This is a genomic window from Altericista sp. CCNU0014, from assembly GCF_044923475.1.
GTDB lineage: Bacteria > Cyanobacteriota > Cyanobacteriia > Thermosynechococcales > Thermosynechococcaceae > JAAURS01.
The window spans coordinates 5,030,778-5,261,463 of the sequence record NZ_CP137338.1; the positions used below are offsets into that span (position 1 = coordinate 5,030,778).

The 230,686-nt window shown below is 51.2% G+C and carries 206 protein-coding genes, 26 tRNA genes, 2 other RNA genes, 3 pseudogenes and 1 riboswitch (2 of these 238 only partly in view); of the genes and pseudogenes, 109 read left to right on the forward strand and 128 right to left on the reverse strand.

What is annotated here, in order from left to right:
• Positions 1-798: the 3' portion of a carboxyl-terminal processing protease CtpB gene (gene ctpB / locus R6H26_RS23910; protein WP_404786135.1), read on the forward strand. It extends 552 nt beyond the left edge of the window; 798 of the gene's 1,350 nt are visible here — the last part of the coding sequence; its start codon lies beyond the left edge, outside the window; the stop codon is at positions 796-798.
• A 147-nt stretch (positions 799-945) separates the two neighbouring features.
• Here ctpB and R6H26_RS23915 read toward each other — a convergent pair whose 3' ends face one another.
• On the reverse strand, positions 946-1,479 hold the full coding sequence (locus R6H26_RS23915) for a molybdenum cofactor biosynthesis protein B (RefSeq protein ID WP_404786137.1): 534 nt from the start codon (positions 1,477-1,479) through the stop codon (positions 946-948).
• A gap of 27 nt (positions 1,480-1,506) precedes the next feature.
• The gene (gene psb28 / locus R6H26_RS23920; protein WP_404786138.1) at positions 1,507-1,845 is read right to left on the reverse strand and encodes a photosystem II reaction center protein Psb28; all 339 of its coding nucleotides are present in this window, start codon (positions 1,843-1,845) and stop codon (positions 1,507-1,509) included.
• Positions 1,846-1,975: 130 nt separating this feature from the next.
• Between psb28 and R6H26_RS23925 the strand changes: the two genes are divergently transcribed.
• Complete coding sequence (locus R6H26_RS23925) at positions 1,976-2,983, forward strand: glycosyltransferase (RefSeq protein WP_404786139.1); 1,008 nt, start codon at positions 1,976-1,978, stop codon at positions 2,981-2,983.
• A 209-nt stretch (positions 2,984-3,192) separates the two neighbouring features.
• On the opposite strand, the gene R6H26_RS23930 is transcribed toward R6H26_RS23925, so the two are convergent.
• The gene (locus tag R6H26_RS23930; RefSeq protein WP_404786141.1) at positions 3,193-4,152 is read right to left on the reverse strand and encodes a DUF4351 domain-containing protein; all 960 of its coding nucleotides are present in this window, start codon (positions 4,150-4,152) and stop codon (positions 3,193-3,195) included.
• Between the two features lie 1,222 nt (positions 4,153-5,374).
• Here R6H26_RS23930 and R6H26_RS23935 point away from each other — a divergent pair.
• On the forward strand, positions 5,375-13,156 hold the full coding sequence (locus R6H26_RS23935; RefSeq protein ID WP_404786142.1) for a cadherin-like domain-containing protein: 7,782 nt from the start codon (positions 5,375-5,377) through the stop codon (positions 13,154-13,156).
• Positions 13,157-13,468: 312 nt separating this feature from the next.
• Here R6H26_RS23935 and R6H26_RS23940 read toward each other — a convergent pair whose 3' ends face one another.
• Both R6H26_RS23940 and R6H26_RS23945 read right to left on the reverse strand, forming a co-directional pair.
• A complete protein-coding gene (locus R6H26_RS23940) occupies positions 13,469-14,452 on the reverse strand; it encodes a heme o synthase (RefSeq protein ID WP_404786144.1) in 984 nt (327 codons plus the stop codon).
• A gap of 106 nt (positions 14,453-14,558) precedes the next feature.
• Positions 14,559-15,539 (reverse strand): heme A synthase, encoded by a 981-nt coding sequence (locus R6H26_RS23945; RefSeq protein WP_404786145.1) that lies wholly within the window; start codon positions 15,537-15,539, stop codon positions 14,559-14,561.
• Positions 15,540-16,232: 693 nt separating this feature from the next.
• On the opposite strand from R6H26_RS23945, the gene R6H26_RS23950 reads away from it, so the two are divergent.
• The 5 genes from R6H26_RS23950 to xth all read left to right on the forward strand — a co-directional run bounded on the left by R6H26_RS23950 (position 16,233) and on the right by xth (position 20,747).
• The gene (locus tag R6H26_RS23950) at positions 16,233-17,264 is read left to right on the forward strand and encodes a cytochrome c oxidase subunit II (protein ID WP_404786147.1); all 1,032 of its coding nucleotides are present in this window, start codon (positions 16,233-16,235) and stop codon (positions 17,262-17,264) included.
• 60 nt (positions 17,265-17,324) lie between these two features.
• A complete protein-coding gene (gene ctaD / locus R6H26_RS23955) occupies positions 17,325-18,977 on the forward strand; it encodes a cytochrome c oxidase subunit I (RefSeq protein ID WP_404786148.1) in 1,653 nt (550 codons plus the stop codon).
• A 93-nt stretch (positions 18,978-19,070) separates the two neighbouring features.
• On the forward strand, positions 19,071-19,703 hold the full coding sequence (locus R6H26_RS23960) for a heme-copper oxidase subunit III (RefSeq protein WP_404786150.1): 633 nt from the start codon (positions 19,071-19,073) through the stop codon (positions 19,701-19,703).
• 102 nt (positions 19,704-19,805) lie between these two features.
• Positions 19,806-19,878 (forward strand) — tRNA-Glu (locus R6H26_RS23965).
• 62 nt (positions 19,879-19,940) lie between these two features.
• A complete protein-coding gene (xth, locus tag R6H26_RS23970; RefSeq protein ID WP_404786151.1) occupies positions 19,941-20,747 on the forward strand; it encodes an exodeoxyribonuclease III in 807 nt (268 codons plus the stop codon).
• A 123-nt stretch (positions 20,748-20,870) separates the two neighbouring features.
• Here xth and R6H26_RS23975 read toward each other — a convergent pair whose 3' ends face one another.
• The 3 genes from R6H26_RS23975 to R6H26_RS23985 all read right to left on the reverse strand — a co-directional run bounded on the left by R6H26_RS23975 (position 20,871) and on the right by R6H26_RS23985 (position 23,734).
• Positions 20,871-21,290, reverse strand: a complete 420-nt coding sequence (locus tag R6H26_RS23975; protein WP_404786152.1) for a DUF4351 domain-containing protein — start codon at positions 21,288-21,290, stop codon at positions 20,871-20,873.
• Positions 21,291-21,421: 131 nt separating this feature from the next.
• Positions 21,422-22,600, reverse strand: coding sequence for a sulfate adenylyltransferase (gene sat, locus R6H26_RS23980; protein ID WP_404786154.1), 1,179 nt, complete (start codon positions 22,598-22,600; stop codon positions 21,422-21,424).
• A 111-nt stretch (positions 22,601-22,711) separates the two neighbouring features.
• Positions 22,712-23,734, reverse strand: a complete 1,023-nt coding sequence (locus tag R6H26_RS23985; protein WP_404786156.1) for a hypothetical protein — start codon at positions 23,732-23,734, stop codon at positions 22,712-22,714.
• Positions 23,735-23,893: 159 nt separating this feature from the next.
• Between R6H26_RS23985 and R6H26_RS23990 the strand changes: the two genes are divergently transcribed.
• Positions 23,894-24,958, forward strand: a complete 1,065-nt coding sequence (locus R6H26_RS23990; protein ID WP_404786158.1) for a hypothetical protein — start codon at positions 23,894-23,896, stop codon at positions 24,956-24,958.
• Between the two features lie 20 nt (positions 24,959-24,978).
• On the opposite strand, the pseudogene hsdR reads toward R6H26_RS23990, so the two are convergent.
• From hsdR to R6H26_RS24040, 10 genes and pseudogenes are all read right to left on the reverse strand, one after another.
• Positions 24,979-27,189: pseudogene (hsdR, locus tag R6H26_RS23995) on the reverse strand (EcoAI/FtnUII family type I restriction enzme subunit R); the annotation flags it as partial.
• Between the two features lie 12 nt (positions 27,190-27,201).
• On the reverse strand, positions 27,202-27,438 hold the full coding sequence (locus R6H26_RS24000; protein WP_404786160.1) for a hypothetical protein: 237 nt from the start codon (positions 27,436-27,438) through the stop codon (positions 27,202-27,204).
• Between the two features lie 159 nt (positions 27,439-27,597).
• On the reverse strand, positions 27,598-27,843 hold the full coding sequence (locus R6H26_RS24005) for a hypothetical protein (protein WP_404786162.1): 246 nt from the start codon (positions 27,841-27,843) through the stop codon (positions 27,598-27,600).
• Positions 27,833-28,078: a hypothetical protein gene (locus R6H26_RS24010; RefSeq protein WP_404786164.1), complete on the reverse strand. Its 246-nt coding sequence runs from the start codon at positions 28,076-28,078 to the stop codon at positions 27,833-27,835. Before R6H26_RS24010 ends, R6H26_RS24005 begins: the two co-directional genes overlap by 11 nt.
• Positions 28,079-28,149: 71 nt before the next feature.
• A complete protein-coding gene (locus R6H26_RS24015) occupies positions 28,150-29,229 on the reverse strand; it encodes a YhcG family protein (RefSeq protein ID WP_404786165.1) in 1,080 nt (359 codons plus the stop codon).
• Between the two features lie 99 nt (positions 29,230-29,328).
• Positions 29,329-30,072, reverse strand: coding sequence for a restriction endonuclease subunit S (locus tag R6H26_RS24020; protein WP_404791433.1), 744 nt, complete (start codon positions 30,070-30,072; stop codon positions 29,329-29,331).
• Positions 30,046-30,513, reverse strand: a pseudogene (locus R6H26_RS24025) (restriction endonuclease subunit S); the annotation flags it as partial. The pseudogene R6H26_RS24025 and the gene R6H26_RS24020, both read right to left, overlap by 27 nt.
• Positions 30,514-30,915: 402 nt before the next feature.
• Positions 30,916-31,308 (reverse strand): GIY-YIG nuclease family protein, encoded by a 393-nt coding sequence (locus tag R6H26_RS24030; protein WP_404786167.1) that lies wholly within the window; start codon positions 31,306-31,308, stop codon positions 30,916-30,918.
• 295 nt (positions 31,309-31,603) lie between these two features.
• Positions 31,604-32,653, reverse strand: a complete 1,050-nt coding sequence (locus R6H26_RS24035; protein ID WP_404786168.1) for a class I SAM-dependent DNA methyltransferase — start codon at positions 32,651-32,653, stop codon at positions 31,604-31,606.
• Positions 32,634-33,116 carry a type I restriction-modification system subunit M N-terminal domain-containing protein gene (locus R6H26_RS24040; protein ID WP_404786169.1) on the reverse strand — a complete coding sequence of 161 codons (483 nt, stop codon included), beginning with the start codon at positions 33,114-33,116 and terminating at the stop codon, positions 32,634-32,636. Before R6H26_RS24040 ends, R6H26_RS24035 begins: the two co-directional genes overlap by 20 nt.
• A 20-nt stretch (positions 33,117-33,136) precedes the next feature.
• Between R6H26_RS24040 and R6H26_RS24045 the strand changes: the two genes are divergently transcribed.
• The 5 genes from R6H26_RS24045 to R6H26_RS24065 all read left to right on the forward strand — a co-directional run bounded on the left by R6H26_RS24045 (position 33,137) and on the right by R6H26_RS24065 (position 38,494).
• Positions 33,137-33,412 carry a hypothetical protein gene (locus R6H26_RS24045; protein ID WP_404786170.1) on the forward strand — a complete coding sequence of 92 codons (276 nt, stop codon included), beginning with the start codon at positions 33,137-33,139 and terminating at the stop codon, positions 33,410-33,412.
• A 34-nt stretch (positions 33,413-33,446) separates the two neighbouring features.
• Positions 33,447-34,211: a serine O-acetyltransferase gene (gene cysE / locus R6H26_RS24050; protein WP_404786171.1), complete on the forward strand. Its 765-nt coding sequence runs from the start codon at positions 33,447-33,449 to the stop codon at positions 34,209-34,211.
• Between the two features lie 56 nt (positions 34,212-34,267).
• Entirely contained in the window at positions 34,268-36,742 is a 2,475-nt protein-coding gene (gene pheT, locus R6H26_RS24055) for a phenylalanine--tRNA ligase subunit beta (protein WP_404786173.1), read from the forward strand.
• 171 nt (positions 36,743-36,913) lie between these two features.
• A complete protein-coding gene (locus tag R6H26_RS24060; RefSeq protein WP_404786175.1) occupies positions 36,914-37,261 on the forward strand; it encodes a hypothetical protein in 348 nt (115 codons plus the stop codon).
• Positions 37,262-37,399: 138 nt separating this feature from the next.
• Positions 37,400-38,494 carry a class I SAM-dependent methyltransferase gene (locus R6H26_RS24065; protein ID WP_404786176.1) on the forward strand — a complete coding sequence of 365 codons (1,095 nt, stop codon included), beginning with the start codon at positions 37,400-37,402 and terminating at the stop codon, positions 38,492-38,494.
• Here R6H26_RS24065 and R6H26_RS24070 read toward each other — a convergent pair.
• Positions 38,472-38,630, reverse strand: coding sequence for a hypothetical protein (locus tag R6H26_RS24070; RefSeq protein ID WP_404786178.1), 159 nt, complete (start codon positions 38,628-38,630; stop codon positions 38,472-38,474). The two genes, R6H26_RS24065 and R6H26_RS24070, sit on opposite strands and share 23 nt — an antisense overlap.
• A gap of 178 nt (positions 38,631-38,808) precedes the next feature.
• Between R6H26_RS24070 and ftsY the strand changes: the two genes are divergently transcribed.
• The 7 genes from ftsY to R6H26_RS24105 all read left to right on the forward strand — a co-directional run bounded on the left by ftsY (position 38,809) and on the right by R6H26_RS24105 (position 46,844).
• Entirely contained in the window at positions 38,809-40,353 is a 1,545-nt protein-coding gene (gene ftsY, locus R6H26_RS24075) for a signal recognition particle-docking protein FtsY (protein WP_404786180.1), read from the forward strand.
• 180 nt (positions 40,354-40,533) lie between these two features.
• Entirely contained in the window at positions 40,534-41,964 is a 1,431-nt protein-coding gene (locus tag R6H26_RS24080) for a PP2C family protein-serine/threonine phosphatase (protein WP_404786182.1), read from the forward strand.
• Positions 41,965-42,077: 113 nt separating this feature from the next.
• A complete protein-coding gene (thyX, locus tag R6H26_RS24085) occupies positions 42,078-42,800 on the forward strand; it encodes an FAD-dependent thymidylate synthase (protein WP_404786183.1) in 723 nt (240 codons plus the stop codon).
• A 101-nt stretch (positions 42,801-42,901) separates the two neighbouring features.
• Positions 42,902-44,674, forward strand: a complete 1,773-nt coding sequence (locus tag R6H26_RS24090) for an N-acetylmuramoyl-L-alanine amidase (protein ID WP_404786185.1) — start codon at positions 42,902-42,904, stop codon at positions 44,672-44,674.
• Between the two features lie 59 nt (positions 44,675-44,733).
• Complete coding sequence (locus R6H26_RS24095; protein WP_404786187.1) at positions 44,734-45,183, forward strand: TerB family tellurite resistance protein; 450 nt, start codon at positions 44,734-44,736, stop codon at positions 45,181-45,183.
• Between the two features lie 446 nt (positions 45,184-45,629).
• Positions 45,630-46,100 carry a pentapeptide repeat-containing protein gene (locus R6H26_RS24100; RefSeq protein ID WP_404786189.1) on the forward strand — a complete coding sequence of 157 codons (471 nt, stop codon included), beginning with the start codon at positions 45,630-45,632 and terminating at the stop codon, positions 46,098-46,100.
• 180 nt (positions 46,101-46,280) lie between these two features.
• Positions 46,281-46,844, forward strand: coding sequence for a Uma2 family endonuclease (locus R6H26_RS24105; protein ID WP_404786190.1), 564 nt, complete (start codon positions 46,281-46,283; stop codon positions 46,842-46,844).
• Positions 46,845-46,920: 76 nt separating this feature from the next.
• Here R6H26_RS24105 and R6H26_RS24110 read toward each other — a convergent pair whose 3' ends face one another.
• From R6H26_RS24110 to crtR, 4 genes are all read right to left on the reverse strand, one after another.
• Entirely contained in the window at positions 46,921-47,289 is a 369-nt protein-coding gene (locus R6H26_RS24110; RefSeq protein WP_404786192.1) for a hypothetical protein, read from the reverse strand.
• A 47-nt stretch (positions 47,290-47,336) separates the two neighbouring features.
• Positions 47,337-48,236: an ABC transporter permease gene (locus tag R6H26_RS24115; RefSeq protein WP_404786194.1), complete on the reverse strand. Its 900-nt coding sequence runs from the start codon at positions 48,234-48,236 to the stop codon at positions 47,337-47,339.
• A 70-nt stretch (positions 48,237-48,306) separates the two neighbouring features.
• Positions 48,307-49,326, reverse strand: a complete 1,020-nt coding sequence (locus R6H26_RS24120; RefSeq protein ID WP_404786196.1) for an ATP-binding cassette domain-containing protein — start codon at positions 49,324-49,326, stop codon at positions 48,307-48,309.
• 121 nt (positions 49,327-49,447) lie between these two features.
• Complete coding sequence (gene crtR / locus R6H26_RS24125) at positions 49,448-50,455, reverse strand: beta-carotene hydroxylase (RefSeq protein WP_404786198.1); 1,008 nt, start codon at positions 50,453-50,455, stop codon at positions 49,448-49,450.
• Positions 50,456-50,739: 284 nt separating this feature from the next.
• Between crtR and R6H26_RS24130 the strand changes: the two genes are divergently transcribed.
• Positions 50,740-51,582 carry a COP23 domain-containing protein gene (locus R6H26_RS24130; RefSeq protein WP_404786199.1) on the forward strand — a complete coding sequence of 281 codons (843 nt, stop codon included), beginning with the start codon at positions 50,740-50,742 and terminating at the stop codon, positions 51,580-51,582.
• 121 nt (positions 51,583-51,703) lie between these two features.
• On the opposite strand, the gene R6H26_RS24135 is transcribed toward R6H26_RS24130, so the two are convergent.
• Complete coding sequence (locus tag R6H26_RS24135) at positions 51,704-52,558, reverse strand: acyl-CoA desaturase (RefSeq protein ID WP_404786201.1); 855 nt, start codon at positions 52,556-52,558, stop codon at positions 51,704-51,706.
• Between the two features lie 201 nt (positions 52,559-52,759).
• On the opposite strand from R6H26_RS24135, the gene R6H26_RS24140 reads away from it, so the two are divergent.
• The 5 genes from R6H26_RS24140 to R6H26_RS24160 all read left to right on the forward strand — a co-directional run bounded on the left by R6H26_RS24140 (position 52,760) and on the right by R6H26_RS24160 (position 57,603).
• Positions 52,760-53,974: a TetR family transcriptional regulator gene (locus tag R6H26_RS24140; RefSeq protein WP_404786203.1), complete on the forward strand. Its 1,215-nt coding sequence runs from the start codon at positions 52,760-52,762 to the stop codon at positions 53,972-53,974.
• Between the two features lie 118 nt (positions 53,975-54,092).
• A complete protein-coding gene (locus R6H26_RS24145) occupies positions 54,093-55,502 on the forward strand; it encodes a hypothetical protein (RefSeq protein ID WP_404786205.1) in 1,410 nt (469 codons plus the stop codon).
• 145 nt (positions 55,503-55,647) lie between these two features.
• A complete protein-coding gene (locus R6H26_RS24150; RefSeq protein WP_404786207.1) occupies positions 55,648-56,388 on the forward strand; it encodes a type II secretion system protein J in 741 nt (246 codons plus the stop codon).
• Positions 56,366-56,929 carry a Tfp pilus assembly protein FimT/FimU gene (locus tag R6H26_RS24155; RefSeq protein ID WP_404786209.1) on the forward strand — a complete coding sequence of 188 codons (564 nt, stop codon included), beginning with the start codon at positions 56,366-56,368 and terminating at the stop codon, positions 56,927-56,929. The genes R6H26_RS24150 and R6H26_RS24155 overlap by 23 nt, the downstream gene beginning before the upstream one ends.
• 62 nt (positions 56,930-56,991) lie before the next feature.
• Positions 56,992-57,603 carry a hypothetical protein gene (locus R6H26_RS24160; RefSeq protein ID WP_404786211.1) on the forward strand — a complete coding sequence of 204 codons (612 nt, stop codon included), beginning with the start codon at positions 56,992-56,994 and terminating at the stop codon, positions 57,601-57,603.
• Between the two features lie 20 nt (positions 57,604-57,623).
• On the opposite strand, the gene R6H26_RS24165 is transcribed toward R6H26_RS24160, so the two are convergent.
• Positions 57,624-58,556 (reverse strand): DNA-methyltransferase, encoded by a 933-nt coding sequence (locus R6H26_RS24165; protein WP_404786213.1) that lies wholly within the window; start codon positions 58,554-58,556, stop codon positions 57,624-57,626.
• 30 nt (positions 58,557-58,586) lie between these two features.
• On the reverse strand, positions 58,587-60,095 hold the full coding sequence (locus R6H26_RS24170) for a UDP-N-acetylmuramoyl-L-alanyl-D-glutamate--2,6-diaminopimelate ligase (RefSeq protein ID WP_404786214.1): 1,509 nt from the start codon (positions 60,093-60,095) through the stop codon (positions 58,587-58,589).
• A 649-nt stretch (positions 60,096-60,744) separates the two neighbouring features.
• Here R6H26_RS24170 and R6H26_RS24175 point away from each other — a divergent pair.
• A complete protein-coding gene (locus R6H26_RS24175; RefSeq protein WP_404786216.1) occupies positions 60,745-61,779 on the forward strand; it encodes a hypothetical protein in 1,035 nt (344 codons plus the stop codon).
• Positions 61,780-61,952: 173 nt separating this feature from the next.
• On the opposite strand, the gene R6H26_RS24180 is transcribed toward R6H26_RS24175, so the two are convergent.
• Complete coding sequence (locus tag R6H26_RS24180; protein ID WP_404786218.1) at positions 61,953-64,115, reverse strand: EAL domain-containing protein; 2,163 nt, start codon at positions 64,113-64,115, stop codon at positions 61,953-61,955.
• 1,326 nt (positions 64,116-65,441) lie between these two features.
• On the opposite strand from R6H26_RS24180, the gene R6H26_RS24185 reads away from it, so the two are divergent.
• On the forward strand, positions 65,442-66,509 hold the full coding sequence (locus tag R6H26_RS24185; RefSeq protein ID WP_404786219.1) for a D-alanine--D-alanine ligase family protein: 1,068 nt from the start codon (positions 65,442-65,444) through the stop codon (positions 66,507-66,509).
• Between the two features lie 4 nt (positions 66,510-66,513).
• Complete coding sequence (locus R6H26_RS24190) at positions 66,514-67,179, forward strand: diacylglycerol/polyprenol kinase family protein (RefSeq protein WP_404786220.1); 666 nt, start codon at positions 66,514-66,516, stop codon at positions 67,177-67,179.
• A gap of 33 nt (positions 67,180-67,212) precedes the next feature.
• Here the strand turns inward: R6H26_RS24190 and R6H26_RS24195 are convergent, their stop codons facing one another.
• On the reverse strand, positions 67,213-68,223 hold the full coding sequence (locus R6H26_RS24195) for a septal ring lytic transglycosylase RlpA family protein (RefSeq protein ID WP_404786221.1): 1,011 nt from the start codon (positions 68,221-68,223) through the stop codon (positions 67,213-67,215).
• 629 nt (positions 68,224-68,852) lie between these two features.
• Here R6H26_RS24195 and purM point away from each other — a divergent pair.
• The gene (purM, locus tag R6H26_RS24200) at positions 68,853-69,878 is read left to right on the forward strand and encodes a phosphoribosylformylglycinamidine cyclo-ligase (protein ID WP_404786223.1); all 1,026 of its coding nucleotides are present in this window, start codon (positions 68,853-68,855) and stop codon (positions 69,876-69,878) included.
• Positions 69,879-69,934: 56 nt separating this feature from the next.
• Here the strand turns inward: purM and R6H26_RS24205 are convergent, their stop codons facing one another.
• The 3 genes from R6H26_RS24205 to ffs all read right to left on the reverse strand — a co-directional run bounded on the left by R6H26_RS24205 (position 69,935) and on the right by ffs (position 70,859).
• Positions 69,935-70,303: a hypothetical protein gene (locus tag R6H26_RS24205; protein ID WP_404786224.1), complete on the reverse strand. Its 369-nt coding sequence runs from the start codon at positions 70,301-70,303 to the stop codon at positions 69,935-69,937.
• Positions 70,304-70,361: 58 nt separating this feature from the next.
• Positions 70,362-70,751, reverse strand: a complete 390-nt coding sequence (locus R6H26_RS24210; RefSeq protein WP_404786226.1) for a hypothetical protein — start codon at positions 70,749-70,751, stop codon at positions 70,362-70,364.
• An 11-nt stretch (positions 70,752-70,762) separates the two neighbouring features.
• Positions 70,763-70,859, reverse strand: an RNA gene (gene ffs, locus R6H26_RS24215) — signal recognition particle sRNA small type.
• 224 nt (positions 70,860-71,083) lie between these two features.
• Between ffs and R6H26_RS24220 the strand changes: the two genes are divergently transcribed.
• On the forward strand, positions 71,084-71,695 hold the full coding sequence (locus R6H26_RS24220) for a biotin transporter BioY (RefSeq protein ID WP_404786228.1): 612 nt from the start codon (positions 71,084-71,086) through the stop codon (positions 71,693-71,695).
• Positions 71,686-72,210 carry a signal peptidase II gene (gene lspA / locus R6H26_RS24225; RefSeq protein WP_404791435.1) on the forward strand — a complete coding sequence of 175 codons (525 nt, stop codon included), beginning with the start codon at positions 71,686-71,688 and terminating at the stop codon, positions 72,208-72,210. Before R6H26_RS24220 ends, lspA begins: the two co-directional genes overlap by 10 nt.
• 13 nt (positions 72,211-72,223) lie before the next feature.
• On the opposite strand, the gene R6H26_RS24230 is transcribed toward lspA, so the two are convergent.
• Positions 72,224-75,964, reverse strand: coding sequence for a PAS domain S-box protein (locus R6H26_RS24230; protein ID WP_404786229.1), 3,741 nt, complete (start codon positions 75,962-75,964; stop codon positions 72,224-72,226).
• Positions 75,965-76,303: 339 nt separating this feature from the next.
• Between R6H26_RS24230 and R6H26_RS24235 the strand changes: the two genes are divergently transcribed.
• From R6H26_RS24235 to R6H26_RS24245, 3 genes are all read left to right on the forward strand, one after another.
• A complete protein-coding gene (locus R6H26_RS24235; protein ID WP_404786231.1) occupies positions 76,304-76,597 on the forward strand; it encodes a DUF1816 domain-containing protein in 294 nt (97 codons plus the stop codon).
• Positions 76,598-76,622: 25 nt separating this feature from the next.
• Positions 76,623-79,142, forward strand: coding sequence for a glycogen/starch/alpha-glucan phosphorylase (locus R6H26_RS24240; RefSeq protein WP_404786232.1), 2,520 nt, complete (start codon positions 76,623-76,625; stop codon positions 79,140-79,142).
• 271 nt (positions 79,143-79,413) lie between these two features.
• The gene (locus R6H26_RS24245) at positions 79,414-82,527 is read left to right on the forward strand and encodes a caspase family protein (RefSeq protein WP_404786234.1); all 3,114 of its coding nucleotides are present in this window, start codon (positions 79,414-79,416) and stop codon (positions 82,525-82,527) included.
• Between the two features lie 46 nt (positions 82,528-82,573).
• Here R6H26_RS24245 and R6H26_RS24250 read toward each other — a convergent pair whose 3' ends face one another.
• The 4 genes from R6H26_RS24250 to R6H26_RS24265 all read right to left on the reverse strand — a co-directional run bounded on the left by R6H26_RS24250 (position 82,574) and on the right by R6H26_RS24265 (position 86,074).
• Complete coding sequence (locus tag R6H26_RS24250; RefSeq protein WP_404786236.1) at positions 82,574-82,954, reverse strand: cyclic nucleotide-binding domain-containing protein; 381 nt, start codon at positions 82,952-82,954, stop codon at positions 82,574-82,576.
• A 134-nt stretch (positions 82,955-83,088) separates the two neighbouring features.
• On the reverse strand, positions 83,089-84,105 hold the full coding sequence (locus tag R6H26_RS24255) for a CHAD domain-containing protein (RefSeq protein WP_404786238.1): 1,017 nt from the start codon (positions 84,103-84,105) through the stop codon (positions 83,089-83,091).
• Positions 84,106-84,138: 33 nt separating this feature from the next.
• Positions 84,139-85,674 (reverse strand): pyruvate kinase, encoded by a 1,536-nt coding sequence (locus tag R6H26_RS24260; protein ID WP_404786239.1) that lies wholly within the window; start codon positions 85,672-85,674, stop codon positions 84,139-84,141.
• Positions 85,675-85,732: 58 nt separating this feature from the next.
• Complete coding sequence (locus R6H26_RS24265; RefSeq protein WP_404786241.1) at positions 85,733-86,074, reverse strand: DUF4342 domain-containing protein; 342 nt, start codon at positions 86,072-86,074, stop codon at positions 85,733-85,735.
• Positions 86,075-86,353: 279 nt separating this feature from the next.
• Between R6H26_RS24265 and R6H26_RS24270 the strand changes: the two genes are divergently transcribed.
• The 5 genes from R6H26_RS24270 to R6H26_RS24290 all read left to right on the forward strand — a co-directional run bounded on the left by R6H26_RS24270 (position 86,354) and on the right by R6H26_RS24290 (position 89,857).
• Complete coding sequence (locus tag R6H26_RS24270; protein WP_404786242.1) at positions 86,354-86,908, forward strand: hypothetical protein; 555 nt, start codon at positions 86,354-86,356, stop codon at positions 86,906-86,908.
• A 186-nt stretch (positions 86,909-87,094) separates the two neighbouring features.
• Positions 87,095-87,823, forward strand: coding sequence for an energy-coupling factor ABC transporter permease (locus tag R6H26_RS24275; protein ID WP_404786244.1), 729 nt, complete (start codon positions 87,095-87,097; stop codon positions 87,821-87,823).
• A gap of 46 nt (positions 87,824-87,869) precedes the next feature.
• On the forward strand, positions 87,870-88,220 hold the full coding sequence (locus R6H26_RS24280; protein WP_404786246.1) for a PDGLE domain-containing protein: 351 nt from the start codon (positions 87,870-87,872) through the stop codon (positions 88,218-88,220).
• A gap of 28 nt (positions 88,221-88,248) precedes the next feature.
• Entirely contained in the window at positions 88,249-89,025 is a 777-nt protein-coding gene (gene cbiQ, locus R6H26_RS24285) for a cobalt ECF transporter T component CbiQ (protein ID WP_404786248.1), read from the forward strand.
• A 19-nt stretch (positions 89,026-89,044) separates the two neighbouring features.
• Positions 89,045-89,857: an energy-coupling factor ABC transporter ATP-binding protein gene (locus R6H26_RS24290; protein WP_404786250.1), complete on the forward strand. Its 813-nt coding sequence runs from the start codon at positions 89,045-89,047 to the stop codon at positions 89,855-89,857.
• Positions 89,858-89,880: 23 nt separating this feature from the next.
• Here R6H26_RS24290 and R6H26_RS24295 read toward each other — a convergent pair whose 3' ends face one another.
• The 4 genes from R6H26_RS24295 to R6H26_RS24310 form a co-directional block, all read right to left on the reverse strand.
• The gene (locus R6H26_RS24295) at positions 89,881-90,090 is read right to left on the reverse strand and encodes a hypothetical protein (protein WP_404786252.1); all 210 of its coding nucleotides are present in this window, start codon (positions 90,088-90,090) and stop codon (positions 89,881-89,883) included.
• Between the two features lie 50 nt (positions 90,091-90,140).
• A complete protein-coding gene (locus tag R6H26_RS24300; RefSeq protein ID WP_404786254.1) occupies positions 90,141-90,488 on the reverse strand; it encodes a pentapeptide repeat-containing protein in 348 nt (115 codons plus the stop codon).
• A gap of 130 nt (positions 90,489-90,618) precedes the next feature.
• Positions 90,619-90,807, reverse strand: coding sequence for a 30S ribosomal protein S21 (gene rpsU / locus R6H26_RS24305; RefSeq protein ID WP_404786255.1), 189 nt, complete (start codon positions 90,805-90,807; stop codon positions 90,619-90,621).
• A 153-nt stretch (positions 90,808-90,960) separates the two neighbouring features.
• Positions 90,961-91,257: an RNA recognition motif domain-containing protein gene (locus R6H26_RS24310; RefSeq protein WP_404786257.1), complete on the reverse strand. Its 297-nt coding sequence runs from the start codon at positions 91,255-91,257 to the stop codon at positions 90,961-90,963.
• Positions 91,258-91,310: 53 nt separating this feature from the next.
• On the opposite strand from R6H26_RS24310, the gene R6H26_RS24315 reads away from it, so the two are divergent.
• Positions 91,311-91,448, forward strand: coding sequence for a hypothetical protein (locus tag R6H26_RS24315; RefSeq protein ID WP_404786258.1), 138 nt, complete (start codon positions 91,311-91,313; stop codon positions 91,446-91,448).
• Positions 91,449-91,503: 55 nt separating this feature from the next.
• Here R6H26_RS24315 and R6H26_RS24320 read toward each other — a convergent pair whose 3' ends face one another.
• Together R6H26_RS24320 and R6H26_RS24325 are read right to left on the reverse strand one after the other, a co-directional pair.
• Complete coding sequence (locus R6H26_RS24320; protein ID WP_404786260.1) at positions 91,504-93,603, reverse strand: EAL domain-containing protein; 2,100 nt, start codon at positions 93,601-93,603, stop codon at positions 91,504-91,506.
• A 91-nt stretch (positions 93,604-93,694) separates the two neighbouring features.
• The gene (locus R6H26_RS24325) at positions 93,695-96,004 is read right to left on the reverse strand and encodes a PAS domain S-box protein (protein WP_404786261.1); all 2,310 of its coding nucleotides are present in this window, start codon (positions 96,002-96,004) and stop codon (positions 93,695-93,697) included.
• A 159-nt stretch (positions 96,005-96,163) separates the two neighbouring features.
• On the opposite strand from R6H26_RS24325, the gene ylqF reads away from it, so the two are divergent.
• Positions 96,164-97,084 (forward strand): ribosome biogenesis GTPase YlqF, encoded by a 921-nt coding sequence (gene ylqF, locus R6H26_RS24330; protein ID WP_404786263.1) that lies wholly within the window; start codon positions 96,164-96,166, stop codon positions 97,082-97,084.
• Between the two features lie 133 nt (positions 97,085-97,217).
• Entirely contained in the window at positions 97,218-97,511 is a 294-nt protein-coding gene (locus tag R6H26_RS24335; RefSeq protein ID WP_404786264.1) for a hypothetical protein, read from the forward strand.
• Between the two features lie 94 nt (positions 97,512-97,605).
• On the opposite strand, the gene R6H26_RS24340 is transcribed toward R6H26_RS24335, so the two are convergent.
• From R6H26_RS24340 to R6H26_RS24350, 3 genes are read right to left on the reverse strand one after another with little or no spacing between them, the layout of a single operon-like run.
• Complete coding sequence (locus R6H26_RS24340) at positions 97,606-98,592, reverse strand: RluA family pseudouridine synthase (protein ID WP_404786266.1); 987 nt, start codon at positions 98,590-98,592, stop codon at positions 97,606-97,608.
• Between the two features lie 7 nt (positions 98,593-98,599).
• Entirely contained in the window at positions 98,600-99,034 is a 435-nt protein-coding gene (locus tag R6H26_RS24345; RefSeq protein ID WP_404786267.1) for a type II toxin-antitoxin system HigA family antitoxin, read from the reverse strand.
• Positions 98,994-99,296: a type II toxin-antitoxin system HigB family toxin gene (locus R6H26_RS24350; protein ID WP_404786268.1), complete on the reverse strand. Its 303-nt coding sequence runs from the start codon at positions 99,294-99,296 to the stop codon at positions 98,994-98,996. Before R6H26_RS24350 ends, R6H26_RS24345 begins: the two co-directional genes overlap by 41 nt.
• A 393-nt stretch (positions 99,297-99,689) precedes the next feature.
• Here R6H26_RS24350 and R6H26_RS24355 point away from each other — a divergent pair, with 393 nt between their 5' ends.
• Complete coding sequence (locus R6H26_RS24355; protein WP_404786270.1) at positions 99,690-100,592, forward strand: alpha/beta fold hydrolase; 903 nt, start codon at positions 99,690-99,692, stop codon at positions 100,590-100,592.
• Positions 100,593-100,621: 29 nt separating this feature from the next.
• Here the strand turns inward: R6H26_RS24355 and R6H26_RS24360 are convergent, their stop codons facing one another.
• The 5 genes from R6H26_RS24360 to R6H26_RS24380 all read right to left on the reverse strand — a co-directional run bounded on the left by R6H26_RS24360 (position 100,622) and on the right by R6H26_RS24380 (position 104,484).
• Entirely contained in the window at positions 100,622-101,602 is a 981-nt protein-coding gene (locus R6H26_RS24360; protein ID WP_404786272.1) for an aspartate carbamoyltransferase catalytic subunit, read from the reverse strand.
• A gap of 80 nt (positions 101,603-101,682) precedes the next feature.
• Positions 101,683-102,219, reverse strand: coding sequence for a universal stress protein (locus tag R6H26_RS24365; RefSeq protein WP_404786274.1), 537 nt, complete (start codon positions 102,217-102,219; stop codon positions 101,683-101,685).
• Positions 102,220-102,810: 591 nt separating this feature from the next.
• On the reverse strand, positions 102,811-103,029 hold the full coding sequence (locus tag R6H26_RS24370) for a hypothetical protein (RefSeq protein WP_404786276.1): 219 nt from the start codon (positions 103,027-103,029) through the stop codon (positions 102,811-102,813).
• A 501-nt stretch (positions 103,030-103,530) separates the two neighbouring features.
• On the reverse strand, positions 103,531-103,980 hold the full coding sequence (locus tag R6H26_RS24375) for a hypothetical protein (RefSeq protein WP_404786278.1): 450 nt from the start codon (positions 103,978-103,980) through the stop codon (positions 103,531-103,533).
• A gap of 180 nt (positions 103,981-104,160) precedes the next feature.
• The gene (locus R6H26_RS24380) at positions 104,161-104,484 is read right to left on the reverse strand and encodes a hypothetical protein (protein WP_404786280.1); all 324 of its coding nucleotides are present in this window, start codon (positions 104,482-104,484) and stop codon (positions 104,161-104,163) included.
• Positions 104,485-105,395: 911 nt separating this feature from the next.
• Here R6H26_RS24380 and R6H26_RS24385 point away from each other — a divergent pair.
• The 4 genes from R6H26_RS24385 to R6H26_RS24400 all read left to right on the forward strand — a co-directional run bounded on the left by R6H26_RS24385 (position 105,396) and on the right by R6H26_RS24400 (position 107,921).
• Entirely contained in the window at positions 105,396-107,012 is a 1,617-nt protein-coding gene (locus R6H26_RS24385) for an NAD(P)/FAD-dependent oxidoreductase (RefSeq protein WP_404791437.1), read from the forward strand.
• 18 nt (positions 107,013-107,030) lie between these two features.
• A complete protein-coding gene (locus R6H26_RS24390; RefSeq protein ID WP_404786282.1) occupies positions 107,031-107,180 on the forward strand; it encodes a hypothetical protein in 150 nt (49 codons plus the stop codon).
• A 22-nt stretch (positions 107,181-107,202) separates the two neighbouring features.
• Positions 107,203-107,667, forward strand: a complete 465-nt coding sequence (locus R6H26_RS24395; protein ID WP_404786284.1) for a GNAT family N-acetyltransferase — start codon at positions 107,203-107,205, stop codon at positions 107,665-107,667.
• A gap of 62 nt (positions 107,668-107,729) precedes the next feature.
• Positions 107,730-107,921: a hypothetical protein gene (locus tag R6H26_RS24400; protein WP_404786286.1), complete on the forward strand. Its 192-nt coding sequence runs from the start codon at positions 107,730-107,732 to the stop codon at positions 107,919-107,921.
• Positions 107,922-108,000: 79 nt separating this feature from the next.
• On the opposite strand, the gene R6H26_RS24405 is transcribed toward R6H26_RS24400, so the two are convergent.
• Positions 108,001-108,312, reverse strand: a complete 312-nt coding sequence (locus R6H26_RS24405) for a carbon dioxide-concentrating mechanism protein CcmK (RefSeq protein WP_404786288.1) — start codon at positions 108,310-108,312, stop codon at positions 108,001-108,003.
• A gap of 559 nt (positions 108,313-108,871) precedes the next feature.
• On the opposite strand from R6H26_RS24405, the gene R6H26_RS24410 reads away from it, so the two are divergent.
• A complete protein-coding gene (locus tag R6H26_RS24410) occupies positions 108,872-109,189 on the forward strand; it encodes an RNA recognition motif domain-containing protein (RefSeq protein WP_404786289.1) in 318 nt (105 codons plus the stop codon).
• Positions 109,190-109,536: 347 nt separating this feature from the next.
• Here the strand turns inward: R6H26_RS24410 and rpsD are convergent, their stop codons facing one another.
• Positions 109,537-110,145 carry a 30S ribosomal protein S4 gene (gene rpsD, locus R6H26_RS24415; protein WP_404786291.1) on the reverse strand — a complete coding sequence of 203 codons (609 nt, stop codon included), beginning with the start codon at positions 110,143-110,145 and terminating at the stop codon, positions 109,537-109,539.
• A 212-nt stretch (positions 110,146-110,357) separates the two neighbouring features.
• On the opposite strand from rpsD, the gene R6H26_RS24420 reads away from it, so the two are divergent.
• Entirely contained in the window at positions 110,358-110,990 is a 633-nt protein-coding gene (locus R6H26_RS24420) for a type I restriction endonuclease (protein ID WP_404786293.1), read from the forward strand.
• A gap of 3 nt (positions 110,991-110,993) precedes the next feature.
• Here the strand turns inward: R6H26_RS24420 and R6H26_RS24425 are convergent, their stop codons facing one another.
• From R6H26_RS24425 to R6H26_RS24440, 4 genes are all read right to left on the reverse strand, one after another.
• Positions 110,994-111,710, reverse strand: a complete 717-nt coding sequence (locus R6H26_RS24425; protein ID WP_404786295.1) for an ABC transporter ATP-binding protein — start codon at positions 111,708-111,710, stop codon at positions 110,994-110,996.
• A gap of 123 nt (positions 111,711-111,833) precedes the next feature.
• The gene (locus tag R6H26_RS24430) at positions 111,834-113,420 is read right to left on the reverse strand and encodes an IS5 family transposase (protein WP_404783413.1); all 1,587 of its coding nucleotides are present in this window, start codon (positions 113,418-113,420) and stop codon (positions 111,834-111,836) included.
• 524 nt (positions 113,421-113,944) lie between these two features.
• Positions 113,945-116,290 carry an ATP-dependent helicase gene (locus R6H26_RS24435; protein WP_404786297.1) on the reverse strand — a complete coding sequence of 782 codons (2,346 nt, stop codon included), beginning with the start codon at positions 116,288-116,290 and terminating at the stop codon, positions 113,945-113,947.
• 203 nt (positions 116,291-116,493) lie between these two features.
• Complete coding sequence (locus R6H26_RS24440; RefSeq protein WP_404786299.1) at positions 116,494-116,667, reverse strand: hypothetical protein; 174 nt, start codon at positions 116,665-116,667, stop codon at positions 116,494-116,496.
• Positions 116,668-116,704: 37 nt separating this feature from the next.
• Between R6H26_RS24440 and R6H26_RS24445 the strand changes: the two genes are divergently transcribed.
• The gene (locus tag R6H26_RS24445) at positions 116,705-117,292 is read left to right on the forward strand and encodes a Uma2 family endonuclease (RefSeq protein ID WP_404786301.1); all 588 of its coding nucleotides are present in this window, start codon (positions 116,705-116,707) and stop codon (positions 117,290-117,292) included.
• 60 nt (positions 117,293-117,352) lie between these two features.
• Here R6H26_RS24445 and ilvC read toward each other — a convergent pair whose 3' ends face one another.
• The 5 genes from ilvC to ssrA form a co-directional block, all read right to left on the reverse strand.
• The gene (ilvC, locus tag R6H26_RS24450) at positions 117,353-118,348 is read right to left on the reverse strand and encodes a ketol-acid reductoisomerase (protein ID WP_404786303.1); all 996 of its coding nucleotides are present in this window, start codon (positions 118,346-118,348) and stop codon (positions 117,353-117,355) included.
• 171 nt (positions 118,349-118,519) lie between these two features.
• On the reverse strand, positions 118,520-119,137 hold the full coding sequence (locus tag R6H26_RS24455; RefSeq protein ID WP_404786305.1) for a hypothetical protein: 618 nt from the start codon (positions 119,135-119,137) through the stop codon (positions 118,520-118,522).
• Between the two features lie 39 nt (positions 119,138-119,176).
• On the reverse strand, positions 119,177-119,983 hold the full coding sequence (locus tag R6H26_RS24460; protein WP_404783135.1) for a hypothetical protein: 807 nt from the start codon (positions 119,981-119,983) through the stop codon (positions 119,177-119,179).
• Positions 119,968-120,438: a hypothetical protein gene (locus R6H26_RS24465; RefSeq protein WP_404783134.1), complete on the reverse strand. Its 471-nt coding sequence runs from the start codon at positions 120,436-120,438 to the stop codon at positions 119,968-119,970. The genes R6H26_RS24460 and R6H26_RS24465 overlap by 16 nt, the downstream gene beginning before the upstream one ends.
• A gap of 244 nt (positions 120,439-120,682) precedes the next feature.
• Positions 120,683-121,074, reverse strand: a transfer-messenger RNA (tmRNA) gene (ssrA, locus tag R6H26_RS24470).
• A gap of 324 nt (positions 121,075-121,398) precedes the next feature.
• Here ssrA and R6H26_RS24475 point away from each other — a divergent pair.
• The 29 genes from R6H26_RS24475 (at position 121,399) to R6H26_RS24615 (ending at position 127,728) form a co-directional block, all read left to right on the forward strand.
• A complete protein-coding gene (locus R6H26_RS24475; protein ID WP_404786307.1) occupies positions 121,399-121,986 on the forward strand; it encodes a hypothetical protein in 588 nt (195 codons plus the stop codon).
• Between the two features lie 613 nt (positions 121,987-122,599).
• Complete coding sequence (locus R6H26_RS24480) at positions 122,600-123,157, forward strand: HNH endonuclease (protein WP_404786309.1); 558 nt, start codon at positions 122,600-122,602, stop codon at positions 123,155-123,157.
• 25 nt (positions 123,158-123,182) lie between these two features.
• Positions 123,183-123,569: an alr0857 family protein gene (locus R6H26_RS24485; protein ID WP_404786311.1), complete on the forward strand. Its 387-nt coding sequence runs from the start codon at positions 123,183-123,185 to the stop codon at positions 123,567-123,569.
• A 304-nt stretch (positions 123,570-123,873) separates the two neighbouring features.
• Positions 123,874-123,973 (forward strand) — tRNA-Asp (locus tag R6H26_RS24490).
• Positions 123,974-124,058: 85 nt separating this feature from the next.
• Positions 124,059-124,135: transfer RNA gene (locus R6H26_RS24495), tRNA-Cys, on the forward strand.
• A gap of 5 nt (positions 124,136-124,140) precedes the next feature.
• Positions 124,141-124,215: transfer RNA gene (locus tag R6H26_RS24500), tRNA-Ile, on the forward strand.
• A 3-nt stretch (positions 124,216-124,218) separates the two neighbouring features.
• Positions 124,219-124,289 (forward strand) — tRNA-Trp (locus R6H26_RS24505).
• A gap of 41 nt (positions 124,290-124,330) precedes the next feature.
• Positions 124,331-124,408 (forward strand) — tRNA-Glu (locus R6H26_RS24510).
• Between the two features lie 9 nt (positions 124,409-124,417).
• Positions 124,418-124,502: transfer RNA gene (locus tag R6H26_RS24515), tRNA-Tyr, on the forward strand.
• Between the two features lie 91 nt (positions 124,503-124,593).
• Positions 124,594-124,671 (forward strand) — tRNA-Arg (locus tag R6H26_RS24520).
• 5 nt (positions 124,672-124,676) lie between these two features.
• Positions 124,677-124,757, forward strand: a tRNA-OTHER gene (locus R6H26_RS24525).
• A 4-nt stretch (positions 124,758-124,761) separates the two neighbouring features.
• Positions 124,762-124,858, forward strand: a tRNA-OTHER gene (locus tag R6H26_RS24530).
• Between the two features lie 24 nt (positions 124,859-124,882).
• A tRNA-Asn gene (locus R6H26_RS24535) sits at positions 124,883-124,957 on the forward strand.
• A 5-nt stretch (positions 124,958-124,962) separates the two neighbouring features.
• Positions 124,963-125,036: transfer RNA gene (locus tag R6H26_RS24540), tRNA-Gln, on the forward strand.
• Between the two features lie 25 nt (positions 125,037-125,061).
• A tRNA-Gln gene (locus R6H26_RS24545) sits at positions 125,062-125,134 on the forward strand.
• Between the two features lie 52 nt (positions 125,135-125,186).
• A tRNA-Leu gene (locus R6H26_RS24550) sits at positions 125,187-125,263 on the forward strand.
• 8 nt (positions 125,264-125,271) lie between these two features.
• Positions 125,272-125,348: transfer RNA gene (locus R6H26_RS24555), tRNA-Pro, on the forward strand.
• Between the two features lie 3 nt (positions 125,349-125,351).
• Positions 125,352-125,424, forward strand: a tRNA-Leu gene (locus R6H26_RS24560).
• A 29-nt stretch (positions 125,425-125,453) separates the two neighbouring features.
• Positions 125,454-125,528, forward strand: a tRNA-Lys gene (locus tag R6H26_RS24565).
• 7 nt (positions 125,529-125,535) lie between these two features.
• Positions 125,536-125,610: transfer RNA gene (locus R6H26_RS24570), tRNA-Lys, on the forward strand.
• 8 nt (positions 125,611-125,618) lie between these two features.
• Positions 125,619-125,695: transfer RNA gene (locus tag R6H26_RS24575), tRNA-Met, on the forward strand.
• Between the two features lie 3 nt (positions 125,696-125,698).
• A tRNA-Thr gene (locus R6H26_RS24580) sits at positions 125,699-125,773 on the forward strand.
• A 4-nt stretch (positions 125,774-125,777) separates the two neighbouring features.
• A tRNA-Gly gene (locus tag R6H26_RS24585) sits at positions 125,778-125,848 on the forward strand.
• 86 nt (positions 125,849-125,934) lie between these two features.
• A tRNA-Arg gene (locus R6H26_RS24590) sits at positions 125,935-126,011 on the forward strand.
• Positions 126,012-126,024: 13 nt separating this feature from the next.
• Positions 126,025-126,101, forward strand: a tRNA-Arg gene (locus R6H26_RS24595).
• Positions 126,102-126,106: 5 nt separating this feature from the next.
• A tRNA-Ala gene (locus R6H26_RS24600) sits at positions 126,107-126,179 on the forward strand.
• A gap of 2 nt (positions 126,180-126,181) precedes the next feature.
• Positions 126,182-126,258: transfer RNA gene (locus R6H26_RS24605), tRNA-His, on the forward strand.
• A gap of 312 nt (positions 126,259-126,570) precedes the next feature.
• On the forward strand, positions 126,571-127,032 hold the full coding sequence (locus R6H26_RS24610; RefSeq protein WP_404786313.1) for a nucleoside deaminase: 462 nt from the start codon (positions 126,571-126,573) through the stop codon (positions 127,030-127,032).
• A gap of 105 nt (positions 127,033-127,137) precedes the next feature.
• Positions 127,138-127,728, forward strand: coding sequence for a DNA-3-methyladenine glycosylase I (locus R6H26_RS24615; protein ID WP_404786315.1), 591 nt, complete (start codon positions 127,138-127,140; stop codon positions 127,726-127,728).
• A 626-nt stretch (positions 127,729-128,354) separates the two neighbouring features.
• Here the strand turns inward: R6H26_RS24615 and R6H26_RS24620 are convergent.
• Positions 128,355-128,942, reverse strand: coding sequence for a hypothetical protein (locus R6H26_RS24620; RefSeq protein WP_404786316.1), 588 nt, complete (start codon positions 128,940-128,942; stop codon positions 128,355-128,357).
• 295 nt (positions 128,943-129,237) lie between these two features.
• Between R6H26_RS24620 and R6H26_RS24625 the strand changes: the two genes are divergently transcribed.
• Positions 129,238-131,055 (forward strand): ABC transporter ATP-binding protein, encoded by a 1,818-nt coding sequence (locus tag R6H26_RS24625; protein ID WP_404786317.1) that lies wholly within the window; start codon positions 129,238-129,240, stop codon positions 131,053-131,055.
• 13 nt (positions 131,056-131,068) lie between these two features.
• On the opposite strand, the gene R6H26_RS24630 is transcribed toward R6H26_RS24625, so the two are convergent.
• A tRNA-Phe gene (locus R6H26_RS24630) sits at positions 131,069-131,141 on the reverse strand.
• Positions 131,142-131,312: 171 nt separating this feature from the next.
• Complete coding sequence (locus R6H26_RS24635) at positions 131,313-132,065, reverse strand: fatty acid desaturase (RefSeq protein ID WP_404791439.1); 753 nt, start codon at positions 132,063-132,065, stop codon at positions 131,313-131,315.
• 153 nt (positions 132,066-132,218) lie between these two features.
• Between R6H26_RS24635 and R6H26_RS24640 the strand changes: the two genes are divergently transcribed.
• From R6H26_RS24640 to R6H26_RS24650, 3 genes are all read left to right on the forward strand, one after another.
• Positions 132,219-133,133, forward strand: a complete 915-nt coding sequence (locus tag R6H26_RS24640) for an alpha/beta fold hydrolase (protein ID WP_404786319.1) — start codon at positions 132,219-132,221, stop codon at positions 133,131-133,133.
• 100 nt (positions 133,134-133,233) lie between these two features.
• Positions 133,234-133,650 (forward strand): secondary thiamine-phosphate synthase enzyme YjbQ, encoded by a 417-nt coding sequence (locus tag R6H26_RS24645; RefSeq protein ID WP_404786320.1) that lies wholly within the window; start codon positions 133,234-133,236, stop codon positions 133,648-133,650.
• A gap of 24 nt (positions 133,651-133,674) precedes the next feature.
• Positions 133,675-133,935, forward strand: coding sequence for a hypothetical protein (locus R6H26_RS24650; protein WP_404786322.1), 261 nt, complete (start codon positions 133,675-133,677; stop codon positions 133,933-133,935).
• Positions 133,936-133,988: 53 nt separating this feature from the next.
• Here R6H26_RS24650 and R6H26_RS24655 read toward each other — a convergent pair whose 3' ends face one another.
• Positions 133,989-135,242 (reverse strand): DUF3370 domain-containing protein, encoded by a 1,254-nt coding sequence (locus R6H26_RS24655; protein WP_404791441.1) that lies wholly within the window; start codon positions 135,240-135,242, stop codon positions 133,989-133,991.
• Between the two features lie 346 nt (positions 135,243-135,588).
• On the opposite strand from R6H26_RS24655, the gene psbA reads away from it, so the two are divergent.
• The gene (psbA, locus tag R6H26_RS24660; protein WP_404786324.1) at positions 135,589-136,671 is read left to right on the forward strand and encodes a photosystem II q(b) protein; all 1,083 of its coding nucleotides are present in this window, start codon (positions 135,589-135,591) and stop codon (positions 136,669-136,671) included.
• Positions 136,672-136,856: 185 nt separating this feature from the next.
• The gene (locus R6H26_RS24665; protein ID WP_404786326.1) at positions 136,857-138,014 is read left to right on the forward strand and encodes an extracellular solute-binding protein; all 1,158 of its coding nucleotides are present in this window, start codon (positions 136,857-136,859) and stop codon (positions 138,012-138,014) included.
• A gap of 31 nt (positions 138,015-138,045) precedes the next feature.
• On the opposite strand, the gene R6H26_RS24670 is transcribed toward R6H26_RS24665, so the two are convergent.
• From R6H26_RS24670 to asnS, 3 genes are read right to left on the reverse strand one after another with little or no spacing between them, the layout of a single operon-like run.
• Complete coding sequence (locus tag R6H26_RS24670) at positions 138,046-138,636, reverse strand: hypothetical protein (protein WP_404786328.1); 591 nt, start codon at positions 138,634-138,636, stop codon at positions 138,046-138,048.
• 33 nt (positions 138,637-138,669) lie between these two features.
• On the reverse strand, positions 138,670-139,140 hold the full coding sequence (locus tag R6H26_RS24675) for an EVE domain-containing protein (protein ID WP_404786330.1): 471 nt from the start codon (positions 139,138-139,140) through the stop codon (positions 138,670-138,672).
• A gap of 30 nt (positions 139,141-139,170) precedes the next feature.
• Positions 139,171-140,562 carry an asparagine--tRNA ligase gene (gene asnS / locus R6H26_RS24680; protein WP_404786331.1) on the reverse strand — a complete coding sequence of 464 codons (1,392 nt, stop codon included), beginning with the start codon at positions 140,560-140,562 and terminating at the stop codon, positions 139,171-139,173.
• Positions 140,563-141,049: 487 nt separating this feature from the next.
• On the opposite strand from asnS, the gene R6H26_RS24685 reads away from it, so the two are divergent.
• The 3 genes from R6H26_RS24685 (at position 141,050) to R6H26_RS24695 (ending at position 144,734) form a co-directional block, all read left to right on the forward strand.
• Positions 141,050-142,522, forward strand: a complete 1,473-nt coding sequence (locus R6H26_RS24685; RefSeq protein ID WP_404786332.1) for an SLBB domain-containing protein — start codon at positions 141,050-141,052, stop codon at positions 142,520-142,522.
• Between the two features lie 245 nt (positions 142,523-142,767).
• On the forward strand, positions 142,768-144,192 hold the full coding sequence (gene glgA, locus R6H26_RS24690) for a glycogen synthase GlgA (protein ID WP_404786333.1): 1,425 nt from the start codon (positions 142,768-142,770) through the stop codon (positions 144,190-144,192).
• Between the two features lie 266 nt (positions 144,193-144,458).
• The gene (locus R6H26_RS24695) at positions 144,459-144,734 is read left to right on the forward strand and encodes an RNA recognition motif domain-containing protein (RefSeq protein ID WP_404786334.1); all 276 of its coding nucleotides are present in this window, start codon (positions 144,459-144,461) and stop codon (positions 144,732-144,734) included.
• A gap of 42 nt (positions 144,735-144,776) precedes the next feature.
• Here the strand turns inward: R6H26_RS24695 and R6H26_RS24700 are convergent, their stop codons facing one another.
• The gene (locus R6H26_RS24700; protein WP_404791443.1) at positions 144,777-145,682 is read right to left on the reverse strand and encodes a methylenetetrahydrofolate reductase; all 906 of its coding nucleotides are present in this window, start codon (positions 145,680-145,682) and stop codon (positions 144,777-144,779) included.
• Positions 145,683-145,849: 167 nt separating this feature from the next.
• Entirely contained in the window at positions 145,850-146,860 is a 1,011-nt protein-coding gene (gene trpS, locus R6H26_RS24705) for a tryptophan--tRNA ligase (RefSeq protein ID WP_404786336.1), read from the reverse strand.
• Between the two features lie 482 nt (positions 146,861-147,342).
• Positions 147,343-147,437: riboswitch (cyclic di-GMP riboswitch) on the forward strand.
• A 323-nt stretch (positions 147,438-147,760) separates the two neighbouring features.
• Between trpS and R6H26_RS24710 the strand changes: the two genes are divergently transcribed.
• Positions 147,761-148,513 carry a hypothetical protein gene (locus tag R6H26_RS24710; RefSeq protein WP_404786337.1) on the forward strand — a complete coding sequence of 251 codons (753 nt, stop codon included), beginning with the start codon at positions 147,761-147,763 and terminating at the stop codon, positions 148,511-148,513.
• A gap of 149 nt (positions 148,514-148,662) precedes the next feature.
• On the opposite strand, the gene R6H26_RS24715 is transcribed toward R6H26_RS24710, so the two are convergent.
• From R6H26_RS24715 to R6H26_RS24730, 4 genes are all read right to left on the reverse strand, one after another.
• Positions 148,663-151,428, reverse strand: coding sequence for a cation-transporting P-type ATPase (locus R6H26_RS24715; protein ID WP_404786339.1), 2,766 nt, complete (start codon positions 151,426-151,428; stop codon positions 148,663-148,665).
• A 71-nt stretch (positions 151,429-151,499) separates the two neighbouring features.
• Positions 151,500-152,351, reverse strand: a complete 852-nt coding sequence (locus R6H26_RS24720) for a universal stress protein (protein ID WP_404786341.1) — start codon at positions 152,349-152,351, stop codon at positions 151,500-151,502.
• A gap of 40 nt (positions 152,352-152,391) precedes the next feature.
• Positions 152,392-152,841 carry a hypothetical protein gene (locus R6H26_RS24725; protein WP_404786343.1) on the reverse strand — a complete coding sequence of 150 codons (450 nt, stop codon included), beginning with the start codon at positions 152,839-152,841 and terminating at the stop codon, positions 152,392-152,394.
• Between the two features lie 195 nt (positions 152,842-153,036).
• Entirely contained in the window at positions 153,037-154,035 is a 999-nt protein-coding gene (locus tag R6H26_RS24730) for a DUF389 domain-containing protein (RefSeq protein WP_404786344.1), read from the reverse strand.
• 125 nt (positions 154,036-154,160) lie between these two features.
• Here R6H26_RS24730 and R6H26_RS24735 point away from each other — a divergent pair, with 125 nt between their 5' ends.
• Together R6H26_RS24735 and trpC are read left to right on the forward strand one after the other, a co-directional pair.
• Positions 154,161-155,720 carry a cation:proton antiporter gene (locus R6H26_RS24735; RefSeq protein WP_404786345.1) on the forward strand — a complete coding sequence of 520 codons (1,560 nt, stop codon included), beginning with the start codon at positions 154,161-154,163 and terminating at the stop codon, positions 155,718-155,720.
• A 194-nt stretch (positions 155,721-155,914) separates the two neighbouring features.
• A complete protein-coding gene (gene trpC, locus R6H26_RS24740; RefSeq protein ID WP_404786347.1) occupies positions 155,915-156,835 on the forward strand; it encodes an indole-3-glycerol phosphate synthase TrpC in 921 nt (306 codons plus the stop codon).
• A gap of 124 nt (positions 156,836-156,959) precedes the next feature.
• On the opposite strand, the gene R6H26_RS24745 is transcribed toward trpC, so the two are convergent.
• The 6 genes from R6H26_RS24745 to R6H26_RS24770 form a co-directional block, all read right to left on the reverse strand.
• A complete protein-coding gene (locus tag R6H26_RS24745; RefSeq protein ID WP_404786349.1) occupies positions 156,960-158,294 on the reverse strand; it encodes a hypothetical protein in 1,335 nt (444 codons plus the stop codon).
• Between the two features lie 33 nt (positions 158,295-158,327).
• Positions 158,328-160,307, reverse strand: a complete 1,980-nt coding sequence (locus R6H26_RS24750; RefSeq protein ID WP_404786351.1) for a S8 family peptidase — start codon at positions 160,305-160,307, stop codon at positions 158,328-158,330.
• 582 nt (positions 160,308-160,889) lie between these two features.
• Positions 160,890-162,386, reverse strand: coding sequence for an FAD-dependent oxidoreductase (locus R6H26_RS24755; protein ID WP_404786353.1), 1,497 nt, complete (start codon positions 162,384-162,386; stop codon positions 160,890-160,892).
• Positions 162,387-162,617: 231 nt separating this feature from the next.
• Positions 162,618-163,196 carry a hypothetical protein gene (locus tag R6H26_RS24760; protein WP_404786354.1) on the reverse strand — a complete coding sequence of 193 codons (579 nt, stop codon included), beginning with the start codon at positions 163,194-163,196 and terminating at the stop codon, positions 162,618-162,620.
• Positions 163,197-163,389: 193 nt separating this feature from the next.
• The gene (locus R6H26_RS24765; RefSeq protein ID WP_404786356.1) at positions 163,390-163,668 is read right to left on the reverse strand and encodes a BrnA antitoxin family protein; all 279 of its coding nucleotides are present in this window, start codon (positions 163,666-163,668) and stop codon (positions 163,390-163,392) included.
• Entirely contained in the window at positions 163,631-163,906 is a 276-nt protein-coding gene (locus R6H26_RS24770) for a BrnT family toxin (RefSeq protein WP_404786358.1), read from the reverse strand. The genes R6H26_RS24765 and R6H26_RS24770 overlap by 38 nt, the downstream gene beginning before the upstream one ends.
• A gap of 6 nt (positions 163,907-163,912) precedes the next feature.
• Between R6H26_RS24770 and R6H26_RS24775 the strand changes: the two genes are divergently transcribed.
• Complete coding sequence (locus R6H26_RS24775; protein ID WP_404786359.1) at positions 163,913-164,068, forward strand: hypothetical protein; 156 nt, start codon at positions 163,913-163,915, stop codon at positions 164,066-164,068.
• A gap of 78 nt (positions 164,069-164,146) precedes the next feature.
• Here the strand turns inward: R6H26_RS24775 and R6H26_RS24780 are convergent, their stop codons facing one another.
• The 8 genes from R6H26_RS24780 to R6H26_RS24815 form a co-directional block, all read right to left on the reverse strand.
• Positions 164,147-164,446 carry a hypothetical protein gene (locus R6H26_RS24780; RefSeq protein ID WP_404786360.1) on the reverse strand — a complete coding sequence of 100 codons (300 nt, stop codon included), beginning with the start codon at positions 164,444-164,446 and terminating at the stop codon, positions 164,147-164,149.
• Positions 164,446-164,955 carry a DUF4365 domain-containing protein gene (locus tag R6H26_RS24785; protein ID WP_404786361.1) on the reverse strand — a complete coding sequence of 170 codons (510 nt, stop codon included), beginning with the start codon at positions 164,953-164,955 and terminating at the stop codon, positions 164,446-164,448. Before R6H26_RS24785 ends, R6H26_RS24780 begins: the two co-directional genes overlap by 1 nt.
• A gap of 57 nt (positions 164,956-165,012) precedes the next feature.
• Entirely contained in the window at positions 165,013-165,219 is a 207-nt protein-coding gene (locus R6H26_RS24790; RefSeq protein WP_404786363.1) for a hypothetical protein, read from the reverse strand.
• An 8-nt stretch (positions 165,220-165,227) separates the two neighbouring features.
• Positions 165,228-165,500, reverse strand: coding sequence for a hypothetical protein (locus tag R6H26_RS24795; RefSeq protein ID WP_404786364.1), 273 nt, complete (start codon positions 165,498-165,500; stop codon positions 165,228-165,230).
• A gap of 107 nt (positions 165,501-165,607) precedes the next feature.
• The gene (locus tag R6H26_RS24800; protein ID WP_404786366.1) at positions 165,608-165,961 is read right to left on the reverse strand and encodes a clan AA aspartic protease; all 354 of its coding nucleotides are present in this window, start codon (positions 165,959-165,961) and stop codon (positions 165,608-165,610) included.
• An 11-nt stretch (positions 165,962-165,972) separates the two neighbouring features.
• Entirely contained in the window at positions 165,973-166,248 is a 276-nt protein-coding gene (locus tag R6H26_RS24805) for a hypothetical protein (RefSeq protein ID WP_404786367.1), read from the reverse strand.
• 321 nt (positions 166,249-166,569) lie between these two features.
• Positions 166,570-167,253: a hypothetical protein gene (locus R6H26_RS24810; RefSeq protein ID WP_404786369.1), complete on the reverse strand. Its 684-nt coding sequence runs from the start codon at positions 167,251-167,253 to the stop codon at positions 166,570-166,572.
• Positions 167,254-167,395: 142 nt separating this feature from the next.
• On the reverse strand, positions 167,396-167,686 hold the full coding sequence (locus tag R6H26_RS24815; protein ID WP_404786371.1) for a hypothetical protein: 291 nt from the start codon (positions 167,684-167,686) through the stop codon (positions 167,396-167,398).
• A gap of 842 nt (positions 167,687-168,528) precedes the next feature.
• Between R6H26_RS24815 and gyrA the strand changes: the two genes are divergently transcribed.
• The 3 genes from gyrA to R6H26_RS24830 all read left to right on the forward strand — a co-directional run bounded on the left by gyrA (position 168,529) and on the right by R6H26_RS24830 (position 174,557).
• The gene (gyrA, locus tag R6H26_RS24820) at positions 168,529-171,174 is read left to right on the forward strand and encodes a DNA gyrase subunit A (protein ID WP_404786373.1); all 2,646 of its coding nucleotides are present in this window, start codon (positions 168,529-168,531) and stop codon (positions 171,172-171,174) included.
• 186 nt (positions 171,175-171,360) lie between these two features.
• Positions 171,361-172,800 carry an ammonium transporter gene (locus R6H26_RS24825; protein WP_404786375.1) on the forward strand — a complete coding sequence of 480 codons (1,440 nt, stop codon included), beginning with the start codon at positions 171,361-171,363 and terminating at the stop codon, positions 172,798-172,800.
• A 284-nt stretch (positions 172,801-173,084) separates the two neighbouring features.
• Positions 173,085-174,557 carry an ammonium transporter gene (locus R6H26_RS24830; protein ID WP_404791444.1) on the forward strand — a complete coding sequence of 491 codons (1,473 nt, stop codon included), beginning with the start codon at positions 173,085-173,087 and terminating at the stop codon, positions 174,555-174,557.
• A gap of 104 nt (positions 174,558-174,661) precedes the next feature.
• On the opposite strand, the gene R6H26_RS24835 is transcribed toward R6H26_RS24830, so the two are convergent.
• The gene (locus R6H26_RS24835; protein ID WP_404786377.1) at positions 174,662-174,874 is read right to left on the reverse strand and encodes a hypothetical protein; all 213 of its coding nucleotides are present in this window, start codon (positions 174,872-174,874) and stop codon (positions 174,662-174,664) included.
• 23 nt (positions 174,875-174,897) lie between these two features.
• Here R6H26_RS24835 and R6H26_RS24840 point away from each other — a divergent pair, with 23 nt between their 5' ends.
• Positions 174,898-177,225 carry a 2OG-Fe(II) oxygenase gene (locus tag R6H26_RS24840; RefSeq protein WP_404786379.1) on the forward strand — a complete coding sequence of 776 codons (2,328 nt, stop codon included), beginning with the start codon at positions 174,898-174,900 and terminating at the stop codon, positions 177,223-177,225.
• A 12-nt stretch (positions 177,226-177,237) separates the two neighbouring features.
• Here the strand turns inward: R6H26_RS24840 and R6H26_RS24845 are convergent, their stop codons facing one another.
• Positions 177,238-178,977 (reverse strand): ArnT family glycosyltransferase, encoded by a 1,740-nt coding sequence (locus tag R6H26_RS24845; protein ID WP_404786381.1) that lies wholly within the window; start codon positions 178,975-178,977, stop codon positions 177,238-177,240.
• A gap of 242 nt (positions 178,978-179,219) precedes the next feature.
• Here R6H26_RS24845 and R6H26_RS24850 point away from each other — a divergent pair, with 242 nt between their 5' ends.
• Positions 179,220-180,062: a hypothetical protein gene (locus R6H26_RS24850; protein ID WP_404786383.1), complete on the forward strand. Its 843-nt coding sequence runs from the start codon at positions 179,220-179,222 to the stop codon at positions 180,060-180,062.
• Positions 180,063-180,250: 188 nt separating this feature from the next.
• Positions 180,251-180,562 carry an HU family DNA-binding protein gene (locus R6H26_RS24855; RefSeq protein WP_404786385.1) on the forward strand — a complete coding sequence of 104 codons (312 nt, stop codon included), beginning with the start codon at positions 180,251-180,253 and terminating at the stop codon, positions 180,560-180,562.
• Positions 180,563-180,699: 137 nt separating this feature from the next.
• Here the strand turns inward: R6H26_RS24855 and R6H26_RS24860 are convergent, their stop codons facing one another.
• From R6H26_RS24860 to R6H26_RS24895, 8 genes and pseudogenes are all read right to left on the reverse strand, one after another.
• Positions 180,700-181,686 carry a DnaJ C-terminal domain-containing protein gene (locus R6H26_RS24860; protein WP_404786387.1) on the reverse strand — a complete coding sequence of 329 codons (987 nt, stop codon included), beginning with the start codon at positions 181,684-181,686 and terminating at the stop codon, positions 180,700-180,702.
• Positions 181,687-181,763: 77 nt separating this feature from the next.
• Positions 181,764-181,928 carry a DUF2281 domain-containing protein gene (locus R6H26_RS24865; RefSeq protein ID WP_404786389.1) on the reverse strand — a complete coding sequence of 55 codons (165 nt, stop codon included), beginning with the start codon at positions 181,926-181,928 and terminating at the stop codon, positions 181,764-181,766.
• Positions 181,929-181,947: 19 nt separating this feature from the next.
• Positions 181,948-182,148 (reverse strand): DUF4351 domain-containing protein, encoded by a 201-nt coding sequence (locus R6H26_RS24870; RefSeq protein ID WP_404786391.1) that lies wholly within the window; start codon positions 182,146-182,148, stop codon positions 181,948-181,950.
• Between the two features lie 114 nt (positions 182,149-182,262).
• Entirely contained in the window at positions 182,263-182,553 is a 291-nt protein-coding gene (locus R6H26_RS24875; protein WP_404786392.1) for a type II toxin-antitoxin system RelE/ParE family toxin, read from the reverse strand.
• Complete coding sequence (locus tag R6H26_RS24880) at positions 182,550-182,780, reverse strand: addiction module protein (protein WP_404786394.1); 231 nt, start codon at positions 182,778-182,780, stop codon at positions 182,550-182,552. The genes R6H26_RS24875 and R6H26_RS24880 overlap by 4 nt, the downstream gene beginning before the upstream one ends.
• Before the next feature lie 46 nt (positions 182,781-182,826).
• Positions 182,827-183,180: pseudogene (locus R6H26_RS24885) on the reverse strand (type IIL restriction-modification enzyme MmeI); the annotation flags it as partial.
• A 96-nt stretch (positions 183,181-183,276) separates the two neighbouring features.
• On the reverse strand, positions 183,277-185,301 hold the full coding sequence (dnaK, locus tag R6H26_RS24890) for a molecular chaperone DnaK (RefSeq protein WP_404786395.1): 2,025 nt from the start codon (positions 185,299-185,301) through the stop codon (positions 183,277-183,279).
• Positions 185,302-185,936: 635 nt separating this feature from the next.
• Entirely contained in the window at positions 185,937-186,209 is a 273-nt protein-coding gene (locus tag R6H26_RS24895; RefSeq protein ID WP_404786396.1) for a cell division protein SepF, read from the reverse strand.
• A gap of 277 nt (positions 186,210-186,486) precedes the next feature.
• On the opposite strand from R6H26_RS24895, the gene R6H26_RS24900 reads away from it, so the two are divergent.
• Complete coding sequence (locus R6H26_RS24900; protein ID WP_404786398.1) at positions 186,487-186,828, forward strand: c-type cytochrome; 342 nt, start codon at positions 186,487-186,489, stop codon at positions 186,826-186,828.
• Between the two features lie 17 nt (positions 186,829-186,845).
• Here R6H26_RS24900 and R6H26_RS24905 read toward each other — a convergent pair whose 3' ends face one another.
• Positions 186,846-187,955 carry a tetratricopeptide repeat protein gene (locus R6H26_RS24905; protein WP_404786400.1) on the reverse strand — a complete coding sequence of 370 codons (1,110 nt, stop codon included), beginning with the start codon at positions 187,953-187,955 and terminating at the stop codon, positions 186,846-186,848.
• A 395-nt stretch (positions 187,956-188,350) separates the two neighbouring features.
• On the opposite strand from R6H26_RS24905, the gene galT reads away from it, so the two are divergent.
• From galT to R6H26_RS24920, 3 genes are all read left to right on the forward strand, one after another.
• A complete protein-coding gene (galT, locus tag R6H26_RS24910) occupies positions 188,351-189,439 on the forward strand; it encodes a galactose-1-phosphate uridylyltransferase (protein WP_404786402.1) in 1,089 nt (362 codons plus the stop codon).
• Between the two features lie 25 nt (positions 189,440-189,464).
• Positions 189,465-190,526 (forward strand): galactokinase, encoded by a 1,062-nt coding sequence (gene galK / locus R6H26_RS24915; protein ID WP_404786403.1) that lies wholly within the window; start codon positions 189,465-189,467, stop codon positions 190,524-190,526.
• 208 nt (positions 190,527-190,734) lie between these two features.
• Entirely contained in the window at positions 190,735-190,941 is a 207-nt protein-coding gene (locus R6H26_RS24920) for a hypothetical protein (RefSeq protein WP_404786405.1), read from the forward strand.
• Between the two features lie 27 nt (positions 190,942-190,968).
• Here the strand turns inward: R6H26_RS24920 and R6H26_RS24925 are convergent, their stop codons facing one another.
• The 12 genes from R6H26_RS24925 to R6H26_RS24980 form a co-directional block, all read right to left on the reverse strand.
• A complete protein-coding gene (locus tag R6H26_RS24925) occupies positions 190,969-191,850 on the reverse strand; it encodes a PRC-barrel domain-containing protein (protein WP_404786407.1) in 882 nt (293 codons plus the stop codon).
• Positions 191,851-192,096: 246 nt separating this feature from the next.
• The gene (locus R6H26_RS24930; RefSeq protein WP_404786409.1) at positions 192,097-192,423 is read right to left on the reverse strand and encodes an RNA recognition motif domain-containing protein; all 327 of its coding nucleotides are present in this window, start codon (positions 192,421-192,423) and stop codon (positions 192,097-192,099) included.
• A gap of 212 nt (positions 192,424-192,635) precedes the next feature.
• Positions 192,636-193,013, reverse strand: a complete 378-nt coding sequence (locus tag R6H26_RS24935; RefSeq protein WP_404786411.1) for a hypothetical protein — start codon at positions 193,011-193,013, stop codon at positions 192,636-192,638.
• A 9-nt stretch (positions 193,014-193,022) separates the two neighbouring features.
• Complete coding sequence (cofG, locus tag R6H26_RS24940) at positions 193,023-194,024, reverse strand: 7,8-didemethyl-8-hydroxy-5-deazariboflavin synthase subunit CofG (RefSeq protein ID WP_404786412.1); 1,002 nt, start codon at positions 194,022-194,024, stop codon at positions 193,023-193,025.
• Between the two features lie 29 nt (positions 194,025-194,053).
• A complete protein-coding gene (locus R6H26_RS24945; RefSeq protein ID WP_404786414.1) occupies positions 194,054-195,256 on the reverse strand; it encodes a glycosyltransferase in 1,203 nt (400 codons plus the stop codon).
• Between the two features lie 55 nt (positions 195,257-195,311).
• Positions 195,312-196,364, reverse strand: a complete 1,053-nt coding sequence (locus R6H26_RS24950; protein WP_404786416.1) for a YgfZ/GcvT domain-containing protein — start codon at positions 196,362-196,364, stop codon at positions 195,312-195,314.
• 119 nt (positions 196,365-196,483) lie between these two features.
• Complete coding sequence (locus R6H26_RS24955) at positions 196,484-197,014, reverse strand: SRPBCC family protein (RefSeq protein WP_404786418.1); 531 nt, start codon at positions 197,012-197,014, stop codon at positions 196,484-196,486.
• Positions 197,015-197,059: 45 nt separating this feature from the next.
• Complete coding sequence (locus tag R6H26_RS24960) at positions 197,060-198,262, reverse strand: retropepsin-like aspartic protease (RefSeq protein WP_404786420.1); 1,203 nt, start codon at positions 198,260-198,262, stop codon at positions 197,060-197,062.
• Positions 198,259-199,728 carry a glycoside hydrolase 100 family protein gene (locus R6H26_RS24965; protein ID WP_404786422.1) on the reverse strand — a complete coding sequence of 490 codons (1,470 nt, stop codon included), beginning with the start codon at positions 199,726-199,728 and terminating at the stop codon, positions 198,259-198,261. Before R6H26_RS24965 ends, R6H26_RS24960 begins: the two co-directional genes overlap by 4 nt.
• Positions 199,729-199,835: 107 nt before the next feature.
• Entirely contained in the window at positions 199,836-201,134 is a 1,299-nt protein-coding gene (purB, locus tag R6H26_RS24970) for an adenylosuccinate lyase (RefSeq protein WP_404786424.1), read from the reverse strand.
• A gap of 116 nt (positions 201,135-201,250) precedes the next feature.
• A complete protein-coding gene (locus R6H26_RS24975; protein ID WP_404786426.1) occupies positions 201,251-202,348 on the reverse strand; it encodes an LOG family protein in 1,098 nt (365 codons plus the stop codon).
• 148 nt (positions 202,349-202,496) lie between these two features.
• Positions 202,497-203,513 (reverse strand): hypothetical protein, encoded by a 1,017-nt coding sequence (locus R6H26_RS24980; protein ID WP_404786428.1) that lies wholly within the window; start codon positions 203,511-203,513, stop codon positions 202,497-202,499.
• Positions 203,514-203,801: 288 nt separating this feature from the next.
• On the opposite strand from R6H26_RS24980, the gene R6H26_RS24985 reads away from it, so the two are divergent.
• Positions 203,802-204,797, forward strand: coding sequence for an endonuclease/exonuclease/phosphatase family protein (locus R6H26_RS24985; protein ID WP_404786429.1), 996 nt, complete (start codon positions 203,802-203,804; stop codon positions 204,795-204,797).
• Between the two features lie 6 nt (positions 204,798-204,803).
• Here R6H26_RS24985 and R6H26_RS24990 read toward each other — a convergent pair whose 3' ends face one another.
• From R6H26_RS24990 to R6H26_RS25000, 3 genes are all read right to left on the reverse strand, one after another.
• A complete protein-coding gene (locus tag R6H26_RS24990; RefSeq protein WP_404786431.1) occupies positions 204,804-206,282 on the reverse strand; it encodes a glycosyl hydrolase family 57 in 1,479 nt (492 codons plus the stop codon).
• Between the two features lie 127 nt (positions 206,283-206,409).
• Complete coding sequence (gene dut / locus R6H26_RS24995) at positions 206,410-206,862, reverse strand: dUTP diphosphatase (RefSeq protein WP_404786433.1); 453 nt, start codon at positions 206,860-206,862, stop codon at positions 206,410-206,412.
• Positions 206,859-208,031 carry a pyridoxal phosphate-dependent aminotransferase gene (locus R6H26_RS25000; protein ID WP_404786435.1) on the reverse strand — a complete coding sequence of 391 codons (1,173 nt, stop codon included), beginning with the start codon at positions 208,029-208,031 and terminating at the stop codon, positions 206,859-206,861. The genes dut and R6H26_RS25000 overlap by 4 nt, the downstream gene beginning before the upstream one ends.
• Positions 208,032-208,304: 273 nt before the next feature.
• Here R6H26_RS25000 and R6H26_RS25005 point away from each other — a divergent pair, with 273 nt between their 5' ends.
• Positions 208,305-209,339: a hypothetical protein gene (locus tag R6H26_RS25005; RefSeq protein ID WP_404786437.1), complete on the forward strand. Its 1,035-nt coding sequence runs from the start codon at positions 208,305-208,307 to the stop codon at positions 209,337-209,339.
• Between the two features lie 94 nt (positions 209,340-209,433).
• Here R6H26_RS25005 and R6H26_RS25010 read toward each other — a convergent pair whose 3' ends face one another.
• Positions 209,434-210,663, reverse strand: coding sequence for an LL-diaminopimelate aminotransferase (locus R6H26_RS25010; RefSeq protein ID WP_404786439.1), 1,230 nt, complete (start codon positions 210,661-210,663; stop codon positions 209,434-209,436).
• A 53-nt stretch (positions 210,664-210,716) separates the two neighbouring features.
• Positions 210,717-211,601 carry an N-carbamoylputrescine amidase gene (gene aguB, locus R6H26_RS25015; protein WP_404791446.1) on the reverse strand — a complete coding sequence of 295 codons (885 nt, stop codon included), beginning with the start codon at positions 211,599-211,601 and terminating at the stop codon, positions 210,717-210,719.
• Positions 211,602-211,820: 219 nt separating this feature from the next.
• Here aguB and R6H26_RS25020 point away from each other — a divergent pair, with 219 nt between their 5' ends.
• Positions 211,821-212,330 (forward strand): pentapeptide repeat-containing protein, encoded by a 510-nt coding sequence (locus R6H26_RS25020; protein ID WP_404786440.1) that lies wholly within the window; start codon positions 211,821-211,823, stop codon positions 212,328-212,330.
• Between the two features lie 31 nt (positions 212,331-212,361).
• Here the strand turns inward: R6H26_RS25020 and R6H26_RS25025 are convergent, their stop codons facing one another.
• Positions 212,362-212,955, reverse strand: a complete 594-nt coding sequence (locus tag R6H26_RS25025) for a Uma2 family endonuclease (RefSeq protein ID WP_404786441.1) — start codon at positions 212,953-212,955, stop codon at positions 212,362-212,364.
• Between the two features lie 147 nt (positions 212,956-213,102).
• Between R6H26_RS25025 and msrA the strand changes: the two genes are divergently transcribed.
• Both msrA and R6H26_RS25035 read left to right on the forward strand, forming a co-directional pair.
• Positions 213,103-213,723, forward strand: a complete 621-nt coding sequence (msrA, locus tag R6H26_RS25030) for a peptide-methionine (S)-S-oxide reductase MsrA (RefSeq protein WP_404786443.1) — start codon at positions 213,103-213,105, stop codon at positions 213,721-213,723.
• A 79-nt stretch (positions 213,724-213,802) separates the two neighbouring features.
• Complete coding sequence (locus R6H26_RS25035; RefSeq protein ID WP_404786445.1) at positions 213,803-215,551, forward strand: right-handed parallel beta-helix repeat-containing protein; 1,749 nt, start codon at positions 213,803-213,805, stop codon at positions 215,549-215,551.
• A 61-nt stretch (positions 215,552-215,612) separates the two neighbouring features.
• Here R6H26_RS25035 and R6H26_RS25040 read toward each other — a convergent pair whose 3' ends face one another.
• The 11 genes from R6H26_RS25040 to R6H26_RS25090 form a co-directional block, all read right to left on the reverse strand.
• The gene (locus R6H26_RS25040; protein ID WP_404786447.1) at positions 215,613-216,590 is read right to left on the reverse strand and encodes a hypothetical protein; all 978 of its coding nucleotides are present in this window, start codon (positions 216,588-216,590) and stop codon (positions 215,613-215,615) included.
• A 504-nt stretch (positions 216,591-217,094) separates the two neighbouring features.
• Positions 217,095-219,101, reverse strand: a complete 2,007-nt coding sequence (locus R6H26_RS25045; RefSeq protein ID WP_404786449.1) for a glycosyltransferase — start codon at positions 219,099-219,101, stop codon at positions 217,095-217,097.
• Between the two features lie 124 nt (positions 219,102-219,225).
• Positions 219,226-220,290, reverse strand: a complete 1,065-nt coding sequence (locus R6H26_RS25050; RefSeq protein ID WP_404786451.1) for an NAD-dependent epimerase/dehydratase family protein — start codon at positions 220,288-220,290, stop codon at positions 219,226-219,228.
• 71 nt (positions 220,291-220,361) lie between these two features.
• Complete coding sequence (locus R6H26_RS25055) at positions 220,362-221,621, reverse strand: ABC transporter ATP-binding protein (protein ID WP_404786453.1); 1,260 nt, start codon at positions 221,619-221,621, stop codon at positions 220,362-220,364.
• A 32-nt stretch (positions 221,622-221,653) separates the two neighbouring features.
• Positions 221,654-222,787, reverse strand: coding sequence for a glycosyltransferase family 4 protein (locus tag R6H26_RS25060; RefSeq protein WP_404786455.1), 1,134 nt, complete (start codon positions 222,785-222,787; stop codon positions 221,654-221,656).
• Between the two features lie 62 nt (positions 222,788-222,849).
• On the reverse strand, positions 222,850-223,671 hold the full coding sequence (locus tag R6H26_RS25065) for an ABC transporter permease (protein WP_404786456.1): 822 nt from the start codon (positions 223,669-223,671) through the stop codon (positions 222,850-222,852).
• 26 nt (positions 223,672-223,697) lie between these two features.
• Positions 223,698-226,382 (reverse strand): glycosyltransferase, encoded by a 2,685-nt coding sequence (locus R6H26_RS25070; protein ID WP_404786458.1) that lies wholly within the window; start codon positions 226,380-226,382, stop codon positions 223,698-223,700.
• A 17-nt stretch (positions 226,383-226,399) separates the two neighbouring features.
• On the reverse strand, positions 226,400-227,527 hold the full coding sequence (locus tag R6H26_RS25075) for a glycosyltransferase family 2 protein (RefSeq protein ID WP_404786460.1): 1,128 nt from the start codon (positions 227,525-227,527) through the stop codon (positions 226,400-226,402).
• Between the two features lie 71 nt (positions 227,528-227,598).
• Positions 227,599-228,648, reverse strand: a complete 1,050-nt coding sequence (locus R6H26_RS25080) for a glycosyltransferase family 2 protein (protein ID WP_404786461.1) — start codon at positions 228,646-228,648, stop codon at positions 227,599-227,601.
• Positions 228,645-230,087 carry an FAD-dependent oxidoreductase gene (locus tag R6H26_RS25085; RefSeq protein ID WP_404786463.1) on the reverse strand — a complete coding sequence of 481 codons (1,443 nt, stop codon included), beginning with the start codon at positions 230,085-230,087 and terminating at the stop codon, positions 228,645-228,647. The genes R6H26_RS25080 and R6H26_RS25085 overlap by 4 nt, the downstream gene beginning before the upstream one ends.
• Before the next feature lie 562 nt (positions 230,088-230,649).
• Positions 230,650-230,686, reverse strand: the end of a protein-coding gene (locus tag R6H26_RS25090) for an LIC_10190 family membrane protein (protein ID WP_404786464.1). 1,688 nt of this gene lie beyond the right edge of the window; only the last 37 of its 1,725 coding nucleotides appear in the window; the start codon falls outside the window, past its right edge; the stop codon is at positions 230,650-230,652.

Below are 230,686 nucleotides of genomic sequence, written 5' to 3' on the forward strand. Positions count from 1 at the left end.
GTGGGCACCACGGTCAAGTTGCGCATTAATCGCGGGGGCACTCAAAATTTTGACGTCGCGATCGGTCGTCAACTGATCGAGCTATCGACCGTGACCTACTCGGTCAAAAAAGAAGCAAACGCCAACATTGGCTACATTCGCTTGGGCGAATTCAGCTCCCATGCAGCCAGCCAAATTCAGAAGGCCATCCGCGAACTGGACAAGCAGCAGGTTAATGCCTACATTCTCGACCTGCGGGGCAATCCGGGCGGTCTGCTCAATGCCAGCATCGATATCGCGCGCATGTGGCTCAATAAGGGTACGATCGTGCGAACCGTCGATCGCGTGGGTCAAGATGATTCCATCCTAGCCAATCAAACGGCCATGACTCAGTTGCCGCTAGTGGTCTTAGTCGATGGCAATTCCGCCAGCTCCAGCGAGATTCTAACGGGCGCGCTGAAGGACAACGGGCGCGCTACGGTCGTGGGGACCAAAACCTTTGGTAAAGCGTTGGTGCAGTCCGTCCATCAGCTTTCCGATGGCTCGGGTATGGCGGTGACGATCGCCCATTACTATACGCCCAATGGAACTGACATCAGCCACAAGGGCATTATTCCCGACATTCAAGCGGATTTGACAGCCGAGCAGGTCGCGCAACTGAATGCCAAGCCCGATCTGCTGGCCACCAAGGCGGACCCGCAGTACATGCAGGCTGTGCGCAGCGCCACTAAATTAATTCGGGCCTATCGCCCGGACGTTCGCCCCAATGTGACGGTCACTGGGGTAGAGGTCGTGCCACCTGCCCGAGCTGCTAGATAATAAGGTGATTTCCAGGAAAAAGCTTACCGCTGGCTTCGACTCCGCTCAGCCAGCTAGAGACTCCCCTTCGGCTTCGCTCCCTTCGGCAAGCTCCCTTCGACAGGCTCAGGGCATCGCAGGACACGGCAGGGCAACGCGCTCAGCCAGCTAGAGACTGGGGTGTAGCAAGCGGGTTAAATGGGCTAATTCTGGCAAAATCAGCTCCTTCATGCCCAGCTCGACGGCGTGAACCGAACCGGGCAGCGAAAAGACCAGCATTTGCCGATAAACCCCCGCTGTTGCCCGCGAGGCGATCGCCCGCGAGCCAATTTTTGGGTAGCTAAGGGCGCGAAAAATTTCGCCGAAGCCTTGAAGTTCCTTTTCCAGCAAACCGACAATGGCGTCGTAGGTGGTATCTCGCGGCGCAATGCCAGTTCCGCCCGTCAGCAGGACGGCCTGCACCGTCCCGAGCGCTGCCAGTTGCTCTAGTGTTTTCCGCACTGCGGCTGGCTCGTCGGGCAAAATCCGGTAGTCCGCGACGGTATGGCCTGCCGCTTCAAGCTGCGATCGCATTAAGTTACCGCTTTTATCCTCTTCAAAAGGCTCCGCGCGCGCGATGCGCTGCCAGCGAGAATCACTTGCGGTGATGATGGCGCAGGAAACAGAGACGGGTTTTGAATCGGCATGGGGGGTATGGGCCACGAGCACCCCTATTTTTTTAAAAACTGCTCATTCAGCGTCCGACTTATTTTGGACCAGCCCGTGGCTTTGCGCGTAGCGATCCATGAACCGAATAAAGCGTTCCCATTCGGCGGTACTCTTCATGGTGTAGGCCACCTCGATCGCCTTTGCGATGCCGTTGACAAACTTTGCATTGACATCCCGGCTGATGAGTTCTCCCTCCTCGTCTACCATGTACATCCCCAAAATTTCGAGGTTCCCTTCTAGAATTTTAGGATTGTCGAAATAAAAATAAGCGCGACCGTTGGTGCCGTCCTTCGCGCGCGTCAGCCGTACGTCGGGGATGACTGTTTCGTTTTCGCCTCGGACAAATTGAATCTCTGCCATGATGCTCCGTCCAGCTACTGTGTCACCTTAACCTAATCATCCTCACACGAAGCGGGACGCCGCACAAATGCCCCTTCGAGGCAGACCTCATTTCTAGTAGGGTAGAAAGGACTTCCCATCCACGTTTCCCATGCGGCAGCTTTATTTTCTGTTACCCGGCACCGATAAAAAATTTGCCTGCGGCGGGCTGTGGGCGGAGCTAAAAACCTTGGCCTTGGCCCGCGAAATTTGCCCCGCGCAAGTTGTCACCTACCGCCAGCGGGAGCCGCAAACGCCGTTTTTAGACGATCTGCTCCAGGAGCCGCATGCCCTCGGCGATGCCATTTTTGTGATGAGCTGGGGATTTGACGTGGCAAAGCTGGCTCCGCGCCTCAAGTCTTTTAATGCGGTGTACCACGCTCACAGTTCCGGCTACGGGTTCCGGTTGCCCGCGCGGGTACCGATTATTACCGTGAGCCGCAATACTTTGGGCTACTGGGGCCAACACGCGCCCCACTCGCTGCTGTACTATCTGCCCAATGAAATTTCCGAGCCGTTTAAAGACTGCCATCAGCCCCGCGATATCGACGTGCTGGTCCACGCCCGCAAATCATCTCAGTATCTGTTGCACGAGCTGATTCCGGCTCTAGAAGCGCAGTGCAATGTCTTCGTCATTCGCGGTTTTATCGACGATTTTGCCGCCTTATTCAACCGCGCCAAGGTTTACCTGTACGATTCCGCCGAGTACTGGGCGCTTCAGGGGGTGAGCGAAGGGTTCGGACTCCAGCCTTTGGAGGCGATCGCCTGTGGGTGCCAGGTGTTTTCGAGTGTCAACGGCGGGCTATCGGACTATCTGGATCCGGGGTTTAACTGTCACAAAATTGCGGGGTATTCTGCCAGCTACGATCTCGAGCGCATTCTGAGCTGCGTCCGCACCGATCCGCCAACCGTCGATCTGGCCTTTCTCGAGGAGTACCGTCGGGACAATATCTTGCTGCGTCTAGAAACCATTTTGAAGGACGTCAATGCTTTTTTTGACGCGCGCGACGGCCTTCAGGGCAGCATCGCGCCGCTGACGCCCCTGCGGATTTGGCAGATGCGATCGCAAACGTTGCTCCAGAAGGTGCAAACCAAACTACTGAGACGGAAGAAGAGCTGAATCTGCATTAATCTCGGCTCTGACCGTTTTCGATGCGGTCGAGTAAGTCGGGCTAAATGCGATCGTCAATCTGGGCTGTTTGATGCGGATGGGCGGGACTTTAGCCAGCGGGTCGAGTCTGCGATCGCCCCAAAGGCCAAGTGCTTCGGCGTATTGGCTGACCAGAGGGGATAGAATGACTGAATTGTCAACTTGACCTGTAGGTTCAATTAATGATTCTGCAACCAGTCCAATAAATCAGTAGGGCTTGAAAAATCCAGGAGAGCTTCGCCCAGATTTTCGAGTTGGGGGAGGGAAAGCGATTGAAGTTGGGTTTGTATTGCTGGAGCTACGGTACCGATTCGCCGTGTGAGCTGACGAAGGATGAGGGCTTGGGCTTCTTTGAGCGCGCCGCGCTGTTCGCCCTCTTGCCTGCCTTCTTGCCTGCCGCGTAGTTCGCCGCGTAGTTCAGTTTGCTGCTCCCACTCTAAGAATGCTTGCGATAAAGCCATCATTAGCTCCTCTTCTGCGTCAACTTGACCTGTAATCTCAATGCTAATTTTCCAATTTGCCAGTAATCCCAGTATAGCGGCACGTCTTGAATCTCTCGTATCAAAGGCAATGACCTGATTGATGGCCTGTTTTTGCGTTTGGCCTTTGCCCAGCAGCCGTAAGAGCAGGGTCTCTTCCGTGTTGGGCAGTTGATTGATAGCAATGAGTGCCGTTCTGAAGGAAGGATGGAAGCAGTAGACTCCAGCGCCCCAATCTTCAGTTAAGGTTCCGCCAAATCCATTGAGTAGGGTTTGCGATGCAAATGAGGCGAGAATCCATAAGAAAGGGAGGTCGCTGTCTGGAATGGATTCATGGTCTCGCTTTGCTTTGCGTTGAACGTTGCCATGAACTTGATACAGCTTGAGGAGACAACTGCGGATTTCTGATGGGGTGGGCTGATTGCGAAAGGGTTCTAAGAGAGATGGCTGTTGAGTCATACGTCCCAGCAGCCCTAGATCTTGCGTGTTTGCAGGTGGGGAGGTTGGCTCAAAAAACACATCGACAAATTGGGGTTCGCCAGGGACTTCAAGGCTTGTTTTGACGGCTCCGAAGGGGGCAAGCACTTCTTCAAGAAGTTGTTTGGAGAACTGGTCGAAGGGATTTTTAGCCATGTCTAGCTTGCGGAGGCGAGTGCTCAATCATCTTATGTCTGATGTTGTTCAAACGATGAGGATTGGTTATGCGATTTCTAGAAAAGGTTTTATAGCACTACGGATTTTGCTTAGGACGCACTGCTTAATCAAATCCTTACTGCTCAAAGCGGGCTATTTACAAACGTCTTAACATGCTCTCGTAGGGCTATATAGCACTACGGATTTTGCTTAGGACGCACTGCTTAATCAAATCCTTACTGCTCAAAGCGGGCTATTTACAAACGTCTTAACATGCTCTCGTAGGGCTATACCAGCCGAGATTGTACCCTTCGACTCCGCTCCCTTCGACAAGCTCAGGACACCGCAGGGCACAATCTCTAGTCTCTAGCTGGCTGAGCGGAGTCGAAGCCAGCGGTAGGTTATTTCCCAGAAATCACCTTACTCAAGCCGTTGTATTGAGTTCGACGCGGGGATACGAGGATCGCCCCTGCTCCAGTAATTCCAAACTCAAGATTTTTTGTGGCTGAAACCCCTTATTTCTCGTTTAGATCAAGCTTCATCGAAGGGGATTGAGAGGCTGAAATGACTCAAATCCGTTCTGAATTTGTTTTTACTAACCCTGACTCAAAAGCTTAAAGAAAATCATTTGGCCGAGGTGTTATGTTCATTGTTTACAAACTTTTGTGAATTTATGAACTAATTTAGTTCACAAGAATGGATGAATAAAAAAATTATGCCAATATTGAATTTAATTGAGTCAAGCTAGATAAGGCTTCTTAAAGATTGGACTCTAAAATCTCTTAAAAATTTAATTTCTGTGGAAGGGTTATAACGATAGCTCTTGAATAGAAACAATGTTGCGGGGGCAATACGATCGTGTTTTGCATAGCCAAAATTACATGTTCTGGTGCTTATGCCCTACGCTATAGATTTACGGAAGAGAGCCGCTATCACGAGCAGTTTTCAGCATAATTCGTCTTATTTAGATCTCTGATTGCCAAGATGAGTTCGTTTTGTTCTGTCAAAGTTACAGAACTCGTTTGAGGTGGCTCAGTATTTTGATTTGTTCTGGTCTTATTCCTCAAAACGAGAGAGTTATTTTCTAGGTTTATAGATTTTAACTGTATACATATTTAGGTTATACAGTCACATTGCTTGTGTGATTGTCAGGTATTCTGTCCAGTAATTATTGCTGGTCTTGCCTTGGTTGAAAGTTTGTAAATGCTCAGATTGCTAGATTTCAGATATTTAATAACATCATTCCACAATGAAAACTCAATATGTTCGGCTTGACGATCTTTTGGTAGCAACTTCCTTGTTTCTTGCTCCAGCTCAATTATCTCTTCTGGATCAAGCTCTAGTTTTCACACAAGAAAAGTTACAGGAATTTGCTAGGGATCCGGGCTTTGGGGAAAAGATAGCGTTGGCATTTGGCGCAGGAGCTGATGCTAATGCATTGCAGCTTGCTTGGCAAGGCGGGGATTTTAGTACTTTGCCAAGAATTGAGATTTTAACGGCGGATCAATTGAATGGGGCCAATGGGGCTTACGCGATCGCTACAAATTCTATTTACCTGTCTATTGATTTTTTACAAGCCCACCAAGATAATCCTGACGCAGTTACAGGAGTGATTTTGGAGGAAATTGGTCACTTTGTTGATAGCCAACTCAATGATGTTGATTCTCCAGGGGATGAGGGCGCTATTTTTTCAGCATTAGTGGAAGAAAAGTCTTTTCTTCAGAAGAAACTACAGAAGTTAAAATCAGAGGATGATTTCGCAACAATTTTATTGAATGGTCAAGCACTTCAGATAGAACAATCTTCTCTTGATGATGGAGTGGCTGCTTTGCTACCTCCAGGTTCTCCTAGGTGGCCAAGCAATTTTATTTTCCCAGGTACAACGGTGACCTACAATTTCATGCCTAGCTTACCTATCTCATATTTAGGCAAGGGTATAAATAACTTTATTCCATTTGATGATCTCCAAATAGCTGCCGCTGAAAATGCTTTAGATTTATGGGCTAAAGTTGCAAATCTAAACTTTGAGCGTACTGAAGATAAAGCACTTCAATTAGCAGACTTAATAGTTATACCTTTACTTAAGCCTGCCCTTGAAGCAATTGACGAATGGGATAACTTTGCAAATAAATTAGATAATTTTATTGGAAACTTAATTGGGTTTCCTGTAGTAGAAGGAGCAAATATTCGATTTGGAACAAGCAATCTTGGAACAGACAATCAAGGAAAACCAATCGATGGTCAGGCTTCGTATCCACCTGATGACTTGTTAGGACAGATTAATCAGATTAGAAGTTCAATTGCTGATTTTATTGATATATTATTAGAACCTTTTCAACTTATTGGGATGCCAGGTGGCCTTTCTCTGTTAAAGCTATTCAGTGTCAAAATAAATAATGATGGAGATGTTTGGATCAATAACCATGTGCAAACAAATGATTCTGATGTAATTGGTATTCCAGGATCTTATGGATTTCATACACTCATACATGAGATTGGACATGCATTAGGACTTAAACATCCTTTTGCTGACGATGTGGACAACGACCCCCCTTTTCTAGAAGCGGCTTATGAAAATCACCGCTATTCTGTTATGTCTTACAAAAAAGGTAAGTGGCAAGGAAATATTTATCCTTCTACCCCAATGCTTTACGACATAGCCGCTATTCAGCAACTATATGGAATAGATGAAGGTACTAACAGTGGCAACGATTCTTACTCTTGGGATCCTAATACTCCTTTTTTAAGAACCATTTGGGATGCCGCAGGGGTTGATACAATTAATGCATCGTATCAGGTAGCTTTCAATACCCCTACTGATGTTACTCAAAACAAAGAAGAATATTCTGATTTTGCCAAAAATTCGCCTGATGCGGTTATAAGACTCAATTCTTACGGCGTAGAAATCGATCTTAATCCAGGTAGTTTTAGCTCAATTGGCTCAACTGTTTTTACTTTGGAAAATGGAGATGTTATTAGGCATGCTACCAACAATTTAGGGATCGCCTATGGAGTAACGATTGAAAATGCGATCGGAAGTAATTTTGATGATGTCATTACAGGCAATGACGTTAGTAATACTCTTTATGGTGGAGACGGGAATGACACCATCAATGCTGGATTAGGGAATGATTTTGTTGATGGCGAATCCGGTAATGACTCTCTAAGTGGTGATATTGGAGACGATACTCTTTATGGTGGAAATGGAAATGACATTATCAATGCTGGATTAGGAAATGATTTTGTTGATGGCGCGTCCGATAACGATAATATCAACCCTGGATTAGGGTTGGATGTCGTAGATGGCAGTGATGGCAGCGACCTATTAATCGTCGATTACTCCAGCAACACCTACTCTGGAACATCTCCCAGTGCTGGTATGGTTAGCTCGATTGGCCGCAATGGTGCAGGCAGCTACGACGGCTTTTACTACGCCTACAACAACAACATTGGCTTTAACGTTGACCAAGTTGAATTTTCCAACATCGAACGCTTTCAGATTACGGGAACAGAAGCCAATGATGTCATCACAACAGGAGATAACAATGACACCATTAAGGGAGGGGCTGGTGACGACATCATTGATGGGGGATTAGGTGTCAACATCCTTGATGGCGGAGAAGGGCTAGATATCCTGGTCAACGGTAATTTTGGCGCTGCCACCACATTTTTGGTTTTCAACGAGACAGGCAGCACGATCATTGACTTAACCAACATCAACACCATCTCCAATTTTGAGCGCTTTCAGAATCTCACCACAGGCAGCGGGAGCGATTTCATTAATTTTACCGAGCGTTTCAGCAGCAATATCAATACAGGTAGTGGCAACGATAATATCAATCCTGGGTTAGGGTTGGATGTCGTAGATGGCAGTGATGGCAGCGACCTATTAATCGTCGATTACTCCAGCAACACCTACTCTGGAACATCTCCCAGTGCTGGTATGGTTAGCTCGATTGGCCGCAATGGTGCAGGCAGCTACGACGGCTTTTACTACGCCTACAACAACAACATTGGCTTTAACGTTGACCAAGTTGAATTTTCCAACATCGAACGCTTTCAGATTACGGGAACAGAAGCCAATGATGTCATCACAACAGGAGATAACAATGACACCATTAAGGGAGGGGCTGGTGACGACATCATTGATGGGGGATTAGGTGTCAACATCCTTGATGGCGGAGAAGGGCTAGATATCCTGGTCAACGGTAATTTTGGCGCTGCCACCACATTTTTGGTTTTCAACGAGACAGGCAGCACGATCATTGACTTAACCAACATCAACACCATCTCCAATTTTGAGCGCTTTCAGAATCTCACCACAGGCAGCGGGAGCGATTTCATTAATTTTACCGAGCGTTTCAGCAGCAATATCAATACAGGTAGTGGCAACGATAATATCAATCCTGGGTTAGGGTTGGATGTCGTAGATGGCAGTGATGGCAGCGACCTATTAATCGTCGATTACTCCAGCAACACCTACTCTGGAACATCTCCCAGTGCTGGTATGGTTAGCTCGATTGGCCGCAATGGTGCAGGCAGCTACGACGGCTTTTACTACGCCTACAACAACAACATTGGCTTTAACGTTGACCAAGTTGAATTTTCCAACATCGAACGCTTTCAGATTACGGGAACAGAAGCCAATGATGTCATCACAACAGGAGATAACAATGACACCATTAAGGGAGGGGCTGGTGACGACATCATTGATGGGGGAGGTGGCAGCGACTCGCTTCTTGGAGGGGATGGCAATGACCTTTATATCCTTGATGCTACAACCGCTGCCGGAAGCCTGATTCAAGATACTGGAAATATCGATGCCTTGCAGCTCAATCAGGCCACCCTTAATCTTACCCAACTCTCTACTGGAACAATTGGACTAGGGGTTTCTGGTAATAATCTCTTTATTGACTTGAACCAAGATGGACTAATCAGTAGTTTGACTGACCTGACCATAGTGGATTTCTTTGCAAACTTTGGAACAAGCATTGGAATTGGGTTTATTGAAAACCTTGATGGTCTCCTTGGCACCGATGTCTTCAACTTTCTTTCTGCAAAGAATAATCCTCCTCTTGCTGGTAGCGATAATTTCAGCACCGATGAAGATACGCCACTGCTCATTAATGCCATTACATTGCTAGGCAACGACACCGATATTGATGGCAATACCCTATCGGTCGACAGTTTCACCAATCCTAGTTCCGGCACCTTAGTCGATAATAATAACGGCACATATACCTATACCCCCGCTAACAACTTCAATGGCCCAGATAGCTTCACCTACACCATGAGCGATGGAAATGGTGGCAACAGCACTGCCACCGTAAACATCACAGTCAATAGCATTAACGACCCCGCCACTATCAGCGGTACCCCAACTGCCTCCGTCACTGAAGATGCCAGTAACCCAACCTTAACCGCCACAGGCACCCTAACCGTCAACGACATAGACCCAGGCGAAAACAAATTCGGCACAGCAGCAATCTCTGCCCCCAGCAACCTTGGTACCCTCAGCATCACCGACACTGGAAGCTACACCTACACCGTCGATAACAGTAAAGTACAGTATTTAGGCGCAGGCCAAACCAAAACCGAAACCTTCACCGTCCAATCCTTAGATGGCACCGCCACTCAAGATATCACCGTCACCATCAACGGTATAAACGATGCCCCAGTTGTCAATTCCAACCAAACCCTAACTGTACTAGAAGATTCATCCCCCACCCCACTCAACATCGCTGCCCCAACCGATAGTGATGGTGATTCCCTAATTATCCTGGTTGATACCATCCCAGACCCGAACAAAGGTGAAATCCGATTGGGTAACGGATTCATCGTTACTGCTGGTGCGTTACTCACCCCTGACCAGCTCGCAAACTTAATCTTTGTCCCCACTCCCAACGTCAACGGCAGTGCCGGAACCTTCGGTTACAGCGTCAGCGATGGACAAGGCGGCACCGCCAGTCAAACCATTACCCTGGACATCACCCCCTTCAACAATGCACCCATCGGATCGTCCACAGCAATCCTTGTTGCTGGAGCAGAAGATGTACCTTACACCATCAATACTTCAGACCTACTGCAAGGCTTCAGTGACGTGGATGGCGATCCCCTCTCCGTTGCCAATCCGATCGCCACCAACGGAACCTTGGTCAACAACAATAACGGTACCTACACCTTTAGCCCCAACGCCAACTACAACGGCACCGTTAACCTCAGCTACAACGTTGTTGATAGCAACGGTGGGAGTCTTGCAGCGAGCCAATTCTTCACCCTAGCCGCAGTCAATGATGCACCCACAGGTTCACCCACAGCAGTGCTAAGCGCTGGAGCAGAAGATACGCCTTACACCATAAACACCTCCACCCTTTTAGCTGGATTCAGTGATGTGGATGGTGATGTCCTATCTGTTGAAAACCTCACAGCCAGTAATGGAGCTTTGGTTAACAACAATAATGGTACCTACACCTTTAACCCTAATGCTAACTACAACGGTACCGTCAACCTGAGCTATAACGTCGTTGATGGCAATACTGGTAGTATCGCAGCAACCCAACCCTTTAGCCTGGCTGCCGTCAATGATGCACCATTGCTCTCAGGAGCAGCCGCAACGCTGAGTGGGGGAAGTGAAGATACACCATATATCATTAATGCTTCAGACCTATTACAAGGCTTTAGTGATGTAGAAGGCGATCCTCTCTCCGTAACCAATTTGACGGCTACAAATGGAACATTGGTTGACAACAATAACGGAACCTTTACCTTTACCCCCAATGCTAACTATAACGGTACCGTCAACCTGAGCTACAACGTCGGTGATGGCAATGGTGGAAGTACTGTAGCAACCCAATCCTTCAACTTGGCCGCAGTCAATGACGCTTCAACAGGTTCCCCCACAGCAGTCCTTACGAGTGGAACTGAAGATACACCGTATATCATCAATGCCTCAGACCTATTGCTAGGCTTTAGCGATATTGATGGAGATACCCTCTCCGTAGCCAATTTGACCGCTACAAATGGAGCGTTGATTAACAACAATAACGGTACCTATACCTTTACCCCCAACGCTAACTTCAACGGCACTGTTAACTTGAGCTATAACGTCGTTGATGGTAATGGTGGAAATCTTGCCGCGACCCAATCTTTCAGCATAGGAGCAGTTACCAACAATCCTCCGACAGGCTCTCCCACAGCAATCCTTGCTAGCGGCACAGAGGATACAACCTACACGCTTAATACCTTAGACTTATTACAAGGCTTCAGCGATGCGGATGGAGATACGCTCTCAGTATCTGAACTAACCGCCACCAATGGCACATCGATCGACAACGGGAACGGCACCTACAACTTCACCCCCATCGCCAACTACAACGGTCCCATCAACCTGACCTACAACGTCATTGATGGAAACGGCGGAAGTATCGCGGCCAACCAAACCTTCAGCCTCGCTGCGGTCAACGATCGCCCCACCGTCGCAAACATCAGCAAATCCGGCAACGAAGATACCCTCATCGGGTTCACCGCCGCTGACTTTACCACCGCCTTCAGCGACATTGAGAGCAACCCCCTCACTCAAATTCAAATTACCACCCTCCCCACCAACGGCACCCTAAAGCTGGGCAGTGCCAACGTCAGCCTAAACCAAGAAATTCTATCAACCGACTTAGGCAACCTCACCTTTACTCCAAACCCCAACTTCAACGGCACCGTCAGCTTCAACTGGAACGGCTTCGACGGCACCACCTACGCCGAAACCGCAGCTACCGTTAACCTAACCATCCTCTCCGTCAACGACCTCCCCACCGCCACTAACGACACCGCCCAAACCAACCAAAACAGCAACGTCATCATCAACCTGCTCGCCAACGACATCGACATAGACGGAACCCTCGTTCCCAGCACCGTCACCCTTGCCAGCAACCCCAGCAATGGCACCGTCACCCTAAAACCCACCACAGGCGCGGCCACCTACACCCCAACCGCAAACTACACGGGCGCGGATAGCTTTACCTACACCGTCAAAGACAACGAAAACGGCACCTCCAATCCAGCCACCGTCAACCTTACCGTCAACTCCACTGTCAACGTCGTTCAAGGCACCTCAGGCAATAACACCTTAGTCGGTACCGACCTCATCGACACCATCGATGGCAAAGCAGGCAAAGACACCATTACCGGAAAGAAAGGCAACGATACCCTCATCGGTGGCGGGAACAACGATAAATTCATCTTCAGTCTGGGTGACGGCACCGACACCATCGCCGATCTTGGCGGCACGGGCACCAAACCTAACCCGAGCGCCGCCATCAAAGCAGAAATCGATATCCTCCAATTCCAAGGCACAGGTCTAACCGCGCGCAACCTGTTGCTGACTCAAAACGGAAACAATCTAGAGATGACCTTTGAGGGCATCGCAAGCAACAAAGTCATCCTGCAAAACTTTGCCCTTCAAAATCTAGAAAACCTTGCCTCGAAAACTGGAAATATCATCTTTACCGGACAAACCTCTATCACCGACAGCTACGACATCTTTGACACCAACTCCACCCGAACCAACCTCTTCAACAAAAACACCGTCACCTTCCTCAACGACCTCAATAACAGCGTGAGCGGTTTCGACAATTCCGCTGACGTCATTAACGGTCAAGGTGGCAATGACACCCTTAACGGCAAAGGCGGCAACGATCTCCTCCGAGGTGGCACGGGCAACGACACTCTTTTAGGCGGTAACGGTAACGATATCCTTCGAGGCGGGATTGGCAACGACGCTCTGACGGGCGGCAACGGGAGCGATCGCTTTATCCTCGCCCCAGGCGAAGGCACCGACACGATCGCCGACTTTAAGCTCAGCTCAGACAAAATTGGACTGACGGACGGACTGAGCTTTGGGCAGATGACCATCACCCAAGGGACGGGCAGCAACGCCAGCAACACCCTCATCGCCAATAGCAGCGACAACGAACTGCTCGCAATTCTCAAGGGCGTTCAGGCTAACAGCCTAACCAGTGGGATGTTTGTTAACGTTTAGGAGCGTGGATTGAATAGAACCTGAATTTTTTTTGCTGGCGGTTGAAAGGCTGCTTTAAAAGCCTCGTTCGTCCCTGCATTAGCCCCCCGCCCCCCAATTCTGGGGGGAGAACGCCGAAAACTAGGGTCATTTCCAAAAACTAGGTTTATTTCCCCCCAGAATTGGGGGGTTAGGGGGGCGAGTGTAATGCCTAAGAAACTTTTCAAACTGCGCGGACTATGAGTAAATTTCAACCCGCGCAGGCGATCGCTGAGCTTGTCGAAGTGCGGGTTTTGTTCTTGTAGCCGCAACGATTTCAATCGCTAGGTCTCTTTAGCCGTAGATCGGAATAAAATGGCCGATCGCCTGAATGGGCTGGATCAAGACTGCCATCGCACCTCGCACGAACGGCAGACTGTCGATCGTCATCCCCAGACACAACAGCATCATATAAAGGATGGAAAACTTAAAAACCGAACGCGCAACCGTCTTGTCCTCAGGTGTTGCAATCAACTGAATCGCTTTCCTGATAAACCAGACACCCAACACAAAGGCGATCGCCCCATACAGCAACCCCGACACCCCGCAGGGATAGACCAGCAACAGCGACACGGGCAGCAACAGCAGCGCGTAATAAAAGATCTGCCACGCTGTAGATCGAGCACCCTCCACCACAGGCATCATCGGGACGTTGACCTTAGCATAGTCCTCCTCGATCATCATGGCCAAAGGCCAGAAATGAGGCGGCGTCCACACAAAAATGATGGCAAACAGCACCCAAGCTGCGAGACTCAGCTCGCCCGTTGCCGCAGCCCAGCCCACCAAAGGCGGAATTGCGCCAGCCGCACCGCCAATCACGATATTTTGAGACGAGTTGCGCTTGAGCCAGTAGGTATACACGCCAATGTAAACGGCAATACCAGACATGGAAAGCCACGCGCTCAGCAAGTTTACAAAGGAAGCCAGAAGGATAAAAGCAGTGGCCGCTAAGGCGATCGCAAACACCGCAGCTTGCCAAGGTTGCACCCGGCCCGCAGGCAGCGGACGCGTGCTAGTGCGCTCCATGATGGCATCGATATCGCGATCGTAGAGGCAATTAATAGTATTGGCAGAACCCGCTGCGCAAGCGCCACTCAACAGCGTGACGCAAAATTTCCAAAAATCCACCTGACCCTGAGAAGCAACCCACATACTGGCTGCCGTCGTAATCAAGAACAGCAAGATCAAGCGAGGCTTAGTGAGCTGATAGTAGTCGAACAAGCGAAGGCCAAAAGAAGGTCGGTATAAAACCGTTTCGGCAGACACGATTTTTAGCATAAATACTCCTCTACCAAGAAAACGGGCTAACTGCCCTTCACAAACGCGGACAGCAGTCGCTTCCAACAGAGCGTTGAAAACGCGTTGAAGCCCGTAAAAACCAACACTATGAAAGGGGTGAGGAGTGAAACGAAACACCAGCACCCGATGCAGCAGGAATTGCAAACAGATGGCGGTTGACTTGAGTGCGATCGCGCAGCGCGACGACGCTAAACAGCACCAGGGTTCCAAATAAGGCCGCACCGGCAACCTGATGGGACACCGTCAGCCATTCCACTTGGAGGTGAAGGCGCAGCGTCGAGACTCCAATTGCCACTTGAAGGGCCAAAAGTCCAACCGCCACGCGAGCCAAGTTTCGCAGCGTTGGGTGGAGCGCCGCCGTTCGCCAAGCCTTGTAGGCCACCAGCAGCACTGACAAGCTGGCTGGCACGGCAGTAAACATGTGGCTGTTGAGAACCTGACACAGTCGCGCAATGTCCAAACACTGATGCACGGCCCATCGCGAAGCCACTAATGCCCCCAGTACGCTTTGGACGTAAATGCAAAGCGCCGCCACCGTCCCGTACAGGTAAAGATTTCCGGCTACCCCCGTCCCCTGATAGGGCGCGATAAAGCTGCTGACGACCGCCATACTGCAAAAAAACAGCAGGCCTACGGCCAAGTGGGCGGTGACGATATCAAAGCGCAGCAACTGCGTTACGGTAAGGCCGCCCAAGAGCCCTTGGAGGATCGCGATGCCCAAACTGAGGGTGATGGAGATTGGCAACCAACCGGGCAGCGCTTTTCGATACCGCCAGCACGCTGCGGTCAGCCCCAGCACGATAAATCCAATCGAAGATGCCACCAACCGATGAAACCACTCTAGAAACACCTGTAAGTTCATCTGAGCCGAAGGAACCAGCGTGCCATAGCATAGCGGCCAGTCCGGACAGGACAATCCGGCATTCATGACGCGGGTCGCACTGCCTAGGGCCATCAATGCTAGGGTTGCAAGCGTGACGCCATAAACGACTTTACGAATAGCCGAGAGCGGAGAAATCGAAATTCGAGCAGTTCCAGCGCTTGGGGGAAAAGAGCTATCAGCCATGAGTGGATAAATGATGATTTTAAAGAGTCTGCTTCTAAAGCTAGCTGAGGCGGTCGATCGTCAAAGGTTAAAGGGGTTGCCCCAGGCACTCAAATCCAGAGGGAGGTATATCTACTCCCCCATTGTAAGGAATTCCTACAGAAGATAGGGGTAGATTTCGATACGATTGGCACAAAGATTTCCACGCGCGGGGCGTACGGGGTTCGAATTCAAACGATTCAGCCTTCAAAAAATGGATTTGAGGGGAAGGCGATCGCCATCCTTCGCGAGCCACAATAGGTATTAAAACTCAGGCAGGCCCTAAAATAGACAAGATCGGTTCCGTCGAAATCTCGAGCAGCCCTGAATGCCCGACGGATGGTCGAAGCTCGGTCAAAGGCCGATCCCGAAAAAAATCAGGAAAATTGTCACAACCTGTAATATGTCATGCCACTTCTTAAAGACCCTGGTTTACCTTAATAAGGGGTATCGACTCATCTCTATGAATGCAACCTAAATGAGCGAGAGCGCGCATTGGGGCCGTTAAGGCACCTCGTTCCGGCGATGCAAGGCATTCTGAGTAGAATGGGATGTAAGGGTTTGCGCCCTGCCGCCCGTAACGGACCCAAAATTGCTGGAAAGCTTTGAGGGTTTGCCTTGCGAGTGAGATGAAGAAAGCCAAGAGTCGTTGTTTCAGTACGGTCGAGGATAGCTGTGAAAGTTCCAAGTACGATAACGGCCTTAGTGGTTGGGATTATACTCACGTTGGTGAGCCTCTGGATCGGACAAAATCACGGTTTGTTGCCGTTGAGCGCGTCCGACGAGGCCAAAAAGATTGACGATTTATTTAACGCAATGATGGCAATCTCGGCGGGATTGTTCTTCATCGTGCAAGGGGCAATTCTGTATTCGGTTTTTGCCTTTCGCCGCCGTTCTGGAGACGACACCGACGCACTGCCCATTGAAGGCAACATCCCGCTCGAAATTTTGTGGACAGCCGTCCCGACCGTCATCGTGATGTGGTTGGCCGTCTACAGTTTTGATGTTTATAAATCGGTGGATGGCGGCAACGCGATCGGCTCTAACCACATGGCCCACGCCCACCATTCCCCGGAACAGATGGCCGAAATGCCCGGTTCTGCAATGGCGGCGACGATGCCGAGCGGCACTGCAGTGGCTCAATCGTCTTCATTCCTGACTGCGCCACCCATTCCCCCCAGTATCGACCCGTCAGTCAATCCGCTAGTTGTAAATGTGGCGGGTCTGCAATATGCCTGGATTATGACCTATCCTGAGACGGGCATTGTCTCGGGAGAATTAAGACTCCCCAAAGATCGTCCCGTACGCCTCAATATTTCGGCCAATGACGTGATTCATGCGTTCTGGGTACCTGAATTTCGGCTGAAGCAGGACGCCATTCCAGGCCAAGAAACCCACCTGAGCTTTACCCCCAATCGCATCGGAACCTATCCGTTGATCTGCGCTGAGCTTTGCGGGGCTTACCACGGCGGCATGAAGACCAGGGTGATCGTGCAGACGCCCGAGGAATATCAAGCCTGGGAAGACAGCCAAAAGACAGTCGCGCTCAAAGATCCGGTTGCGGTCGCTTCTCTCATCCACGATGAGGCCATGACGTCTCAGGTCAAAGCGATGGGGTTTGGTCCCGATCGCAGGGCGATGGATCGCCTGCACCAAGTCGCGGTTTCTGAGACGGCTGAAGTTGCCCAACTCGCTCGGTCTCTCTAATGTTTGGGGGTTAGGCTTTAACCTCCCGTACTCGTTTGTAAGTTTTTGAAGGACTGCTGTATGACCCAAGCCGAACTGTCAGACCCAAGACAGCTTGAACCCCTGCTAGAGGTTTCTCCTGGCTCGAATTGGCGGGAATATTTTAGCTTTAGTACGGATCACAAGGTCATTGGCATCCAGTACCTTGTCACTAGCTTCGTGTTTTACCTGATCGGTGGTGTTTTGGCGGAGCTGGTGCGCACGGAACTGGCTACGCCTCAGGTGGATTTTGTGAGCCGAGAAACCTACAACGCGCTCTTCACCATCCACGCCACGATCATGATTTTCCTGTGGATTATTCCTACCCTGACGGGGGGGTTTGGCAATTTCTTGATTCCCCTCATGATCGGGGCGCGGGACATGGCCTTCCCGCGTCTGAATGCGATCGCCTTTTGGATGATCCCTCCGGCTGGAGTACTGCTACTGTGCAGTTTTTTTGTGGGACCCGCCAGTGCTGGATGGACGTCCTACCCGCCCCTCAGCCTTACGGTCAATAAAGCAGGCGAAGCGATCTGGATTGCAGGCGTGATCGTGCTGGGAACCTCTTCGATTATGGCGGGGTTGAACTTCGTCGTCACGATTTTGAAGATGCGGATCCCTGACATGACCATGAAGCGGATGCCTTTGTTCTGTTGGGCCATGCTGGCAACTTCAGCCCTTCAGCTCACGGCAACGCCCGTCCTCTCCGGCGCGATGATTTTGCTGGGATTCGACCTGTTGGTCGGGACTGCCTTTTTCAATCCAACGGGCGGCGGCGACCCGGTCGTGTACCAGCACATGTTCTGGTTTTACTCCCATCCGGCGGTCTACATCATGATCCTGCCCGCCTTTGGAATGATCTCCGAAATCTTGCCCGTCCACGCCCGCAAGCCCATTTTTGGATACTTGGCGATCGCCTATTCCAGCCTTGCCATCAGCTTCTTGGGCTTGATCGTATGGGCTCACCACATGTTTACCAGCGGCACCCCCGATTGGCTGCGCATGTTTTTCATGATTGCCACGATGGTGATTGCCGTGCCCACGGGGATCAAGGTATTTAGCTGGGTCGCGACAATTTGGGGCGGCAAGCTGCGCCTCAACTCCGCCATGCTCTTTGCGATCGGTTTCGTGTCGATGTTTGTGGTGGGCGGTTTGAGCGGCATCATGGTCGCCTCCGTGCCCTTCGATATCCACGTCCACGATACCTACTTCATCGTGGCGCACCTGCACTATGTCCTATTTGGCGGCAGCGTCTTCGGGATTTATGCCGGGATGTACCATTGGTTTCCTAAAATTACGGGTCGGCTTCTGGACGAAACCTGGGGCAAGATTCACTTCGCCCTGACCTTTGTCGGCTTTAACATGACCTTTTTGCCGATGCACGTGCTCGGACTTCAGGGCATGAACCGCCGCGTTGCAGAATACGATCCTAGATTTGCCGGACTGAATCTGTTTATCACCATCGGGTCTTACATCCTCGCGGTTTCAACCCTTCCCTTTCTGGTTAACGCCATTTGGAGCTGGTCGAAGGGCAAAATTGCAGGCAGCAATCCTTGGGATGGCTTGACCCTAGAGTGGACGACGAGTTCGCCACCCCCAGTCGAGAATTTCCACGTCGATCCCATCTTGACGACGGGTCCTTACGACTACGGTCACGATAAAGAAAAAGAGGCTGAGGCTGCTTTAGTCTCCTGAGCGCCTGATGCGGATGGGTGAGCGAAGCCGAACCCATCCTCGATCGTTCGCACCTAAGATACCTGTCCCTAAGCAAGGAAAATTGGATAAACCATGCAAGGTTCAATCGCCGACCAAGGCTCGCTAGAGCTAAACCATTCTGAGGTTGCCACTTCGACCGCTGCGGCGTCCCACCACGCCGAACATCCCGATCTGCGATTGTTTGGGTTCATCTTGTTCCTGACTTCAGAAAGCATGCTCTTTTTGGGGCTGTTTGTGGCTTACCTGACCTTTCGCTCGGTGGCGACGAGCTGGCCTCCGGCTGGCACTCCAGAGCTAGAACTCCTATTGCCTGGGATCAATACCATCATTTTGCTTTCCAGCAGTCTGGTGATTCACAAGGCTGACGATGCTGTCAAAGCAAATGATGTGGCCGGGATGCGTCGCTGGTTCCTAATCACAATGGCGATGGGGATTACGTTCTTGGCAGGACAGCTGTACGAGTACAACCATCTAGAATTTGGCCTCAAGACAAACCTTTTTTCGAGTACGTTCTACGTTTTGACTGGGTTTCACGGTCTTCACGTGATGGTGGGCGTAATCCTGATGTCGATCGTGCTGTGGAGATCGCGCGTACCCGGTCACTACTCCTCTGAAAAACATTTTGGCGTCGAAGCTGCTGAAATTTACTGGCACTTTGTGGACGTTATCTGGGTATTATTGTTTTTACTGCTGTATATTCTTTGACCGAAGGAAAGTCTTTCCCCCATCACTCCTTGGATTGGAGGTCATGGGGGGTTGACAGAAGGTCTCAAAATTCGGTAGCTTAGTAAACGTTGAAAGTTACTTGCCCCCATCGTCTAGAGGCCTAGGACACCTCCCTTTCACGGAGGCGACGGGGATTCGAATTCCCCTGGGGGTACTTTCAAAGGAAGGTTCCAAAAGTTTGGAGCCTTCTTTTTTTGCGGTTGAGGTCAGGATTTCATGAAAATTGCTACTTGGAATGTCAACTCCATCCGCTCTCGACTGACCCACGTCCTGGATTGGCTGGAAAGTAGTGCGGTGGATGTGCTCTGCGTCCAGGAAACCAAGGTGCCTGACGAGTTGTTCCCGCGATCGCCGTTTGAGGAGCGAGGCTATCATCTCTACGTTTCCGGGCAGAAATCCTACAACGGCGTTGCGCTGATCGGTCGCTTGCCTATAGAGAACGTTGTCTGTGGCTTCGGCGAGGTCCTGGAAGGCACGGAAACCTTGGATGATATTGAGCAGTTCGACGAGCAGAAACGGGCGATCTCGGGCGTTATAGCGCCGGGGATTCGCCTCGTAAATCTCTACGTACCCAATGGGTCTTCCGTCGGGAGCGAAAAGTACGACTACAAGCTGCGGTGGTTTGGGGTGTTGCGGCAGTATCTCCAAAAACTTCAAGCCGAGGGCAAACCGATTTTGATGTGCGGGGATTTCAATATTGCCCTAGAGGATCGCGATATTTGCGAACCGGAAAATAAAGGGGACCACATTATGGCATCCTTTCTGGAGCGCGAAGCGCTTCAGTCTGTGATTGAGCTGGGGTTTGCCGATGCTTTTCGCAAGTTTACGGAGGAGACGGGACACTATAGCTGGTGGGATTATCGGGCGGCTTCGTTTCGGCGGAATTTAGGCTGGCGGATCGACCATCATTACCTGACGCCGGATCTTTACGAGAAGGCTGTAGGGTGCGTCATTGATAGAGCGCCGCGATCGCTCCCTCAACCCAGCGACCACACGCCTGTAATTGTGGAGCTGGCGCTATAGCTACAAATAGGACTGAGGATTGAGGATTGCTCGAAACTGCTAAAGGCTTGAGGCGATCGCCGCGTGCCAAGCGTCTGCACTGTCCGCCATTGCTCAAATAAAACTTGGCTTCCAGTCACCTTGTCAGCCTTGATTTGCTTGCAACCAAGTTCTCAAATCGGCAAGGGTTGAAAAATCTAACAATGCATCGGCAAGCGCTTCAAGCTGATAGAGGGTCAGCGATTGAATTTGAGATTGCAGTTCGGGCGAAACGTCGCCAACGCGTCGCGCGAGTTGACGAAGAATGACGGTTTGCTCTCCTTTGAGGATGCCGCGTTCTTCGCCTAGGCGTTCGCCTTTTTGTTCGCCTTCTTGCAGAATTTCCTGGTAAATCACAGATTCGCGCATGATGTCCTCCCGAAATACTTGACGAATCAAAGACCGATCGAACCGCAGTCCTGCCAGTAGCTGTACGTAAGCAGATGCTTCATGGCGTTGCTGGTCTGACTCTATTGTACTGACCCGCTGAGCGAGGAAACTACCAAACCTTGATGAATGAGGCATTACGAACGCATATTCAACAGCAGCATGAGTCTCTAGAGTCAACTCTAAGACGCGTATTGCGCGAAGAATTAGAGCGGACGAGCAAATAAACAATGATCGTCCGCTCTGCCTCATTTACAAATGAAGTCCGTTTACACTTCGCTCGCAACTTTCATCGCGTCAATCAAAATAGAGGCCACCTCAGGACGAGAGAACTCGGGCGGTGGGAGTTCGCCGCGTCTTAGCATTTCCCGTACCTTCGTGCCCGAGAGATGCACTCGTTCTTCTGGCAGGCTGGAACTGGTTTTAGACGTGGCCATCCCCAAGGACTTCTTGCAGTAAAAAGCGTGCTCGAACATCATCGGCGTAATGCCCAACGCCGCTGAGTCAACCTCATCAAAGATATATTGGGCGTCGTAGGTGCCGTAGTAGTCGCCCACCCCAGCATGATCTCGACCCACGATAAAGTGCGTGCAGCCGTAGTTTTTGCGCACTAGGGCGTGGAAAATCGCCTCGCGCGGCCCGGCGTAACGCATCGCGGCGGGGTTAATGGCCAAGGTCACGCGGTCGTGGGGGAAATATTTGGCTAGCAATACCTCATAGCAGCGCATCCGCACGTCGGCGGGGATATCGTCGCTCTTGGTGGCACCCACCAACGGATGCAAAAATAGCCCGTCCACGATCTCTAGAGCGCATTTCTGGATGTACTCGTGGGCGCGGTGGATGGGATTCCGAGTCTGAAAGCCAACGATGGTTTTCCAGCCCTTATCTCGAAATAAAGCCCGCGAGTCGGCAGGATCGATTTGGTACTTGGGGAAAAAGGGGTGAGGGCGGCGCTCCATCAGCCAGATCGGGCCAGCCAGATTCACAGAACCTTGGTCGTAGACTACTTTAACGCCGGGATGCTTTTCTTCGTTGGTCAGGTAAACCTTTAGCGCTTCGTGGTTTTTGTCGTAGGTATATTTTTGGGTCAATTCCAATACGCCGATAAAGGCCCCTGTCGGGTCGTCCAGCCGGATGGTGGTGCCGATGTCTAATGCATTGGCGATCGCCTCTTCCACAGACAGCGTAATGGGAATACTCCAGGGCAACCCGTTGGCTAATTTCATATGGTTGACGACCTGTTCGTAGTCGTCCTGGGCCATGAAGCCAACTAGGGGACTAAACCCGCCGATAGCAATGAGTTCTAAATCCGAGAGCGCTCGCTCATCTAACCGAACGCGGGGCAGCGTATCGGCCTGAGCTAAAAATTCTTGTCGTTGTGCTTCGGTCACGATTCGGTTGACCAATACCCCGCCGTGAGGGGCGATCGCATCCTGGGATAAACTCACAATGATGGTTCCTTTTCAAACTGCTCGTCATCCATCATAAAACACCGCTGCAAGGTTCCTTATGTGGGTTCTTGACATCTGCAACGCAGACTCGTTCCGTTTTGCGATCGCCTATTTCGCTCGGCTTGGAATGGTTGGTGCGGGGATATCTAGCGCTAAAAATCGATCTAGGGCCAGGTACATCCAATAAATTGAGGAAGGTGCATTCCGCATTTTTTGGAACCCCAAGCTGGCAGCCAGCGCTTCATAGGTTGGATGCACGATCATGGAGTACAAATCGCATGCGTTAGGGAAATCTTGTTTCATTTGATGCAGGATCTGTTGGGCATCCTGCAAAAAGCTGGCTTGGTATTGGGGAATGTAAGGCGCATCGATGACCCAACTGCGGATATAAATTGCCAAACAGTCCAGATCGCCAGGTTGAGCCATCACAAACGGGTCTATTTCGCTTTCGGAGCTGAAGTGGAGTCCTCGATTTGGGTCTTGGAAAAACTTGGCCTCCGATGTGCTCGCAACGGGATACAGCAGACAGAACCCGATCGGATTTTGGTTGTCCGTACGGCGCAGGACGCGCATTCCGGTAGAGTACTGCTGGCTCCAGCTTCTCAATAATTTCGCAATGCGGTGAGGCGTGGCGTGGAGATTGCGATTCATCCAGTTGTAGTTGGTGGCGAGCAACTGAGCCACTGGAATCGCGTCGCATCTGGGATCGAAAGCATCGGGTTTTACTGTGGCGATGTTCCGCGTCTGGGGCGCGCTCAGCAGTTCGGGGATGGGCAGAATTTCGATTCGGGTGGTATTGCCATCGAAAAATTTGCGGATCAGACCCAAGGCTGCGAGCTTGTCGAGCATGAGGCCCGCTGCGCGATCGCTCCCCCGATCTTTTTCGCTGTAAAACAAATTTGCGGCTTCGCGGTGGGTGCAGATTACAGGCTCTGTCAGGAGTTCTAGGCAAAGTAAGGGCGGTTTTGCCGTCGGGGTTTTCGCTTGAGTTTCCTTGACTAAAAGATAGATCCACAACCGAGTGAAATATTCTGCGCGAATTCGCGTTAGCCCTACCCGCTGAAGCACCTCGGTCGTGACGACGCGCTGTCGATCGGGCGGGAACCAGGTTTCTACAGGGATGTTGTCCATAGCGGCATGCGGTGCGATCGAGGGAAATAAAACATTGCATGGGATGCAGTCCGGGGAGGGTGCAAGGCCTCGCGCCCCCACAACGGTTGTTTGCGGCATTTACCTGAGGATACCCGCCCATATCTTACGCGGTACTTCACCCTGCTTCGCCGTTCTACGGTGCACTTTCGGTCGCTGGCACTGACTGTGGCCTTCTTGAGGGCGATCGCCTTTATTCGTCGCGGCTTCTGGGGTTCGACAGCCAGAATGCAGTTGTTGTGGATTGGAACGCAGGCAATGCAACTATTTTTGAAGGGTAGCGAGGATTTAGCAGGTCGGGTCCAGGGCAAAGCGACCTATCTGGGCACTAGGGCTAGGATCGTTCGGCTGGTGGATCGGTTTTTGTCGGTGGATGTGCTGAGCGATCGCCTTTCGGATTTGCCCAGTCAATTTTCCAGCCCGCACCAGCGGCCCTGGGAACCGATCGATTGGAAGCAGGTGAATGCGGCCCAAATTATTGGCATAGATCCCAATTTGTTCGTGCAGATTATTGGCAGTGCCGCCGAAATCGAAGCCCCGATTCGAGGCTATGCCCAGGAAAGCTGGGATTACCTGCACCGCTTTCATCCCCAGATGGCGCTATTTGTGGGGGGCGAGTTTAGCGCAGAAACCGGACGCCAGTCCGTAGGCATTTGGGAAAAGGAAGAGCGTCAGCACACGCCCGTAATGCGCAAGCTCTATCGGCAACTCACGGGTCAAACTTTCCAGCCCAAACCCAATGCAGTAGAGGGCTATCAGGAATCCAATAATCCGTCCGATGCGGTATACAGACACCTCTGCTCCCGTATTTCCACAGAATGGAGCGCGATCGCCGTCTATCTGTGGCTGATGGCCCACTCCACGGGAGAACTCCAGCAGGCGATCGCTCAGCTGTTGCAGGATGAGGTCAACCACCTCGCCAAGTTTTGGGGGTTCAGCCGTTGGGCCTTCGGACGTTCGTCATTGGGGCAGTTTGGGGTTGCGGTGGGGGATATTTTGGCGTTGGTAAAGCACCACAAGGGCGATCGCACGAACGGCCAGGAAATGCTGTCGCCCCGCCAGATTCTGAGCCAGCTTCCCCGCCTGCTCGAAATTGGCTTTACCTTCGTGCGGGTGATGATTCGGATTCATGCTTGGGATAAGGAACTCAGCTACAGCTACCTGAAGCATTTATTCGGTTCCCATCCGATGGCGATCGCGGTTTAGCGTTTGCCACGCCTGAAGGGTTATGCGACTTGCTGCTTTGCGTACAAATGTTCTTGAAAGCCGATGAATACAGCTCGGATTTTGGCCACATTACCTAGCTCTGCTAATGCGTCGCTGACAACATGATATTTGAGGGTTAGCAGATGCGGTAGTTTGGCTTGATCCAGTTCGCCTACGCCTTCTTTGATGTATTGAGAGAGAACAAAGTCCAGAAATTCAAGTTGTTTGCCTGTGTATTGAGCAAAAATTAGGCTTCTGCGGATGGCAACTCTTTCTAGGCGGCTGATGGGTGTGGCGGCATAGGCAATATAGGCTAATACATCGTACAAGTCGCTTTTCTCGGCGTCGATGAGGCGACTGATCTCAGTAAGTTGTTCGCTGCCGTAACCTTTCTCGGCGAGTCCTTCTAGTAAGGCTTTGCGGGTATCGGGTCGGCTCCACAGTACTCGTAGTTCGTCTTCGTTTTTGAATAGCTCTGGGATATCGCCAAAGAGGCGTTCTACGAATTCAGCAGCAGTCATGGGTTTGCCGTCTGGACTCCAGAAGCTAGTGGCTATTCGATGCTGAATGGTACGTTCTTTGCCATCTGCAAGTTTGATTTTAATGGTTTGGGGGCGACGAACGGTTGTGGCTTCGCCATTGGTCTCCGGCGTAGAAACGTCGTAGATCCCCTTACGCTCTTGTGGCCCTCGCGAGATGACTGGGGGCGGTTCAGCAGGTTCGCCGTCCCATTCTGGATCTTGGAAATGCTCGTAGGCTTTGACGAAATCGTAGATGGTGAAGTAGTCTTTGCCGTCAAAGAGGCGGGTGCCGCGTCCAATAATCTGTTTAAACTCGATCGTGGTGTTGATGGGACGCAGGAGTACGATGTTACTGACGTTGCGGGCATCGACTCCGGTGGAAAGTTTTTGGGAGGTGGTGAGGATGGTGGGGATGGTTTTCTCGTTGTCTTGAAAGGTGCTGAGGTGCTGTTCGCCGAGTTTGCCATCGTCGGCGGTGACGCGGACGCAGTAGTTGGGTTCTGTGCCGATCTTCATTTGGTTGATCAGGTTACGGACTGCGAGGGCGTGGTCTTGGGTGGCGCAAAATACCAGGGTCTTTTCGGTCTGGTTGATGGCTTCCATGAAAATCTGCACGCGGTAGCGTTCGCGTTCTTCAATTTCTATAATGCGGTTGAAGTCTGATTGGGTGTAGATGCGTTCTTCGTCTACGGCTCCTTCGATGAGTTCGTCTTCTGCGCTATAGAGGTATTCGTCGAGGGTGGTTTCGATTTGCCGAACTTTGAAGGGGGTGAGGTAGCCGTCGTTGATGCCGTCTTTGAGGGCGTAGGTGTAGACTGGGTCGCCGAAGTAGGCATAGGTGTCGGCGTTGTTGGCGCGTTTGGGGGTGGCGGTGAGTCCTAGCTGTACGGCGGGGGCGAAATGTTCTAGGATGCCGCGCCAGGTGCTTTCGTCGTTGGATCCGCCTCGGTGGCACTCGTCGATGATGATGAAGTCGAAGAAGTCGGGGGGATAGTCGCTGAAGTTGAAGGTTGTGGGTTGGGTTGTGGCTATTGCCGTTGGCAACGCTTCGCGAACGGCTCCGCTCAGCCAGCGGTCATCTTGTGTTGTTTGAGTAGCCTCTCCTGAGTTTTCCTCAGAATGTATTGCTGGTTGAGCGAAGTCGAAACCAGCTCCTCGAACAGTCATAAAAGTCTGAAATATGGTGAAGAAAACGCTGCCGTTTTTGGGGACTCGGCCTTTTTTGCGGATTTCTTCGGGGTCGATGCGGACGAGGGCGTCGTCGGGGAAGGCGGAGAAGGCGTTGTAGGCTTGGTTGGCGAGGATATTGCGGTCGGCGAGAAATAAAATGCGGGGGCGACGAGAGGACTGTTGGCTCAGGTTCCAGCGGCTTTGGAAGAGTTTCCAGGTGAGTTGGAAGGCGACGAAGGTTTTGCCTGTTCCGGTTGCCATGGTGAGCAGGATGCGGGTTTTGCCTTGAATGATGGCTTCTAGGACGTGTTTGATGGCGTTGTGTTGGTAGTAGCGGGCTTCCCAGGTGCCGCTGCGGTCTTCAAAGGGGATGGCGGCGAATCGATCGCGCCATTGATTCTTTTCGCTAAAGGTGGCGTCCCACAGTTCCTCGGGGGTGGGGTATTGGGTGATGTAGGCTTCGGCTCCGGTGTGCATGTCGATTTGGTAGATGCCGATGCCGTTGGTGGAGTAGGCGAAGCGGGTTTCTAGTTTTTGGGCGTATTTTTTGGCTTAGCCGACGCCTTGGGTGTCGGGGAGGTCGCGTTTTTTGGCTTCGATGACAGCGAGTTTTTCGCCTTTGTAGACGAGGACGTAGTCGGCGATGTCTGATTGGGCGCGTTTGCTGTTGCCGATGAGGCGACCGGGGGCGATGACTTCGCGACGGATGCGGCTGTCTGCGACGATGCCCCAGCCTGCGGTTTTGAGGGCGGGGTCGATGAGTTCGGCACGGGTTTCGGCTTCGTTCATGAAATTATGGATTGGGGCGTTCCGCTTCAGGTTCTGAGTTATTGGCTATTTGAATTTCTTGTTCGTATTGAGCGATCGCTGCTTCAATTTCTTCGTTACTAACATCGGAGAGATCGGACTTTGAATAAATGGTGGCAAGTATAATTTTTGTGTCAGTTTTTAGATAATAAATGACTCGATACCCACCACTTTTCCCCTTTTGAATGTTGCTGTTTTGAGACGAACTTTGAAAACTTTATATTTAGAGCCAGCAATTCGATCGCCAGGGATTTCACCTGCTTGAAGTTGGTCGATTAGACCTTGAAGGTCGGTACGAATTGAACGATAACGTTTGGCAAGCTCTCGAAGATCCTTTTTGAAGCGAGGTGTGAGAGCAATTTGAATAGGGGATGGCTCACTCTGCATCAATGCCTTCCCACATTGCTGAGAGGGGTATGGTCTGTCCCGTTAATGCTTCGCGTAATCCTTGATGAATCCCTTCAATCACAATTTCAGTAGGTGTTTCATCAGGATCTATTTCATCATCTTCAGAGATTAAAACAATCAGGCGAACGCGCTGCGGTTTGATCGATCCCAGCGATTTATCGAGTGTAAGTTGTCCGCTTTCATTAATTGTTGCTGTGGTTTCAATTGCTTTCATGGCTGGTTATAGTGTTATTAAACATTGAGCCAATTCAATTCACTCTTAGTCTAGTGCAGATATCAATTTCTTTATGATGGTTCGTCTTTTGAGTATGGCAGGCGGCGGCGAGCGGCGATGATTGCTTCATGCAGTTTGGCTTGGAGCAATTCTTTGGAGGGCAGTACGGTTAGGTATTCGGCGACGTGGATGCCGCTTTTATCGAGTTCTAGTAGTTCGATCTGCTCTTGTTTTTTGCCTGCACATAATATGATTCCCAAAGGGGGCTGTTCGTCGCTCTCTTGCTCGTATTTGGCGAGCCAGCGGAGGTAAAGCTCCATTTGGCTTTTGTATTCGTGGCGGAAGTTGCCGAGTTTTAGATCGATGACGATGAGGCGTTTGAGTTTGCGGTTGTAGAACAGCAGGTCGATGTAAAAGTCGTCGTTGTCGATTTGCAGGCGTTTTTGACGGGCGATGAAGGTGAAGCCTGCTCCCATTTCTAGTAAGAATTTCTCGATGTCTCGCAGGATGGCATCTTCGAGGTCTTTTTCGAGGTAATGGTCGCTCAGGTCCAAAAAGTCCAAAATGTAAGGGTCTTTCAGGAGTAGATTTGGGGAGACTTGCCGATCTTGGCGCAGTTTTTCTAAATCTTGGCGAATGGTTTCTTCAGGTTTGCGGGATAAGGCGGTGCGCTCGAAAAGCATGGAGTTGATGCGTTCTTGCAGTTGGCGAACGCTCCAGCGTTCGAGTTGGGCGATCTCGATGTAAAAGTTGCGTTTTAGTGGATCTTCCATGCCTATGATGAGTTTGAGGTGTGACCAGCTCAATTGCGCACACACTGTATGCGCAATTTCCCGATCGGGGAAAACCTCAGAGATTAAGACGCAGTAGTTGAGTTGTCGTTTGCTCCAGCCTTTGCCGTAGGTTTGGGTAAGGTGTTGGGAGAGCGCAACGATCACCTGTTTGCCGTATTCGGCCCGTTGACCTTGCAGGACTTCAGTTTGGATGCGTTTGCCGACTTGCCAATAGAGCAGGGTGATTTCGGCGTTGATGGCGACAGCGGCGCGTTGTTTGGCGGTATCGATAAGCTGACGAATTTCGCTAAAGAGGTTTTGCTCTGCGGCTTGAAGAACGGGGGCAGTCTGCGGGGTATGGGGGTCAGATTCGGTCATGTTGACTGATCCTCGTTTTGCGTTAAAGCGCTTTTTTGCTTGTTTTATAAGGGTTTGAGGTTTTTAAGGCTTGTCAGATCGTTTTGCGTTAAAGCACTTTTATGCCCAAAGAGAAAGCTGTCCAGATTGATGGACGTTTTGCTTAGTTGTCTCTGCACTGCGGAGACAATCTTTACTGATGCTACGATCCTCCTCAGCAGCTTCCATCGTCTGGTTAGCGGTGTCTGCGGTGAGTTCGCCTGTGAAGGCTTTCTGGAGAATGGATTGTTTGAGTTCGTTTAGGCTGGCGAGTTTTTTGTGGTAGATAGCTTCGAGGTGTTGGGTTTCGGTTTCGAGTTTATCTAGTATTGTGATAATTTCTTGCTGCTCTTTAATAGTAGGCAATGCGATCTGCAAATCTTTTATCATTCCTAATTTCAAGAATTTTGTGCCTGCGCCAACTGACTGCAATTTGAAGTCTTTAAGACTTTTAAGTATTTGAAAATATAGATATCTGTAGAGAATTTTATTTTCCCTATTGACAGTAATCACATATGTTCTTTGGTAGGCATTGAACTTGCCTTTGTAATACTTAACATTGAAATCACCAACAGCATTATTACCTGCAAGTAAAATAGCTTCGCAATCAAAGGCAAATTTGTCAATCTTATAGATTTCTCTTGAACAAGTAAAAAATGGATACTGACCATCTTCGGTTGCAGCATTCGCATCAAGCTTTCCAGTTCTAATATTAACTAAATTGCCAAGAGATTTTTTGTCCGCATCTAAGTTTCGTAGATAACTCTCAAAGAGTTCGTGGGCGTTGATGAGGTTCTTTTCGGTGTTGGTGATCGCCCTATCAATCCCCTCAAATGCCTCATCCAAGATCGCCACAATCTGCTTTTGTTCAGAGATTGGAGGAATATATAAGGGGCATTTTAGAATATCATCCTTTCTTAAATTAGTTTGATTTTCACTATTGTCAAAACTCAACAAGTAAGGATGTCTATTTAAATGGTAATAGAGGAATTTCGTATCAAATTCTTTTGAGCGAATAGCACAAATTCGTTGATTTAGTGAATATTTATTGTCCTCTTCAATAAGGTAGCATTTTGCTATTGCTTTACCTTTTGGCACATCACTCATTACCATCACAATATCGTTTTTGTAAAGAGGAAAAAGAGCATGCCTAGTTTTTTTGAATTTTGTGCCATCAGAAGATATGAATTTTGAGTTTACAACTATAAAATCTCCATTCTCGTCAATTTGATTTTCATGAGCTTTTCCATTATGGAATTTGCAAGATTCTCCAAGGGTTGTTTGTTACCAACGTTCGCTCATAAAAATTCCCCAATTCCAGCCAAGATCTCTGTGCTCTCTGTATCTAAAAGTTCGATACAAACAATGTTGCAAATTCTTTGTATTGTCCTTACAGAAAAAACATCACAACGTTTCAGACTGTACATGTAAGTCATGATTGACATCTTGGATGGGTTTTCGCTTCGACTCCGCTCAGCGAGCAACCTTGATTGCACTACGAACCAATCAAAGATTAGCTGGCTGAGCGAAGTCGAAGCCAGCGGTGCAGCCAACCGATTCCGAAATGTAAAACGATCATCACAACATTTCCCAATTTCCAACTTAATCATCTTCAACCTCCTGTCCATCCCAAAGTCGTAAGCGTTCCGCGATCTGCCCAGTCTTGAATTACCTTGACTCCGAATCCGGGCTTCGACTCCGCTCAGCTCTCAAATCTTCGACTGGTTGAGCAGATGTGTTTGCTGGTTGAGCGGAGCCGAAACCAGCCCCCCGATAATGCGACTTATTCTGACACTCCGCCAAGACATGCAGATTATCCCGGTTACCTTGAATCAGAGCCATTTTCTTTGCCCTACTCCAGCCCTGCACCTGCTTTTCACGATAAAACGCATCCGCCACATGCTCAAACTTCTCCGCATAGACCAACTGTACAGGCAGTCGTTTCGCCGTATGGTTAGCCCCCATCCCATTTTGATGCTGCCATAAACGGCGTGGCAGGTTCTTTGTACTGCCCGTATAGAAAGAACCATCGCAACATTCCAGAATGTACATGTAGGCCATGATTGACATCTTGGATAGGTTTTCGCTTCGACTCCGCTCAGCGACCACGCTTTTTTGCACTGATGTTGAGCTAATTAGCCAAATATAGCTGGCTGAGCGGAGTCGAAGCCAGCGACGCAGCCAACCGACCTAGAAGTGTGGCTGAAAACTAAGTGGATGAACATCTGGGATAGGTTTTCGCTTCGACTTCGCTCAGCGAGCAATCATGATTGCACTACGAACCAATCAAAGATTAGCTGGCTGAGCGGAGTCGAAGCCAGCGACGCAACCAACCGATCCAGAAATATACGCCCCCTTATAACATGCCTCCAATCCCAGCCAAAATCTCCGCACTTTCCGCATCTAGAAGCGCGATCGCCTCCAAAATTTCCAGCGGATCCCGTAACGGTGCCTCCTCCGCCTTATTCGGATTCTTCACCGACAGATCGAACGTTTCCGGGTCAACATCCGCCACATCCACCAGCCAAGACTTCTCCGACTCCGCAAACGTCGCCTGAAGCTCTACAAACTCCCGCAGATCCTCATCATTAAGCGAATTGGTTTTTCCCATATTCCGCCCTGGATCGAGCTGGTAATACCAGATCTTCTGAGTTTTAGTTCCCTGAGCGGAGTCGAAGGGAACTCCGCCGGAGGTGTCAGGTTTATCAAAAAACAGCACCACCGTCTTAACCCCAGCCCCAATAAACGTTCCACTGGGACAATCCAAAATCGTGTGCAAATCGCAATTGCTCAGAAGCTCCTGCCGCAACGCCCGCGAAGCATTATCCGAATTCGACAGAAACGTGTTTTTGATGACTACCGCCGCCCTACCGCCACGTCGCAAAATCTTAATAAAATGCTGCAAAAATAAAAACGCCGTCTCCCCCGTCTTAATCGGGAAATTCTGCTGCACCTCCTTGCGTTCCTTGCCCCCAAACGGCGGATTCGCCAAAATCACATCAAACCGATTCTTGTCCTGAATATCGCTCAGATTTTCCGTCAGCGTATTGGTGTGGATAATATTCGGCGCATCGATCCCATGCAAAATCATATTCATGATCGCAATTACATAGGCCAGACTCTTCTTCTCCTTACCCGTAAAGGTTTCCGTCTGTAACTGCTGCAACTGCTTCGTCGTCAGCTCATTTGGCTGAGCGGAGTCGAAGCCATGGCGCAAATAGTCATAGCTCTCGCACAAGAACCCCGCCGACCCGCAAGCCCCGTCATAAATGCGATCGCCAATCTTCGGCTTCACCACCGCAATCATGGCGCGAATCAACGGACGCGGCGTGTAATATTCGCCCCCATTGCGCCCTGCATTGCCCATATTTTTGATCTTCGCTTCATTACAGATGAGATAGCTCATGCTTCTCCTGCTGCGATCGAAACCGTAACTCATCAATATGTTCCAGCGCATCCCGCAAACTGTAGCCACTCTGGAACTTATTCTTAATCTCGCTAAAAATCTCGCCAATCTTGTACTCAATCGTGTCTGGACTCGTTGCCCGTCGCTTAAATCCCCGCAAAAACGGAAACAACTCATCGTTGACAAATTCAATCAGATCGTCCCCAATTAGCGCATTATCACGATCTAGCGTGCCATCTGCCCGCTTAGGAGCCGCCCACGTTGACCACTGATAGGGTTCATCGATGATGAAGTCATAGGGCTTTCCGACCAACTCCGCTTCTAGCGCCCGTTCCTGCTCCAAATCATCCAAATATTTTAGAAACAGCAGCCAAGAGGTTTGCTCCGTGTAGTCCAGCTCCGTCGTGCAGCCCGCTTCCTTCCAAAGGACGTCGTCAATATTCTTGAAGGTTTGCTCAAACATCTAGGATCTAGCTGAAGCCAATGAAACGAATCCTTTCCCAGTGTATTAAAGAGTTGGCTCAGTTTAGACGCGATCGCCTCACCCTCGCCCTTGCCTTTCTGTTGCCCATCACGAGTCTCTTTATTTTTGGGTTTGCAATCCGGCTTGAGGCCAAAGACATCCCCCTCGTGGTGCGAGACCTAGACGGCATTCTACTCAAAGGCGTAGGGCTAGAGGCACTATGGGGAAATGCAATCGTGCTAGGAATGGGCGTATCCCCCGTACTCTGCAAAACAGTACCCATCCCAGTACCATAGGAGATGGCGATTAGAGAAAAATTGGGAATTCCCAATGCTAAAAACCCTCAAGGCCGACTTCGACATCATTTTTGAACGAGACCCCGCCGCGCGCAACGCGTTAGAGGTGTTGTTCTGTTACCCTGGCCTGCAAGCATTGTGGTTCCATCGCTTTGCCCATTGGCTGCATCGCATTGGCGTGCCGTTTATTCCGCGTCTGATTTCCAACATCAGTCGCTTCTTGACCGGGGTTGAAATTCATCCGGGCGCGCAGATTGGCTCCTCGGTGTTTATCGACCACGGCATGGGCGTTGTCATTGGCGAGACCGCCATTATTGGCGATTACTGCTTGATTTATCAAGGCGTGACCCTCGGTGGTACTGGCAAAGAATGCGGCAAGCGCCATCCCACCCTTGGCAACAATGTGGTGGTGGGTGCGGGCGCAAAGGTACTGGGCAACATCGAGCTGGGGCACGACGTGCGCATTGGGGCGGGTTCCGTCGTCCTGCGGGACGTGCCGCCGGATTGCACGGTGGTGGGAATCCCTGGCCGCGTTGTCTATCGGGCCGGGGCCAAGGTGAACCCTCTCGATCACGCTCGACTGCCGGACTCTGAGGCTCAAGCCATTCGCTATTTGATGGACCGGATCGAGTCTTTGGAGCTAGAGTTGAAGTCTCTTCGGCAAGGGTCGGCGGTCCTCCACGCCCAAGCGATTACCGCCCACAATAGCTGCCGACTGCGCGATCGCGACATCGAAGAGTTTTTAGAGGGTTCCGAGGCAGCAACGGCCATCGAACCCGAACCGTTGAATCGCCTCTAAAGGTCAAAACGGTCGTCATCCAAACCCTAATGATTTATCGAACTGAAAGCTGAAGCATGAAAATTTCTCTGAACTGGCTCCGAGAACTGGTTGCGTTCGATGAGTCTCCTGAAGTCTTAGCGGAACGGCTCACCTTAGCGGGCTTTGAGGTCGAAGACATTGAAGATCGCCGCACTTGGGCCGAAGGGGTGGTGGTGGGCAAGGTGCTCAGTTGCGAGAAGCATCCCAATGCGGATAAGTTGCGGGTTTGTGCGGTAGACATCGGCCAGGCCGAACCCTCTACCATTGTCTGCGGCGCGCCCAACGTGGCGACAGGGCAGTTTGTGCCCGTGGCAACCCTGGGGACTTACCTTCCAAAAGTGGATCTCAAGATCAAGCCTGCTAAGCTGCGCGGCATTGCCTCTGCCGGAATGATTTGCTCGCTTTCGGAGTTGGGCCTTGCCAAAGAATCTGAAGGCATCTATCGCTTCGATCCCGAGGTGCAGTCTTTTGCGATCGGGGACGACGTGCGTCCGCTGCTGGCGCTCGACGATACAATTTTGGATCTCTCCTCTACGGCCAATCGTGCCGATGCCCTGAGCATGGTGGGGATTGCCCGCGAGGTGGCGGCGCTGACGGGGAAGCCGCTAAACCTACCGCAGGTTCCTACCCCGAAGCTGAAAGCGTCAAAGACGGTCTTGAACGTGGCCATTGCCGAACCGCAAGCCTGCACCGCCTACATTGCAACGCGCTTGGAGGGGATCGCGATCGCCCCTTCGCCCGCTTGGCTCCAGCGTTGCCTGGAAGCCGCTGGAATTCGGCCCATTAATAACGTGGTGGACATCACCAACTACATCTTGTTGGAGTGGGGCCAACCCCTCCATGCCTTCGATGCCGACGCGCTCGCCGCCTTGACGGGGGACGGTAAATCCCTCAATCTAGGGGTACGGTTTGCCCAGGCAGACGAAACCCTGACGACCTTGGACGGACAAGAGCGATCGCTGACAACCCAAAGCTTGCTCATTGCGGCCAACGATCGACCTGTCGCCCTAGCGGGTGTCATGGGCGGACAAGACACCGAAGTTCGCGAAACCACCACGGCGATCGTGCTAGAGGCAGCGCTGTTTAGCCCCGTGGCCGTGCGTCGCTCCGCCCGCGCCCAAGGGGGGCTGCGCACCGAAGCCTCGACGCGGTACGAGCGCGGCGTCAATGAAGCCCAGCTCGATATTGCCTGCAACCACGCCCTCGCGCTCCTCCAAGACTTGGCCGGGGCGCGGCTGGTGGCGCAGCAAAAGGCCGACTTGCGATCGCCCTCCCAACGCACCATCGAGCTGCGGCTGGCACGGGTGAACCAGATTTTGGGACCTTTGGAAGGCAACGGCGTGGATGAAACGCTGGACGAGTTAACTGCTGCCCAGGTGACAGCGCTATTAGAATCCCTCAGCTTTAGCCTGAAGCCCGCAGCACGAGAAAACGTGTGGTTGGTTGAAGTGCCACCCCACCGCCATCGCGACATCGAGCGCGAAATCGACCTGATCGAAGAAATTGCGCGATTGCACGGCTACGATAAGTTCTGCGAAACCTTGCCTGCCAAGACCGAGCCAGGATATCTTGCCATCGACGATATTTTGCTGCGCCGCGTGCGGGAAGTTTTTCGGGCCAGCGGCCTCACGGAACTGATGCACTACACTTGGACAAAACCCAGCGAGGCGGGTTCGGCAACGCAGATTAAGGTGGTCAATCCCTTGCTGGCGGAGTTTTCAGCATTGCGAACCGAACTGTTGAGCGGATTGCTGACGGCGTTCCAATACAACCTAGAACAGGGCAACGGTCCCCTCAATGGATTCGAAATTGGCCGCATTTTCTGGAAAGAAGAAGATGGACTGGCTGAAGCTCACGCGCTTGGCGGGGTTATTAGCGGCAAGCCGTTTCAAGGCAAATGGCTTCAGAAGGCTAAAACGGATACTTCGCTATCATGGTTTGAAGCCAAAGGCGTTCTAGAGCGCACCTTCGACAGGCTTGGATTGAACGTCGAGTACCAGCCCGATCGCCAAGAGGCTCGACTGCATCCCGGTCGCACGGCTTCGCTGTGGATCGAGGGCGAGCGCTTGGGGCGTTTCGGGCAGCTCCATCCCCAACTGCGACAGGAGCGGGAGCTACCGGAAGACGTCTACCTGTTCGAGTTGGATTTGGGGGTCTTATTGGAGGGAATCGAACGGCAGCAGCGGATTTCCTCTGCGTTCAATCCCTACTCCATGTTCCCCGCCTCGGATCGAGATCTGGCCTTTTTTATATCGACGGAGTTCTCGGTTTCCGAGATCGAGCGGACGATGCGCAAAGCAGCCTCTAGCGCAAACGGTAGCTTGCTATCCTCCATCGAGCTGTTCGACGAATATCGGGGCGATCGCGTCCCGGAAGGTCAGCGGAGCTTGGCATTTCGGCTTATCTACCGCGCTGACGACCGTACCCTCACCGATGAAGAAGTCAATCCGATCCATCAAAAGGTACGGGATGCGCTGGAAGAAAAATTTCGAGCGAGTTTGCGCAGCTAGATTTCAGGCGTTGCCTAGTTACAGACAGAACGAGCGATCGAATTGTCGTCTAGTTGACTGGATGTTGGAGCGATCGGGAGATAATGATGGAAGCGGTAGCGTCCGCTGTCAGGTTGTGGGGAATACTAGAAAATAGCGACCATCTACAACTCATTTATTGAGGAAAAGATCGTGAACCTACGTCATTCTGCATCTTCTGGCATTGGGTTATTAACCCTGCTGTTTGGCTTCATGCCCAGCACTCCCGCTCAAACTAGCCTTCCCGTTCCTCTGGTCCCAAAGCAAGGACAAGCAAAAGGAATAGACAAAACATCCTCTGGCTTGGGCGGTCCGATTACGCCTTCACACCCTAATTTTTTCTCAGACAGCGCCCCCCCACCCGCGCCTGCCCCCCTAGATCTGGACGATGACTTTGCAGTTCAGCCCTTAAGAACCCCTTCTAGCGCGCCCGTCGCTCCCCTCGTGGGCGATCCACCCCGGACCAACCGAGGTGGCCTCATCAACATCGAAACGGACTGAGGTGAAACGGGACCGTTTGCGTAAAAAATCTATCTTTAGAGGCGGCAAAAGAGACGGCAAAGCGGCATCGGGCTTGGAAAATCGTTGTTATGATAAGAAATGTAATGTATTGAAACGTTTCTTATTATCAATACGACCATGCAAACCGCTTTTGACTTTAACGCGATCGCAAACTTCAATCCATTAAAAACTGCCTATCAGGCGCTCCAGTGGAGCAAAAATATCTTTGGCTTGGCCCACAAAAACGCATCGACTCAAGTCGGCAAAACGCTGTTTCCGGCCAATTCAGTCGCGGAAGGGCAGGCGCGTCCGGTTATCGACGAAAAGGTGTTGGCATACCTAAAAATGCGCTACGAAGCTCTTTTAGAACAGGACTGGAACGACGCCCAAGCTGGGTTCTATCCCATCGATTTGCTGTTCGATACGCCTTGGGACGAGGTCGCGCGCTATTATCCGGCAGTCTGGCTGGATTTGCCCCTGCTGTGGCAACGCGCTCAAAGTAAGCGCTATCAGGATTTTTCTGCGGAGATCGATACCAGCGGATACCCAAAGTATTACCTTCAAAATTTTCACTACCAAACCGACGGCTATCTCAGCGATACTTCTGCAAAGCTTTACGACCTTCAAGTCGAGCTGTTGTTCGGCGGTATGGCCGATCCGATGCGGCGGCGGATCTTGCCTCTTCTCAAGCGGTTTTTTGCCCGAAATGAAAGGGGAAACTCGCCAAAAATTTTAGATGTTGCTTGCGGAACGGGCCGCACCCTGCGCCAATTGAGGGCTGCATTCCCTAAGGTCTCGCTCTACGGCGTGGATTTATCGCCTGCTTACCTTCGTAAAGCCAATCGATTGCTGTCTCAGAACCCAGGAGAACTGCCGCAGTTGCTTCAAGCCAATGCGGAGGCGCTGCCTTACCAAGATAGCTATTTTGATGCGGTCGCGAGCGTGTTTTTGTTCCACGAATTGCCGGGGACGGCCCGCCAGAATGTCATCGACGAGTGCTATCGAGTGCTTCAGCCCGGCGGTATGCTGGTCATCTGCGACTCGATCCAATTGCACGACTCTAAGGAACTCTCGCCCATGATGGAAGGGTTTTCATCCACTTTCCACGAGCCGTATTACAAAGACTACATCCATGACGATCTCACCCAGCGGCTTGAGTCTGCTGGATTTACCGACATTGCCTGCGAGGCGCATTACTTGAGCACGTACTTTACCGCGTGCAAGCCCCTTTAAGGATCGCGGATGAAATAACTTCTAGAGCTTTGCCCCTAGCATCGGCGATCGCCATTTGTATCGCCAAAGTTGCGGCGATCGCATTCCACCCATCCATCGACTGACATTTGCAATTGTGTTTTTGCAGGGCATCCATGCCAGATTGATGCAGACGTCAATCATCGGAGCAGAAGGTTTTTAGATGCGCGCGCTTAACGGGAGCGGGAACGGTTGCGTTGGGAACTCGATCGTTAAACACAGCCATTGCGTTCTGCCCGTAAGGTTTCTATATAATTAAAGTTCAATTCGATCGATCGCCGCTTCAGGACAGTGCAATGGCCTTCAATTGGTTTCGCCGACAGTTCAATCAGCCAGAAGACGCATCAGAATCGACCCTGGAAGATACAGCGCCCGCCAGCGCATCAGATTCTGAGACAACCGCTACAGATCGAGAACCCGCCCCCGAACCCGAAGCCGTCCAAGAAGACTATCTAGCTTGGGCAAAGGCCGCGTACCAAAATATTCAGCAGCGACAGCAAACCTCTACAGAACCTACAGAGGCAGTCGAGGCAGCTCCAATCCCAGCATCGGCCCCCGAATCCGTCGCGACCGACATCAGCGAAGAACCTGCGGACGCCTCGGCGCAGGAGGTTCGAGTCCCCGTTCCAGCTCCATCCGTACCCGTATGGGCCGCAGCCAACGCAGAGCGTCAAGCTCGCCTAGAACGCCTCAAAGCAACCGCCATCGAAGAGGTGGCCGTATCCGCTCAGCATTCCGCGCCCCCTATCCCCACAGCCCCAATTGCGCCCCCATCCCCTGCTGAGCCAGGTGTTGAGACGGAAGAAACGGCGGACTCTGGGCGCGCAGCGATCGCCTTTGACGATGGCTTCCTGTGGTCTGCGGAAGTATTGGCCGCCCAAGGGCGCAAACCCGAAGACATCTCTGTTGAAGAAATTTCGTGGCTGCAAAAGCTCCGTCAGGGATTGGGCAAAACCCGTCGCGGCTTTGTCAATCAAATTAAAGCCATTGTCGGTCAAGGGCCGCTCGACCAAGACGCGGTGATGGAAATCGAGTCGCTGCTGCTGCTGGCGGATGTCGGCGTTGAAGCCACCGATGCGATCGTAAAAGCGCTTCAGGCTAAAATGCGCGAGGAAACCCTGCCCCCGGAAGCCGCCTTTGCCTATCTCAAAACCATTTTGCGAGATATTCTGGATGCGCCGCTGAAATCTAAGTACAGTCCCGTATTTGCGCCAGAAAAAAACACGCTCAATATCTGGCTCATGACGGGCGTCAATGGCGCGGGTAAAACCACCACGATCGGCAAAATTGCCCACGTCGCCACTGAATCTGGCTTTAATTGCTTGGTGGCCGCTGCCGATACCTTCCGCGCTGCCGCTGTGGAACAGGTCAAGGTGTGGGCCAAGCGCAGCAATGTCGAGGTCATTGCAAACCCCGGACAGAATACCGATCCGGCAGCAGTTGTTTTTGACGCGATCGCCGCAGCCCAGTCTCGACAGACCGAGTTATTGCTGGTCGATACCGCAGGCCGCCTCCAAAACAAAAAGAATCTCATGGACGAGCTGCGGAAAGTGCGTCAGATTATCGACAAAAAAGCGCCCCACTCCAGAGTGGAGTCCTTACTGGTGCTGGACGCAACCCTAGGTCAGAATGGACTGCGGCAGGCACAGATTTTTGCAGAAGCAGCACAGCTTTCGGGCGTGGTTCTGACCAAGCTTGACGGCACCGCCAAAGGTGGCGTTGCCCTCGCCGTCGTACAGCAGTTGGGCCTGCCCATTCGATTTATCGGTGCCGGTGAAGGCATCAAAGACCTACGGCCATTCTCTAGCTACGAATTTGTCGAAGCCTTACTGAGCAGCTAATCGCGCACGGGTCGCTTCGCTTTTTGTTCGTCACGAACAGATCTTTTGTCCTCAAATCCCAATAAGTTAAATTGCACTGCACCTTTTTCGGAATAAGGGTGTTAAGCTATCTGTTCAGAACGCTGATGCTTAATCTGGCCCGGTCTTGGTTTTTGAATGGAAGGTGCGCACCCACCCTTTATGACTGCGGTTCCTACTCCCAGTCAACCCCCTGAATCTCTCGAGCAAACGCTCCAGGGAATGTCTTCAGGCGCGTCGGTGTCGTCCTTGAAAAAGCTGGTGGCGCGGCTCCAGCGAGAGCAGCGCAAAGTTCAAGATTTGCTCAGTTCCCTGAGCTTTTCATTACGCAGCTTCAATAATCTCAATCAATTTCTCGCGCTCATCCCGCTGATCGTGAGTCGCGTGACCGATGCGGATGCGGCGGCTTTGGTGCTGTTTCGACCCAACGGTCAAGCATCGGTCGATCAGCTCTTTTTCCAAGAGAGCAATCAGTCTCGAAAAATTCGCTACGCCCTAGAGTCCGCCGTCCAGGTTCTCAACGGCAGTGCGGTCTCCTCCACGAAGTATTCGGCATTGCTGGAGCATCAGTTGAAGCGTCTGTTGGGGGACGAGTACCGATGGTTTAGTACTGCGGTTCTGGTGCGACATGTAGAATTACAAGAGCGCGGGCGATTGTATCTATTTAGCAGCAGTGCAGACTACGAATGGACTGAAACCCGTCAAAAGTTAGCGCAGCTCGTCGCCGACCAAACTGCCGTAGCCATTGAGAACGACGATCTAAATGCCCAGGTGCGCAAGCAAGAGCGCCTCACGCGGGAGTTGGAGATTGGCGCTGAAATTCAAGCGCGGCTGTTGCCCAGTAAATGCCCGGACATCGATGGCGTAGAACTGGCGGCACTTTGTAAAACGGCCAGTCAGGTGGGGGGCGACTACTACGACTTCATTCCCGTCTCCTTTACCCATCCCACCCATCAGCCTTACCAGAATACGAACGCTGACTGTTGGAGTTTGGTCATTGGGGATGTGATGGGAAAGGGCGTTCCGGCGGGGCTGATCATGACCATGACGCGCGGTATGCTGCGCACGGATATCTTAAACCGCCACTCCCCCGCCCGGATTTTACAGGATCTCAACTCGGTCATGTACGGCGATCTCGAAACCTCCAATCGGTTTGTGACGCTGTTTTACTCGGAGTACGATCCGAAAACTCAAACCCTGGTTTACAGCAACGCAGCCCATCACCCGCCGTTGTTGTGGCGATCGCACTCCGACCGGATCGAGCGCCTCGACACGGATGGCATGCTGATCGGCCTGGATATCAATACCGAATTCTGCGAAAGCCAAGTGCAGCTTTATGCGGGCGACACCATCATCTACTACACCGATGGATTCACCGATGCAGCCAATCCCAACGGCGATCGCTTTGAGGAAGAAAACTTAGAGAAGGCCTTCTACGATGCCTGTCACCGCTGCCAGCACCCGCAGGATATCTTAGATTACCTCTTTGCCCAAGTGCAGTCCTTTATCGGACGCCAAGGCGTTCAGAATGACGATATGACCCTGATCGTGCTGAAGGTCAAGCCTAAGCCTGTGGAACTTCCAGTTCTATAGAGGGGGGTAAGATGCCTGGGAGATGCTTTCCACAAAGTGCTGTATTCTGACAAAATGGAACGCAAATTTCCGCCCGCGCGGCCCGTCAGATCAACCTAGTTCGCTATTTTTCTATGGATCCTCGCTTTAAGGTCGAAGTGATTTCGCAAACCCCCAACCCGCAGCGCATTATCTATGCGGGGATGCATCAAGATTACGCAGAAGGGTTTATCTACGACGAGATGGATCGGATCCCAGATGAGGTGAAAGCTGGCGAACTGATCGTCAAATATTTGCTCCAAGGCAATCGCGGCCACTATGGTCCGTTTGAGCATCCCCAACTCGTACTGAACTTTGGCTACTTCCCTCATAGCGTGATGCAGCAGGTGCGCACGCATCGGAACGTGTCCTTCGATGTACAGAGTGGACGGTATACAGGCATGAGAATTTTGGCTGTAGTGGAAGGCAAAGAAGACCTTGAAGATGTCTTCTATTTGCGTCCCGTGGGGAGTTACAGCGATCGCCAGGGGAAGAAGTACGAATACACCGCCGAGCAGCGTCAGGAAGACCTGGAGTGGTGTCTTCAGGGGTGCAAGCGCTACGCGGAGCGCATCGAGCAAGGGTTAGCAGAAGAACACGCGCGGGGCTTAATTCCCTTTGACGTGCGGCAGCACTGGGTGATGTCGGGGAATGCCCGTGCCATCATGCATTTGTTGGATATTCGGGGCAAGTTTGACGTACAGCCCGAAACCCGCGTCATGACAGAACTGATGTTTGAAAAATTCCAGCTCTGGATGCCGGAAGTTGCGGCTTGGTACGAGAAAACGCGTTGGCGCAAGGGAACATTGGCACCTTAGCGCCACAATCGATCGCCCTGTATTTTGCTGCCCGATGATTGATGTCCGATCGCGCTCTACTGCCATGGTAGAGTCTAACTCTAGTACGGCTTCCTTAATCTATGAAATCTTGGATAGTGACGGTGTTAGGGGCGGCAATGCTGACCCAGCCTGCTTTTGCCCAGTCAGCACTCAAGGTCGTTTATCCGCCGACCGATCTCGAAACAACTTCAGCTCGAATTTTTTTGATCGGGACGGCACCGGCTAATGCAGTTGTGACGGTCAACGGGCAGATCGTTCGCGATCGCAGCCCCTCCGGTCATTTCTCCCCCAGCATTTCGCTTCAGGTGGGCAGCAATACAATCACCGTCAAAGCCCAGGAACAAACCCTCACGCTGGTCGTGAAGCGGCTTTCGGTCGCGCCCCCAGCACCCAAAGGATTCGCCTTTGCCGAGGGATCGCTGACGCCTGCGGTAGATATCGCCCGACAGCCCGGCGAGCCGATTTGCTTTGGGGCGATCGCCCCTGCTAAGGCCCAAGTGACGGTCCGCCTGGGCCGCCAAGCGGTCGCGCTGTACCCGCAGCCGAGGGCCGTCACCCTTCCACCCAACTCAGCTGTATTGACCGCAGAAAATTCTCCTAGTCCAATGCTGCAAGGGACAGCCGCTCGGGCTGAACTCTATCAAGGCTGTACCGTACTGTCAGGTTCTGGAGAATTGGGTACCCCCCTTTTTGAACTGCGGCGCGGCAAAACGGCGATCGTTCGACGCGGCATTGGCAAGATCGCAATCTTGCCACCCCAAATCCTCCCCGTAACAGAAGTGACTGGCGACCCAGGAACGGCCCGTACCGGACCCAGCACCGACTACTCGCGCCTCACGCCGCTACCGAAAGGCACGCAAGCCTTGGTCACGGGAAGGGAAGGGGAATGGTTGCGCCTCGACTACGGCGGCTGGATTAAGCAGAGCGAAACCCGCCCCATCGTAAATGGTGCGTTGCCGCGCTCGATCGTCCGCAGCGTGCGCGTCCAAACGCAAGCCGATCGCACCAACGTTATTTTTCCGCTTCAGGTTCCCGTCCCCGTTGCGGTCAAGCAGGCCGATGGAACCTTCACCTTGACCCTCTACAACACCACCGCGCAAACCGATACCATCGCGCAAACCCCCGGCCCCGTATTGTCGCGGTTAGACTGGCAACAAGTCACGCCGGGGCAGGTCCAGTATCAACTTCACCTTAAAAACCAGCAGCAATGGGGCTATCAGCTGCGTTATGAGGGGACGAGCTTGGTGTTATCCCTCCGGCATCCGCCCCCATTCGCTTCGACCGCTGCCCCGTTAGCGGGCACGACCATTTTGCTGGATCCCGGCCACGGCAGCGCCAATGATAAAGGCTCGGTTGGGCCGACGGGCTACCCCGAAAAGGATGCGGTTCTTGTCGTCAGCAATCTGCTGCGTCGCGCTTTGGAACGTCAGGGAGCTAAGGTGGTTGCGACGCGCGAAGGGGATGAGGATCTGTATCCCAACGATCGCGTTAAAAAAATCGAGCAGGTTGTCCCGACTTTAGCCATCAGCCTGCACTACAATGCCCTCCCCGATGGGGGCGATGCTTGGAATACGAAGGGTGTCAGCACGTTTTGGTATCACCCTCAAGCTCAAGGATTAGCTGTGTTTCTGCACGACCATTTGGTGCAAAAGATGGGGCGACCGTCCTATGGCGTGTACTGGAATAACTTGGCCCTGACCCGTCCGGCGATCGCCCCGTCCATCCTCCTCGAACTCGGATTTATGATTAACCCCAACGAATTTGAGTGGATTACCGATCCCGATGCTCAGCAGCAGTTAGCTAAAACTTTAGCGGAGGGCATCGCGCTGTGGGTGCAAAAAAACAGGTTGTGATTGGATGGAAGCTTCAAGGCAAGGCATGATGGAAGAGAGAGATTGAGAGGCCCATTAAGATGCAGACTGTTACGGATTCCGCGCATCATCAACACCTGATGCTCAAAATCTTAATCGGTTCGGCTTGGGTGGATCGGCACCTCGTCCCGGCGGAGGTTACTTATCTCAATAAGGTGCTGGCGCGGTATCATCAAGCGCACGATCCAGAATTGCAGGCTTTACTGAGTCATCCCGTGTCGCTCGGTCAAACGGAAGGTTGGTTGGTAGACTACCTCAAAGATAGCCCTGACTCAGAGCGGCTGAAATTGTTGGCGGCGATTGGAAATCTTTTGATTTCCGATGACAAAGTATCTGACATCGAGCACGATCTACTCGATGAATTTCACACGCTCATGGCAAAAATCCCTTCTCCTCCAGAGCCACTCTTCGATATTAAGGAGCATTCCCCTACGATTTTGCAGCAGTTAGGAAAATTTTTCCGCCATGTATTTTCGGCAATACATGCCTAAGACGAATGACTTGACAACCTCGATTTAAGCGTTTGAGTACCCGAACTTTGGATTGAAGGATGGGAGGGGCTGGAGATATGCAGAATGCAGGATAATACGCTGTGGAGGAGCATTAGACCGCTGTGTTTTAGGAATTCCAAGTTTTGTGGAATTTTAATTCGGTGAAGTGATGGTTTATTGATAAAAGTGCAATCTAACTCCGTTGGACGTGAAGTTGGATTGCAAAAGCTGCATAAATCCTGAGTTTTGGAGTTAGATCGGAATATTAGGATAATATGTCTTCTACACGTGTTAGACCGCTGTACGCGTTTGAATAGATAGTTCTACTGCTTCATCTTAGCGATTAGCGAATAAGCGATTTTTCAGATGTCACGAATACGATCAACTTTAGGTTTAATTGAATCAGCTTAAGTGCCGTAGTTTGAGTAGAAAGAGAGGTTGATTGAGTGTCAAGCATTGAGGCTGATGAATTACTAAGACGCTACGCAAGTGGAGAGAGAAATTTTTCTGGATTGGAAATTGATGGTTCTGATGAGCTAGCTAGAGCGAATCTGAGTGATATCGATTTAAGCAATTCCGTGCTTGCTGAGATGTGTTTAGACAACATCAATCTGAGTCGAGCCAATCTGCAAAATGCTCATTTTGGGCTGTCGAGCTTTCATTCTGCTACGCTTCAAGATGCTGATTTAAGTGGAGCAAGTTTAGGGCATGCAGATTTTGTTGATGCTGATTTGACTAATGCTAGGCTCGTTGGGGCTTATATCGTCAGTGCGAGTTTTGTTAGTTCTAACCTGACTGGTGTTGATTTTACAGGGGCGACAATTGGCGAGTCAGGTATCTATATGAAAGGGTCTATTTTATCTAATACAACAATGCCGGATGGTGAAGTTAGGAGTGATAGTGTGCAGCAGCAGTAGAACAATCGCGCTGCACCGAGACGTTTCAATATGGTCGGTTAGTAGCAAAGGTCTTCTGCGTCCGGTGAGCGCGAACGTTAAGGAAATTCTTCCGGCATGGAATGTTAGTCTTAATAGATCCGGTACGTCTGTAAAATAGAAGAAAGAACTTGACCCAGCAAAACTGGAGATAGCCCTGAAATGGTACAAACACCATCCGCAATACTGACTTTAGAGGAGTTTCTGAAACAACCAGAAACCAAACCTGCCAGCGAGTATATTGATGGTCAAATTATTCAGAAACCCATGCCGCAAGGGAAACATAGCCGGATTCAAGGAGAATTTGTCCCCGCTATTAATGGAGTAGTCAAGCCTCAAAAAATCGCTTGTGCCTTTCCAGAATTGCGGTGTACATTTGGGGGCCGCTCAATCGTACCTGACATCGCAGTCTTTGTTTGGAATCGAATCCCACGGGATGAAACGGGAGAAATCGCCAATGCCTTTCTCCTCGTGCCAGATTGGACGATTGAAATTTTATCTCCCGATCAGAATCATACAAAAGTCACCAAAAACATTCTGCATTACCTGAAACATGGCGCTCAACTTGGGTGGTTAATCGATCCCAGCGAAAAGACAATCTTTGTTTACCGTCCCAAGCAAGAGGTTGAAGTGTTTGATGAGCCAGATGAACTGATCCCGGTCCCTTCGTTTGCCAAAGGGTTAAATCTAACGGTAAGGGATTTGTTCTCTTGGTTGTTGCTGTAGTTTGTGAAAAGTATTCGGTCTGTCAGCAGCGAGCGCAGGTGTGCAGCATTGGAGGACATCCGTCTTGATGGAAAAGTTAGGGTTCGACAGAGGGAAGTAGATCTTCATAGTGGTCGAGAACTTTTGCCACAGCATCCATGGCATTGTATCCTTCGGGTCCAACGCTATCGTGCAACACACGGTAGAGAGGCCCGTTTGGCCCGTCATTGATATTGATGTAGTAGTAGTCGCCGCTGCCAGTTGAGCACCAAGCGATAGGTATGTATCCGTCTTTTGCAACGCCGATGCCTGGCCAGAAATTTGTCAGTTCATCAATTGATTGTTCTACAGTAAGAAATTGCATGTCCGCACCTAGCGTAGATAAATCTGTGTCTTCATCCAAGCAAACAGACTTACCTATCAAGTGATGAACTTCGACAAATTGTAGCCAGTAGTTTGGAGGCATAGGCGCAAAAGCCTTAAACCAGTTGTGAATGAAGTTTGACTCGATCGCTAAGCAAGCTTGCGCTGAAGTAGGCGCTGGATGCTGACAAGGGCGATCGCATCAAACCCCGCCAACAATAACAGCGTCATCCCCAGGGATAGGTTGCCCCAGGGTGCCTGCATCACAATGCTAGAGAACGTCCAATCGCTATGCAGGTAAATGTAGCGAATCGGTTCGATCGCAAAGCTCAGCGGATTGAGACTGGCCACAATCTGAAGCCACGTGGGCATAAAAGCCAGTGGCACGAGGGCAGTGCTGGCAAACAGCAGCGGTAAGTTGGTAACAAAAATGACAGCAATCAGTTCGATGTGTCCTGGCAAAGCGAACGTCAGCCCTAGACTCAACGCCGTCACTCCCAATACCAGCAGCAGGACGATGAGCACCACGATCCCCAGCCCCAAAACATTGGGGAGCCCCGCGCCCAGCGCGTAGCTGAGTCCCATAATGGCAGCTGTCTGAATCAGACTCAGGGTAGTGATAAAAATAGCCGAAGCCAGCACGATCGAAAATCGCGAAGCCAAAGGCGCAACCAACAGACGATTCAAAAAACCGAACTCGCGGTCGAACATGACGGGTAAGCCCGCATTGAGCGCACCGCTAAAGGCTGTAAAAACGATCACTCCAGCGCTCAGAAACTGACCGTAGCTTTGGCTGACGCCAAACATGCCCTGGGGAACGTTCTTAAACAACGCCCCAAACAGCAATAACCACATGAGAGGCTGTACGATGCCCGCAATCAGGGTAGAAGGCCGACGCTGGAGTTGAATGAACAACCGTCGCGACAATGCCAGCGTTTCCTGCACGAATTCGGGGGAGAACAAGCTTGGCGGCTTGGCATTGAGCTGAGCTGACGCTTTGTCAGCTAAAGACTGAGGGCTGGATTGAGGTTTAACAGAGGTACTAGTCATTGCTTTAAGTCCAACGCTGTTCTGAAATCCTGCAAGAGGAAAAATCAAGAGAAAAAAGAAGGGTGCGACTCTAGCGCATGCTTTGTTTGCGCTCTACTTTGGGGTCTCGCTGGCTGGCTGCTGCCATTTCTGCATCTAAAAGCGTCTGACCCGTCGCAGAAAGATACACGTCATCTAGGCTGGGCCGCGCTTGAGCGATCCCAAAAATGGGCAGATTTGCCGCTTTTAACGCCTGCTGTAATGCCGAGATCGCATCGCTTTGGGAGGCGACCACCAAATTCAGAGAATTGCCTTGCGCGTTATTAATAATGACATCCTGAACAAAAGGCAGAGCAGCAGCCAAGCTTTTGGCTTGCTCCGCCTCCTCCAGAGAGGTGAACTCGCGAATTTTTAAGGTAATGCGATCGCCCCCCACCCGATCCTTCAACGCCGAAGGCGTCCCCTCGGCAATCACCTGCCCCCGGTCGATAATCGCCACCCGGTCGGCTAGGGCATCGATTTCTTCAAGGTAGTGGCTGGTGAGCAGTACCGTCGTCCCGCGATCGCGGAGCTGGCGCAAAAAATCCCAAATCACGCGACGGCTCTCGATATCGAGACCCACCGTTGGTTCGTCCAAGACCAAGACCGCAGGTTCGTGGAGCAACCCTGCCGCCAGATCGAGCCGTTTTTTAAGTCCGCCGGAATAAGTGCCCGTTTTTTGGTCGGCCCAGGGCGTGAGGCCCAGCCGCTCCGTAATGGACTCGATCCTGGGGGCGATCGCCGCCTTCGGCAAATGATAGAGCGCTGCCTGAAGCTGAAGCAGTTCGCGACCCGTCAGCACCTTGTCTAGGGCGACCTCTTGGGCGATGTAGCCCAAAAGCTGCCGCGCCATCTTCGGTTGTTCGAGCGCGGAAATCCCAGATACCTCAACGCGGCCTGCATCGGGTGCAGTGAGAGTGCAGATGCAGCGCAACGTCGTCGTCTTGCCCGCGCCATTAGGCCCCAGCAAACCGAAAATTTCTCCAGGCTCTACCTGAAAAGAGACATTCTTGACCGCTTCAGCGCTTCCATAGCGTTTCTGGAGCTGCTCGACGAGGACGGCAGGAGCCATAGACAGTCCATCTCAATAAATCTCAACATCTCTATTCTAAAGAGCAGATGAGACTTATGAACGCCCTTCTTCAGTAGATTCGTCGAGATCGATCGTTCAGGTGCGTTGAAACGCAGCCAGCTTAGGCCGCGCGATCGGTTGTCTGCAAGCTGGCGGACTCGCGCGCTTCAGCCGTTTGCTCCCGCAAGAGTTCTGCCAACTGATGCTTTTCTTCTAACAGCAGCACGTTGTCAGTCCCGTCTGATACTGCTCGATCGTGGCGATGAAACCGGATCCCAATCAAGGCATCGTACAAAAAGCCGCCAATATTTTTGCGGTTGAAAATATCGAGGGTTTGGGGGCTACCCTTCGTGTCAAGTAAAGGCTTGACGGCATAATAAGCAGGCTGAACCTTATACCAGGGCACCGATGGCCAAAGGTGGTGAATTAAATGATAGTTCTGACCCAAAATCAAAATATTAAGCAGCGCGCTCGGGTAGACCCGCGCGTTTTTCCAGCGATCGCGCTCTTGAAAGTCGCGGTGCGGCAAATAGTCGAAAAACAAGCCCAGGGCAAGACCCACCACCAGCGCTGGCGTAAACCAATAGTTCATGATGTAGCCCAACTGACCGTGGGAAGAGGCAAACCAGACCACGCTCACCATAAACAAACGGCTCAAGAACCATTCTAAGAGCTCGAACTTCCGCCAGAGCTTGCGGATGAAGAAAAACAGCTCGTGGTAGAAAAAGCGCGGTGCGATCAGCCAAAGCGGGCCGCAGGTCGAGACAAAATGATCGGGGTCGTTTTTAGGATCGTTAACGTTGGCATGGTGCTGCATGTGCACCCGCGTAAAGACCGGAAAGGCAAACCCCAAAATTAAAGCGCTGGCATGACCCATGACTGCATTCATAATGCGGTTGCGATGGGCAACATTATGGGACGCATCGTGAATGACAGTCCCCGCCAGATGAAGCGCCAACACGTTAAGAATAAAAACAACACCATGGGGGAGGTAGCCTAGAAAATACCCCAGCGTCGAGCCAACAATCAGAAAAATGGATGCTAATAGCATTAGCAAGGTGGGGTTAAATGCCCCTGGAGGACCCAAAAATTCATACGGAACCGTCCGGGGTTGAATTTCAGCTAGCATTAACCGACAATCCTTGCTTAGTCGCCATTATTCTCAAGGTAGTATACGACAGACCTTGCCTTATATTAAAGTTTTGTGACAGATTTCCGAGTTTATGGGCAGGTTTTCTCATAAAAAAGTTCGTCTGTGCGGAAGTCAAGTTCAAAAAAGCGCGATTTGTCGGGCATTGAAGCATGCAATCGCCCTAGGGCCGTTCTAAACCGCCCGAGGTGCTGCCTGGAACCTTGTTGCGGGATGAGTTGTCTTAAGTTACAACCATCAGTGTATACAACGGGATAAGTTCCATGGATAACGGTAGGAAGCGCCATCAGAAGGTTAACGCAGATTTCCGATTGTTGGGTTCTGTTGGGCTGGCGGGCATGATGGCGATCGCCTCTTCCAGCGCGTGGATCGGCCAAGCGCAAACCAGTTCTAGCTCTAGTTTGCCCAAGGTAGGTGCCGAAGCGACCGCCCCTGAAACCCAAAAGTCTTCTGCTGCGATCGATGGCACTGCCAAAAAATCCGACTCCACCAGCGCTGCCTCGCCTCGATTCTTTTGCCAGATCTGGAACGGTCAGTATACCGTCATGTACAGTCCAGAAAACCGTTCTAGCGAAGCGTTTCCGTGGGCCGTCCCCAAAGACTTAGGCAACGGCTGGGTGGCCGAGAAGCGCTGCAACGAAATTAGCCGCCGCCTCGAAGAATATCGCCCCGACGGGCTCAACGAGCTCAGCACTTCCACAGAAAACGGCTATAACATCGTGTGCGCGACGACGAAATCCAATCCCTCTTGCCGGATTGTATTTACGGTTCCGCCCGGACAGGATCCCGTGACGACGCGAAATTCCGTATTTCAAAATCTGACGGTTGCCGATGGCGGCACCATGACCCAGGGGGTCAATACCTATGTCAGCCGAGGAAACGGAAATGTCAACCTAACCGACAATTTAGTGAACCTAGGCTTATCGGTTTTGGGCAGCACCTCGGCTTGGTCGGGCAGCGATGCAGACCGCAATATTAACCTCAAACCCTACCTTTCTACAGCAGATGGCGGAACTGGCGTCGGGCTGACCAATGGGGTGCGGATTCAGAGAGGGCCGCGCTCAAACCAGCAGGGGCTTCGCCTCAATCCCGATAATTTCCGCTAAACAAACCCAGCAGTTCGAGGGCTTGAAGAAGTCCTCGAACTGCTGGGTTTGTCCCATCAAAAAGCCCTGTAAGAAACTGCTTTTGCTTCCTACAGGGCTTTTGGTTAGCGATCGGTCAGCTTTATGGCTGTAGATTCGGGGGATACATCGCGACTTTTTTGGCTAAGCCGAGCTTCTGCAACAGGGCGATCGCCCACCAGGTCACGTCCACCTCCCACCAACGGAAGCCCGACTTGGCGACGTGGGGGTAAGCGTGGTGATTGTTGTGCCAGCCTTCGCCATAGGTCAGGAGCGAGACCCACCAGAGATTTTGAGCGCCATCGTCAGACTCGAAGGTGCGGTAGCCCCACTGATGGGATGCGGAATTGACAAACCAGGTCGAATGCCACAGCAAGATGGAGCGCACAAAGATGCCGTACAACACAAAGGACCATCCGCCTAAGGCATAGAGCACGAGACCGAGGGGAACTTGCAGGAGTAAAAAGTTACGATCCAGCCAGCGGTAATAGGCGTTGCGCGTGAGATCTGGCGCAAATTTTTGGTAGCGGTTGGCGTCGAAGAATTCCGGTTGGGGGCTGAGAATCCAATGCATGTGGCTCCACCAGAAGCCGCGCCGCGCGGAGTAAGGGTCTTTCTCGAGATGTTCGGTGTGGGCGTGGTGCTGGCGGTGACCGCTCACCCAAAAGGTAGGCCCGCCTTGAATCGCCAGCGCGCCCAGGGTGACAATAACGTACTCTAACCACTGCGGAACCCGAAAACTGCGGTGACTGAGCATGCGGTGATAGCCCAGGCAGATGCCGATGCCGCCGAAGAGCCAGTGCAGCAGCAGCGCCACTCCGATCGCCGACCAGGAGAAAAACCAGGGGGCAACCAACAGCGCGATTGCATGAAACGCGCCAAAAAATCCAACATTGGTCCAATTGAGCGCAGACGAATGACCGCCCGTGGGGGCAGTAGGCATAGGGGTTGAAGTCATAAAAAATCCTTTCGGTAGGCAATGCAGCGAAGGGCTAAACCTTAAACCGCCAGAGCGAGACATCTTGCCAGATGAACAATCCTCGATTTTTATCGGCTAGACCGCTACAGTAGAGAAAGCAAGTAACGCTTGCATGTTGCCATGCTAGCAACACCCGCCTAAAAATGCAAGCGGCACTTACAATTAATTTTTGATGGCCCTATGACTTCAACCCGCGATCGCCTGATTCAGTCTGCTCTAGAGCTATTTACGGCCCAAGGCGTCGGGAATACGACTACGCGCAGCATTGCGGAGCGGGCCGAGGTGAATGAAGTCACCCTATTTCGGCATTTTGGGAATAAGCACGGGCTGCTGCTGGCAGTGATTGAGGAATCGTCGGCTTTCCGGCATTTAGGTGAATCGCTTCTCAATCGCGCAAGTCCCACTGACAATATCGGGCAAGCTTTGCAAGCTTATACCAGCGAATGTCTGGCAGCGCTGGAACGGGTGCCTGAGCTAGTCCGTTCGGTCGTGGGCGAGGCCGATCGGTTTCCGGCAGAAAATCGGCGTGCTTTAGGTCAGGGGTTAACGGCGGCGAATCGCTACGTGGCTCAGTACCTTGCAGCGGCAATGGATCGGGGGCAGCTGGCATCTTCTCTGCCGCCGGAAAAGCTAGCCAGCCTCTTGAACGGGATGATTCTGGGCTACGCCGTCATCGAGCTGACGAGCGAATTTCACGAGCTTTGGCAAGACCGCGCCGACTTTCTGGATGCGGTCGTGCAGCTTTTCCTCCAAGGAGCGGTATCGCCTGCTGGGGAGCTGGTCCGTTCGGAGCGTCACGGTTCGGCCCCAGAGGTTGCAGATTTGCCTGCAAATCTCGTGCATGAGATTCTCCAGCAGGCCAAGAAGAAGGGGGTGCAGGATTTTGCCCTGGCCTATGTTTTATTTGCGGCAGGGCTAACGCCTCAAGAGCTGCTGAAATTAGAGCGATCGCACTCGATCGGCGATGCCCATCAACACGTGCTGCGCGTTGAGGCGCGACAGGTGCCCGTGAATCAGTGGGTTTTGGGGAGACGCTACGGGTCCTATACGGCCAATCCCCTCACCCGGTGGCTCAAGAGTCGTAAAGATGGTCAAGCTGCTTTATTTTTGAATGCAGAAGGTCAACCGTTAGAACTGCCCGAACTTCAAGAGCGGTGGCAAACCTGGACGCAAGGGCAGGTAACCCCGTCGGGACAGCCGCCTCAATTGGAACAGGCGCGGCAAACCTGGTGCATCGATATGCTGCTGCGGGGCATCAGTCTCGAAAACCTGAGCATTTTGACCGGACTCGACCTGATGCAGCTTCAGCCCTATGCCCAACGGGCCAAAGAACGGACGGCGATCGCCCAGGCCACGCGCTTAGACCAAAAAGCGAGCCGACTGGAGATTTTGTAAAACAGTATCAAAACAATAGACCTTTTGTATAAAGTTGCGTAAAGATACCGAGGCCGGACTTGTCAATCCGTAATTAACATTGAATAAAGAATATTGTCTTTTTCAGTTATCTAGAAAGATGGGTCGTCACGCTTGCTGGAAACTGTCGGATAAAGGGGGATTTGCGCTGCCAGTCGTCCTGGCTTTCGGGTTTCTGATGCTTTTGGTCGGTTTGACTATGGTGCTTAAATCCCAAGGCGATCGGGTCACGAATTCCAGTCAAGATGCCACGGCCCAAAGTCAAGCCACAGCAGAATCAGGGATTGCCATCGTGCAAGGCTTTATTAATGCGAACCGTACCATCGCAACGAGTAGTGCCTGCAACAGTTGGAATACCAACGGAACCTGTGCCGATACAGCCGTTCAGACTTGGGCAACAGCGACGAATTCAAGTCTTTGGCCAACCTTGGCTTCCAGCGGCGCCAGCGCCAGTCCGGCAACCATCGCTGCTACAGCAACCCAGCAATGGAAAGATATCGACAGCTCTAATGCAGCTCAGGGTCAGTATCGGTTGATTGACTATACCTTTACTCCTGCAGTTAGTCCGCCCCCCGGACTGCTGGGAACAGGCACTCTAGTTGTGGAGGGTCGAGTCAAGCAAATAGGGAGTGGCAATACGGCAACAGCCAGTGCTGCAACAGCGACGAGCAGGTTGTCGGTGACGATGAATGTAAAAGCGGTAGCATCTTCGCTGTCATTTCCCGGATTGTGGGTTCAAAGTGGAACGGGGACAAAAGCAAGCGGCTCAGCTGCCGTCAATGCGGATTTTCGAGATTCCAGTCTTGACGGGAGTGCCACAACTAACTTACAGCCATACCTCAATGGGACGAATACTAAGACCCCCGGCTTAGCTTTTCCTTCCCTCCCAGGAGGGGGGGTATTTAATGCGCCGACCACCGGATCGGGGGTTTATAGTATCTCGGCCATCAGTTTATCGGGTTCGGATACGTTCGCGCTCCCGCAAACGGGCGATACAGCCAATGCAAGCAATGTCTATACCTACAGTATCGGTGAATCGGGGGGGAAATCGATCGCCCTCAGCGGGAGTTCGCAAATTACCGTTGGCAAAGGGACGGGCGATAAAGTTGCACTGTACCTGCAGGGATCGCTTTCAACCAGCGGCGGAACTCGAATTATCGTAACTCCCGGCTCAAAGATGACGCTCTACGTCAATGGAGATGTATCGTTGTCTGGAGGTTCTACGACAAATCCTCCGCCCATCACGAATAGCGGCGGCGCGGAAAATGCTCAGGTCTACGTTTACGGATCTCGAAAAATTCAATTAAGCGGCGGCTCTAACATGAGTGCCTTTATCTTTGGTCCAAACTCCGAGGTAAACACAATGAGCGGCGGTGCGAACGTGACAGGTTCGATTTGGGCAAACACCTGGAGCGCATCTGGCAATGCCTATATCAATCAAGCTACAGTCGATCAATCTCAGTTAGAAGTACAGCTTCCTGGTAGTGTCGCGATCGATCCCCCAACTTGATGGCACCATTACTAAACCAATATGGGAACCCAAACAAACCCATAGAATTTATCGGGCGATTTTTGGAGTGCTTTCAGTTCTAGCAATCCACTTTCGAGCGACCCTAAACGCCTGCACGCTCAGATTCACTCGTATGAGAAGAACGATGGCTTCCCCTTTTCCATTTCAAAGTACTGCTTTTCCGAGAGCAGTTTCGATTCCATCTGACGCAGGCTGGGATCGCGGCTTTACGCTGGTAGAGGTAATCGTTGCAGCCCTTGTCATGACGTTGTTAGTGAGTAATCTTTTGGCAATGGTGGTCTATGCCGGAATGTTTAGACTTAAAGCACGACAATCTGGTGTTTCCAGAGATTGGATACAGCAAGATCTAGAGAATGTTAAGTTCAATGCCTCCCAGTTTAAAATTGCCGCCTTAAGCGCCGACGCAGCGGCTGGCGCCACCTCGGTTACAGTTAATCGAACGAATGTTGGCAGCATCTCTATGGCACCCGGTGATACCCTCAAAATTGGAGACGACTCTGTTTTTCATACAATTTCCGGTATTAGCGGTACGACGCTCTCCTTTACTCCCCCATTAAACACAGACCAAATTAGCGGCGCTCAAGTATGGGCCGCCGGAGCTTCTTCCTCCCCCAAATTTTGCAACGCAACTTCTAGTACGACTGGTTTGGCCCAGGCGCTTGCAGCAGATTTAGCCCCAGTTCTTATAAGTTCAAAAACGATTTCAGGCACATCCTACACCCTGAGTCGGACTGCAACACCTGTTAATACTGCTCCGTATCAAACGTTGACATTGACCTATTCCGTGCTGCCCAGCGGTGGCGGTGCTGAAGTTCTATCCCTCCAGACCAAGGTGGTTCCCTATGCTGCATTTGGCTGTCCGTAAAAAAACGGGCTTCAGCCTCATAGAGGCGATGGTCGCGGTCGTTATTCTAGGGATCTTCGGCGCGATCGCCGTGCCTAGCTTCTCAGCTTGGAGCGACCGATATAAGCTCGATAGCGCCCTAGCTAAACTTCAAGGTGCCCTTCAAGAGGTCCAGCAGCAGTCCATTCGCACCAGTCAACTCTGTAGCGTCACAATCGACACCAGTGCGCTTACCGTTGCATCCACTTCCGGCTATGCCAATTGCCTCCCCACTGGCAGCAGAAGTCTCAATAATACAGGTTTTAGTTCGAATTCGAATCAAAGTGCCGGGTTTGCGATGGCAACCGATGCTGTAAATACCACACCTGCCATTGCTTTTACCTTTAGAGGAACGACCTCGAATGTAAACGTTTTTGTCATCTATAAGCCCAATAGCTCAATTCCCATGAAATGTCTTGCAATTTCCCAAGGGATTGGCATGATCAGAATCGGAAGATACAATAGCCCCTCCAATCCCCCCGCTTCAGTGTCGGCTAGCAATTGCGAAACAAAAGCACAATGAAACAAACCTATTGTTATTGGAGCAGAACTCGTTTTTGGAGCGGGTTTACATTAGTCGAATTAATGGTAACCGCGATCGCTACCGTGGCGATTCTTGGGGTGGCAGGCTATGGTTTAATCTCGATTCTAGGTTCTAAGAATACAGCGGATGCATCGTCCATTCAGCGACAAAATCTAAATCGGGCATTGAACTATATTACGGATGAAGTTAGATCGGCAAGTGCCATTAGTCCGTCCGGGAGTACGTCTGGAATTATTGGGTTTCCCACATTAACACCTGGGAGCCAAGTTGTACTCATTCTGACGGTTCCTAATTTGCCAAAGCCTATTGTGTATTATGTTGCCCCAGCACAATCTCCTTGGTTGGGACCGAATAACCTGATTCGTTGGGGACCCGATATCAATCCTGATGGCTCTTACAACACCAGCAGCTACAACTCGAATGTATTGGTCGATTCGATTAATACCTCTGGTCCTAACACTGCCTGTTCGACGGGGTTACCAATCCCTAGCGTATCGAATCGACAAGGCTTTTATGCTTGCATTGACTCGTCTGGAAAAGTTGCTGATGTTTACCTGATCGGCCTTTTTACTGATAGTTCGGGGTTATCGTCCACCTCTGACGTTAATTCAAGAATTTATTCGAGAAGTATCTCAAAATTGCGCTCTAATTAAGCTTCTTATTGCTAGGGTATCTAGCTTTGCGTATTTCTCTCCCAGAATACGCCCTCAGAATAGCCTTGAATCGAAGGTTCAGCTTCAGCGATTTGAAGGCGTTTTTCTGCTAAACAAGCATACATCTCATCCAGTTCCACGCCAAAATATCGCCGACCCAATTTCTTAGCAACCACAGCAGTGGTTCCTGAACCCAGGAAGGGGTCAAACACAACACCCTCAGGATTAGAGCTAGCGAGAATCATCTTCGCCACAAGCTTTTCTGGTTTTTGGGTGGGATGGTCTGTATTCTCTGGCATCGACCAAAATGGGATCGTTAGATCTGTCCATAAATTAGAAGGGTGAGTCAGACGATAGTTACCCGTTTCGGTCATCTCCCAGTCTTTAGGCATGCCATCTACGGTGTAGGGGGCACGCACTTTTCGTTTGAGTTTAACGGCATCCACGTTAAACGTATAGAGGTCAGAAACCGTACAGAACCAAATATCTTCTGACGAATTTTTCCAGTTTTGACTCGCTCCGCGCCCTTTTTCCCGCTCCCACGTAATGCGATTGCGGATCTGAAAGCGATCTTTAATGGCCTCAAACACTGCTGGAGAAGATTGCCAATCCGAGCAGATATAGACTGAAGCCGTAGGCTTTAGAATCGGTTCTACCCCATCTAGGCAAATCTTCAGCCAATCCGTATACGTACTCAGGCCAGTCTTCTTAAAGCTGTTGGAATTAAATGTTTTGTTTAGATTGTAAGGTGGGTCAATTAAAAGTAGATCGACCGATTGCTTGGGTAGAAAATCTAGAATCTGAAATACATCCTGGTGGATGATTCGGTCTATAACATTTTGCAGCTCAACGGGTTGGTCGAGCTGCAAAAGCCTGGTCTTGTACTCAGCTCGCTCTTTGGCACTTAGCGTAATGGTTCTATTCCGAGGCGCGCGTTCTTGCTTTTGCGGCATTTTTAACTCAGCCAGGATGTGTGTGAGTATTTAAAGTCCGTAGCGCTTTCGGAGTGCAGCTTCAGCTTCCTCGCGGTCGTCGAAGTGGACTTTTTCCGTGCCTAAAATCTGATAGTCTTCGTGACCCTTGCCCGCAATTAAAACGGTATCTCCCGGTTGCGATTGGGCGATCGCCTCTCCAATCGCCACCCGTCGATCCGCCTCGACAATGGGGTTCGTCTCGGCGGGAATCCCTGCGAGGATGTCCGCCAAAATCCGCTGCGGGTCTTCCGTGCGCGGGTTGTCGGAGGTAACGACTGCCCGATCGGATAAGCGGGCAGCGATCGCCCCCATTTGAGGCCGCTTGGTGCGGTCGCGATCGCCCCCGCAGCCAAACACGCAGATAATCTTACCCTTGGCAAAGGGTCGGGCTGCCCTCAGCAAATTCTCCAGGCTATCGGGCGTATGGGCGTAATCTACAACCACGCTAATATCCTGGTCGGGCTTGACCGTAATCTGCTGCATCCGCCCCGGCACCCCAGAAAAGGCAGAGAGGGTCTGCACGATGGTATCAAGTTCTAAATCGAGGGCTAAGCCAGCACCCACAGCCGCCAAGAAATTAGCCACGTTAAATTGACCCACCAGAGGCAACCGGAATGCGGTGCTGCCCGCAGGGGTGCAGAGCTGCCCTTCCACACCGGAAGAGCCATAGCTCAAATCGCTCGTCCATAAATCCGCCGTTTCGGATTGAGTACTGTAGGTCCACACGTTTTCAGGAGAGAGGGATTCTGCCAGCCTGACTCCGTAGACGTCGTCAATGTTAATGACGGCTTTGCCCCTGAGGTAGGCGGGCGTAAACAGCAGCGCCTTCGCCGCAAAGTAGTCCTCCATATCCTTGTGGTAGTCCAAGTGATCCTGAGTCAGGTTGGTAAAAATGGCCACATCGAATTCGCAACCCAAGACGCGCTTTTGGTTCAAGGCATGGGAACTCACTTCCATTACGCCGTAATGACAGCCCGCTGCCACAGCCTGGGCTAACGTGTGCTGGAGATCCACGGCAAAAGGGGTGGTATGGGTTGCGGTTTTTTCGTACCCCGGCCAGCGGGCGTAGAGGGTGCCCAAGAGGGCGGCTGGACGTTGGGTTTGATTGAAGAGATATTCGATCAGATGGCTGGTGGTGGTTTTGCCGTTGGTTCCAGTCACGCCCACGGTTCTGAGCTTGCGGCTCGGGGAATCGTAAAAGGTTGACGCCAATGCCGCACAGGCCGCGCTCATGTCGGTCATGGGAATCAAGAGCGCTTCCCCTGAAGCAGGACGTTCGACTTGGGTCGAGACGAGGGCTGCGATCGCCCCGGCGTCGATAGCATTCGACCAAAAATTTCCGCCATCGACGCGAGTACCGGGCATTCCAACAAACAAATCCCCCGGCTGGCAGGCCCAAGAATTGGTGGATAACCCCTTCACCTCTAGGTCAAGAGACGGATGACCCGACGATCGCCATTGCGAATCGGCCTCTAATCCTGAGGGCAAAAGCGCCAGTAAATCTCTGAGCTTGACCATACGCTTACCTCTAATCTTTCCTGCTCAAAACTGAAGTTATTTTAAGCGGCATCGGCTGGATTTTTCACGTCTCCAGATAAATATCGAGCAAAGAGATCGGTGGATGGACCTCCAGCTTTCGACCCAGCATGGAGCATTCGCGACCGTCCTAGCGAAAGCAAATGCGGGATAATCGCATCAAAACCCACAAATGCTAGGGAATTGGCATGAGAGTCCGGGAATAGAGCCAAAAAGCAAAGCGTTGCAGAGTTTTGCTTTTCATCAAGGTGGAGCGTCGGAGCATTTTGTTGCTAGCTACGGGCGCTCGAACGACAAATCCAGAGTTCTAAAGGTAACTTTGCATACTATCAAAAGCTAGTAGAAGGAAACGAGGCCAATAATTCCAATTCGTCCTAGAAAGCATCTAAAGTAACAAATTCAAACCATCCATATAGTGAGTTTCTTTTTAGGCGTCATTTATTGCTAGTCATATGCTTTTCCTTAAAATTCTGCGAAGATTTAATTTGTTCTTAAAAATATTTAAAGATAATTTGATTTAGATAAAACTTTAAATCTTATCTTTTTTTTAAATAAAAATCTGCGTAGTAGATAGCATTAATTTGTCTGTACTTTTGCTAGTCTATACGTATAGACTTAAGCGGGGTTCTCTATGCTTGCAACCAAGATTTTTGTTGAAAAAGAAACGATTAGCAATTTCTTAGGAGTTCAAATACCGACGCATATTTCACACCTATCTGACACCTTTCAAGACAAGATTAGAGAGCGATTAAACTTGGAAAGCTTGGATGGTGAATTAGAACTCTCAGCGAATCATAATTTTAGTTCTAAAGTGTATGAAAAATTAAATCAAAAAGAGATCTATAATCTTTATCCAGAACGCGAACCTGCTTTAAGAATTTCAAAAGCTGTGGTTTGCAATGTTGCTGGAGAGCACCTGATCTTAGCTCCATTTACAGTCACTCAAGAAATGTGTGCGGGTCACATGCCGGGGTTTCCAATTTTGCCCCTAGCTGAGGCCGGACGGACCCTAGCTCAAGTAGGAGCTATTTTAATTTCCTATTCAATCAAGCACGTGGAACGACGCGAAGGTTACTTCACACCGATGGTTTATAAGGTCGGAGAACTCATTTCAGGACAAAAAGGTTTTCTTCGTCCCGGAAATCAAGTCTTTTTAATTGCTAAAGCTCGCAAACTGCGCGGTCCGCTCTATACGGTCGAGGCTCATGGATATCTGGGAGAAGAGCATATTTTCTCGATGCCAAAAATACAATACTTTGCGACCGAAGAACCCTGCTTTTGGATGCAAAAAGATAATTCAGAAGAAGATTTGAAGTCTAGCTCCGTGTTTTTGACGTATTGGTTCAAAATTCGAGCCGAACGATTGGTTGAGTTTCAGACGTGGGCAACTACCCATGGCATGAGTTTTTGGGAAAAATATGAGGGTATTACGCGATATAGGACTTTTCGACCGTCGGCGATGCCAATTCCCCAGAACGAGCTGGCTGGTACGCCCGCTTCAATACATGGAGTTAGTCAAGTAGAAGCAAAAAATATAGAGGCAATTCGTAAGGTATTTGCTTCTGAAGAATTTCAGCTCATCCAAGAAGAGTTTATAACATTTCTAGAGCCTAGCTCGCTGCAATATGCTGTCATGGATTGTGCCTACGATTCATTCAGAAATTAAGGATGCTTTAGGTTTGACAGGCTCGCTTGAAGCATGACTCTCAATACTTCTAATCACCTGTTTTTTTAGGAGATGTAATGAAAATAGAAATAGTAAGAACATATTTGAGCCTGTAAATATCTCAATCTGTTTTTGCTATTTCTATTTTAATACAGTAGAAATTTTTGAGAAGACTAACTTCCTGTAGCAAAATATGGATGCTCTTGATGGCAGCGATCGCAAATTAAATTAAATGCATCTTCTGGCAGCATTGGCTTGCCCAATTGGTAGCCTTGTCCGTACTTACAGTTTAGAGAGGTAAGGTGAGTTAATAAATTTTGAGTGTCAATTCCCTCCGCAACTACATCAATACCTAGCTCTACAGACATCGTTAAAATTGCTTTAATGATTTCTGAATGTTTCTTGCCAAGGAGCATGTTCTTGATAAAGGAACGGTCTATCTTTAGAGATTTAATTGGAAAGCGATGTAGATAACTTAAAGATGAATAGCCTGTCCCAAAATCATCCATGCACAAATGAACGCCGAGGGTTTCTAGACTCGAAAATATAGAAGTAACTTGTTCTGTATTTTCTAAAAGTACGCTTTCAGTAATTTCAATTTTTAAGTCTGAAACACTTAGTTGATTTTTAAAGAGAGATTGCGAAATTTTTTCTACAAAATCAGGTTGGAAAAATTGTTTTGCCGAGCAATTGACGCTTATCTTTAAAGAGCCGTAAGAAGGGTCTAGTTTTTTCCAGTGGCGCAGCTGCCTGCAAGCTTCCGTTAAAATCCAATCTCCAATAGGAACAATAAGTCCAGTTTCTTCAGCGATTAAAATAAATTGACTGGGCAGCACTAAGCCCCGTTTAGGACAATTCCATCGAATTAAGGCTTCAAAGCCTTCTAAACGGTTTGTTTTTAGTTCGAAGATTGGCTGATAAACCAAGAAAAACTCTTGGTTTTTAATGGCTTGCCGTAAATCGTTCTCTAATTGGAGGGCATCTAAAACGCGATCGTGCATGGCAGTATCGAACACGACATGACATCCTCTTCCAATTGCTTTAGCTCGGTATAAGGCGATGTCGGCATTCCGTAGTAAATCTTCAGAGTCCCGATAATTTGTCGTACTCAACACGATGCCTATGCTGACACTGCTATACATCTCAGTTTCGTGAAATTGATACGGCTGAGATAGGGATTTAGCAACTCGTTCGGCAGTTTGTATTGCAACCTCTTCTGTCTGAAGATCTGTAAGGACGATAATAAACTCATCGCCGCCCAGCCGCGCGATAATGTCTCGATCGCGCACGCAGGTTTCTAATCTACGCGACATTGCAACGAGCAGTCGATCGCCGGTTGAATGTCCCAAGCTATCGTTAATGATCTTGAAGCGATCCACGTCTAAAAATAAAACTGCAAAACGATAGTTGCGATCTTGTCGAGCGTAATCTAATATTTGTCCTAGTTTCTTTAGCAAGTGATGTCGATTTGGGAGGTGGGTTAGCGAATCGTACATCGCATGATAGTGGAGCTTTTCTTCTGCTAGACGGCGCTCTGTAATATCTCGCGAATTTATGACGACGCTCGCTACAGATGGCTCGTCCACGAGGCTCTGTCCCGTCGCTTCTAAATAACACCAATCGCCATTCTTATGCTGAAAACGAAACTCAACCGTTGTTGAGTAACCTGGCTCTTGAATGACGCTTCTAAAAGCAGACATAACGCTAGGAGTGTCGTGGGGATGAATATAGTCGAATATATTTTTACCCACGAGTTCTTCTGGAGAAAACCCTACAATCTTTTTGATGGATGGGCTTTCATATTGAACTTTGCCATCTTGCGCGAGTAGCGTGATCATGTCCGAGCTATTCTGGATGAGCGATCGCCATTTATTTTCGCTTTTGGCCAGAACCTCCTGAATATTGGGAGAACATGCCAGCTCGGCTTCGAAATGATTGTCTGCTGTCGATTTATTAAGAAAAACGTAATCTTTATAAGAACTCTGCTTTGGAGCGCCAATCAAACAAACGAAAATATTGAGAGAGCTTTCTTCGTGTAAAATTGGCGTAATAGATAGCGTTGATTTTAATTTAGATCCATTTTTATGGTGTAAAAAACACTCGCGATTGTGTAATGGCTTTGATTCTTCTAAAAGATAAGTTTGAAAAATCTGAAAGGTCGATTGATTGACTAATTTTGATAAACAGCTACCTAAAAGATCTTGAGGAGAGTACCCCAGCATATCTGTCATGGCCGAGCTGATGTAGCATATACGGCTCTGTGCGTTTAGCAACCAAAACCCTAAATACTCTTTTGAATGTCCGTAACTGAGATCTCGATCCTCAATATCGGCCATTTAGTCTCCCTCTAGCTGCAATAAGTAAATACTGTGAAGCATTATGGATACGATTTTCTTGAAAAGTTTCTTAACTGACCTAGGAGGTAAGTATTACAACAACAATAAGGATAAATTGCACGAGAGCTATGTAAGCTTGGTTCGGCAAGGAGGGCATGCCAATTCGCTCTTTGAAGCTGTCTTTCGCAGCATGACTAGACTGTGAAAGCCAAACTGGTCTTCTAACACTAATACGTTTATGGACTATGTATTCGCTCATCTTAAGAACTTCAAAGATCGCGAGAGACATCGAGCTTTTTGTGCTCGTCGATACAGCATAAGCTTAGGGTCGAGACCCTCGCTGGGCGCTATTGACTCAGGACTTACCCTCCACTCTTCCATCCACGCCGGATTTCCCTATCGCGCTAGATTTATTCAGGCTACTCTTAAAAACCTTTAACGTTACAAACACCTGTCATTCTACAGCTATTGCATGCTATTCGAGAACGGTACAGGATCTAGAGATTCCAGGTTCGCCTTTGCAATCAGCTCGTCCCAGCCGCAAGATCTCAGGAATTTCGGCAGCTTTTGTTCCTTAGTACGGTATTTCTACGAAAATACAGCGGATCTCATATCTTTGGAACGTATCTAAAGTCTTATAACTACTGTAAATCAATACTCTTAGTATTCCTTAATTTGCAAAGGCAGGCTTTTTTCTTATAGGCGCGTCAGCGAAGCATTTCTGCAGGCAATGTCTATTCGCTGGCTTTAACAACGAATTCATAAGGATTTTAGGAGTTTTGTCAGTCAACTGGGTTCTGAACGATAGGCCATTGACATTTTGACGTCTCGCTCGCGCAATTTAAACCATCGCTTCTCTCTAAAACCTTAGCCAGCCATTAGGTATCTCCAACGATAGAGAAAGCCTCATCGATTGAAATAATTGCAACGCTCTTCTGAATGTATTCTCTGCAAGCCGCAACGGCTTCCTCAAGACTCAAATAATCCTTGTCGTCTATATAAGTCTCTCCCATAGGGCGACAGCACTCTACCGTCCAGTATTGCTTGTCGACAACTGCAAGGATTAACCACCCACAAAATAGTTCTTTATATATATTCAAAATTCAAAACTTTTGCAAATTTATTGCTTGCAATTCTATCATTTATCGCTGGCTTTTATCTGATTGTAAATACTAAGTTAAGCTCGTGCAAGCTTGTTGTAAAGATACGTTCTCCGAGCGTTTACGGCTTTGAACGACACCACTGTGTTAAAGCGATCGTCAACAAACCCAGCTTCCAGGAATGTCGGTATGATAGTCTATCGGGAAGCGTGACCGGAGGAAGGCTGTGACAAAACGCAGGGTCGGATTACTGTTTGGCGGATGTTCTGGAGAGCATGAGGTTTCCGTGGTTTCTGCAGGGGCGATCGCGCGGGCATTACAAGCTTCGCCGAACGTTGATAAGTATGAAGTGATTCCGTTCTACATTCAAAAAAATGGTGGATGGGTGACGGGTCGGGACGCCCAAACCGTCCTCAGTAGCGGTCAGCCCTTAAGCGTCGATGCATCGGTCGATCGCTGGCGATTTCCAGCAGCTGTTACGGACGTGGAGATTTGGCTCCCGATTTTGCACGGTCCCAATGGAGAAGACGGCACCGTACAAGGTTTGTTGCAGCTCATGCAGGTGCCCTACGTGGGTTCGGGAGTTTTGGCTTCTGCGGCTGGGATGGATAAAATTGCGATGAAGACGCTATTTGCAGCGGCAGGGTTGCCCCAAGTTCGCTATGCAGCCGTCACGCGTTCGCAGATTTGGTCCGACCCCTGCGTCTTTACAAAGCTGTGCGATCGCCTTGAAGCAGAGCTGGGCTACCCTTGCTTCGTCAAGCCCGCCAATCTGGGTTCCTCTGTGGGGATCTCTAAGGTGCGATCGCGCGCCGAACTGGAGGTCGCTCTCGACAATGCCGCCAGCTACGACCGTCGCATTATTGTAGAAGCAGGCGTAGCGTCGGCTCGCGAGGTGGAATGCGCCGTTTTAGGAAACGACAATCCCAAAGCTTCGGTCATTGGCGAAATTACCTTTGATAGCGATTTTTACGACTATGAGACGAAGTACACGGCTGGACGTTCCGCAATGGTCATTCCAGCTAAGCTGCCGCAGGGAATCGCCCAGCGGATTCAAGAGATGGCAATTCAGGCTTTTCAGGCCATTGATGGCGCGGGGCTATCGCGGGTAGACTTCTTCTACGTGGAGCAGACGGGAGAAGTATTGCTTAACGAAATCAATACCCTACCTGGGTTTACCGCCACCAGCATGTATCCAGAGCTCTGGGCAGCATCTGGCATCGCTTTTGCCGATTTGGTAGACACACTTCTGCAGCTTGCGTTAGAGCATCACGCGTCTCAAACCTCAGCCTAATCAAATGGAGTATCAAATTCTAGGGGTCGCTCTTTGGCTGGGTATCGTGCTCGTTGCAGCAGAGCTGGTCGCTCGGTTTAGCCCTCTAGGTGGGGAGGTGTCTCGCAAAATCGTTCATATTGGGGTGGGCAACGTGATTTTGTTGGCCTGGTGGCTTCGCATTCCAACAGAGGTGGGCGTTGCTGCTGCTGTTCTTTCAGGGGTTGCCACGCTGATTTCTTACTGGTATCCCCTGCTCGCGAGCGTCAGCGGTGTGGGTCGCAAAAGTTGGGGAACGTTTTTTTATTCCGTTAGCATTGGCTTGCTCATAGCCTATTTTTGGCCGCGAGGGCTTGAGTCCCACGCGGCCTTGGGCGTATTGGTGATGACCTGGGGAGACGGGCTGGCCGCGCTGATCGGGCAGCGGTTTGGCAGCCATCGCTACGAAGTTTGGGGTATGACCAAAAGCTGGGAAGGCACGGCGACAATGGCGATCGCCAGCACGCTCGTCAGCGGCGCGATTTTGATCTCGACCTACGGACTCTCTTGGCCCATCGGGCTCGTTTCGCTGCTGGTGGCGATTCTGGCAACGGGATTAGAAGCCTTTTCTAAGTTCGGGGTCGATAACCTCACGGTCCCTTTGGGCAGTGCCTTCATCAGCTTTGCCTTGGTGCAGTGGTGGGCTGGTTGACAACACCTTTGCCGTTACCCAACTCGACGATCGCTATTCCAGAACATCCATGCGCACGGACGAAACGCCGCTGCTCACGGTCCCTAGAATCTGAGCGGCGCCCCTAGACAGGTCTATAACGCGATCGCCTACAAACGGCCCGCGGTCGTTAATGCGAACCACAACTGAGCGACCGTTATCTAAATTGGTGACGCGCACGCGGGTGCCAAAAGGCAAATAGCGATGAGCTGCCGTGAGCGCGTATTGGTTGAAAACTTCTCCATTGGCCGTATAGTTACCGTCAAAGCCAGGGCCGTACCAAGAGGCCATTCCCTGAATTTGAAAGCGGATAGGACCCATCGCAACCGTTTGCACGTTCTTGGGCTTGGGCATTCCCTCAACGGTTTTGAGCGGTCCTGCATTGCCAAGCTGAAAGCGGAGCCGATTGGCGATCTGAAGCGCATCCTTGCCAGCATCCTTAGTGGAATTGGGCAGCAATGTATTGTCTTCTGTAACTTCAAGCAAATGCCGACCGTTGGCCTGAATCAAATAGCTTTGGCGTTTCTCGCTCCAGACGACTTTAATTGCCTCGGCATCCATGCCTGAAAGGGCCATTTGATTGAGCTTTCCGGCAATCGTCGTCGCGCGCCAGATCGGGTCAGCTACCGTTTTAGAAGAAGAATTCGCGATCGCCGCAAGCTTGGTTGGATCCAGTTCGGTGGTGGCAACCTTTACACCCTGAGGATTTGCTGCACTTTGTTCCGCACCCAAAAAGGTCACGACGGGAATATTGCGGACGTACACCGTTGTTGCTTGTCGTCCCTTCTTCTCGTGGACCATCACTCTTGCAACAACGGCTTCAGACGGCTCGGAAGCGGACTGACGCTCTCCTACCTTAGTTGCGCTAGCAGTCTGTACTTGAGCCGTTTTTGTACCTGCGGTCTGTTCTAAATCGACAGGTGTGGGAGCTGTGGGGTGTTCTGGGCTTGCCTCGCTAGTAGCAATTTCGCCAGCGACCGTTACGGTCAACGCTGCAGCGAGTCCAGTTAAGATTACTTGTTTCATAGGGATCCGTTGGGAAGGGCAGTTTTAAGAACCGAGTCGTGGCGTCCACAAGAGCGCAATTGCGCTCTTTTTAACTCGTACTCGTTCCGAATTCACTCTTTACTACCGGAACTGTCTTACAGTATCATGCCTTCCCCAACGTGGGGATCGGGGTATTCCCTTACGGGATCCAACTCGCCCAAAGGATTTGCCTCTGGGATCCCTTTAGCGTAAAGTCAGTCGACTGAGACGAAATCCCGTTGGTGGCTAATGTTGAGATGATTCTTAATAGTTGCTCATTCATTAGTTCATGTTATAGATTTCTTTTAAGTTGTTGTATTTTTAAATCAATTTCTCTGCCTTTAAGGAGTGGCTGACAAGTCATTTTGCGACTGAGATCGGTAGGTGAGTTCAAAAATGCGTAAATGTACGGTAATCGCCACAAAGTTTTTTCCGTAAATTTGCGGACTTAAGCTATGAAAGGACTGGCAGTACGGTAAAGTGAGAGCCGAATGTAGAAGCCGTCTGCAGATAAATGCTTTCTGGCGAATCGGGCTAGGCCGTCTGAAGCAGGATCGTCTCGCAACTTAAAATCTGGTTTCTATATATAGAACGTGTAAATCTGACTCATTTTAGTCCGCACATTATTTATGGATTATCGCGACGCTGGGGTAGACGTTGAGGCGGGAAGAGACTTTGTCCGTCAAATCAAAGGGATGGTGGAGCGTACGGCTCGCCCAGAGGTGTTAGGGGGGCTCGGCGGCTTTGGCGGTTTATTTCGCCTGCCCAAGGGATATGAAGACCCCATTTTGGTGTCGGGGACGGATGGGGTGGGAACGAAACTTAAATTGGCGCGCGAACTCGACCGACACCGGACGGTCGGGATTGACTTGGTCGCGATGTGCGCGAACGACGTGTTGACCTGTGGGGCAGAACCGCTGTTTTTTCTGGACTACGTGGCAACGGGCAAGCTAGAGCCGCAGCAGCTCGTTCAAGTGATTGAAGGGATTGCTAACGGGTGCGAACAAGCAGGCTGCGCGCTTTTGGGGGGCGAAACGGCGGAAATGCCAGGATTTTACCAGCCCAAGGAATACGATTTAGCCGGATTTTGCGTGGGTATTGTCGAGCAGCGCAATCTATTGGACGGCTCTCGAGTCCAGATTGGGGATGCAGCCATCGGGTTGGCTAGCAGCGGCGCGCACAGTAATGGATATAGTTTGGTCCGCAAAATTGTCGGGGATCGCGGTTTTAGCTGGAACGATCGCCCGGCCATCTTTGGCGGTCAATCTCTGGGGGAGGTCTTTCTGACGCCAACCCGAATCTACGTCAAATCGATTTTGGCCGCGCGGGCGTCGGGGTTAGACATTCACGGGATGGCCCACATTACCGGGGGCGGTCTGCCAGAAAATTTGCCGCGATGCCTGGAGGCAGATCGGGCGATCGCCTTAGATCCGTCCGCTTGGCCGACGTTACCCGTGTTTGATTGGCTGGCGGAAGTCGGCGGCGTCAAAGCTGCCGATATGTTTGACACCTTTAATATGGGGATTGGCTTTGTCGTCTTGGTGCCCGCATCGCAAGCAGAACAAACCATTCGCTGGTTTGAGTCCCAGGAGATTCAAGCCTACGCGATCGGACAGGTCATTGCTGGGGAGCAAAACTTAACGGGATTGCCCTAAATCCTGGAATTTAAGGGCCGTAGAAAGCGTTCGTCGCCCTGAAGAAGGGTAGAAACCTAATCGGATCCGTCCTTCCAAACCGAGGTCCAGTCAGGGCAGCTATCTCCTTCAGCACCGTAGGGATGTATCGCGCAAACCAGAACGTTGCCCCCGTAGGCTTCGCCGTGGTAGTTGCGACAACCGACGCAAACGGGGCGATCCTGGAGCACGGGCGTGACGGTCTGTACGAAAGGACGACTCCCATCAGCGACGATCTCTTCTACTTCGCCGATCCAGTCGAAGATCGGTTCGAGATAGTAATCTAGGGTCGCTTCCACCTCAATCGCAGTTGCTTCGATTTCTTTGGCTAAGGTTTCGCAACCTTGATAAATCAGGTCGCCTATCCATTCTGCTGTCCGATCGATTGCTTTGTAAAAGTCGTGCATGCTCAACACCTAGACGCTGTTAAGTTCGAGTTACAAAGAATTTAAGAAACTGCACGCTCTAAAGGGACTCGGAATCGCCGTCAGAATCTACGTCTTCAATCGATAAAATCTCGATTTTTTGAGGTTTGTCCGCGTCTGTCGGAGACTCGGCATCGCTTTGGGCTGGTGCTACCCATGTATTAAAAAATTTAGACGCTTCTTCTGTCGTGTCTTCGCCTCGACGAATGAGGTCATCTGCAAGGGACTGAGCTTTCCCTTGGATGTCGCCTACTTGTTCGCCAGCATAGGAGGCCAACCCGACACCCAAGTAAAACGCTTTTTTTAGGGTATCCGTCAGATTTTCCATGGGTTCGCTCAAATCTTCTCGACGAGTCTTAACAAAATGCCGGATTTGGAACGCTAATTCTGAGAGCGTGCAGCGGTCAAACCGTCGCTCGGCCCGAGCCACCCTTCAAATAAGGCGACCCGGAGTCCACGCCTGTTACAAGCATCCCGTATTGCTGCTACCTTCCGGTCCTGACAAAGTTAAGGCGTTGTTACCGCATGGGTCCGAGTCTTCACTTAGTTTAGCATTGTTCTATCGCTATCGTGAAGCGCTGTGCGGTGATAAAATGCCATGATTCAAGGTTAGGGGCAAAAGCGAAACCGCTCGCCGTCGAGAAGCGTTGCCCAGCTTTTTGAGGCGATCGCACGATAGATGTCGTCCATTCCGGCCTAGCTATAGCCCGCGATCGTACTCAGGGTAGACTAACACCGGTTCATCCAGAACGTAATGCCCCCATGACTCAACCTGCTAAAGACGAACAGGCCCTCTCTCCCCTAGATAGCCTGCTGTGGGCGATTATTGGGCTGTTGTTAACGATTAGCGGCGCTTTCATTGAGGTGGCGATCCCTCTCCCCCAACTCTCTTGGCCGCCTGCCTGGAGTCAGGTCGAAACGTATTCTTTGGGGGTTACGCTGCAAGTAGGCGCCATTTTGCTTGTAGGCTGTATGGCAGGTCGCAATGCAGCAGTTCTATCTCAAATTGCTTATTTGGCTTTAGGGTTGAGCGGTCTTCAGGTCTTCGGTCAGGGGGGAGGGTTAGGATATTTAAGGGAACCTACCTTCGGTTATCTGATCGGATTTCTCCCCGGCGCTTGGCTGTGCGGCACCTTTGCATTCCGAGAGCGGCGGCGCATTGAAACCTTAATTATGAGCTGTTTGTGGGGGCTTCTGGCCATCCACGTCGTCGGGCTCATCTATTTGAGCGTGCTGTCGCTGTTTAGAGTGACTGCCGTCAATTGGTGGAATGCGGTTTTGCAATATTCAATTTACCCGTTGCCCGGTCAATTCATTATTGTTTGCACTGTTGCAGTGCTGGCGTATCTTCTGCGTGTTTTACTATTTTACTAGCAGGGCATCAAGCGAATAGGGTCGTGAAATTAAAGAAAAATCCGATGTTTTGGCTGTCTGCCGCACTCAGTTTTTTGCTAGATCGCTTATCGAAGCAATGGGTTGTCGATCGCTTCGAGCTGACCAATCCCCCAGAGTCTTGGCCGTTGATAAAAGGGGTTTTTCACTTTACCTACGTGATCAATAAAGGGGCAGCCTTTAGTATGTTTCAGGGGGAAGGCTGGCTCCGCTGGCTATCGCTGATCGTGACGTTGGCGCTGATTTACTACGGCTTATTCGGTTCGCCCTTACGCGCTTGGGAGCAGGCTGGCTATGGCTTTTTGCTCGGTGGAGCTGCTGGAAATGGAATCGATCGCCTGACAATGGGCCACGTGGTAGACTTTTTGGATTTCCGGCTGATCGATTTCCCGGTCTTTAACATCGCGGATGTCGCGATCAACGTGGGTCTGATTTGTTTGTTCGTGGCGCTCTGGCGCAAACCTACCCCCAGTAAGCCGCCATCGATTACGGACTGAAATCGATCGAGATCTATTCTGAAGCTGGCATTTTGAGAGCGTGAAGGGTTTGGAGGAGTTCTTGAGCGGTGAAAGGCTTCGCCAGAAATGCTTTCACATTTTGACTCGTACGATTGGCCAGCGACTCATGAGTTGCCAAGCCGCTCATGGTAATAATTTGAACCTGCGGGTCGATCGTTTGTAAGGTACGAACGATCGTGGCGCTGTCTAGGGATGGCATCATTAGATCGAGCAGGACGAAGCGAATCTCCCGATGCTGCTCTGCGAACAATGCTAGGGCGTCAATGCCATCTTTTGCCGTTATGACGCGGTAGTTAAATGCTTCGAGGGAGATTTTGGTGATTTCTCGAATCGACGCTTCATCGTCCACCGTCAGAATTAATTCACCATTCCCCATCAGATCGGAGGAAGCTTTGGCAGATTGGCCGGGTTCTTCAGATTCGGCTGCTGGCAAGAAAACCTGAAAGCGGCTACCTACTCCCACCTCGCTGGAGACATTAATAAACCCGCCATGATTCTTGATAATGCCGATCGCGGTAGACAATCCGAGTCCGGTCCCTTTCCCTTCTTCCTTCGTCGTAAAGAAGGGGTCGAAAATGCGTTCGATCGTTTCTGGCGTCATTCCACTCCCCGTATCGGAGACTGTAATGACGACATAGGCGCCAACCTTGGCCTCTACATTCATCCGCACGTAGTTTTCGTCTGCCAGGAAATTTTCTGCACTAATACTCAACGTTCCGCCATTGGGCATGGCATCGCGGGCGTTAACGCATAAATTCATGAATACTTGATGGAGTTGTGTCGCATCGGCAGAGACCGTCCAAAGTTCCCTGGTCGAGATATCTCGCTCTATTTGGATCTGTTTTGGGAAGGTTTGTCGGGCAATGTTGACGATTTCAGCCAAAAGGTGCCCCACCTGCAATGCGACGCGTTTACCGTCCATCCCCCGTGCAAAGGAGAGAATTTGCTGCACTAAATCGCTGCCTCTCCTGGAGCTATCGACGAGCATTTGGACGATGCGTTGGTTGCGTTCGTCTAAGTGAGGTAGCGTCAGCGGCAGCAGTTGGGCGGCAGCCAAAATGGGGGTCAAAATGTTATTGAGGTCGTGGGCAATGCCGCCGGCAAGGGTGCCCAAGCTTTCCATGCGCTGGGCGCGCAGAAATTGCTTTTCGAGCAATTTTTTGTCGGTAATGTCTGTGTCTACAGTAAGGATGGATTTAGGTTGCCCCTGTTCGTCTCGCACCAACGTCCAGCGACTGGCAACAACGGTTGGGGTGCCGTCTTTCTTGAGCTTGACGAGCTCCCCTTGCCATGCCCCTTTCGCGACGACGGCCTCAATGGCTTGGGTCAGCGCTGTTGCTGGGGTGGTGTTCAGCAGTTCGTTAATGTTGCGATCGCGCACTTCTGCGGCAGTCCAGCCAAAGAGTCGTTCGGCGCTCTTATTCCAAAATAAAACCCGCTGGTCTAGATTGCGTACCGCGATCGCATCGGTGGCAATATTCAGCAGAGCGGCTTGCTCCAGAATGATGGTTTCTGCTTGCTTGCGATCGCTGATGTCTTCAACGGTCCCGACAAAGCCGATCGCTTCGTTTCTCTCGTTATAAATACAGGTGGCATTCGAGTGAATCCAACGAATCTCTTCGCGAGATCTCTCTACTCGATATTCGCAGGAATAATTGCATTTCTCCTGAACGGAGCGGTTCCACGTGTCGAGTACCATCTCGCGATCTTCAGGATAAATGGACTGAATCCATCCCTCTCCTAAATTGTCTGCCGCCGTCAGGCCGGAAATTTCCTGCCAGCGAGCATTGGTATAGGTGCAGCGTCCGTTGACATCGGTTTGAAAGATACCGATCGGCGACGATTCGCTCAGACTGCGGAAGCGTTTTTCGCTTTCTCTGAGCGATTCTTCAACGCGTTTGAGCGGGCTGACATCAAATCGAATCGCTAAGTATTGCAAGGGTTGGCCGTCCCGATCGAGGGTAGGCACGATCGTCGTCCAAACCCAGTAAAAGCTGCCATCTTTGGCCCTATTTTTAATCTCGCCTTCCCAGGTTTTGCCGCTAGTAATGGTCGCCCAGAGGTCTTGGAAAAATTCTGGCGGGTGATGGTGGGAATTAATAATGCGATGGGTTTGCCCGATCAGCTCTGCCTTGGAGTATTTAGAAATCTGGCAGAATTGGTCGTTGACCTCCGTGATGACACCGTGGCGATCGGTGATGGCGACGATCGCCGCTCGATCCAGCGCAAATTTTTGAAATTCCAGAGATTTCAGCGTTTCCCGCAGTGAAAGCTCGGCGCGTTTGCGATCTGTAATATCTCGCGTGAAACAGCGAGTATGGACAAACTCGCCATTTTCGCGCCGGACATTGGAGTCGATCAGGACGTGACGCAGGTCGCCGTTCTTACAGCGGAGTTGGGCCTCGTAGCCGTGCAATGTTTCATTGGCGGTCAAGCGACAAAGAATATCTGCGATCGCTGTTTGGTCGGCATGAAAATCAGCAATGGAGCGACCGATATATTCCTCTCGCGTGTAGCCCAGCAGATCGAGTTCGGCTTGGTTTGCCCACAGAATGCGCCCGTCTCCTGCAACCCAATGCATTCCGATGGGCGCATTTTCCACAAAATCAGTCAGATCTTGCTGATGGTGGCGCAAGGTTTCCTCCGCTCGCTGCCGCTCTTGAATTTCTTGTTGCAGGCGGGCGTTGGTTCTTAACAGTTCGGCAGTTCGTTCTTCTACCCGTCTCTCTAAGTTCAGTTGTTCTTGACGGAGCGTCTCTTCAACGTGTCTTCGCTGTCCGATCTCTTGATGCAAGGAGCGATTGGCAGCCTCGACGGTCAAACTCCGCTCCTCAATCTGGTCTTGCAAAAGCTCGACGGTATCGTAAAGTTCGACGGGGTCGAGGACTTGGAGCAGATGGGTCTGCGTCACAATGCCCAATAATTCCCCCGCGCGATTCTGCACGACCAGTCGCCTGATTCGCATCTGCTGCATTTGTTGATGGGCTTCCCACAGAGAATCCGATGGCTCTAATAAAAATAGGGGTGTACTCATGACCGCACGGGCCGGGGTGCGAGCGAGATCGAGTTCTAACACCTTAAATTGCAAAATATCGCGTTCGGTGACGATCCCGACGGGCTTGCCGTTTTCCAGCAGGACGACGCAACTGGTAGAGGAAGCATCCATCTGCCGCGCCAGCTCTAAGACTGAGGTGCTTTGATGGGCGCGAGCGACCTGGGGCGTCATGACCTCGGAGACGAGGCGGAGTTTGAGGAGGTAGACGGGCTGCAAAACTTGGTGAATGCTGTAGGGAGTCACCACGCCGAGCAGTCGACGGTCATCGGCAATAACGGGTAGATGCCGGATATTGTGCTGGCGCATGAGCGCTAAAGCGTTCATGACTGTTGGCGCGTCGGATTGGTGAAGGGCTACCAATTCTGCGGTCATGACCTCTGCAACGGTCGCGCCAGCCAAATCCAATCCTGCAACGGTCAACCGCACCACATCCCGTTCTGTAAAAATCCCGATTAATTTGCCCGCTTCGACGACCAGCGCGCAACTGTTCCAACCTGGCGCAATAGGGCAGTGTTCTGAAGATTGCTCGGCCCCCGCGACGTCGCAGTGCGATCCGCCTACCTGACTCATCCGGGAGATCGACTCCAATACCGAAGTCTCTGGCGAAAGTGTTAGAGGAGAGCGTTCGAGAACATTTTCTAAATCCGGGAGGGCTAATGCGGGATAGCTGGGCTGCATTGGAAACCTCTTCAGATCGGGACCGTTTCGATCAGTATTCCCATCTAGATGACATAAATCTATAAAAAGAAAAGCAATAAATTTAAATAATGCCGAGGGTCAGTTTGAGTGAGATGAGTCTTGAGTTTTAAGGGAGTGAAATTTACCCAATCTTAAGACAGCCCCCACAAGTTCCTCATCTTTTAATATTACTGTGCAAATAGAGAATAAGATTCTCGATTCTGGATCGCAGGGGTTTGCGGCTCAGGGGTTTGCAGCTTTAAAAGTCCAGACAAGCGTGAGGAGTTCGGCGAAATCGGCAATAAAATCGCACCTTAATATTTGTCACGGAGTTTTAAGATGACTTTAACTGTAGATAATCCTCAAAGCGCGTTAAGCGTCGGTTGGTGGCTAGAAGTAGGCACGACCCATCCCCTCCAAATCTCCTACTTCGGGCCGTTTGAAGATCGGACGCAAGCGGAATGTGCCAAGCACGAGTATCTTGAAGATTTTGAGACCGAAAAAGCAAATATCGTGTACGCTCGGGCTAAGCTCTGTCAGCCTCGCAAACGGTTGATTAATGAGAACGAACTAACGATTGAAGATTTGAGAGTGAGCCCGGTCACTTTCTTTGAAGCGTTGGTGATGCGCTAGACCTTTGGAGTTCTAAACCTTCCCCATGCAACCGCCAGAGATTCAAATCCGGGTAGAAGACGATCGCACTGGACTCAGTCAAGAAACGCTCAAACGGGCATTTCTCGACAATCTCTTTTACATCCAGGGCAAATTTCCCAGACTTGCGTCCAAAAACGATTACTACATGGCGCTAGCCTACACGGTACGCGATCGCCTCCTCAAACGCTGGTTGAGCACGACCGCCACTTACCTCGATCGCCAGCAGCGCTGCGTATGCTACCTGTCGGCTGAGTTTTTGATGGGGCCGCATCTGGGCAATAACCTCATCAACTTGGGGATTTACGACCAAGTCAAACGTGCTGTCGAGGATCTCTGTATCGATTTTGAAGCGCTGTTGGAACAAGAAGAAGAACCCGGATTGGGGAATGGGGGATTGGGGCGTCTGGCGGCTTGCTACCTCGATTCCCTCGCAACGCAAGAGATTCCGGCCTTCGGCTTCGGGATTCGCTACGAGTTCGGCATTTTCGATCAAGAGATTAAAGACGGTTGGCAGGTCGAAATCACCGACAAGTGGCTGCGCTACGGCAATCCTTGGGAAATTCCTCGCCCGGAGTGGTCGGTGGAGGTTCCCTTTGGCGGCTATACCGAACGGTTTAGAGACGAACGCGGACGCGATCGCATCCGCTGGATTCCCAGCCAAACCATCAAAGGCATCCCCTACGACACGCCGATTTTGGGGTATCGCACGAACACCGCCAACACCTTGCGACTCTGGAAAGCAGAAGCCTCGGAGTCTTTTAACTTCAGTGCGTTTAACGATGGCGACTACTACGGAGCCGTTCGCGAGAAGGTGATGTCCGAAAACCTGACGAAGGTGCTCTATCCCAATGACGCAAAAGTGATTGGAAAACAACTGCGCTTAGAACAACAGTTTTTCTTCGTCTCTTGCACCTTGCAACACCTGATTCGGATTCTCGCGGGCCAAAACTTTCCCGTGGCGCGATTCCACGAGAAGTTTGCCCTTCAACTCAACGACACCCATCCGGCGATCGCCATTGCCGAACTCATGCGGCTGTTGCTCGATCGAGAGCAGATGGATTGGGATGCGGCTTGGGCGATCGTGCAACAATCCTTTGCCTATACCAACCATACCCTCTTGCCAGAAGCCTTAGAGAAATGGCCGATCGCCATGTTTGGCAGCCTATTGCCCCGGCATCTCGAAATTATTTACGAGATTAACAGTCGGTTTTTAGATGAAGTGCGGCTCCGGTTCCCCGGCGACAACGATCGCTTGGCGAGGCTGTCGCTCATCGACGAAAGCGGCGAACGGTACGTGCGCATGGCGTATCTTGCTTGCGTGGGCAGTCACACCATCAACGGGGTGGCCGAACTCCACAGCGCTCTGCTCAAAAAAACCGTGCTCGCGGATTTTTATGAGGTTTTCCCAGAGAAATTTACCAACAAAACCAATGGCGTAACGCCTCGCCGCTGGTTGGTTTTGAGCAACCCCCGTTTGACTGATTTAATTACCGACGCAATTGGCAGCCGCTGGATCGAGCACCTAGAGGATCTCAGGCAGTTAGAATCCTACGTTGAGGATGCGGGGTTCCGCGCGCAATGGCGACAGGTCAAGTACGCGATCAAACAAGACCTGGCAGCCTATCTCGAAAAACGCTTGGGAATTCAAGTCGATCCTCAATCGTTGTTCGATATGCAGGTCAAGCGAATTCACGAGTACAAGCGACAGCACCTCAACATTCTGCACGTGGCAACCCTTTACCTCCGCCTCAAGCGCGATCCCAATCTGGAAATGACGCCGCGCACGTTCATTTTTGGGGGTAAGGCGGCCCCCAGCTATACGATGGCGAAGCTGACGATCAAGCTCGTTAATGCCGTGGGCGAGATCGTCAACAAGGATCCGGTCAGCCGCGATCGCCTCAAAGTCGCGTTCGTGCCCGATTTCAACGTCACCATCGGCCAAAAAATTTACCCCGCTGCCGATTTGTCAGAACAAATTTCAACCGCAGGTATGGAAGCCTCCGGCACGGGCAACATGAAATTTGCCATGAACGGGGCCTTAACCATCGGCACCCTAGACGGTGCCAACATTGAAATCCGCGAGGAAGTGGGAGCCGAAAATTTCTTCCTGTTTGGATTGAGCGCGGCGGAGGTCTGCGAACTCAAGGCGCGAGGCTATCGCCCGCAGGACTACTCCCAATCTAACGAGATGCTCCAGGCCGTATTGGACCTGATCGCCGATGGATACTTTTCCCACGGCGATCGGGATCTCTTCCGACCCCTCCTCGACAGATTGCAGTCTGACGACCCGTTCCTAGTGCTAGCGGATTATCAATCCTATATTGATTGTCAAGATCGGGTGTCTCAGGTCTATCGCGACCCAGACCAATGGAGTCGCAAATCGATTCTCAATACCGCCCGCATGGGTAAATTTTCCTCAGATCGCGCGATTCGGGAATACTGTCGGGATATTTGGAAGGTGGAGCCGGTCCCGATCGACTTGGCCGCATATCCGTTCGATGCAGGCAGCTGCCAAATCCAATGAGCGATGGCTGACGCGCGGGATGTTTTGGCGGTCTGTTTTAGTTTTTAGTTAGGGGATCGCATTGCCTGAATCCCCTTAAACGCTTGTCCGCGACGGTTGCGCTGCGGAATTCCGAAGGGCGAGGGGGCGATCGCGCAAATTTGCCCTATTCAAAAAAAATAGACGTCCTTAAAATGATTTAGAGTATCCTCAAGTTAACGCTGTAATAAAGAATAATTGCTCAGTATCCCTTTAAAACTGCTCATCCCCGTCGATGTACATGGGTTAAACTATGCCTTTGTCTGTTGAACAGCTGGTTCATACAAATTTTTCCGGTGTTGGCAGTAGAACGCTGACCAGCTCGAGGATGCCGGAAGCCATTCAACAGTCATTTATGCAGGCGATCGTCCTTCCGTACCGAAAAGATCCGGCTTTGCTCAGATCGCACACCCGAGTCGGATACATCCACCAGCTCGCGCCCGACGAATTGCTATTTGGTTGGGTGTATTGCGACGAATCAGTCCGAAACCCAGACGAGCTGATTTTTACTTTTATTTGTTACTACTCGACTCAACCCTTAGATGCCCCACAGCTCGAACTGATTTCTAAGTGCTTAGAGAACGGCCCAGCGACACCGCTCGATAGACTAGAAAATGGCACGCTTTTAGAATCCCTCACGATTTCAGACTCCCTCGATTACGACCCCACTAGAGCTGGAGTTCCCATTCCCTCAAGCACGACGGCCCTCAATCGCCTGCTGCTTTACAAAAAAAAATTGCTGCATTGCATGGTGCCGTTTGAAGAACCGCAGCAAAGCCAGACGCGTCAGAATGGCGATCGCAGTGTTGTGGCCCCAACGACAACCCGCGCTGTCGGCAACCCGCAAAGGCAGATGCCTCGGGATATCGAACGGAACGAGCCTAAATCTCCCTCTGTCCTCGAACGCTACCCCCTGCCCGAATCCTTTGTACCTCGCTTGAGCAGTAAATTTGCGCTCCTGATAGGCATCAGCGAACACGGGTTGGGGATTCAGCCTCTTCCCGGCGTCAAAAAAGATGTCGAGTCCCTCCGACAGGTGTTGTCCAACCCGAAGATTGGCAACTTTGCTGAAGTCGATACAGCCCTCAATCTCGACAGCCCAACAATGGCAGCGAGAATCGAACATTTTCTCTCCAACTCTCCTCCAGAAAGTTTGGCGCTGCTTTATTTTTCGGGGTATGCCATATTAGATCGCCAGGGAACGCTGTGTCTGAGTACGTCAGCCAGCCGAAGAAACGCCCAAGGTAAAATCGTTCGCTCGACGTTTGTTTCGACCGATTTTCTAGGAGCTGTCATGCAAGACTGTCCGGCGCGGCAGTTGGTACTAATTCTCGATGTTTGCATTACCAAAGAAGATCCCCTCCATCAGCCCGACCTCAGCAAGCCGTTTGAGACAGTGCGGCAGCAATTGAGTGGCCTCGGCCAAACTATTTTGGTCTCTTCAACCGGGATTCACGATACGGGCGTTCAAAAAGGAGTGCAATCTTCGGTCTACACTTACTATTTAGTTGAAGGTCTCAAAAGCGGCATTGCCGATGCAAAATCGACGGGTATCATTTCCCTAGGGGAATGGCACGCCTATGCGAAACAAAAGGTTCAAGTGACCAGTCCCGCTTTGCGCCCCACCCTGTACGGTCTCCTGGAGCAAAAACAGATTCAGATCGCTCAAGCCTCCCTGGACGATCCGAGGCTGTTATTTCGTCGAGAAGTCGAGCGTTTTTCGAGGAAGGGTCAAATATCTCTCGTCAATAAGCTCATTCTCGACGACCTGCAGAAAAACCTGGGTCTTCAATCTGTAGAAGCTTCCAAAATTAAGGCTGAGGTGCTCAAGCCTTATAAAGAGTATCAAAATAAACTTCGTCAGTACGCCCGTATTTTTCTAAGCCGCACGGACAGAGAAGTTCCTGCTAAAAGCAACAGCAGCAGTCAACAAATTTCGTATTTACAAGATTCCCTCGGTTTAACGGATGTCGATACAGAGCCGATCAGAGCCGAGATTCTGCGGCAGCTCAGTGCAATTCAAATCCCAGTCGCAGCTACCGCTGGCGCTTTGGCGCTGGAAGGGCGCAGGCCATCGCGCCAGCGAAGGTCGAGGTCCTACGCCCAAGCTTCTTCCGCCATTCAAGGGTCGCTCGCTCATCTTGCAAGCGAGGCAAATCGCTGGACGAACGTAGCGAGGCAGCGCTTAGCGACCCTTGAGACCCCTCATTTCACTTGGAATGCAGTGCAAAGCTGGGTGGCTGTAAGACCTGGAAAAGTTGCGGCGGGAGTTCTTGCCGGATTGATGGGGTTGTTTGTGGTTTCGACATCGCTCTTTAACGCCCGTCAAAAGCAAGAACAATCTCAGCAGCGGCAAACGCTAGAGACTTTAATTCAACAGCAAAAATACGATGAGTGCGAGACGTTTGGAAAAGCGCTGCCTCAATCGCTGAAATTATCCGATCCCGTTCAACTCTTGTTGCAGCAGTGTCAAACAGGCTTGCGCTGGAAAAATGCAGCGGTACGGCCTGTGGCGCAACCGTCAAGTGCGGTGTGGGCGCTTGCTTTTGCGCCAAAGGGTCAGACGCTGGCGGTGGGTAGAGAGGATGGCAAGATCCAACTCTGGAATGTTGCAACGCAGCAATTGAATTTTAATCTGCAGGGACACCCCGATCGCCTGTGGAGCGTGGCATTCAATTCTGATGGAACCCAAGTGGCCAGCGCGGGGGGCGATCGCGCGGTCAAACTGTGGGATGTTGCATCGGGGAATCGCATTCATCGATTTAAAGGGCATCAGAATACGGTTTGGTCCGTTGCGTTTACGTCCGATGGTAGCTTTGTGGCTAGCGGGAGCGAAGATGGTACGGTCAAGCTGTGGAACGCGGGCACGGGTACCCTGCACCGCACTTTAAATCCCGAATCTGGCGCAATCCGAGCGATCGCCCTCGGGCCGGACGGCAGGACCCTGGTTAGTGCCGGAGCCAGTAAAGACATTACCGTCTGGGATATCGAGACGGGCAAGCCCTCTCTAACCCTGACCGGCCATACCGATCGCGTTATTGCCTTGGCGATCGGCGGTAACGGCACGCTGCTGGCCAGTGGGAGTACGGATAAAACGATCAAGATCTGGAACCTTCAAGACGGAACGTTGCTGCGCTCCATCGATATCGGTTCTTCTAGCCTTCAAACGCTGGCTTTTAGCCCGGACAAAGAAACCATCGCTAGCGGTATAGGCAGTGCGGCGCGGTTGTGGAATGTCCAGACGGGTCAATTCATCTATCAATTTTCTGGTTCGCCCAGCAATGTAACTGCAACGGCGTTCAGTTCAGACGGGCAAATGCTAGCGATCTCCAGAGAGAACAAGTTGCTGAGCGTCTTAAAGCATTAATTGCACTGCATCGATTCTCTGAGTGCCTCGATCGATCCAGCGAAGATTACTGAGACGAACTGGGTAAACCCCACATCCGTTCCAAGCGGGCGGCGTAACTTTGCATCACCTCAAGGGCAAACATCGGGAGTTCCTGAACGGCAAAGAAGAAACGCTGCTGGTCTAGCGTCGCTAGTTTGCAATCCGTTTTGGCGATCGCCGCATACAACCTCGGCTCTGCTTCAATCAAAGCCGCAACGCCAAACACTTTGCCGGATTCAATGGTTTCAACGATGCGACCGTCAATGACTAAATCGACTGCACCATCGATAATGCCATACATGACATCGCTCGGTTGGCCCGTTTCGAAAATGGCTTGCCCGGCTTTAAAGGACAGAGGATCTGGCTGTTCCTGAAAGATCTTAAGCGTTGTAATTGGATCGATCATTGTTGTTTGCCTGTAAAAGCCCAGAGGTAGCTTAAAGGCAAACGGAGCGCGAAGAGATTAAGGGAAGGTTTAGAAAAGGTTAAAGTTTGGGCTAAACCCTAGCCATAAAACGCGTATCGAGTGCGATCGCGGGTTTACCCCTCGCCGATATTCCATCGCGGCTGCAAGACAAGCGCGCGTAATTGTTGGCGGAATTCAGGATTGAGGTACTTTTGCTGAAGGGGTTGCCATTGCTGCCATTGTTCTAAACGCTGCTTTTGTAAATAGCGTTCTAACGAAGGGATGGCTTTTTTCCAGTCCGAACCCGCTGCTTTTTCAAGGAAGTCGCCGAGCACTTGACTGTCTTGCAGTTGGCCTAGAAGGTCTTGGATGGCTCTAAATTCTAAAGTTTGCTCGGTATAAGCCGAATCGTAAAAGCCTTTAAAGAACTCCGTCTGGTAACGCACTCGCTTGATTTGCTTCCGCAGGTCGTGCAAAATCGGTCCGTACTCCGCAAGGTAAATCTCGACTTGAGTATCGGTTACTGCCACCTGGGAAGACCATTGCTGGATAGGCCCGGCTATCGCCGCCAACCAACCGGGATGCAAGAGCAGTTGGTCGATCAAGGGCAATAGTAAATCCGGCAGCACGAGCTGGATCGGCCATTCAGCTCCAGCCCGAAAACTGGGATACTTCAGCCATGTCTGAAATTCTTCCACAAATTGACGATATCGATTCCCCTGCAGCGTCGCGCGCATTTGCTTAAACTGCTTTTGACGCTGACGGTTTAAGCGCTTCAACGTTTTTTCAACTTTGCTCAACTCCTCTTCATCTAAAGTCGAGTCAGCGATAAAATCTTGAAACCATTGCCCTAAAACATCTAAATCCCTAACCCTTCCCAATCTTTTCGAAATCTTCGCAATATCGCGTTCCAGATCTTTGGAAAGCGCTACAAACGGGTCAAACACGATCGACGCCGTGCGCAGCCGTCGCATCCCCACCCGCATCTGATGGAGCGGTTCCGGGTCTAGATCTTGAAAAATATCTTCTTCGTGCTCGATCGACTTATGAAAATGTTTCCGGATAGACGCCAGAGCGAATTCTCCTAAGGTGAGCTTTTCGCGCTCAGGCGATGCATTTTCAACCGCGTTAGATTTTATCTCATCTGTCATATCGCCTCTCCTCCGGGAAGCGTGTGGAGCGATTCACCAGGAACGAAGCGCCCTTAACTGGGGCGATTTCTTGAGCTGGTGAGCCTGCATGCGGCTTAAAACATCGTCCAAGATAGTCACGGCCTCTACAATAAACGGCCCCTTATTGAGCATGACACATTCTGCCCGTTCTCCCATGGCCGCATCGGTCATTTCGGCTCGCGAAGGAATCCCTTTTTTAACTAATGTTTCTAAAACTTGGGTCGCCCAAATCACCGGAATATGAGCGGCTTCGCACAGCCAAAGAATTTCTTCTTGAATTTCGGCAAGACGCTGGTAGCCCACCTCGACGGCCAGATCGCCTCTGGCAATCATGATGCCGAAGGGTTGCTTGCCCGCTGCCTGAACGATCAGTTCCGGTAAATTCCGAACCGCAAGCGGGGTTTCAATTTTAGCAATAATGGCAGGGATGCGCGCATTCTTGGGCAGCAGCAGGTGTAACTCTCGTTGCAATAGTTCGATATCCTCCGGTCTTTGGACGAAGGAATATCCGACGATGTCGGCATGGGCTGCTACAAACTTCAGATCCTGTAAGTCCCTATCCGTTAGCGGACTGAGCCGCAGTTCGGTTTCGGGGAAATTGAGTCCCTTATCGGGACGTAGCTTGCTGCCTTTTAAGTCGGCGTGAGTAATCTGTAATAGAACCCCTTGGCGGTCGATCGCCTCGACAGTAGCCCCGATACGCCCGTCGTCAATCCAAACCGTAGTGCCAACCTGCAATTGTTCGAGCGCTGCGGGCAAACTACATTGAGCCTGTAAATACGCCGATTCATTGGTGGCAGGCAGATCTGATGTCAGCAAGAGGCGATCGCCTCGGCGGACGCGCTGCTGCTCGGCATTGGACGAAACTGCCATGCTCAGGCGAGGTTTCGGGCCGCCTAAGTCCATCAAGATTTTGCAGGGATTGCCCGTTTCTGCCTCGGCCTGACGGATATTGGCAATCATTGCCGCCCAGATCTCGACATTGTCGTGCGCGCAGTTAATGCGCGCGCAGTTGGTTCCCCGCTGGAACAAACGCCGTACCAACGCGTAATCGCTAGCCGCCCCAGTCGGCAATGTGACCATAATCCTGACGCGGCGGTGGGAGAGCGTTGGGCCGAACAACTCTTCCGTTTGCTCCAGCAGCAGGCGATCGCCCTCGAAAAAGTCCTCCACTGCGGGATGTTGAGGAAGATGGGCCGAGGCGGTTTGACACACTGCCTCTAAGGTGGCAATAACGGCATCTAAATTGGGCAGCACGCGGGACTCGATGCGTCCCAAAGATGATAGACCCCAAGGCATCAGCGCGGTTTGGAGCGATCGTAAGTCTCGATGCCGCAGGGCCAAGTAATAAGCCAGATTGAGACTGCTTTTGAGAAAAGCTTGGCGATGAATCTGCGATCGCCACTTCGTAAAGATGTCTTGGCCTTCCCGCACGACTTCAGACCTGAGCTGTTTCAGCACGCTCAGCAAAGCGCTAGGAGAGGAAAGAGCAAAGGTAGACTCGCGCTCTCCAGAGGACGGATCTCCCTCAAGATTTTGCACTAACATGGGCATTCCTTAACCGGACCGCAACCATTGATTAGCATCCGATTTGAGGCTAAGCGATTTACGCTCTTTTTTCAATCACGATCGTCAAGTGAGCGACCAGCGCGCCGATCGCGCCCACTGCGGCAACCACGGGAAAGAAAGCAGCACCCAACACTCCGCCGACAACTCCGACCGTCAGTGGAATTTCAATCAATACCCGCCCTTCTTCATTTTTGATAATAATTCGACGAATATTGCCTTCGTGAACGAGTTCTTTCACTTTAACGGCAAGATCGTTCCCGCTGATTGTAAATTCTTCCACGGTCACTTTTTCTTCGGTTTTGGCTTCAGATTCCACCGGGGTCACATCAATAGTCACCCGTTCCCCTAGTTCGTCTTCTCGATCGGTTGGCGAGTTCATTGCAGCACTCCTTATTCTTAGCCCTGACTCTAGGCTAAAGGGTAATTCTGAGGAAATTGTGAGGAGCGAGGCTGAAACGCGATGCCCTTATCCCTCCAAATATCGGCCCGTCTCGGCCTTGGGTCGGCCTCACGACTTCCTCATGGGGGGCGATCTAACTTAAAAATGGGGCAAGTTTTATCTATACAGACCCGGAAGCAATCCGTTTGTTCGCTCAATGATGAGACATACAACCTGGTAGCGAATCGATGCGCATGCGTAGGCAAAGGAGCGAAGTGCGTGCTGAGAAGCCTCCAAGTCTTAAAAATGCTAGCTTTGGGGATATTTTTTGCTTTAGCTGCTCCGCGATTGAACGATTTCCTGATGGCGGTCAGTCAGGAGCGCGGGGAAGGAGGCCAGGCGATCGCCGCGCTGAGCAACGGGGATTACCAATATTGCAGCAAACCCGACCCGATCGATGGGAGAGACGAAGATGGGGTTTGCTTCATCTTAAAAAAAACGGACAAAACGATTGCAGGCTATTACGGCTACCCCAACTCTGACAATTACATCTGCATCAGAGGGACAGCAGATGCAAACCAGATCCAGGGAGAGGGATTGGCCCTTTCCTGGCCGGGAGCCTATTGGGCTAAAATTCCCAATGTTGAATTTACCTGGGATGCGGAGGGGCATTTAAAACTTTCTAAAGGGGAAATTATTCGCTCCGCCAACGAGGGGACAGAACGTCTCGATTGGGTCCGATTCCATAAAGCAATGCTAAACATTCGCAATTTCTATAGGTACCGATCGCCGCGAATGACCTCGCCTTCGCAGCTGTGCGACTGGCCGAAATAACGCCCTTTTAAGCGTGAAATCTCTCAAAATGCTGGAGTAGGGGGATTGTATTTCAGAGATACAGACCCTTTTCTGAAAAACAGGCTAAGATACTTCCAAGTGAAAATTCAATGAATGCTTTAGGCCGTTTAACTAGCCCTTCGCCTATCTTTAATAGGAGCGTTTGCATTTAAAATGATTTTTCCTATGTTTTCTCTCGGATTATTCAGTCAAACCTTCCAGCCGCGACTGGCCTTGCACGTCCCGGATGGCTTTTTAAACGGGCCAGTGCTGGCGATCGCTTGGTTGATTTCGATCGGGCTGATTGCGTTGGCGCTGAGACAAGTTCAGGCTGAATATCGAGACCGGGCCGTTCCCCTCATGGGCGTTTGTGCGGCATTTATATTTGCGGCTCAAATGATTAACTTTCCGATCCCCGGCGGCACCTCAGGCCATCTTCTGGGCGGTACTTTAGCGGGTGCGTTGCTGGGTCCTTGGGCGGGATCGCTGGTCATGGCAGTGGTCTTTATCGTTCAGGGCGTAGTGTTTCAGGACGGCGGTATCACGGCTATGGGGGCCAATATCTTCAATATGGGCTTGATCGGCACCTTTGGCGGGTATTACGTCTTGCGGACGATTCGCAACTCTATCGGACGAGATAAGCTATCGGGCATGGTTGTAGGGACGGCGGTTGCCGCTTGGCTCAGCGTCGTCGTTGCCTCTGTCTTTTGCGCGTTGGAACTGGCAATTTCAGGTACCGTGCCGCTCAATCTAGCCTTAGGCGCAATGGTAGGCTGGCATATTTTTATCGGCATTGGAGAAGCTCTGATTACCGTTGTGACCTTGACCTTTATTTGGCGCACTCGACCGGATTTACTGTATCGATCCCCGCGAAGGGCGACAGCTACTTCCCCCCGCTCGCTTTTAACTCGTTAGACTGTTAAACCTAACGTTTAGATCCTCGCAAAGCCTTTAGAATGTCATGACTCATCCTTCTTCTGAGACGCGCAATCGAGTTTTTGTAATGTCAGGCTTGGGGATTGCGATCCTGATCGGGGTATTTCTGTCTCCTTTTGCCAGTCAAAAGCCTGATGGTCTAGATCGGGTTGCCGAAGATCTGAAATTTGATGAAAAAGCCGTTGTAGAACATGCTGGTCGCAAGCTTCCCTTTTTTCAAATCCTTGATGGGTACAACCTGCGGGGCGTTCCGACAGAAATCGCAACGCCACTTTCTGGGCTTTTAGGCGTTCTCGTAACCTTCGGTGTTGCTTGGGGTGTGGGCAAGTTGGCCGTACGCGGTTCTTCTCCCTCTGATGAAGCCTCCCCTGAATAACGGTTTCATTGCAGAGGAATTTCAATTAATGTTGCTGCACATTGGCGCGTTTCATTTAGATATTGATAGCCAGCAGCAGACTCCCTGGCATCGTTTAGCGGCCCAAACGCGCATTCTTTGCGTGCTACTGTTGCTATTGGCTACGGTGCTGACGCCCAACGGGCAATGGCTGACTTGGTGCGTTTACGGCACGGGTATTTTAGGGATGTTGCTCGTCAGTCGGGTGACGCTATCGGTGCTGTGCAAGCGCGTTGCTGTCGAGTCTGCGTTTGTCAGCGTCGTGCTGTTGGGAACGCTCTTTCGAGCGGGAGGAGACGTGTTGTGGCAGTGGGGCTGGCTCCAGATTGGCACAACTGGACTCACCATTCTAGGGAGCGTTAGCTTCAAAGCATTGCTGTCGCTGCTTCTGTTGAACGTGCTGACGCTCACCACTTCCGTCTCCATGCTGTTGTACGGCCTTGCGGTTCTCCGCACCCCACCCTTACTGATTGCAATTTTGGCTTCGATGTATCGCTACCTTGGGGTACTTATTGAAGAGTTTGATGCCATGCGCCGCGCCGCGATCTCTCGCAATTTGATGGGGAGCAGCCACTGGCAGCGCTTGGTACTTGGCAACACGATCGGGGCTTTATTTATTCGGACTTACGAACGCGGCGATCGCATTCATCAAGCCATGCTATCGCGGGGGTATCAAGGTCTACCGCCTGTTGCAGAGACGATTCGATTAGAGCGGCGAGACATTGCAGCTCTGACGCTGACGCTCGTTTTCGTACTGCTGGGGCAATTTATCAATTTACTCCGTTAACTTTATATCGCTGCGCTGAATGCACCACAATCCTATTTCGATTGAGAATTTGAGTTATATCTACCCCGACGGAACGCCAGCGCTCAAGGATGTAGCGCTACACATCAAGGCAACGGAGCGGGTCGCACTCGTCGGCGCGAATGGATCTGGCAAGTCAACGTTGCTGTCCCACCTCAACGGTATTTTGTTGCCCCAAGAGGGCACGGTGGTGGTAGGCGAATATACCTTAGAGTCAAAACACCTCAAGGCCATTCGAAATTTTGTCGGTCTAGTCTTTCAAAACCCCGACGACCAACTTTTTATGCCTACGGTCTGGGAGGACATCGCTTTTGGCCCCACGAACCAAGGCTGCAAGGGGGAGGCTCTGGCCCGTCGCTGCTTTATGTCCATGCAGGCTGTCGGTTTAGACCCAGAACTGTTTCGGGATCGCATGACCGGAAACCTATCGGGAGGCCAGAAAAAGCGCGTGGCGATCGCCGGGGTGCTGGCCATGCAACCGCAAATTTTGGTGCTGGACGAACCTTCCGCCCAACTCGATCCGCGATCTCGGCGTCAGCTGATCGAGCTATTGCGCAGTTTGCCCATCACGCAGCTAATTGCCACTCACGATTTAGATTTAGCCTTGGAACTGTGCGATCGCACCGTCGTTCTCAGCCACGGCCGCGTCGTCCGAGATGGTCCGACCGCTACAATTCTCAGCGACGGCGATTTTCTAGCGCAGCATCACTTAGAATTGCCCCTGAGCTACAGTCGGCCTTACTGCTCCCTAGAGCACGCCCCCACAGCCTACGTTACGGCTGGCATCAATCTTTTATCGTTAGGACGCGGTTGAAGATCGTTCTGCGCGAGCTCGCGTCAGCTTGCTAAATCTACCAGGGCATCTCGTTGAAACCGAATGACCCGCGAAAGGGAAAGTCGATAATGCTCGGAAGGACAAACCGTCAGGGCAATGCTGCCCTGTCCCGAATTGTCGACTTGCCTAACCGTACAAACCTGCTGCTTGTTATTGCAGTAGGCCACAATGCGATCGCCCATTCGAATTTCTATCGCCTGAATTTTTGTCATCGTTCTTCCTTCGTGCTAACCCTCAACCGATCGGTCTCCAAAAAACGAGGTCAGCTCAAGATCGGTGCGTCCAGCTTCGCCCCTTTCAAGGTGGCCAAACCCTCTGGCAAAGTGGCACCGTGCAGGTACGTCCGATCCAGAATGGCCTCCTTCAGATCGACGCCACTCAAATCCGCCTTTACAAAATTTGTTTCTGTCAAATTAGCTTGGGCTAAATTTGCCTCAGTCAAATTGGTATAGCTGAAGTTAGCCTTGGTTAGATTGGCCTTCGTCAGAATGGCCCCGCTCAGGTTCGCCCCACTGAGATTTGCGCTTCTGAGATTTGCCGCAATGAGGTTGACGTTTTTAAAATCCCGCTGCCCTGCTGCATAGCGACTGAGGAGTTCGTTAGTATTCATAGAGAATCCAACCTAAAAGATGAGTTTAATTGTGAAAGTCAATTACTGCACCACAAACATGGATGACGGTTTGGCTTGGTGTTGAAAAAACGGATTTCAGAACGGCTGAGGCGCGGCTCGGGCACCAAAATCAAAACCGGAATCGTTTGCGGCGTTGCTTGTGTTTTGCAATCTCCTTGCGCTTGCGCTTTTCGATGGGCGTTTCAAAGTGGCGATGCTTTTTCATATCTTGAAAAACACCTGCTTTAGAGACCTCTCGCTTGAAGCGACGGAGGGCTGACTCAATTCCTTCGCTCTCGCCAGGAATGATGTGGGTCATTAAAATATTTTCCTTAGCAGTGAGGTCTTGGGGGGCCGATTCAAGGTTTCAATTTACCTCAACTAAAAGGGGGCAGACCCAATGGGTCTACCCCGAAGACCTTAGAGTTTAGTCTTTTATCTGAAGCCTATTGAACGTTCGTTCGATAAGCGCTTAGTAGCGGCGACCGCCGCCGCCACCGCCACCGCCAAAAGAGCCACCGCGATCTTCACGAGGCTTGGCCTTATTGACCTTGAGGCTGCGCCCCATCCATTCAGCACCGTCTAAGGCTTCAATTGCAGCGGTTTCTTCCGCATCGTTTGTCATTTCGACGAAAGCAAACCCCCGTAAGCGGCCCGTTTCTCGATCGGTCGGCAGTTTGACTTGCTTGACCGTTCCGTACTCTGCGAAGGTTTGGTTCAAGTCGTCTTGAGTGACTTCGTAGGACAGATTACCCACATAAATTGACATAAAGCATTTCCAGAATCAAGGTAATGAAGAGAGTTAGATTCGGAGAAACGCTGATGGAACGAATTACACAGCCGAAAATAATCTATACTCTGCATTCTAACACGATCGAGCATTTGACGCTTGCAGCCGAGATCGAGCGAACCGCTAAAATTCAAGGCTTTTGGGCTTTGGGCTTCCGCAAAACTCTCTAGGACGAGTTTAACCGATCCAAATTCATCGGTTTGTTGCTTCCACAGGTTCCCTCGTCTACGCTAGCTGTAGCCAGTTTGATACTTCGGTTTTCGGCAACGGTTTCGAAAAGTAATAGCCCTGTCCGTAGTCACAGCCCATCTCTTGCAATAAATGCATCTGCGCGACGGTTTCAATTCCTTCTGCAACTGTGATAATGCCCAACGTCTTGCCTAGTAGAATAATGGCACGGACAATTTCTAAACTCCCTGCGTCAAGGTCCATTTTGCTCACAAATGAGCGATCGATTTTGAGACTCTTGACTGGAAATCGCTGCAGATGGCTGAGGGATGAATACCCAGTCCCAAAATCGTCCAAAGATAAACCAACGCCCAAGTTTGTGAATTGTTTCAGGGTTTTCGCAGCTAATTCCGGTTTTTCAATCAGCGTGGTTTCCGTAATCTCTAAGGTCAAACATTTTGGGTCAATTTCCGCATCCGACAGGATTTGAGAAATTTGTCCGATCGAATTGGCCTGAATCACCTGTTTGGCAGAGAGATTTACGTTGAGACAAAGGGTAGACCACTCTGAACTCTGTTGCCATTGATTCATCTGAGTGCAAGCTTCTTTTAAAATCCACCAGTCTATTAACATACACAATCCCGTTTCCTCTGCCATCGGTATAAACTCCCCCGCAGACAGCATTCCCTTTTGCGGGTGATTCCAGCGAACCAACGCCTCAAAGCTGACGGTTTTTTGAGTAGTTAGAGAAACAATAGGTTGGTAGTAAACTTCGAGCTGGCCTCGTTCTAGAGCATGCTGCAAGTCCTGTTCCAGCTTGGAGGATGCCACAGCCTGATCTCGCATGTGTGCGTCAAAAATCTGATAGCGGCCTTTACCCTGTGCCTTAGCTCGATACATGGCAATATCTGCATCTCGAATTAACTCTTCAATTTGCTCGTAGCCGGCGGAACTTAAAACGATGCCAATGCTCGCATTGGTGAAGACCTCCTGTCCTTCTAAATGGAACGGCGCGCTCAACTCGTGATGAATGCGTTGAGCCACGGTGAATGCCTCCTGCTCCGTTTTGAGGCATTCTAAAAGGATTGCAAATTCATCTCCCCCAAGTCGAGAGACGGTATCGACCGTACGGGACGATCTGAGCAATCGATCTGCTACCGCTATTAGGAGCCGATCGCCTGCTAAGTGCCCTAAACTATCGTTAATGGTTTTGAATCGATCCAAGTCTAAGAGCAGCACTGCAAAGAGATAGTCTGATTTTCGGTTAGACCGCTCTAGGGCATCCGTGAGCCGTTCTCTAAACCAAGCCCGGTTGGGTAGATTGGTGAGACTGTCATAAAAAGCATAGCGATGGAGCTTCTTGGCGCTGAGCCGCTGTTGGGTGACATCCCGGAAGATAACGACGGCTCCTGTAATATGACCTTTACCATCCTGAATGGGAACAGTTCCTCTATAAAAAGTAATGGGAGCAACGCTATCTTCGATGGGGACTTCAGTCCTGTCTTTGCGGACCAGGATGGTCAGTGCAGGAATGATCACCGTTTTTCCAGTACTGAGGGCTTCATCGATAGGGTTGCTGACGGTCTTGCGACTGGTTTCGTGAATCAGCTTAAAAACATCTGTGGAAGGTCGGCCAAGGGCTTCTTGGCAAGACCACCCCGTGATGTTCTCCGCCACTGGATTGAGCATGGTGATACAGCCCTCTACATCGGTGGTCAGTACGCCATCGCCAATGCTATTGAGTACGGTGGAGAGCCACTGGGCATTTTCTTTTAAGCGTTGCTCCATCTCGTGCTTGTAGAGCGCTACTTCAACGACCGCGCGCAGTTCCCGTTCCTCAAAGGGTTTAATGAGATAGCCATAGGGATGGGTCAATTTTGACCGCGTGAGGGTGTTGTCATCAGAGTGGGCGGTCAGATAAACAATCGGGACATCGAGCCGCTCTAAAATAGCCTGCGCTGCGGCAATGCCATCCATTTCGCCGAGCAGGCGGATATCCATTAAGATGAGATCTGGCTGTAGCTCGGAAGCTTTTTGGATCGCTAGCGATCCGGTTTTTGCGATCGCCGGAACCGCATACCCTAAATCTTCTAATGCATACTGGAGGTCGCGGGCCACAATATTTTCATCTTCAACAATTAATATACTGGTAGACATAAAAACTGATTGCGCTTGAGTTTAGGTAGAAATTTCTTAAAAAACGTCCAATCAAAGAGGGACGCATTTTTATTATGCTTCAACTCAAAACTTAAGTGGGAAATTCCACGTTTTTTCTCTGAGAAAAGGTAATTGTAAAACAGCTCCCACAACTACCGTTCACGTCTAACCAACCGTCAAGCTGATCCGTCAAGTCCTTAACCAGACGCAATCCTAGCGTTCCTGGATTGGTGCAGACTATATCAGCAGGCAAGCCTTTGCCATTGTCTTGAATACTCAAAGCGATCTGCTCTTCGGCGATCGCCATTGCCTTAACCCAGATTTCTCCTGGTTCATTGGGATTAAAGGCGTATTTAAGTGCGTTAGATACCAACTCTTGAATAATTAAACCGCAGGAAATGGCGCGATCGATTTCTAGATAGAGACCCGGATCGATTTCAAATTTAGAGGAGATTTGTGAATTTTTTGGGACATAGACGCGAAATAAATATTTCACTAAATCGCGTACGTAGGCGCGCAAATTGATTTTAGAGAAGTTATTGGACTGATAAAGTTTTTCATGAACCATTGCCATAGAGCGCACGCGATTCTGCGCTTCTTTGAGGTGTTGTGTCATAGCTGGATCGCTGAGCGTGCGGGCCTGCAGACTCAGCAAGCTACAGATGACCTGCAAATTATTTTTGACGCGATGGTGCACTTCTTTGAGCAACACTTCTTTCTCATGGAGAGATTCTGCCATTTGAAGTTCAGCGTTTTTTCTCGCTGTAATATCGTTGCCAATGGCCTGGAGCACCGTTAATGTTCCGTTTCGTTCAAAAAATGCTTGGTTGTTCCAAGTCATCCATCGCATTTCGCCATTGGGCAAAATGACGCGGTGTTCGTGATTGACCGTGGGTGTTTCAGCAGAGAGTAAAGCTAAATTTTGAGCCACCTTTTCCCGATCCTCTGGCGGGATAAGAGGCAAAAAAACTTGCCCCATCAATTCTTCAGGCTTCTTGTTGAAATAGCGGCAGTAAGCTTCGTTGACAAATAGGAGCGTACCATCGGGCTGAAAGCGGCAAATTAATTCAGTTTGGGTTTCAACAATGGCGCGGTAACGGGCTTCGCTCTCTTCTAAGGCTTGCTGAATTTTTCTGCCCTCAGTAACGTCTTCGACGATACATAAAAACCGCGATCGCCGGGAAGGAGAAGCAATAACGTAGAGGGTTGCAACGAGCCATACCACCCCCCTAGCAGTTGTGTGGCTATACTCAAATTGAACCGTTTTTCGATCGCGCGCGCTCTGCTGACAATGCTCGACCCACTGCTGCCGCAATGGTGCAGGTACCCCCAGCTCGCGAGACGACCGATTCTCCAAGTCTGCGGTCGTCAGTCCCCAAAAATTTGCCCCTGCTGCATTTGCGGAGACGATTAAAAAGTCGTCTTCAACAAGCTCGACTATCCCTATCATGATATCGGTACTGTCATAGAAGCTCCGTAGCTTTGCTTCGCTTTCTAGAAGGGCTTTTTCTACCAGCTTTTTTTCGTTTACGTCTCGATGAATCCCTACCATCCGCAGCGGTTGCTGCTGCGGATCGCGCTCAATGACTTGTCCGTAGTTGGCAATCCATTTCCAGTCACCCCATTTTGCTCTAAGGCGGTAGCTAAATTGGTAGGGGAGTTCGCTATTCTCTAAGTGCGCCGTTAAGGTTTCTGTCACCCAAATCTTATCGTCTGGGTGCATTAAGTATTCCCAGGCGCTAACGTGTCCGGGAAGGTCGCCTGGATCGTATCCCAGCATTTTGAGCCACTGGGGACTCAGGTACACCGCTCCAGTGGCAATGTCCCAGTCCCATATCCCATCGCCCGAGGCCTTCAAGGCCAGATTCAATCGTTCTTCGCTTTGCTGTAGCGCAGCCTGGACTTTCTCCGCGTCAGCCACCTGTTTGCTCAGAGACACATTCAGCGCCAAGAGCTGCTGGGTTCGTTCTGCCACCCGTCGCTCGAGGTCCAGATTAGTTTGCCTGAGAGTTTCTTGCTGTCTAAGTACTCTAAATCGACTTTGCTCCGCGTCTCGACGGGCAGACTTTAGCGCGACAATTGCGATACAAATCATTCCGTTTTCTAGGACGAACAACGCGAGTTGTAGACCTTGCCCCAGTTGGTAAATGGCAAAGTTACTGGATGGCGACAGAAAAAAGTAATAGTTGATGAGCGCAGCCAGAAAGGTTGCAATCAGTCCCGACCCTCTAGGGCCAAAGTAAGCACTGACCAGTACTGCGCCAAAAAAGCCTAGAAACGGACTTTCATGGATAACAAACGGGGCAAGCAAAAGCTTAAGGGCAAAGGCAACAGCCACAGTCAGGAATGGAATTCCATAGCGTCGCGAGCGCCAGATTGGCAAAAAAAATTGTCTTAGCATGAGGCTTCAGAAACCCGCATTGCCTGAGTCCATTAAGTCTTTACTATAGTCCTTGGATACCAGACAACACACGTTAAAGCCGACCGTTTTGAATCCTATGCCTCGATTGGACTTGCAATTCCTCATAATGGAGAGTGCACCTGTCTCCAACCCCGAACCATGAAAGTTACGTCCGTCACTCCCCCCATTCAGTGGTATCCGGGGCACATTGCCAAAGCCGAGAAAAATCTCCTAGAGCAGCTCAAGCGCGTCGATGTGGTCTTAGAGGTGCGAGATGCCCGCATTCCCTTAGCCAGCACCCACCCTCAAGTGCAGCAATGGATCGGCGAAAAGCCCAAGATTCTGGTTCTGAATCGAGTCGATTTAATTAGCCCCAAGGCTGTGGAACTTTGGCGAGACTGGTTTAGGACCCAAGGGGAGAAGGCCTACTACACGGATGCCCAGCACGGCAAGGGGATCGATCTCCTCACAAAGGCCGCTCAGGCGACTGGCGAAAAACTGAACCAACGCCGTCGCGATCGCGGGATGAACCCCCGCGCCGTGCGTGCCGTGGTCATCGGGTTCCCCAATGTAGGGAAGTCGGCACTGATCAATCGCTTGCTGAATCGCCGCGTGGTGGAGAGCGCGCGCAAACCCGGCGTTACCCGCCAGCTGCGCTGGGTGCGAATTTCACCGGAGCTAGATCTGCTCGACGCCCCAGGGGTTTTGCCCGGAAGGCTGACGGACCAAGCTGCGGCCTACCGCCTAGCCATGTGCGACGACATCGGGGAAGGAGCTTACGATCGCCAATTGGTCGCTGCTGCGCTCGTCGAGCAGATTCAGCAGATGGAATGTTGCAATCGGCAATGGCCGCACTGGGTCCCGTCCTCGCCGCTCCAAACGCGCTACGGCGTGGAACTGGATGGCCTTGCCGGAGATGAATATCTCGCCGAAGTGGCCCAAACCAAGTTTCAGGGCGATGTGGAACGCACGGCCCATCACATTCTCAATGACTTTCGCAAAGGGCTTTTGGGGGCGATCGCCCTTGAAGCCCCTCCCCTTGCTCTGGAGTTGCCTGCGCAGAATTCTGAGAACCTCTAAAGTGTTTCATTTTGTAACAAATGTCTGCAAAAGCCTACTGTCAGAGGGTTTAGGCCTGGTGCAATCTATAGATGTTTCGTTATGATTAACATAAGTTTACAAAGTTAATCAAACGGAGTTAAAGCGACAGATTATGGCAGAGTCTTTTTTTCTAGACCCGGATGAGGCAAAATCCATGGGCAACATTGACTACATGAGGACTGCCAGAAAGGTGAAAAAGAGCTATCCAACGACCAAGGCTTGGGGCGCTGGATTCGAGCAAGAGACAATCACGTCAGCATTGAGTAAAGGTGAAGTAACGCCTTCAACCTTTGAAATTGAGCAAAAGGCTGCTGAGGCGCTGAAGCCAGAAGTGGCCGAACGTCGCAAGGCTTCGTCTGACCTTGATATGTTTCGCAACATGGCTAAAGATATCCGCAAGAAGTAGGGAGTGTTAGCTCGCTGTTCAGTTTTAATGTCCGAGCTGCACTGAGTTTTCAGTGCAGTTTTTTTTGAAGTGCCTTAAAACACCGTTCTTGTTTCTAGCCGCTGCGCTGCTCGAGGATTTTTAGCACCTTTAAAAATTCAAGCGGTAAAGGTGCTTCAACCTGAATCCATTCCTCTGTGATGGGATGTCGAACGCTCAGCCGCCATGCATGAAGCACCTGCCCTACGAGATTGACGCCGATATCTCTGCCTCTGCCATAGAGGGGATCGCCCACGATGGAGCAGCCCAGATCGGCACAATGGACGCGAATTTGGTGGGTGCGACCGGTTTCGAGGCGAAAATGCACGAGCGTAAAATTGCCGAGCCGCCGTTCGATTTTCCAGTGGGTGCGTGCCGGACGTCCGCCTTTTTCTTCGGGCACGATCGCCATTTTTTTGCGGTCTACGGGGTGTCGGCCAATCGGTCGGTCGATCGTGCCCGCTTCGCTGGGCGGCTTGCCGTAAACCACGCCTAAGTATTCCCGTTGGGCTGTTTTAGCCTGGATTTGGGCCTGCAAGTGCTGGTGGGCGAGGTCGGTTTTGGCAATGACTAACGCACCGCTGGTGTCTTTGTCCAAGCGATGGACGATGCCCGGTCGTCGAACGCCGCCAATTCCCGACAGGCTGGTTTCCAAGCCATCTTCGCTCTGGCAGTGGGATAGCAGTGCGTGGACGAGGGTTCCGGTTTCGTGTCCCGGTGCGGGATGAACCACCAGGCCGATGGGTTTATTCACGATAATCAGATGGGCGTCTTCGTACAGGATTTCTAGCGGTATGGCTTCAGGCTCTAGACTGAGTGCCGTCGCTGGCGGGACTGCAACGGTAATCAAATCTCCGGGCTGCACTTCATACTTTTTGGAGTCGCACTGGGTGTGATTGACCTGGACTTGACCTCGATCGATGAGTCGTTGCAGTTGCGATCTCGATAGGTCTGCGGCTTGAGATGCCAGCCAACGGTCGAGGCGCTGCCCGTGCGCTAGGTCGTCGGTCGCCCGATATTCGCGCAGGGATGTAGGGGGAGATTGAGGCGGGCATCCATTCATCGGGGTTTTATGAAGCTTGAGGAAAAAATGAAGCCGGGGAAATGTGAAAAAACGCAGCCAACTCCTGAATGTGACGGGTCGTGAGCTGCCGCCGACCGTGGAGCACATCGGAGATGATAGACTCCGTCCGAAAAATAGGAACTAAGTCTTTCTGTTTCAGCGATCGCTCTTCAATCAAAACCTTGAGCAGTTCTACGCCGTGAATATCAGGTAGCGGCTCCAGGGTTTGCTCGTACTCGTAAACCAACGTTCCCAATACATTCAAGTAATCTTTCTCTTCTGGGGTTAGATGCCCCCGATCGAGCAAAGCATCCATTACGTCTTGAACTTCTTCCAACTGAGCTTCAGAACGAATCGGACGCGGTGCAAAGCGCTGGAGCAGCGATAGATAAGCATCGGAGCTACTGAAACCAAGGGTCGTGCTTCCACTTGTCTTTGTCATAGTCGGCGTGGGTTAAAAAATCGCGAATAAAGACCTTCTGGGTCTCATAGTCGATGTACGTAATGAGCCGATAGCGATTGCCTGCAATATTAAAGACCGTGAAATTCTTGACCGAGTCGGCTGAAGGAAAAGTCTTGCGAGTTTTGGCAAGGTTCTTCCAACTTGCCTTACTGACCAGCTTAAGCCATGCCTGCAAAGATGATTGCGCGTTTGGGTAAAGAGCATAATACTTTTTGAGCCGAGAGGTACTGATGATGTGCACACAGCTTGTTCGTAGACGACATCGGGTACATCAAGAAGTAGGCGCATATCAATCTTATCAATATGCGAATTTCTTTGCAAGAGAGGCACTACAGGAGGCACAACCCAAAACAAAACCCCCAGGAATATTTCCTGAGGGTTTTGCAGAGCCGTTGTCTTTGGACTTAAGGCGTTTGCGAAGCTGCTGGGTTTGTTTTTTAAGCTGTCTGACGCGGGCAGAGGCTTGCTTAGACTTATCGTTGCGTCGCGGTCCGCTGCGGGGCGACTCCCAAGATTTCAGGCGCATAGAATCGTTGATGGAACGCTACTTTGCCATCATAGCAAATCGAACGGCCTACCCTAAACCCAGAACGCAGGCACAATAGAAGCTGAGCCGCAATCGTTTATCTCCGCCATGACCGTCAGCACCCCAACCCCAACTCAAACCCATCAATGGCAGTGGCAAGGCCACACCATCCGCTACCAGTCCGCTGGAACCGACGGGCCAGCATTAGTCCTCATCCATGGCTTTGGAGCGTCTTCTGACCACTGGCGTAAAAATTTACCAGAATTGGGCATAGATCATCGGATCTATGCGATCGACCTGCTCGGCTTTGGCCTCTCCGCCAAACCCACACCTACACCAGACCTCCCCTACAGCTTTGAAACCTGGGCGCAGCTCGTCCTTGACTTCAGCGAGCAAGTCATCGGGGAACCTGTTGTTTTAATCGGCAACTCCATCGGCTGCATTGTCGCGCTCCAGGCTGCTGCGATCGCGCCTACTCGAGTCCGGGGCGTTGTCATGCTCAACTGCTCCCTGCGCATGCTCCACGAACGCAAGCGAGCGGCGCTCCCGTGGGCGCAACGCACGTTCTCGCCGTGGTTTCAAAAAATTCTGGCCGTTCGACCCATCGGACATTTCTTTTTTCAGCGATTGGCGCGCCCGTCCGTCATTCGCAACATCCTGCAAAAAGCCTATGCCCGCACGGACGCAGTCACCGACGAACTCATCGAATATCTCCTGCGGCCCGCCCAGGATCCGGGTGCGGCTGACGTGTTCTTAGCATTTATCCAGTACTCCCACGGTCCCCTTGCTGAGGATTTGTTGCCGCAATTGGACTGTCCGGTGCTGTGCCTTTGGGGTGCTGAAGACCCTTGGGAGCCGATTGGCTTAGGGCAAGCCTATGGGAAATTTTCCGCAGTTACGGACTTCATTGCTTTAGAGGGGGTGGGCCACTGCCCTCAAGATGAAGCGCCCGAACAGGTCAATCCTCTGATTCGGCAATGGGTCGCTCGGCAAGTGACCCGATCGATTTGATTTGTACTTTTCTGCATGGATGCAATCCCCTAAAGTGCCATCCCCGTCCCGCTGCCCATGAGGTACAGCAGCGCCATCCGCACGGCGACGCCGCTGGTGACCTGTTGGGAGATCAGGCTGAGCGCGGGATCGTCCATTAAATCCGAACTGAGTTCTACGCCTCGGTTGACGGGGCCTGGATGGAGGACTTTGACCTCGGGGCGGCAGACTTTAAGGCGATCGCGGGTGATGCCGTAGCGCAAATGATACTCCCGCAAGCTGGGGATGAGATACTGGGTCATGCGCTCGTGCTGGAGGCGCAAGGTCATGACAAAATCTGCATCGGCTAGCGCTGGTTCTAGGGTCCAGTGGATGGTGGCCCCATAGGATTCAAAGGTTTTGGGAAGGAGGGTGGGGGGTGCCGCTAGATGAACCTCCGCACCGCATTTAGTCAGGCTCCAGAGATTGGAGCGGGCCACGCGGGAGTGCAGAATATCCCCTACGATCGCCACTTTTTTACCTTCTAAAAGCTGAGCGCGGGGCTTTACGGGATCGATCGAAGTGCAAAGGGTAAATAAATCCAGCAAGCCTTGAGAAGGATGCTCGTGACAGCCATCCCCGGCATTGAGGATACCTACCTTTCCGCCCAGGCGATCCATTTCAGCGGCGATCGATTGCGGGACGCCGGAAGACTGATGGCGGACGATCATCATATCTGCGCCCATGGCTAGAAAGGTTTTTGCCGTATCTAGGATAGTTTCGCCTTTACTCAAGGAGGAGGTGCCCGGCGCAAAGTTCAGCACGTCGGCGGAGAGCCGCTTGGCGGCTAGCTCGAAGCTATTGCGGGTGCGCGTTGAGGATTCGAAAAACAGGGTTGCCACCAGCTTTGTCTGCAAAGCCGGAACTTTTTTGGTCTGCCGCTGAAGCACTTCATTAAAGCTGCTCGCCGTCTGGAGGACGGTATCGAGTTCGGCAACGGTAAAGTCCGCCAGGGACAGGATATGCCGACGGGTCCAGGGGGCAATCGCCATAGGGCAGAAACCAATCGTTTAACTTCAGTGGCCGCAGCCAGCGCGCCTCCTGAAGTATACCGAGCAATCGGCCTTTCCCTTTAACTCACGGCTGCTTTTTCGTCGGAGGCGGTTTGACGTGCTTCGGCAGTGATGGCTCCACTGAGGTTGCAGACCAAGACCGCTCCGGCGCAGTGGTGGACTACGTAGTTACTCACGCTACCGATCAGCAATTCGCTCAGGCCAGAATGTCCGCGACGACCCAGCACGATTAAATCCGCACCCAGTTCTTTTGCGACTTCGCAGATGGTCGGCCCCGGTCTGCCGCCTTTCTGAATGTGCTCTGCCCGGACGCCTGCCGCTTCAGCTTGGGTTTGATATTGGGCGAGGTGCGCCAAGCTTCTGGCCGAAAATGCTTCCCATTCCTGTTGGTACTGCTCTAGGGTGGTGGAAGCCAGGGCTGGATAGTAGTCGGGTAGGGGCATCAGGGGCATGACGGGACTCACGCCTTCTTCGCTGCACAGGACGTGCAGTAGGGTTAATTTAGCGGAGAACCCTTTGGCTAGGGCGATCGCATGCTCTAGGACGATGTCGCTCAACTCGGTATGATCTAGGGCAACCAAGATATGACGGTACATACGTTCTCCTTCTCCTGCAAAAGTATGAAGCGACCCGTTTGATGGAACTCAGCCCACAATTCTATTGTAGAAATTAAGCGGCTATTTCGGCTGAAATGCTCTGAGACAGCAACAATTCGATAATCTCAGACCCGTTTTGCTCGAGGCCATCTCTGAAACGATACTAAGGATTCGAGTTTACATCGTTTTTCAAAATGAAATAAATTTTTAGCAAGCACAGACTTTAGAACGGTAGGGTGGGTGAGGCGATAGCCCAACGCAACGTCCTAATTGTTTGTTGCTAGGGTTTATGCTTCAATCCAGCCTACATGGCTGACTTGCGCTGCTAGAGTTGTTCGAGCAACAGATCGTACTCTGCATGAGAACCAATCCAAAACCAGATTGCAGTGTCTCCCTCTAATTGTCCAACTGCTCGATAGTTTTTGTTGATTCGTGCTGAATAAATTGGCAATTTGGGGTGAATTTTTTTGAACCGCAAGCTGGGATAACTAGGATCTTGCTTAAATTGCAGATATGCCTTTCGGGTTTGTTCTTGAACCTGCTTTGGCAAATCAGCATACATTTTACGAAACTGAGCAGTTGTGCGAGATTTCACAATTTTTCTGGATCTAACTCTTTCGTTTCGCCCGCATGATATTCAGTCATCGCTTCGGCGGCAAGCCTAGCTAGTAAGTCTGGAGACCGCGCAAATGACTCATCCCAATGACGCTCATCGTCGATTTCGTCTAGAATCATTGTTGCTATGGCATCTTGCTCGTTGGCAGGCAAAGTTTTGAGTCTAGAAATTACCTTTTCAAGCAGCTCTGTCATAATTATCAAATTCAACAAAGAGGATACCTATTTATGATATACCTTGCACGGTCTAGGGTGCAAATGACGACTTTTTTTGTATTTTATTTTGTCATTGAGCAAATTTTGTATTTCTTTGATTTCGCGCTTTTGAATATGCTCGAATATCTCAGCACTAACAATGGAGAATGAATCAAGGCTTTAAACTAAAAAATTATTTTGTTTTCCTACGGTTACTATTAATAAGCCGATGCCACTTGGGAGCCGAGAGCTGTAGCTTGGGTGAGGCGATCGCTCAACTTAACATTCTAATGATTTGTTTCTGGGTTTCATGCTTCAACCCAGCCTGCATTGCTAACTACATTACTTATGAAGCTGTCTAACGGCCTTGAATTGAGCGGTGGCCTTAAAATAAACAAGACAATCAGTGTGTGCCGTCCATCCGCTCGAATGCGTAGTTAGACCAGTACAGTAGAGCGACTTGAACCATTGAAGCTACCTTACCACCAGTGCGATTCATTATTAAACGGGGTATTTAGAAGGATCAATTTTCAATAAATACTTGCCAAGGTGCCAGCTACTTAAACCAAATGGTTCTTCATTCGACCACAAAACTTTATAGTCGCACCCTTTTTCCCACCACCAACGCTTCTTTATATCTTTGATTATCCCAATAGCCTCGGCTTCAGGATGATTCTCCAAATAGCTTGTAATAAATGACAAGATGCCTGCGCCACCAGCAGCACCTATTGCGGCTTGCGTTGTTCCAACAATTGCTATACCAGCCCCGGCACTAGCAACCCCAACAGTTGCAAGAAATGCACCGGGCAAAGCGAAAGGAAGTAAAGCAGCACCTACAACTGCACCAGTTGCAAGAGACTCATATTTATGATAATCACGGTGTACTTTAGCACCCATCTTAGTCAGTACAATCCAGTCTCCAATAGATAACTTCTCACTGTATGAAGACATGTCATTTTTCCGAAGGATTTATATGATCTCAATATTGGCATAGTCTACGCTAGATGGCTAACGTTGTTGAATTGAAGAACGGTGGCACGAGTCTGCAAGTCACCGCCAGAGTGTTGAGGCCATGCGCTACAAGCCCCAGTGATTAGGCCACATGTACTTAGATAAGGATTAACTCTACTCCTAATTTTTAAGCCCAAATTTATCTCGCAACATTTGTCTCAACGTACCACTAGCGCGCTTCACGAACTCATCTTCGGATTCATGCTCTAGTGGCTCCTGAATTTGAGTACCCAATTCAGAGAGAAATGCTTCATTTTGAACCAAGCTGGAGACCTCTTTTGAAAATTTCTCTCGTTCATCATTTGAAAAGGAGAATGGTGTCAAAACCCCTATAACTGATACAGTTAAAGAAGATTGAATTGCAGAAAGTGTTGTGATGGAGCCTGGCATTGGTTGAGCAGGAAATTCCTTAGCCTTATTTATAAATTCTGTAAAACTACTCATTATCTACTACCTCTAGATTTCCACCACTTATAGAACCCACGAAGTATTTCTTCAAATGCTTGAACAGCAATTTCGATAATTAACTCTTTAGTTTTATTGTCTAGACGATTCCATAGCTTGGAAAGCCAAGGGACTAATCCTAATAGAGGAATCAGCAAAAAGAACCACATCTACGAATTATCCCTGAACTTGGACGCATAGATTTAGTATGCCCTCACCACTGAGAAATCAGACATAGAAAATTACAACTAAATCTCGACGACACTTTAACCCATGACTGACCAGTCGTTCCTTAAGATAGATCTTTCAGCTAGCCTCTAATCATACTTCTGTAAATAGTTTAAGTGGTCTAACTATTGTTTAGACGGAAACTATCCACATAACCACCCTGCATAGGTCTCTAAAAACGCAATTTATCCGTCTAACCTCGCAGACTAGACGTTTAGGCGGATGATTTTCCATCTAAACATACCGCAGGAAGGGTAAAGCGGAATTTCATCCACATATCCACACTTAATAAGGCGTTTAGGCGGATGAGATTCTATTTTTATTGCCCTGCCAGCAGTTTAGGCGGATACTAATCCAGATTCTACTCCATGCAGAGGTTTAGACGGATAGTTTTAGTATTTCTTATAATTCTATTTTTTCATGTTGAAGCTAACATTTAGGGCGTGTCAATCATCAAACATTATCGATATTGCTGGATCGTTAAAAACTTCTCAGTCAACTGCATGATGCTCTTCGTGTCAACCATAACTCGTATCGAACTGAACAAACCTGGGCTGGCAAGACACGATCGCCGACCTTGGCAAACCAACGAATACTCAGCAGGACAATGAATCTCAGCGACATCTGCCAAAATGAGAAAAGGGAATCCTCAACACGTTCCCAGCCCCTTCAACCTATCCTCCATGCTCCGCCTTACCGAAGTTAAGCTACCGCTAGACCACACCGAACCAGAGATTAAGGCGGCTATCCTGAAACGGCTGCAAATCAACTCAGCCGACTTAGTCAAATATTCCATCTTTAAGCGCAGCTACGATGCCCGCAAACAAGGTGCAGTCTGCTTCGTCTACGTTCTAGATATCCAAACCACCCAAGAAAAACAACTTCTCCAACGCTTCAAAAAAGACCCCCACGTGGTGCCCACCCCAGACACCACCTATCGCTACGTCGCGCAAGCCCCTGCCCCACCAGAAACCCGCCCGATCGTCATTGGCAACGGTCCCTGCGGCATGTTTGCCGGACTGCTGCTGGCACAAATGGGATTTCGTCCTCTGATTCTAGAGCGGGGGAAAACAGTACGCGATCGCTCCGTCGATACCTTCGGCTTTTGGAGCAAAGGCAAATTCAACCCCGAATCCAACGCCCAGTTCGGGGAAGGCGGTGCAGGCACCTTCTCCGATGGCAAACTCTACAGCCGCATCAAAGATGCCAACCGCCAAGGCCGCAAAGTATTGGCAGAACTGGTCAATTCTGGAGCCTCGCCTGAAATTTTGTACGTCAACAAACCCCACATTGGCACCTATCGCCTCGTCAAAATTGTGGAAAACCTGCGCCATCGCATCGAGGCGCTGGGCGGCGAAATTTGGTTTCAAAGTCGAGTCGAAACCATTGAAATAGAACAAGGACAAGTCCGTGGCGTCACCCTCGCCAACGGGGAATTTATCCCCAGCCGACATGTGGTCCTTGCCGTAGGCCACAGCGCCCGCGATACCTTTGAAATGCTTCACCGTCAGGGCGTCTATATAGAAGCCAAACCCTTTTCCATCGGCTTCCGAGTCGAGCATCCCCAAGCGCTGATCGATCGGTGTCGTTTGGGGCGTCAAGCGGGCCACCCCATGCTGGGCGCGGCGGACTATAGCTTGGTGCATCACTGCTCCAACGGGCGATCGGTCTATAGCTTCTGCATGTGTCCGGGAGGGCAGGTCGTGGCAGCCACCTCAGAACTGGGGCGGGTCGTCACCAACGGCATGAGCCAGTACGAGCGCAGCGGCAAAAATGCCAACAGCGGCATCGTCGTGGGCATTACGCCAGAAGACTATCCCGGTGGCCCCTTAGCCGGAATGGACTTACAGCGTCGTTTAGAAGAGGGTGCTTTTGCCTTGGGCGGCGGCACCTACAAAGCGCCGGGGCAGCTCGTGGGGGACTTTCTGGCCCAGCGTCCTTCCACTCAGCTCGGAACGGTAAAGCCGTCCTATCGACCTGGGGTGCATCTGTGCGACTTAAGTCCCAGCTTGCCGGACTACGCGATCGCCGCTATCCGCGAGGCCATTCCTGCCTTCGATCGGCAAATTGAAGGATTCGCCATGCACGACGCCGTGTTGACTGGCGTTGAAACCCGCACCTCATCCCCCATTTGCATCAAACGGGGGGCCGACTACCAAAGCTTAAATACCAAAGGACTGTACCCCGCAGGCGAAGGGGCCGGATACGCAGGCGGGATTCTCTCCGCTGGCGTGGATGGGATCAAAGTCGCCGAGGCCGTGGCGCTCAGTATGATGGAATCTATGGCTTGCAAAACTTAAGGTAATTTCTGGACGGACATGAATCTGCCGCTGGCTTCGGCTCCGCTCAGCCAGCTAGATGCTCAGCCAGCTAGAGATTGTGCCCGGAGCGGAGCCGTTGGCGTAGCCTCGCCTGTGGCGATAGGGCACAATCTCAGAACGGGACAATCTCTCATGGAAATCGCCTAGTTCCTCAAAACACTCATTTTTCATGAATACACCCGCAGATCTACACATCAAAACTTGTCTGTTTGAAGATGAAAGCAAAGCCATTCGTTGCATTCGCGAAGCCGTCTTTCAGATAGAGCAAGGCATCGACTCCGCCTTAGAATGGGATGGCTTGGACGGAGCCGCCGTTCACCTCGTGGCCACGGTCCAAGGCGAGAGTGCTGGAGTTGCGCGGCTGAGAGAAATTCCAGGCTCGTCAGTTCTCAAGTTGGAAAGGTTGGCCGTCCTGCCCGCCTATCGGCGTCAAGGCATTGGGGGCGAAATGGTACACACGGCGATCGCCTACAGCCGAACCCAGGGCTACACTAAAATCGCGATCCACGCCCAAATGCCCACCGTCGGGTTTTACGAGCAGCTTGGATTTACAGCAGTGGGAGAACCCTTCGAAGAAGCAAGCATTCCACACCTCAAAATGGAGCGGTCTCTCTCAGACCCAGAAGAGGGCTAGCAGGCGCTCGAGCCGAAAGTGTTAGACTCGTGAGACCGGGAGTGAGGCACAGCCTTTTTGATATGGAAGAATCACCCTACGTCTTTTTCCTCGGATTTGCATTTCTCTGGATTTTGCTGGGACTCGGTAGCATTTTTGTTCTCGTAAAATCTCAAGGACCGACGACTAAATTTCCGCCAGAAGCACTGCTCGTCGGAATTCCAATTCTGGTCGCCTTTGCGATCGCCCTAACCTTCGGCGCGATTTCCCTATAAATCCTTAAGAAAACATCATCGGAGGTATTTGGATTCCGATGATGCTTTAATTTAAGCTTCTGGACCAAGGGCCAGATCCTTAATTTTCTCTAAACTGATCCACCTCTTCGGTGTAGCGAATGGGCAGGACGTACTCTAGGTTTTCGTGGGGGCGCGCGATAATGTGCGTGGAGAGCACCTCGCCGCCATTGACGCGCTTGGCCGACTCGACGCCCGCCGCGATCGACGCCTGCACCTCCGAAACATTCCCCCGAATGATGACCGTCACGCGCCCGCTGCCAATTTTTTCATAGCCCACTAGCGTGACCCGTGCTGCCTTGACCATGGCATCCGCAGCTTCCACCACAGCGGGAAATCCCTTCGTCTCAATCATTCCAACCGCAATTGACATGGTACGCTCCTAACGTTTCCGGTGTATTTTGTCATTGACAAGTACTTAAGCGACAGCCATCGAAACGTTGGTACGCGGAGGTGGCGATTGTTCAAATCTTTATCAAGCGTTTCTAAAGCAAGAGGTCTATCTCAAAATAAAGCTGAGACGGCGAGTTGCCTTTTGATGACATGGATCTAGGCGACCGCCTCCAAAATAAAGCGTCGCCTTCGTCAATATACAATGCTGCGGGGCACTTTATCCGAACTGCTGCAGAAGACTATTTTCGACGTATAACGGCATCGTAGACCTATCCATACCACCTTATGCGCTTCTATCCAAGTCGTTTTATCAGCCCTTTTTAAAGTCAATCTATGAATTTCCGTTGAAACGGCCTTCATTCTTTCTATCGTTTAGGTTAGGGGGAATGCCTAAGCCTAGGCTACAATGGAGCGGAAGATGAACAATTGATGGCACAGCTTCTTTGTTGGTTAAGGAGACTACTCCCTGGTCGGTTAAAATCGCTTCGCCACATTTACCTAAGTCTTAACTCTGTTTATATCTATCCTGGAATTTTCTTATGTCGATTTACGTTGGTAACCTCTCCTATGACGTTACGCAAGAAGATCTAACTTCTGTGTTTGCGGAATATGGCTCTGTCAAAAGAGTTCAGCTTCCCACAGATCGCGAGACAGGCCGTATGCGTGGATTTGCTTTTGTCGAAATGGGGAGCGATGCTGAAGAGGAAAAAGCAATCTCAGAACTCGACGGCGCTGAATGGATGGGTCGGTCTTTGAAGGTCAACAAAGCTAAGCCTCGCGAAGACAATCGCGGCGGTGGCGGCGGTCGCCCCGGAAACTTCGGCGGCGGTGGCGGCGGTGGCGGTCGACGCTACTAAAATCCGATCCCTTTTTTAGAACAGCGCGATCGCGGGTTTGGCTTTTACGCTTCAATCAATGCGATCGCGCTGTTTTTATGACGCATTAGCTGGGTTCTTTGCCCTTCGGTTGCGGCAGCATGTCAGCCTGACTTCAAAAACATGAAGCCAGCTTTTGTTGCAGCCTGTTGCAAAAGCGATCCAACGCCACGGGGATCGCTGATGTAGTTGTCGATAAGTTGGAGCGATCGTTCCTCAAGCCATCCAACATTCGCAGCTTGCCATGAAAAAGGCTCTCGATCTGACGGATTCGAGAGCCGAGCTTAGAAGTGTGAAAACATGCCGCGTATTTTTTCTGTATGGCTGCTCTAGCCCTTACGGGAGTAGTACTCAACCACAAGTAACTCGTTAATTTCAAGAGCGACCCATTCGCGTTCGGCCAGGCTATTGACCTTACCCGTGAGCTTTGCTTTGTCTAGCTCAAGGTGACTGGGAATATTTGCAAGACCGGGGAACTGAATATTGGTTTCAACCATTTTACGAGAGTGCTCTCGATTTCTGACCCCAATTTCTTCGCCCGGACGGCACTGATAGCTCGGAATGGAAACCGTTTTTCCGTTGACTGTAATGTGGCCGTGGTTCACTAGCTGTCGCGCGGCTGGGATGGTGGGAGCCATGCCCAAACGAAAGACGGTGTTGTCTAAGCGCATTTCTAGCAATTGCAGCAGCGCTGTACCTGTAGACCCGCCCGCTCGACGCGCCTTACGCACGTAGCGCAGGAGCTGTCGTTCCGAGAGTCCGTAGTTAAAGCGAAGCTTTTGTTTTTCTTCTAGTCGGACGGCATACTCAGATCGCTTTTTGCGAGCTTGACCGTGCTGTCCTGGCGGATAAGCCCGCCGCGCAGATTTCCGAGTCAGACCCGGCAATTCTCCTAAGCGGCGCACTATTCTAAGGCGAGCGCCCCGATATCGCGACATATCACTTCCTCTTCAGTTAAATCATGTAGTCACAGTCTTACAGTATAGGTTTTATTGGACCGTAAGTTCAAGGTCAAACCAGATTTGATGATTTGTTCCGGTTTGCTCTGAGCAAAATGGACGGCACTGCAGAATCGCCTATCTTAAGTTTGTCTCAGCGGCAGTTTGCTTGAGTGCCATACCATAGGAGTAGTCGAGCGGAGCGAGAACTAATGGTGCAAACAGCGGTCACTCAGGTTGTTAAGACCCTAAACGACGTTCATCAGCGGTTTGGGTTACGGCGATCGCCCGATGAAGGATTTTTTACGGAATGGTACGCCAATTTACCACCCCTAGACGAGGCAGAACGGGAGACGCTGGATCGGATTCGCCAGCGGTTTCGGTACCACCGTGAAGCGGGTCAGGTCACGGAAGGGGCCGTTAATGCGATTGTGGTAGCGCGACTGCTCGAAATGGCTGGATTTTACGATCCGCCCTTTCGGTTACGCGCCGAAGTCTCCATGGAGATTGAAACCGTTGATGAAAATGAAACGCTGCGAGGGCGCATCGATTTTTTGGTCATTCAAGACCAATTTTGGCGAGCTGTGATTGAGTCTAAAGAAACTGAGTTTGATGTTGAAGTGGGGGTCCCGCAAACACTGGCGTATATGATGGCAAATCCAATTCAGGACAAGCCTTTGTTCGGCATGGTGACGAATGGGAACAGCTTTATTTTTCTGAAGGTTAGACAGGGTAAAAGTCCTGAATATGATTTTTCAGACACCTATAGTCCGCTATCTCGTGCCAATCGGCTCTATGAAGTTCTGCAAATTCTTAAAGGGATTGGTCAGGTTATGATTCAGTAATGGCTAGCCAAGATAGGCTTGCTTGACGCGCTCATCTGCCAGTAAGTCAGCGGCAGCCCCTGTAAGCGTAATATGTCCAGCCTCTAAAACGTAGCCTCTATCCGCAGTCTGAAGAGCAAGATGCGCGTTTTGCTCGACTAGTAAAAGCGTGATTCCAGCCTCCCGTAGTTGCCGAATAATGGCAAAAATCTCTAAAACGATTGCCGGAGCCAACCCCAAGCTGGGTTCGTCCAACAACAGGAGCTTGGGGCGACTCATCAGGGCGCGGGCGATCGCCAACATTTGCTGTTCGCCGCCGCTGAGGGTTCCGGCAATTTGGTTGCGGCGTTCTGCGAGCCGAGGGAAGGTCAAAAATTGCTGTTCTAGATCGGTTTTGATACCCAGGCGATCGGAGCGACTGTAGGCTCCAAGCTTGAGATTATCTAGAACGGTTTGGCGGGTCAGAATCCGACGTCCCTCTGGGCTATGGGCGACACCTAGCTTCACCATTTCATGGGCACTGCGAGGGAGGATACTCTGCCCGGCGTAGTCAATGCGGCCATCCCGAACTGGGATCGTGCGAGAAATGGCGCGAAGGGCGGTACTCTTACCCGCTCCGTTAGCGCCGATCAGTGTCACGACTTCGCCGGGATAAATCTCTAGATCGACCGCTTGCAGTGCTTGAATGCCGCCATAGTTTACGCTCAGCTTTTCTAGAGATAGCAGAGGAGGGGCATTCATAAACTCGTTCGCTAGCGGCATCAACGGCAGACCTACTATAAACCGAAGCCAGCAGTCCCCACTACTGATGGACGGAGAAAGTCCTAACCTGAATTTTATCTAGGGCTTGCTGAAAAAGTCATTTCAGACTGAGATTGGCAACGCGATCGCCAATTCAGACATAGCTGGATATGAATGCTCAGTAATGGACACAAAGGACATCGATTCTCCCATCGTCAGCTGAGCGGCTTCGTCACGCTCCATCCCGCCATGAAGGACTTGCAGACACAGATCGAAAAGCCAAAAAAGCAAGGCTAAGAGCCCAGCGAGCCAACGCTCCAAATTGAGCACGAGAAACGTAATCGCAATGGCACTTTGAGCCGTGTGGGCCAATTTCGCCATCACCCGTGCCAGAGAAAAGCGTCGCTTGGCCTGACCAAACTTACCTTCAATCCAGACCCGGACTTTCTCATCTTGACGCGCCTGTCGCTTGAGTTGAGCCTGCACCGATGGGTCTTGCTTCGGCCTGCCCAAAGGCGGGCCACTCAATCGGATACCACGCGCCTTACACCAACTGCGATTGGCGCGAGTGCGATAAATCTGGTCGGCATGAACCGACTCGGGATAGCAGCCAAACCGAGCCCGATAAGCTTCCACCTGGTCTTGGAGATGGGTCGACTCATTGAAATTGTCCCAACTGAGCCGGTCTAGAAACACACAGCCGTTGATACAACTGACCGATAGCTTTGCACCAAACTCCACGGGCACGCCTGCTTTGCCACGCACAATGGGCCTCACATGGGGCTGGGCGATGCTCACAATCCGGTCATCGATGCGACGGATGTTGGCGTCAAACATGGCTCGTTGTTGCCTGACGACTTCAGTGATGACCAACAGCAGGCGATACTGACGCCGACTCAGTTGTGCCAAGGATGCCCCAGCTGTTATGAGGATATCAATATGCTTGAGATTGCGACCCAGATAGTTGAGTTGCTGACGAATCCCTTTTCTCCTGAGTTGACGGCTGGGTTTTCGTTGCTTCGAGATGGATAGATACGCTTTGCGCGCGAGCTTTCGGTAGGTGCGAGGCTTGGTCTTAAATTGGTCGCTCACTTGGACGTAGAGGGCATCTAGGATGGCTTCGCTCTGCTCTCTAGCCTCATTCAATAAGCTCAAGTCGCTCGGGTAGCGAATATCCGCAGGGGCACAGGTCGCATCTAAGATGAGCTGCCCTTGATTGGGGGAGGGTGGCTCATCGTCATCACGGTCTGATTCAGATGCTGCTTCACTCGATACCGCCATCTGTGATTCAGTAGCTTCTGCCACTCCTTGCATCTTCTGCACGACGGCTTCGTTGACCTGACCCACTAGCTCCAGACTCAGGCGTTTGCGAAAGTGAACCAACAGGGATGAGTCAAATGGCGCTTCATCCCGATACTCGCTAAATCCCAAGAAGTACTGCAAGTATGGGTTCTCGCGGATCTGCTCCACGGTCTCTTCATCGCTGGTGCCGAGCTTCTCTTTGATGATGAGGGTTCCCAATGCGACTCGAAACGGTTTGGCTGGTGCGCCCATCGTGGCACTAAACTGGTCGGCATAACTCGCTTCTACTGTTTCCCACGGGATGAGTTTAGCCAGCTTTACCCAGCGATTGTCACGGGACAATTTGCCGCCGAAGGGCAGGTAGAAGTTCTCAAAGGACAGTTGGCCTGGGGGTGAAGTCCGATACATGCCGACTCAAGTGCAAGGGGTTTGACTATTTTTCGCCTTTTTTCTTGCACTTTTCAACCCCCTTGTTCGGACAGATGAACTGTAATCCCTACGTTCTATACTTTTTCAGCAAGCCCTATCTAGGAACGCCATCTCTCTTTAAAAGACTATCCGCTCCTAACAGAAATAAACGTTCGAGCTAAAACTCAAAGGTTTATCGCATTAGGAGCGGTCTAGTGGGGTCTCTGAGGTTAAGCCTGACTGCCGGGGGAACTCCCCGCTCAGTTGCGCTAGCGCTTCTGAGTTTAGAGAACGGCCTCGGCACGCAGTCGGCTTTGGTTAACCTGGAGACCCACGCGTTTACTACTATCTGGCATGGGCATCACCTCCATCATTCTGAACGGTTTGCGGGAGAAAAGCAGCCCATTTGCTGCTGAACTAAAGCTAACACATCTAAGCCCGAGCTGGGATGCGATCCGTATTTTTCTTCTGCGCCGATGGGGGTGGAGATGGGGAAGAATGGGTTGTGGCTGAGGGCGTTTGAATTATTTGCGATGGATGGGGACAACAATAGCGGGAAAACGTTGTTTGAGGGCGGGAACGATCGGGCAGGGATTTTGGCGCTCGAGTTGGGGCTGCCGTTCCCAATTAAAGCTCCCCCAGCTATAGGGTGCCATTTGAGCTGCCGACAACCACAGCAATCGCTTGGCGCGCGTCATCGCGACGTACAGCAACCGAAATTCCTCGGCAACTTTCAGGGTTTTGGCCTGGTGCCATGCTTCTCGAGCGGAGGGTAGGGCAGAACTGCCGTGGAGATTGGCTCGGATCTGGGTGCGGGCGACCTCGGCGATCGCGTAGTCTCCCAAAAACTGAGCCGTCCCCGGTACGCGCAAACTACCTGGGATGACGCTGTCGTGCAAAAAGGGTAGAAATACGACATCCCAATCCAGCCCCTTAGCCTTGTGCATAGTGATGAGGGTGAGCTGACGGGCGCGGGTGTAGTGGCTGTCGTCATTATCGAGATCGACGGCCTCAAAGCGCTCCGTACTGACGATTTCCTGAAGAATCGCAATGGCAGTGGCCAGAGTGGAACGCTCGGCGTTCATTTGCTGTTGCAGCCGACTGGCCAGCTTGTCAGCAGTGGCGAGCTCTGCGGCATCGTAGTGAAGCTCTAGGGCTAAAAATGAAATGAGCTGGTAAAGGGGCAACTCCCAGCGAGCCGTTAAGAGCGTCGTGCAAACGGAACGAATTTGTAGAAGTCTTTCATCGGACTGTTCGGACGCGAGGGGGCCTGGATACAAAAATTGTTCGGGTTCGTTGGCAATCTGGTTGAAGTCATAGGTGGGCACGATCTGCCGTTTTGCAAGGGTCGTCAGCGCAACCTTGAAATATTCCGTAGAGTGAGGGCGAGCCAAAAACTGGAGCATCGCCAGCATTTCATTGGGGACGTTAGAGCGGCGCTCTTCGGCTCCCACGTCGTAGACGGGGATATCGCGCTCTGCTAGATCGACCGACAACCCGTAACGTTTGGGGTCACTGAAGACCGCCGCCAAAAAGCGCGCCTGCTTGTTTTCGCGCACCAGCACTGCAATGCGGAGGTCGGGATTTTGGGTCAGAACGTCCGCAGCGCGCTGCCCGATCGCGTCGGCAGTGCGATAGATATCGGCGGGGAAATAAAGCTCCACGCCACGCCCTAGGGGCAGGGGATTTGTTAGGGTGGCATCGTCGCTCGGAGGGACGGGATGGATGGCCTGTACCTTAAAGGGGAGAAGATCTGCGCTCGCAAGCGGGGATTGATTGGCCCAGGTCAGCATGAAGTTTGCCGCGTCGATAATGGGCTGACAGCTCCGAGCCGATTGCGCCATCTCTCCAAGGCGACCCGCTCTCGCCTGTTCTTCGCAAAACCACCTGAAGTAGATGGGGTCGGCGGGGGTAAAGGTGGAGTTGATGGCTTGGTTGGGGTCGCCGACGCGGATGAGGTTGAATTGCGAGGGTCGATCGGGGTGGACGGCTAAGGATTCTAACAATTTTGATTGCAAGGGAGTTGAGTCTTGAGCTTCGTCTTCGAAGACTGCAAAAATCTCCTGCTGGAGTTCTGCCAGGATTTGAGGAGTTTTGAGCGCCCTCAGCGCGCCTAGAATCATGTCGTCGTAGTCAATCCAGCCCGATAGCTGCAACAGCGCGTCGTACTGCTGGTAAAGTCCGCTAGCGATCGCCAGAATGGGCAGCTCGTCGCTCGCTTGACTGGAGAGTACGGCCAAGTCTTCCGAAGTCAGTCCCGAACTTTTGGCTTCGTGGATGGCGGTGTGGGCTAGCGCGGGCAAAATATCGGATCGCAGGGCAGACTGCCGCCGCAGCCGCTCTCCTTCTTCACCGCTGCTGCCGACTTCCAGGAGGAGGCGAAAGAGATGGGGCTGGGCCTGAATCCACTGCTCGACGCATTGGCGCACCAGACGATGGCTTTGGTAGGGAGAAATAAGGGTAGCATTGGCTAAATCCAGGCCGGACTGCTGGGGATAGCGCGAGGCAATATTGAGGGCGAGGCTGTGGAGCGTCTGTACCGTAAAACCTGTCTGGGGCAGATCGAGTTCTTTTAAGAACAGCCGCACTTTTTGCTTGAGATTGGCAGCAGCCGATCGCGTAAAGGTCACGAGCACCAGTTGCTGCGCGCGGCCCAGGTTGAAACGAGCAATGGCGATCGCCGCCGCCGCTGCCATTCCATGAGATTTCCCAGCACCGGGTACCGCAGACACGGCCAAAGGCCCGCCCTTCCACTCTGCCATTTCGCGCTGGCCGGGCCGGAGCGATTGGCGGAGCTGCTCTAGCTGTTGCGTTAGGGCTATCATCGAGCTGCTGAGATCGTGGCGGTACGGATCGCGATCGGTTGCCATTAAAGCCAAATCGCACGCGAGGAGAGGCCTGCCAGTCCAAGACACGGATCGAATGCATGTACCCCCCTGGGAGCAAACACTCAAAACCTAACCTCGAGATTAGGCAAGCCGTACTCCTTCGGTGGGATTTCTCCCATGTGTATCCTACTGGATTCGGAACACCTCTAACGATCTTGGGATCCAGATTGCCTTCTGGTTCAATTTTAGAACTGGTCTTTCATCGTATGCGGTAACTTATCGAGTCGGTCGGCGATCGCCGCCGTGAGGGGCAGCAAAGATACAAGCAGAGCGCCAGATCGATGCGGAGGATGCGCGGGCGGCAACTTTTGCGGCACCAGACAGCGACCCATCACCTTCATAATAGAAACAGCAGTCAAATTTTTCGCCAAAGCAAATTTAGCAGCGAAGAGCGTTATGACCACCACCACCCAAAAATTTACCTTTGCAGAATACCTAACCTACGATGACGGCACTGACACCCGCTACGAACTGGTCGATGGAGAACTCGTCCCGATGAGTCTAGGCACTGGAAAACATGGAGCTATTATCCGCTTCATCACGCGTCAGTTTGAAGATGCCTTGGCTCGATCTGGAAAACCTTGGGTGCCACTGCCCGCCCTTGTTGGAGTGCGCTCCCCCCGTGGCAGAAACTGGGATACCTCCCGCATCCCTGATGTAACGGTTTTGCCCCTAGCGCAATGGGATGCAATGGCAGATCGAGAAGCCGTCATCAACCTCAACGAGCCACCTCCCTTGTTGGTCGTAGAAGTCGTCAGTCCCTCCACCACAAACGATGACTATCGCTCCAAACGATCCGAGTACGGGCTTTTAGAAATTCCTGAATATTGGATAGTAGATCCTATTGTCCAAAAAATCACCGTTTGCATCCTAGACCATGAGTTCTATGACGCCACAGAATTCCAGGGCGATGCCCCGATCGAGTCCCCCACATTCCCAGAGCTAAACCTGACTGCCGCTCGAATATTCGCAGGCAAGCCTTAAAAAAGGCACCCTTTAGTAGGGTGCCTCTCGAGCGAGCGATCTTCTCTAAACGCGTCGCTGCTAATCTTTGCCCAACCAGCTAAACATCGCCCGCAGATCTTTGCCCACTTCTTCGATGGGATGCTCTGCTTCGCGGCGACGCATGGCAGTAAAGCCAGCCTTGCCCGACTGATTTTCTAGCACGAATTCGCGGGCAAACTGACCCGTCTGAATTTCATGCAAGACCTTTTTCATCTCCGCCTTCGTCGCATCGTTTACGATGCGGGGCCCCCGGGTAAAGTCGCCGTACTCAGCCGTATTTGAGATACTGTCGCGCATCTTGGCAAGGCCGCCTTCCACCACCAAGTCCACAATCAACTTGACTTCATGGAGACACTCAAAGTAAGCGAGTTCGGGCTGGTACCCAGCTTCCACCAGGGTTTCAAATCCGGCTTTAATGAGGGCGCTCAGTCCGCCGCACAGAACGGCCTGTTCTCCAAACAAATCGGTTTCGGTTTCTTCCCGGAAAGTGGTTTCCAGAACGCCAGCACGGGTCCCGCCAATGCCCTTCGCGTAGGCCATCGCGCGATCGCGCGCCTGACCGGATGCATCTTGGTACACCGCAAACAACGCCGGAACCCCTTGCCCTTGGGTATAGGTGCGACGCACCAAATGACCGGGCCCCTTCGGCGCCACCATCACCACATCGACATTCTTGGGCGGCAAAACCTGAGCAAAATGAATGTTAAACCCGTGGGCAAACGCTAGAACTTTCCCTTCAGTCAAGTACGGCTCGATTTCAGCGGTGTAAACCGTTCTTTGCACCTCATCGGGCAGCAAAATCATAATAAAATCTGCAGCCTTGGCCGCATCAGCCACAGAATGCACCTTGAGTCCGGCATCTTCAGCCATCTTGACGGACTTACTGCCTTCGTATAGACCCACAATGACATTGACGCCGCTGTCTTTAAGATTCAAGGCGTGGGCATGACCCTGGGAACCATAGCCAATAATGGCAATTGTCTTATTCGTTAATAGATCTAAATTGGCGTCAGCATCGTAGTACATGCGGGCCATGGGTGGTAGTCTCCTTCCAGCAAGCGTAGGCGGGTGCAGACTTACTATTTTACTCTGAAGAGACGCTTCAGAACAGTCTGTAATAGATGGCATTGGAGGGCAGGGCAAAACGATGCAGGGCTAGGCTCACCTTGCCATTCGACCCACACGCGGCTGCATGAGACGAAAAAGTTACGTTCCCGATCGAGCTAGATCGATGGGTTGTTTGAGCTTTAGTTCTAGCTCCGTCCCCTTCTTCAGCACGACTTCTCCACCCGGACTGGCCAGGACAAAGGCCGTCGCTGCTGCCGCACCCGTCAAACCACCGTATTTCTTGCCCATTTTTTTGCCTAAAAAGTGCCCGGCGGTCGTGCCTACCGCAATAATGCCGACATTTTTTAAAAATTGTCCTTTCGTTTTAGACTCGACCTTAGTGTTTACCAAGCTGGCCTCAAGAGGTTGAGCTACCCCATTCTTCAGGACGATCTGGTCGAAAACGAGATGCAGCTTTGCCTTTCGGCCTCTGGCCGCTTTAACGACATTCTCTAGGTGGCCTTCTACTTTTGCCCCCTTGAGGATAGGGTTGGCACCCACCAACGGGCTTTTAACGGGCAGGATCAACCGATCTCGGTCTTGATTTTTACCCGTCGAGATTTCCTCAGGCAAAGAGACCTCGAAGGTCGTTCCAGCCGCAACCGAAGTAGGAGGAAGCTGAGCTTGAGAATTCGTGGGAGCGTCCGAATTTTTACCGCAGGCTACAGTGCCGCTGGCAAAAACAAGGCTTAGGAATAAAGGGGTTATTCTTTTCATGGATGTTCTCCCTATCGTCTGCGCATTTCTAGTTCCCCACTATTTTGTGTGAAGAGATTGAGGCAGAGAGCGTCTGCCGTTAAGGGACGCAGCAATTAAGAAATTGCGAAGCCAATCATCGTGATATCGAAAGCCATTGAGTTGCTCAAAGGGACAAAGACATCCTGTTTGCTGCTGTGTTTTACGACAAAAGGGATGAAAGTTCCATAATAAAGCTATTGCTCTACCTGTCTGGACTGCGGCAGGCCAAGTTCCATGGAAATATTGCATCGAAAACAGGCAACGGTCAAGATAGTTCATCGGGCGGTCAACCGCATTACTCGTTCGGCTCGCTCCTGGAAAATCATAGGCTCTCTGAAATAGGGCAGACTTGTCCTTGAGCCGCTTGAGCCTTTGGTGAATCGAGTCTCGCAGGGGTTGCTTTTTAGCCCATTCGAGCAATCGTCTCAGCCGTTGGGCAAATTTCCCCTTGTTCGCGCCATGATACACATGCCACAGTTTTTCGCGCAGACTCTGCCAGAGGGCAGCTTGGGAACGACACAAGTCTCGCACCTTGATGACTTCATGCAAAAAGCACAGAATCCAGACAATCCCAGGAAATAGACTCTGCCAAGCACTCCGGGTCGCATCCCAGCCATCGAGCGTGACGGTTTGAGGCCTATAGTCGGGCAGATGATGGGCGACCTCCGCCTGAAAGACACCATAACCCGCCTTAAGCGCCTCGTGTCCGGCACTTTTGCACAACTCACTGCCGAAAATACAGCCTTTGGCGGCAGTGACAGCCAGATAGGCTTTCTCCCCTCGGTACCGTGTATGCTTCTCGTCTGCGCTTAGATGGGGGGGCACACCGCCGCGTCCTTCACCGTTGCTCCGACGATCGAGACCCGTCCTAGGGAGCGGCACAACTGATACCAATGCATCTCGGTTTTACCGAGCACATAGGCGATGCCATCATAGGACAGTCCGTGTTTGCGCAAATATAATGCTTTGGCTGCGATCTCTGCGCGCTCACTCATGTAAGGCATCACGAAGTCTGGACGAATTTGATAGGCTTCGTGATGGCTGGGAAGGTAGATGCGTCGGGTCTTTATTCCTTGCCGGGATGACTCCACCAGTCCATGGAACCGATACCCTTGCTCTATGCCTTCTGGAAACAATTCTGGGTGCTGGGCAATTTCTGCGTTGAGGTATGCTCGATAGGCTTCTCGGTCTTCGACCAGCTCACTGTAGTTCGTACCCTCTTTAATCGGCAGGCAGATTGTTTTATCTCCGGCTTTGCCTCGCGTCTTTCTTGGGGGCATGGTCTCTGACCTCCGACAACTCTTTCTATGATCCTATCTCCTTTCACACAAACTTGTTTGGAACCAGGCGCATTTATGCAATCAGCATTCTCTCAGCATTTATGCAATCAGCCCGAATTTCGGTTAACGGTCTGAAACAATCGCGCTAAACTTACTCTCTGTCAAATATTTTGGCAAACAGCAAAAACCCGCTACTAGAGCGGGCTTGGAGTCATCAACCAGATGATATTTAGATTTTATCTAAAAGTGGAGCTGACGGGAGTCGAACCCGTGTCCGCCCTAGTTATTAGCTCCCCATTCATTCACAGGCTTAGCTTCTATACCCTAGAAGCGAGGATCGTCAATTATCCCCGACGATAGGATGCTCCGGTATTGTCTTAGCTAACGATCTAACCAGAGATAAATCGTTAGAGCAATCCGTTGGGGGTTAAGTCTATAGTCCTTAACGGAGTCAAACTATAGACGCTCAAAAACCGGAAAGGTTTTTAGGCAGTAGCTAGTACTGTCTTACGAGCGAAAGGAACGATGTTGTTCGCATTTACGTTTTGTTTGAGCTTTGGATTTACGAGAGGAAGCTCACTCTCGGCCTGAATCACGAGGCTACGTTCACTAAAACGTCGAAGCCGGGACAGCCCCATGTGTTTCTGTATCCATTATAGTACGCTCACCTCCCAGGATCGCAAGATTGAGTTCTTGACTTAAAACCCTTAATCTCTACGAACCTCTTTAAAGAGTCAGCTCAAGGCTTTGACACGCAAGGCTTTGAATAAAAATAAGTCATTTCGCTCAAAAAGCTCTCTAGGTAAGGGTTACAAAATACTTTTCAGACAGGTTTTAAGCGCTCTATACCTCCGAAAAGACCATTCTCCCCCTGCTTTTGTTTGGCTAAGAGCCGTGAAGGGCAGAATAAAGACGAAACGATACCCATCGAGTAACGTCCATTCAATCCAAACACAGACCATGTATAAATACCCGCTTCAACTCGCGTTTAAGCTTTGGACGCTAGCCCCCAAAATATCGATTGCCAATAAAGAAGGCAATCTTGTCTTATTCGTGCGCCAAAAATTGTTCCGACTTAAGGAAGTTATCGAAGTTTATCGCGACGATCGCCTAAGCGAGCAGCTCTACACCATCAAAGCCGATCGCATTATCGATTTTTCGGCGCGGTATAACTTTACCGACGCCAAGGGAGCAACCCTTGGTGCCGTTAAGCGACGCGGAATGCGATCGCTCTGGAAGGCACACTATGAAATTTACGAACAGGATCGGGTTGTGTTCAATATTCAAGAGGAAAACCCTTGGATCAAGGTCATGGACAGCTTGTTCAGCGAAATTCCAGTAGTCGGAATGTTTACGGGCTTGGTGTTCAACCCGACCTATATCGTCAGCCGTCCCAATGGCGAAATTGCCATACTCCTTGAGAAAATCCCCAGCTTCTGGTCGCGGTTATTTACGATCAAACAGCTCAATCGAATCAACGACCAGGAAGAAACCCAAATCCTTTTGAGTCTGTTGATGATGCTATTGCTGGAGAGAAATCGAGGATAAACCCATTGCGGAGGCTAGTCGCTCCTGCGGAAATCCCTAGCGTCCGTGAGTAGCGACCCCGACACCAGCTTTGTAAATTTTTTGAGCCAGTATTGTTAAGGATTTACGTTGCAAGCAATCAGACTGAAGCAGCCCTAGGCGATGCAGTCAAATCGACGAATGGCCCGTTGGAATGGAATTCTGGCCGTCAAAACAGAGTTTGTATGGACCCCATTGCAGATTTGACTGCACTTTTTACTGTGAGTCAGTGGACAAACTGATATTACAAGTGTAGTATTGAAAACGAATTAATCTATAACCCGAAACCGCCTTCCATCATGTTTATCTCGTCCTCAAACCATCAACGCGCCATGCAATGTCGCCCCAGAACCGGGGTCGGCAGAGCGATCGCGTTGTTTTCGTTTGAGGGTCAGTATCCGCTGAGCAGCTTAAAAGACGCCAGCCTAGGCATTATAGAATCCCTCGTCGAGTGGACGAATCGCGATCGCAGAACCCAGAGCGGGAGGTGCAGGTTTAACCTAGCGCCACAATAAGGCAAAGACCAGACATTAACTGCTTGCCCCCGCTCCTGAAACATCAGAAGCGGGGGTTGTTTTTTTGAGGAGTTTTACCCATGCACGTTCAAGCTCAAGTCCCACAGCAGCAAGTCTCGCAGCCCTCCGTATTGCAAAATTCGGTGGTGGTCTTTTCTAAAAATTATTTGCCCCTCGCTCGGATTAACCTCAGACGCGCTGTAGTACTGCTGGTAACGGGTCAGGCGGAATCTCTGGAATTCAGCAGCCCTCGGCTGTGGGAAGTGCGATCGCCCAGCATCGTACTACAGGTGTCGGAACACATTCGCCTGATTGGTGGCAATCCAGAACGCCATTGGAAGATACCGCCCGTCAGCCGTCGAGAGGTCCTCCGCCGAGACAGCTATAGCTGTCAATACTGCGGCAGTGGCAAACGTCTAACCCTGGACCACGTCATTCCCCGGTCTAAAGGCGGCCAGCACACTTGGAACAACGTCGTCGCGGCTTGCGAACGCTGTAATTCCAGGAAAGGCGATCGCCTCCTCCACGAAATTGGCATGACGCCCAGAACCAAGCCCAAAGCCCCCGTACACCCGGCGATCGCCTTTTCCGAACAATTCTGGAAAACCCAAGACACTGACTCATTCTCTACGGACTAATACTCGATCGAAGGCAGCAAGAAGGATGTTGAAACTAACCTATACCGAAACTGGATTCCGATTGGAACGGCTAAAGATCTCTCTAGAACTTTGGGTATCTCAGCGCGTTTCGATGACACTCTGTGCGGGTCAAACTCTATATTTTGAGCCGAGCAAGGCCTCCTTCTTGCTACCTGCCAAAGATCCCGGACTCTTTCGCCTAGAGCAACTTCTGAGCGCAGAATACAAGCCGTTTATCTCCTTTTCTACAGTGGATGACGCCTATGTGGAAGTCAGCCTCAAAGGAAGCTGGATTGCAGAAAGTATGGACGCCCATGAAGGCATCTTCATTGCAACGTTTTCTAATCAAGTGGAGTTCTACTTGCACAAGCTCTGGCAATCCACTCAAGCCCAAGCATCTTTCTTGGCTTAAAGCTTGCAACCCTCTGCACGCAAAGGAAGTTCGTTGCATTGGTGACGATTTTCACTGGAGTCCAGCACACCTTGTAAGGGCGCGCATACCTTGCGCCCTTACAAGGTGCTGTATTTCATCAATTAAGAACTACTACATCCCCTCTTTCAGCTAATTTTCAAAAACCTTGCAGTACCCCCTTGACATTCTGTAGTACGTTTGTAGTATAACTGTAGTATCGAGAGAAACGCGGAAGCGCCTGTTAAGCAGAGACGATTCCTCGCTTTCCTTCCGAACCTTGAAAACTAAATATCTGCCACTTTTTGGGGGTGTAGCTCAGCCTGGTCTAGAGCGCCTGTTTGTCGAACAGGAAGTCGCGAGTATCTCCTTCGGATACGCTTCGCGAACAAATCTCGTCACCCTCGCCTTTAGCCTTGTGGACGAATAGAAAAGTCGCTCTGATTCTCAGTCAGAGAGAAGCGGGTGCAGCTCCCGCCAAGGCTCCCAAATGGCTGAGTACCCAAGCGGTTTAAGGGGGGAGTTTGCAAAACTCTTATTCGCGAGTTCGAATCTCGCCTCAGCCTCCAATTGTTGCAGTGTCACCTAACGGTAAGGTACTCGGCTCATAACCGAGGATATGCGGGTTCAACTCCCGCCGCTGCGACCAAATGCAGGGATGGTGTAACGGCAGCACAAGGGTCTCCAAAGCCTTTAGTCTGGGTTCAAATCCTAGTCTCTGCGTTCTACTGATTGCCCTTGCACGCAGTAGAAATTTCAAGCATGGTGCCGTAGGCAAATCTGGTAAAGCCGCATGACTTTCAATCATGTGCGTGCGGGTTCAATTCCCGTCGGCACTGCCAATTATACATAGGTCGGCTCGCCTACTAGCGTGGGCAACTGTCTGTAAAACAGCCGCTAACTGCATTGCAGGTGCAACTCCTGCCCGACCTACCAATTGTGGAGAGTAACCCGATCGGGCGATCGGCGCTGTTTGCTAAACAGATGGATGAACAATTGTGGTTCGAGTCCACTGCTCTCCGCCTTTGAGAACGTGGTGTAACTGAATGAACATATCGGTCTACGAAACCGAAGAGTGAAGGTTCAAGTCCTTCCGTTCTCGCCATTTATGGAGGGTACCGCTGAATGGACGGCAACTGGTCTTGAAAACCAGGGTAAGGCAACTTAGGGGTTCGATTCCTCTACTCTCCGCCTTGGGAAGTTGGTGAAGCTGGTGCTCATGTGCTGCTGTTGGCGTAGCCTGTCCAACGGACATAGACGGCGAGAAGACGGTTCGATTCCGTCACTTCCCATTCCCTATTAAGGGAAATCTGTATTGCCCTATAGCTCAATGGCAGAGCGATCGCTTGTTAAGCGAAGGGTTGTAGGTTCAAGTCCTACTGGGGCAGCCATTTATTGCCGGATCGACTAATGGCAGGTCGCAGCGCTCTGAACGCTGAAATGCAGGTTCAACCCCTGCTCTGGCATCCATTCTCACTTTCTAAACAAACTTCAATGCCCTGTGGTGTAATTGGCAACATCTCGCTCTTTGAAAGCGAAGACTTCAGGTTCAAAGCCTGACGGGGCAGTTGGGAGGTAAACAGTCGCCTGGGTCAAACCTCTGTAAACCTCCCATTTCTAACTCCTGTAGCCCAATGGAAGAGGCAACTGTCTTAAAAACGGTTTACGTATGAGTTCAAATCTCATCAGGAGTACCAAAAACTATCGGGATGTAATTCAGCGGTCTAGAAGCCATGCTTTGGGAGCATGGAGTCGCAGGTTCAAATCCTGTCATCCCGACCATTTACCCCTGTGATGTAATTGGCAACCATCATAAGCTTAGACCTTATGTTTGCAGGTTCGAGTCCTGTCAGGGGTACTTTGGGAATGATTTTCCCAATAAAGCGTGAGGCGTTGACATAGTGGTTGTGTACCGCACTTTTAATGCGGCAAAGGTAGGTTCAATTCCTACACGCCTCACCAAAGTTATGGGCGTTTGGCAGAACGGTTATGCATCTGATTCTTAATCAGACAGACACAGGTTCAATTCCTGTAGCGCCCACCAAATGATAATGCGGGGATGGAGCAACAGAGACTCGGTAGGTTCATACCCTACACATCGGCGAGTGCAACTCTCGCCCCCGTGACCAAATGCTGGTGTGGCTCAACGGCAGAGCAACTGATTTGTAATCAGTAGGTTGCAGGTTCAACTCCTGTCGCCAGCCCCAGAATGCGATTGTAGTGTAATGGCAGCATCTGAGTCTTCCAAACTCTAGGTCCGAGTTCGAGTCTCGGAGATCGCTCTCGTAGTCCTGTAGCTCAATGGTAGAGCAAGCGTCTTACAAGCGAGAGGTTGCAGGTTCAACTCCTGTCAGGATTACCAACTCATGGGAGTGTCGCCTAACGGATTCGGGCATCGATCTTCTAAATCGATCTGTTTAGGTTCGAGTCCTACCGCTCCTGCCAAATATCCAATCTTAGGAGTGTAGCTCAATTGAATAGAGCGCCAGGTTTCGACCCTGGATGTTGTGGGTTTGAGTCCTACCACTCCTGCCAATTACGGGACCATAGCTCAACTGGAAGAGCGATCGCCTTGCAAGCGATAGGTTAGGGGTTCGAATCCCCTTGGCTCCACTGTGACTGAAACCAAAGCGATCGAGGTGCTGGTTTGTGAATCCAGTATTAGCGGGTTCGAGTCCCGTCAGTCACCCCAAATGGAAAGTGCCGCTGTTGGCGTAGCCTCGTGCAGCGATGCGATCGGCCACTGGTCTCAAAAATCAGGTTAGGGTAGCAGCGCTTAGGAGTAACTCTTACGAAGACGCTACGCGAACGATTCCGCCACTTTCCGTATCCGCTTGATGCCAAAAAGTGAGGCGCTGTACTGATAATGCAGTAATAGGAGGGGCAGTACCTCCCAAGCGGATTATTAGGTCTTTCGCTCTAAATTTACGCCCTCCAGCTCAAAGGTCTATGATTGCCATGCTGTTGCATTGCAACGCATCTGGGTCTGTAGTTTCTTGGTTTTATGATGGGGTACGAGCAACATTGCAAGTGGATGACCCAGGCGATCGCCCTTGCCGCCGAAGCGGGTGTAGCAGGCGAGGTTCCCGTAGGTGCGTTGATTGTAGGGCCGGAGGGGAGCTGCATTGCTACCGCTGGCAACCAACGCGAACGCCAACACGACCCCACAGCCCATGCCGAAATTTTAGTATTGCAACAAGCTGCGCGGCATTTACAAAGATGGCAGCTTCAAGACTGCACTTTATATGTCACTCTAGAACCCTGCCCCATGTGTGCGGGAGCCATCGTACAGGCCCGTTTGGGAGAACTGGTCTACGGTGCCGACGATCCTAAAACGGGGGCAGTCCGGACGGTCTTAAATTTACCGGACAGTGCCGCATCTTTCCATCGATTGAAGGTTTTGGGCGGTATTCTAGAAGCGGACTGTCGGCAACAGCTTCAGAGTTGGTTTGCCCAGCGTCGCTGAGCCGATCGAGCCGGTCGATGGGCAAGTACTTGGGTTACTCGATTCGATCGTTGGATGCGGTTAAGGTATCTTCAACCCTAACTTCTCTCGTTCTAGGTATTTTTTATGTTAAGCGACCGATCCGCTTGTCGTTGTCCTTGGGTAGACCTTACAAAACCCGACTATATTGACTATCACGATCGCGAATGGGGCGTCCCGGTTCGGGAAGATCGATTGTGGTTTGAATTTCTGGTGTTGGAATCCGCTCAAGCGGGGTTGAGTTGGTATACCATTCTGCGCAAACGCGAGAACTATCGCCTCGCTTTCGACCAATTCGATCCGGTCAAGATTGCCCAGTATGACGACGAGAAAGTTCCATCTCTGCTGGCCAATCCAGGGATTATTCGGAATCGTCTCAAGGTGCTGGCCACTATCAACAATGCTCGAAAATTTCTGGAGATTCAGGAATCCTTTGGGAGTTTCGATGCCTACATTTGGCGATTTGTTGAGGGGCAGCCCATCGTCAATGCCTATCGCGAATTGGCGGATTACCCTGCGACATCCAAAGAATCCGATGTCTTGAGTAAGGATCTTCGGCAGCGCGGATTTAAGTTTCTCGGCTCCACGGTTTGCTATGCCCACATGCAGGCGACCGGAATGGTCAACGACCACGCGTTGGACTGCTACCGCAGGCAGGAAATTATTGATGCCTATTGAGAATGCTTCGGCTAGCGCAATCTTTACTATTAAGCATGCTTTCTGAGCCTGAAGTGACTTCCAATTGCAATAACAGCAAGGCCCAAGGCATGCAACCAAAATCCAGAATTAGGGTAACAAGAAATATCAACCGTCCTATGAATACCAAACGTAATCATGATCCAGAATACCAGAATCAAGTTTCAGAATAAAAACAATGAAAACAATAAAAAATGTATTCCAAGATCGAACCTTCTTAAAAAATAGATCGCAAATACAAGAGACAACAAATAAAATGCAAGGCATAGCGAATAGAAGTGAAGTTCTGACTTAAATAAGTCAATATAGCTTAGATCTAAGTCAAGATTGCTTACATTTATACCAACTGGCGCTCTACACGAAAACCAATTCAGAAAAAACGAAGGAGACAAAAATAATATTCCAAATTCTGGTAAAAATTTAATGAATTTAGTTTTAATATTTTTAGTCATTACTGGAAACTCAAAGCCTAAGCATCTATAAGAGTCAGGAATATTTTCAAAAGACTTAATATGTCTATCAGGGTAACGGCTGATGCGTCACCGCATGGCAATAATGTTTGCATCATAACCGATAGTATATGACGCCGCTCCGTGTACGTACGCTTTTTAGATATCGGATTGGCTAGAGTGAATAAACTGGTAAAAGTCTGATGATTTAGTGAATTCTTGAATGTCTTTTAGTCCATCTATAGATGAGGTCAGCATCCACCCTAGGTTTTCAAGATGGGCTAATAATCGAGGGTTTTGTTCATCTAAAAGATGAATTAACTTGTAATAATCTTGTATAGAGGTAGTATCGAGTAGCGCTAAATCTTGATGAATCAACTTATTCCGTTCTACTACAATCTCTGAGAGAGCCTGTTTCTGAATATTTAAGACAGCTGAGTCACTATAGGTAACCTTAAATGACAAAGACATCCCTGACTCAGAAGAGTCTAGTTGAGGCTTAGATTGATTATCATCAACTAGTACGGTGTTATGTAATTTCTGAACTAGTTTCCCCAATGTCTGCTTACGAAATCTCTCTTGATTGGCCTCCAACTGGTTAAGAGTTGATGTTGACAATTTATCAATCTGAGTCAATGAAAGTAGATACTTTAAAGTACCTTCAATCTTTGAAAGATTAATTATGTTTCTACCCAGCTTTCTTAGTGCTTCAGTTCGAACTAATTCAATATCTAACGGTTCATCCATGATTAATAGTATTGCTCGATTCTACATATTATGAGAACTACTGTTGTTTACAGTACAGAAAGATTGCCGCCCAACTCCGAAATAGGGATATTATCCGACCAAAACCGGGGAACTTCGAAATAACGACATTATCGAGTTAAAAGCGGAGAAATCTGGTCTGAGAACATTATAGGCACCGCTAACCATAGATTCCGGATTGAATTATTTTGGCGCATCTCGATCCAGCGGAATGCGAGTTCTATGCCTCCGAGTAGGCATAGCCTCGTCTTAATTTATTTTGTGTATCGTTAAAGTTATGGCATCCTATCGCGATATCGTTCAATACTTCCGGCGCTACTGGGTTATCTCGGCGCTGAGCATTGCCGCATCCAGCTTGTTTGAAATTCTGGATCTGCTGGTGCCCTACGGCATCGGGCAGATTCTCAACGTGCTCTCCAAACAGCCGCTCGATGCGCCGCTGCAAGTTCTGATTGGGGCGATCGCCGCTCTCTTGCGTCAGCCCATCACCCCCTCCTTTTCCCTGTGGGTTATTCTAGGCATCATTTTTGTCGTGTCTGTCGTGCGAGCACCCATCCAGCCGTGGATTGGCAGTTGGTTCCACTGGGCCATTCCCCTGCGAGCACGCCGCGATTCCACAGAACAAGTCCTGGGCAAAATCTTAACCCTGCCCCTCGCCTTTTACGACGAAAACAATCCTGGCCGCATTGCCGGACGCGTCGCACGGGGGTTGACCAACCATACCTGGTCCTATCCAGAACTGGCGGGGCAGTTTATCCCCAAACTCATGCGGGTTGCGGGGATCTTTGTCGTCATTTGGCTGCTGGAATGGCGCATTGCGATCGCCTTTCTGATCTCCTTCCTCATCATTTTGGGCTTCAGCCTGCGGGGACTGCGCTACATCATCCAGCGCGAAGCCCTGCTCGATCGCTACATGGAAAGCACCGAAAGCCGCACCTCAGAAATTATCACCAACATTAAAACCGTCAAAGCCTTTGCCACAGAAGCCGACGAACTCAAACGCCAGCGTCAGCGACTCGATCGAGAATTGACGATGGTCCTCTACCGCATCCATCGCGGGTACGTGAAACTCGGGACTTGGCAGCGAACGATGGTACAAAGCTGCGTCTTTGGGGTTCTAACGCTGACGCTGATCGCGACCCTGCGGGGAGAATTATCCCTCGGACATTTCGTAACCCTATTTACAGTCTCCAGCATGGCCTACGCCGAGCTAGAGCCATTGAGCGTCCTGTCCGAATTCTTTGCCCGACGCTACACGTCAATGCTGCGCTTCCACGAGTTCATGCAACACCCCACTGGCAGCGATGCCGTAGACCTCGACACCCTCCGCAGCCAAACCAATGCCCTCAAATTCGATGGAAAAATCGACTTTCAAAACCTGAGCTTTGGCTACGAACCCGATCGCCTCGTCCTCCAAGACATCAACCTTCTCATCGAGCCGTATCAAACCGTAGCCCTTGTAGGTCGCTCCGGGTCTGGAAAATCAACCCTGGTCAAACTGCTCTTTCGATACTTCGAACCGACGAGCGGACAGATCGCGATCGACGGAACGGACGTGCGATCGCTGGATGTCAAGCAATACCGCTCCCGACTAGCGATCGTGCATCAAGAAGTGGATGTTTTCAACGGCACCCTTCTGGACAACCTCGTCTACGGCAATCCCAACGCGAGTTTTGCCGAGGTCGAAGCCGCTTGCAAAATAGCGCGGGTGGACGAGTTTATTCGGGAGCTACCCAACGGCTACGCCACAGTCGTCGGCGAGCGCGGCGTGCGGCTCTCGGGCGGTCAGCGGCAGCGCCTGGGAATTGCCCGCGCCCTCATCGTTAACCCCGATATTCTGGTGTTTGATGAAGCAACCTCCAGTCTGGACTACGAATCCGAACGATCCATTCAAGCCGCAATGGCATCCATTTTAGGGACGCGCACGACACTGATTATCGCGCACCGTCTCAGCACCGTCAGAGATGCGGACAAAATCGTCGTGCTCGATCGAGGGCGAATTATCGAGATGGGTTCCCACGCGGAATTGTTGGAGCGAGGGGGATTTTACGCCAGACTGAACGAGCTGCAGGATTCCAGCGTGTTGCTGTCTTGATGGCCAGAAAAAATGCCGAGACCCAGATTTGAACTGGGGACACGAGGATTTTCAGTCCTCTGCTCTACCAACTGAGCTATCCCGGCGGGTTGAATTTTAGCTTCACTATGGTAACGGACTAACCGCATCTTTAGCAAGCATTTGCGATCGCGTTGGATTGCGAGCACCAAAATCGGGAGTCCATATCGGCCCCACGCCAAGGGAACCGATACGGCCAGAAGGCAACTCGTGCAGATTCTCGATGCCCGTCAAGCAGCCTAGAATGCCTTTGCCTGTTGGTGAACTTGCCGCAGTTGCCACCAAGGCACCTGCGTCTGCGAATGATGTTCGTGATGGTAGCCAAAATGATAGCAAGCGAGCAGCGACAGCAAAAAGGGTCGCGGGATTGTAGTAGAACAATGGGCGTCTGAGTACCCGAGTTCGGGCTGGCGGTGAGGGAGGTAAGTCCCAAAATAAAACAAATGCAGCGAACTCAGCACTGAAGGGTAAACCCATCCCCATGCGAGGTTGGACTCGGCAATACCCAAAAAAGAGTGGGCGAGATGAAACGTAACGACAAGCGCAAAGAAACGCTTCCAGCTCCAATAGCGCGACATAAACGTCCAGTACCAAGCCCAAAAGCCCTGCCGATCTCCCGCGTAGTAGTCAGGATCCCGATCGCTGGCTGGAAACTGGTGGTGCAACCGATGGCGATGCAGCAATTCTCGATAGGAAAACAGTCCGTAAAACCAGAGCGCGACCGTCCCAAGCGCGTCGTTGATTCCGCGATCGAGCGGAAACGCTGCACCGTGCATGGCATCGTGAGCCGTTATAAATAGCCCGGTATAGAGCAGCGTCTGCCACAATAAAATGAAGATCTTCCCGATCGGGGGGACGGACGCTAGATTCAACGAAAAGATAACGCACAGACTCCCGGCCCAAAGGCCGATCATGAGACTTGCAATAGCCGGACTCAACCAAACTTCAACGCCTCTCGTTTCAACCCCATTCTGCACTGAGAAGCCTTGCATCACAATTCGAATACCTTTATTGTTAAGCTAGTTTACATTACTTAACAATAAACGAAAAAAACTAAAAACACCTGCAAATTCTTTATTTTCAGCCTTTAGAAAGGGTCTTTGGCGGAGATCGGAATCATTAGAGAGAAGAATTAGGGAAACGACTTGAATAACGTCGAGCTGCGACTATCCGCATTAGGCCAACAGCGAGACTGGATCTGGCAGGGGTGGCAAACCCGCTATACCTATCTCAGACCAGATCGAAGCTGCAACCAGCCGCCTATTATCTTCATTCATGGATTTGGGGCGTCCTTGGGCCACTGGCGCCAGAATCTGCCCTTTTTTGCGGCCCGCCATACCGTATACGCCCTCGATTTACTGGGGTTTGGGGCTTCAGAAAAGGCAGCCGTCCCCTATAGCGTGGACCTTTGGGTGCAGCAACTCCACAGCTTTTGGCAGACCTTTATCGGACGTCCGGCTATTTTGGTCGGCAATTCGATTGGTTCGTTGGTGGCGTTGAGCGCGGCCCACGCGCACCCTGAGATGGCTCGAGGCCTTGTCATGTTGAGCCTGCCCGACCCCTCTCTCAGGGAAGACTTAATTCCCCAGTGGTGCCGCCCGGTGCTGTCTCGGATCGAGCGGGCATTTACGGCGGAGTGGATCCTCAAAGCGTTATTTCATGGCGTCCGTCGCCCGAAAATAGTGCGGCCCTGGGCAGGTCTGGCCTACGCCAGCCGAGCGGCTATTACCGACGAACTGGTGGAGATTTTGACGACGCCAGCGGGCGATCGCGGTGCTGCCCGCGCGTTTAGTCTCATTTTGCAAGCGATGGTCAATCCCCGGTTTGGGCCGCGGGTCGATGCTGTACTGCCAACATTAAAGATTCCCATGCTGCTGTTGTGGGGGCGTCAAGATCGGATGGTGCCGCCCATCTTCGCCCAAAAGTTTGCCGCCATGAACGCGCAACTCAAGCTAATCGAGTTAGACGATGCGGGTCACTGTCCCCACGATGAATGTGCAGAGATTGTGAATTTGGCGATCGCCACCTGGCTCGCACAACTAGAGGGTACGGACCCATAGCTTTTGAGTTGCTTGCCGTGTAGATTGGCGGTGCGGCGGACGAATCTGATACCCTCAAAACGAAGCACCCATTTCTTTATTTCCTTACTCACCAACAGCAATGGCTCATCGTCAGCAGCTTCTTCAGGTCAAGACCGGCGGCAAATCTCTGAGCAATATTACCCGCCAGGTTCAAGGTGCGGTTTTGAGTTCGGGCATTGATATGGGATTGTGTTCCCTATTTTTGCGCCATACGTCCGCCAGCCTCATCATTCAAGAAAATGCCGACCCCGATGTATTGGCCGATCTGGAGACCTTTTTGGCAAAACTGATTCCAGAAGGCGCGCACTACCGCCACAGTACGGAAGGCCCGGACGACATGCCCGCTCACATCCGCACGGCGCTCACCCATACCTCGGAGCAAATTCCTGTAAACGGGGGGCGTTTGGTACTGGGCACCTGGCAGGGAATTTACTTGTGGGAGCATCGGCACCACGGCTCCTTGCGCGAAGTCGTGATTCACGTTTCCGGCGAATGAATACATTGATGGGAGGATTTTGAGATGGCTCGCTTTAGTCCCTATTCTTTAGAACTTCAAATTACCCGCCTCTTTAAGGACGGCCAGTCGTTCTTTGCCGCGTCCAAAGTCGAGCAGTGGCTGATGGAACGGGGTGAAAACCCTCAGAATTACACCATTACCTTTAATAAGGAAGCGGCACCTGCTGGCTCGGAGCTTCCGTTTTTAATTAAAACCGAGCTAAAACGCAAGGATGGGCAAGCGGTGGAAGACTGGCTTGTCAAACAACTTCAGGAAAATGCCTAATAGACGGTCCTCGGTCAATCGAAGGGCTGAAAATTCAACCTTTTCGGTTTGCATTAACGCGACAGGGTGGAGATTTTAAGCACCTGGGGCGGGGTCGAATCCGGCGGGTACAAAAAGTCTAACTTTACGGTTTGAGTGCTCTTGGGATTGAGGTTTAGAGTCAAAAGCGGCTTCACTTGCTCTCCAGTCCGATGCCAGAGATGAAAGTAGCGCGTGATGGAGCGACCTTCAGCACTCGAGTATCGCAGCCTCACCGTGCCTCGAAAAAAGGGAAAAGTTGGGGAGGCGAGAAAGCGCAGCCCTTGAGGGGCCAGCCGATCGGCTTTGACGGGGGTCGTCAGGGTTAGGGCGACAGTTTGGGGCGTATCGGTTCCGTTCCGCAAGGGCAGGGCGAGGTCGTAATGAACGCAATAGTTGCCGTGGGCTTCGTAGGCGGTGTCGGGATAGCGGACGAGGAGAGGAGCTGCTTGGCTTTGACCCGTTCCAAAGCGTCCGCTTCTCAGGGTACTGATGGGATAAGCAATCGTCTGACCCGGCGATGGCAACTTCAGGACGGCTTGCCCTGGATCGGCCAGGGTTGCTTTCCAGGCGGAGCCTTTCTGTACCCCGGCCACTCGCCCGTAGATCAGATTTCCGGGGCGACCGGGTGGGGTGGGCGTTTTATCGCGGGGTCCTGCAAGGCCGCTGGTTTTGAGAAGGGTTTGCCATTCGGCGAGCGTGGGCGATCGCTCCTTCCCCTCCTGCGTTTTGGGTGCGTACATGGCCAGGTCTGCCACGTAGACGGGGCCGCTGCTGCTGAGCCGGATAAAGGTAGAGCGGCCATTGAGGTTCCGGTCTAGCCCTTTGACGGGAATGGGATGGTTGAGGAGAAGGCGATCGCCGCCAGCCGGAATCGAAACCGCAGCCGGAAAATCAGGTTGCCGCTGCCCCCGCAAGACCGTATCGACCGCTCGGATACCGGGACCCGAATGAATGGCACCCGTCGGGTTTTCTAGCATTTGGGGCTTGTTGGCAAAGGGCGCATCTGGATTCAGCAAATAGCTGGCCACTGCCGGAATAGAGAGGGTGACGGGACTGCGGCCCGGATTGCGAACCAGAATCCCCAAGTAAAGGGTGCGGAGGTCTTTGGGGTTGAGAGAAAAGTGATGGGTGAAGAGGGTAAAAGGCCCGTTGAAGGCGTAGTTGAGATGAGCGGTCGGGACGGTTTTCCCTTGGGGCGGAAAGGTAGACAGCAATATCCCTGGGACTTTAACCCATTCGGGACTGTTGCTATTAAACATAGGCACGTCGTCCAAGCGACCGGGCAGGGGCCTGACTTCAGCGGGTTCAAAGCGGTCTGAGGAAGGACTAACTTAGTCTGTCCATGATTAGAGCCATGCGTTTTTGGCCTGACTTCAGCGGGTTCAAAGCGGTCTGAGGAAGGGGCCGTTACGACGGATTGCGCGCAGCCTGCGGACATAGGAAGGGTACAAAAGGCGATCGCAACGCCCGAACAGTAACCCAAAGCTCGGTCAAACAACTTCAGCATCAAATCTTAAGGAAACCTGTAGAACTTAACAATCCGCAATAAAGGCAGTAGTATTGAATCAGGCAAGAGTCACACAACTCAACCCTACCTATTATTTCTCAATTCTTTAACGCACTCATAAAACCATGACAACCGTACTGCAAAGACGCGAAAGCGCCAGCGCATGGGAAAAGTTCTGTAGCTGGATCACCAGCACCGACAACCGACTCTACATCGGTTGGTTCGGCGTCTTGATGATTCCTACCCTTGCCGCTGCTACCATCTGCTTCATCATTGCCTTCATCGCTGCCCCTCCTGTGGACATCGACGGCATCCGCGAACCCGTAGCGGGTTCCTTGATGTACGGCAACAACATCATCTCCGGTGCTGTTGTGCCTTCTTCTAATGCGATTGGTCTTCACTTCTACCCCATCTGGGGAGCTGCTTCCTTGGATGAGTGGCTCTACAACGGCGGTCCTTACCAGTTGGTCGTCTTCCACTTCCTCTTAGGGTGTGCTTGCTACCTGGGTCGTCAGTGGGAACTGTCTTACCGTCTGGGCATGCGGCCTTGGATCTGCGTTGCTTACGCCGCTCCTTTGTCTGCTGCGACTGCTGTGTTCTTGATCTACCCGATCGGTCAAGGGTCTTTCTCCGATGGCATGCCCCTCGGAATCTCGGGGACCTTCAACTTCATGTTCGTGTTCCAAGCCGAGCACAACATCCTGATGCACCCTTTCCACATGTTGGGTGTGGCGGGTGTCTTCGGCGGTAGCTTGTTCTCTGCGATGCACGGTTCTCTCGTTACCTCTACCCTGGTTCGCGAGACGACTGAAGTGGAATCTGCCAACTACGGTTACAAGTTCGGCCAAGAGGAAGAGACCTACAATATCGTTGCAGCCCACGGCTACTTCGGTCGCTTGATCTTCCAATATGCTTCGTTCAACAACAGCCGAAGCTTGCACTTCTTGCTTGCGGCATGGCCTGTTGTGGGCATCTGGTTCACGAGCTTGGGTATCAGCACGATGGCGTTCAATTTGAACGGGTTCAATTTCAACCACTCCATCGTGGACAGCCAGGGCAATGTGATCAATACTTGGGCCGATGTGTTGAACCGCGCCAATTTGGGATTTGAAGTGATGCACGAGCGCAATGCTCACAACTTCCCTCTCGATTTGGCTGCTGGTGAGTCTGCTCCTGTGGCGATGTCTGCTCCTGCTATCAACGGTTAATTCTTTCCCAACTGGGTTGAATACCTAACATAAAAGAATGAAGCGAAGCCCCTCAATGAGGGGCTTCGCTTTTGGAAACATGGGCGGCAATCCCTTACCGCGATAGGATAAGCACTATGACAGAATCTTTCGGTCCGCTAGAAAGGTTCGTCTCTATCCGTTCAGATCGGTTTTGTAATTAATTGATGGATCGCCGTTCTTTTCTGCTCAGCCTGGGGACTATTGCGCTCAGCCAGGGGTTAATGGGGTGTCGCCGAAATTCCGTATCGCTACAGGTGAGTCTTTTAGCGCGGAGTTTACCCTCTCAACTCATTTCCAAGTTTGGCGCTAACGTTAAAGAGTCCGCAGATCTAAAACTCTTGTTAGCATCCAGCCCTGGAGAACTCTTCGCTAACCTCCAGCAAAGTGCAGATCCCAACGCAGCAAAGTCTGCCAGACAGCCCAGTTTTTTCCAGTCCATCGTCGGCGGGATTGCCAACAGTATTTTAGGATCTCCCGCCAAGCCCTACCCCCTCAGCAGCTTGGGCGACTACTGGCTGCAAGCAGCGATCGCCCAAGATCTCATCCGTCCGTGGGCTGCCGACCGGATACCGGGCTGGAATACCCTAGACCCGCAATGGCAGCGGATGGTCAAGCGCGATCGCCAAGGACAGCTTGCGGCAACCGGCCAGATCTGGGGGGCACCCTACCGATGGGGAGCAACCGTGATTGCCTATCGCAAAGATAAATTCCGCGCCCTAGGCTGGACGCCAACGGATTGGGCCGATCTATGGCGACCGGAACTCAAAACCAAAATCAGCCTCCTCGATAACCCTCGAGAAACCATTGGGTTGACCCTCAAAAAGCTTAATTCCTCCTACAACACCCAAAATCTAGAAGCCATCCCAAACCTTGCCTTAGAGCTAAAAGCACTGGATCGGCAGGCAAAATTCTATAGCTCCAGCCATTACCTCCAGCCCCTGATGCTGGAAGACACCTGGGCTGCTGTAGGATGGTCGACCGATGTTTTACCGGCCCTCAACGACGACGCCGAACTCGGGTTTGCGATTCCGCAGTCGGGCACGTCCCTGTGGAGCGATATCTGGGTCTTGCCCAAAACAGCCTCCGCCGAAGAAAAGTTGTTTCAACAGTGGGCCGAATTCTGGTGGCAGCCTGAGATTGCCAAAGCCATTGCTCAATTTACCGATGCCGTTTCCCCCGTCCGCTCGGACAGCATCCCAACTTCCCCAACTGCACCGTTTCTAGAACGCCAAGGTTGGTTCCAAAACAGCGAGCTGCTAGAACCGATCGCCGAAACCACCGTCAAACAGTATCAATCCCTGTGGCAGCAAATGCGGACTTAGACCGAGCGAACAGGCAATCGCAACCGTGACGCTAGAAAAATTCCGAGCCATAGACTGGACTGATCCAAACATTGCAGGGTGCTTTGACGGATTTTGCCAGTCTGGCTAACTGCTGCTTCGAAGGATGTATGGGTGCGGGCTTGGTTTGCGCTGGAAAGTCGCAAGTGTAGGAGCCCAAAAGATAGTTTTGTCGATCTAAAACCAGAAGGTGATAGCCTGCGGCACTCGTCGTCGACCCAAACCGCCGCAAAAAAGCATAGCGCTCCAAGTAACTATAGCGACTCCACAGATCGGGACGGATAATTGCCCGCACTTGGCTGCTGAGGTCATTGGGACGGCGATAGGCAGACCAATCTAGCACCATCTTGTCGCCAAACTGTCGATCGGCCCACCACAGGCCCGGAACGGTCAGTTTTTGGGCGGAAGGTTTGTCGTCATCCACCTGGGGCCTTTGCAAAGGAGTTTGCAATAGCGCTTCCACTCGCGCGGGGGCCTTTAGCCCAAAATCCGACGGCAGCCCGCGTGCAGGAGCAATACCCAGTCCAAGACCAACGCCTACGCTTAGAATGCTAAGGCGGAGAAGCCTGTACTTGGCAATGCGAGGGGACAGAAATTGAAACATAGACCCCCCTCTCTTCCTTTAAGATCGAGCGAGCTAGATAGATTTGACGGACGGTTGAGGGCGAAGGTTGCAGATAACTTGCCACTGCTCGGGCGTAACGGGCTGCACCGAAAGCCGACATCCCTTTTGCAAAAGCATCATATCTTTTAATTCTAGCGATCGCAGCTTTAGTTCGTCCAACGCGATCGGCGGGTCAAAGGCAGACTCGAACTGCACGTCCACCATCAGCCAACGGGGAGCATCTGGGCTACTTTTAGAATCGTAGTAGGGACTAGCAGGGTCGAAGGCAAAGCTATCCGGGTAGGCTTCGCGGGCAATTCTGGCAATACCCATGATGGCCTGAGGTTTGACATTGCTGTGGTAAAAAAATACGCGATCGCCCAGTTTCATATCGTCGCGCATGAAGTTCCGGGCTTGGTAGTTCCGCACTCCCTCCCAGGGCGTAGTTTGGTGGGGCATTGCCTGGAGATCGTCCCAAGAAAATACATTGGGTTCGGTTTTCATGAGCCAGTATTTCATCGGAGCAGGCACATCCTAAAAATCGGCACTTAAGGGCGCGCGCGGAAACGGAATAACATCGCGGATGTTGGCCATTCCAGTCACAAACTGCACCAGCCGTTCGAATCCTAACCCAAATCCAGCGTGGGGCACAGTGCCGTAGCGTCGTAAGTCGAGATACCAACTATAGTCTTCGTGGCTGAGGTTCATGGCGGTCATGCGCCGCTCCAATACGTCCAAGCGTTCTTCCCGTTGGGACCCGCCAATAATTTCGCCGATGTTGGGAGCCAAAATATCCATTGCGGCCACGGTGCGCTCGTCTTCGTTGAGGCGCATGTAAAACGCCTTGATTCCGACGGGATAGTCGGTGACGATGACGGGGCGCTTAAAGAGTTCTTCAGCGAGGTAGCGCTCGTGCTCTGACTGAAGGTCTAGCCCCCACTCGACGGGGTACTCGAAGGTACGGGGTGCCTTTTCCAGTTGGGCGATCGCCTCCGTGTAGGTAATCCGCGCGAATTCCGAGTGGATGATGGTTTCGGCAGTGGCGATCGCCGTCGGATTGATGCGCTCGTTAAAAAATGCCATATCTTCAGGGCATTGCGCTAGCACCGCCTTAAAAATATGCTTCAAAAACGCCTCGGCGAGATCCATATCGCCTTCGAGATCGCAAAAAGCCATCTCTGGCTCCACCATCCAAAACTCGGCAAGGTGGCGGGAGGTGTTGGAGTTTTCAGCCCGAAAGGTGGGACCGAAGGTATAGACATTGCTGAAGGCCATGGCCATGATTTCTGCTTCGAGCTGGCCGCTCACGGTCAAGTAGGTGGGTTTTCCAAAAAAGTCTCGGCTAAAATCCACGCTTTGGTCGGCGGCTTTGGGAACCTGGCCTAGATTAAAACTGGTGACTGCAAACTGTTCTCCAGCTCCCTCGCAATCTCCCGTGGTAATGATGGGCGTGTGCGCCCACAAAAATCCCCTGGATTGGAAGAAATCGTGAATGGCTGCCGAGCAAGCATTGCGAACGCGGAAGACGGCGCCTAGGGTGTTGGTCCGCGATCGCAAGTGGGCAATGGTCCGCAAAAATTCAAACGAGTGGCGTTTTTTTTGGAGCGGGTAAGTTTCAGGATCCGCAGAACCCCAAACTTTCACGGACTGAGCTTTGAGTTCTACCCGCTGATTTTTGCCTTGGGAGGCCACCAGCACCCCCTCTACCGTAACGGACGCGCCCGTGGAGAGCGATCGCAGCAATTCCTCATACCCCGGCAAAATCGACTCCAATACTACCTGCAATCCTTGCAGCGAAGACCCATCGTTCACCTCAAGAAAAGCAAAATCCTTGAGTTCCCGCTTGGTTCGGACCCAGCCGCACAGCGTCGTTACTTCTCCAGGCTCTCCGTGGCGCAAAAGGTCAATGATTCGTCGGCTCGTCATGAATAATATAAGGCTGGATAGGGTAAAGCTATCTCTAGTCTAATGCGCTGGGACCCATCAGCACGCCAACCCTACCGATCCATCGCGCGATCGATTTGGGTCGAGAAACGCAAATCGCAAATAGGCAGCTAGTAGGATACCCATTTTTGAATTTAAAATTAACTGCCTATTTAACACGCAAAAGAAAAATTTATTAGCTTACCTTCTCAGCGAACCTTTCCATCCGAAGTTCAGGCAGAGAGACATTGCCATAGCTCGGTTCTCGACTGGGTGTCGATCGATTTGCAACTGATTTTTTCATACAAACGCGCTGCAAAAAAAGTCTTTTTAACTTTGACTTTGTAGGTTGCAATAGGTTAGCATTGCCAAATTTGAGATCGGTATGCCAGATTGGTGGCGATCGAAACATCTTTGCATGGATGTGCGTCTCTAGACTCTACGCCTGCTACTGGTCAACTCTAGTTAAATCCTGGTTTGGGTAAAAATAATGACTCGTCCTGCTCAATCGCTAGCCTTGATTGCCTTAACGACCTTTGTTTCTACAACGGCCCTTACCGCAGAACCATCATCTAGCCAGCAGACCTCATCTCCTGCCGTCCCTTCTCAGGCCAAAAGTTCTTCTGCCGAAACCCTATCTACCGTCAATCGAGCCGATTACGTACTCGGACCTGGCGATCAGATCAAACTCGATATGTACGGCCAGAACGAACTCTTTGCAACACCCTACAGCGTCTTAGTAGACGGAAGCCTCACCCTTCCCTTTGTCGGACGCGTTTTTGTGGGAGGCAAAACAATCCGCGATGCCGAAGCAGATATCTCGGCACAGTACAAAAAATACTTTAAGCGGCCTTACCTCACCCTGGTTTTAGTCAAGCCTCGCCAGCTGACCTTAGCCGTCTCAGGCGAAGTGGTGAAACCCGGCACTTACCCCTTTGTGGGCACGGAACAAATTCCGACCGTCTCTCAGCTTCTCAAACTTTCGGGCGGTGTTACCCCTTCAGCCAACCTCCGCACCATTCAAGTGCGGAGATCGAACTTCGATCGTCCCAACCAATACGACACCATTAGCATCAACCTCATGCGGCTGATTCAAGAGGGCGACATCAGCCAAGACATTCGCCTCAGAGATGGAGACATCGTCGTCGTCCAGGCTTCGGAAAAACCCTCCATTGAAGATTTTGCGGCAGCAGTCAACTCTAGCTTTGCAGCCGATAACACCCAGCCTCTCAACATTGCCGTCGTCGGGCAGGTATTCCGACCGGGTCCTTACACTGTTCAAGCCAGCAACACTGCCATTGGAGCTGCCGGAACCCAGGGGACCGTGACCAGCGGTTCCAATACGAGAAACTTACCCACCGTATCTCAGGCCATTCAGTTGGCAGGTGGTATTCGGCCTGAAGCCGACGTGCGCAAGATCCAAGTGCGCCGCCTATCCCGGATGGGCAACGAGCAACTTTTATCGGTAGATCTGTGGAATCTTTTGGTAAAGGGGGATATCCGCCAAGATATCCCGCTGCAGCAAGGGGATACGGTTGTGGTTTCCAAAGCGACAGTCCCCTTAACCGCAGAAGAACAGCAGTTCCTGTCAGACGCGACGCTATCGCCTGCAACGATCGATGTCAACGTCGTGGGAGAAGTGCCCCGCCCCGGCACGGTTAAGATTAAGCCCAATACGCCGCTCAATACGGCGGTTCTATCCGCTGGTGGCTTCGACAATCGGCGGGCCAATAAGAATAGCGTCAAGCTCGTGCGGCTCAACCCCGACGGCACGGTGACCGAGCGCAAGATCAAGATCTCGTTTAATGCCCCCGTTAACGAAGAAACCAATCCAGCTTTGCGCAACAATGACGTTGTGATCGTGGGTCGGTCCGGGCTAGCAAGCTTCGGTGATGCGTTTGGGGCCATTACCTCGCCGCTCGGCTCCTTCGGGATCTTCCGCACTTTGTTTGGCGGGTTTTAGATTCCGCCAATTCGGGGCTTTTAATGCAACGCTGAAGGTGGGCTGGACGAGTTCTAGCCCTTTTTTTGGCGTGGAGGTGCGGCCCGTTCTGGGTTCGGACGTGCTTTATCTGAGAATTTTAAGGATGCCTAGTTGGATTCTTTACACGCGACCATTAGACTAACGACAGGGCTTTGCAGTCTACCGATAGAAGTAGCAGCAGCAACTTTAGGCCCATTGAATACAGAAAAAGGTAATTAGGTCATATGCGAATTCTGTTTGTCGCGGCAGAAGCCTCTCCCATTGCTAAAGTCGGAGGGATGGGAGATGTAGTGGGGGCGCTTCCTAAGTTTCTGCGCCGTATGGGGCACGATGTCCGCATATTTTTGCCTTATTACGGTTTTCTCCAAGACAAAATGGAAGTCCCGAAGGATCCCGTCTGGTGGGGCTATGCCATGTTTCATCACTTTGCCGTGTACGAAACCGTTTTGCCTGGAACCGACGTGCCGCTCTATCTGATGGGACACCCTGCCTTTGCTCCCCGGCGAATTTATTTCGGAGACGACGAAGACTGGCGGTTCACGTTTTTTTCAAATGGGGCAGCGGAGTTTTGTTGGAATTACTGGAAACCTCAGATCCTTCACTGCCATGACTGGCACACGGGAATGCTGCCAGTTTGGATGCATCAGTCTCCCGATATCAGCACCGTTTTTACAATCCACAATTTGGCGTACCAGGGACCTTGGCGGTGGCGACTGGATCAAATTACCTGGTGCCCTTGGTACATGCAAGGCCACAACCTAATGGCAGCGGCAGTGCAGTATGCCGATCGGGTCAATACGGTCTCGCCGACCTACGCGGAGCAGATCAAAACGCCGGAGTATGGCGAAACCTTGGAGGGTCTGCTGTCATTTATTAGCGATCGCTCTTCAGGCATCCTGAACGGCATCGATACGGAGGTCTACGACCCAGCGACGGACAAGTATTTAACGAAAACCTATACCGCCGAGACCCTGGATAACCGCAAGGCCAATAAGATTGCACTTCAAGAGGAATTGGGACTTGAGGTTAATTCCAAAGCCTTTTTGATTGGGATGGTGTCGCGATTGGTCGAGCAGAAAGGCTTAGATCTGATCCTGCAAATGATGGATCGGTTTTTGTCCTATACGGATTCGCAGTTCGTCATTTTGGGAACGGGCGATCGCTACTACGAAACCCAACTGTGGCAGTTGGCCTCTCGTTTTCCAGGGCGGGTTTCCACCCAGCTTTTGTATAGCGAATCTTTGTCTCGCCGGGTGTATGGCGGATCGGACGCGTTTCTGATGCCCAGCCGCTTCGAGCCCTGCGGCATCAGCCAGATGATCGCGCTGCGCTATGGGTGCGTTCCCGTGGTGCGCCGGACGGGCGGGCTCGTGGATACGGTCGTGCATCACATTCCCAGCGAAGGGACGGGAACGGGCTACTGCTTCGATCGCTACGAACCCCTGGACTTATTTACCTGTCTGGTCAGAGCCTGGGAAGGATTCCAGTACCGCGATCCGTGGCGCGCGCTCCAGCAGCGAGGGATGCAGCAAGATTTTAGCTGGATTAAGTCAGCCCTGGCCTATAACCAGATGTATAACGAGATTTTAGGGCTTCCCGCCGATACCTTGCCCGCTCACAATGTCTTAGCAGAGCCCTCTAAACCATGACTGGGTAGACAGACAAAAAAGCCGCTATCATAAAATTGCGAACGTTCGGCAATGTTTTTGGTTGAGAATATCTGGGTCATTTTGCATCCTGCTTTAGCAGGGCATAACTGTTATCCTCACCCCTCACGACAGGACGCTAAAACAGCAAATTCAAGCCTTCCATTCTGGGTGGTTTAGAGGTTTAATAAACTTAGTTTGCTGCGGCTTAACTTGCCCTGAGGCTGACGTTTGATTTAACGCTCATCTATCTACTTTGTTTTCTGACCATGACCATTTATATTGGCAATTTATCTTATCAAGCCACAGAAGAAGATATTCGCGAGGTTTTTACCGAATACGGGGAAGTTAAGCGAGTTGTCCTGCCGATAGATCGCGAAACTGGCCGCATGCGCGGCTTTGCGTTTGTAGAGATGTCGAGCGACGATCATGAAAATAGCGCGATCGCTGACCTAGACGGGGCGGAATGGATGGGACGCCAACTGAAGGTCAATAAGGCAAAGCCTAAGGAAAGTAGCGGCGGCGGCGCTCGTCGCAGTTATTAGATATTTTCTTAGTTTGCAATTTCTTACGCTTTAGCCGCTGGTTCAAAGCAGTTTTGGCGCGATAGGCTCGATCCCTGCCAAGTCCAATATAGGCGGAATCAAGTCTTCTCGTCGGACTGCCATCATATGGACGCCCTGACAGAGATCGGCAGCCGCGCGCACTTGTTCGGCGGCGATCGCTATCCCTTCTTGGAGCGGATCGGCGGCTTTTTCTAGGCGCGCGATCACCCAATCGGGGATAGTGACGCCCGGTACGTTACGGTTGATGAAATGGGCATTCTTTGCAGATTTCAATAAAAAGATTCCTGCCAAGACGGGCTTTCCGTAGGGTGCAGCAATTTGGGTCATAAATTTCTCAAGGCAGTCGAAATCGACAATCAACTGACTTTGAAAAAATTGAGCGCCAGCTTCAATCTTGCGCTCAAAGCGTCGCTGCAAACTGGACCAGCTTGCCAGCTGCGGATCGATGGCCGCGCCAGCAAATAACTGGACCGCGCCGTCGGGCAAGGGTTTATCGTTCGCGTCCAGACCTGCATTGAGCTTTTGAATGGTTTGCAACAGGCGGACGGACTCTAGATCGAACACGGCCCTCGCTTTTGGATAGTCTCCAGCCGCGATCGGGTCGCCTGTCAAAGCCAGTATGTTGCCGATCCCGAGCGCTGAGGCTCCCATTAAATCGGCTTGGAGCGCAATGCGGTTGCGATCGCGGCAGGCCATCTGGCAAATGGGTTCGAGGCCATGCTGTTGCAGGAGAATAGCAGCGGCAAGGGAAGACATCCGCATGACGGCGCGGCTGCCATCCGTCAAGTTGATTGCATGAACTCGGCTTTTAAGGTGTAGGGCCTGCTCTAGCATGTGTTGGGGGTTTCCGCCTTTAGGGGGCGCAACCTCAGCCGTGATCAAAAAATCTCGGGATTGAATCGCAGTTTTCAAGATCGATGTCGGCATCTGAGTTAGAGAAGAAGAGTCAACTGTCATTGGCGCGAGGATGAGGATGAGTAGCCTCGCAGACGAAGCAATGAGCCGAACGAGACGTCAATGAGTGAGATGAGTGTATCAAAATAACTTGCAAACGTCGCTTCATTGCAGCCCTTGGAATAAAGGAAATCGTGCCGCTAGAGAGTTCTGGTGTAGCCTAGGGCATCTTTGGCCGCTTGGAGCGTCTGCCGAGCTAAGACTTCAGCTCGACCGCGTCCCTGCTGCAAAACGGCCTCGAGCTGGCTGCGATCGCCCATCAGGTCGCGATAGTTGGATTGAATGGGTTGGAGTGCCTCAATGATGGTTTCGGCGAGTAAGGGTTTAAACTGTCCCCATCCCATATCCGCACATTCTGCGGTCACGTCTGCCTTGGATTTTCCAGACAGCAACCAATACAACGTCAGTAAATTCTGGCACTCGGGCCGTTCCGGGTCGTCGAACGCCAGCCCGCGCACTGGGTCCGTTTTGCACCGCTTTACTTTATTGCGAATCGCGTCGGGAGAATCCAGGAGGTTAATACGGCTCTGCTCCGAGGGATCGGACTTGGACATTTTCTTAGTGCCGTCCGTCAAGCTCATCACCCTCGCGCCCTCGGGGCGAATGAGGGGTTCGGGAACTTTAAGGATGGGGGCTTTAGGATGGCCGAACTGGAAGTTAAACCGGGCTGCAATATCCCGAGTGAGCTCTAGGTGCTGCTTTTGGTCTTCCCCGACGGGGACGAGATCGGCTTGATAGAGCAATATATCGGCAGCTTGCAAAACCGGATAATCGAGGAGTCCAATGCTCACCTCTTCGCCCTGCTTGATCGCTTTCTCCTTGAATTGAATCATGCGCTCCAGCCAGTTGAGAGGCGTGATGCAGTTAAGCAGCCATGCCAGTTCTGCATGGGCTGAAACGTGAGATTGAACAAAAATTGTGGTGCTATCGGGGTCTAATCCGCAGGCGAGGTAGAGCGCCGCTAGGGTATAGGTATTTTCGGCTAGGGTTTTAGGGTCGTGGGGGACGGTAATGGCGTGCAGATCGGCAATAAAGAAATAGTTTTCATACTCATACTGTTCGCTGACCCAAGTCTTCAGAGCACCTAGATAATTGCCTAAATGGAGGCTGCCCGTCGGCTGTACCCCTGAAAGAACGCGTTTTTGTCCCATACTTCAAGATTCGATTAGACGAGAAATCAGCAGCAGCAGGCGTGGGTGTTCCGAAAATTTAGATTCTCGGACTCGTGGAGGCTCATGCGCTCAAACGATGGCGGACAGGTTCAGATTATTAGTTTACGTGAATTTAAGGACTCAAGCCTACTGGGATTTGTCATTATGAGCCTTAGCGAAAAAATCTTTGCCTGCAGTCAGCCTGCAATCTCTAAAGGCCCAAGGGCTTGGGATCGATTTTAGTCATGAAACCCTAACAAAGCTGCAAAACCTTAAGAAGCAAAGATTCTGAGTTATAAAAAAAGGCGCTAACGCTTGTCGCTCTGGTGGGAGAGCACAGAGATCGCTCCGCAAGATCGCGGAAATGTTGGAGTAGGGCATCTAAAGAAAGTCCAGTAGATTTACGGTATGAAAATAGACCGTTGAGTCGCTATATTGAATACGTTGATTGGGCTGTCATACCCCCCGCATGGCCCACGTAGTCCCCGAAATGGCAAACTTCTCCGAAAGGAAAGGGCGCAAATTAGCAGGCCTAATCCAAACAGCATTGAGGGGTATGGATGCTGCTAGTGCCGAAGGGACTTTTCCTCTTCTTGACAATGAGCGCCGCGCGACGAGGTCCGCTTGCTGCTCTAAATAAAAGGCGATCGCCTCTAAAAATTTCCCGAATTGAGGTTGACGGTCGTTCGAGTTTTGACAAACGACGAGTCTGTTTGGGCATCAGCAAGGTCGAGTCAAAACAGAACCTTTTTTAGGTCGATCCGTTGAATTTTTTACCGCTTGCCGATCGGTTCCTTTCTAGTTCATGCTAGCTTTGACGACTGTTTCTATTCTCGTAATACAGCTAATATGCGATCGCTTATTTTAACTCTAGCTTGCCTGTGCTTGGCCGGCCCCGCAATGGCCACCACTTGTGAAGAAAGCTTTCAGAAAAAGGGCGACTTCCTCGACGGAAGTGCTTTTTCAGCGCGAGTCCAGGTTGAAGGGGGCACGGTTGAAAAAGCATTTTCTCAGTTGCGTCCTATTTTGGCGCGCGATGGCATCAAGACGCTCAGTTCCGATATCAGCACGGGCGTACTGAAGGCCGAAAACCCCGCGACTCTATTTCAGCGCGCTTTGCCAATTGACGTGTTTGCCTCTGTAGATGGCACGCTGCTCAATGTAGAAATGGTTTTTACCCTCCCCAGCGGGGTGGGTGCAAGTCGAGAGACGGTGAAAAAACACCTGTGCGGCGCGCTCAATCAATTGTTGCCCAAGGTCGATCTGGCCGCGACACCACCCGTGAAAGCTGATTCGGCGACCATTGCGGTTGAGGCAAAGATGCTGGCCAAACAAGTGAAGGAGTCGGCGAATAATCCCGCTCGACTGCGGGTAAATTTTATCGGCAAGATCTTTGAGGTGAGTGGAAAGGTTCTCAGCATCGCGGAGAATGCTAGCTCCTATACGGTGGCGTTCGATGGCGACCCACTTGTCACGGGTAAAGTCTCGACGGAAAAAGCGAATCGCACGACCGTTCTGTGTGCGATGGCCAAAAACCAAGATGCAGCAGTTGCAGCGTTGCAGCCCGATCGACGTGCGACTTTAGTCGGTCGCTTCCAAGGGTTTGACAGCAAAGCGAATACCATTCAGCTCCAAGACTGCATCGGACGCTGAGGGAGAAGGCTCCTGCCGATGAAGTCTAAAATTTAACTCAGCAATCAAATTCACAGAAAGAGAGTTAGAACTTTCAGCCTTTGTCTCTTCCCCTGTGACCCGCTCCCAATGCTACCCCTCGCGATCGCTTAAACGATTCGACTGCATGCTTATGCTTCATCGGCTTGCGGATAGCGACTGCGACCTACCCTTGCTTGGGGCGGGTCGATGGCATTAGCGAGTATCGCCGTTGGAATCATTGGCAATGCTGGAATCAGGCAGATCAGCCACTGGTTCAAAGTGAGGGGTGCAGTGGCGAATAGGGTATTCATGACGCTTACCTGACTGAAGAGAATTTGTAGCACGATCGCGCTGACGATGCCAATGATGATGGCTGGCGCGTTGGTCATCGCGGTCGACTGGCGACGGAATCTAGCGACCAAGCTGATGCCTAACTGACTGATACTCAACAAGTAAACGATTCGGGCGGCAACGAGCGCTTGAATGGCCATAGTCCGAGCCACTGCTACATAACCCGTTGTCGATTTTGCCCACTCAAAGATACCGAAGATTAGCAGCCAGTTGAAGATAGAGACGATCGAGATGCGGCGAAGGAGATTTCTCGATAATAAAGGTTCCTTAGGGTTGAGGGGTGGCTGTTGCATCACGCCTCTAGACTTAGGCTCAAAGGCAAGGGGAACGGTCATGGTCACGGAGTTGATCATGTTCAGCCACAGTACCTGTAGTGAAAGAATGGGAAGGTCTCTCGCCAATAGCGCGCTGATCAAAATGGTCATTGACTCGCCCCCATTCACAGGTAACAGAAAGGCGATCGCTTTGCGCAGGTTTTGATAGACGGTTCGCCCTTCTTCGACGGCGGCAGAAATGGAGGCAAAATTATCATCGGTCAGTAGCATCGCCGCCGCTTCCCGTGCCACGTCCGTTCCTGCTTTACCCATGGCGATGCCAATATCGGCTTGCTTGAGCGCGGGGGCATCGTTCACGCCATCGCCCGTCATGGCTACCACTTCACCCTTGGACTGTAATGCTTCCACAAGCTGCAATTTTTGGACGGGAGCAACCCTAGCAAATACATCGCCCTCCTCAACGGCCTGAGCCAATTGAGAATCGTCCATTTGTGCCAGGTGCTGTCCTTCAAATGCCATTACCTGAGCCGATTTTTGAATGCCCATGCGCTGGGCGATTGCCCTAGCCGTCGTAATGTGATCGCCAGTAATCATCTTGACCTGAATTCCTGCTGAGTGACAGACTCGTACTGCTGCGATCGCCTCTGGACGGGGTGGATCGATCATGCCTTGCAATCCCAGAAACACCAATCCGGTTTCCAGATCGTCGTGGTCGATGGCATGCTGATGGGGGTTCACTTCTTTTCTGGCAAAGGCAAGCACTCGCAAGCCCTGAGCCGCCATGGTTTCTATCGATTTCTCAATCAGGTCGCGATCGAGGGAGATCGCCTGACCCTGAGCATCCCACATCTGCGAACAGCGGCTCAAGATCGCTTCCACGGAACCTTTGACATAGATCAGGCGTGGCGAAGCGTCCTGCAAGGTCGCCATATACTGATATTGGGATTCAAAGGGAATTGAATCCAATCGCGGCATCGAAGCAGCCAATCCAGACTGGCTGAGTCCAGCTTTTTGAGCCGCTGCAATCAACGCGCCCTCAGTGGGGTCGCCCACCACCGACCATTCGTTGTCTGTTTGGTCTAAGCGAGAATCATTGCAAAGCAAACCCGCTCTTAAACAGTCTTCTAAAGTGGGAGTGAGTTCATCTCCATCTGAGCCTCCCGTGATGCTGTGGGCGGTAGGAACGATCTCTCCTTTGGGACTGTAGCCGCTACCGCTCACCTCATACACCTGTCCGCCTGCATAGATGCGCTGCACCGTCATTTGGTTTTCTGTCAGCGTACCTGTCTTATCCGAACAAATCACCGTAGCGCTCCCCAAGGTTTCCACCGCTGGCAGCTTGCGAATAATGGCATGGCGGGCGGCCATTCGGTTGACCCCAATCGCCAACGTAATCGTAACGACAGCCGGAAGGCCTTCGGGAATGGCACTGACCGCTAAAGCAATGGCGGCCTCAAACATATAAACCCAGGATTCGCCTTGCCCCAGCCCGATCGCAAACGTGAGGGTCGCCAGGGTCAAAATCCCGTAAAGCAGGGTCTGACTGAACTTGGCAAACTTACGAGTGAGGGGGGTACTCAGACTGACACGCTGTTCCATGGATTGCGAGATCTGACCCACTTCGGTGGCATTTGCTGTGGCAACGACGATGCCTTTGCCCTGACCGAAGGTGGCAAAACTGCCTGCGTAGGCCATATTATTGCGCTCTGCCAAGGGAGTATTGTTCGGTAGTGGCTGGGTTGATTTATGCACTGGAACGGACTCTCCCGTCAGCGCAGACTCATCCACCTGTAAATTCCGAACGCTCAAAAGCCTTAAATCCGCCGGAACCTTGTCCCCCGAAGCCAGTAACACCACATCTCCGGGTACCAAATCTGGCGACGGAATTCGCAGGATTTGCCCATCCCGGAGCACCGTCGCTTCGGTGATCACTGCTTTTGCCAACGAGGCGATCGCCCCTTCAGCCTTGGCTTCTTGAACGTAGCCAATGACGGCATTGATCAGCGTCACCCCCCAAATCACTGCCGCATTAACCCACGAACCCAAAAATGCTTTCACACCACCTGCTAGCAGCAGAATGTAGAGTAGCGGCTGATTGAACTGCAACAGAAATCTAAGCCAAGCAGGCTTCCCTGGCTTAAATTGCAGTTCATTCCAACCATATCGTTCGTAGCGTCGAGCCACCTCTTCCGCCGTCAAGCCCTTTTCTAGATCGCTGTTGAAGGATTGGAGAATCTCTTGTTCAGGCAATTCATGATGAGATGGCGATTGTAATTTAGCTGACATCATGACCTCAGCGGCTCTGTAAAATTCTCTTAATTCAGTCCTTTTGCTAATGTAGGATTCCGTTTTTTGTAAATTTAACGGGGAGAAGGGAAGAAGAGCACTGGACACCAGCTCAGGCGAAGTAACTCTGCCGCAAAGCTGGAAACAATCCACTCCTGAAATTTCCCAATTGTTCCGCTAGAAATCGCGATCGCGCTAATTTCATCCATTTGAGCCAGCTCTAAAATCTCGGAGAGCGGAGTTCCTCGACGAAAGTCTATGGTTACTTGTAAATTTGCTGCCTCTAGATCGACTTTTGCGTTGGAAAGAATGTTGCGCTCTGTCTGGGTAGGTATGCTATCCGTAACCCAACAGAGCATGCAGCGCTCCAGAAAACGACCAGCCTGTTTTTGAGCCAACTGCTTGACCTGTTTTACTAAAAAGTTAGAAGCTTCGCAGCCATCGTAGGGAATCAGTATATAGCGCAACAGATGCTGACAACGGAGCGTCAACTCCTCAGTCGTAAAGGCAGCAATTAACTGAGGACGGAGGATCAAGAGCGGGATAGTCGTTCGGCGAGATAATTCAGACATCGTGCTTCCCCTCAGTATGTCGATCGGTGAGTTGTGAATCTGGGAACCCAGCACGATCAATTCGGATTGATAGCTTTTAGCAACCTTAAGAATCGTCTGAACGGGTTGCCCTGATTGCACCTCAATTTTGACGTCTACCGTAGTGGGACTATTTTCAACTGCGGCTGTGAGTCGGGATTGAGATTGTTCTATTTTCTCGCTATCAATCTTGGGAATAATGCCTGTTTCTGAGAGAGGAACGACATGGAGAAAAACAATTTGCTTTATCCCTCCATCTGACAAACTGGCCGCAAAATATGCGAGACGATGCAAACCATCACTAAAATCCGTACAAATTAAAATCCTTTCAAACATAGATTTCTACCTAAGAAAATTGTTTTAACTCAAAATACGTTTAATATCGAGCACTGGGTAACACCCAAAGATCCAAAAGCTCTCCCACGCTCAAACCCAAGACGGCGATCGCAATTAAACCCCAAAATGTACGAATTTGACTGAGATTGAAAAACCGCATTTCATTCCAGGCCAAGAAGGTGGTGAGAAATGGAATAAGGGCAAGTGGTAAAAACAGAGACGATGTAAAGGCTATCGTTACTGAGATACTGGCTGTTAAAGCCAGAAGTAATAGGCTAGGAATACGCTCAATGACTTGCTCGATCCATCTGCTGCCAGCCCAAGACAGGGTCATCGCTAAAGCAACGATCAACAAACCTATAAACCAAATAACGTGGTGAGCCACTAGATTCCACCCCACCAGAGCATAGGCAAACCAGAGTAGGATCAGCGCTAGCCAAGGCAGTCTACTAGGTGAATTCACTTCTATGTCTAGGTCGTTAACTTTCATGAGCGGAATTAGAATCTTTAATACATAAGAATTTATCGACGTTTTTTAAATTATTAGTTTTTCCTATGATTTATTCTTAATCGAAGGAATTTTAGATTTGCATCAGTATCCAGTCCTCCATCATGACAGATCCCTCGATTTACTGAATCATCCATAAGTAGCAACTTTGGGATTGGCAAACTAGAAATGGCGACGTTAGCTTGCTTCTTTTCGGCGGATTTCCTCGACCTGTCCAACCACAAACACTAGGGTAAAAGGTTGCCCCATCTCGCGTTGCACAAACGATTCCAGAAGGGCAACCTGTCTGGGTGTAATGGGTTCTCTAGCCCGCACATTGAGCCGGACTTCGGGAGGATTGGCTAACCAGTTCGTCTTGGTGCTCAATAGATCCAGTCGTTGAAAGGTAATGGTGCGATTTAACAATGCCTGCCGTAAACTGGCTTCTAGCTGTGCCTGCCTCACCAGCCGGGAAAAACTGAACCCTAAAGGAATCAGCAGGATTGCGGTAAACGTCAGTATCCAAACCAGTGCTTTACGGGCATGGCGAAAGGATGCATAACCTGCCAGTGAAAAAGTGACCATGCAAGATAGGGTGATGCCCAGCAGGTTGGTGAGATAGAGCAACATTGCTCCCTGGCTCAGGTTCCAGTTTGCCTGAGACAGCCCTAAGCCAATCACGCAAATGGGTGGCATTAGGGCAACTGCGATCGCTGTTCCGGCAAGACTCTCTGAGATTTTTGGCTGCACTTTTGCGTAACCGCTGATGCCTCCTGCCGCGACCGCAATCCCCAAATCCAGCAGCGTAGGTTCCGATCGCGCCAGTACTTCGCTGCCAAAGTTAGAAATGCCGACCACCAGACCCAATGTCCAGGCTAGGGCTACGGCCAGCGCAGTCCCCACAGCAACTGCGACCAAACCACGCCGAAACAGCGCGATATTTCCTGCCAGCGCCCCAAACGCAAGGCCCCGAATCGGCATCATCAGCGGGGCAATAATCATCGCGCCAATAATCACCGCTGTGCTGTTGGACAATAGACCAAAGGTGGCGATCGCACAGGAACTAATAATCAAAATCAGGTAAGAGGGATCGGGCGTGGATTCTGCCAGTAACCCTGTTTGAAGCTGCTGCGACTGAATCAAGCTCTTTCCCTGATGTCTGAAAGCTCTGAAGCGATCGCGGAGATCGGTCAGCACAGCTTGCCTCCTCTGAATCATTCCAGCATCTTGCATTTCTGCCCAGCATCCCACATGTGATTGTAGCGCTTGCGTTCTGATGGGTTGAAGATAGGGATGGTTGGATCTTGGGAGGGCAGCAGTCAATGGATGCGACATTGAGTGAAATGGCGATCGAGACAAACCTGAAGCAATTTTTGCTGGTGCTGTCGATTTCCTTGAGTGTGGCAACCTTGCCCCGCATTTTTAGCTGGTTTCGGCAGATCCCCTACACCCTCTTGCTGGTGATTGTGGGGTTGGGGTTGGCCTTTGTGGATGTGCGCCTGGTGGATTTGTCGCCAGCGCTGATTTTGTCCATCTTTTTACCACCGCTGCTATTTGAAGCCGCCTGGAACTTGAAGTGGTCAGAACTGAAGCAGGAACTATTGCCCATTGGTCTCTACGCCGTGTTTGGGGTCACGATCGCGATCGCAGGTATCGCGCTGGGGCTGAATCAACTGGCAGGCGTGCCGCTCGCGACAGCACTGCCGATCGGAGCCAGTTTGTCTGCGACCGATCCGGTGTCAGTCATTGCCTTATTTCGAGAACTGGGTGTCGGCAGTCGGCTCAGCGTTTTGATGGAAGGGGAAAGCCTGTTTAACGATGGCATGGCCGTGGTTGCCTTCAGTTTTTTGGTTGCCCTGCCCATGGGCACAGCAGATTTATCCCTGCAATCAGCCGCGATTGAGTTTGGGCGCGTGGTCGGTATCGGCATTGCAGTTGCCAGTCTGATTGGCTTTGGCATCTCTTATCTGACGCAACGGTTTGACTTGCCGCTCGTCGAGCAATCGTTGACGTTAGTGTCGGCCTACGGCACCTATTTGATCGTCGAGGATTTGGGAGGTTCTGGGGTAATTGGGGTGGTGACGATGGGCTTGATTTTGGGGAACTTTGGTTCCCGGATTGGCATGAACCCCCGGACTCGGATTATTGTCAGCGAGTTTTGGGAATTCCTGGCATTTTTCGTCAACTCGATTGTTTTCCTGCTGATTGGCGATCAAATTCGGTTCAATATCCTGGGGCAAAACCTCACGATCGTTGCCATTACGCTGATTGCGATGATCGTCACACGGGCGATCGCCCTTTACAGCTTGAGCGCTTTGAGCAATCGTTTCACTGAGTCTACAATTCCGCTCAAGGAACAAACGGTACTTTGGTGGGGAGGGCTGCGCGGATCGGTGTCGATTGCGTTGGCGTTGAGTGTCCCGGTGAGTTTGCCCGATCGAGAAAAAATTATCGCCACTGTGTTTGGGGTGGTGTTGTTCACCTTGCTGGTACAAGGATTGACGATTAAACCCCTTCTAGAGAGGCTCAACCTGCTGGGGAATCAGCCTTTGCAGCAGCAATTTTCAGAAGCGATCGCCCGGTTATCTGCATTGAAACGGGTGTTACAGCACCTCGGTCAGTCTGGCAATCGTCCGGCGATTGAGCCAGAGTTCTACCGTTATCAGGAATCTTTGATTAAAGGAGAACTGGTGCGGCTGGAGGAAGAGATTGAGACTTTACAAGATGAGCATCCTGATTTACGGGCGTTTGCTGCCGAGCAATTCCGGTCAGAACTACTGGTCATTGAGGCAGATACCTATGCTGAATTTGTGCGGGCTGGACGACTAAACCGGGAATTATCTCCTTTTCTCCAGAAAGATATTTCATCAGAAGAGAAATGAATGGCGATCGCCGTTTTCAAGAAGCGGCAAAGACAGCGGCGTGGGTTGCGACGGGGGTTTGACCATTGCATTATCTTGCTAAACTGGTCCTCAGACCTTCGCCCTGCGATCGTAGGGGAATCGCCTAGGCCAGAGGGCGAGCTTCCCGCCGAGCGCGTGCCACTCAACCCAATCTCTCGTCACCCAACCGAATTATGCAAATCCGCCGTCGTCCCCCCAACCCTGCCATTGCAGTTGAAGCCTTAAGCTACAGAATTACAGCCGATGATGCAGAGCCGCGCAACATTCTTGAAAAAATTGTCTGGCATAAAGACAAAGAAGTAGACAAAATGCGCGAGGTCGTGCCGCTGGCGGAGCTGCGCAAACAGCTTAACGATATGCCTGCGCCCTTAAACTTTTTAGAGGCGCTGCGTCGCGGCAAAACCTCCCCCGCCCTCATTGCCGAAGTCAAAAAGGCATCGCCCAGCAAAGGGGTCTTTCGCGAACCATTCAATCCAGTTGAAATTGCCCGAGCTTACGAGGCCGCTGGGGCGAGCTGTCTTTCGGTATTGACCGATGTGGCGTTTTTTCAGGGTAGCTTTGAATACCTCAAGCAGATCCGTCAAGCCGTACAGATTCCGCTGTTGTGCAAAGACTTTGTACTAGCGCCCTATCAGATTTTCTTAGCGCGATCGCGAGGGGCCGATGCGGTTCTCCTGATTGCGGCGATTTTGCCCGATCGAGACTTGACCTATTTTCTCAAAATCGCGAAGTCCGTGGGGATGACTGCTTTGGTTGAGGTGCATACCCTGGCAGAACTGGATCGGGTTTTGGCACTCCCTGAGGTTGAGTTAGTCGGCATTAATAACCGCAATCTCGAGGATTTTTCGGTTTCTTTGGATGTCACCTGCGACCTGATCGCTCAGCGACAGGAAGCTATTTCAGAGAAAGAAATCTCGATCGTGAGCGAGTCTGGCTTACATACGCCTGCCGACGTGCAAACCGTTGCTAACGCAGGAGCAACGGCAGTTCTCATTGGCGAATCTTTAATCAAGGAAGATCCGTCAGAGCCTGCTTTTGACAGCGAACAAGCGCGGATGAAAGCAAAAGTCTCGGTTTTGTTTGGGGCAGAGTAGGGCAAAGAAGAGATGCGGGAAAGGAAGAAGGCGATCGCCTCCGCCCAATCGAGGCTCCCGTGGCGATCGCCCACCCTAGTCAGTTGTCGCGCGTTCTAATGCCCAGACGAATATCGCCAGGGCACTACGAGACAATCGCGCGGCTGAGGGCCCAGGCAACTTGGGGTACAAATATCCAACCATGGGCATCGCCACCCTGGGGATCGACGATGAACTTGCTGCTCTCAAGGTTGTGCAACTTGCCCGATTGCCACGAGTAGGGCTGGCCAGTCGGCAGTAGCTCTTTAGTACTGGGGAAGATTTCGCCAACTTCCATTTTCTGCGCCCCATTGCTACCGAGACCGCCATACTCGTCATCGGCATCGCCAAAGCCACTCGTTTTGTCCTGTCCGATGCGCGACGCAGCTGGGTAGGCCAAGCCGACGGCCTTGTCGTTCTTGGTATGCGTAATCAGGATCGGGCCGACAACGCGCTTGCGATCCACCACACTTCGGAAAAATCCGTTGCGCTGCTTTGAGAAACTGTTGTGTGAAAAAGCAGCCTGCAACAGCGCCAGGCTTTGCAGCTTATTTGTCGTAGAGTTGGCAGCTGCCGCCGTCACCACGCGTCCGCCAAAACTATGTCCGGCCAGGTGAATGCGCTCGACCTGCCCTGCTAGCCGATCGACGAGCGGGGCGAGGCCATTCTTCCCCACGGTTCCAGCGCGCTGCTTCATTTCAAAGTAGGTCGTGAGATTGAGCAACGTGCTGACCGCATTGGCAGCACCGGAAAAGACGTTGCCAACCGCAGCCGCTCGCCCAGAGGCATCTTTCGGGCCTTTGCGACTGGTTGCTGGAGGAGTGAACGGTGCCGCAGCAGGCGCTTGCGTTGCATTTTTAAAGATGACATCAGCCGGCCCTCGGAAAAAGACAGCAGCGGCATCTTCCTTGGTCTGCTCGCTCGCTTTCGAGCCATCTGGGTCGAGAAGGGTGCGGAGCGTTTCTACAAACGTTTGCTGCGCCTTGGTATCGCTCTCCAGCTTCGGGACGAGTTCGCGCAGCACGGCTAAACGCGCTTCGTCACCCTCGTCGTCGAAGAGCGGCGCGGCGCGATCGATGGCTGCAAGCATAGCCGCTTCCGACGCTACTTTGTTCGCGCCCTCGCCGACTGACGCAGCCCCACTTGCAACTTTGAAGGCCGCAGGCGGTTGCGTCATTAACTCGTCGAATTTCTTGGAAGGCCAAATGACGCCAACGATCGCGAGTTTGCGTTGGGCGATTTCCGCATCGTTGGCTGTGACATCGACAAAGTTCCCGAAAAGTTTGCGGTACAGATTTTCGGCTTCATCGCGGTTGTTATTCCAGCCGTGGGACATGACGATGAGGTCTGTGGTGCCAGCCGGGACCGTTGGCTGGCTTAAAAGCTTGCCTTCTTTGTCAAATTCAGCAGCACTGTAGGGAATGCCTTTGATATCGTTCATGGTTAACCCCCTGGGTTTAGGTGTTGAAAAACATCAGACGGATTGAATGGCGCGCATGAGATCCACTAGCCCAAAGCCCTGGAAATAGCGATCGCGACCCAGATCGGTGGCTGTTGAGGTAAAAATTTGCTTGATTTTTTCGGCTTCTCCAATAAATTCGCTGCGGATGGAGAGGAAGGCGGCGATCGCACCGCTGACGTGGGGGGCCGCCATACTGGTACCGCTGTTTTCAAAGTACGCGCATTCATGGTCGCCAAATTCATCAGCGACCAGCGTGCTATTGGCTGCGGCACAGGAAATAATTTTCTCGCCCGGTGCGAGCAGGTCGGGCTTGTAGCGACCGTCCCCCGTAGGACCTTTGGAAGAGAAATAAGAGACGCCGTACATGTGCGGGCTGTCGCGATGGGTCGAGCCGACCGTAATCGCGCATTCGGCGTTGCCGGGATCGTTGATGGTGAGGTCGAGGCAAGTGTCGCTGCCGCCTTCATTGGTTTGAAGGGTGCCGTAACCCGTGTTGCCTGCCGCAACCACGACGACAACCCCCGATTTGACGAGGCGGTTGACTTCAACGCAGAGGGGACTGTGCCCGCAGGCAAACCATTTGGGATCGAAAGAATGCCCTAGGCTGAGGTTGACGCCGTGGATCTTGAGGTCGCGCCCGTGACCGTTGATCCGCTGAACGTGGGCGATCGCCGCGATGACGTTGCTTGCATTCCCCATGCCAAACTCATCGAGTACTTTAATACTCACGAGCTTGCACTTGGGGGCCATACCACTAATCGCCTCCAGCGTCATTTTGCGAATCGTCGTGGTTTCATTGTTGGCATCGAGTTCCTGCGATACGGCGAGCATCTTTTTCTCGGCATCTTTATCCTTAGAATCTTTTTGTAAAAACTGCTCGCCCGCAATAATTCCGGCGACATGGGTACCGTGTCCAAACTTATCCTCTAGAGGACTTGGCCCCCCTGGTGCATTGGTGAAATCTGCATGGTACGGCGAGGCGACGTCAATGTTTTTATGGAGCGCAAAATGGGGATGCAGGCCGTCAATTCCAGTATCCATCACGGCCCAAGTTACCCCATCCCCCGATGCAGTAAAGGAATTCCTGGCAGCATCCACCTTAATCGTGCGGATCGAGCGGGTGACGCAGCTGCGAACCTCAAAATCAGGCCAGATATGATGGATGGTGCGGAATCGCGCTCGCTCGCTTTCTGGTACGGTCTCGATTGCTCGGTCGGTCGCCTCGCCCGTCCGTCTGAGGGCTTGCTCGACATCTTCGTTTTGCGGTGTTTGTTTTGCCCGATTGCATAACTTCTGGGCTTCTTTCTGGTCGATCTCGACCAGTTTCTGGATAACTTTACCCTCCAGCGTGGCAAACACATATTGATTGCTCATCTCGGTTTTGAGCGTATCGATGCATTGATCCGGGTCGTTCACCTTAGCAGCTTTCTTTGCCTTATCGATATAGCGTTGGATCAGGGTTTTGGCCAGAAGACGCTGGTCGGGGTGCTTGATCTTGGCTTTTCCACCTAAATCGTCGGCGATCTCAAAAGGATTGAAGTTCAGATTAATGTCAATAATCACAGTGAATCGCGTGGGCCAGATTCGCTCTACCGCAGATAGCCGATCGGCGGCAGCCATCCTCAGCAACTGACGAATTACGGGGCCTTCAAGGGAAGCCAAAACGACAGCACCGCTGACAAATTCGCTTTCAACTGGAGTTGAATCCAAACTTTGCGCTGTCTTGGCACCAACAATTTCTGCAACTTCAGGAAGTAGATCGCGAATCTGTTTCAATGCTGCTTCTGCATCGCCAGGAAAATTCGATCGCAGAAAAATTGCAGTATTGTGGGTTTCGTTCAGCTGGGGGTATTGTTTGAGAACCTTCTGTGTAATGTCAAGCTCCTGCTCGATTTGCTCTAGCAGGGGAACCGCAATGACCGAACGCGCTAATTTATTGGGGCGGAATGGTTGTGGTTTGCGGTTAGAATTTAGACGCTGAAAGTTCGTCATGATTGTTTGTGCAGGAACGCGCGCGAAGGCTGATTCAACAAAGGCCATCCAATCATGCTGTACGGATCCCAAAAGCAGGTACAAGCCGACGCAACCAATTTTATCAGCATGTCCAGGCTTTTCTGATATTTAGACAGACGAGATCGACAAAGCAATCGCCCTATCAGTCGTTTAAGCGGACTGTAATTCACAGTCTATCTTACCAAAGCATTTAGACTGAATTTAATATTTTATTTTTACCTTTTATCCATCAGCTAAATCGAATCATTTATTAAATAATCTTTACACGATCGAGCTTTAAAAAAGCTCTGCAATCGACTTCATCTTGGCTTGCAAAGGATGGATTGCTGGTGTTATGCGGAGTCAACAGATATGAATCGAACTATAAATCGATCGTCTTTGACGATAAACATCGTTACAACTTGACTTCATCGCAAGAAGCTAGCCGAACAATAAATATCAAGATATTTATTGTAAATATTTATAGTGGAATCAAAACCATATGTGCCAATAAATATCCAACGCTGCCAGAGACATAAAACCATCAGCCGTAAAGTTGCTGAGATTGCCTCACTACAGCACCTAAATACTAGACGGCCCAAAGGGTAGCGCGCGGGCAAACCGCAAGAGCGATCGCCCCACCTGGACGTGCGCTTCATCCGGCTCCACAGGAATGATATTTGCAGGCGTTCCTTGGCCGCACTGTGCGACAACCCGATTTGCAGCCTCCAACCCCGTTACGTAAGCTTTTTCTTGAGACCAAGACCCGTGACGATTCACAATCCAATCGCCGCTTAAAAATAGATTGGGAACGCTAGTCGTGCTGGGTAATAGATAGCGATAGCTGCCAGGGGCAAAATGAGTGACGGCTCTGGGTAGGCGCACGATGCCGTAATCCACGACCTTCGCCTCCCGGAAGGCAGGAAGGCAGGTAGACAAGTCCTGCTGCACCATCTTCAGGATATCGGCATCATCCATCGCCAAAAATTGATTGGCATGGTAAAAATCTGCTTCGACGACAGTGCCCGGTTCGCCCGCATAAGCATCGTGGAGGGCGTTCAGGTCGAAGAACGTCCAGCCCGTGGTGGGATGGAACCCGAAGCAGGCGTTGGAGGGGTTGGGGATGGATACCTTGCGATCGAGCCAGATCCGCGTTGCGAGCACATCCACCGCACCCAGGTTCATGACGTTGGTAAACTCGGTGCGCTGGCGCAGGCTGGTGCTATTGCGCACGATATTTTGCAGTCCTGTAATGCCCACGGCAAAAATGACCGCATCGGCTTCAAAAACTTCATCGCCGCAGACGACCGCATTGGCGCGTCCGGTCTCGTCGAGGCACACATCCGTCACGCGGCGCTGGGTCAGGAGCTTGCCGCCAGAAGATTGGATGCGATCGCACCATGGCCGAAATATTTTTTCCCCCACTGTACCGCGACACCACACCACATCGAAATCGTTTTGGTGGGCCAAGATGAAGTAGTACAGCATTCCCAAAGCTGCCGCCGCCGAGCATTGCTCTCCAGAGGCAAACAGCCCCACCAAGAGCATGGGTTCAAAGGCTTCGCGGTACAGCCGCTCCGAAACATTGTATTGGCGAAAGAGTTCGCGGGCGCTGATGCTGTCGTAGCGCCGCCATGCTTCATCGGAGTTGTCGAAGTCTAGGACGGCTTGGATCAGAGGAAATGCAGAGAGGCGATCGGCGAGGGGTAGGCGGGGAAATTGAGGATAGGCAAAGGTACCCAAGGGCATGGGCAGGCGCGGCAGATTTTGGAAAATGGGCGAAATGGCTTCAACACCCTCAGGAGAATATTGCGTGGAGCGCGTCCAGTCTGTGAAGGGTTTGAGGCCGAGGCGGTCTACCAGGGCAAAAATATTGCGGTAGGGGTACCAAAATCCATGAATCCCAGCTTCAAGGGCGCGACCTTCGGCGGTTTGCCAGCCTGCTACGAGTCCGCCAGGATATGCGCCTGCTTCTAGGAGCGTGACTTGATAACCTTGCGTGCAGAGATGATAGGCAGCACCTAGCCCTGCCCAACCTGCACCCACTACTACGACGCGATGGGAATTAGATTTCAACATTGAAAGTAACGAAAGGACTGGTTTGTGTAGACAATTTGATGCCAGAGCAGATTGACCTGTTTATATAACCTAGCGACTTATCAGAAATTTCTCAATTCATCAGCAATAGAGAGCAGGTAAAGTCTCAATCAATTTTTCAGAATCGAGCCATCTAACGTTCCGCCTCACCCGCCGCTAATAACCTTTTGAACTCAACGAAAAGGCTCCAAACGGTCGGGTGCAAGTGGATTCTTATGTTGTATCTATTGCTTCCCACAAATGAGGATATTCCTGATTGTCTAGCATTGATGTAATTGGGCTACCAACCAAGCTACTATCAAAATGCTCAGAGACTTCTATCATAGCGAACATAGCCAAATCACCTAACCATTCAATCAATTCAGATTCAAGTTCCTCCTCCGTTTGGATAAACACACGACGCACACGAGTTGATGGATCTTCGAGAACTAAATATTCAATCAATTCAGATTCAAGTTCCTCCTCCGTTTGGATAAACACACGACGCACACGAGTTGATGGATCTTCGAGAACTAAATCGTAATCCCATCCCCAAGCTGTGTCTGTATACTTAGCCTGATGCTGTAAATATCGAACTTCATAACCTTGAATAAGATCTGAAGTACTGAGAATGGGCTTTCCGGCTTGCACATCCTGTGACTTCTTCACCCATAATTCTGGGTTTTTGTGCCAATTTGGAACTTGAGGAATAACCATAATATATGCCCGCTGCTCTGGATCTTTGACAGGCAACTCTGCTGCCACCTCCCATCCTCGATGAAGGAAATCCAGAATTTTCGACGGAATAGTCATCTCAATAATTGATGGTTGTAACTGTCAAGGCTTCTTAAACCCAATACTTGTATACAGAATTACGTACTACTCTTCAACCGAGAACTTAAGCAACATAACGGGTCGCTTCGCCAGCCGCAGACTGGCTTCGCTTGAAAAGCATGATACCTTGGTGGCCTGGTGCTTGCGAATTGTTCTGTCGGCGAAAAACACTTTATCGATGAGCTTCCATATAGGCTCGCAACAGACGATTAATCTGCGTCTGGTAGCCACGACCTTGCTGCTTAAACCATTCCAAGACATCGCTATCAATCCGTAACGTCACTTGGTCTTTATTTTTCGCAGACGGCAAACCGCCTCGCTGCACCACTGCCTTCGCAAACTGCTCTGGCGTAATTTCCGGGCAATCTGACAAATCAATGTCTTCATCCGTCATGGCATCCACTCTAGCCCAATCAGTTTGAGATTTGCGCGTAATAGGTTCTTTGCTCATACTTGGTTGCCTTTCTCACTGAAATTAACCGCATTACCTCACCGCGATCGGTATAAACAACGGCGACAACTCGACCTTGCAACAAGCCAAAGGCTACAAATCGCTGCTCGCCATAACGATATCGATCGTCCTCAACCGTAACAATATCGCCGTCAAACACTTCCTCAATATCGAGGAAATCAATGCCATGCTTGTCTAGGTTAGCGAGACGTTTTTCTTCATCCCATTCAAACTCCATCGCCGAATGACCAACGTAACCCTCTCAATTGTAGCTACAATCTGTAACTACAACCATTGGAAAATCCCAGTTTTTCAAGTCTTAACAATTCACGATCGATTTCAAAATCCTGCCGCAACCTATAAAGCAGACGACAGAACGCCCCAAATCAGCAGCGGCTAGCATCCTCTGCCTCTCAACCAACCCTCTCTATTCCGTCCGCTGCATTTGGATTATGCGGCGCGCTATGCCGATCGCAATCTAACTGACATGTGCGGACGCATCGATCGCCTTCACAATCTCCTGAAATGGTACAGATTCTAAAACAGACAGAAGATTGACTGCTTTAGCCAGCAAATATGGTTTATCTTCATAATCATCCTTGCTTGGCAAAACAATCTGGATTGGCTTACCTCGATCGTCAACTCCTTTTTCAAACACAAGCAAGCGTGGACTGGGATGACTGACTGACATCCAATGGTTCTGCTGGAGATAGCTAACCACTTCAGCAACGTGAAGTTCCTGGATTTGGGGGTAACTTGACAAAACTTCAGGGGTCATTACCATTCTCCTGTTTTGACATTCTCTATCAAGGTTAGCAAAGATTCTGGGGTGAGGCGTTGCGATCGCGGGATTCTAATTCTCACAGACTGGCGATTTTCGCTGAGGCTACCGCTGAGGTATTCCCAGTAGCAGGTTCCTTGCAATCTGAGTTGTGTTTCTTCACAAATGAGCCATTGCGCGGAATCCAAGGGCAGGGCTAACAAAATCAGGATACAGGGTGTTGCGGTTCTCATGCTGCGCCTGAGAATCAAATCATTGTAGGTCTTTGCTTCCAAGTCATAGACAACCTGGGTATCGTCGAGTTGCCATTGGGTCGAGGCTTTGAGTTGGAAACTGAGGGAAAAGCCAGATTCAACCCGACGATTCTGACGCACCACAACCTCATCAAAGCTGCCGTCTACACCGTAGTCATATTCTCGAATGGCTAAATTGAGTGCAGCGCGTCCAGCGATCGCCCGAACGTAGGCGCGGCTTAATGCTTCAGCAATATGTTGGTCAGTGAGCACGATCGCTTACGGTGACTAGGATGAGTGACCGAATCGTAGCATAAGCTATCACCAGATTCATTCTAACAAAGGGCGATTGCTACAAAATATTGGTAATTCGTCATAAGGTTTATTCCAACTCTCAAAAACCTGATTCTCTAATTTCTCAATCATTTCCCTAGATGGATTAAACTCCAATGCTTGCCAAACAGCAAGGATCGCTGCAAACCCGACAATTATTGGATTAGTATCTGTTGTCAATCCCTCGATTTTTGTTATGGTCACATGGCAATTTACTCTTGAGCTGTCAGCAACGCAAATTCGACACCTATCTTTGCACCTTGTTTCCAATCCTCATAACCGTTTGCTGGAACTGATTCGATATAACCTTGACTATAAAAGCCACGACCGTTGCAATCTACAACTACAACTACAGTAGATACCTCCGACGAAAAGTAAATCCCAACTTCACATTCGGCAAAATGTGGCTTTCCATTTTTATATCGAGCAAAACGCTCTTTAGATATTCTTATCTTGGGTGCCCCTACCAAGAGTTCAAGCCGCATAACGGCTTGGGCGTCAGCGGTGGCAAGTATTTTCGAGTTGTTACCAGAGTGTTGAAGCCATCCACTGCACGCCCTGGTTAGACACGCCTCACCGATAACTTACAGAATCATAGTGCTTCGATTTTGACGCTGCCACCCTCAATAGCATCAACCTGCAATCGATAACCGTAGAGTAATGCCATCCCAAGCAAAGGTTCCGTTTCTGATTCTGCAATGTAGATTTCGCGGTACTGTCCATCCCAAATCACTGTCGCAGTATATAAATCGAATAAGGTTTCACTGCCATCACCTAAGGTGACAATATCAGAGGCACTCCAAGGTAAGTCAAGGGTCGTGATGATTGCCGACGGCAAAGATAGAAATCCACTGAACCCTGTATCAATCACAGTATCGATCACTTGCCGCTGTCCATTCAAGTTGCGGACAACAAGGGGAAGCGTTGCTTCACGGCGTAAATTCACGACTCCGTAAATCATGGATGCTGCTTCAGACTTCGTGCCCCAAAGTGATCGACGGCGCGATGTCCGATTCGAATCACCCAAGGCTGAGCATCGGGGTACCGCTCAAAAAGCCGATTGGTTGCGGATACGAGATTTTCATCGACCTCAAAGGCTCCTGTTTCGATATCGATCGCCACGATTTTGCCCTCGTTTCCCGTCTCGACTCGCTGCCGAATACTAGAGTCATAGAGTGCTTGCCCACGTTGAGCTAACTCTTCTTTGCTATAACGTCGTTGGCGAACTGCCATAAAGTTGACCTTTTTGCGACTTACCTCATCCATTTTAGCCTGGGGAGTCGGTTATTGGCTTCGATAGCTCATGTTGCTTTTCGTGACGCTCCACCCAATCTAAAAGCTAGAATGACTTGATTTGAATTGTCTTATGTATGGGTTTCGTCCCTCAACTAAAATACTGCCAGTGGGATGTATTTTGTGTCCTTAATGATGGCGATTACACCCAAAATTTTAACCATAAAATCTAAAGTCTTAGCCGACAAATTGCATCATTTAAACTCAGGAACAAGACCAAAAATGAGCCAAATAGAAATCTAGAACCAATCAATGGAAGGGTTAGGCTTCGTCGAACCACCATTTTGGCGGACGATTGATCGGGGGTGAAAGAAGTTCGGCTTCAAACTTAGTGGCGATGAGTTTAAGAAGATTGATGATCCACAGCGCTTCAAAGTGAATGCGTCTGTATGGAGCTACAGTCAAGTTGACATAACTGATGCCGCTGCCTGAACAAGCCATCGGATAGGCATTAGCATAATCCGCTATTCGGTACTCGTGTACATACGCCGACCGAACGTAACGATAAAAAATATTGGCATAGCTTTGAACTCGAATATATTTCATCGTGAGCGATGGGCAAAGAGCTTGAATACTATCTTCTTCTAGATCTACATCAGCCGATGTAAGTACTCGACACGAATTGCCGAAATTAAAAGCAGATGGATTACTTGCCCTGAGTGATTCCGCTTCTGCGTACTTACCATCCTGCTCAAGGTGCTCAATGAGGATGGGGACACTTATGAGATTTATTCCTGGACTTGCCAAAGAGCATTTTTGCCAGACTTGAACGAAACGCCTTCGGTCAATTTGGTCGTCACCAGGCCAGAGCAACGAGGCGAGTCCGCTGATGACCGAAGACGCAATGAGGCATGCGTCAGCGTATGTGCCTTCATATTCGCCCTTCGCTAAAGCGTCAATAAGGCGTGCTTTGTGTTCGACCCAGAGAAGGATTCGGTTTGTCATATGAGATCTAACCATATGAGATCTAACTATTGATATATCCAAAGACAACGATGCAGGATAAGTCTGAAGATAACGCATCCTTCCGTTCCGCTGGATGCACTACTTAGACCGCCAACGGTTCGATCTTAGGCATACTTGTCCACTATTTACCGCTCTGAAACTGTTCAAAGGGTAGAAAAACACACAAGGACTCCTTGTTGACTTTTCCGCGATCCGGAACGGACGAAGTTTCGGTTTCAGCACCTGTGATGGCTGCGGTTGATTTTGCTAAGTCGTTTAGTCTCGCTTTAGATTTGACCAACTCCTGGTAGAAGTCGTCAGATTTCCAGATTTCAAGGGTTACTTGCTTTAATACCTCCTTTTGAGGAACCATAACATCACCGTTACCCACATTTTTGAACCGAAACTGATCAGTTTCAATATTGGAAACCACTTCAGTATATGGAAGATTATCACGAATTTTCTGCTAAGAACCGATGACTTTAAATGATTTGACTGTATGCAGTCTCAAAGTTTCGCTAGTTATGCAATCCTGCTGATTTGCTTGGCTAGCTTTGCCAGACTTAATCTGGTCTAAATGATTTTCAGCTAAAGATTGAGGGCTAGAACTGCAAGCTGTAGTAGAAAAGAGAAAAACAACAGAGAGAAGGTAGTATCTGCAATTCATGGCTAAAAACCTAAACGACTTCTTTGGGTTGACGCTCCCGCGTTGCAGCTATCAGTTGGAATCGTGCTAGACACTACATAGGTTGTCGTCTATTTCTTTCAATTTCCTACACGAACCAGCAAACTTATCCATACAATACCCCAGCTAAAGTGAAGTCTAACAATTGTTTATACTGATTCTTTCTGTCTAACTCCAGAATGCCCACGCTAAGCCAATACTTCTAGCATTTTCTCAAGAATTAGCCCGAATGATCCAGCATAACGCCCTTGTTAGGGTGGTTAGACAGAATAATTCAGCGTAACATTTTACGGTTAACTCATTAGAATCAGCCCTTCAGGCCACATTCGGCGTTTAGTCCGAATGAGTCTGCACAGTACCCCTATGGTGGTTAGACAGAATTTATCTGTACAACTGTCCTACAAGCAGCGTTAAGACTGCTCCAGAAACCGGAACCCCTTCTCCATCAATAATCAGATACTGAGCTGTCGTCCGTGATAAAATGTGTAGTAGGCAGCCGTAAATGTTGAGAAATCTAGATTTAGGGGCTGCTATTTTTCTTGTTGGCCTGATTTAGCCAATAATCCTCAACTTTTGGAGTCTTTTCGGTTATGACCTTTTCCCAGGAGCTGCCCCAAGAGCGAATTATCCCCACCGATTTGCGGGATGAAATGTCGCGCTCCTATCTGGAATATGCCATGAGCGTGATCGTGGGGCGAGCGCTCCCCGACGCGCGGGATGGTCTTAAACCCGTGCATCGCCGCATTCTCTACGCCATGCACGAATTAGGGCTAAGCCCAGACCGCCCCTTCCGTAAATGCGCCCGCGTTGTGGGGGATGTGATTGGTAAATATCACCCCCACGGCGATTCGGCAGTCTACGAAGCCTTGGTGCGGATGGCCCAAGATTTCTCCATGCGGCTGCCCCTCATTAACGGCCACGGCAACTTCGGCTCCGTAGACAACGATCCGCCTGCGGCCATGCGGTACACCGAGTGTCGGCTCCAGGCCCTGACCGCAGATGCGCTCTTGCAAGACATCGAGCAGGAAACCGTCGACTTTGCCGACAACTACGACGGTTCGCAGCAAGAACCCACCGTCATGCCCTCCCGGATCCCGCAGCTCTTGCTGAACGGGTCTTCTGGGATTGCCGTGGGGATGGCCACCAACATTCCGCCCCATAACCTAGGCGAGCTGGTGGATGGGTTGATCGCCCTCATCCACAACCCTGAAATCACCGACATCGAACTCACGCAGTACATCCACGGTCCCGATTTCCCGACAGGGGGGCGGATTTTAGGCACGAGCGGCATTCGGGAAGCCTTCACCACGGGGCGCGGGTCGATTACCATGCGCGGCGTCGCGTCCATCGAAACCCTAGAGCAGAAAGGGCGTCAGGATCGCGAAGCCATCATCATTACGGAGCTGCCCTACCAGACCAACAAGGCCGCACTGATCGAAAAGATCGCCGAAATGGTGAACGAGAAGCGGCTGGAGGGTATTTCTGATATTCGGGACGAGAGCGATCGCGACGGAATGCGCGTCGTCATCGAACTCAAGCGGGACGCCTATCCCCAAGTGGTTTTGAACAACCTGTACAAACAGACACCGCTTCAAAATAACTTTGGGGCCAACATGCTGGCCCTGGTCAACGGCGAACCCCAGTTGTTGAGCCTGAAGCGATTCTTGAGCGTCTTTTTAGAGTTCCGCGAAGAATGCCTCAGGCGACGGACGCAGTTTCAGCTTCGCAAAGCCCAGGAGCGCGACCATCTCTTGCAGGGGTTATTGATCGCCCTAGAGAACCTCGATCCGGTGATTCAATTGATTCGGGGCGCAGCCGATGCGGCGATCGCCAAACAAGAGCTCGTCGAGCGCTTTGGGCTATCCGAAGTGCAAGCCGACGCCATTTTGCAAATGCAGTTGCGCCGCCTTACCGCCCTAGAAGCCGAAAAAATTCAGCGCGAACACGAAGACCTGCAAATTCAAATTGCAGACCTCCTCGATATCTTGAATCGTCGCGAGCGGATGTTGGGCATCATCGAAGCCGAAGCGATTCAGCTCAAGGACAAATTCGCCTCCCCGCGCCGCACCCTCATTGAAAAGTCCGAAGGCGACCTAGGCGACATCGACCTGATCGCCAACGAACAGTCCGTCATTCTGGTCACAGAGCAGGGCTACATCAAGCGCATGCCCGTCAGCACCTTTGAAGCCCAAAGCCGCGCCACGCGGGGGCGTGCCGGAGCGCGCATTAAAGAAGACGATGCCGTGGAGCATTTTTTTGCCTGCAACGACCATGACAGCATCCTGTTCTTCAGCGATCGCGGCGTTGTCTTTGGCGTCAGAGCCTATCAGATCCCCTTAGGGTCAAGGGCATCCCGAGGCGTCCCGGTCGTTCAGTTACTGCCCATCAGTCGGGAAGAAAAAGTAACCTCCGTCATGCCCGTCAGCGAGTTTAGCGAAGACGAATATTTGGTCATGATGACCAACCTCGGGTTCATCAAAAAAACCTCCCTGGCGGCCTTCAGCAACATTCGCTCCAACGGACTCATCGCCATTTCCCTCGAGGAAGGCGATCAACTGCGGTGGGTGCGCCGCGCCCGCATCGAAGACAGCATCATCATCGGGTCGCGGCGCGGCATGGCCATTCACTTTAGAGCAGACAACCAACAGTTACGCCCCCTCGGACGCGCCACGCGCGGCGTCCGCGCCATGAGCCTGCGTTCTGGAGACGAACTGGTGGGCATGGACATTCTGCCCGGAGCGATCGCGGCCAACCTAGAAGAGCAGGGCGACGACGAAGCCGATCTGGATCTCGTCGCGGATGACTCTTCTGCAGAAGCCATCATCGAAGAACCCACCGCTCGTGGCCCGTGGGTCCTGGTCATCACCAACCACGGCTTTGGCAAACGGGTGCCCGTCTCTCAATTCCGCTTGCAAAACCGCGCGGGCAAGGGCCTCACCTCGACCAAGTTCAAATCTACTCAGCCGCCGGATCGGGTCACGGCATTGCGGATCGTCAATCCCGACGAAGAACTCATGCTCGTCACCACGCGGGGGATCATCATCCGTCAGGCCATCAACGCGATTTCCTCCCAGTCCCGCGCCGCAACGGGCGTGAGAGTGCAACGACTGGATGAAGACGATGCGATCGCCGCCGTCACAGTCGTACCTGCCTCTGAAGTCACAGAAGAGGCCGAAGTTGTCCTAGAGCAGCAAGAGGCAGCCGAAGACGATAGCACTACGCCAGAATCGATCTAAAATATCCCATAAATTTACGAAGGCTTAACAATAATAGATAAAGACAATGCTTTTCATCAAAAAAACAATGAGTATTGTCAAAAGGTAGCTTTTGATACAAAGCAAGGCTTTTCATCTTTGCTCTAATGCACTGGTTAACCAAGGTTTAAATCTTCAAAAACCTTTAGATGAAAAGGACCTGAGACCGTGTATCGACGACTGCTGGCTGTGGGGTTAACCGCTCCTGCTTTACTGATTTCTTTCCCAGGAATCGCTTTGGCGGCTGATGCGCCAGTCCAAGTGACTCAAAAGATGCTGGACGATCTTGCCGCCAGCATAGCGACTGCGACCTCTCAGGGCGACACTGCCTTCATGCTGATTTGTGCGGCATTGGTGCTGCTCATGACCCCAGGACTGGCTTTTTTCTATGGCGGCTTCGTCAGAGGTCGAAACGTTCTCAATACTTTGATGATGAGCTTTCTGCTCATGGGTTTGGTTGGCACAACTTGGGTGATTTGGGGCTATAGCCTAGCCTTTGCTCCAGGTACGCCCTTCATTGGGGGATTTCAGTGGCTGTTCCTCAATGGCGTCGGGATGGAGACGACGGGCTACCTGGAGGGCAGTCTACCGAAAGAAGTCGTTTCCTACGCGGGTACGATTCCCCACCAAACATTCATGATTTATCAGGCCATGTTCGCCGTCATTACCCCAGCGCTCATTTCTGGGGCGATCGTAGAGCGGATTAGCTTTAAAGCCTATTTTTGGTTTATTTTTCTGTGGTCTAGCCTTCTCTATCCCATCTTTGCCCATATGGTTTGGGCAAAAGGCGGATTTCTCGGACTGTATGGCGGTATGCATGCCCTCGACTTTGCGGGTGGGACAGTCGTCCACATCAGTTCTGGCGTTTCTGCACTCGTGGCAGCTTGGGTCATCGGACCGCGTAAAACATTCCCCAATCAGCTTAAGCCGCCCCATAACGTTCCATTTATTTTGCTCGGTGCCGGGCTATTGTGGTTTGGCTGGTTTGGCTTTAATGCTGGCAGTGCCTTAGCGTCTGGTTCTTTAGCGACGCTTGCCTTTGTAAATACGAACTCCTCTGCTGCTGTGGGAGCGTTGGTCTGGATCGTTTTGGAATGGGTTTTGCGCGGTAAGCCTACCGCCGTCGGGATTGCAACGGGCGCAGTAGCTGGCCTCGTGGGTATTACGCCTGCGGCTGGGTTTGTGACCGTCTTGGGCGCGCTCCTCATCGGCGCTATCACCGCAACGTGTTGCTTCTTTGCAGTAAGCCTCAAATCAAAACTTCAATTCGACGACTCTTTAGATACATTTCCAGTGCATGGTGTGGGCGGAACCGTCGGCGCGATCTTGACGGGTATTTTTGCCACAAAGCTGGTCAATTCTGCGGGTGGCAATGGCCTCCTCTTTGGCGATGAGGGAAAACTGTTTGTCGGCAACGATCCGGGTTTGCTAGGGACTCAGCTCCTTTCAATCGCGATTACCTACGTCCTTGCAGGAGCGGGTACCTTCATTATTTTGAAAGTTTTAGATGCGACCATCGGACTGCGGGTCAAACCCGAGCAAGAATTCCAGGGACTTGACATCAACGAACATGGAGAAGAAGGCTATAACGATCTAGCGGGTCAATAGCAATCAAACAAAACGCCATAGCTGAGATGCCAGCAGTCGATGCTGCTTTACGGATTCCGTAGGGCAGCTTTTCGAGCGCTTTTCCCCTACCGAACTGCACTCAACAAAACTAAAAATCTTTTTAGCAAAGAAAATAGCTTGCCGAGTAAGACCCTCAAATCCTTCTTTAATAAAGCATTTCACAATAGCGATCGGCCTCTCTCACGACCTAGAGGTTCAAAATGTAACTTTCTATACAAAATCCCGTTAGCGAAGCTGGTGCAATCGTAGGAGATTACAACGCTATCGAGGAAACGTTTGTGGTGAGAAGCAGGCCAAGAGGGAAGCAAAGAACTTCATTCGGACGATATCTATCACCAACGTGGCAAGCTTGCTTACCGATTGCCGCATTGGTCTTGCTGTTTTGGGGTGTGGCAGCTAACGCGCAGAGCAGCGGTCCGACCACTGCCGACCTAAAAGTTGGGTTAGATACCCTATGGGTCTTGATTTGTGCGTTTCTCGTATTTTTTATGAATGCCGGGTTCTGCATGCTGGAAACCGGACTCTGCCGTCAGAAGAATGCCGTCAATATCCTTGCCAAAAACCTGATCGTATTTGGGTTGGCAACCATTGCCTACTGGATTATTGGATTTGGCATCATGTTTTCTGAAGGAAACCCATTTTTTGGGACTGGTGGCTTGTTCTTGAGCGGTGCTGACAACAGCCCCGCCACTGGCGATGCCTATAAGGGCATCTTTACCTCTTTGAATTGGACAGGGGTACCGCTCCAAGCAAAGTTTTTATTCCAGCTCGTGTTTGCTGGAACTGCTGCAACCATCGTGTCTGGAGCTGTTGCAGAGCGGGTTAAATTCAGCACCTTCCTCGCTTTCAGCCTCATCCTGACGGGGATTCTTTATCCGATTACAGGCCATTGGATTTGGGGTGGCGGCTGGCTGGCAACAGCAGGATTCTGGGATTTTGCTGGGTCTACCGTCGTCCACTCGGTTGGCGGTTGGGCAGCGTTAATGGGTGCGGCAATTCTAGGTCCGCGATTAAGTCGCTATACCGAGCGGGGTAGCAATGCCATGCCCGGTCACAACATGTCCATCGCTACGTTGGGCTGCTTGATTCTCTGGCTCGGTTGGTTTGGGTTTAATCCTGGCTCCACAATGGCAGTAGATCCGGCAGCTATTTCTCACATCGCCGTCACGACCAATACTGCAGCTGCATTTGGCGGCGTAGCCGCCACCTTAACGGCCTGGTTTTACCTCGGCAAACCCGACCTCACCATGACCATCAACGGCCTTTTAGCGGGTCTCGTCGGCGTCACAGCATCCTGTGCTTGGGTGACCGTACCCGCTTCTGCCCTGATCGGCTTTATTGCAGGGGTTATTGTGGTCTATGCCGTCACGTTTATAGATCGGCTTAAAATTGACGACCCCGTCGGTGCAATTTCGGTTCACCTCATTTGCGGCGTTTGGGGAACCCTTTGCGTTGGTCTCTTTGCAGTAGGTGCCAGCGATAAAGCAGGCGCGCTATATGCGGCTGGTCCAGCAGCCGGACTCTTTTCCGGTGGCGGATTTACGCAACTGTGGCCTCAAATTCTCGGTATTTTTAGCGTTGGAGGCTTCACGGTAGTCGGTGCGACCATCGCGTTTATCGTACTCAAGACGGTAATGGGTTTCAGAGTTCACGAAGAGGAAGAAATGCGCGGTCTCGATATTAGCGAACACGGCATGGAAGCCTACAGCGGCTTTGTCAAAGAAGACTTCCGCTAAAGGTTAGGTTGGATAGATGTTTGTAGGGGCAGACTTGCCGCAAGGCTTTGGCGATCGCCCATATTGCTGGAGCCAAGTCTGCCTTTCTCCCCATCAGAACGACCTTAGGTCGATCGCTCGAAAACTGCACCCTCAAAATGGTGCAGTTTTTTTTGGGTATTAGAGACGCAGGCGGATGAGGACGTAGACAACCGATCGAGCAATGGGTTGGTATTGCTGAGGGGGCAAGGCCGTTTCTGCCAGCAGGCGTTGAATCCGCGATGAAATTTCTGAGACAATCTATACAGGGCTAGATGGCGATCGTCGTTTTTCCTCATTTCTTACTACGCGAGGACCGAGAATGATGTCATCCATTACGACTGACCTAGCTGAAGTTCTAAGCACGATCCAGCGTCCTGGCAATTTTTACGCCACAGGCACCACCGAGATTTTTACACCCCATCTTGAGGTAGAAGGGGTTGGCCCGATCGCCCTGCCCCTGTTGCCCGTTCAGGTCGAACAACTGCTCGCCGTTGCCGAGCAGGCACCCTACGGACGCGGTGAAGACACCCTAGTCGATCCCGACGTGCGACGAACTTGGCAGATCGACGCAGACAAAATTCGAATTGAAGGTCGGCACTGGCTTCAAACCCTAGAGTCCATCGTATCTCGTGCCGCCGAGGGACTGGGCGTGGCCGATACGGTAGACGCCGAACTCTACAAGCTCTTAATCTACGAAGAAGGGTGTTTCTTTGTAGACCATCGCGACACGGAAAAAGCACTTGGGATGTTTGCGACCTTGGTCATCGTATTGCCCTCCCTTTACACGGGCGGAGAACTGCTGGTGCGCCACCGAGATCGCGAAGCACGCCTCGACCTGCGTTGTTCGGATCCGTCAGAAGTGGCCTTTGCCGCATTCTATGCCGACTGCGTTCACGAAATCCTCCCCATCACCTCAGGCTGTCGGCTGACCCTCGTTTATAATCTGCTGCGATCGGGAAAGGGTAAATTGCCCGAGCCACCCAGCTACGAAGCAGAACAGACAAGGGTGGTGAATCTATTACAACAGTGGGCATCAGGCAAGAAATTACCCGATGACGACACGCCCGAAAAACTCATTTACCCCCTAGAACATGCCTATACCCCAGCAGCCCTCGCCTTCGATGCCTTAAAAGGGGCCGATGCCGCCGTGGCGGATGTACTGGTTAGTGCAGCGAAGGAGGCTGAGTGCGACCTTCATCTGGCATTAGTCTCCATTAGAGAAAGTGGCGAAGCCGAGAACAATGACTATTATGGTTCGCGTCGCCGCCGTCGCTGGAGCCGTTGGGACGAAGATGAAGACAATGGCGATTTTGAAGTCGGCGAAGTTTACGAGCGAAGCGCAACGCTCTCAGAATGGCGACGACCGGACGGCATCCTGACGGAGATGGGCAGCAGTCCGTTTGAGGAGAAAGAACTCTGTCCTCCGGATGCCTTTGATGACTTAGAACCAGACGAACTGCATTTTCAGGAGGCAACAGGCAACGAAGGCGCTTCCTTTGACCGGACGTATCAACGCGCTGGGCTGATTCTGTGGCCCAGTGCAAGGCGTTTAGCAGTTCTCAATCAAACAGGACTGCCGGTGACGCTGCCTTATTTGAGCGAACTGACCCAGGATTGGGTCGAAGACGGCGAAGATCCTGAATCTCCGTTGTGGCAGGAAGCCCACGAACTTGCAGGGCACATGTTGCGGACATGGCCCCACCAGGATAGCTGGCACAATCCATCACTGGGCCAAACCTCCCAAATGCTGACCCTCCTCGATCGATTATGGGATGTAGCCTCCATCGATCGTTTTCTATCCGATCTCTCCGCCACAGGCGTGTACGACAAAAGCGACAATGAGGCCCTGATTCAAGCGGTTTCTCTGCTATCGCCGGAGCGAAGCGCCGAATTAATTGAGCGCATCATCGCAGGTAATGTCGTGAAATCCTTGAGCGGTTGCTGCGATCTCCTCGCTCGCGCGATGGAGGTAGCACGGGAAAGCGATCGCGCAACTGATCTCATTCCCGCCGCCACCGTACTGGTCGAAGCGCTTCCAGGCGACCCCGATCGCGCTGCGATCGCCCCCTGGTACCGACGCACTCTGGTGGAGCCTGACTGCATCGTCAATCTCTTGAGCGCCCTCGCACCCCTCGATACCCTCCTCGCCGACCGAGCCGTCACCCACATGCTGGCATGGCCTCTGACCTACGATTTGGACACTGTCCTCGTTCCTGCTGCTCTAATACTGAACGCACAAACAGACATCCAAGGAAACACGGCGTTTCAGCGTTTGCGCGCTGCATGTTTAGACCATTTGCGCGCGCGCATCGCCGAACCCTTAGATCCGCCCCAGGATTGGACGCGAGATGGAACATTGCGCTGTAAATGCAACTTTTGCGGCGAACTGAGTCTTTTCCTGGTTGCGCCAGATCGCCAGAGTTGGACGTTCAAAGCCGTTGAAGCTTCACGCAATCACGTCGAGAACTCGATTGGGCAAAGCAGTTGCGATCTAGACCTTAAAACCGACAAAAGCGGTAGACCCTATAGTTTGATCTGTACAAAGAATCAGGCCAGTTACGAAAGACGGGCGCAACAACGCAAACAGGATCTCAAGCATTTAGCTCAGATGGAGGAGCCACTCGGCAAAACAGGCCGACAGAAATAAAGGCTGAACCTTTTAGGAGCGAAGGCGAACGAGCACGTAAACACCTGAGCGATCTAGCGTTTGATACTGGTGAGGGGTTAACGCTGTATCCGCCAGTAATTGAGGGGTAGTGATGACCAGGGGGTCTTTACGAACGGCCTTTTGCAGGTAAGCGCCCAGCTTGCGGGGCTGCTCTAGGTATTCGACATGCCGTTGGGTGTAGTACACCAAGCTCGGTTTGCGAAAGCCAATCATAATGATTTCTTGCTGAGGTTGATGGGCCGCTACGGCTGCTTTAGCCATCTCGCGCAGCGGGAGCTGACGCGCTCGATCCACAATGGCAACGGCGGGATGGAGCACCACATTGATAAAAAGAAGAAAGGCGATCGCATTCACCAACCACAGTCCGTTACTGCGCCACAGAACGCACAGTGCCGCCGCCACAGTCGCCACAGCCCACAACGCGCCACCATAAAGGGGGATGTTAGCTTCGGCAATCTTCGCGCCCAGGGTGGGCATCCACGGGTCCTGGGTCAGCCACGGCGCACAGGAAAATAAGGCCCAAGATAACCCTGCCATCAGCACCACATTAAACCAGCGACTCAAATCCCATCGATGGGGAGGGTATACAGGAGAGTCCAGAATGGCATCCGTCCAAGACAGACTGACTAAAATAGCGGCAGCAGGCATCAGGGGCAGCGTATAGCTGAAATATTTAGTACTAGAGAGGGTAAAAAATCCCAACACGACCGCAAACCAAAGGGTTGCGTATAGGCCCAATTGCTCGGAACGCGATCGCCCTTGCCAAGCCTTCCGTCGCCATGGCTGGGTTTGGAACAGCGCTGCGGGCAAGTACGCCGACCAAGGTAAAAAGCCCGCCAAAATCACAACAAAGTGAAAATACCAAGGGCCGGAGTGTTGATTGACCACACTGGAAAAGCGCTCTAGGTTGTGATAGCCAAAGAAAGATTGAATAAATGTATTTGGGTTTGCCAGCGTCACTAAAATGTACCAAGGCAATGCCAACACTGCGATCGCCAGAACCCCATATCCCAGCTTCATCTCTCGGATAACAGCCCTTAGATTGCCCAGGTAAAGTAAAAAGCCGCCAATAATTGCAGCGGGCAGAATAATCGCAATGGGGCCTTTGGTCAGAACCGCCAATGCCGTTAAAACATAAAACGCGCCGTACCATCGGCCCTGAATGTTAGGGTTTTCGACTTGGGCGTATCCCAAGAAAAAAGCCAGCAACGAGCCACCCATGCAGGCCATCAGCAGCATGTCTGCGTATCCCGTGCGTCCCCAAAAGTACGTATTGAGGTTGAGCATCAGCATGGTTGCACCCAGCCATGCGGCCCACATGGTGCGCTGAGGTTGAACTGGAGTTGAGTCAGGATCGGGATTCAAGCGAGGGCTATGCTGTCGCAAAACATAAAAGCAAAGCAAAATAGCGCCCAAGGCCGCCAACGCCGAAGGGACTCGCGCTGCCCACTCACTCACGCCAAAAACCTTAAAGCACAGCACCATGAGCCAATAAATTAGGGGTGGTTTGTCAAAGCGGGTCACACCATCAAAGTAAGGCGTGACCCAATCCCCAGTCAGCAACATTTGCCGCGAGGCTTCCACAAACAGCGGTTCGGTTTCGTCAATCAGACCGATATCCCCCAATCCCCAGAACAGCGTGACAATGGCGATCGCCAAAATCCATCCTAAAGAGGCCGCGAATGAGATCGGGGGCTGAAGGAATAGTTTTAGGCGAAGCCAATGAGACATGGTTGACTCTACTCAAATCGATAGATTGCTCGTTTGTCATTCTGCCTTATCTGGGTCGTCTGAAGCAGCGCGAGTTTCTTTGAAACTTTTTGAACTGAAATAGGTCAATAACTTTAACGGTTGAAGCATTTAGATTTGCCTGAGAATCAATCTCCGCGCAGGGTTGTGCGGGCGTGCGGGTTTGGGGGCGAATGAAAAATGCCGATTCGTCTTCTTTCCTCACCTTTAATAAAACTACGGCCATGAAAAGTACAAGGATGCTTGGGTCTATCGCCGCGCTGGGGATAATTTCCTGCAGCGCAGTTTCAGCAATCACAACCGCAACTGCCGCCCTCGCAGACGACTGGCAATCGTCCGATAAACGGCCAGCCTGGAGCCAACGCTGCGATCGCGACTGGGACAATGAATACTGCAACCCCAAAACGAACACCAACCGTCTCGAAGACTGGTCGGGACAAGAACGCTGGCAAACCGTTCAAGACAGATGGGACGATCGCAACGAAGATCGATGGTGGAATCCCAATCTCAATCGATGGGAATACCGCAACGAAGATCGGAGTTCCGATCGGAACAGGTTTTTTAGAAATCGGCTGTTGGAAGGCACTTACATCCCCGCCTATCCAGAACGCCGTCGTCGCATCGTGCTGAGGCGTTCGGAACGGTATCCTCTCACCGTCGTGGTCAGCGAAGACGTAAGGGGGACGCTTCGTCGAGGTCGGACGGTCTTGCCGCGCAACAGTCGGATCGATGGAGAACTCGTCCCTGTTAGGGGGGGCTACCGATTTGAGTCCGATCGGGTGCGCTTTCCCAACGGTCGGAGCGAAAGAATTTGGGCCGTTTCTCAAGTCATCGGCCTCAACAATACCTACGATCGCTACGATCGCAGTGAAGCCAACCTTTCCAGCGGAGCGGCAGGAATTTTAGGCGCAATTTTAGGCCGTCCGAATTCTTCCAGTTCGGTCATTCTCGGCGATGTCTTCGACCGCTATCCGAATTCGCGACGCGATTTAGTCGTGCTCTATCCCGATCGGTCTTTAGATTTGAGATTGACTCGCGATTTTGCGACGGATTGGCGCAATTTCTAGCGGCTTTTACGGGAGATTTGACAATATATTGCAATTATTTCGGACGAAAACATTTCAGTCAGACCTCAAGCCCAGCATGGGTTTGAGGTCTGACCTCCTTCGAATATTACGTAAATAAAGGGGTTCAGCCTATTGACTCCTGAAATGCTTGGTATACAATCCTCATAAAGGTTTTGAGGAGTTTTTTTATGAATAAAGGCGAACTCGTAGACGCGATCGCAGCTAAAGCGGACGTCACCAAAAAAGAAGCTGATGCCATCGTCAGTGCAGCTTTAGAGGTCATTACCGAAGCGGTCAGCGAAGGCAACAAAGTTACGCTGGTCGGATTTGGAAGCTTTGAGAAGCGCCATCGCAAAGCGCGGGAAGGACGCAATCCGAAGACGGGGGAAACGATGACGATTGCGGCAACCAGCGTTCCTGCCTTTAGTGCCGGGAAGTTATTTAAGGAAAAAGTGTCTGCTGACAAAAAGCCCGCAGCAAAGGCTAAAGGCAAGAAATAGCCCTCAAGAGTGCGAGAGCTGGCGCGATTTCTGGCAACAACCGTATCGCATCGTAGAGGTGCACGGCCTTGCGTCCCTAGAAACTGCTGGTGGGTTCTATTTCAGCAATTCCTTTATGCCCCCACCTAAGACAGGCTTCAAACGGATAAGCCTGTACGAGGTTTATAGCTTTCGATCGTGCGGAGCTTCTCGTACAGGTCTTTTTCTTGGGAACTGAGATTGCGGGGAACGTCGATGCGAATCTGCACCAGCTGATCCCCCCGGCGACCGTCGGCAGCGGGATATCCTTTTCCACCGAGCCGTAACCGCTGACCGGAGCGGACGCCAGCTGGAAGCGTCATTTTTACCCATCCATCTAAGGTCGGCGCTTCAATGGGTCCTCCTAAAACGGCCTCGCAGGGGGTGACGGGCAGTTCGCAAATAATATCGCTCCCCTCTAGCTTGAAAAAGTCGTGGGGAAGAACTTCTATTTTGAGGTAGAGGTCGCCCCCAGCAGTGCCTTGTCCCTTCAGTCGAATCCGCTGGCCGCTCACCATCCCCGTCGGCATATTGACTTCTAGCGATCGCCCATCTTCCAGGCGAATTCGTTCTCGACCGCCCACGTACGCTTTTTCAAGAGAGATCGTCAGCCGCGCTTCAGCATCCCGACGCCCGCGCGAGTCCGCAGTTGCTTTTGGCGGCGTTCCGTAGCGCGGCGGCTCCGATCCAGCGCGGGGGGGCGGGCGGCGTTCGGTACGATCGCTGCCACTAGCCCTTTGACGGCGACCCATGAGCTGATCGACAAACTCTTGGAAATCCGCGTACTTGCTAAAGTCAACCTCTTCCGTCGGGGTGACACTGGAGCGATCGCCCCAGCTCTGGGGTCGAGCCGAAGCTGTTTCGTCTTTAAAGCCCTGTTGATTCCAATACTGACCCAGGCGATCGTACTGGGCGCGATGCGTCGCGTCCGATAAAACGTCGTAGGCTTCGCTAATTGCCTTAAACCGTTCCTCTGCCTCCTTATTGCCAGGGTTGAGGTCTGGATGATACTGACGCGCTAACCGACGGTATGCTTTTTTGATATCGTCGTTCGTCGCATTGCTAGGGACATCTAAGGTTTCGTAATAGTTGCGGAAATTGCGCATGGAACGTGCACTTGAGTCAAAAGAATCACCCTACCATAGCTTACCTGTCGCTATCGCTATCGTGTAGATCGTTGCTCTCACTCCCCCACCCCGGAGTCCAGTGAAGGTACCGGGGGGAATAGCTGTAGGTTAGGGGTCGTGAGTCGTTTTTGGCGGAGAAATTCGGCGAAGTTAAGGACTTTATTGATTTGGCTTTCTGGGAGAGCTTGGATAAGATGGTAGAGCCTTTCGGCGGCTGTCATGACTTTTAGAGGGTGAATTTCAATTCTTTTGCTGAAGCCAGTTAGTTAGATCGATGACACTTGTAAAACCCCTCCAGTCTAAAGCGAGCCGATCCAACTGCTCGATTGGTAGTTTTTTGATTTCCTCGGCAGTTTCCGCAGAAATTGTCCCCACTTGCTGTGCTAATAGGAGGCTGATCAGCTCGACTTTGCCTTCAAGCTTGCCTCTGGCTTCACCCATCCTTTCGATCGCAGAAATATGTACGGCATGTTTTTTCCTCGTTCGTAGGTTTCCAAATCCTCGTAGTGCTCCCGCACCAGCAGGATGTTTTCGGCGCGGCGGGTGAGGTTGGTTTTATGATTCTAGGCGATCTTTCCAATAGTCTGGATCGCGACGACAATTCACGATCGCCGCCACTACTATCCGATCTAAATAGATTCGATACAAGATGGCATAGGAAAACTTGGGTGTTAAATAACGACGGATCTGCCCTTCAACGATCGGCCAGCGTTCTGGTGCGCCAACGACGCGAAATATGGAATTTTCTATGGTGTCGATGAAATCTTGATGTCTGTCTTGCTGGGCAAAGAATTGCACAGCCTCCGCATATTCTTGCAGGGCTGCTGGGTGAAATTCGTATTTCATTTCTGGGCGAGTTGCCGTATTTGTGCCAAGGCAATATCTCCAGGAATGGTTTGGACTGCGCCGCTATCAATTGCGGCAATGCGTTCTTGAGCTTTTTTCACTCCTTCTCGCAAAAGATCTCGATCGATTTGTCCTGCCATGCTTTCCGCAATTTTGTCGATAAGGATGGTCTTGGCCGTATCTGGTAATGCAGTTGCTTCTGAAATGAGTTGGTCTAGGGTTAGCATTGGATCGTTCTACTCCAAAGGATTAGCCTGATTTTAGCATTCACACTTAACGGGTCATTTTGGTATACAGCTCGAAAAGTTTTTCGAGGCGCTCTGTGTCGTTTTTGAAGCGGCGACCGATGTAGATGCGTTCGAGGATTTCGTCGTTGCGATCGTGGGCTTCCCGCACCAGAGGGAATTCGGTGTCCATGCGATCGCGATCGTACATGTCGGCGATCGTGGACGGGAAATAGTTCTCCCGCGCTAGAAGGATGTCTTCGGCGCAGCAGGTGAGGTCGGCTTTGTTTCGATCGGTGAGGGTGGGGACGGGAAAGGTGTTCCAGCCGAGGGTGTTGGAGTAACGAAAGTCGATTTTCAGCTTGCCGCAGACAGTAGCGATCCAAACCAAGTGAAGGCGCGAGAGAGCACCATGTTCCAGAGCGATCGCAGTACAGACATCCTCAATCTTGAGCGAGCCTCTCAAAACATTGCCCAACTCAAGACTAACGCGACAAAACTACCAGTTGTCGTCATCCCAGTCTTCCCAATTGTTGCGGCTGCGACTGCCACCGCCGTTCTCGCCGTAGCGGTTGGCAGTCGTGGCGCGACGGGTAGAAGCCGATCCTGAAGTCGTCCCGCGAATGGCATCTACCCCCTTCGCAACAACGCCTTTGATGGAATCCATCGAGGGCAAGTTGAATAAATCTTCCTCATCATCGTAGTTTTCTCCTGCTTGGCTCATTTCTTGCATGAGTTCGTACAGGGCATCTTGCAAATTGGCATAGGTGAGATCGATCTGGCGATCGTCATCTTGGGCGAGGCTGTCTTGCAGGTCGCGGCTGAGGGCTTCGAGCTGTCGTCTCAGACCGCTGGCAAACTGAGGGCCAAAGTCTAGATTGACTTCCCGCAGGCGGCGATCGCACTGGGCAATGAGATCCTGAGAGCGGTTGCGCTTTTCAATCCGTTCGCGACGGCGGCGATCCGCATCTGAAAACTGCTCCGCATCTTTCATCATGCGGCTGACCTCTGCTTCCGAGAGGTTGGTGGCTCCCTGAACCGTAATGCTTTGTTCGCGGCCCGTGTATTTGTCTAAGGCCGTCACCTGCAAAATCCCGTTGGCATCGATGTCAAAGGAAACCTGTACCTGCGGGATGCCGCGCGGTGCCGGGGGAATGCCGCGCAACTGAAAGCGGCCTAAGGACTTGTTGTTGTCCGCAAGCTGTCGTTCTCCTTGGAGAATATGCACCTCTACCTGACTTTGGTTATTTTCTGCAGTCGAAAATATATCCGAGCGCCGGACGGGAATGGTGGTATTGCGAGGAATCAGGGGCTTCATGACCCCGCCGATGGTCTCTAGCCCCAAAGACAGCGGGGTGACATCCAGCAGCATGATGTCTTTTAAGTCCCCGGCTAAGATCCCTGCTTGCACCGCTGCACCCACGGCTACCACTTCATCGGGATTCACGTTTTGGTTAGGTTCTTTTTTAATAAAGTCGCGCACCAGCCGCTGCACGAAGGGGATGCGGGTAGAACCGCCCACCAAGACCACTTCATCGATTTCGGTCGGTCGCAGGTTGGCATCTTCAAGGGCTAAGGCGACGGGGTCTTTCAAGCGTTGCACCAAGTCGACAGACAGTGCCTCGAATTGCCCCCGCGTGAGGGTCACGTCGAGGTGCTTCGGCCCGTCTTCCGTAGCGGTAATAAAGGGCAGGCTGATGTTGGTTTCTGGAAGTCCAGACAGCTCGATCTTGGCCTTCTCCGCCGCTTCGGTGAGCCGCTGCAGCGATTGGCGATCGCGCCGTAAATCGATCCCCTCTGTCTCTAAAAATTGTTCTGCCAACCAGTCTACAATCAGGCGATCGAAGTCGTTGCCACCCAGTTGGGTATCGCCGCTGGTGGCGAGAACCTCAAAGACCCCATTCCCCACATCCAGAATAGAAACGTCAAACGTACCGCCGCCCAAGTCAAAGACCATCACAGTCTGCACTTCCTCGCGATCTAAGCCATAGGCTAGCGCAGCCGCTGTCGGCTCGTTGAGGATGCGTTTGATATCGATGCCTGCAATCCGTCCCGCATCGCGGGTCGCTTGGCGCTGGGCGTCGTTAAAGTAGGCTGGAACTGTCACGACGGCACTCGTAACGGGTTCGCCCAGATAACGACTGGCATCTTCCGCCAGCTTTTTCAAAATCATGGCCGAAATTTCTTCTGGCGCAAATTCTTTGTCCAAACGCGGACATTTGATTTTCACTTCTCCATCTTCATCGCGGCGGATGGTATAGGGCACTCGCTTGGAGTCGGCATTCAGTTCTGAATATTTGCGTCCCATAAACCGCTTAAACGCGTAAAACGTATTTTGGGGATTCAAAACCGTCTGTCGCCTGGCCAACTGTCCGATCAAGCGCTCGCCATCCTTGCCAAACCCAACTACTGAGGGCGTTGTGCGGCTTCCTTCCGCATTGGCAATCACAACGGGCTTTCCCCCTTCCATGACCGCAATGACTGAATTGGTGGTGCCTAAATCAATACCGACAACTTTTCCCATCCGAGCGGAATCTCCTCATGCAGGTCGTAACAACGACAATTCTCATCAATGTGGCTTCTTCGCACCTATTGTATCTCGACCGAGCGGATCTCTCGGGCTTCGCCACGCCTCGCTGCCGCGACGGAGCACTTAAAGCGACTGAAGTCGGTTCGAGGCCAGCGCAAACCACTGCTGCGGGCGCTACCTGCCTGAGGTAAAGCCCGTCGCTAAGATGCTGGGTGCCTGCAGCCCGCTGAAGCTGCCTTCAAGTCGGGCCAAGTCGGACTTGCGCGAAATTTCAGTGCGAATGATTTCATCGACCGCGAAGCTACAGTCTTTAGTCTAGTCACTCTAGCCTAACGTTTTGGTTGCAACGGCTTCTTAAATTCATCTCAATTGGATGCCGTTCTCCATTATAAATGGCCGGACGGTCGAACCGCTTTGGGCAAAAGTTTAGATCGAAAGCGCTCTGCTCGAGCGGGCTACCGCTAGCGCCAACGGGAATGAAGCGAATAGGGGAAATCGCCCTAAAGTGCCAAAAAAGAGGCCGAGATATTTTCGGTCTAGACCGACGCTAGAATTCTCAGGCAAACAGTTAACGGTCAATTTACTGCCAATGCCCCGAGTCAGCGATCGCGCGGCTGCGTCCGAAGCCGCTAAGCGGGAATTGTAATCTGAGCCGTAGGAGGCGCAAACAGCATGACCCCGTTACCAACTACCGCTTTATGCCCGGATAGCGCGCAGGCGCTGCCCGAGACAAAATCGGCGATGCGCTGGGCTTGAACGGGACCCAGTTTGTCTAGATTGAAAAGCACGATCTCGCCGTCTTTCAGCGCTGCAATTGCCTCTCGCGTCTCTTCGAAGGTTTGAGGAGACAAAAAGGCAATCTTATAGCTGGATCCCCCAGTTAAAGGCAGTAGGTTTCTCATGGAGCCTCTCTATGGATCGGAACGAATTAGTCTAGGATCTTTGTCATGACATCTAGATCCATCGAACTTAATACTTTTTTAAAAATCTTATGTTAAACCTTGCCAGGATGCAAAATATTACCTGCACGATCGGTTACGGCACCTCGTCCTCAAAAATTTTTTCGAGGGAGAATAAGAGCCTGTCTGGATTGACTTTGCGTCCTCAAGATCGGAGCGCGCAACCCGCAATGAATGCAAACAGACTGAGAGCAATGGGTGTGTGAACATACAAAAATTCATGTTTAGGTGGATTGGATGCTTGGCGATCGCGCTGTGGGCGGCATCTTTAGCATTACCAGCTTGGGCAGACGATCCAGCGATCGCGCAACCTGCGGCGTTATTTGAAGTGCATTGTGCGGGCTGTCATCTCAACGGCGGCAATATCGTCCGGCGGGGCAAGACGCTGAAACTCAAAGCGCTTCAGCAAAATTCAGTGGATTCGGTCGAGGCGATCGCCGCGCTCGTGACCGACGGGAAAAACAACATGTCGGCCTATCGAGACAAGCTCAGCGCGCCGCAAATTGACGCCCTCGCCCGCTATGTTCTCGATCGGGCCGGTGAGGGATGGTCCAAATCTTGAGCGGTTATCCCGAACCGTTAGCCCCCAAGCCTCTGCAGTAAGGCGCTGAGTTTGCGGTAGTCTTCGGATTGGCCTTGGCCTTGGCTGAGGTAGAGCTGCTTGGCCGTTTTAAAGGAGGCGATCGCCTCTTCCCTGCGATTGCGATCTTGAAGCGCCAGCCCTGCCCGATGGTGAGCGATCGGGTTCTGGGGCTGGTTCTGAATCGCCTGACGGTATGCCACGAGCGCGCCTAAGGAGTCTCCTTTAGCCCTCAGAACGTCGCCGACGCCAATGTATCCATCCGGCAGTTTGCCATCGGCGTTGGTCGCGCGGCGATAGGCTTCTAGGGCTTCGTCCAAACTACCTTGGCTTAGCAAAACATTACCCGCTCTGACATTCACTTTGGCATTTCTGGGTTCCAAGGCCATGGCCTGATTGACAGCAGCCGTCGCTCCCTCGGCATCGCCTTGGGCCAAATAGGCGTAAGCCAACCCAACCCGGACTTCTCCATTTTTGGGGGCCAGCTCGGCGGCCTTTTGCAGGGCGGCGATCGCCTCTCGCGTTTGCTGCTGCTGCAATGCTAAGATTCCGAGCGCGCGGAAGGCGTTGGCATTTTTAGGGTCAACTTCTACTATTTTTTGATAGAGCTTCAGCGCGCCGGAATAGTTACGCTGGCGGCTGTAGATCACTGCTAAGCCTTCGTAGGCATCGATGCGTTTTGGGTCGAGTTGCAGCACCCGCTTGTAGGCTTCAGATGCATTGTCATAATCGTTGAGGTTAGCCAAGCAAAAGGCTAGGGCATAGTAAAAATTTGGATCGCGACCCTCAAGGGCGATCGCCTGCCGATAAGCCTGCGCGGCCTCTGGGAAGGAGCCTTTCTGGGCGTGGATAAACCCAATGGCCGAATAAATCCGCGCGTTTTTGGGATCTAATTGCAACGCCTGCTGATAGATGGGAAGCGCGGCATCGTATTTGTTCGCGTCAATCAAAGCTTTACCGCGCTTAAACAGTTCGTAAAGCTGCAGGGCGTTAGCGGGAGACGGAGTGGTAGGCGCGGGCTGAGCTTGGGCAGCGACGCGAAGGGGGGTAAAAGCGCCCATCCCCAAAGATAATGCCAGACTTGCAATCAAAATGGACTGAGTTCGCACGAATGGCTCCTCATCGACACAACATCATAATTCCCTAAGACTGCGGTCGAGCCTGATTTGAGCCTTACCGAAGACTTCGGTGCAGTTGGGCAATATTAGCCTACCGCAAGGGTAGAATTTTTCAGCCTACTATATTCTGCCCCCTGGCGGAACTCCATTTTACGCAAGCGTTTGTTTGCAGTCTCAACGTCAATCTCTGTGCTAGCTCGCTAATATTCAGGAGTACACTGGATGTGTCTCTCCTGGCATTGCTGTCATTTTCTGGTTTGACCTAATTTTGGGAGCGTGCCACAACCCCCCGCCGCTCCATCCTATAAGCTCGATCGCCCCGGAAAGATCTGGAAAGGATGTCATTTTCTCGCGAAAAGTTCTAGTGGAGTGAAGTGCGAAACCCCATGCTGTACGTGCAGAAGTTGTTGAAGCCCGACGGTCGCGCGCTGACCCTGTACGGTCGCCACCCAATCTCCGCTGACATTACAGCACCAAGCCCCAGTCCCGAGCCGATGCAGGCCAATCCCCACCTGCGCTGGCATCCGCTGCGGGGCGAGTGGGTTTCTTATGCCAGTCACCGTCAGGGGCGGACGTTTATGCCGCCCCCTGAATACAATCCCCTAGCGCCCACTACCGATCCTCAGTTCCCGACAGAGCTGCCCCAGGGAGACTACGATATTGCCGTATTCGACAATCGGTTTCCGTCGCTGGTTCCTTCGGCGACAGATGCACCGCCTGCAATCGTGGACACGTTGCCCGCCAATGGAGCTTGCGAGGTTGTCGTATTTACTCAAGATCCGCAGGCAAGCCTGAGTTCGCTATCCCTCGATCGCTTGGAGCTGTTGTTTCAAGTGTGGGGCGATCGCACCCTCGCCATCAGCCAGCATCCTCAAATTCAATACGTCCTCCCGTTTGAGAACAAAGGTGTTGAAGTTGGGGTAACCCTGCACCACCCCCACGGACAAATTTACGCTTATCCCTTCGTACCACCCGTTCCGGCCCGAATGGGTGCCTGTCAGCTTGAGTACTACCAACAGCACCAGCGAGGCTTACTCCAAGATTTTATCCAAAAAGAAATTGAGGACGATCGGCGCATCCTGTATCGCGATGAGTGGGCGCTCGCCTTTGTTCCCGTCTGCGCACGGTATCCCTATGAAGTTTGGATTGCCCCAATTCAACCCGTTGCAACATTTCTGGATCTGACTCCAGAGCAGCGATCGGGACTGGTCAAGGCGCTCAAGACCGTGACGCTGAAATACGACGGCTTGTGGAATCGTCCGTTCCCTTATCTAATGGCCTGGTTTCAAGCACCAACAAACGGCGATCGCCATCCTGAATGGCACCTCCACGCCGAGTTTTATCCGCCCTATCGCACCTCCGACAGACTCAAATACCTGGCCGGTACCGAACTCGCAGCAGGAATGTTTGCCAGCGATACCTTGCCTGAGGAGAAAGCAAAAGAGTTACAAGCGATCTCCGTTGACCTGCATTAGAAAAGAAGAAAGCACCACTTAAACGATGATAAGTTTCGAACAGATTTTCAATGCAGCTCCTGAAGTTGAGGCAAGCGCGCCCGGACGCGTCAATTTGTTGGGCGAACACACTGACTACAACGAAGGTTTTGTGTTGCCCACCGCAATTCCCCAACAGACCAGAGTTAGCATTGGATACAGTCCCAACGATCGCCACCATTTTTATTCGGCGAACCTAGAAGAGGGGGTAGATGTTGCCCCTTCAAAACTCGTACCAGAGGGATTTGCCCGTTACCTTAACGGCTGCATCCGGGTACTAGAAGAAGCAGGCCATTCCATTCCTCCCCTTAACGTACTCGTCACATCTTCCGTCCCGATTGGCGCGGGGCTATCTAGCAGTGCAGCGATAGAAGTAGCGATGTTGCGCGGGTTGAGATTGCTTTTGAACTTAAATTTATCCCCCGTTCAAATTGCCCAACTGGGTCAGCAGGCAGAGGTTCGATACGCGGGCGTAAACTGCGGCATTCTCGACCAAATGGCCGCTAGTTTGGCTGATACAGATCGCATGGTGTTCCTGGATACCCGCACGCTCGATCGCCAAATTCTACCCTTTCCCACTGGCACTAAGATTTTAGTGATTGACAGTGGGGTAGCGCGATCGCTCGCCAGCAGTGCCTATAACCAGCGCCGCGCCGAATGCGAGGCGGCAGCGCGAGCGCTGGGCGTTAAAGCATTGCGAGACATCAGCGATCCTCAGGCAACAGAAACGTTACCTTTCCCTCTTCGCAAGCGTGCCCGCCATGTCATTACAGAAAACAACCGGGTTTTGAAGGTATTGGAAGGCGTTTCTGCTTGTGCTTTTGGGGAATTGATGAATGCCTCCCACGCCAGCTTGCGGGATGACTACGAAGTATCTATACCCGCATTAGACGAGCTTGCAGGCATTCTCCAAAATACGCTAGGCGTGTTTGGGGCGCGGTTAACTGGCGCTGGCTTTGGCGGCGCGTGCGTAGCATTGGCGATCGCAAGTGAGGTCAGGTCGATCGCGAAAAAGGCCCTCGCGCGCTATACCAACGCTGGATATAACGGGAAGATTCTAGTTGGCTAGGTCCCGCGATCGCAGCAACAATGTAAACCTTTTTTGCGGTCACGATGCAATGGAACTGAAAGCATTTGCTAATTCGTCAGGTGCCCTAGACCGTCAGCATTGCAAATAGGTTGGCTAAACCGCTCGTTGCGGTTCTTATGACAGTTGCGCGGTTTTTGCGAAGTGTCTGGGTAGCTAAAAGTGTTTCGGAGGATTGGATGTGCTTGCCATGACTGTAAATTTTGAATTACCTAGCTTTCACCACACTCAGCCAGTCAAGTTTGTAGGTGGAGAAGGAGTTGTAAAAAAAGTCAAATCCGAAGCGGGGAGATGGATTTACTACGTCGAAATGACGCTAGGACAAGAGCCTAGCTTTGGCAGAGTTGGAGAAGAGACAACCATTATTCTGAACGAATCAGACTTGCGCGCGGCCTAACCGTACGATCGCAATTCGCTCGTAGCGTCAAATCCACGGTTCGTCATCGTCTATGTCCTGTTGAGGAATGCGCTCGGGATTGGGTTCCCCACCCTCACGGGACTTGGGAACGGTCGGTTTGGTTGGAGGCTGAATCGAGCTTCTAATTTGCTGAGCAAAAGGCGTCAGCTCTTCCTTTAGCTCTTTTCCAATGCTTTGGGCGCGTTCTTGGAGTTGCTCCAGCAAGGAACGTCCCGTTTTAAGCGCTTCCTGAGACGGAAACTCCTCGCGGGCAGCTTTGGCTTTTTGAGTGGCCTGCTCGGCGATCGCCCTAACCTGCTTTCCCAGTCGCTTCGTCGTGGTTTGGGCCGTCTCGGTCAGCGACTGTAAATCCTCCGCGACTTGAACCACTTTTTGCTCGATTCCCTCCTGGTAGGCAGCGATCGAAGGGACAGCCCTCTCCGCAACCAGCACGCGCTTTTTGCCAATCTGTACGATGCCCCGCGTAGGAAGCTTATAAATGCTATCGATAAATCCATGCCAGCCCTGCGAGCGAAACAAATAGGCCGTAATTTTGCCGGTCTCTAGATCGAAGAGGCAATCTGTGATGTGCCCCAACCGATTCCCGGCATCGCTCCACAGCTCGTGGCCGATGAGCGTTTCAAGCACCCCAACGTGCTCGGTATCCGTTTCGACAGGCAAAGAATTCACGACAATCCCTTCCGCACCGATCGTGAGGAGCTGGCTCAGCTTAAACGCAAATCTTTTTTTCGTTAAAAAGCTGGACTTGCTGATAAACCCCATGACTCGATGGGCCTCAGGATGCATCCATACCACCTCAACCTTGCCAAATTCTTCGGCAGTGGTTCGATCGAGGACCAGCCGATGGAGCAGTTCGCTATGTCGATAGGTTGGAGAAGAATCAGACATGGATGCCAGTTCGCGCGAGTAGGGTTAAGAATCCAATCGAGGATCGCGGACTCGATCGGTGGGCTGGGAGGACGGTTTGGTTCAAGCAGGATCGAGTCCGTACAGAGCATTTCGGCAGAGCAGCGTGGCGGACTACCTTTAGTTTATTCCTTCCCAGAAAATGTTACAAAAAAGGCCGGAGAGTGCATCTCTCCGACCTTTTCTTCTAAGAACTCGACTTAGCGCGAAGCCAGGCCAATCCTGCGATTAGTAGTTGCGAGCAAAACTGCCGCCGCCACTGCTACCCCGACGATCGCCGCCAAAGGAACCCCGACCGCCGCCACCGCTATTTTCGCGGGGCTTCGCCTTATTCACCTTGAGGGTACGACCCATCCATTCCGCGCCATCGAGAGCCTCGATCGCAGCCGTTTCTTCCGTTTCGTTGTTCATTTCCACAAACGCAAACCCACGGGGACGACCCGTTTCGCGATCGGTTGGGAGCTGAACGCGCGCAATTGCACCATACTCGACAAAAACAGAGGTCAAATCCTCTTTCGTAACCTCGTAGGAAAGGTTACCAACGTAAATCGACATAAGTAATATCCAAAATCAGAGTGTGTAGAGAGTGGGATTTCGGAGCAAAGCCTGACTAATTAGACCGAGGAAAACCTGATTAACTTAGAGACAAACACTGCAGCCGATACTTTATTCTCACAGGCCATCTTAGCGCAATCTTATTGAGATTCTCCGATCTAGTTCGACCTCAAGCTGGAGTTAATGACATCAGTCGATGACATCTGATGACATCAATCGATGACATCAGATCGGCTCGACGGAGATTGGCGCGAGCTAAACCAGCGCGAGTACCACGGGCTGTCGCTGCGGTGCGATCGCTTGAGTTCCGAAATTTGCGCTTGCAGCCGAAGGTTGGCCGACTCCAGCGCCGCCACTCTGGCAACCAGCTCGATATTCCGGTTAAATAAATATTTGTTGCGGGATTCCAGCAGCGTAACGTAGGGATCTGCAGGAGAGGATTTTGAGGAAGCAGATTTCCCTTCTAGAGGCTTGCCGGACGATGCTTCAGACAGGGAGACGAGACGCTGAGACGTTGCGATGAGTTCTGGATCGAGCTCGATCGGAGGCGTTTCCCAAGGATCTTTGGGGTCGGATGTCTCTGACTGCATTAAAATCCCCTAGGTCGTTTGCATAATGGCGGTTATAGGGCCAGTGTATCCCGCTTCTAAGCGCGCTCGCCAGCATTTAACCCGATCTTGAACTGACGCGGGCAACCACTCGTCAAAGGCGGGATAAACGGGCAGGCGGGGTTGGAGTCTCCAGGTTTTTGGGTCTAGATGTTCTGCGAGTCGATCGAGGGTCGCGTGCGCGTAGTCTGGATTGACGTGGTCGCGGGGAACCAGTCCGCCTAAATCGCGCGCGCCTGCCTCCAGACAATCTCGCAGGTGCTGGGGAGACCGCACCAAGTTGGGCGGGATTTGCAAGGTAATGTCGTCGGGAAGAAGTTCGCGGGCGATCGCCACCAATGCCGCCATCTGGTCTAGCTCGAACCCCGGTCCGGCCCACTGTTCCTGCTGCCCCGGACTGTAGGGCTGTAAGATCGCTTCCTGAATGTGGCCCCAGCGCAGGTGAGCGGCGGCGATCGCCTTGAGGGAGCTTCGCCGCTCTGCCTGGGTTTCGCCCAAACCCAAGAGCAATCCCGTCGTGAAGGGAATTTTTAACTCCCCCGCCCATTCCAACTGCTGGAGGCGGAGCGCCGGATCTTTGCTGGGAGCATTGCGATGCACCGTTTCCTGCAGGCGAGGCGTCGTCTGCTCTAGCATCAGCCCCATTGAGACGTTAACCTGTCTCAGGCGAGCCATTTCGTCGTAGGATAGCGGGCCTGCATTGGTATGGGGCAAGAAACCCATGGATAGCGCTAATTCGCAAATTTGGTAAATCCGCTCGAACCAGTCGCGGCGGCGGGTGCTGCGGGGATGGACTTCCCCGCTCAGTACCAAAATCTCGACAATGCCGCTCTGACGCAAAGCAGAGAGCTGCGCTGCCGCTGCTTCTAGCGTCAGCCAAGGGCTTTGACCGGAATCCGTCCTGAAGTTGCAGTACGTGCAGCGATTGAAACACTCGTAGGTAGGGACGAGAGTAAAAGCTGGGCTATAGGTAATGACTTGAGGGACTGCCATTAAATCCGTTACCTGCGATTGATGACCTGCTATTTGATGGCGTCCGTCGCATACACCCGCCCTTTCCACGCCCCGCCCCGCCCCTGGAGATGGCGCAAGGCAGAGTCTGCGGTCATCAAGGTGTAGAGCGCCGCAATAAACGGAAGCGCGAACGCCCACAGGGGAGATAGGCGATACAGCCGAACGGTCGGCCAGTAGGCCACGGTCATGAGGCCCCAAATCAGGGCGGCGATCGCCACAACCGACCATTGCCCGGTCGCCCAGCCCAGCAGTACGCCTGCGGGCGGCACTAAATAGATCGCAACCATGCTGAGTAAAGACACTAACAACAGGCTAAAAGAGTAATGCAGTTGGGTAAACGCCGTCCGCGCCACCATCGTCCAAATCGTTTGGAGCGAGGGGTAAGGGCGCAGGCTGACGATGTCGGTGGTCAACCCCAGCCAAATGCCACCCTTACCGTCTCGCGCTGAAGCTGCACCCTTGATGGCAGCCCCCAGCGCGCAGTCGTCAATCAAGGCTTTGCGAACGATCTCAATTCCCCCTACCGCCATCAGCGCGTCCCGACGCACGAGGATACAGCCCCCAGCGGCGGCAGCCATCGCATGCTGGGACTGGTTGACCCACGGAAAGGGATAAAGCTTTTGAAAGAAAAAGACAAAGGCGGGAATCAAGAGTTTCTCCCAAAAGCTCTGACAGCGCAGCAGCACCATCAACGACACTAAATCGAGATGCTCTCGTTCGGCTTTGACGGCCAGTTGCCTGAGGGTGGAATGCCCGTGCAAAATATCGGCATCCGTGAGCAAAAAATAGTCCGGCAAGGGCTGAAGGTCGTCCTGAAGCACGCGCTCGATGCCTTGGTGGACTGCCCATAATTTCCCAGACCAGCCTTGGGGCAAGGGCTGCGCCGTTATAATTTTCAGGGGCGTTTCATGCTGGCATCGTTGAGCTGTTTGACGCGCCACCTCTGCCGTGCCATCCGTACTTTGGTCGTCCACGAGCAGTACTCGAAACGAGCCGGGATAGTTCTGAGCCAGCAATCCCGGCAAGGATTGCGTCAGCATGGCTGCCTCATTGCGAGCCGGTACGATCGCGCAAATGGAAGGCCACTGGGGCAGCGATGCCTTGTTCGAAACCGCCAGCCGCTGATCGCACCGCCAAAATCGACCTCTAAAAGCCAGGAGATAGATCCAGCTCAGGCCGGACAAACCCAGCGCCAAGAGGGTAATTACCATACAGTCGCTCCACTCCAACACAGTTCATTTCGCCCTTGATTCCGCGCGCTACCCATCACGCCATTGCGGCGGATTGCTGTAGGCGAGACAAAAATGGAACGTCCGCGACGACGGCAGCGAAACCGTCGATGCTAACGGTCAAGCCTGCTCCACCTGCCTTGGTTTTCAGGTAGCCCAGGCCAAAAAAACCGTCAGCCGTTGCTACGGCGCTGGTCAAAACACCCACTTTTTGCTCGCCGAGGAAAAGAGGCGTGCCAGGTTGGGCCGCTCGGCTCATTTTAAGACCCCAGAGCTGCTGTTTGACCCCGTTGTAGGTATTCAGCCGCGCGATCGTTTCTTGTCCGATATAGCAGCCTTTGTTAAAGGACACCGTATCCCAAAGCCCCGCCTCTAGAGGATTGTAGTCTTCGGTTAACTCTGCCTCTGGAACGGGACGACCCTGTAGAACCCGCAACTGTTCCCACGCGCGCTCGCCTAGGGGGATGGCTTTCGCTTCCGCAAGTACTGCCCACAGTGCGGCACCATCCGCTCGATCGGTAATAAGGGTATAGCCTTGGGCACTCAAGCCGCTGCCTGCGGCAATGCGAACGGAGAGGCCGGACAGTTCGGCGGTGGTGTGGGAATCTAGGGTTTGAGGCAGGTCCGTTGCGCCTAGATTCTGAAGGAGCGTCGTACTGTCTGGGCCGAGCAAACTAAAGCAGGCGGTGCTGTCGCTCAGGTCGGTCAGCTCGACTTTGTCGCCAAAGAAAATGTAGCGATCGAGCCAGGTTAGGAGCTGCTGTCGTCGATTGGGCGAGGTCAGCAGCAGGATCTCGGCCTCGGTGACGTAGGCACTCACGAGGTCGATGGTGCGGGCAGTGGAGGTCAGAATGACCGTCTCACAGCCTTGTCCGGGTTGGAGTCGCTTCAGGTCGTTGGTGCTTTGGTTGTGCAAAAACGTAAGGCGATCGCCCCCACCCAGCCGCAGTCTTCCCCAATGGCTGCGATCGTAGATCGCGACGGATCGATCGACCGCCGCGATCGCCTGGACATCGTTACCAAAAGTGACGGGAAGACTTGCCTCCAGTTGAGCGCCTTGAGCGCGCTGATAGTCTCGCAGTGCCTGCATATCTGACGTTCTCAATCCCCATCTAACGCTTGAGCGACTTACCGTACGACGTAAGCCACTTCTCAGTCTAGCGGTTTCGTTGGCGTCGTAGCCCTTTAAAGGGTCGTTGAGTTTGAGATTCAGAAATCAAAACAGGTGTTTCGCGGCGATCGCAGCCGTTTGGAAACCAAACTCAAGCTTTCCGCCTCCGCAGCATCCGCCAGGCGATCGGCAACCTTGGCCGCATACCCCTTCAAAAAAGACCAAGCGAAGGGTGCCAACCAGCCCCGCAGCATCACGCAGTAAGAAATATAGGTCCCGCAAACGCTCGCCTCAATCTGATACGTAACCCGTTCTTCCAAACCGGGCAGTCCCAAAACCCGAATGCTCAAAAGCTGCTGCGGTCGCACCCCTTCGACAAACATCCGAAATGGCAGCGGCACGAGGCGATTAATGGCTTCGTAAATCAACCCCGGTTTAGGAACTAATCCGTAAGGCACGTTGGTGCGAGCGATCAAAGGATGCCAGGACAGGTCGGCCAGATCGATAATTTTTTTCCACGTCAAATCCACCGACGCGGGAGTCAGCGCCCGATATCGCCTTTCAAACGTCCAGTGCAGCGTAGAACTGCGTTTTTGCGTTCCCTTCGAGAACCAAGTACGGATCGTCATTGGTTTAGGCTCAAGTGCAGCAGCAAGATACAGATCAGATCCATCCTACCCTCTTCCAATCCAAGACCCAATATATCTATTGACCGAGCTAGAGGGAAGGGGAAATAAATGAAGGCTACCTCGTTCTGGAGCGCCGAGGGGACCGAGGGGGCCGAACCGCCAGTGCTGGACGTAGCGGTTCAGCACGTCCTGGCCGATAATCCCTTCTATCCCCAATGTTTGAAAGATCGGGCTGTTGACCACCAGAACGTTAAGTTTGGTAAGCTGCTGCGTTTGCAAGCCGAAGCGATCGAGTCGCGCCCGCTTTGCTTGCGTTTGCCCCCCCAGCCCCGCAACCCGCAAACTTCTGTCTGCCTGAGTGGGAATGGAGAGCCGCTGCACGAGGCGCTCTGAGAGGCTGGTCGCCGACGCGCCAGTGTCTACCAAAAAGCGATACGGCCCTTTGCCGTTGACATAGGTGGGGGTTGTCATCACACCCATGCGACCTTCTAGGGGAAGCCCAGAGGCGACGGGGCGAGAAGCCTTGACCAATTGCAGCGTGCGCCGTTGGGGATGCAAAATGATGTCGAAGCGGCTGAGAAAGTCGAGGCCCAAAATACCCGCCGTTTTGAAGGGCAACACTTTTGTCGAAAGTCCAATCCCATACAGTTTGCTCACCTGCGCTCTCCCCACTTGCAGCGGGGGCAATCGATAGAGCGACATTTTTTGGTCGGCAAACTGCTGCCCGACAGCGAGGTACGCCAGCATTTCCGAGGGGATGGGCTGTCCCTTCAGCCCCAGTTGTTGAGCGATCTGATTGTCCAGAATCGAGTTGGACGCGCCCGAGTCCAAAATAAAGGAAAAGGTCTGACCCTGGATGTTGACGGGAAGGGTAAAGAGAGACTGGGAGGGCAATTGTTGCAGTGCGACGTTGGCTTCACCTTGAAATTGAGGTTTGGGAAGCGCGGTACCCGTCGCCCGCATGAGGGCAGTCATGCGATCGCTGGCATCCGAGCGCACCGTCCCGTCGGGGTTGAGCATTACAACTGAAAACACGCAGCGGGTCGTAATTTCTGGGGTAACAGCAGTATTGGTTTGCTTTAGTTTTTGCTGAATGCACTGTTGCACCTGAAGCAGGAGCGGGTTGACGGAAGGTCGAGCAGAAGCCTGTTCCTGGGCTAATCCGCTCCAGAGTGCCATCCAGGTCGCAAATCCGCAGAACCACGGCTGAAAAACGCGCCGCCCAATCCAACGGAACGAGTGCTTCATGGATATGGGTCTCCAAAATGGATGAGATCTAGGGTTTGAGGGCAATCCAGGAATTCTTGAGCCAGCAAAATTCCGGCAATGCTCCAGGTTTGATAGCGACGAGCCATCCGTCCGATCAGACGACCGTTCCCTCCATCATAGTATTCCGGCCATCGGTCGTGAATGAGCCGATGGCCCGCCTTCACGATGTCTTCTCGGAGTTGCTCCGTCAGGCTGGGATGCTTGACTTTGAGGGTGGCGGCTGCCAGCATCCAAACCAGCATGGGCCAGCTGCCGCCGTTGTGATAGGACCAAGGTTTATTTTTAGGATCGCATCCCGTGACCAGTTGCCACTCCAATCCTTGTATGGCTGGGTAGCAGACCTTCATCGGCATTTCTCCCAAGAGGTCGGCATGGCGCAAATAAATCAGATCGAGGATGCTGCGGGCTTGGGCTTTGGGAAGAAGGTTACCGATGACGCCCATTAAATTGCCAATGGCAAAAAAGCGGCAGTCGAGATGGGAAGGACCGAGGTTGCCGACCAGATAACCCGCTTTTTCGGGCAACCACTGAATGAGGTGCTCGTAGGGGATGGATTCTGGATAAAGGTTGTATTTGTTAAAAAAGTAGTCTTCGGCGTCGATGCCCGGCGGGGGATCGTACTGTTCGCTTTGGGCTTGGTACAGCATGCGCAGTCGGCGGAGGTCTAACCAGTAGTCTTCGCAAATCTGGCGCTGGAGCCGTCGGAGCCGATGCCGGATTCTGATTTGATAGGGTTCGTCGGATTTGAGAAAATCGCGGGCAACCTGAAGTCCGGCAAAAAAGAGGGTTTGAATTTCAAGGGGGTAGCCGTTTAACCCCATGCGCCGATCGATCATGCAGGCACCATCGGGCACCATGATCATGGGTTCGGCATCGAAGCGATTGGATAGATAAAGGCTTAAAATCAGGCGAATGCCCCGCCTCAATTTGGGCTGCGGCTCCTTGCCGTCGAACAAGTCCGGGTGCATCTCGGTCTGGTCTTGGGTGCAGGCGAGGTAATAGGCCTGGAGCAAGATCAGCCACCACAGACAGGAATCGACAGGGGTGACTTGGGCGATCGCCCGTTCGCCGTAGTCGGGTTTCAGGATATCGCCCTCGACCTTAAAACTGGCGGGCATCATGCCAGGCGATCGCTCCATATATTTGGATCGCTCTGGCGTAATTTGCAGGTGAAGGATCGTGGCGAGAAAATTGCCGACGACTTGGCGACTGGATACGGTTTCGCCGTCATGTCCGGCAATCTCTTGGTTTCTAATCAAATAGATCAGAGCGACAGGAAAAAAATCGCGAATAAAGCACTGATCGTAATTGACCGAAGAGCTATCCGAGGGGACGTCCGCTGCCTTGGTTCCAAGCGGTTGACCTTGGTGATAGACCAAGTATTTGGCTTGATTGAGTTCTCTCCAAGCAATTTCTTTGAGGCCACTCCAAGACAGCGTTACCACTTCTACTCCTTTTTCAGCCTTTAGGGTCAGTCGCGATCGAGAGGTACGAGCCTAGCTAGAACCAACGCCAAGCTGTAGGAAACGATTTTTTCTATCTCGGTCGAGCATTATTCAATGGCAAGGCGTTGATAGATGACGGACAGGTTTTGTAAATGATGCTGCGGGTCGAAGCATTCTGCTAATTCTTCAGCAGAAAGATGAGCCTGCACCTGGGGATCTCGCGCGATCGAGGCTCTAAAATCGCCGCCGTCTCGATTCCACGCCTGATGGGCGTTGCCCTGCACGATCGCGTAGGCATCTTCGCGCAGCATGCCTTTTTCGACCAGGGCGAGCAAGACGCGCTGGCTGAAAATGACGCCACCATAAAGGTTCATGTTGCGCTGCATGTTATCTGGGTAAACCAGTAAATGCCGCACTAGGTCGGTGGTTTCGACCAGCATAAAGTGCGTCAAAATACAGGCATCGGGCATCATCACCCGCTCGGCGGAGCTGTGGGAAATATCGCGCTCGTGCCAGAGGGCAACGTTTTCGAGGGCGGTGGTGGCGTAGCCGCGAATCAGCCGCGCCAATCCCGTCAAGCGCTCGGAGCGGATGGGGTTGCGCTTGTGGGGCATGGCGGAGGAGCCTTTTTGCCCTTTGGAAAAATATTCTTCGACTTCGAGGACGTCGGTGCGCTGAAGGTTGCGGATTTCGACGGCGATGCGCTCGATGGTGGCGGCCAATAGGGCCAGGACCTGCAGGTAGTTGGCGTGGCGATCGCGGGAAATGACCTGGGTCGAAGCGGTATCGGGGGTCAGCCCCAGCTTTTGACAGGCGATCGCCTCGACCTGCGGGTCCACGTTGGCGTAGGTACCCACGGCTCCAGAAATTTTGCCAACCGCAATCTCTGTTTTGAGCGCCAGCAGCCGATCTTTACTGCGCAAAACTTCCGCCAGCCAACCCGCGAGCTTAAACCCAAAGGTAATCGGTTCTGCGTGGATGCCGTGGCTGCGACCCACCATGACGGTATAGCGATGCTGGCGGGCTTGGGTGCGAAGGGCATCGACGAGCGCGTCCACGTGCTTCAAGATAATCTCTAGACTTGCCACCAACTGAAGCGCGAGGGCGGTATCGAGCACGTCAGAACTGGTCATGCCGACGTGGATGTAGCGGCCTGCATCGCCGACGTATTCGTTGACGTTGGTGAGGAAGGCAATCACGTCGTGCTTGACGGTGGCTTCGATGTCTAAAATTCGCTGCGGGTCGAAGTCAGCCTTTGCTTTGATTTCGGCGACGGCTTCTGCCGGAATGGTACCCAGTTCTGCTTGCGCTTCGCAGGCTGCAACTTCTACCTGGAGCCACGTTTTGTACTTATAGGCTTCAGTCCAAAGGTTGCCCATTTCGGGCAAAGTATATCGTTCTAACAAGGTGGCTTCGCAGATTACAACTGAATCATTGTAAGCTGTTGCACTGCCTTTTGCATCGGGGGAGATCGTTCCACTACGCGATCGCGCGCCCTTTCCGCGCAAGAAGGGTAGTAGACTTACTTCCGTTCGGGGTGCTCTAGTTCGGGTACGCCGCCCATGGCATTGATGGTGGCAATCATCTGGTACAACCGTCCCAGATCCCGCTGGTTGAAGTGAAACACCAGTCTCGGGAGCTGTTCGGTTTTGTCCATGACCTGCTGGGGTTGGGGCTGCTGGTGCTCGATTTCTCCAGGAAGCATGCTGCTTTTTTTGATGCGGCCCGACAGCAAAATATCGCGAAAAGTCTGGTTGAGGGTTTCGACTTGGGCGTCGGTCAAGTCGTGGTTGAGCCGAATCACGAGGCGATCGCCCACGTATCGACTGGAGTGATAGACGCGGTAGAATTCCGAGATCGCCTCGCAGCCCGTCTGCAAGTCATCGGTAATGGTATACAGTTGCCGATCTTCTGGATCGATCAGCTCGCGCGGCAGCAGCTCTTTTTGAATGTAGTTGTCCCAAGCGTGCCAGTAGGTCCCCCCCGGTTTGTCGATGAGCACCACTGGAACGGGGGGCGATTTTCCCGTTTGAGTGAGGGTGAGGCACTCGAAGGCTTCATCTTGGGTGCCAAATCCGCCTGGGAAAGCGGCGATCGCGTCGGCTTCCCGCAGAAAAAACAGTTTGCGGGTAAAGAAGTACTTGAACTTGATCAGCTTTGGGTCCCCTTCAATAAAGGGATTGGAATTTTGCTCGAAGGGAAGCTGAATGTTGAGGCCAAAGGATTGTTCGGCTCCGGCCCCTTTATTGATCGCTTCCATGATGCCGCCGCCAGCTCCGGTCATGACCATAAAGCCTTGCGCTGTAATCCGGCGGGCGAAGTTCGCGGCCATCTGATATTCATCGCTGTCTTCTGGAAGGCGGGCGGAGCCAAAGACGGCAATTTTACGGACGTGGCGGTAGTTGTGAAAGACCTGGAAGGCCCGTTCCATATCCTGGAGAGCCGACTTCAGGATTTTCCAATCCAGCCGAGCGATGTTGTCCTCTTCAGTCATTCGCAGCAGGGTCACCAGGGTTTCGTAAATGTAAGGACCGTTCTGAAGGTTCGGTAAGCGGTCTAAAAAATGGTCGAAGTCGTTTTTTAGTTTCTGGATCGCCTGACTTGAAAGCTGAGAAACCATAGCGCGCGCTCAAAGAGTGGGACTCTATTGTACTGAAATTATGGCACCCTGCGTATCGCCTATTTTCCTCGCGCTACTTCTGGCTTGCAATTCCCGAGCGCGTCTGAGCTGAATCGGCATTCGCTACCCCCGCAACGTCCGCCTCCCATTAGTTCAAGCCAGCGCGATCGATTTCTCCCATGGCACAGCCGGGACTGACGGTCTTGCCAGCAGCCAACAGATCGGCAAAGGAAACATCGGGCCGAATTTGGCCCGCCAGGTTAATTTGAAGTTCCGTCACCATATTGACCCTATCCCGATCGATGTCTCGCTTGCATTCGATCGCGACCTTCTGTCCGGCACCCGTCCCGAAGGATCGGTCGAAACTGGCACGGATTTCTGCCGCGCTCAGCTCTGTCCCGATCGCATTGGCAAATAATTGCCGAACCTCAGAACCATTGACCCGATCTTGGAGCTGAATCGTATCTTGGAAATACCGATCGGCAGATGTCCCGTAGCAAGTTCCATGCTTATACCATTCGTGCAGTTGAAGATTGGACGAAAAACCGGGCATTTTTTCCGCTAAGGCTTGACTGGTGGCGGCAGACAGCTCGATCGGGGGCAACTCATTCCATCGATTTGCTTTATCGATATCGACTAGATCGCTGCTGACGCCGCAATATACGTTAGATCTGGGCTGAGGCCACAGTCCGTGGATGGCAAAATGAGTCGCATCAAACCGATCGGTGGTTTGAGTTCTGCATTCGATTTTATCGGGTTTTGTTTCGCAGAAAGCCGGTTGCCAGCTTAATGCTAATAAATAGTCCTTCCGATTAGAGGGGCTATTGTCATTCCCGACGGGCGGCTGATTTTCCTGGGCGATCGCACCTAAGAGTTGGCCGCATTGTTTGGCCACCCAACGTTCGACTGGATTAGCGCCATTAACTTCGATTAAATAGTGGGATTCGTCAACTTGATTTTTTCCCACCACGGGGTAGACGCGATCGGGGACTAGTTTGATATTGCCTGGATTGGAACCCGTTCGGATCGATCGCACTGCTTCGCAATTGCTTGCAGCTTTGAAGCTATCGTCAAGCCGCACCAAAGCATGGGCCGGAACTGCCCACAAGCTCAGACAAAAGACCGATGCGACGACGAACAACAAACCTTTCTTGAAGATTGCCATTGTATTTCTCTTTTTGAAATAAAATATGACTGCAGATAATTTTTTGGCGCTTTTCTTCAGACCCAACTCAACCTTTTCATAATAAATTAAAGAGCTACTCTCAATTATCCCAGAACTTTCAACATGCAACCATTAAGTAATATATTAGAAGTAGAAATTGTATTTCTTTAAAGATAATGCTCGTATTTTCTCACTCGAAACTAACTCAATGTCAATCTGATTTTTTCTGGATAAATCGGGATCTATCGACGTAATTCCTTACAAAAACTGGAGTCAAGAGGATTTTATATGCCTAAATTTAAGGTTATGACCTGGAACGTTGAAAATCTCTTTCAATTGGGAGCAGTAGGTGGGCCTAAAACAGAGGCGGAATATCGGCAAAAGCTATCTAGTTTGGCAGAAGTCATTCTCAATCTCGCGCCGGATGTCTTAGCCCTTCAAGAAATTGGCAGCGCAGAAGCCTTGAGCGACTTAGGAGAACTGCTCGCAGGAAAGTACCCCCATCGTCAACTCTCTGCAAACCCAGACGGACGGGGAATTCGAGTTGGTTTTCTCTCAACCCTTAAGATCGAGGAACGCGAAGAGATTATCGATTTTCCGGCGGTTGGACTCCCGAGCGTCCCCGGCATCGACGCGCGAGCAAATCTAGACAGCGTGACTCGTCTGAGTCGGGGAGCGCTGAGAATTTTGGTCAAACCCGCCACCAATTTACCGATTCATCTCATTACAGCCCATTTGAAATCTAAATTGCTGAGCTTCCCTACGGCCTCGGGCAGCTCGCGCTTTAACCCGAAGGATGAGAACGAACGAGCGCGAGTTGCCGGAATCGCCCTCTTAAAACGAACTGCAGAAGCAGTGGCGTTGAGGGTAATGGCCAATGAGCGATTGCAAGGCAACCGCCAAGAAGCACTCGTTCTCTTGGGCGATTTGAACGATGTGACCGATGCCGCCACGACTCAAATTCTCAACGGTCCTGGCGGTAGCGAGGTGGGCACTGCCGGATTCGATCGCCCTGACGAGGGAGACGATACCCGATTATTCAACTTGGCGTCCTTGATTCCCCTGGAAAGGCGCTTCTCTCGCGTGAACCAAGGCAATAAGGAACTCATCGACCACATTTTGGTGAGTCAAGAGCTTCTTCCCGGCAAACCGCGCCGTCTTCCTGTGGTGGATAGCCATATCGATGCATTTGGAACGCTGCCTTCAGTTGGCAACAATCCCGCTGCCAGAAGCGGCGAGCCAGCTTCCGACCACGCTCCCATTACGGCTGCGTTCGAGTTTTAGACATTGTTAGCGGTTGACCAGCGCCTCTCCCCGCCGATACAGTTCGCGAGCGTAGTCCGTCCAGGTGCCTTGACCCCAATACCGGAAGCAACTGGTCTGCACGAGCAGGTTATACAGCAATGCTTCTTGGTAATCTTGCCGCTGTGTAACGGTTGGGTCGGCCTGCACTTGTGGGTCGTATTTTTCGTGGAATTTGGCGCTGAGCTGATTCATGGGTTCTAGCACGTTCTCGTAACCCTGCACCCAACTCAGATCGTTGGTCCAGGAGGCACCGTCCATGTGGAACTGATGGTCGGTGGCTTTGAGTTCGGCGATCGCCTCTTCAACCCCTGCTGCGGTCGCGCGATCTGGATCGACCCGCTGCCAAATCTTGTGCTGCTGCACCGCCTGACAGGTGGGATAGTCCTCTGGATTTACTCTCGCTGCCTCAATCAGCTCCAGATATTCCGTACCGTTAAAGCCCACCACGCCGGATTGCTGGTCGCGGATTTCATGCCACGGTCTCGGGAAATCGCGAGGGAATTCGTTCATCATCACGCCGCCATTTTCGCCATCGGCAATTTGCGTGACGAGGGAAGGCACTTCTACCCCGCCGATGGTTTGTCGTCCCCAACCTTTGGCTTCGTAGTAGGGCTGCATCTGCGCGACCAGCTTGGTATCGGAGCCTTGGGTTTTGATCAGAGCCGTGATGCTGATGGTGTCGCCTTTAGAGTTGCGCGCGACTAAGCGGTTCGGGATATATTTCTGGGCCTGACTCAGGCTGGAGCCATCTAAGTTTTCCAGGGAATGCTCTTGCACCATCAGCCAGCGGTAGCCGCATTCTTTGAGGGCTTTGATGTATTCGTACAACACGTCGGGATGGTTGGGCATGTGCATTTCCGGCGGGGAAAAGCCTTTGACGCGTTGAAGGGCTTCGGTTCCAAAAATAGAGGCAAAATAATGCTGCCAAGCTTGAATCTGCAGCTTGAGGTCGGGAATTGGGGTGGAGGGCACGACGGCATGGCTCCACATGGTACCGAGCCATTCGACGTAGGGCTGGTATTGAGGGTCGCAGGTGATGCGCTTGAGGTTGTCGAGAATGTCATTGCGCCCCATTTGAACGAGTCCCCACAGCAAATTGCCGGAGTAGTCCAACATGATGCGCGGGTTGCAGCCTTGGCTCACCAACTCGGGAATAAAATCTCCCATGCGGCTGTAACACCAGGCAAAGACGCTGGCGTTATGGTTGTCGCCGTCGCCTTGGTGCTCGAACATATGTTGCAGGTTGCAAATCAACTCGCCGTTAGCGCCAGCAGGGATGGTGGGCTGATGCATGTGCAGGGCGCAGGCAAATCCAGCGCTAATGTTGTCTAGGCGCAGGTTAGTTTTAGATAAAAAAACAGGTTCGCAATGACGGGTAATGGCTGTAATCTCTGCTTCCGCTCCGGCGATGTTGGGCAATGCGGCTTGAAGATTGTTGTTGAGTGAGGGCGCTGCTGCAATCATCGTCAATATCCTTTAGGTGTGAGGGTCGAAGTGCTGGGTCGCCAACCAACCCATCTATACCACGATACTGCTGGCTGTATCTGCCTCGCTGTAGTCGAGATTTGAATTTTGTACGAATCAATACGCATCAGAATTGGGACTGTGCCTTCCCTTGCACTCCCGTCGAGCCGAAGCCGCCAGACGCACGAGCAGAATCCTCTAGGGCATCGACCGCCTCCACCGTTACGCTGATAAACGACGCAATCACCATCTGAGCGATCCGCATCCCCGGTTCTACCTGAAACGCCTGCGTTCCGTGATTGATCAGAATGACGCAAATCTCGCCGCGATAGCCTTCATCAATGGTGCCGGGGGTGTTGAGTACCGTAATCTGATGCTTTAATGCCAACCCGCTCCGAGGTCGGACCTGAGCCTCGGTACCCGGCGGTAGCTCAATGGCAATTCCCGTGCGAATCAACTGGCTTTCCCCCGGTGCAATGTTTTTTGATTCAATCGAGACCAAATCCAACCCCGCATCCCCCGGATGGGCGTACTGAGGAATGACGGCGGACGAAGAAAGGCGTTTAATTTTTAGTTTCATAAAATTGACTTTAGTCCAGAAACCAGACGATCGCACCCTTCCTTAACCGTCTCTGGTTCGAGGGCGGCATAGGCCACGCGCAAGTAACATCCCTCATTCATGCCAAACGTAGTGCCGGGAATCACCGCAACGCCATGATCTCGAATCAGACGTTCGACGAGCGTCATGGCAGGCATAGAGGTGCCAAGAGCGAGCAGACCGTAAAACGCGCCCTCTGCCTCGGGCATCGTGCAAACGGATTCGAGCGAGGCGATCGCCTCCAATATAGATAGACGGGTCGTGGCGATCGCCTTAATTTTCTCCGCACAATAAGCTCGCCCAGCAGTCAGTGCCCCCAACGCTGCATATTGCGATATTACGGGCGGGCAGATCAGAATAGTGTCCTGAATTTTCTGGACCGACTCTAGCAGGCGAGCTGGAATCGCCATATAGCCAATCCGCCAACTGGCAAACCCGTAAGCTTTGGAGAGGCTAAACAGAGAAATTGTATGCTGAGAGCCTGGATCGAACTGGGCGGGCGAAACGTGGACCGCGCCATCGTAGGTGAAATACTCATAGGCTTCATCGCTGATGTGATAGATGCCGCGTGCTTGACAGAGCTGATTGACCGCCCATAACGCCTCTGACGGATAGACCGCCCCCGTAGGATTGTTGGGCGAAATGGTGACGATAGCGCGGGTGCGATCTGTAATTGCGGCTTCGATCGCCTCCACCTGAAGCTGATAGTTTCGATCCGTCGGCACCAAGACGGCCTTACAGCTTGCCATCGCGATCGCCATTTCATGGTTGAAGTAGTAGGGCACTTGCAGGACGATCTCGTCGCCCGGCTGGGTAATCGCCAACAGCGCATTGACAAACCCCATATTGCTCCCCGCCGTCACCACCACCTGATGGATACCATCGAGGCGGATGGCGTTCTCCGCAGCGAGTTTGCGCGCGATCGCCGTCCGCAGCTCGGGAATTCCCTGGACCTCTCGATACTTGTTGAGATCGGCATCGGCCAGAAAATTGGCAATCGATCGGGCCACTTCTGGCGGAGGGCCATAGGAAACCACCCCTTGTCCCAAAGAAATAGTACCGGGATTTTTCCGAATCAACTCTCCCACAATAGGAATAATAGGAGACTGAACCGCCTGCATGCGCGAAACAAACCGACCTGTTGCTACCATGCCATCCATCAATATTTTTATAAGCGGCGAACCGCAAAACAGTTAACCCAAAGGCGATATCCATTCCCATTGTAGGCAACAGAATATCGAGATCGGGCAAGATCGCGCCGTTTTTTTGCCCCTCGCCTGGAAATCTCCCCAGAAAAAGCCTGAGAACTGCAATTCAACCCAGCGATGCGAGCAATTATCGCAATATATTTCTGGCAGAGATCTTCCAATCTTTGCAAAAGTGAAATACCATAGGGAATAGAAATTTCCCACTAACTAGAGATAATGACTGCAAACAGACCAGAACAAACCCTTGCCGAATATCTCATCGCCCTAAAATCTCAGTACGAACAAGCGCTAACAGAAGCAGAAGCGAACGCAGTTCATTACAGAGAACAGCTTTCGCACGTCAATGCCGTGTTACTGAATCAGCTCGTACCCACCAATGGATTGCCCCCGCTACAGGCTCGCATTGAAACAACCGTTCCCGCTTTAGTGTTCGCTCCCGAGGTAGATGCTTCCCAAGATCGTCCCGCTCTAGCGCCCGCCCCGGAAATTACCGAGCCTGCCGAGCCTGCCGCCGTTCTTCCTACAAAACCCCGCGCTCAGAAAGACAAGATTGAGAAAAGCGCGCCAGATTCCGAGCGGGTGACTGGAAAGCGCGTCTCTTTACCACTTTTACCCGCTTACCAAGGACTCAAACGATTGGAGGCGATCGCCCAAATCCTAGAGTCCCAAAAGGGACAAGAAGTTACGATCGACTCGATTACCCAATCGCTTTTTGGCGATCTCAGCCCAGCCCAACATAAAATCGAGCGCTTGAGGCTGAAAACCCTAATGTACCAAGGGGTAAAACTGAAACTGTGGGAAAAAGCGGCAACTCCCTCCAGCTATCTTATTTCAGGCCAGCCAGAGAAAGGGAAGGGGCGCAGCAACAAAAAAGCCTCGCAACCCAGCAGCCCCGCACCGGAACCGACCGCTGAAACAAAACAACCCCGTGCTAGAAAAACATCCCAGCCTCGGGGTCAGAAAAGCGCGCAGGCCAAACCAAAATCAGCCCCGTCCGATAAAAAGAAGCGCATCTCCCTTCCGTTATTGCCCGTCTACAAAGATCTGACGAAACTAGAGGCGATCGCCCAAGTGTTGGCGGAACATCGCGGCGACGTACTTCACCACGACACCATCATTCAATCCCTATACGGCGACCTCAGCCCTCAAGAACTTAAAGAGGAACGGGTGCGGATTAAGACGGCTCTGCTGGGAGGGGTAAAGAACAAAAAGTGGAAAAAAGCAAATGTCCCCTCTAGCTACTTTATCTAGATAGAGCAGTCCTTCGTTGGATAAAAGAAAGCATCTCGCGGGGGCGCAAGGCCTTGCGCCCCTACGACTCGGTATTCTCTTTTCTAGAAATCGTCTAAAACGTCTCGGTAATTCGCTTCATCGCTTCTTCCACGTTGGCACGGCTGTTAAAGGCCGAAATGCGGAAATAGCCCTCCCCGGCAGCCCCAAATCCAGAACCGGGCGTACCCACCACGTTACAATTGTGCAGCAGCTTATCAAAGAAATCCCAGCTAGAAAGTCCGTTCGGCGTTTGCACCCAAACATAAGGAGCGTTGACGCCACCATAAACCTTTAACCCTGCGGCAGTCAGTTGCTCGCGAATAATTTTAGCGTTTTCCAGATAAAAGCCGATCAGAGCCTCGATCTGCGCTTGTCCTTCCGACGAGTACACCGCCTCAGCTCCTCTCTGAACGATATAGGAGACGCCGTTGAATTTAGTAGACTGGCGGCGATTCCAGAGCTTCCACAGCTCTACATCCGAGCCGTCAGCCGCTTTTGCTGTCAAGGTTTTGGGAACCACCGTCAGCGCGCAGCGCGTTCCGGTAAAGCCCGCATTCTTCGAGAACGACCGAAATTCAATCGCGCAGTCCCTCGCCCCTTCAATTTCGTAGATGGAGTGGGGCAAGGTGGGGTCGGTAATGTACGCTTCGTAGGCCGCATCGAAGAAAATGATGGAGCCGTGGGCCTTGGCGTAGTCAACCCAAGCGGTGAGGTGTTCCTTGGTGGCAACTGCTCCAGTGGGATTGTTGGGAAAGCACAGATACACTAAATCGACTTTCTGGGTCGGAATCTGAGCCGTGAAGTCGTTCGCGGCGGTAATGGGCAGATAAACCAACCCCTCGTACTCGCCCTTGTCGTTGGCCTCGCCTGTATGGCCTGCCATGACGTTGGTATCCACATAGACCGGATACACGGGATCGGTGACGGCAATGGTATTGTTATCGCCAAAAATATCGAGGATGTTGCCGCAGTCGCACTTGGAGCCATCGGAGACAAAAATTTCGGAGGCGTCAATGTTGCAGCCTCGCGCTTGGAAATCGTGCCGGGCGATCGCCTCTCGCAGCCATTCGTACCCCTGTTCTGGACCGTAACCTTTGAACTTGCTGCGATCGCCCATATCCTCTACGGCCCGGATCATGGCCGTGCGGCAAGCTTCCGGCAATGGCTCCGTCACATCGCCAATGCCCAAGCGAATCATCGGCGCATCGGGATGCGTCTTGGCAAATTCATTCACGCGCCGCGCAATTTCAGGAAACAGGTAGCCCGCTTTGAGTTTGAGGTAATTGTCGTTAATAGTTGCCATGGTGACTTGGAATGAACGCCCTTGAATAGCTTACTGCTTAGTTGCGTCTTGGATCATCCCATCGGCTGCTGGCCGTCGGCGGTCGTGAGAACGCTATACAGGTCGGGTCGCCGATCGCGGAACAGCCCAAAGCCTGCCCTGTACTGGGCGATCGCATCCAGATCGAAGGTTGCCGTAATGACGCCCTCCTCGGTTCGACCCAGTTCTGCCACCTTATCGCCCCGATGGTCGGCAATAAAGGAATGACCGTAAAACGTCAGCTCGCCCTCGGGACCAATCCGGTTCGCCGCGACCACCGGAATTGCATTCGCGACCGCATGACCGATCATGACGCGCTGCCACGGGTCTTTTGTATCTAGCTCGGCATCGTAAGGTTCGCTGCCGATCGCCGTGGGATAGAGCAGCACTTCAGCACCCATCAGAGCCATCGCGCGCGCGCATTCCGGGAACCATTGATCCCAGCAGATCCCCACGCCAATTTTGCCAATGCGGGTATTCCAGACGCGGAATCCAGTATCGCCAGGGCGAAAGTAGAACTTTTCTTCATAGCCGGGGCCGTCGGGGATGTGGCTTTTGCGGTAAACGCCTAAAACTGCACCATCGGTATCGATCGTCGCCACGCTGTTGTAGTAGGCAGGGCCAGACTGCTCGAAAAACGAAATGGGAATCACCACGCTGAGTTCGGCGGCGATCGCCTGAAAATGCGCGACAGTGGGGTGATTTTGAATGGGATGGGCGCGACTGAACCACTCTTCCCGTTCCTCGCGGCAAAAATAATGCCCTTCAAACAGCTCCGAGGGCAAAATGACCTGTGCCCCCGCCGCCGCCGCTTCGCGGATGCGGCCTTCCACCTGCTTCAGATTGGAGGCGCGCTCGTCTTGGAATTGAAGCTGAATGGCAGCAACGGTCAGCGTTCTAGGGGTCATGCTCTTTGTCATCATGAATTGATACCTATTCTCTAACTTTCAGCCTGAAGAATATTGTAGGTCGGCCATTTATCATTCGTTCTTCTACTCTCTGCATCCCTAATCTTTGGGCAACTCGGTGAGAGGCGACATTGGGCCGATCGCCCGACGCAAAGCGTGCGTTCCCCCCGTAAAATAGGATTGGCCCCAGATAAAAGGGGCGATCGCAGATCGTACATTGGGACAGCCTTTATGCGGCAAGCTATACATCGTGTTGGGTTCAAGCGTGGGGTACTCTGGCTCGTCGTGCTGGGGTTAACTGTTCTATTCTGGCTGGGTTGGGTTAGCCCTGCCTGGGCCAATGACTACACCAAGGAGATTTTGCTCAACGCCGATTTCTCCGGGAGAGACTTAACCGACTCTAGCTTTACGAAAGCCAACCTCAAAAATTCGAACTTCAAAGGTTCTAACCTCAGCGGCGTCAGCTTTTTTGGGGCAAATCTGGAGGATACCAATTTAGAAGGCGTCAACCTCAGCGTTGCAACCTTAGATTCGGCTCGATTGGTACAGGCCAATTTAACCAATGCCGTCTTAGAAGGCGCATTTGCCTACAGCACCCAATTTGAGGGCGCAATTATTACAGGAGCCGATTTTACCGACGTCGATCTGCCAGAGCCAGTCCAATCTGCCCTCTGTAAAGTTGCGGATGGGACAAACCCCACAACAGGACGAAGCACGCGCGAAACGCTGAACTGCGGTTAAATGCGATCGCTGCAGACGTGGTAAGAGACTTCTAATTTTGGCCGAAGGCCATAATCCGAGCAGCGCTCAAGTCAAACCCAGGAATTATCGTGGATTTGATAGGAGTATCTCCAACATAAACCGTATCCTCATACTGTCCATTTACCCAAAGACATAGCGTCACCTGCTGCAGTTCTGGGTCAATAATCCAGTATTCGGCAATTCCGCGCGCTGCATATTCAGTACGTTTATAGCGATAGTCTCTGTCTCGATTTTCTACCCCTGGCGACACCACCTCGATCGCCAGCGCAGGAGGCGGTAGATCCCGCGTTAAGATCGCTCGTTTTGCCCCAATCAAGGCAGCTCGCGATTCTTCAGAATGCACCATCAAATCCGGCAATCGACATTTTGCCCGTCGCCCAGTCACCTCGATCTCCGTATCTTTAAAACTTAACAATGCAATAGGCAGATGCTTCGCCAGCTCAAAAAATAGAAGTTTGGCAATGCTAACGTTGAACTGGCTCTCTGTTGGCATTTCGACTAATTCTCCATCCACCAACTCGTAGCGCTTATCAGTCCCATCGTCATAGGCCAGATAGTCCTCCATTGTCATCAATTGGGTCAGCGAAGGAGCAGTTTGTGTCATCCTTGAGAGCCTCTCGGGATACAGGAGTATTGCTAAGACGCCGCCGTCAAAACATTGGAACATTGCCAAAATCCTAACTAGAGAAGATCCTAGCAAATTTTAGCCTTGCACCTTTAGTAGAATCTAGTTAACGTACAGCCCTGCACCATGAGCAATTTGACAAACTTTCACTTAAAACGCTGCTTTACTTTACTGCTGATGGTTCTTACCTTATTGGGATTCTGGCATCCAGAGGCGAGCGCCCAAACGCTAGCAAAAGCAACCTTCGCGGGTGGATGCTTTTGGTGCATGGAAAAGCCTTTCGATACCCTCCCTGGAGTCGTTTCCACAACCTCCGGCTACACCGGCGGTCAAACGGAACGCCCTAGCTATCGCCAAGTGTCTTCCGGCAAAACGGGGCACGCGGAGTCGGTACAGGTGGTTTACGACCCGACGCAAGTGAGCTACGAGAAGCTTTTGGATGTGTTTTGGCACAATGTAGACCCGCTGGATGGGGGCGGACAATTCTGCGATCGCGGTTCTCAATATCGCTCCAGCATCTTTTTCTACGATGATAAACAGCGCCAATTAGCGGAGCAATCCAAACAAGCGCTAGAACAGTCTGGCATTCAACCGATTGCTACTCAAATCGTTTCGGCGGGTGAGTTTTACCCAGCGGAAGATTACCATCAAAACTACTACAAAACCAACGCGCTGAAATACCGCTTTTATCGATCTGCCTGCGGTCGCGATCGACGGCTCGCCCAAGTGTGGGGAAGAGCGAACTGAGGAGTATCGAAAAAGCAGAAGAGCGCCTAGCGGACTACCTCAGAATGCAGGGCTATTTCATTCTCATTTAGTAATTGACGTGATAAAGTCTATCATACGAAAACTTCGCTATTACCTGCTACTTGGCATCTGTCTGTTAAGTGTTATTCTAATTGAACCGAAATTGGTTGCAGGTCAGCCACAGGGCTTTGCTAGTCATTCTCCAACTAATCCTGTAAGTATTCCCAATCTTCCGATAGCCACCTACTATATCAGTTCATCTGGCAATGATAATAATTCAGGAACCTCTCCTAGCAAGGCGTGGCAAACCGTTAATCGAATTAATCGCTTTACCTTTCGTCCAGGCGATCGCATTTTATTTGAGGGAGGAGCAACCTTTAGAGGCGGATTAAGCTTTGATGCGGGCGATCGCGGCATGCCAACCCAACCCATCTTTATTAGTTCCTATGGCAGAGGAAGAGCGACCCTTGATGCCAGAGATAGCAATGGCATCTACATCCACAACACAGGAGGATATTCGATCGATAACCTCAATCTGGTTGGTTCAGGGTGGAAACATAACCGGGGTAGTGGCATTAATTTCTACAATGATTTGTCAGGAGATGTGAAATTAGAACAAATTCGTATTAACAACGTTGATGTGTATGGGTTTGGAAATCATGGTATTGCTGTTGGTAGTTGGAATCAAAAAAGCGGATATCGCAACATCCAAATCAGTCATGTCTTAACTCACAACAATGGCAAAAGCGGACTTCTAACTTATGCCCAGATCCCCAACGTTCACGAAAACGTGCAGATTCGTTATGTTCGGGCTTACGAAAATCTCGGAATCCCTGGAGATGACAGCCCCACAGGCAATGGTATAGTTCTCGGCGGTGTGAAGGCAGGAATAATCGAGCGATGCATTGCTCATCATAATGGCGAGCTTAATGACGCAAATTCTGGCCCGGTGGGAATTTGGACTTATGACTCGAGTAATGTCGCTATTCAGTACAATGAGTCTTACAAAAATCATACAGGTCGCACAAAAGATGGTGGTGGTTTCGATCTAGATCAGAATGTTTCTCAATCCGTAATTCAATATAATTATTCCCACGATAATGATGGTGCAGGCTATTTACTTGCTCACGGATTGATCAATCCAGCTTTTACTAACAACACTATTCGTTATAATATCAGTCAGAATGACGGACGAAAGAATGACTATGCAGGCATTTATTTATATGGGCAGATTCGTAATACTGAAATTTATAACAACACCGTCTTTGTCAATGCTGCTCCAGTCGGCAAACCAGCAGCAGTAAGAATTGGAAACCTTTCTGTGGAGACGCTAAAGCTTAACGGCGTCCGTTTCTATAACAATATTTTTCAAACAACCGATGGGTTAGATCTAGTTGACATCTCAGCAAGTCAAGTAGGTGGCAAAAAAAATCTAACCTTCCAAGGAAATAATTACTATTCAACCAACAAAAAATTTAGTATTCATTGGGGCGATCGGATTTACATTAACTTCAGTACCTGGCGGAGGGAAACAGGTCAAGAACAACTGCACTCAAATCCATCCGGTTTTAGTATTAATCCCCAATTATTCGAGCCAGGTGGCGGTCTTATAATCGGCAATCCCGATCTACTCTCTACATTAGATGCCTATCGACTCCGTCCAACCTCTCCCCTCATCGATGCCGGATTAAATTTAAACACTTTGTTTAGTCTGGACACAGGAGAGCAGGATTTTTACGGAACTTCTCTACCCCAAGGAAAAAGCTACGAGCTAGGGGCGTATGAGAGCATGGTTAATCTATTACCCCAGCAATCTCAGAGATTTTAGAATGGGAAAGGTTCAGCCCTTCAGTCTACTTAAAATCCGATGGGTTTCATACCGTTAGAGGTTAGAGACGATCTGGTTCTGCTTGCATCCGATCGAAAGGTTCAATCCCAGCGTTATAGAGCATTTTTAGGTGAGCCAGCAGTTCGTTTCTATCCAGAGATCGCTCGATAAAATCAGAGTGTCGCGTTCGCCAACGAGGGGCAAGGTTGGAAGGAGACCTCCCTGAGGCAATATCGCGTTCTATGGCCACGGCTTCTTCCCGATACCAATTTGTGAAGTCATAGAAGCCTGCAATAGTATTGAAGGGCAGCAATAGCAACATTCCTAAGAACAATCCCCGTTGAAGGACAACCCGAAGTTTAGGAACACTATAAAGTTCTCCGATCAAGAAGACAGCGCAGAGGACAGGAACCGCAAAAATAACATAGCGTATAGGCAAACCCAATTTAGGCACCCACCCTGCTCTAGCATGTCCCACGGCCAAGGAAAACAAAATCAGGTTGCTAAAGTAGCACAGGATACCGAACGCTTGATGGCGCTCTAGTCCTTTGTTACGCAAAACGCTCAAGATCGCTATGCCAACGCTGATGGCTAGGACACTGAGGATGGCAATTCCTGATATCATCCACGATCTTGAGGCAAAGGGACCCCAGCCTAATGCCAACAGATGGATAGTAGTGCTAAGGGTTGCTTTTAGTCCGGGGCTAGGAGGATTCCAATACGCGCGTTGATAGTCTACAAAGTATAGGACCGAGAAACACAGGGCGATCGCCGCCGATCCCATTAAAAATCCGCTGATCCACCGCTTCCCCTCTCCAGGTTTTGCTGAATACCAATGAAGAATGCTGCAATAGCTGAGCCATGCAACCAGAAAGGGCACGTATAAGAGCCCATTAGCACCGCATAGGGGCAGTAGCATCAGACATATTCCAGATAGAACTGCAATACTCGGTTTTGCAAAGGTTTTTTGAACCACAAAAAGTAGCAGTATGACGCTGGTTAGAACAGTGGGGATTACCTGAGTAACTTGCCAACCCATCAGAAAGTTCGCTGAATGACCGAGATGCAAGAATGCTAATGAGAAAAAAGCGTCGGAGAAGTGGGTTCGCCCTCTTCGGAGAAGCCGAACTATCCAGGCCATTGCCAATGAAAGTGCTCCTAACAGCCCAATGTTAAAAAAGCCGCCCACCCGGAAATCGCCGTTGGTGATTTGGAGCAGTATCAGGTATATCAAACGAGGAAAAGGAATGCGATGTTCGTTAACCTGAGCCCACACCCAACGCATTAAATCTGATTCCTTCCCAGCTAAGGGAGCGACCATCAACCAATCTTCTGCTAATGGAATTCTACTGCCATACCTAAGCATAAAATTAATAGCAACCAACATCATGACAAGCCATACACCACCAACAAATAGACTTGCCTTCCAGTCGGATTGAGTTGGATTTGAGAATTCGATGTCTGTGCGAGCTGATTGGTATTCCATAAACTCTTAATCTTGGCAATTTTAACCTGATAATAGGAGGGAAATGGAGGGATCTATCTATTTCAAGCGAATAACTGTTTTTTGAGTCGAAGTTTGTTTTGGGTGAAAATTTGAACCCACGACGACTTCTAACCAGAGCTTGAATAAAACTTGCCAGTATCCGCCACCTACTTTGACCAGACGAAAAGAAGATACCCCCATATCGGGCGTTCGGTTAATCCAGGAGATAGGAACTTCTTTAACGGAATAGCCCATCAGTAAGGGTTTAAGGCCTGTTTCCGCATTGACTGCAAAGCCAGGTTGAGTCAATTGGATATTGTCCAGAATTTCACGGCGAAATAATTTCAGATTATTGGTCAGATCCCGAAAATTACGCCAAAATAGAACCCGTGCTAGCATGTGAAATCCTCGGTTCGCAACAATTTTCTGAAAGGGATAGTTCAAAATGACGCTATGACGAGAGAATCGACTGCCGATTGCGATGTCATAGCCTTCGGCAGCAGCATCGAACAAATCGCGAATTTCAGGTAAGAGGTGCTGGAAATCGCAATCCATGGACAGAATATAGCGTCCCGTGGCAACGCTGTACCCATCCCTCAGCGCTCGACCAACACCATTTGGGGGCGTACGGAAAAAAGGCTTAATCAGCGGATCGGTTTCTGCCAACCGTTGCAATACCCCACAGGTGTTATCTTTACTATTGTCATCGACTGGGATAATCTCATGCAAATACTCCCCAAAGTAGGTTTTTAAGCCGTTAATCAGGGATTCAATATTCATTTCTTCATTGTGGCAAGGAACTACTACAGAAATAGCGCCATGCAACGGTCTGTGTTCGCATAGCGAGACAATCGGGCGTTCCGCTGCTCGTGGAGGTTTTTGTGCGTGGATTAAAATTGAACCTGCAAACGTCTGAATAAAGGGTGCATTTTCTAAAAGAATCGAAAGATTTCGGAGCAGCCAAATTAGGTGTTTATTGAGCGGAGCATAGACAAAATCATTAAACACAGAGAACACTTTCAGAAAGCCAACTTCCGAAATTAGCTCATATAACTCAGATCGATTCAGTAAGTGTCGGGGATCTTTATTCCCAAAGAGTTGTGAAATTAGGCGACGGAACTTAAGAATCACATTCCAAGGATTACTTTCATAAAAGATGACTTGTCCACCAGGTTTTAATAAATCGTATACCGTTTTTAAAACTGAGGCACAATTACTCCGATCCAATAAATCCATTGCTACAACAAAATCAAATTGACGGTTTTCAAGGGCACCTGAAATTTCATTAGCGACAATGAGTTCAATGGGTTCGGGAATGTAATTGATACCATCCGGCTTGAGATTAAAGGTGACGGCTGTAATCGGGTTCTCACCCCGAGAAACTTTAAGCAGTTGGCGCGTAAAAAAACCTTTTCCACAGCCGATCTCTAGAATAGTTTGCCCTGGGAGTAGATGGGTTAGATGTCGAAAAGACTGTGCTCGCCATAAAAGTCGATCTTGATAAATCGGATCCCGTTTTTCCCAATACCGATCGCGGTACCGTTCTCTTACTCCTAAAACTTTAGCTGCAGGAGTTTGGAGAGCAAGCACCGAGTCTTCAATTAATGTAGAAGCACGGGAAACTAAACTATCAATATCACCCGTTCTAGTGCGAAATACTATGCGATCGCTAAATAAATAATTAAGAACAGAACCAATGACAATCCCAATCAATACGTTGATCGTATAATAGATTCCAAGCCAGTCCATTAGCGGAAACAGGATAAAGCTTCGAGTGAAAATAGCAATTCCCGCAGACAGATGATATAGGGGAATTTGATAGAATATGATTTCTTTTATTCGCCATGTTGTCGCAGGCCAAACCCACAGGCGGTAAACAAAGAAACTAAACAACAAAGATATTTCAAGAGCAGAAATATTAGCAACATTTCTCAGTAATGGTGTATTTAGATTCAGGATTTCAACTAGACTAAAAAGAAGTACGACATTAAAGGCTGCGGTAATCGCCCCGCAGATTAAATATCGAACGATCTGCTTCCTCCAAATAGATTGAAATAATTCCATTATTTAATCTCCGTTTTTAGATATATTTCAGCTCTAAAAAATTATCAGAAAAATGATGAAGAGAAGGGTAATATAAGTAAAACCTTTTCCACTTTTTATAACTATCATTCCTTTGACAATATTTCTATATCCATCGCTCGACATTTTGCGAGAAAATTTCTTTTAAAATATCTGGAATACTATAAGTTAGTTGCCAGTTAGAATAGTGATTCTTGAATTTTTGAATATCGCTAATCCACCAGATATGGTCACCAATACGATTATTCTCTACGTAAGTCCAATTCAGTTTTTTTTCTGTAATTTCTTCACATTGTTGGATTGCTTCTAACATCGAGCAGTTGCTAAATCGACCACCACCAATGTTGTACACCTCTGCCACACGAGGAGATTTGTAAAAGTGATAAAATGCATTAACTAAATCATAGCTATGAATATTATCTCGAACTTGTTTTCCCTGATAACCAAAGACTTGATAAGATTTGCCAGCCATAGCACATTTCATTAAATAGGACAAAAAACCATGCAATTGAGTCCCCGAATGGCTAGGGCCTGTCAAGCATCCTCCTCGAAATACTGCCGTTTTCATCTCAAAGTAGCGACCATATTCCTGAACCAATACATCAGCAGCCACCTTCGATGCTCCGAACAAGGAGTGCTTGCAGTTATCAATGCTCATGGTTTCATCAATTCCTGGATGGTAGGGATGAGATTCTGAAATTTCCCAACGCTTTTCTTGTTCGAACAAGGGTAGAAAATTAGGATTATCTCCATAGACCTTGTTGGTCGAGCAAAAAATAAACACTGTATTTGGACAGTACTGTCGGGCATTTTCGAGCAGGACTAAGGTGCCATTCGCATTCACAGAAAAATCAGTATAGGGATCTCTCGCAGCCCAGTCATGGGAAGGTTGAGCCGCTGTATGAACGATCAGGCTAACGTCAGTGTTATAGGTTGAGAATATTTGCTCGATCGCATCGCGATCGCGAATATCAACATTGTGATGAATATAGAGATCGCTGTAGTCGCTGAGTAAGCGATCGCGATTCCACTCCGTGGAGGCATCTTCACCGAAGAAGACTTGGCGCATATTATTGTCAATTCCAATAACCGTAAAACCTCGATCGCAGAAAAAACGAACTGCTTCAGAGCCAATTAAGCCTGCAGAACCTGTAACTAAGATGGAATTCATTGTGATTGTGGAAGTAAAGAACAATGTAAAATTTGTTAAAGCAGTTAACTCGGAAACACTGAACACCTCATTCAACTGTCTTGTGCTGGAGATGAAAGCTTGAATACTGGCGTAGAAACGTCCCATCGCATAGGGGGGATTAAGCTTCCTTTCCCTGAACTTGGAGCATGAATCATCAAAGGGTAGACGTGCCAGTGATAGTCATAGGCATATTCCCAATTTTTCTCGAAGATGCCGACATCAACAAAATACTGACCTCCACCTAGATCGAGACGATCGCAGTAAACTTTGACTCGTCCCTTACCTTGAATGACTGGGGTAGAAATGCCCATTGCCTGAGTGTTGGTATCTAAGCAAACTTGCCCCTCCTCTCGGCTAATAGAAATACAGAAGATTGGTGCCTCAATGGGTTGAGGTGTAAAATACTCCAGTTCAATACACAGGGGATCTCCTCCCTTCAGATCTCCGCTAGGTGACAGATGAACGTGCGTAATTTCAGCTTCGAGGGAACCAAAACGATTTTCGCGAACCTTAAGTTCTTTGCCAGATTGAGTGTATTGGGGGGGATGCATGGGAGTACGTTGAAGCGTTTGCGATCGCATTTCACTCACATATTGTCCTGCTACAACTTCTGGTTCACCGTAGGCCACAACTTCACCCTGTCGTAGCCAAAGGGCGCGATCGCACAAATGTTGAACCTGTCCTGCATCATGGGAAATGAACACAATTGCACAACCCTGTGCTTTGAGTTGCCAAATTCGTTCCAGACACTTTGCCTGGAACGATAAATCACCCACCGACAAAAACTCATCCACCAGCAAAACTTTAGGTTCTGTATGAACGGCAACGGAAAAGGCTAATCGCATCTGCATCCCTGTACTGTAGGTTCGGACAGGATTATCGATAAAATGCTCTAACTCAGCAAACGCTACAATTCGATCGAATCGGGTTGCTACCTCTCGCTGTGTCAACCCCGCTACAATTGCAGTGACAAACGTATTTTCCCTACCTGTTAGGTCACCATGAAACCCAGCGCCTAAGTCTAGTAGTGCTCCAATTCGACCATTGGTCTGAACTTTACCTTCATTGGGATAACCGACACCACCAATCAATTGTAAAAGAGTCGATTTCCCAGCCCCATTGTGACCAATAACTCCCAACATCTCACCCGGTGAGACAGTAAAACTGATTTGCCGCAGCGCCCAAAACTTTTCCACTGGGTGCATCCGCCGCAAACCGCTGAGTGCAGCTTCCATAATAGTAGTAGGCTTCTCAGTATGGTAGCGATTGAAGCACTTTCCCAAGTTGTGGACAATAATAGCATCGCGCATGTGTTATTTCTCTTGTATAGGGATTATTTGGATTACTTGTAAATCCCTTCTTTTGGGGCGATGGACGATTCTAATTTCAACACAGTTGCGTAAATCTCTCCCATTTGCTCAGCGACCCGACGATAGTCATACTTTAGACTGCGTTGACGGCTTGCTTCAGCCTTCCAATGCCGATCCACTGAATCGGCTAAAATCCTTAGAATTTCATGGGCAAAATCCTTAGGATTATTGGGTGGACAGAGTATACCGAGGGTGTCATCTACATATTCGGCGATACCGCCAGTATCTGTCACGACAACGGGTAGACCACAAGCCATTGCTTCTAAGAGCGAATTATTTGCAGTTGCTTCCTTTAAAGCAAAAATAGCCGCTTGTGAAGTCTGATAAGCTTCCCGCAATGCTTCATCACTAACTCCATTTAAGAACTGTATCCGCTCATCGGTAAAGCTGCCAAAGGGGTTCTTGCGATCTCCATGAACACCCACTGCAATCCAATGCACCTTGGGATTAGCCTGCCACACCAATGACATAACCTGTTTCAGTGTTTCAAAATCTCGTAAATGCGAACCCACCGTAATGCAAGTAGCGTTAGGGGCAGGAATCTGAGGCGGGTGAAAGAAATTAACATCCATGCCATGCGGAACAACAAAAATGCGCTCTAGGGGCAGAAATTCCTCAAAATAGCTGCGTTGAGATTCAGAAACTAAAATAACCGCATCAATTCCACGGACAACTTTTTCAATAATTCCGAGCGATCGTAAGCAATCTGAGGGTTCATGAAAAGATGCGACTAGACGATTTCCAGTTAAATGGCAAAACCAACTCAGTAGACCTAGAAGCCACAAATCGGAGTCGCCATATAATAAATGATAGAGACAATTCCGTCGTCGAAGCATTTGTAGCAAGGTTGTAACCTCTGTCAAAAATGCACCCAGGGAATACATGGGATGGTGGGTAACTTGCGAAATTAATGTATTCAAACCCCAGCCCCATTTAGCCGAAATCCAGCGAAAATTGACGGGTGGTTTTAACAACGTGCCCACGTAGCGACTAAATCCTTCATAGCCAGAGTGACGGGCATGGTGACTATATCTCTGGCCAATAAAAAAGACTTGTTCCGCCAGCAGTTTTGTGGGTAGTTTGGGAGAACTATTGATACTAATCATAATTTTTCACAAGTTAAATCATATTAAATAACAATATATTAGTTAATTTGTGGTTTTCGAGATTAAATTTCTTCTACAAATCTATTGCTTTGGTGCTTAAAAACTCGATGCCCAATAGGGAGCAGAACAATTGTTAATACTACTGTCAAGAGCAAAGGCATCCAATCTGGATGCTTGCCATACATCAAAATAGAACGATATGCATTGACCAAATTTACCATTGGATTAAGGAAATAGAATATATGGTACTTAGAAGGCACATTCTTGATATCATAGAAAATAGGGGTAACATAAAACAACAATTGGAGAAGAACGCCGAGCGTATGTTGCGTATCGCGAAAAGTAACATTCAGAGCTGCCAAAAAATATGACAAGCTTACCGTAAAAATAAACTGAATAGCTTGTAGTAGGGGAAGAAGAATAATAATGGGTTGAAAGCGTACTCCATCAACAATCAAAAAAATGAATAAAACGGGTAGTGCCAAAATGAAGTGAATCAGGCCAGTGGTCACAGTTACGACAGGCAAAATTTCATTAGGGAAGCCAGGTTGTCGAATTAAAGCACGGTTACTGATAATAACCCCAGTTGCTTGAAACAAAGAGCTTTGAAACCAAGTCCAGACCAGTAATCCTGTAAATACAAAAGAAGAGTACTGAGGAACATTGACAGGTAAAATTACCTGAAAAATGAAGATAAATACTATCAGTTGCAGTAGTGGACTGATCAACGTCCAAGCAATACCCAGCAACGATCGCTTATAAAGCAACTTCATGTCTCGATCGACCAGCGATCGAAGCAAATCGTAGAGATAACGAAGCCTTAGTCGCCGATGCCGCAATTTAAATTCCGAGCGTTGAGTTATGGACATTTTGAAAGAACCCATATTGAATACTAGAATTTACTTTGTAGTCACCTTGAAACTTGAATCTTTGCGTTTTGATTCACGGCTTCTTCGGAAAGAACCGGAGTAGTACTTAGAATGTCCTGCGATGGTAGTACCAAAGATTTGCTACGGCCGATGAGAAGAACACGACAATGGGAGTATGAGAAATAGAGGGAACCGACCAAATTACCTGCAATCTCCAGCAAGGTCATCCAAAGGGGATGATACTTCCAGCCCCGTAAGTGGAAATAGATCCGATAAAAGTGCTGTAAGGGTAAGCCTACGAGTAATCGTGCTAGTACACGCAGATCCCCATCTTGAATTAAAGTGCTCAGTTGATAGGCAACGTGTCCTTTGCCATCGTTGAAGATTTGGCGACGCAAAGTAGACATATCCCGGCTGTGTTGATGCCATACACAAGCCGTCGGTTGATAAACTATCGTATACCCAGCTTTTAGGATTTTATAAAACAGGTACAGGTCATCTCCACTCCCTGCAGGTGTTCCGCGACCCAAATGCTCTTCCATCAAACCGATTTGAGGTTGATTAAAAAGAAGGGTGCGAAAGGCGGCGTTGGTGCAAGAGCCAAAATCCCAAGTTGGAACGGAGCGATAGAGACATGCCTCGAATCGATCGCCATTGGCTTCAAAGCGCTCGAACCCTCGACCCAGCGTGCCATACAACTCAAACCATCGTTGTGCAGGAGTTTCTAACTCCAATGGCAGAATATTCCCTGTTACTGCCATCACTTCATGGCGCGCAAAGGGGGCCAGCAAGTTTTCCAGCCAGGTCTCTGAAACCGTAATATCATCATCCAGGGTGATGATAATTTCTCCCGTGCTGGCAAGAATGCCACGATTTCGAGCATAAGATATGCCTCGTCGCGGTTCATGCAGTAAAAACACATTGGGGAATTGTTTAACGATGGGAGCGGTTAGCCCGGATTTTGGATTGTTATCTACGACTAAGATCTGAGGGGAGCGGTGGGCTGTTTGAGCCACTAGATGAGTCAGGCAGCGATGCAAGCTCTGGGGGCGATCGCAAGTGCTAATTACAATGGAAATTGACACTTCAGTTGGCAACTGTTCTGGCAAAGATTGGCGAGGTTCGCCACTCAGTTTTTGAGCGAGCAGATTGGAAATAAGCGTCCAGCATAAGTCTTTACTCAAATTAAATCGAGCCTGGAGAATTTCTAGTCCTAAACTGTTAGCGATCGCCTCAATCAGGCGATCCTGACTGATAGGTTGGTACGTGTTATGAATATGTACGCTGCCCATTGGGGATTGATGCCAGGTCGCAAACAGCCGCACCTCGGAGTAACAGGCTGCATCAGTCATATCGGGGAGTGGCTGGCTCAACTCAACAGTCAGCACAGCCACTCTCGGTTGTCGAGGTGGCACATTGACCTGCCAGTTCTGAATTTCTCGAAGAGTTGATGGCTGGGGTGAGGCACTGAAGCTGGCTTCAATCTCCTTGGCTCTGCGTCGGGCAGTTCGATAACGACCAAAGTTCTGGAAGAAACCCCGAAGCTCTGCCAAAATCAGATCTCGTGGAAATCGCAATGGATGGACAAAAGAAATCAGCAAGCGGCGAATATGCCACCATGCCAACCAGTAAACGCTCAGAAAAAGAAAGTTAAACTGTTCATCGGGATAACGATGAATTCCACAAGTGAAGTAGGAATATAAGCCAATCCCGTTATTGGCAATTTGAGTTCGCAGTTTGGCATAGTCTTGGCGATGGCGATGGCGAACGATGGCATTTGGCTCATAAACCAAGGTGTGACCCTCTTTTAAGACGCGGAAATACATCTCTAGGTCGCCGCCACCATTCGTCACGGTGCCCACATCCATCGCTGGGTCAAAATAGCCAATGTCGTCAAACACACATCGGCGATAAGCCATATTGGCACCCGCCCCAAATTGTCCGGTACCCAGCAACCCCCAGGGCATTTTGCTCCCTTTGTCCACCCGACGCCACTTGCGCTGAAAGCCTCTTCCAAAGCCGCCGTACATCTCAAATAAAACCTGGGGCTCCATCTCTAATTCATACGGCACTACTAAGCCTGTTACTGCCATAACATCAGGGTTTTGAGCAAAAACTCGAGCCAAAGCTTTTACCCAACCTGAGTCCACAATCACATCATCATCCGTATAGGCAATAACTTCACCCCGTGCTTCTAAAATAGCTCGGTTACGCGCCCAATCTAATCCAGGTCGGGGTTCGCAGACATAACGAGCATTAGTGTAATGTTGTACGACTTTCTCGGTGGAATCGCTGGTGGGAGCGTTGTCCACGACCAGAATATCGAGGTGCGGGTAGTCCAACTTGCTGATGGCCTCGAGGCAGAGTCTCATATCATCTGGGCGATCGCGCGTACAAACCGCCACCGTCACCAATGGCCATTCCCCCACATATTCCACCGGAGGCAAATTGATTAAATCTTCTAACTTGAGATCCCCCGATCGCTGTGGCGACGCCAAACCATTCTTCAGCAATTGAGAAATAATGGCCCAACTATGCTGCTCCAAAATCAGCTTGCTGAGCGTTGCAGCAGTACAGCGTCCTAACGAAACGGGCGCTTTGACATATCCTAGGGGCACACCATGCAGGCGAACTAGCCCCTGCAAACCCATATACTTCTCTAACCCATCAAAGGTGGGAACGGGTTGACTGAGTTCAATATCAACAACTTTAATGGGATATAGCATCGATAAAATCCTAGAGCTTAAATTTTCGACAACAACTGATGCAGAAACGCCCCAAACCAGACCTTGAATAGGATTTGCAGAACATTGATTTGCAGTGCGGGCAGGAGGATTGTAGAACTGCAAGCGGGAGTAGGAGAACGAAACCCATGAATGGGGTGAGACAGAATGGGCGCTGGCTTGGCCTCCTTGCTGGAGAATTGCCATGATTCCGCTGCAAGTTTGGCAAAACTCTTGACGAGCAGAAGATAGAATCCCAACCGCCCTAGCGGGGTAACGGGATCGACTTTAACTGCTTGCCGCAGCCAAAATAGGGTGACGCGGGCATTTCCAGAGGTATCGCTCTGATGCGCCAAATATAAGTAAAAACTACTGCGGGATAAGCAATAGAGAAACCCCGGAATTTCTGGGTGGTTCTGTCGGATGGTCTGCAGCATTAATTGCTGCGATCGCGCCATGGTGCCATAGTCGCGAGACATACTATCCGAAATTTTGCGGTAACCGACTAAAAATTCTGGCACCACACCAAATTGATAACGTTCCGCAATTCGGAGATAAAGATCCCAATCTTCACAACCTTGAGCATTCTGCTGTTTGAATTCACACCGATACCCGCCCACAGACTCTATACAGGTTCGCCGCATTAGGGTCGCACTGGCATTCCCGATAAAATTATGGCAGATCAAAGTCGCATAAACAGCTCCCTCAATTTGAGCCGCGTGAAACCCGCCACTGGGTAAATCCGCCTCGTCGATATCGACGGACCAGGAATAGATTAACCCCACCGATTCAGAGGCTCGCATCAAGCAGTTCACCTGCTTTTCTAGATTTTCGGGAAACCAGAGATCGTCGGCATCAATGGGTGCGATCAACGCCCCCTTTGCGCGCGCAAGCGCCAGATTGCGCGCGGCGGCGACCCCTGCATTCTCCTGCTGTAGCAAGATCGCGCGCCGATCCTGTCGGGCGATCGACTCGACAATGGCCGCAGTCCGATCCGTCGAGCCATCATCTACGACTAATACTTCAAGATGGCGGTAGGTTTGAGCTAAGACAGACTGTAACGTTCTAGCAATAAAAACTTCGGCATTGTAGGCAGGAATGATGACGGAAACGAGAGGATCTGTTGGCGGTTGAGGCTGAACGTCCATGAGTTCTATGTTTGGGTTAATTAAAATCCAGGATTAAAAATCGGTTGTCAATATTTTTTAAGGAAGCGTTGTCATTGAGCTATCTTTTGCTTGAGACGCTCCCCCCAATACAAGCTGGTGCCGATGAACAAGGCGAAGCCGCTGTAGAGGTAATACAGCCAGTGCATTCCGACTGCCTTAATGGCAAAGATCGCTCCCCGTTTTTGCAAAAAGAAGCGGTAAACCGACCGATTTAGATATAAGAGCAACGCGGCCACGAGCAACGCGCCTGCAATCGCCTCAAAGCGATAGAAGCTTGCCAGCAAAAAAAGCAACAATAGATAAACTGAGATCGCACTCAATCGGCTGCTCAGTTGCAGGTTGAGATCATCGACTAACCCAGAGGGGTAGCTGAGCAGCAAGCGAGTCCAGGGAATCGCGCGATCGCAAACATCTGTTTGGAGCAAACCTTTAAAGGACCAGGCTTTGTGATGCTTCACTTGCACCTGCTTTGCTAAATAAATGGAACCGCCTGCCTGACGCAGGCGATAGCCCAACTCGATATCTTCAATACTGGGGCGCGGGTAACGAACTTCATCAAAGCCCCTCAACGCTAAAAAGGTCGAACGCTTGACCGCCCCACACCCCGCCCAAAATGTAGAAGCAACTTCACAGCCCGTTTGGTGCGTGTAGTGATGCAAGAGATTTTTATACTGAGCCACAAAATTAGGGGCTTTGGGCGCATCGTCGTAGGAGCCAAAAACCGCATCCGTCTCTGGATGTTGCTCTAAAACGCCGACCAGTTGCGCCAACGTCTGCGGATGAATTTCACAATCGGCATCCAGGAAGCAAAGGTACTCCCCTGTCGCAAACTGCGCGCCCAGATTGCGCGCAACGCCAGGGCCTCGTCTTCCCTCCGTGCTGAAGATGGTAGCCCCAGCATTGGCCGCGACGATCGCGGATCTATCCGTCGAGCCATCATCCACCACAATCCATTCCCAGCTAGGGTCTTTGAACTGGGCGATCGCCTTCAGACAAGCCAACCATGCCTCTCCGCCGTTATAAACAGGCACAATAATCGAGAGCAAAGGGGCTGGGCTGACGTTCTCCTCGCCGCTCGCGGACAGACTCAGCTCGCTCACAGCCAACGACCTGTCGTACTTACAAGCGGTTTCACCTCTGGACTCTCCTCTGGGAACAATTCCTTAACGAGACGGAAAACATCCTCAATCACACCGTCGCTATTCATGTAGTGGAACGCTCCAGTTCTGCCTACTAGATGTAAGGTCGGCCACTGAGCGAGATAATCTTTTACCACCTGCAATTTCTCTTGATAGCCGATCCGGTAAACTGGGTAGGCATAAGGAACCCGTAAGACCCAGCTTTTATAGACCTCGTTCTTATCGATCCAGCCAATCTCATTCATCTGCTCGACCACCTTAGCCAGCAGATCGCTATCGGAGAGATCCCAGGTGAACTCGCCTCGGCTCGAGAAAATCTCAACCACCAGAGAGGTAAAATCCTGGGAGGGAACCATTTCCTCCGACCAATTTTTAGGTTCGTGAGTGCGGCCAAACAGCAATTGCTTCATTGGAAAATACGTCCAGCTATCTTGACTCACCTGTTTTTTCTGGAGCGCCAGAAACAGACAGATGATGTCTCGATATTCCAAGCTGCATTTTTCTAAAATCTCTGGGCTTCCCAGCTCGCTTGGGATGGCCTTTAAGAGACAGTCGAGGGGAATGGTCGAAATAACCCGGTCTGCAAGAAGGGTTTCTCGGGTGCCATCCTGGCGCTCTACCACCACCTGAAATCCCAGATCTTGAGGGATGCAATGGGTAAGGGCTGTACTGGTGTAAATAACACCACCCATGTCTAGGATTTCTTGCTGCAATGCCTCTGGAATCATGCCAAATCCGGCACGAGGATAATAAAATTGAGAAATCGCTGTTTCGCTCACCTCCTTTTGGGGGACGACAAACCCTTTGAGAATGCGCCAGAAACTCAGCACTTTAATCCGCTGAAATGCCCAACTTGCTGCCAGTTGATCGCAGGGAATTCCCCATACTTTCTCGGTATAGGGCTTGAAGAAAACTGAATAGAGGGCCTTGCCATAGCGTTTGATCACCCAATCCTCAAACGAAATTTCGCGTCGGCCTTTTTCGGAGACAAGTCTGGCTTTGATATAGCTGGCAACCATATAAAATGCCCGCCACGGCGAGAAGAAGAATAAAGCATTTGGCAAACGAATCGGATAATCCACAAACTGACCGCCGAGATGAATGTGGCTGACGCGCGGAACGACTCGCAAATCTGTCTTGAGGAGATCTTTAATCCACTGCACCACGGAGGGATTATTACTATGAAATCGGTGCCCGCCAATATCGAATCGAAACCCTTCATGGGTAAATGTGCGGGCGAGCCCCCCCACTTCTGCACCTTTTTCAACCAGGGTGACCCGACATCCGCGCTTGAGCAGGGCTTGCGCCGTAGCCAACCCCGCAACCCCTCCCCCTAAAATTACAAAATGCCGATCTTTTTTTAGATTGAGAGACAAAGGCGATGGGGCTAGCGATTCCATAGTTTTATTTGCAAGTTGTTACGCATATTGATTTAATTCAGCATCGTTCGAGTATTTTGAGAAAGATACTCAAGCAAAAATATAAAAGCCGATTTGACGATTTCCAGATCGTCGTCGATCGAACGATTTACAACGCTATCTTTCCCGAGGTTCTTAAAGGATTTAGACACTTAACTATTCTTAACTCTCAATGAGACAGAGGCTTAGATAAAAATAATTTTATTCAAAGAAAGTTTATAGATCAACACATACAATACATATAAGCCCTTCACCGGTGGAATGCCCGATGTGATTCCCTTCTTCTAACAAAGATCCCCATTTACTGCGTCAAGAAATCACTCGTACTTTCGGTTAGCGTTTATACATATATACCTGGTTCAGTCGTGGTTTTGGAGACGCTTTAAGCTACGTGCCTAAAGATCGAGATCTTTAGGCCATTTTTGTTTCAATCAATTTAACTTAGCTCACCGATCCTGGATTAAGCTACTTTTTTAATCTTTTTTTTGTTTGCAGCAAAAAATTCTTTGCCTGCAAGCTCAAATGCTCGCTCGCTCAACGGCGGTCATCTGGGAACAAACCGTACAAACCCAGCGCCAAGC

Excerpts from the sequence above, each read along its gene's own strand:
- psb28 (WP_404786138.1), bottom strand. The coding sequence starts at position 1,845 with ATGGCAGAGATTCAATTTGTCCGAGGCGAAAACGAAACAGTCATCCCC.
- R6H26_RS23925 (WP_404786139.1), top strand. The coding sequence starts at position 1,976 with ATGCGGCAGCTTTATTTTCTGTTACCCGGCACCGATAAAAAATTTGCC.
- R6H26_RS23935 (WP_404786142.1), top strand. The coding sequence starts at position 5,375 with ATGAAAACTCAATATGTTCGGCTTGACGATCTTTTGGTAGCAACTTCC.
- R6H26_RS23940 (WP_404786144.1), bottom strand. The coding sequence starts at position 14,452 with ATGCTAAAAATCGTGTCTGCCGAAACGGTTTTATACCGACCTTCTTTT.
- R6H26_RS23945 (WP_404786145.1), bottom strand. The coding sequence starts at position 15,539 with ATGGCTGATAGCTCTTTTCCCCCAAGCGCTGGAACTGCTCGAATTTCG.
- ctaD (WP_404786148.1), top strand. The coding sequence starts at position 17,325 with ATGACCCAAGCCGAACTGTCAGACCCAAGACAGCTTGAACCCCTGCTA.
- R6H26_RS23960 (WP_404786150.1), top strand. The coding sequence starts at position 19,071 with ATGCAAGGTTCAATCGCCGACCAAGGCTCGCTAGAGCTAAACCATTCT.
- xth (WP_404786151.1), top strand. The coding sequence starts at position 19,941 with ATGAAAATTGCTACTTGGAATGTCAACTCCATCCGCTCTCGACTGACC.
- R6H26_RS23975 (WP_404786152.1), bottom strand. The coding sequence starts at position 21,290 with ATGCCTCATTCATCAAGGTTTGGTAGTTTCCTCGCTCAGCGGGTCAGT.
- R6H26_RS23985 (WP_404786156.1), bottom strand. The coding sequence starts at position 23,734 with ATGGACAACATCCCTGTAGAAACCTGGTTCCCGCCCGATCGACAGCGC.
- R6H26_RS24000 (WP_404786160.1), bottom strand. The coding sequence starts at position 27,438 with ATGAACGAAGCCGAAACCCGTGCCGAACTCATCGACCCCGCCCTCAAA.
- R6H26_RS24005 (WP_404786162.1), bottom strand. The coding sequence starts at position 27,843 with ATGCAGAGTGAGCCATCCCCTATTCAAATTGCTCTCACACCTCGCTTC.
- R6H26_RS24010 (WP_404786164.1), bottom strand. The coding sequence starts at position 28,078 with ATGAAAGCAATTGAAACCACAGCAACAATTAATGAAAGCGGACAACTT.
- R6H26_RS24015 (WP_404786165.1), bottom strand. The coding sequence starts at position 29,229 with ATGACCGAATCTGACCCCCATACCCCGCAGACTGCCCCCGTTCTTCAA.
- R6H26_RS24030 (WP_404786167.1), bottom strand. The coding sequence starts at position 31,308 with ATGGCCTACATGTACATTCTGGAATGTTGCGATGGTTCTTTCTATACG.
- R6H26_RS24035 (WP_404786168.1), bottom strand. The coding sequence starts at position 32,653 with ATGAGCTATCTCATCTGTAATGAAGCGAAGATCAAAAATATGGGCAAT.
- R6H26_RS24040 (WP_404786169.1), bottom strand. The coding sequence starts at position 33,116 with ATGTTTGAGCAAACCTTCAAGAATATTGACGACGTCCTTTGGAAGGAA.
- R6H26_RS24045 (WP_404786170.1), top strand. The coding sequence starts at position 33,137 with ATGAAACGAATCCTTTCCCAGTGTATTAAAGAGTTGGCTCAGTTTAGA.
- cysE (WP_404786171.1), top strand. The coding sequence starts at position 33,447 with ATGCTAAAAACCCTCAAGGCCGACTTCGACATCATTTTTGAACGAGAC.
- pheT (WP_404786173.1), top strand. The coding sequence starts at position 34,268 with ATGAAAATTTCTCTGAACTGGCTCCGAGAACTGGTTGCGTTCGATGAG.
- R6H26_RS24065 (WP_404786176.1), top strand. The coding sequence starts at position 37,400 with ATGCAAACCGCTTTTGACTTTAACGCGATCGCAAACTTCAATCCATTA.
- R6H26_RS24070 (WP_404786178.1), bottom strand. The coding sequence starts at position 38,630 with ATGGATGCCCTGCAAAAACACAATTGCAAATGTCAGTCGATGGATGGG.
- ftsY (WP_404786180.1), top strand. The coding sequence starts at position 38,809 with ATGGCCTTCAATTGGTTTCGCCGACAGTTCAATCAGCCAGAAGACGCA.
- R6H26_RS24080 (WP_404786182.1), top strand. The coding sequence starts at position 40,534 with ATGACTGCGGTTCCTACTCCCAGTCAACCCCCTGAATCTCTCGAGCAA.
- thyX (WP_404786183.1), top strand. The coding sequence starts at position 42,078 with ATGGATCCTCGCTTTAAGGTCGAAGTGATTTCGCAAACCCCCAACCCG.
- R6H26_RS24090 (WP_404786185.1), top strand. The coding sequence starts at position 42,902 with ATGAAATCTTGGATAGTGACGGTGTTAGGGGCGGCAATGCTGACCCAG.
- R6H26_RS24095 (WP_404786187.1), top strand. The coding sequence starts at position 44,734 with ATGCAGACTGTTACGGATTCCGCGCATCATCAACACCTGATGCTCAAA.
- R6H26_RS24105 (WP_404786190.1), top strand. The coding sequence starts at position 46,281 with ATGGTACAAACACCATCCGCAATACTGACTTTAGAGGAGTTTCTGAAA.
- R6H26_RS24110 (WP_404786192.1), bottom strand. The coding sequence starts at position 47,289 with ATGCCTCCAAACTACTGGCTACAATTTGTCGAAGTTCATCACTTGATA.
- R6H26_RS24115 (WP_404786194.1), bottom strand. The coding sequence starts at position 48,236 with ATGACTAGTACCTCTGTTAAACCTCAATCCAGCCCTCAGTCTTTAGCT.
- R6H26_RS24120 (WP_404786196.1), bottom strand. The coding sequence starts at position 49,326 with ATGGCTCCTGCCGTCCTCGTCGAGCAGCTCCAGAAACGCTATGGAAGC.
- crtR (WP_404786198.1), bottom strand. The coding sequence starts at position 50,455 with ATGCTAGCTGAAATTCAACCCCGGACGGTTCCGTATGAATTTTTGGGT.
- R6H26_RS24130 (WP_404786199.1), top strand. The coding sequence starts at position 50,740 with ATGGATAACGGTAGGAAGCGCCATCAGAAGGTTAACGCAGATTTCCGA.
- R6H26_RS24135 (WP_404786201.1), bottom strand. The coding sequence starts at position 52,558 with ATGACTTCAACCCCTATGCCTACTGCCCCCACGGGCGGTCATTCGTCT.
- R6H26_RS24140 (WP_404786203.1), top strand. The coding sequence starts at position 52,760 with ATGACTTCAACCCGCGATCGCCTGATTCAGTCTGCTCTAGAGCTATTT.
- R6H26_RS24145 (WP_404786205.1), top strand. The coding sequence starts at position 54,093 with ATGGGTCGTCACGCTTGCTGGAAACTGTCGGATAAAGGGGGATTTGCG.
- R6H26_RS24150 (WP_404786207.1), top strand. The coding sequence starts at position 55,648 with ATGGCTTCCCCTTTTCCATTTCAAAGTACTGCTTTTCCGAGAGCAGTT.
- R6H26_RS24155 (WP_404786209.1), top strand. The coding sequence starts at position 56,366 with ATGCTGCATTTGGCTGTCCGTAAAAAAACGGGCTTCAGCCTCATAGAG.
- R6H26_RS24160 (WP_404786211.1), top strand. The coding sequence starts at position 56,992 with ATGGTAACCGCGATCGCTACCGTGGCGATTCTTGGGGTGGCAGGCTAT.
- R6H26_RS24165 (WP_404786213.1), bottom strand. The coding sequence starts at position 58,556 with ATGCCGCAAAAGCAAGAACGCGCGCCTCGGAATAGAACCATTACGCTA.
- R6H26_RS24170 (WP_404786214.1), bottom strand. The coding sequence starts at position 60,095 with ATGGTCAAGCTCAGAGATTTACTGGCGCTTTTGCCCTCAGGATTAGAG.
- R6H26_RS24175 (WP_404786216.1), top strand. The coding sequence starts at position 60,745 with ATGCTTGCAACCAAGATTTTTGTTGAAAAAGAAACGATTAGCAATTTC.
- R6H26_RS24180 (WP_404786218.1), bottom strand. The coding sequence starts at position 64,115 with ATGGCCGATATTGAGGATCGAGATCTCAGTTACGGACATTCAAAAGAG.
- R6H26_RS24190 (WP_404786220.1), top strand. The coding sequence starts at position 66,514 with ATGGAGTATCAAATTCTAGGGGTCGCTCTTTGGCTGGGTATCGTGCTC.
- R6H26_RS24195 (WP_404786221.1), bottom strand. The coding sequence starts at position 68,223 with ATGAAACAAGTAATCTTAACTGGACTCGCTGCAGCGTTGACCGTAACG.
- purM (WP_404786223.1), top strand. The coding sequence starts at position 68,853 with ATGGATTATCGCGACGCTGGGGTAGACGTTGAGGCGGGAAGAGACTTT.
- R6H26_RS24205 (WP_404786224.1), bottom strand. The coding sequence starts at position 70,303 with ATGCACGACTTTTACAAAGCAATCGATCGGACAGCAGAATGGATAGGC.
- R6H26_RS24220 (WP_404786228.1), top strand. The coding sequence starts at position 71,084 with ATGACTCAACCTGCTAAAGACGAACAGGCCCTCTCTCCCCTAGATAGC.
- R6H26_RS24230 (WP_404786229.1), bottom strand. The coding sequence starts at position 75,964 with ATGCAGCCCAGCTATCCCGCATTAGCCCTCCCGGATTTAGAAAATGTT.
- R6H26_RS24235 (WP_404786231.1), top strand. The coding sequence starts at position 76,304 with ATGACTTTAACTGTAGATAATCCTCAAAGCGCGTTAAGCGTCGGTTGG.
- R6H26_RS24240 (WP_404786232.1), top strand. The coding sequence starts at position 76,623 with ATGCAACCGCCAGAGATTCAAATCCGGGTAGAAGACGATCGCACTGGA.
- R6H26_RS24245 (WP_404786234.1), top strand. The coding sequence starts at position 79,414 with ATGCCTTTGTCTGTTGAACAGCTGGTTCATACAAATTTTTCCGGTGTT.
- R6H26_RS24250 (WP_404786236.1), bottom strand. The coding sequence starts at position 82,954 with ATGATCGATCCAATTACAACGCTTAAGATCTTTCAGGAACAGCCAGAT.
- R6H26_RS24255 (WP_404786238.1), bottom strand. The coding sequence starts at position 84,105 with ATGACAGATGAGATAAAATCTAACGCGGTTGAAAATGCATCGCCTGAG.
- R6H26_RS24260 (WP_404786239.1), bottom strand. The coding sequence starts at position 85,674 with ATGTTAGTGCAAAATCTTGAGGGAGATCCGTCCTCTGGAGAGCGCGAG.
- R6H26_RS24265 (WP_404786241.1), bottom strand. The coding sequence starts at position 86,074 with ATGAACTCGCCAACCGATCGAGAAGACGAACTAGGGGAACGGGTGACT.
- R6H26_RS24275 (WP_404786244.1), top strand. The coding sequence starts at position 87,095 with ATGTTTTCTCTCGGATTATTCAGTCAAACCTTCCAGCCGCGACTGGCC.
- R6H26_RS24280 (WP_404786246.1), top strand. The coding sequence starts at position 87,870 with ATGACTCATCCTTCTTCTGAGACGCGCAATCGAGTTTTTGTAATGTCA.
- cbiQ (WP_404786248.1), top strand. The coding sequence starts at position 88,249 with ATGTTGCTGCACATTGGCGCGTTTCATTTAGATATTGATAGCCAGCAG.
- R6H26_RS24290 (WP_404786250.1), top strand. The coding sequence starts at position 89,045 with ATGCACCACAATCCTATTTCGATTGAGAATTTGAGTTATATCTACCCC.
- R6H26_RS24295 (WP_404786252.1), bottom strand. The coding sequence starts at position 90,090 with ATGACAAAAATTCAGGCGATAGAAATTCGAATGGGCGATCGCATTGTG.
- R6H26_RS24300 (WP_404786254.1), bottom strand. The coding sequence starts at position 90,488 with ATGAATACTAACGAACTCCTCAGTCGCTATGCAGCAGGGCAGCGGGAT.
- rpsU (WP_404786255.1), bottom strand. The coding sequence starts at position 90,807 with ATGACCCACATCATTCCTGGCGAGAGCGAAGGAATTGAGTCAGCCCTC.
- R6H26_RS24310 (WP_404786257.1), bottom strand. The coding sequence starts at position 91,257 with ATGTCAATTTATGTGGGTAATCTGTCCTACGAAGTCACTCAAGACGAC.
- R6H26_RS24315 (WP_404786258.1), top strand. The coding sequence starts at position 91,311 with ATGGAACGAATTACACAGCCGAAAATAATCTATACTCTGCATTCTAAC.
- R6H26_RS24320 (WP_404786260.1), bottom strand. The coding sequence starts at position 93,603 with ATGTCTACCAGTATATTAATTGTTGAAGATGAAAATATTGTGGCCCGC.
- R6H26_RS24325 (WP_404786261.1), bottom strand. The coding sequence starts at position 96,004 with ATGCTAAGACAATTTTTTTTGCCAATCTGGCGCTCGCGACGCTATGGA.
- ylqF (WP_404786263.1), top strand. The coding sequence starts at position 96,164 with ATGAAAGTTACGTCCGTCACTCCCCCCATTCAGTGGTATCCGGGGCAC.
- R6H26_RS24335 (WP_404786264.1), top strand. The coding sequence starts at position 97,218 with ATGGCAGAGTCTTTTTTTCTAGACCCGGATGAGGCAAAATCCATGGGC.
- R6H26_RS24340 (WP_404786266.1), bottom strand. The coding sequence starts at position 98,592 with ATGAATGGATGCCCGCCTCAATCTCCCCCTACATCCCTGCGCGAATAT.
- R6H26_RS24345 (WP_404786267.1), bottom strand. The coding sequence starts at position 99,034 with ATGACAAAGACAAGTGGAAGCACGACCCTTGGTTTCAGTAGCTCCGAT.
- R6H26_RS24355 (WP_404786270.1), top strand. The coding sequence starts at position 99,690 with ATGACCGTCAGCACCCCAACCCCAACTCAAACCCATCAATGGCAGTGG.
- R6H26_RS24360 (WP_404786272.1), bottom strand. The coding sequence starts at position 101,602 with ATGGCGATTGCCCCCTGGACCCGTCGGCATATCCTGTCCCTGGCGGAC.
- R6H26_RS24365 (WP_404786274.1), bottom strand. The coding sequence starts at position 102,219 with ATGTACCGTCATATCTTGGTTGCCCTAGATCATACCGAGTTGAGCGAC.
- R6H26_RS24370 (WP_404786276.1), bottom strand. The coding sequence starts at position 103,029 with ATGACAGAGCTGCTTGAAAAGGTAATTTCTAGACTCAAAACTTTGCCT.
- R6H26_RS24375 (WP_404786278.1), bottom strand. The coding sequence starts at position 103,980 with ATGTCTTCATACAGTGAGAAGTTATCTATTGGAGACTGGATTGTACTG.
- R6H26_RS24380 (WP_404786280.1), bottom strand. The coding sequence starts at position 104,484 with ATGAGTAGTTTTACAGAATTTATAAATAAGGCTAAGGAATTTCCTGCT.
- R6H26_RS24385 (WP_404791437.1), top strand. The coding sequence starts at position 105,396 with ATGCTCCGCCTTACCGAAGTTAAGCTACCGCTAGACCACACCGAACCA.
- R6H26_RS24390 (WP_404786282.1), top strand. The coding sequence starts at position 107,031 with ATGAATCTGCCGCTGGCTTCGGCTCCGCTCAGCCAGCTAGATGCTCAG.
- R6H26_RS24395 (WP_404786284.1), top strand. The coding sequence starts at position 107,203 with ATGAATACACCCGCAGATCTACACATCAAAACTTGTCTGTTTGAAGAT.
- R6H26_RS24400 (WP_404786286.1), top strand. The coding sequence starts at position 107,730 with ATGGAAGAATCACCCTACGTCTTTTTCCTCGGATTTGCATTTCTCTGG.
- R6H26_RS24405 (WP_404786288.1), bottom strand. The coding sequence starts at position 108,312 with ATGTCAATTGCGGTTGGAATGATTGAGACGAAGGGATTTCCCGCTGTG.
- R6H26_RS24410 (WP_404786289.1), top strand. The coding sequence starts at position 108,872 with ATGTCGATTTACGTTGGTAACCTCTCCTATGACGTTACGCAAGAAGAT.
- rpsD (WP_404786291.1), bottom strand. The coding sequence starts at position 110,145 with ATGTCGCGATATCGGGGCGCTCGCCTTAGAATAGTGCGCCGCTTAGGA.
- R6H26_RS24420 (WP_404786293.1), top strand. The coding sequence starts at position 110,358 with ATGGTGCAAACAGCGGTCACTCAGGTTGTTAAGACCCTAAACGACGTT.
- R6H26_RS24425 (WP_404786295.1), bottom strand. The coding sequence starts at position 111,710 with ATGAATGCCCCTCCTCTGCTATCTCTAGAAAAGCTGAGCGTAAACTAT.
- R6H26_RS24430 (WP_404783413.1), bottom strand. The coding sequence starts at position 113,420 with ATGTATCGGACTTCACCCCCAGGCCAACTGTCCTTTGAGAACTTCTAC.
- R6H26_RS24435 (WP_404786297.1), bottom strand. The coding sequence starts at position 116,290 with ATGGCAACCGATCGCGATCCGTACCGCCACGATCTCAGCAGCTCGATG.
- R6H26_RS24445 (WP_404786301.1), top strand. The coding sequence starts at position 116,705 with ATGACCACCACCACCCAAAAATTTACCTTTGCAGAATACCTAACCTAC.
- ilvC (WP_404786303.1), bottom strand. The coding sequence starts at position 118,348 with ATGGCCCGCATGTACTACGATGCTGACGCCAATTTAGATCTATTAACG.
- R6H26_RS24455 (WP_404786305.1), bottom strand. The coding sequence starts at position 119,137 with ATGAAAAGAATAACCCCTTTATTCCTAAGCCTTGTTTTTGCCAGCGGC.
- R6H26_RS24465 (WP_404783134.1), bottom strand. The coding sequence starts at position 120,438 with ATGCCCCCAAGAAAGACGCGAGGCAAAGCCGGAGATAAAACAATCTGC.
- R6H26_RS24475 (WP_404786307.1), top strand. The coding sequence starts at position 121,399 with ATGTATAAATACCCGCTTCAACTCGCGTTTAAGCTTTGGACGCTAGCC.
- R6H26_RS24480 (WP_404786309.1), top strand. The coding sequence starts at position 122,600 with ATGCACGTTCAAGCTCAAGTCCCACAGCAGCAAGTCTCGCAGCCCTCC.
- R6H26_RS24485 (WP_404786311.1), top strand. The coding sequence starts at position 123,183 with ATGTTGAAACTAACCTATACCGAAACTGGATTCCGATTGGAACGGCTA.
- R6H26_RS24610 (WP_404786313.1), top strand. The coding sequence starts at position 126,571 with ATGATGGGGTACGAGCAACATTGCAAGTGGATGACCCAGGCGATCGCC.
- R6H26_RS24615 (WP_404786315.1), top strand. The coding sequence starts at position 127,138 with ATGTTAAGCGACCGATCCGCTTGTCGTTGTCCTTGGGTAGACCTTACA.
- R6H26_RS24620 (WP_404786316.1), bottom strand. The coding sequence starts at position 128,942 with ATGGATGAACCGTTAGATATTGAATTAGTTCGAACTGAAGCACTAAGA.
- R6H26_RS24625 (WP_404786317.1), top strand. The coding sequence starts at position 129,238 with ATGGCATCCTATCGCGATATCGTTCAATACTTCCGGCGCTACTGGGTT.
- R6H26_RS24635 (WP_404791439.1), bottom strand. The coding sequence starts at position 132,065 with ATGCAAGGCTTCTCAGTGCAGAATGGGGTTGAAACGAGAGGCGTTGAA.
- R6H26_RS24645 (WP_404786320.1), top strand. The coding sequence starts at position 133,234 with ATGGCTCATCGTCAGCAGCTTCTTCAGGTCAAGACCGGCGGCAAATCT.
- R6H26_RS24650 (WP_404786322.1), top strand. The coding sequence starts at position 133,675 with ATGGCTCGCTTTAGTCCCTATTCTTTAGAACTTCAAATTACCCGCCTC.
- psbA (WP_404786324.1), top strand. The coding sequence starts at position 135,589 with ATGACAACCGTACTGCAAAGACGCGAAAGCGCCAGCGCATGGGAAAAG.
- R6H26_RS24665 (WP_404786326.1), top strand. The coding sequence starts at position 136,857 with ATGGATCGCCGTTCTTTTCTGCTCAGCCTGGGGACTATTGCGCTCAGC.
- R6H26_RS24670 (WP_404786328.1), bottom strand. The coding sequence starts at position 138,636 with ATGTTTCAATTTCTGTCCCCTCGCATTGCCAAGTACAGGCTTCTCCGC.
- R6H26_RS24675 (WP_404786330.1), bottom strand. The coding sequence starts at position 139,140 with ATGAAAACCGAACCCAATGTATTTTCTTGGGACGATCTCCAGGCAATG.
- asnS (WP_404786331.1), bottom strand. The coding sequence starts at position 140,562 with ATGACGAGCCGACGAATCATTGACCTTTTGCGCCACGGAGAGCCTGGA.
- R6H26_RS24685 (WP_404786332.1), top strand. The coding sequence starts at position 141,050 with ATGACTCGTCCTGCTCAATCGCTAGCCTTGATTGCCTTAACGACCTTT.
- glgA (WP_404786333.1), top strand. The coding sequence starts at position 142,768 with ATGCGAATTCTGTTTGTCGCGGCAGAAGCCTCTCCCATTGCTAAAGTC.
- R6H26_RS24695 (WP_404786334.1), top strand. The coding sequence starts at position 144,459 with ATGACCATTTATATTGGCAATTTATCTTATCAAGCCACAGAAGAAGAT.
- R6H26_RS24700 (WP_404791443.1), bottom strand. The coding sequence starts at position 145,682 with ATGCCGACATCGATCTTGAAAACTGCGATTCAATCCCGAGATTTTTTG.
- trpS (WP_404786336.1), bottom strand. The coding sequence starts at position 146,860 with ATGGGACAAAAACGCGTTCTTTCAGGGGTACAGCCGACGGGCAGCCTC.
- R6H26_RS24710 (WP_404786337.1), top strand. The coding sequence starts at position 147,761 with ATGGCCACCACTTGTGAAGAAAGCTTTCAGAAAAAGGGCGACTTCCTC.
- R6H26_RS24715 (WP_404786339.1), bottom strand. The coding sequence starts at position 151,428 with ATGATGTCAGCTAAATTACAATCGCCATCTCATCATGAATTGCCTGAA.
- R6H26_RS24720 (WP_404786341.1), bottom strand. The coding sequence starts at position 152,351 with ATGTTTGAAAGGATTTTAATTTGTACGGATTTTAGTGATGGTTTGCAT.
- R6H26_RS24725 (WP_404786343.1), bottom strand. The coding sequence starts at position 152,841 with ATGAAAGTTAACGACCTAGACATAGAAGTGAATTCACCTAGTAGACTG.
- R6H26_RS24735 (WP_404786345.1), top strand. The coding sequence starts at position 154,161 with ATGGATGCGACATTGAGTGAAATGGCGATCGAGACAAACCTGAAGCAA.
- trpC (WP_404786347.1), top strand. The coding sequence starts at position 155,915 with ATGCAAATCCGCCGTCGTCCCCCCAACCCTGCCATTGCAGTTGAAGCC.
- R6H26_RS24745 (WP_404786349.1), bottom strand. The coding sequence starts at position 158,294 with ATGAACGATATCAAAGGCATTCCCTACAGTGCTGCTGAATTTGACAAA.
- R6H26_RS24750 (WP_404786351.1), bottom strand. The coding sequence starts at position 160,307 with ATGACGAACTTTCAGCGTCTAAATTCTAACCGCAAACCACAACCATTC.
- R6H26_RS24755 (WP_404786353.1), bottom strand. The coding sequence starts at position 162,386 with ATGTTGAAATCTAATTCCCATCGCGTCGTAGTAGTGGGTGCAGGTTGG.
- R6H26_RS24760 (WP_404786354.1), bottom strand. The coding sequence starts at position 163,196 with ATGACTATTCCGTCGAAAATTCTGGATTTCCTTCATCGAGGATGGGAG.
- R6H26_RS24765 (WP_404786356.1), bottom strand. The coding sequence starts at position 163,668 with ATGAGCAAAGAACCTATTACGCGCAAATCTCAAACTGATTGGGCTAGA.
- R6H26_RS24770 (WP_404786358.1), bottom strand. The coding sequence starts at position 163,906 with ATGGAGTTTGAATGGGATGAAGAAAAACGTCTCGCTAACCTAGACAAG.
- R6H26_RS24775 (WP_404786359.1), top strand. The coding sequence starts at position 163,913 with ATGACCAACGTAACCCTCTCAATTGTAGCTACAATCTGTAACTACAAC.
- R6H26_RS24780 (WP_404786360.1), bottom strand. The coding sequence starts at position 164,446 with ATGACCCCTGAAGTTTTGTCAAGTTACCCCCAAATCCAGGAACTTCAC.
- R6H26_RS24795 (WP_404786364.1), bottom strand. The coding sequence starts at position 165,500 with ATGCGGCTTGAACTCTTGGTAGGGGCACCCAAGATAAGAATATCTAAA.
- R6H26_RS24805 (WP_404786367.1), bottom strand. The coding sequence starts at position 166,248 with ATGGCAGTTCGCCAACGACGTTATAGCAAAGAAGAGTTAGCTCAACGT.
- R6H26_RS24810 (WP_404786369.1), bottom strand. The coding sequence starts at position 167,253 with ATGACAAACCGAATCCTTCTCTGGGTCGAACACAAAGCACGCCTTATT.
- gyrA (WP_404786373.1), top strand. The coding sequence starts at position 168,529 with ATGACCTTTTCCCAGGAGCTGCCCCAAGAGCGAATTATCCCCACCGAT.
- R6H26_RS24835 (WP_404786377.1), bottom strand. The coding sequence starts at position 174,874 with ATGAGGAAAAACGACGATCGCCATCTAGCCCTGTATAGATTGTCTCAG.
- R6H26_RS24840 (WP_404786379.1), top strand. The coding sequence starts at position 174,898 with ATGATGTCATCCATTACGACTGACCTAGCTGAAGTTCTAAGCACGATC.
- R6H26_RS24845 (WP_404786381.1), bottom strand. The coding sequence starts at position 178,977 with ATGTCTCATTGGCTTCGCCTAAAACTATTCCTTCAGCCCCCGATCTCA.
- R6H26_RS24850 (WP_404786383.1), top strand. The coding sequence starts at position 179,220 with ATGAAAAGTACAAGGATGCTTGGGTCTATCGCCGCGCTGGGGATAATT.
- R6H26_RS24855 (WP_404786385.1), top strand. The coding sequence starts at position 180,251 with ATGAATAAAGGCGAACTCGTAGACGCGATCGCAGCTAAAGCGGACGTC.
- R6H26_RS24860 (WP_404786387.1), bottom strand. The coding sequence starts at position 181,686 with ATGCGCAATTTCCGCAACTATTACGAAACCTTAGATGTCCCTAGCAAT.
- R6H26_RS24865 (WP_404786389.1), bottom strand. The coding sequence starts at position 181,928 with ATGACAGCCGCCGAAAGGCTCTACCATCTTATCCAAGCTCTCCCAGAA.
- R6H26_RS24870 (WP_404786391.1), bottom strand. The coding sequence starts at position 182,148 with ATGGGTGAAGCCAGAGGCAAGCTTGAAGGCAAAGTCGAGCTGATCAGC.
- R6H26_RS24875 (WP_404786392.1), bottom strand. The coding sequence starts at position 182,553 with ATGAAATACGAATTTCACCCAGCAGCCCTGCAAGAATATGCGGAGGCT.
- R6H26_RS24880 (WP_404786394.1), bottom strand. The coding sequence starts at position 182,780 with ATGCTAACCCTAGACCAACTCATTTCAGAAGCAACTGCATTACCAGAT.
- dnaK (WP_404786395.1), bottom strand. The coding sequence starts at position 185,301 with ATGGGAAAAGTTGTCGGTATTGATTTAGGCACCACCAATTCAGTCATT.
- R6H26_RS24895 (WP_404786396.1), bottom strand. The coding sequence starts at position 186,209 with ATGAGAAACCTACTGCCTTTAACTGGGGGATCCAGCTATAAGATTGCC.
- R6H26_RS24900 (WP_404786398.1), top strand. The coding sequence starts at position 186,487 with ATGTTTAGGTGGATTGGATGCTTGGCGATCGCGCTGTGGGCGGCATCT.
- galT (WP_404786402.1), top strand. The coding sequence starts at position 188,351 with ATGCTGTACGTGCAGAAGTTGTTGAAGCCCGACGGTCGCGCGCTGACC.
- galK (WP_404786403.1), top strand. The coding sequence starts at position 189,465 with ATGATAAGTTTCGAACAGATTTTCAATGCAGCTCCTGAAGTTGAGGCA.
- R6H26_RS24920 (WP_404786405.1), top strand. The coding sequence starts at position 190,735 with ATGACTGTAAATTTTGAATTACCTAGCTTTCACCACACTCAGCCAGTC.
- R6H26_RS24925 (WP_404786407.1), bottom strand. The coding sequence starts at position 191,850 with ATGTCTGATTCTTCTCCAACCTATCGACATAGCGAACTGCTCCATCGG.
- R6H26_RS24930 (WP_404786409.1), bottom strand. The coding sequence starts at position 192,423 with ATGTCGATTTACGTTGGTAACCTTTCCTACGAGGTTACGAAAGAGGAT.
- R6H26_RS24935 (WP_404786411.1), bottom strand. The coding sequence starts at position 193,013 with ATGCAGTCAGAGACATCCGACCCCAAAGATCCTTGGGAAACGCCTCCG.
- cofG (WP_404786412.1), bottom strand. The coding sequence starts at position 194,024 with ATGGCAGTCCCTCAAGTCATTACCTATAGCCCAGCTTTTACTCTCGTC.
- R6H26_RS24945 (WP_404786414.1), bottom strand. The coding sequence starts at position 195,256 with ATGGTAATTACCCTCTTGGCGCTGGGTTTGTCCGGCCTGAGCTGGATC.
- R6H26_RS24950 (WP_404786416.1), bottom strand. The coding sequence starts at position 196,364 with ATGCAGGCACTGCGAGACTATCAGCGCGCTCAAGGCGCTCAACTGGAG.
- R6H26_RS24955 (WP_404786418.1), bottom strand. The coding sequence starts at position 197,014 with ATGACGATCCGTACTTGGTTCTCGAAGGGAACGCAAAAACGCAGTTCT.
- R6H26_RS24960 (WP_404786420.1), bottom strand. The coding sequence starts at position 198,262 with ATGAAGCACTCGTTCCGTTGGATTGGGCGGCGCGTTTTTCAGCCGTGG.
- R6H26_RS24975 (WP_404786426.1), bottom strand. The coding sequence starts at position 202,348 with ATGGTTTCTCAGCTTTCAAGTCAGGCGATCCAGAAACTAAAAAACGAC.
- R6H26_RS24980 (WP_404786428.1), bottom strand. The coding sequence starts at position 203,513 with ATGGCAATCTTCAAGAAAGGTTTGTTGTTCGTCGTCGCATCGGTCTTT.
- R6H26_RS24985 (WP_404786429.1), top strand. The coding sequence starts at position 203,802 with ATGCCTAAATTTAAGGTTATGACCTGGAACGTTGAAAATCTCTTTCAA.
- R6H26_RS24990 (WP_404786431.1), bottom strand. The coding sequence starts at position 206,282 with ATGATTGCAGCAGCGCCCTCACTCAACAACAATCTTCAAGCCGCATTG.
- dut (WP_404786433.1), bottom strand. The coding sequence starts at position 206,862 with ATGAAACTAAAAATTAAACGCCTTTCTTCGTCCGCCGTCATTCCTCAG.
- R6H26_RS25000 (WP_404786435.1), bottom strand. The coding sequence starts at position 208,031 with ATGGTAGCAACAGGTCGGTTTGTTTCGCGCATGCAGGCGGTTCAGTCT.
- R6H26_RS25005 (WP_404786437.1), top strand. The coding sequence starts at position 208,305 with ATGACTGCAAACAGACCAGAACAAACCCTTGCCGAATATCTCATCGCC.
- R6H26_RS25010 (WP_404786439.1), bottom strand. The coding sequence starts at position 210,663 with ATGGCAACTATTAACGACAATTACCTCAAACTCAAAGCGGGCTACCTG.
- aguB (WP_404791446.1), bottom strand. The coding sequence starts at position 211,601 with ATGACAAAGAGCATGACCCCTAGAACGCTGACCGTTGCTGCCATTCAG.
- R6H26_RS25020 (WP_404786440.1), top strand. The coding sequence starts at position 211,821 with ATGCGGCAAGCTATACATCGTGTTGGGTTCAAGCGTGGGGTACTCTGG.
- R6H26_RS25025 (WP_404786441.1), bottom strand. The coding sequence starts at position 212,955 with ATGACACAAACTGCTCCTTCGCTGACCCAATTGATGACAATGGAGGAC.
- msrA (WP_404786443.1), top strand. The coding sequence starts at position 213,103 with ATGAGCAATTTGACAAACTTTCACTTAAAACGCTGCTTTACTTTACTG.
- R6H26_RS25040 (WP_404786447.1), bottom strand. The coding sequence starts at position 216,590 with ATGGGTTGGCAAGTTACTCAGGTAATCCCCACTGTTCTAACCAGCGTC.
- R6H26_RS25045 (WP_404786449.1), bottom strand. The coding sequence starts at position 219,101 with ATGGAATTATTTCAATCTATTTGGAGGAAGCAGATCGTTCGATATTTA.
- R6H26_RS25050 (WP_404786451.1), bottom strand. The coding sequence starts at position 220,290 with ATGAATTCCATCTTAGTTACAGGTTCTGCAGGCTTAATTGGCTCTGAA.
- R6H26_RS25055 (WP_404786453.1), bottom strand. The coding sequence starts at position 221,621 with ATGCGCGATGCTATTATTGTCCACAACTTGGGAAAGTGCTTCAATCGC.
- R6H26_RS25060 (WP_404786455.1), bottom strand. The coding sequence starts at position 222,787 with ATGATTAGTATCAATAGTTCTCCCAAACTACCCACAAAACTGCTGGCG.
- R6H26_RS25065 (WP_404786456.1), bottom strand. The coding sequence starts at position 223,671 with ATGGGTTCTTTCAAAATGTCCATAACTCAACGCTCGGAATTTAAATTG.
- R6H26_RS25070 (WP_404786458.1), bottom strand. The coding sequence starts at position 226,382 with ATGCTATATCCCATTAAAGTTGTTGATATTGAACTCAGTCAACCCGTT.
- R6H26_RS25075 (WP_404786460.1), bottom strand. The coding sequence starts at position 227,527 with ATGGACGTTCAGCCTCAACCGCCAACAGATCCTCTCGTTTCCGTCATC.
- R6H26_RS25085 (WP_404786463.1), bottom strand. The coding sequence starts at position 230,087 with ATGGAATCGCTAGCCCCATCGCCTTTGTCTCTCAATCTAAAAAAAGAT.